A 226,008-nucleotide genomic window follows, 5' to 3' on the forward strand; every position below is an offset into this window, starting at 1 on the left:
CCGCCGCTCGCTCGGCCGCCTGCGCGGGTGTCATCCCATTCGCCGGCGTACTCACTGACCGTCCTCGCCGGCGGGCCGCTGCCCGGCGACAAGAGCATCATCAGCGGCCAGCGCCTCCCTCAGGGTCGCCCCTACCGCCCGGATCTCATTCCGAGCTGCCCGCAGATCCGCATCCGGCGCCTGCTCATCCGGCACCTCGGACACCTCCGGCACCCCGTCCCCTGGCACCTCCGGCACGGCAAACACTCCCTCTCACCATCGACAACAGCCCCGAGCGTAACCCCACCCAGGCCCACCACCGGCCCGTTATCCACAGGCGCGTGGGCTACTTGAGGAGGTGGACTGCTTCGGAGGCCCAGTAGGTGAGGATGGTGTCGGCGCCGGCTCGGCGGATCGACGTGAGGGTTTCGAGGATGGCGCGGTCGCGATTGATCCAGCCGTTGGCCGCGGCGGCCTCGACCATCGCGTACTCGCCGGAGATGTTGTACGCGGCAACGGGGACGTTCACGTGGTCGCGGACCTGGCGGATGATGTCGAGGTAGGCCAGGGCCGGCTTCACCATCACGATGTCGGCGCCTTCGGCCACGTCCAGATCGACCTCGCGGATCGCCTCGCGAGCGTTCGCGCCATCCTGCTGGTAGGTCTTGCGGTCACCCTGGAGGGAGGAGCCGACAGCTTCACGGAACGGGCCGAAGAACGCCGATGCGTACTTGACGGCGTACGCCAGGATCACCGTGTCCAGGTGCCCAGCCGCGTCGAGCGCCGTACGGACCGCACTCACCTGACCATCCATCATCCCGGACGGGCCGACGATGTGCGCCCCGGCCTCTGCCTGGGCGACGCCCATTTCGGCGTAGATCTTGAGGGTCGCGTCGTTGTCGACGCGACCGTCGGCATCCAGTACGCCGCAGTGCCCGTGTGAGGTGAACTCGTCCAGGCACAGGTCCGACATCACCAGCAGCGCGTCGCCGGCCTCGTGCACCGCGTCCCGGATCGCGACGTTCAGGATGCCCTCGGGATCCAGCGCGCCGGACCCGACCTCGTCCTTCGATTCAGGTACGCCGAACAGCATCACGCCGCCGAGGCCCAGCTGAGCCGCCTCCACGACGGCCTTCCGCGCGGTGTCGCGGGTGTGCTGGTACACACCCGGCATCGACTTGATCGCGATCGGCTCGCGGGCGCCTTCCCGGATGAACATCGGCAGGATCAGCTGCCGCGGCTCCAGCGTGGTCTCCGCGACCAGCCTGCGCACCGCCGCCGACGACCGAAGCCGCCGCGGCCTGACCTCCGGGAATCCACCAGACAAGGGACTAGCTCTTCCTGCGTGAGCCCGAGCGGCGCTCGGACGGGCGGGTGACCGGTTCACCGGCTTCGATCATGGTGTCACGCCGGTCGGCGCCGAATCGAGCGAGTGCGTCGGCCAGCTCCTCCGCGGACGGCGAGTCGGCCATCGCGTCGACCCGCAGCCCGTGCTCCTCGGCCGTCTTCAGCGTCGCCGGGCCGATCACCGCGATCACCGTCGACGCGTGCGGCTTGCCGGCGATACCGACCAGGTTGCGCACCGTCGAGGACGAGGTGAACACGACCGCGTCGAACTTGCCGGACTTGATCGCCTCGCGGGTCGGCGCGGGCGGCGGGGCGGCCCGCACGGTCCGGTACGCCGTCACGTCGTCGACCTCCCAGCCGAGATCGGTCAGCCCGGCGACCAGCGTCTCGGTGGCGATGTCGGCCCGCGGCAGGAACACCCGGTTGATCGGGTCGAGCACCTCGTCGAACGGCGGCCAGTCCTCGACCAGCCCGGCGGCGGACTGCTCACCGGACGGGACCAGGTCCGGACGGATGCCCCAGGCACCGATCGCCTCGGAGGTCTTGTCGCCGACCGCGGCGATCTTCAGCCCGGAGAACGCCCGCGCGTCCAGCCCGTACTCGTCGAACTTCTCCCGGACCGCCTTGACCGCGTTGACCGAGGTGAACGCGACCCACTCGTACCGGCCCTCGACCAGGCCGCGGATCGCCTTGTCCATCTGCTGCGGGTTGCGCGGCGGCTCGACCGAGATCGTCGGCACCTCTTCCGGCATCGCGCCGTACCGCCGCAGCCGGTCCATCAGCGGGCCGGCCTGGTCCTTGGTCCGCGGGACCAGGATCCGCCAGCCGAACAGCGGCTTGGTCTCGAACCAGGACAGCGCCTCGCGCTGCTCGACCACCGCGCCGACCACGATGACGGCCTCGCCGGTCATCTTGGCGGCGCGCAGGTCCGCGACGATCGTCTCGAGCGTGCCGACCGCGCTGATCTGCGAGGTCGTCGTACCGCCGACCGTGGCGGCCACCGGGGTGGTCGCGTCGAAGCCGGCCTCGATCAGCGCGGCAACGGTCTCCTTCAGGACGTCGGTCGCGTTGAGCAGCACCAACGTCTGCTTCGGGTGCAGCCGGGTCAGGTCCAGCTTCGCCTCGGCCAGGTCGAGGACGGTGACCTCGCGGTCGCCCTTCATCGTCAGCGGGATCCCCGCGTACGTCGGGACGGCGCTGACCTCGCTGACACCGGGGATGACGTTGAAGGAGATCCCCGCCTTGCGGCACGCGGCCGCCTCCTCGGCACCGCTGGAGAAGGTGAACGGGTCACCGGTCAGCAGGCGTACGACGTTCGCCGCGGACTTGGCCGTCTTCACCACGAGCCGCGCCCGGGCAGCGACCTTCAGCGCCCGGCTGCCCTCGGCGCCGGACCCGTCGATCACCTCGACCCCGGGCCGGCAGTACGCCAGGAAGGCGTCGTGCTCGGGTCCCTCGACCACCACGGCGTCGGCGTTGGCCAGCACGTCGCGCCCGGCCAGCGTCAGCAGGGAAGGGTCACCCGGCCCGACACCGACGAATGTGACGTGGCCGAGTGGTCTGGTCTGCTTGACCGTACTGGTGGCGGCAGCCTTCGCCGGCACTTTCTGAGGTGTCGTCGATGCCGCGGTGGCCGCTGTCTTCGCGCTGCTCACGTCTGCCTTCGCCCTCGTCCTCGTCCTGCTCGTCTTCTTGGCCGTCGTGCTCTGTGCCGGTGTCATATTCGCTCCAGCAACTCGTTCGCCAGCGCTTTGCCCAGTGCCACCGGGTCGTCCACCGGCCCGTTCGCCGACAGCCGCCGTACACCGTCCTCTTGGCCGAGCGCTCCCCGGAGCCACAGCTCCGGGCCGTCCTCACCTTCGACCACCTCGGCGAGGGCACCGACCGGAGCCGTGCACCCTGCCTCGAGAGTGGCAAGCATCTGCCGCTCGGCCGTCACCGCTGCCCGCGTGGCCGGGTCCTCCAGCGGCGCCAAGGCAGCCAACACTCCGGCGTCGTCCGCCCGGCACTCGATGCCCAGGGCACCTTGTCCCGGCGCGGGCAGGACCTGGATCGGATCCAGCGTCTCGGTCACCTCGGCGAGCCGTCCCAGCCGGGACAACCCTGCCCTTGCGAGCACCACCGCGTCCAATTTGCCTTCGGCCACCAAGCCGATCCTGGTGTCCACGTTGCCGCGGATCCCGGTGCATTCGAGCCCGAGCCCGAGCGCGTCCAGCTGCGCGACCCGACGGGGCGAACCGGTACCGACGAGGGCACCCTGCTGCAGCTCCCCGAGGGTCAGCCCGTCGCGGGCGACCAGCACATCGCGCGGGTCCTCCCGCACCGGAACGGCGCCGATGGCCAGGCCGTCGATCGGTGCGGTCGGCAGGTCCTTGAGCGAGTGCACGGCGATGTCGATCTCGCCTGCCAGCAAGGCGTCCCGCAGCGCGCTGACGAAGACGCCGGTGCCGCCGATCTGCTCCAGCGGCGCCTTGTTGACGTCGCCGGTGGTGACGATCTGGACGAGCTCCACCTCGTGCCCGAGGGCGCGTAGCTGGTCGGCCACCCAGGTCGCCTGCGCGGTCGCCAGGGCGGACCGCCGCGTACCAAGCCTGATCATGCGCGGTCACCTCCGGTCGCGTCGGCGCGGGTATGACTGGTCTCTTCCGGCGTCTTCGCGGCAGTGACCGCGTCGACGGTGGCCGGGTCGAGGGCGAACAGTTCGCGGAGTGCGTCGGCGTACGTCGGCCCGCCCGGATCGGCGGCCAACTCCTTCACGCGCACCGTCGGCGTGTGCAGCACCTTGTCGACCACCCGGCGGATGGTTCGCGCGACCTCGTGCCGCTGGTTGTCGTCCAGTCCGGGCAGCTTCCGGTCCAGCCGGGCCAGCTCGGACTCGACCAGCTCGGACGCCATTGCCCGCAGCGCGACCACGGTCGGCGCGACCGACGCGGCCCGCCGGGTCGCCTCGAACGAACCCGTCTCCTCCGAGACGATCCGCCGTACCTCTTCGATGTCATCCTCGCTGCCACCCGCCGTACCGGCGAGATCGGCCAGGGTGACCAGCGTGACGCCGGGGATCCGGGCGGCCTCGGGCGCGACGTCCCGCGGCAGGGCGACGTCCAGGACGCCCAACGGCCGCCCGTCGGTCGCGTTCCGGATCATCTCTTCGGTCAGTACGACGCCGCGCGCACCGGTGCAGGACACGACCAGATCCGCTTCGGCCAGCGCGTCCGGCACGGCCGCGAGCTGGATCGCCGTACCGCCGACCCGGTCGGTCAGCGCGACCGCACGGTCGTAGTTGCGGTTGGCAATGGTCACGCTCGCGGCGCCACCGTTGAGCAAGGTCTGCGCGGCCAGCGAGGCCATCGAACCGGCGCCGACGATCAGTGCGCGCCGGCCTTCGAAGCCGCCGACCGAGTCCAGTCCGGCCGAGACGACAGAGCGTCCGGCCGCGTCGATCCCGGTCTCTGCGCGGGCTCGCTTCCCGACCCGCAACGCGTGCTGGTAAAGGGCGTTCAGGCCGGTGCCGATGGTCTCCAGGTCCTGGCCGGCGCGCAGCGATTCCTTCACCTGGCCGAGGATCTGGCTCTCGCCGACGATCATCGAGTCCAGCCCGACCGCGACCTGGAACAGGTGCGCGACCGCACCTTCCTCGAAGTGCACGTAGAGGTGCTCGGCCAGATCCAGCAGCGGTACGCCGGTGATCTCGGACAGGATCGCGGTGACCTCGTCCATGCCGGCGTGGAACCGGTCGACGGTCGCGTAGACCTCGGTGCGGTTGCAGGTGGCAAGGACCGCGGACTCCGCGACGGCCGGGGTGTGCTTGACCGCCAGGGCCAGCTTGGTCGCCGCGTCCGCGTCGAGCGCCACTCGCTCGAGGACGTTGATGTCAGCTGAGCGGTGACTGATCCCGACGACCAAGTAGCTCATGCGCCAACACCTCCGCCCACGCTCGGCAGATCGGTGAGACCGTTCATCGCTGGTAGCTCGGGCACCTCGGGGAGCGCCGCCTCTCCGGACTTTCGTTGTTCGTGGTACGCCAGGATCTGCAACTCGATCGAGAGGTCCACCTTGCGGATGTCGACGCCGTTGGGCACGGACAGCACCACCGGCGCGAAGTTCAGGATGCTGGTCACCCCGGCGGCGACCAGCCGGTCGCACACCTCCTGGGCCGGACCGGCGGGGGTGGTGATGACACCGATCGAGACCCGGTCGGCCTTGACGATGTCCTCCAGCTCGGCGAAGTCGCGGACCTCCATGTCGCCGATCCGTTCACCGACCAGCTTCGGGTCCGCATCCAGCAGGGCCACGATCCGGAAGCCGCGGGTGCCGAAGCCGGAGTAGTTCGCCAGCGCGTGCCCCAGGTTTCCGATCCCGACGATGACGACGGCCCAGTCCTGGGTGACGCCGATCTCGCGGGCGATCTGGTAGCGCAGGTACTCGACGTCGTACCCGACGCCGCGGGTGCCGTAGGAGCCCAGGTAGGACAGGTCCTTGCGGAGCTTGGCCGAGTTCACGCCGGCCGCGGTCGCCAGGTCCTCGCTCGACGCGGTGGCGATCCCGCTGTCCGACAGCGCGGTCAGGGCCCGCAGGTACACCGGCAAGCGCGCGACAGTCGCCTCGGGAATGCCGCGTTCGGTTCTCGTCGGCGGGCCGGGGCGACGGCTGCTGGCACGCGTCACAATTCTCCTGGGGAACGTTCGTTCTAGCCGCGGTCTGACGGCCGACGGCGCTTCTTACTCTAGGAGCTTGTGAACGTGAGAACAAAATCGGCGGCTGCCGAGGTGACCGACAGCACTAAGCGGTCAATGCCTTTCGGAGCCTGGCCGGGTCGACCCGCCAGAAGTCGTGCTGCTTGCCGTCCACGAAGGTGACCGGGATCTGCTCGCCGTACTCGGTGAACAACTGGTCATCCTGCGTGATGTCGACCTCGGTCCAGTCGACGCTCAGCTCGGCACAGACCTGCTGGATGATCGCCCGGGCGTCGTCGCAGAGGTGGCAGCCGGGTTTGCCGTAGAGCGTGACGCGCGTCATTTCCGCAGCTGTCCCTTGGCGACCTTGCCGGTGACCGAGTGCGGCAGGTGGTCGACCACCTCGATCTCGACCGGGCATTTGAACCGGGCCAACCGCGTCCCGGCGTACTCCTGGAGCTCGGCTGTGTCCACGCTCGCCCCGGTCTCCGGTACGACGAACGCCTTCACCGCTTCCCCGGTCTCCTCGGACGGTACGCCGATGACCGCGGCCTCGCGGACGCCGGGAGCCCGGACCAGGACCTCTTCGACCTCGCTCGGGAAGACGTTGAAACCGGACACGATGATCAGCTCGCGCAACCGGTCGACCAGGAACAGGTCGCCGTCGGCGTCCAGGTATCCGACGTCACCGGTGCGGTACCAGCCGTCCTCGTCCGGGCCGTCGACACTGTCCGGCCAGTAGCCGGAGAACAGGTTGCCGCCGCGGATCACGATCTCGCCGGGGTCGTCGCCGTCGACGTCCTCGCCCTGCTCGTCGGCGATCCGCAGTTCGACGTTCGGCAGCGGGCGGCCGACCGAGCCCGGCTTCGGGTCGTGCTCGCCGAGAGTCGTGGTGACCCCAGGGGACGCCTCGGTCAGGCCGTAGCCCTGGTGGACGAACTTCCCGGTCGCCTGCTCGAACCGGTCGGCCATGGCGCGATCGAGCGTCGACGCGCCGGTGAGGACGACCTTGACCGTCCGCATCGCGTCGCGCAGGTCGGACCGGGCCAGCAGTGCGTTCAGCGCCGGCGGTGCGAGTGGCAGCCGCGTCACGCCGTGCTTGCTGATCAGATCGAGCGTGTGGCTGGAGTCGAAGCGCTGATCGATGACGAGCGCGGCGCCGGTCGCGACGGCCCAGCCGAGGACGGCGTTCAGGCCGAACGCGTGGAACATCGGCAACACGCCGAGGACGATGTCCTCGGGGCCCATCCGGTCCTCGCCGAGCTCGGAAAGATTCTTCACGTTCGCGGCCAGCGCGCGATGGGACAGCATCGCGGCGCGCGGATCCCCACTCGTCCCGGAGGTGTAGAGCAGGACCGCGAGGGTCTCCGGGTCGAGCTGCGGAAGTAACGGAGCGTCACCGACGAGCTCGCCGGCCCGGACCGTCCGGAGGCCCTGGATCTTGCTCGCGAGATCGCCGTCGGCGACCGCCAGGCGGGCGCCGGAATGGGCCACGACGGTGCTGATCTCGCTCGCCGTCAGGCCCGTGTTCAGCGGTACGGCGACCAGGCCGGCGCGAAGAATCCCCAGGTAGGACGTGACGAAGTCGATGCTGTTGGCAAGCAACAGGATGACCCGGTAGCCCGGCACCAGACCGGCCGCGGAGAACCCCTGGGCAGCCCGGTCCACGGCGGCGTCGAGCTCGCTCCAGGTCAGCCGCCGGTCCCCGTCGACCAGCGCGAGACGTTCACCGTGACGTTGCGCTGTGTCACGAAGAATGTCCGCGAAATTGAAGTTCACCAGGCGAGTCTGCCATGAGCCGCTAAGGTGCTCTCCCGTGGTCGGGGGATCTGCACGCGATCTGCGCGCGAGGCCGGGGCTGGACGGGGAGGGGTGGGTGAATTCGCCAGATCGGCATGCTCGGAACGGTTGCAGCAGAGCGTGACGGGATATATACAGGTGAACTCGTGGGCGACCTTCTGCTGAACCTCACACTGCAGAAACCGTCCGCGCGGGGAGTCCATGCGCGATGAACCCCGACAGCAGGCTGCGCCGCCAAGCGGAAGCAGTCGGCTGGCGCTTTCGTGACGATCGGACCGGACGGAAGGCGGCACGCCTCGGACTGTTGACAGCGGGTGCCCGAAGCGTAACGCTCGGTGCTGTCTCAGCCGCTGTGGCCATTCGCGGATGTGTCAGACGACGTGTCAGTTGAACGGGGAGAAATCTTGACGACGCCGGAGCCAAGCCCGGACGGGATGAGACGTGCAGAGCTCGTCGATCGCGCCCAGGCCGGGGACGTCGGTGCCTTCGGTGAGCTCTACGACGAGTACTCGCTCACCGTCTATCGCTACATCTACGCACGGGTGTCGTCCTCGGCACTCGCCGAGGACCTGACCAGCGAGACGTTCGTCCGGGCGCTACGGGCGCTGGACTCGTTCCGCTGGCAGGGCCGGGACTTCGGCGCCTGGCTGGTGACGATCGCCCGGAACCTGATCACCGACCACTACAAGTCCGGCCGGGTCCGGCTGGAAGTGGTCACGGACGAGATCGAGACGCACGACCGGCAGACCGAGGGGCCGGAGGTCGACGTACTGGCCGCCGCCACCGCCGAGGTGCTGCGGGACGCCGTCGCGAACTTGCCCGACGAGCAGCGCGACTGCCTGACGATGAGATTCTTCGCCGGTCTGTCGATCGCGGAAACGGCCAAGGCGCTGGAGAAGTCCGAAGGCGCCGTCAAGCAACTGCAACTGAGGGCCGTAAGGCACTTGGCGAAGGTTATCCCCAAGGACTTGAGATGAGGCGGATGACAACGAATGTCTTTCGTAACCCGTCAGGGAGTTTCCTCGTTTGCCTGATGAGGACCTGTCGGTGACCCCGACTGGCCATTGAGGAGAACGAGAACTCATGAGTGACCTACACAGGGCTCGAGCGCGCGCGGAGACTTTCGCGCACGCCGTCGATCACGGGCCCCGTCACTCTTCGCGACTGAGCGATGACCCCGAGCTGATGGAAGCTGTGGAACTGGTCGGACGGCTGAGGACCGCCGGCGCAGTGGCACCGCGACCGGAGTTCAGTGCCGAACTGCGTCATCGCCTGCTGGAGCAGGCGGCGGCCCGGGCGGCAACGACGACTCCGACAATGGTGCGCAGCACTCCGGACGATTCGGACGACCCGCCGACCCGCGAGGACGTCGACGCGTCCGTGACAGATATCCGCCATCGTCACGGCCGGCGCATCCGGCTCGTGGCCAGTACCGCCGCGCTCGTCCTGCTCGGAGGTGGCATCGGTTCTGCCGCCGCCGCTCAGCAGGCGATGCCCGGTGACACCTTGTACGGGATGAAGCGAGGCATCGAGAACGTCGCCACCAATGTCGGGGTCGGCGACGACTCCCGCGGCCGGCGCGATCTCGAGCACGCGATGACCCGCCTGTCCGAAGTCCGCGCGCTGGCCGAGTCCGGCGGCAACGTGGGCACGATCAACTCCACCCTCGACGACTTCTCGGCACAGTCCCGTAAGGGTGTGTCCCGGCTGGTCGCGTCGTACCAGCAGGATGGCGACGCCAGTTCGATCACGGCGGTCACGGGGTTCATCACCAGCGCCCGCCAGGCTCTTGGTGAGCTCGCACCGAAACTGCCGCCGGAATCGCTGAAGTCCGCCGTCGAGGCGCTCGCCACCATCGAGCAGCTGGCCCAGCACACCTCGGCCGCCTGCCCGAAGTGCGATGCGCCGAAGCCGGCCAAGGGCGGCAACCAGCCCGCCTCGCCGTACAACGGCAGCGAGCCGAGCGACCCGGTCAACGGTGGTCCGAGTGCGGCCCCGTCCAGCAAGCCGACCACGGGTGCGAGCGTCAAGCCGAGTACGTCGCCGAGCCAGCTGCCGAACACGACGATCGTGCAGGAGCCCAACACTCCTCCACCGAGTCTGAAGACGCCGCCGAAGCCGTCGTCGTCGACCTCCAACTCGACGTCGACCCCGACGGTCGTCCCGACCCTGCCCACCCCAGGCACAACGTCGTGGCCATGGCCGTTCCCGACGCTGTCTCTGCCGAGCACCCCGATCATCAACCTCCCCGGCGTCATCCAGACCCTCCTTCCACCCTGGAAGTAGGTCCCTGACACCACCGAAGCCCGGCGCGAACCCGCGCCGGGCTTCACTTTTGCCGCCGGGTCAGAAGAAGACGCTGCGGCGTTGCATGAGGAGGGCGTACAGGGTCTGCTGGATGGTTTCGCGGACCTGGTCGGTGACGTTGAAGACGAGCATCGGGTCGTCCGGGGCACCGTCGGCGAAGTCGTCGGTGCGGATCGGCTCGCCGAACTCGATCAGCCACTTGGACGGCAGCGGGATCAGCCCGAGCGGTCCGAGCAGCGGGAAGAACGGTGTGATCGGGATGTACGGGACGCCCAGCAGCCGGGCCAGCGACGCGATGTTCCCGACCAGCGGATAGATCTCCTCGGCGCCGACGATCGAGCACGGAACGATCGGTACACCCGTCCGCATCGCCGCACTGACGAAGCCGCCCCGGCCGAACCGCTGCAGCTTGTACCGCTCGCTGAACGGCTTCCCGATCCCCTTGAACCCCTCCGGCCACACGCCGACCAGGTCGCCCCGGCCGAGCAGCCGCTCGGCGTCATCGTTACTCGCCAGCGTCGCGCCGCCCTTACGCGCCAGCTCGCCCACGAACGGCGTCTGGAACACCAGGTCGGCCGCCAGCGTCCGCAACGGTCGGTGCGCGTGGTCCGCGACGATCAACTGGGTGACGAGCCCGTCCAGCGGCATCGTCCCGGAGTGGTTCGCGACGATCAGCGCGCCACCGGTGTCCGGGATGTTCTCCACCCCGCGAACCTCGACCCGGAACCACTTCTCCGCCATCGGCCGCAGCAGTGGCAGCAACACCTGGTCGGTCAGGTCCGAGTCGTAGCCGAACTCGTCGACCTCGTACACCCCGCTCAACCGCCGCCGCAGGAACGCGAGCCACTCCGCGACCCGCCGCTCCCCCTCCTCGCCGAACAGCTCCCGCACCACCCGCTCGAGCCCGGCGAAGTCGAGACCGGCCGCGGCCTCGACCGCAGGAATATCGTCGACGACCGGCTCGACGGGCACCTCTGCAGCCTGACTGCTCGCAGGCTTCTTCCGCTTCGTGGCCGACCGGCCGACGCCTCGCCCGGCGAGTGCGCGCGCAGCAGCGGATGGCGTCGTACGACGGCCGCTGCCGCGACCCGGGCGACCGCCAGAACCGATCGGGATCACGTCAGCGTCAGCCACGCAATGCCCCCAGTCCGGCGCTGAGCAGGTGGGAAGCCTGGGACACGGGGCCCGGCCCGAGCGAGTCGCGGAAGGCATCGAAGGCGGCGGCGGTCGTGTACGTCGGCTCGAACCCGAACTCGGTCCGCATCCGCGTCGTGTCCACCGCGCGCCCGTAGGTCAGGAACGTGATCTGGTCCGGCGCGAAGTCCGCCAGCCGGGCTCGCCGTACGGCGGCCGCCGTGCTGGAGGCGGTGAACGGGGGCAGCCGCAGGGCCGGCCGCCCGAGCCGGCGGATCGCCTGGGACAGCGCGAGGATCCCGTCACCGGCCAGGTTGAAGGTCCCGGGGAGGTCGTTGACGGTGGCGTGGTGGATCGCCTCGACGCCGTCGTCCTCGTGCAGGAACTGGAGGCGGGCGTCGTACCCGAAGACCGTCGGGATCACGGGCATGGAGAAGTACCGGGTGATCGGGGAGTCGGTCTTGGGGCCGATCCAGTTCGCCATCCGGAGGGTGGACACGCAGACGTCGGGCCGGCGCCGGGCGAACCCGCGCACGTACCCCTCGACCTCGACCGCGTCCTTGCTCAGCCCGGTCTGATGGATCGCCCGCGGCGCCATCTCCTCGGTGAACATGGCCGGGTCCCGCGGACCCGCGCCGTACACGGTGGTCGACGACTTCACCACCAGCTTGGCCACTCCGGGCGCCTTCTGACAGGCGGCGAGCAGCTGCATGGTGCCGATGACGTTGATCTCCTTCATCGACGACCGGCCGCCGGCACTGCCCGGGGTGGCCACGACGCCGGTGTGGACGACCGTATCGACGTCCTCGGCGGCGATCACCTTCGCGATCACGGGGTTGCGGATGTCGGCCCGGACGAACCGGACCCGGCCCAGCTCGGCACGTGGCGGAACCACGTCGATGCCGAGCACCGTGCCGATCGACGGGTCGTCGGCCAGTCTGCGCGCACACCGAGCACCGGCGTCCCGGGAGACGCCGGTCACCATTACTACCTGTGCCACGAGAGACCCCCAGCCAGACAGCAACCCCATAGAACACCGCGCCGGACCCCGACGCGGCGGGAACTGCTTACTTGCCGAGCTTGCGGCGCTGCACCCGCGTCTTCTTCAGCAGCTTGCGGTGCTTCTTCTTCGCCATACGCTTACGGCGCTTCTTGATAACAGAACCCACAGTGGACCTTCCAAACCTAAAGAGAACGTCGGCAAAGCTTACCCGCAGGTCGTCTTCCCGACCTAAAGCGGGCAGATCGGTAGACTGGGCGCTGACCTGGGGAGGCATGGATGACCACCGGTTCGACGGCTCGGTACGACGGTCTGGCCGACTGGTACGAGGAACGGTTCGTGGCCGGCGCGGAGCCGCATCAGCCCGGGCTTCTCGACCTTCTCGGCCCCGGATCCGGCCCCTGCCTGGACATCGGCTGCGGTACCGGGCGCAACTTCGAGACCATCCGCGCGACCGGCCGCAGCGTCGTCGGCGTGGACTACTCCGCAGACCAGCTCCGAGTGGCCCGTACCCGCACCGACGGCCCGTTGATGGTCGCCGACGCCGCCGTGCTGCCGTTCGCCGACGCGTCCTTCGACACCGCGATGGTGATGTGGATCTCCACCGACGTCGACGACTTCGGCAAGGTCCTGCGCGAGGCAGCCCGGGTACTGCGTCCGGGCGGTGTGCTGGTGACGTACGGCGTACATCCCTGTTTCAACGGCCCGCATGTCGTCTACGAAGAGGACGGCAGCAAGCTCATCCACCCCAGCTATCGCCAGGCGGGCTGGCACGAGGAGTCGCCGTGGTGGGGCGACGACGGCATCCGCCGCCGCGTCGGCATGAGCCACGTCCCGCTCGCCGAGTACCTGAACGCGCTCCTTACGACCGGCCTCATCCTCGACCGCTTCGAGGAACCGGGCGACACCGGCGTCCCGCACTCACTGGCCTTCCGCGCTAGGCGAGGTGCTCCCAGGTGAGCAACGTCAGCTCACGTCCCTTGTCCACAACCGGCGTCGGCGGCAGGTCCGTCAGCCGATAGCCCGCGGCGCGCGCCACCGCTGAGCTTGCCGCGTTGTCCGGCTCGATCTCGAGAATCACCCGCGCCAAGCCGGCCGTCTCGTGCGCATAGGCGGTCAGGAGGGTCAGTGCCCGCGCCCCAAGGCGCTGCCCGCGATGCGCCGGCCCGATCGCGTACCCGAGCGTGCCGTTCTTCAGGTTCAGCAGGACCTCGCCGAGCGGCGTCGTCCCGTCCGTGGTGATCGCGAGCTGGATCCGCCCGTCGGCGGCGATCGCGTTCTCGACGTACTCCTGCGCCACCGCCAGATCGAAGGGCGACTTCAGCGGCGTCCAGTACGCCACCTCCGGGTCGTCGAACAACTCCACCATCGCGGGCGCGTCAGCCTGCTCCCACTCGCGCAGCACCAGCCCGTCACCGACCACCTCGACCGTCATGCACCCAGTGTCCGGTACGGCGTCATGCGGCCTTGCGGGTGGGGATTTGGATGATGGGGTCGGTGAGGACGGCCAGGTGTGGGGCAGTGGTGACGTGGGCAGTGGTCTGGTCGGACGTGGTGGTCGCGTAGGCGGCCGGGGTGAAGGCGACGGCGGCGAGGCCCAGGCTGACGATGGTGCCGGCGGCAACGGTCTTCACGATCTTCGTGCGCATCAGGTGCTCCCTGGAAGTCTGGGGCCGGGACTCGTCCCCGGCGATGACTCAATCCTGATGGTCCGTACTGCGACCGCCCTGTGAGCACTCTGGGAGCTTCCTGTGAGCGTTGACTTCGGTCGCTGGGTAGCCTGATCGCATGGCCTACCTGGTGTTTCTCGGCGGACTCGTCGCGGTGCTGGCTGGGCTGACCTGGTTCGCCACCTGGGCGAAGGGACGTGGTCACGGCTCGGCGCTGGCCGGCGCGATCGCAGCACACGACGAGGCCTACCGGACCACGGCTCATCAGTCCCACCACGAGCTACGCGTCGCCGCCGACCGCAAGTCCGAGACCGGCTCCCCGGACGACTTCTAACGCAGCCGGGGCCCGTCCAGGTGGGGAGCGATGGGGCCGAGGGTGAGGAGGGCTGAGCCGGCGGCTTGTTCTGTTGCGGCAGGTGCCAGCGCGGCTCGGGTACGGGCCAGTGACTGCTGGTGGTCGAGCGCCCTGGCTGCGTGGGCCGTCAGGCACCAGAGTGCTTCCAGCATGAGGCCCGGCGGAGGCTCAGGGGTGACCTGCAGAGCGGCGCCTGCCTCAGCCATGCGGTTCTGTGCCAGCAGCACGAGTGGGCGAGTCCACGGCTCATATGGCCCGTAGTCGGCGTCAGGCACGGGCAGACCGTGCCGCACGTGGTGACAGGCAAGTGCTAGCGGCAGCAGGCCTTGTTGCAACCCCGGCATGCCGGCGCCTTCCAACAGGACGGCTGCCTTGCGGTAGCCCGGTTCTGTGTCCTCAAGCATTGCCCGGTACCAGTGCGTGAAGACACCAACCAATGGGAGCTCATGACGGGCGGCCAGCGCGTCTGCCGCCGTTGCGTGGTGGTCCGCAGCACTGAAGTCGCCGAGGGCACTGAGAGCCTGCAGACGAATCAGATGACCAAGGACCTCATAGGTGAAGAGCCCGTGCCGCTCCGACAGGTCGACCAACTCCTCCCCGATCGCATCCCTCTGTGGAGCAAGGCCGGCGCGGTCGCAGGTCTGCATGAAGACACCGTTCAGCGCGAACGCGAGCAACGCCGGATCGTCCAACCCACGGGCGATCTCCTCCGCCTCACGCGCCGCCTCCGCCGCACGCGGTTCCCGCGACCCGCGCGACTCGAGCGCGATCGTTGCCAGCAGTCGAGCCCGGGTCGCTGGGTGCTGCTGTGTTCGCAGCGCACGCTCAGCCGCCGCAACAATCGCAGCAGCCTGCACCTCGTCGTCCGACCGAGTCCAGATCGCCGGTACGTCGTACGCACCGATAACTCTCGCGGTCAGATCAGGATCCCCAAGCTCCTCGGCCGCAAGGACCGCTGCAAGTCGGTGGCGACGTGCAGCCTCGAGCCCACCGCCTCCTGTCACCGCGAGGTTGCGCAGCAAGCCCACCGTCGACTCCAGCCGCGCACGAGCGCCTGCCCCAACAGTCCGGTCGTACGCCGCGGCCGCCTCCTCCCACACTCGTCCTGCCGAGACAGGTTCCAAGTGATCGGCCTGGTTGAGTATGTCGGTCTCCAAGCGACTCAACGCAGTACCCGGGTCCACACCGAGTTGTTCGACCAGCATCGAGCGGGCACGACGCAGTACCGCCAGAGCATCGCCCTGACGACCAGTCCGGTAGAGCGCGAGCGCCAGCAACCGCCAAGCCTCCTCACGCCACGGATGCTCGGTCACATGCGCGTCCAACTCGGGCACAGCCTCAGCTGCAAGGCCCAGCGCGAGTTGAGCCTCGGCCTGCCGCTCCACGGCTCGCAGTCGCAGCTCAGTGAGCCGTGACCGCTCTGCCTGCGCCCAGCCCTCCTCCGCGAAGTCGGCGTACGCCGGACCGCGCCACAGCGCCAGCCCCTTCGACAGCTCAGCCAACAACTCCCCCGCCGGCAAAGCGGCCGCTACCGCCTTCTCGAACCGCCAAGCGTCAACAGCCTCCGTGCGCAAGGCATAGCCAGGGCCCTCGGTCACCAGCAGGCGGGCCGGCGTACGCGGCGCGCGGTCTGGTTCCAGCGCGCGCCGCAGCGACGCCACAAAGGTCCGTACGGCGCCCAGCGCACCATCAGGTGGGTCGAGCCACAGATCGTCGCCCAGCCGGGTCGCCGGTACGACGCGACCTCGGGCAACGATCAGCCGGGCCAGCACCGCCCGATGCCGCGGACCCTTCAGGGCGACAGGCCGCCCGGCGTCATCCCAGGCCACCACCGGCCCGAGCACCCCGAATTCCACCCGGCCACCGTAGCGCTCATCCACTGCTCATCCGCGTCCGGAAGGCTGACAACCATGAAGATCAACGGATTCGACTACCAGCGCGTCTCCGGCGTGGGCGGTGTCTCGCTGAACGTCGCGGTCGGCGGCTCCGGTACGCCGATCGTCCTGCTGCACGGGTTCCCGCAGACGCACCTGATGTGGCGCCACGTCGCTACCGACCTGGCCGCCGACCACACCGTCATCTGCCCCGACCTGCGGGGTTACGGCGAGAGCGACAAGCCCGCCGACGACTACTCGAAGCGGACGATGGCCGCCGACATCGTGGCGGTGGCGCGGGAACTCGGCCACACCACCTTCGCCCTGGCCGGGCACGACCGCGGCGCACTCGTCGCCTTCCGGGCCGGTCTCGACCATCCGGACGTGATCACGCACCTCATGTGCCTCGACGTACTGCCGACCCTCGACATGTGGGACGTGATGCACGGAACCAGCGCCGCCGTCGGCTTCCACCTGTTCCTGATGGCGCAACCACCGGGCCTGGCCGAGATCATGATCGCCGCCAGCGCGGACACCTTCTTCGACCACTTCCTGACTCTCTGGGCGAAAGACAGCGAGGCGATCCCGGCCGACGTGCGCGCCACCTACCTGGACGCCTGCCGGGCCGCCGTCCCCTCGATCGTGGCGGACTACCGCGCATCGGCGACGATCGACGTCACCCACGACCAGGAGGATCTTGCTGCAGGCAACAAACTGCGGATGCCGACGAGCGTGATCCAGCAAGATTGGGGCGCGGCCCTCGGCTTCGATGCTCAGGCCCTGTGGCGCTCCTGGGCGACCGATCTCCACCACGAGACAACTTCCGCAGGCCACTTCATGGCCGAGGAGTCCCCGGCGGAGATCACGACAGCCATTCGCGCCCTACTGAAGCGCTGAGCCGAGATAGGCGGCGGACTCGGCCAGAGCGTCGAGCGCACCAGGCAGCGCCGGGGTGACCAGGTTGCCGTCGCGCTTGACCGCCGTACCCGCGACGAACACTGAGTCCACGTTGCCGGGATGAGCCGAGGTGACGACGATCGCGATCGGGTCGCCGAGGTGCGCGACCAGGTTGAGATCCGTACGGCGCAACAGCACCAGATCGGCCTGGTTGCCCACAGCAAGCGAACCGACGTCGGTCAGGCCGAGGGCGCGAGCGCCTTCCAGGGTGGCGATTCGCAGGACGTCGGCCGCCGTGAAGGTCTGGTAGCCGAGGGCGAGGAGTTCGCGCATCGCGGCGAACATGTCGCCGGCCGCGGTGGTCACGACGTCGATCCCCAGGCTGAGATTCACTCCGGCGGCGCGCAACCGGCCGGCCAGTGGTTCGCCGATCTCCATCCGTGCCTCGACGGACGGCGTCACCGAGACCGCCGCGCCGGACTCCGCGATCAGTTTCAGCTCCGAGTCCGGCAGGTTGTTGCCGTGCACGTACAGCGTGTTCGACCGCAACAGACCGGCATCGCGCAGCCGGGCGATCGGGTCCACCGCGAGCGAACTGCTGCTGATGTGGACCACGACCGGCACCCCGAGCGAGTCGGCCAACTCCCAGTCGGCGCGGACGGTCTCGAACGGCGCGAACGACGGCCCGATCGCGGCCACCGCGAGACTGATCCGCTCCGACGCCCGATCCATGATCCGCCGCATCCCGTCCGGACTCACCGCGCCACCGCTCAACGGAGACGGCCCATAGCCGAAGACGGCCCGGATTCCACTGTCCTGCAAGGCATCCAGCGCGGCGTCCGCGTGCGCGTCCGACGACTGCACATGTGAATAGTCCTGCACCGTGGTGATCCCGGCGTTCAGGCACTCCAGGGCACCCACGAGGTTGCCTGCAGCAACATCCTCCGCACGGAAGTGCACACCGTACCCGCCGAGCACCCGCTCGAAGTACAGACCGAGGTTCCCGTCGGCGGCCACCCCGCGCAACGCCGTCTGCCACAGATGCCGATGCGTGTCCACGAACCCCGGCAGCACGATCCGCCCCGTCGCGTCGATCACCTCGACGCCGGCCGCCTCGACATCCGCGATCAATCCCGGCCCGACCGCCGCGATCCGCCCGTCCTCGATCAGTACGTCGGTCTCCCGCCGAGCGACCACCTCCGGCTCGGTGTCGATCACCAATCCACCGCGCAGCAACGTCCGCATGCAGTTCTCCTCATTAGAAAGCTTTATAGAAAGCTATCACCAAAGACACCTAGACTGTCAACGGACGGAAGGAGGTCCGGTGGGCGAGAGCGGCGATCTGGTGGATCGGTTGATCGCTTCGTGGCAACGCGAGTTGCCGGAGGTGCTCTACCCGACGAGTGAGCTGGCCAAGCGGGTCATGATCCTCGCGGCCGAGCTGAACGAGGCGACCCGGCGGGTGCTGCGCGATCTCGGGCTCACCACCGCGGAGTTCGACGTCATCGTCTCGCTGCGCCGGTCCGGAGCGCCGTACCGGCAGAAGCCGTCAGATCTGAGCCGCAGCCTGCTGCTGTCCTCCGGCGGCACCAGCAACGTGACGAACCAGCTGGTCCGGCGCGGTCTCGTCGTCCGCGAACCCGATCCCGACGACGGTCGCGGTACCCAGATCCGCCTCACCGACGAGGGCAAGACGCTCGCCGAGCGCGCGGTCCAGGCCAGCGCGGCCGCTCACCACGAGCTGTGGGCAGGCATCCCGGACGAGACCGTCAAGCAGGCCAGCGCCGCGCTGCGCGAACTGTTCCGGACGTAGCGAAGCGGCCGGTCCCGTGGGATCCGGCCGCCTCGCGTCTCGTGGTTATCCGGCTTGAAAGTATGCGCCCTTGAGGTAGTCATGCACGGCGTCCTCGGAGACCCGGAACGAACGACCCACCCGCACCGCGGGCAGCTCACCGGAGTGCACCAACCGGTACACCGTCATCTTGGACACGCGCATGGCCGTGGCGACCTCCGCCACGGTCAGGAACTTCACCTCGGCGAGCGGCTGCTCACCACCGGACTTCTTTGATGCCATTGCGCACCGCACTTCCAGCACGGATCGTGCGCCGGCTTCCCCTCCGGCACCTCCGTCCGTGCATGTATTGAGCGTAGTGGCTGTTGGTACGAATGGGAAAGAGGGGGACTCCTGTGACTAGTAGGAAGGGTCCAGGCCAAGCAGGGGGAAGCTGATGTCACGGGTGGCCTTGATCGAGCGATCCAGCCAGGTGTCCGGGTTGTAACCGGTCGACCAGTCCTCGTACGCGGCGTCCCGGCCGTCCGTCATCCGCAGCGGCGCGGTCCGCCCGTACCGGATCCGGACGTCCTCGCGCCACGACTCCGGCACCGGCGTCAGCGGGTCGATCGGGTCGCCCGCCACGATCGCGAGCAGGTGACTCCAGGCCCGCGGTACGACGTCGATGATCGCGTACCCACCGCCACCGGTCGCGACCCACTTGCCGCCGGCGACCTCGTGTGCCAGGTCGTGCAGGGCCAGGTACGCCGCCCGCTGCCCGTCGACCGATTTCGTCAAGTGGGCCAGCGGATCCTCGACATGCGAGTCACACCCGTGCTGGGTGACGAGAACCGACGGCCGGAACGCCTTCACCACGTCCGGCACGATCGCATGGAAAGCCCGGAGCCAGCCGGCGTCGCCCGTCCCCGGTGGCAGCGGAATGTTGACCGCCGTACCCTCCGCGCCCGGTCCACCGGTCTCCCCCGCGCTCCCGGTGCCGGGGAACAGCGTGGTGGGCGACTCGTGCAGGCTCACGGTCAGCACGCGCGGGTCGTCGTAGAACACCGTCTGTACGCCGTCCCCGTGGTGCACGTCGACGTCGACGTACGCGACTCGCTCGGCGCCGTGGTCGAGCAGCCACTGGATCGCGATGGCGGGATCGTTGTAGACGCAGAAACCGCTTGCTGCGGCAGGCATCGCGTGGTGCAGGCCGCCGCTGATGTTGGCGGCGTGCAGTACGTCGCCCTCCCACACCGCCCGGGCCGCCTCGACGGAGGCGCCGACCACGTGCGCGGACGCCTCGTGCATGTTCGGGAAGCAGTACGTGTCCTCGGTGCCGAGGCCGTGCACCTGGTCCGGCCGGTCGGGATCCTCGCCCGCACGTCTGACCGCGGCGATGTACTCGGCGGTGTGCACGGTCCCGATCAGCGCGTCGTCGGCGATCGGGGCCGGCACGACCTTCAGTTGGTCGAGTACGCCGAGCGCCCGGGCCAGCCGCACCGTCAGATCCACCCGGATCGGACTCATCGGGTGGCCATGGCCGAAGTCGTACGCCGTCAAACCGTCGTCGAAGACCAGCATCGCCTCACCACTCATGCCCCCGACCTTAGCCGTCACCGCTCCGGCACGGGTTTCCCGAACCTGACGTTCAGCCGGTAAGCACCACCCCGCGCATGGAAGACCGTCATCACCAGGATGCCTACCAGGGCAGCGATCGCGGCCGCCCGCGGGTGGTCGCCGATGTGCGCCCAGAACGCCAGCAGTCCGGCGATGACGAACGCTCCCACACCGCCGACCGCATTGCGGACCGGCGAGTTGCCGGTCAGGTTCGGGTACTCCCGGGCGGTGATGCCGAGGACGAAATGCGGGATCCCGTTCGTGCCCATCAGCCCCGCCAGGAAGCTCAGCAGCAGCGCTTGCGTCATGCTCCACTCCTTTTCAGTCTACGTATGTTGACTGAAGCTACGCTTCGACCTGGAGTGAGTCAACATGCGTAGACTGAACGGCGTGACGACTCGGGTGGAGCAGCGGCGGCGGACAGAAGAGCGGATCCTGGCGGCGGCGCGGCAGCTGTTCGGGGAGCACGGGTACGACCGGACCACCATCCGTGCGATCGCCGAGGCGGCTGGCAGCGACGCCGGGCTGGTGATGCGGTACTTCGGTTCCAAGGAGAAGCTGTTCGCCCAGGCAGCATCCATTCCGCCGGACGGGCCGATCGAGGGCTCGCCGGAGGAGATCGCCGTACAGCTGACGGCGGGGCTGTCAGCGAAGCTGGCCGAGGAGCCGGCGGCAGCGCTGGCGGCGATGCGTGCGATGTTCAGTCATCCGGATGCCGCGGCGGAGGTGCGGGCGGCGATGTCGGCGCAGCAGCGGCAGGTGGCCGCGCAGTTGCCGGGCGAGGACGCCGTACTGCGTTCCGGTGTGACCGGCGCGTTGATCCTGGGGATGGTGGTCGGGCGGCATCTGGTGAAGCTGGACGGGCTCGACGCGTCGCCGGAGGCGTTGCTCGAGGTCGCCGGGCCGATGATCGCGCGGCTGACCGAGGGTTCGGGGTGAGTCGAAAGGGATTGCGTCTCGTGCCTACAGCGTCTGGGACATCAGGGTGAGTCGTCGGTTGGGGTCGTTGAAGGTTTCGGTGCGGCCGGTGGGGAGGAAGCCGGCTCGGCGATAGAAGCCAGCTGCTCGTGGCGCGGCGTCGTACACCCAGAGGAGCAGGCGTTTGAAGGACTGCTCGCGGGACCAGGTGAGGAGCTCGGTGGTGAGCGCGTCCGCGACGCCGTGACCGCGGGACTCCGGGGATACCCACATCGCGAGCATCAGAGCGGCATCGGGATCGCGTTCCTCTTCGCCGGCCGGTACGCCGCTGACCATGCCCGCCGCGTGGTCGTCGACCTCGGCCAGCAGAGTGACCTTGTCAGTCGCGCGGAGCCGGGCGCGCCAGTCGGCCTCCATCAACGCAACCGAGTCCTGGTAGGTGGTGTAGAACGACTCCGGCGCGTCCAGCAAGGCCCGCAGGCGCACCTCCCGCAACGCGGCCCAGTCGTCCTCACCCAGCCTCCGCACACTCACCGTCATACGGCCATCCTCACAAGTCCTTACGCAGCAGATGATTCGAGTGTCCCGGCGGGTAGTCGCGCTTCACGCCGTACTCGACGTAGCCGGCATTCAGGTAGAAGCCGGGCGCCTGGAAGTCGAACGTCGTCACGTCGGACCACCGGCAGCCGCGCCGCCGACCCTCGTCCTCGATGGCGGCAAGCAGCGCCGACCCGACACCTCGCCGCCGAGATCCCGGATCCACCCACATCGTGTCGACCGTCAGCCAGTACCAGATTCGCTCGACCCGGCCCGCGCAACCGCCTACCAGCGCACCGGCCTCGTCCACGGCGAACACGTGCACCGGCTCGGACTTCAGGTTCGCCGGCCTGAACCGCTCCGCCACGACCGCCGACTGCGCCTTGTTGAACTCCACCAGCCGATCGGTGAGCTCCTCTTCCCGCGCCAGGTCGACTCCGACCTCCAGCCGCCACATGAGGAACACCCTGGGCCGTAGCCGGTCTGACGGCAACGGATTTACGGAGGAGTGGGAGCGGGCGGCGCGACACCCCTCCAAGGCCGCGCCGGCCGCTTCCGCAGGGACCGCCCACGTGGTTGCTGAGCTGGTCGAGCACCGTCCCCCACAGGCGGGTCGACCGGTTCGATCGAATGGCTACTGGGAGTCACACGTGGCCCTGTAGCCGGTCTATCGGGCCAGGACTGCAAGGCGTTACAGAATTTGCAGGAACCTGCAAATCCGGACGCGTTCGGTTGCGGAGGGTTACCAAGGGCGGTCTAGTCCTGTACTCTGCGCGGCCCGCTCAGGCGGCGGCAACTTCATGCAACGTTGAGCATCGGACTTGCGCTGAGTAGCCGTCAGGCATCACAGTTCCGTCCCGTGAGGAAGCCTGTGAGCTCAATGAGACCCAATCGACGGCAAATCTTCACGGCGGGGGCCGCTGTGGCTGCCTCGACCGTGGCCGCCACTGCAACCGCGACCGAAGCGTCCGCCGCGACGCCCGGCGGGCCCTACGGTTCCGGCGTACTCGGTTCCTGGACCAACACGACCCGAGCCATCTCGACCGCGGCGCAGATCCAGCGCACCCGCGAGACCAACGGGGTGTTCATGTTCGGCGACAGCATCGCCATCCAGGACGGGAAGTCACTGGCGACCCGGCTGCTGAGCCGCGACGGCAGTCAGATGGCCGTGCACAACTGGGCGAGCCGACCGACGTCCGGCGCGGTCGACGCACTGCAGCAGTGGGCGTCGACGTACGGGCTGCCGCGCCGGATCCTGATGGCGTCCGGGTCGAACGACATCTTCGACCCGCCGAAGTTCGCGGCCCAGGTCGACCGAGCGATGAGAATCGTCGGCCCGACCCGGACCCTGTTCTGGACCAACCTCCAGGTCGTCCGCAAGGCCCAGACCGCGACCGTGCAACTCGCCGACCAGCGCAACAGTTCCTGGATCAACATGCAGCTGTACGACGCGCAGGAGAAGTACCCGAACCTGCGGATCATCCGCTGGGCCGAGTGGTTGTGGGTCAAGCCGTACCGCCTGACCAACTACCTCCGCGACGGCGTGCACACCTCGATCCCGCTCGGCCAGGACGCCCGCAACGAGCTGATCGTCCAGGCCCTCACCCAGCGGTGAATCGGGCTGGCGCGGGCTCCCGCGCTCCGGCTACTCTGGTCGGGTGAACACGAACTTGCAGCTGTGGTGGGCCGTCTAGGGCGGCTCCCTGTTCACGTGCATCCGAGAGGCCGCCTCGCCGAGGCGGCCTTTTCCATGTCCTCGGTGGGGCTTCCACACACCGAAGGGCATTGAGAGATGACATCGCTATCCGGCATCACGCCGTCCGGCCGCCTGACGCTGGGCAACCACCTCGGCGCCTTGCGCCGGTTCACGGACCCCGACGGGTTCTACTTCGTCGCGAACCTGCACGCGATGACGACCAAACACGATCCACGAAGACTCGCCGCGCTGACCCGGGAGTTCGCGACCCTGATGCTCGCGGCCGGAGTCCCCGACGGCACAGTGTTCATCCAGTCCGACGTCCCCGCGCACGCCCAGCTCGCCTACCTGCTGGAGTGCACGTCGTACGTCGGGGAGCTGTCCCGGATGATCCAGTACAAGGAGAAGGGCAACGGCCGGCCGATGACCCGGGCCTCGCTGTTCACCTATCCGTGCCTGATGGCCGCCGACATCCTGTTGTACGGCGCGGAACAGGTCCCGGTCGGCGGTGACCAGGACCAGCACGTCGAGCTGGCGCGGGACATCGCGATCCGGTTCAACCGCGAGTACGGCGAGACCTTCGTCGTACCGCAGCTGGCGAAGGCAGTGCTGGCGACCAGGGTCAAGGACCTGGCCAATCCGACCACCAAGATGAGCAAGTCCGATGTCGACAACGCAGTCGGCACGATCCGGCTGCTCGACCCGCCGGACGTGATCCGGCGGCAGATCATGCGGGCCGTGACGGACTCCGAGAACGAGGTCCGCCACGACGAGGCCGCCAAGCCCGGGGTCACCAATCTGCTGGAGATCCTGGCCGCTTGCACCGACGGCGATCCTATCCAGCTGGCGAAGGCGTACTCGTCGTACGGCTCGTTGAAGCAGGACGTCGCGGACGCCGTGCTGGCCGTGATCGAGCCGCTGCAGAAGGAGTACGCGCGCCTGGCGACCGACCCCGGTGCGATCGACGACCTGCTGGCGCAGGGCCGGGACCGGGCGATCGAGGCGAGCCGGCCGCGGTTCGAGGCGGCGGTCCGGGCGATGGGGCTGGCAGGTTCGAGTGCGACCGGGTCGGGGTCGACTGCGGACGGTTTGGCAGGATCGGCGCCATGAAGATTCGCGTCGCCACGTTCAACATCCGCAACTCCTCGGCACCGGACGGCGACAACGCGTGGCCGGTGCGGCGGAATGCGACCGTGGCGGCGATCGAGGAACTCGACGCGGACGTGGTCGGGCTGCAGGAAGTGCTGCCCGACCAGCTCGAGTACCTGCGCTGGCGGTTCTCGCGGTACGAGATCGTCGGCGTCGGCCGGGACGACGGGATGAGCGCCGGTGAGCACTCGGTCGTCCTGGTCCGGCCGGGCGACTGGAAGGTGGAGACGCACGAGACGCGCTGGCTGTCCGACGACCCGGGGACGCCGGGATCGGTGGGCTGGGATGCGGACCTCACCCGGATCGCGACGCTGGTCTGGTTGCGGCACCTGAACGGTACGACGATCGGCATTGCAAACACGCACTACGACCACGCCGGGGAAGTCGCGCAACTGCAGTCGTCGCGGCTGATCGCCCGCTGGGTCGGCGGCGGGCTGCCCTGGATCGTGATGGGCGACCTGAATGCGACACCGGACTCGCCACCGCTGAAGGCATTGACCTCGGCCGGTCTGCGGAACGCCGTACCGGTCGAGGCCGGCGGCAGCTGGCACGACTTCACCGGCGCGGAGGACGACGACCGCATCGACCACATCCTGATTACCGAGAACTGGAAAGTGGTCGACGCGGCCGTGTCCCACTTTCGCCCGGGCGGACGGTTGCCGAGCGATCACTGGCCGGTCGTCGCGACGCTAGATCTTGGCTAGCACTTCTTCCCGCAGACGTTCGAGAGCGTCGAAGCGGCGGTTGCCGGAGCCGAGGAACGCGTCCGGCACGAGCAGCTCGTCGATCCCGGCGGCCGGGTACTGCGCGACCACGTCGAGCACTTCCTGCGCCGACCCCATGATCACGTGCCCGCCACGCGCCTCGAGCCGCTCCTTGCGCTCGATCGCCTCGGTGTCTCCGGGTACGACGACCTCCAGCATGGTCTGCGCGGATCGCCGTACCGTCTTCGGATCCCTGCCGATCTTCGCGCAGTGCTCGGCGAAGACCGTGCCCTTGTGCGCGGCGAGCTCGGGCCGGCCCCAGTGGTTCCACTCGTCGGCGTACTTCGCAACGATGCCCAAGGCAACCTTTTCACCGGCCGCCCCGATCATGATCGGCAGCTTGGCCGGCTTCGGCTCCAGCGGCGCGTTCTCGAGCTGGTAGTAGGTGCCGTCGAAGGTTGTCCGCTCCTCGGTCAGCAAGCCCTTGATGACCTGGCAGGCCTCCACACGCCATGCCATCCGGTGCGCTCGGCGTACTCGGCTCCTTCGAGGACTTCCTGCCAGGTCCGGGAGGCGGCGGGCCACAAAGAAAAGTCCATGGTGCGACCCTACGTTCTCGTGGTGACGCTCTCCTGGGCCGCCAGCACCGCTTCGCCGCGACCCACGCGTCACCCTGGTCGTCCAGGACGACCGCCCCAGCCCCCGCGGCCCGCATCACCATCGACCGGGTGACGGGTGACGGGTGAAGGGCCGTGGGCGGGTTAGACGATGTGCCAGCGGATCAGGAAGGCGCCTACTGAGAGGACGAGGTAGGTGAGGACCAGAAGGGTGCCGATGCCGGGGCGGGGGCGGTGTCGGCGGGTGGGGTGGGCGGCGGCCTGGTGGCGGAGGGATTGCATGACGGCGCCGACATACGCCGTTTGGTCCTTGGGGATGCCGTTGATCTCGCTCTCGTCCTGGCCGCGGACCAGTACGACGTTGTCGTCGCCGACCTCGACGCGGTCCACGTCCTGCCAGGCGAGGCTGCGGATGAGCATGCTGGTGCGGGCTTTGAGGGCGGTCGGAGTCAGCACGACCCGGTAGAGCACGACGCCACCGGCGACTCGGACAACGGACGCACCGATGACGATCAGCAGGCCGACCGCGAGCATGTCGCGGGCGCCCATCCAGAGCCAAGAGTTGAGTGCCGGTACGGCGATGAACGGCGTGACGAACAACGCCCAGGCCCACCACGGCGCGGGATCCAGCGGCACCCGCCACGGCAACTCCGGCACCGGTACGGCGGCTTCGGGCGCAGGCGTGGCGGCCGGATCCACCGAACGATTACCCATGGGCGGGACCATAGTCGACACATCCCTTGAACACGGCAGGAGACTGCGGCGCTAACAATAACGGCCGCCCCGGCTCAGGTGTTACTCGAAGGGTCCTTACTCGGCGGCGAGGGCTCGCGAGCGGTTGCGGGCCGCTTCGATGGCCGACAAGAACGCCGCACGGACCTTGTGGTCCTCCAGCTCGCGTACGGCGGCTGCCGTCGTACCGCCCGGGGACGTCACCCGCTCGCGCAGCACGGTCGGATGCTCGCCGGTCTCGCGCAGCAGCTTCGCGGACCCGACCACGGTCTGTACGACGAGCTCCGTCGCGGTGCTCCGCGGCAGGCCCATGTGGACGCCGGCCTCGATCATCGCCTCGACGACGAAGAACAGGTACGCCGGACCGGACCCGGAGATCGCGGTCACCGCGTCCTGCTGCTTCTCCGGCACCCGGATCACCCGACCCGTCGCCGCGAGCAGGCTCTCCGCCAGCTCCAGGTGGCTCTCGTCGCAATGCGCGCCACGGGAGATCGCCGCCATTCCCTCGTCCACCAGTGCGGGCGTGTTCGGCATCACCCGGACCACTGCGACGCCCTCAGGCAGCCGCGACTCGATGAAGCCGGTAGTGATGCCCGCAGCCAGCGAGACCACTGTCTGCGACGGCCGCACCGCCGGAGCGATCTCAGCAAGCAGATCAGGCATGTCCTGCGGCTTCACCACCAGGACCAACGTGTCCGCCTTCGCCGCCGCGTCCACGTTGGACACGACGTCGACGCCGTACCGCTCGCGGAGCTCGGTGGCGCGCTCCTCCCGGCGCTCGGTGATCAGGAGCTCCTCCGGTCGCCGTCCGGCCCGAATCAGCCCGGACAGCAACGTCTCCCCCATCACACCGGCCCCGAGAATGGCCACCTGACTAGTCATGACCTCAGAGTACTGATCGAGGTCGATCGAATATCCGCGCCCGCCCAGCAGGCGGGACGTGGGCTCCGAAGGACGCCCTGGGCTGCTTCTTTGGCTACTTCTTGCTGATCAGGGACCGGGCGAAGAACTGCAGGTTGGCCGGTCGCTCGGCAAGGCGGCGTACCAGGTAGCCGTACCAGTCCTCGCCGTACGGGATGTAGACGCGCATGGTGTGACCCTGCGAGGCCAGTCGGAGCTGCTCCTCCGGGCGGATGCCGAAGAGCATCTGGTACTCGAAGCTGCCCGGCCGGCGGTTGGCGCGGTCGGCGAGCGAGCCGGCGATCGCGATCAGCCGCGGGTCGTGGGAGGCGATCATCGGGTAGCCGGCGCCGTTCATCAGCACCTTCATCGCCCGGACGTACGCCTTGTCGACGGCCCGCTTCTCCTGGAACGCGACCGACTCCGGCTCCTTGTACGCCCCCTTGCAGAGACGGACCCGGGAGCCCGCGTGGGCCAGGTCGCGGCAGTCCGCCTCGGTCCGGCGCAGGTACGCCTGCAGCACCGCACCTGTCTCCGGGAAGTCCTGGCGGAGCTCGCGCAGGATGCCCAGGGTGGAGTCGGTGGTGGTGTGGTCCTCCATGTCGAGGGTGACCGTCGTACCGGCGTTGCGGGCCGCGTGGCAGATGGTCCGCGCGTTCTCCAGCGCGATCTTCTCGCCGTCGCCGGGCAGCGCCTGGCCGACCGCGGACAGCTTCACCGAGACCTCGGCGTTCTTGGTCAGACCGGCGCCGGCCAGCTGCCGGAGCAGCTCGAGGTACGCGTCCGCGGTGGCGGTCGCGGCGGCCAGGTCGGTGACGTCCTCACCGAGGTGGTCGAGGGTGACGTACAGGCCGTTGCTGACCAGCTTCTCGGTGGCCAGCACGGCCTCCGAAGCGGACTCGCCGGCCACGAACCGCGCGACGATGCCACTGGACACCGGGAGCGACGAAACGGCCTTCTTGATCTGGGGGCTGCGGGACATGCCCAGCAGGACTCGCCGAAGCACTACGTGTTCCTCCTCATCAACCCACCCGGCCCCATATGCCAGTGGTGTCAGCAGGTTACGTGCCTGAACTGGACGCTCGCTAATCGTGTGTCCGGGACCACACCAGCAGGTCCACTGGTTCGGTCACGGCGTGTGTTCGCACCCCCACCGGGAGAGGATGAGGTATGCCCATCTTCAAGCGTCGCAGGCGGAGCTCCGGGGAGGCCGACCCGATCGGCGCGTTCTGGTCCTGGTGGACCGAGTCCGGAGCCGCGATCGTCGCCGACGCGGTCGCTCGTCAGCAGCCGACCGAGACGAGCGCCGAACTGACCGAGTACCTCGGCCGGATCCACAACGATCTCGAATGGGAGCTCGGACCGGGCCTGCACGCCAACCACGTCCTGATCGTCACCGCAGCCGGCGACCCGGGCCTCCGGGCGACCGCCCGGCGCTGGTTGCGCGCGGCGCCGCCGTCCGACCAGACCTGGGAGTACGCCGACCTGCGCCGGCCCGGTCCGGCCTTCACCATCCGGTTCGACGGGCTACCTCCGATCGCGATCGACGAGGCCCTGGTGACGGTCGAACCCGATGCGGCCGCGATCCATGTCGGCGTACATCACCCGACCTTTCCCGAACTGCCGATCGACGTGCAGCGGCGGGTGACGTTCCTGATGCTCGACCTCGTCCTCGGTGAGGAAATGGTGGAGACCTGGGTCGGCGCAATCGACACGCTCACCGACGTACCCGCCGACGTGAAGCCGATCGAGACCCTTCTGCCCGCGGTCGCGGCGTTCGCGGCCGAGCACACCCTGGAGGATGGCAGCCCCGCCTGGAAAATGCTCGAGGGCGTCCGCGACGGACACCGGCTCATCGCCACCGCGGAGTACCCGCTCCGCTCGATCCGCCGCCCGCACCTGGACACGCACGCGGCGATCTCGATCGGCTATCCGGTACGGCGTGAGGACGGCCTGCCGGAGGCGGACATGCTGGACGAACTCCGGCAGTTCGAAGACCACCTCACCGACCGGCTCGGCGGCTCCGGCAATCTGCTCGCCCACGAGACCTCGGCCGGCACCCGCGTCCTGCACTACTACGTCGACGGCACCACACCGGCGGGCGAACAACTCAAGGCGGCGATCACCGGCTGGCCCCACGGCAAGGTCACCGTCGCGGTAGCCCCTGATCCCGCTTGGGACAACGTCTCCCACCTGGCCGGCTGAGGCGCCCCCGACACGCCCGCTGACCTGGCCGTTCTGCGTCTTGTGTAACGCTCCGTGTTCTCAGGCCGATATCCAGCCGGATGCTCTTACGCAGGGTTACTGGGGCACCCAAGATCCGGTCCATGGGGGTCGGGCACATTGGGGAGGACCGTTACACGATGAAGTACATCTCCACGAGCCGCGCTGCGGTCGTGACGCTGGCCGTAGCCGCCACCGTCGTCGGTCTGTCCGGGTCGGCCAACGCCGTACAGGACAGCTCGAACGCGACAGCCGCCGTCGTGCAGCCGGGGCCGAACACGGTCGGATCGCCGCAGATCAAGGACGGCCAGGTGTACGGCTGGGACATGGCCAACAACACCATCCCGTGGCTGAAGCTGGGCTCTGACCTGCGTGCCGAGATCCGTGCGGCCCAGACCGCGACGGTGAAGGACGGCGCGGTGACCACGTCCAAGATCGCACCGAAGGCCGTCACCGAGGACAAGCTGTCCGACGCGCTCCAGGCGAAGATCAACGCGGGCGGGCCGTCGTACCTGGCGAACTGGGGTGAGATCTTCCGGAACACGATCGGCAACGGCCGCGCCCAGCTCGGTCAGTCGAGCGCCGGTGAGGGACTGAACCTCACCACCCCGACCGCGACCGACGCGGTGCACTTCGGCAACGAGGCCGACTTCGCGGGCAAGCCTGTGGCCCTGACCACGGTCAAGTACGACGTCTTCACGACCGGCGAGAACGCTGCCAAAGGCCCGAACAACATGCCGTCGATCAAGTTCGAAATGAACCCTGACGTGGGCGGCGCGACGTACACCACCCTGGTCTACGCTCCGGACAACTCCACGTCGAACACCTGGACCTCGATCAACGCGGGCGCGGACACCGGCAAGCACTGGGGCTTCACCGGCACCTACTTCAACGCCGACCCGGCGCGCTGCGGTCTGAACGGTGCCCGGTGCACGCTGACCGAGGCACTGGCGGTGCTCGGCTCCAACGCCAAGTTCATCAGCGCGGGCATCGGCAAGGGCCGCGACTTCGAGTTCCACGGCGCCGTACGCTCCCTGACCATCAACAGCACCACCTACAAGTTCACCGCAGGCGGCGTACTCGCAAACTGACAACCTCCACAACTGAAGGTGGTCCCAGGCTCGTTGCCCGGGGCCACCTTTTCGTACTCCGCACGCCGGACGGCGTATCAACGTTGCCGCACCGAGTCCAAGAGCCGCCAGAATGAAGGCGAGCACGATGTAGGCGTCCAAGCCGGCACCTTCGGCGAAGCCGTTGCCTGAGGCGACGTTTCCCGGCTGGCCGGGTAAGTCACACACGCCCCCCGCTCCGCGGACTTCGGCTGAACCGCGAGCTCACAGCGCCGACTTGCTGACGGGCGCACCTTGATCTGTTCATGCGTCGGGTAGCGGGTTGGGGGCTCGGTGGGGGCCGATGGGGTCGACGTGGATGGTGAAGCCGTTGGGGGGTGGTCAATTCCAGGGTCTTGGGGTCGAGGCAGCGTACGGTCCAGCGGCTCCTCTTTGTGGTGGTTGGTCTGAGTAAGCAGGCGGTGAATCGGCCGGGCGACGCCCGCAATAGAGCGGTGGCGGCCCACCGGCGCTCCGCGCGCTGTGTGTTGTCGGGTTCCTAGACTCGTCACGTGTCTGACTACCTGCAGGTCTCGACAGCGACACCGACCCGTGAGGATGCGGTGCGGCTTGCCGGCTCGTCCGTTGAGGCTGGTCTCGCGGCCGGTGCACAAGTCATCGGGCCGGTGGTGTCGGTCTTCTGGCACGAGGGCCGGTACGTCGAGGGCGAGGAGTGGCAGGTGCTCCTGAAGACCACGGCGGCCAGGTACTCCGAACTGGAGGCGCACCTACTCGACCGGCACCCTTGGGCCAACCCGGAGGTCGGCGCCGTGCCGATCACGCGGGGGTCAGTGGCCTACCTCGGGTGGCTCGACAAGTCCACCGGGAAGAACTAGCTGCGGGCTCGCTCCAACACTGCAGACACCTCGGCACCACCGAAGCGCGCGACAGCCGCCGCCGCACACCACGGAGACGATCGCCGGGTCGGACCGACTCAACACCAGCGGCCAAGTCCAGCGCGTGGCCGGTCACGCAGCGGCCTTCTCGGGTGCGCCGGCGTCCAAGTACGCGTGAGCGAGCCGGGTCAGGTACAAGCACCTTGTCGCGCAAGTGGGTGTCGTCGTACCGGGTGAGCGCGCTTTCGAGCACCGGGATAGCGCGTGACGGGCGCAACTCGGCGAAGCACCTGCCGGTCACGATCTCGATCTCCAGCGGGTCGACCCAAACACGAAGTCCGGCTCAAGGTCCGTCGGCTGGCTCACCGCCGCTTCGGCCGCCTCCAGGGCTCGCTGCCGCGAGTGCCTGACCGGATACAGCGTGAGCCAAGGCAAGGCGCTCATGCAGAATCCTACGGACGCGAGGGGTAGCGCGGGTCCCGCCACGGGAGTGGATTCCTCGGCCGTTGCGCTGTCGGCCCTTCTCGTACGCGATGAAGAGCTTGCTCTCGTCGGTGAACAGCTGCTTGCCGTTGGGCGAGCGAGTTGCCCTCCAGCCCGGCGTCTCCGGACTCCTGCGCCGCCGCGAAAGCGCGGCGGTAGTGGCGGCGGGAGTCGGTGAAACGGCCCGCGTCGGATGCGGCCCAACCGGCCACCTGTTCTTGCTCTGCGAGTAGGCCGGTCAAGGGCGGTAGTGTCGCTGTAGCTCGCGGACTTGATCAGGCGCTCTGTCGCGGCCATCTCGCTCGTGTAGACAGCGAAGGTGTTCATCCCACCGAGGTGATCATCGAGGCGGCGAAGCCGAGCGGTACGCAACCGGCGGAGGGTTGCTGCGCCGAGTCCAAGAGCCGCAAGGATGAAGGCGAGCACGATTGAGGCGTCGGCGCCGACTCCGGGGTCGGGGTCGGGGTCGGGGTCGGGGCCAAAGCCGTTGCCTGGGACAACGTCTCTCGCCGGCTGGGCAAGTCCCCCACGCCCCCGCTCGCGCACTCCGACTGAACCGCGAGCTCACATCGTCGACATGCTGACGGGCGCACCTTGATCTGTTCAGGTGTCCGGTAGCGGGTTGGGGGCTCGGTGGGTGCCGGTGGGGTCGACGTGGAAGGTGAACCCGTTGGGCGTGGTCCATTCCAAGGTCTTGGGGTCGAGGCGGCGTACGGTCCAGCGGCCGTGGGTCTTGACCCTGTGCGGGAACCGGCGCAGGGGTGCGAGGTTAGCCGGGGTGGTTTGACCTGGTGGCCCGAGCGGGTCGTAGGGCTCGATGTGGTCCAGGTCCATCGCCGCGTGGGTTTCGCGAGTGCCGTACGGAAACAGCTCCACCGGGTGGATCAGCTTGACCCGTTCGCGGATCCGGTCGGGGATCTCGTAGGCATCGACACTGACCGCGTCGTTGAGATCGATGACCGGCTTCACGGCGTACGGCCCATGGCCGACGAGCTCGCTCAACTGGCCGGCCAGCAGAGGGCCGAGGTTCTCAACCCGGAGTACGCCGGTGCCGGTGGCCAGGGTGTGGTCGGTGAGGTGCACGTAGATCTCGGTCTTGCCCGGGTGCAGCCGGCCAGCCGCGCCGCCTGCATCGTTTGCGCGGCCGCGGGTGGTCGGGTGGGTGTGAGCGTCGTGCCTGATCTGGGCCAGCCGGGCATCCAGCGCCCTGCGCGCCGCGGCATCGACGGTCGCGGTGTCGAGGGCCTCGCCGTCGTCGTCGCGGTCGAGCCGCAGGCCGGGGTCGAACGGCTCGACCGCGTCCTTGACCGGGGTGTCGAGCGGGTCGGGGAGATCGCTGTGGCTGGGGTGGGGCGCGTCGCGGTCGGCTTCGTCGTCCAGGCCTGGTTCTGCCCAGTCCTCCAGCAGACCCTCGTCACCCGAGTAGGCACCGCCGTCGGACGCCCGGGCAGAGGCTGGCGCACCGCCACAGCCGGCAGTGGAGGCGGAGCCTTGATCGGTGGCCGAGGCCGTGCTCGAGGCGGCGCTCTGGTCGTTGGTCATGCCCGTACCTGGGGCGGCGTCTCGGCCGGAGGCTGTTGGGGCTGCTCGCGTGGCGCCGTCATCGGTGGTTGCTTCGGCGGCTGTGTCGGTCGTTTGGGTGCCGCCGCTGCCTGTGTCTGCTGGCGGTCCGGGAGGGGCCGGCCGGGTGTTGAGGAGTTTGTGGGCTTGGTGGAGGAGCTCTTCGGTGTAGCGGGGGTCGGCGATGATGCCGACCGCGTCCGCGCGACGGGACTGCAGCGGGTTGGTGTCGCCAAGAACCTTCAACGCTTCGGCGATGCTGCCGATGCGGGCGTTGAACCGGATCGCATGACCGGAGCCGGTGCGGATGTGGATCCGCTTCGTGCCGTGCTCGTCGGAGCGGGCCAGGTAGACGCCACGTTCGCGGGCCTTCTCGGCGGCCTTCTTGCGGGCGGCCTCAGGGTCGGCGTGGTGCTTGGCGGCGTCGACGATCTTGTCCAGCCGGATCGGGGTCAGCGTATCGACCACCCGGCAGACTCGCCGGTCGACGGACCGGGCGGCGTCTTCGGACAGGTCGAGGCAGGCGGTGGCGATCTTGCGCGCCTTCCACGGGGTCGCCTGCCCGGCCTGGACGCGGGCCCAGGTGAGCGGGAGGCGGTGGCGCAGCGCGAGTGCCTGGCCGATGAAGTCGGCGGCCGCACCGGCCGAGATGCCGAGCATGACGCCGAACTCGGCCGGCGCGAACTCGGCGATCTCGGGACAGCCGTCACCGCCCAGGACGATGGCACGTTCACGACCGTCACCGGTGGAGCGGCCGGGGCGGTGTTCGGGGCGCGTGGGGTAGGTGTCGGGGTGGTGGCGGTCGGCGTAGGTCTGGGCGTGTTCGAGGAGCCGGGCGTCGAGGCGGTTGGCCTCGGCGCGGTGTTCGGCGGCCGACTCCAGCAGGTCGGGCGTCGACAGCGTAGCCAGGTCTCCTTCGAACATGTGCTTGATTCTACGCCATCGGTTGGTGGCTGGGCAAACTCCAGAGGGCTCGGGATCCCTTATCCACAAGGAGAAACGTCACAGCTTGCAAGTTGCGGAAACCGGGTCAGCATCGAGGCGTCGACGAAGTCGGACTGACTGTTCAGCGAATGTCGCCTGGTCTGGCGCGCGCCTGTCCCCCTCAAGACGGCGCGCGCCAGACGATCTTGCGGCGCGCCAGGCCGACCGCACCTCCGCGCCCCCGCACCGCCGCACCGCCGCACCGCCGCACCGCCGCACCGCCGCACCTTGCAACAAACAACGAAGGAGCTCGCGCACGGAAACCCGCCCTGGAGGCGTTCATGTGTAGCGGCGGCGTGGAGTGATCACGGTTGTCACCTCGCGGGTGACTGAGCGGCGACAGCCGCGCCGCAAGGGAGTGGGTGGGAGCGCCCGGCGTAGGACGCCAGCGAGCAGCCGCCAATGCCGCAGGCAACTTCCACACCTGACCGGGCGCGTGGGGCTTACGCCGTGCGGCGGCGGAGGGTTGCTGCACCGAGTCCCAACGCAGCCAGGATGAAGGCGAGCACAATCAAGGCGTCAGCGCCCGCCCCGGAGCCGAAGCCATTGCCTTGGGCAACGCTTGTGACGGCGTCGACGGCGTAGGACAGGGGGAGCACGTCGCTGATCGCGTGCAGGACGCCGGGGAGCTGGTCGCGGGGTACGAGTAGGCCGCAGAGCAGGATCTGCGGGATCATCACGGCCGGCATCATCTGGACCGCCTGGAACTCGGTCGCCGCGAACGCGCTGGCGAACAGGCCGAGCGCCGTACCGAGGACGCCGTCGAGGACCGCGACCACGCCGAGCTGCCAGGCAGCGCCCTGGATGTCCAGGTCCAGTGCGTAGAGCGCGATCGACACGACCACAACGGCTTGGACGACGGCGATCAGCGCGAAGGCCAACGCATACCCGAGCAGGAAGTCGAGCTTGCCCATCGGCATCGTGAACAGTCGTGAGAGCGTGCCGGTGGAGCGTTCCCGCAGCGTCGCGACCGAGGTGACGACGAACATGATGATGGACGGGAACACCGCGAGCAGCGGCCCGCCGACCCGGTCGAAGGTGTCGGGCGAGTCCGTGAACATCCACCACATCAAGCTGACCAGCAACGCCGGCAGCACGATCAACATCGCTACGGTGCGGTGGTCGCGGCGCAACTGGGCGAGGACCCGCGCAGCGACCGCGAAGGTGACTCGGAGCGTCATCGCGCACCTGCCTTCCGCTCGATCAGGGTGAGGAACACTTGCTCGATGTCGTCCGTGCCGACCGAGTCGAGCAGGGCTTGTGGGGTGTCGTCCGCGAGCAGGTCGCCGTCGCGCATCAACAGCAGCCGGTCGCAGCGGCTCGCCTCGTCCATCACGTGACTGGAGACGAGCAGTGTCGCGCCGGCGTCGGCGAGCTCGTGGAAGAGGTTCCACAGATCGCGCCGCAGCACCGGGTCCAGACCGACGGTCGGTTCGTCGAGGACGAGCAACTCCGGACTGCCGAGCAGCGCCGCGGCGAGCGAGGCCCGGGATCGCTGGCCGCCGGACAACCGGTCCACGCGTACGTCGGCATGCGAATGCAGATCCACCGCGTCGATGACCCGATCCACGTCCTCGGCCGGCACACCGAGTACGGCGGCGAAGAAGCGCAGGTTCTCGGTGACACTCAGATCCCCGTACACGCTGGGCTCCTGGGTGACATACCCGATCCGGCCGCGCAGTTTGGGTGCCCCGGCGGGCAGATCGAGTACGACGACGTCGCCGGTCACCTTGGCCTGGAGACCGACGATCGCCCGGATCAGCGTCGTCTTGCCGCAGCCGGACGGCCCGAGCAGCCCCGTTACGGTCCCGGCCCGGAGATCGAACCCGACCCCGTGCAGGACCTCGCGGTCGCCGCGCTCCACCACGACATCCCGGCAACTCACCGCGTTTTTCATCATGTGATGAATTTAGCTCGCAACGCATCGCCTTGGCAAGAGCAGAATCGCCTTGGCAAGAGCGAAGGGGTTCAGGTCACGCCGTGACCGGCGACCGAACTCAGTGACTCCAGGTCCGGGTCGCCGTACCGCTGCCGGAGAGCGCCGAACGCGATGACCTTGTCCACGCCCCAGCGGCCGACCGCGTCGGCATACGTGTCGCCGGACACGAACACCGGCGGTGTCCGCTTGCTATGGAACTTGTCGGCGTACATGACGAGTTCCTCCTCGGGCGAGCCGGGGATGTAGTCGTCGATCGGGATGGGCAGCGACTGCCGCCGTACGTCGTCACGCGTGATGCCGACGCCGGTGTGCCGGGAGCAGAACCGGCTGATCTCATCCGGAAAGCCGAGGTCCCGCAGGAGTTCGTGCCCGAGTACGCCGTGCCGGACGTAGCCGAGCGTGTCGAGTTCGCCGTCTGGGGTGTAGAGCCGATAGACACCGACGTCGTGCAGGAGGGCACCGGCGCGCACCAGGTCGCCATCGAGATCCCAACGCCCAAGAAACTGTTCGGCGATCCGGCAGACGAGTTCGCAGTGGGAGTGGACGGACTCAAAGGCTTCGCGGGTGGGGGCGTGATCGCGATGCAGGGCACGGATCTCGCGATCGGTGGGGATGCGCATCAACTGAGGTACTGCTCGATCGCCGGCGTGATGCGGTCGACGAGCGTGGCGACGTCGGTGGAGGCGACGGGCTCGAGTTCGACCACGTAGCGCACCAGCGCCAGGCCGATGAGTTGCGTCGCGATCAGGGTGACGCGGAGCTTGGCATCGGGCACGCCGAGAACCTGGGAGACGGGTTCGAGGATCATCTTGGTGATGCCCTCGCGCATCAACCGGGCGACCTCGTCGCTGGTGACGACACTGCGCAGCATGGCTTTCATCCGCTGCTGTCCCTCGTCCGACTCCCAGACACCGAGGAAGATCGTGACGATGCGCCGGCCGAGTTCGTCGCGCGGTCCGTCGAGGATGCCCGCCGCCACTTGCCGGGGATCGATCGGGAGTGCCATCGCCTCGATGAACAGCGAGTCCTTGCTGTCGAAGTAGTGGTGCACGAGCGCAGCGTCCACGCCGGCCTCGCGGGCGATCGCGCGGATCGAGGTGGCGGCGAAACCCTTGTCCGCAAAGGATTCCCGGGCCGCACGCAGGATCTCGCCACGGGTGTCAGGTCCACCAGGACGACGACCGGGCCGTCCGTTCCCCGCCGGACGACCGGCATCCGGCTTCGCCGTACCTCCGGAGGCCGATCGCGTCATGTGGTGAGCTCCGAGATCTCTCCTTCGGGGGTGACGGCGAAGGAGGACCTCCGGGAGGTGCGGACGAAGTGTTTACGGGTGAACTCGAGCGACTCGACCAGGTCGACCTCGCGTTCGGACCGGCTGGTCGTGCGGCGGGTGTTGATCTCGATGATGATGTGACCGCGGAAGTTCTGGTTCGCCAGGCCGTTCAGCAGATCCGCGGCCCGCTGGGTGCCGCGTCCCGGCACCAGGTGCTCGTCCTTGGCCGAGCCGGTGCCGTCGGTCAGGTGGATGTGGGTGAGGCTCTTACCCATCGTCGCCGCGAGCTCGACACAGTCCTGCTCGGCCGTCGACGAGTGCGACAGGTCCAGGGTGGTGTGCGCGTAGTCCTGCTCGGTCGGGTCCCAGCTCGGTGCGTACGCCTGCAATCCCCTGCCCGGCGCACGCCACGGGTACATGTTCTCGACCGCGAAGATCACCCCGGTCTCTTCCTCCAGTCGCGCGATCCCCTCGACGAAGCCGCGGGCGTAGTCCCGCTGCCAGCGGAACGGCGGGTGGACGACGACCACGTCGGCACCGAGCTGCTTCGCGGCCTCGGCACTGCGCTCGAGCTTGTCCCACGGATCAGTACCCCAGACTCGCTGCGTGATCAGCAGACACGGCGCGTGGATCGCCAGCACCGGCAGCTGGTGGTAGTCGATCAGTCGCTCGATCGCGTCGATCTGGGTGCTCAGCGGGTCGATGCCGACCATCACCTCGACCCCGTCGTACCCGAGCCGGGCAGCCAGCTCGAACCCGCTCGCCGTCGACTCGGGGTAGACAGAAGCGGTCGACAGGCCGATCCGGGCGGTCTTGCTGGTGTTCATCTGCTGCCTTCGCGGTGGTTCGTCAGGGGTGGTGCTTCATCGGGGTTCCAACTGGTCGAGCCGGGACAGGATGACACCTTCCCGCAACGCCCACGGACAGACCTCCAGTCCGGGCAGGTCGAACAGGTCCATCACCGCGTCCGCGACCATCGCGCCGGCGAGCAGCTGTGACGACCGCCCGGCCGACACCCCGGGCAGCTCGGCCCGCTCGGCGGCGGACATCTTGGTCAGCTTCGGCATCCAGTCGGCCAGGTCGTCCCGGTCCAGTCCGCGCGGCACGTACGGACCGTCGTCGGACGGTGCCGCGCCGCAGATCCGGGCCAGCGACCGGAACGTCTTGCTGGTGGCGACCGCGCGCTGCGGCTTACCGGCCCGCAACACGGTGCCGGCCACGTCGGCCATCTCGATCCGGATCCGCTTCCGCAGTGCCCGGACCTCGTCCTTGTCCGGCGGGTCGGTGGTCAGCCCCTCGCGGGTCAGCCGGCCGGCGCCGAGCGGGACCGACACCGCGACGGTCGGCTCCTCGTCGGATCCGGCGGCGATCTCCAGCGAGCCGCCGCCGATGTCGAACACCGCCAGCCGGCCCGAGGACCAGCCGAACCAGCGTCGTACGGCGAGGAAGGTCAGCCGCGCCTCGTCCTCACCGGTCAGCACCTGCAGATCGACCTCGGTCTGCTTGCGGACCCGGTCGAGCACCTTCTCACCGTTCGGAGCCTCGCGCAGCGCGGAGGTGGCGAACGCCAGCACCGACTGGCACCCCTTGTCCTCGGCCAGCTCGGCGGCTTCGGTGATGAACGAGACCAGCTCGTCGGCCCCGGACTCGGCGATCTTGCCGTCCTTGTCCAGGTGCTCGGCCAGCCGCAACTCGGTCTTGTGCGAGTACGCCGGCAGTGGCGCGGCACCGCGATGTGCGTCCACCACGAGCAGGTGGACGGTGTTGGATCCCACGTCGAGTACGCCGAGCCGCATACCCTCACGCTACTGGACAGGCGTAACGCCAGCGCGTTCCGGAGTCTTCGTTCACGTTTGGGCGGTGAAGGCGCGTACGCTTTCCAGGTGCCTGAGGTTTCTCTCGACTTTCCCCGCGCCTGGGTCGAGTTCATCGACCCGGAAGACCCCGATCAGGTGTTCCGTTGCGACCTGACCTGGCTGACGTCCAACTGGAGCTGCATCTTCGGCGGTGGCTGCCGCGGCATCTACAAGGGCCGGCCGAACGACGGCTGCTGCACCCTCGGGGCACACTTCTCCGACGATGACGACGAGAAGCGGGTGAAGACGTACGTCAAGGAGCTGACCAAGGAGGACTGGCAGTTCCGCAAGGAGGGCCGGAAGAACGGCTGGGTCGAGACCGACGACGACGGTGATCGCAAGACCCGGGTCTGGGAGGGCGCCTGCATCTTCCTGAACCGGACGGACTTCCCCGGCGGTGGCGGCTGCGCGCTGCACGGGCTGGCCCTGAAGAAGGGCGTGCACTTCGTCGAGACCAAGCCCGACGTGTGCTGGCAGCTCCCGATCCGCCGTACCTTCCGCGAGGTCGAGCGCCCGGACGGTACGACGTACACGGAAGTCGGGATCGGCGAGTACGACCGGCGCGGCTGGGGTCCGGGTGGACACGACCTGGACTGGTACTGCACCGGTAACACCGAGGCCCACATCGCCGTCGAGGCCGTCTTCGAGTCCAGCAAGGTCGAGCTGCAGACCCTGATGGGCCACAAGGGGTACGACGTACTCGCCGCGTACTGCCGTGAGTACCTGGAAGCCGGCCGGCTTCTGCCGCACCCAGCCTCTAAGTGATCTTCCCGTTGTCGACGAGCCAGCCGATCGCTTCCAGGGTGGCCTCGAGCGGCGAGTAACGCGGACGGAAACCGAGCAGTCGCGCCGCTTTCTCCATCGAGCAATGCGGGCTGTGTGCGATGTGGTCGTACGTGGCAGCCGCATCGCCCTCGGACACGGTCTGTCGCCACTCCTCCCAGGGCAGGAAGGCCAGCCGCGCCTCCTGTCCGAACGATCCGGCGACGCCCTCGGCGTACCCACGCAGTGTCATCGCGCCTTCGGCGACGGCGTGGAAGCTCTCGCCGATCGCGACCGAGCGGTTCCGTAGCGCGGCGAGGAACATGCCTGCTACGTCAGCGGCGTGCACGTGCTGGATCGTCTCCAGGCCGAGGTTCGGCAGGGTCAACTCGTCGCCGCGAGCAAGCTTCTCGAACACGCCGAGGTCGAGGTTGGCCGCCGGGTTGATCGGCGTCCAGCCGGGACCACTGATGTGCCCGGGATGGATCAGCGTGGCTGGGAGCCCGTCGCGACGGGCGCGGTCCAGCAGATAGGTCTCGATCGCAGCCTTGTTGATGCCGTAGTCGCCGAAGGGCCGGCGCGGCGCGTCTTCGCGGGTCGGCACGGTCGCACTCGGACCGTGCACCCAGATGGTGCCGCAGTGCAGCAGGTGCTGGATCTTCCCGCGCACCGCCTCGGCGAGCTGGCGGGCGCTGTCCTCGGTGAAACAGATCAGGTCGATGACGACATCGGGCTGCAGGTCGGCGACGCGCGTACCAAAGGTGCCCTCGGCATCCTCCGCGGCGCGATCGACCTGGATCATCCGCACCCGGCTCCAGGCACCGTTCGACTGGTACGGCGACCGCTCGCCACGACTGAGGACGACGACCTCGTGCCCGAGCCGGACCAGCTCGGGAACGAGGTACGTACCGATATGACCGGTGCCACCGACGACAACTGTGCGCATGGCTACTCAGCCTAGTGCGGCGTCACGACACTCATCGAGACGCGCTGCGCGATGACACGGCGGCGCCGGGTCGGGATCTTGAGCAGCGGGTTGACGACGCCCCAGGCAGCGCCCTTGCAGACCAGCTCCTTGTAGACGGCTGCGATCCGCCCGGTCAGGGCCGCCCGGACGGCGCGGTCGTCGGTGGTGACGTACTGGACCACGCCGTCCTTTCGGCCCAGCGAGATGCACTGGTTGAAGTAGGCCAGCGGCGCGTGCGGGAGCTTCCCACCGGTCAGCCGCGCCGCAATCGTGTCGGCGGCCTGCCACGCCATCGGCGTACCCGAAGCGCAGGACATCCGCAGCGGCTTGTCCTTCGCCCCCATCGCGAATGCTGCATCGCCGATCGCATAGACGTCCGGGTGCGAGACCGAGCGCATCGTCCCGTCCACGACGATCCGCCCGGTGTCGGTCAACTCCAGGGTGGTCGCGGCCGCGATCGGGTGCACCGCGAAACCGGTGGTCCAGACGGTGACCGACGAGGTGATCGACCCTTCGGCGGTGAGTACGGCGTCGGCCTCGACACCGGTCACGGTGGCGTTCTCGTGGACCGTGATCCCGAGTCGCGCGGCGACCTTCCGGAGGTGGGCCTGCGCCTTCGGCGCGAGCCAGCCGCCGAAACCGCCCCGGTCGACGAGTGCCACCTTGAGGTCCGGGCGGGCCTCGGCGATCTCGGTCGACGCTTCCAGCCCGGTGAGGCCGCCACCGACGACGGTCACGGTCTCACCGTTGCCCAGTTCCGCCAGCCGTTCGCGGAGTCTCAGGGCGCCGGGGCGACTCGCGATCTGGTGCGCGTGCTCAGCTACGCCGGGGACGCCGTTGTCGTTCCAGCGGCTGCCGAGCGCGTACACGAGGGTGTCGTACGCCAGCTCCTCGGCGCCTTCATCGTCGACGACGGCGACGGTCTTGCGGTCGGCGTCGACTGCGGTCACGCGGGCGATCCGGATCTCGACGCCGGTGCCCGCGAACATCGCGGCGAGCGGGCGCGGCGTGAGGTCCTGTCCGGTGGCGAGCTGGTGCATCCGGACCCGCTCGACGAAGTCCGGCTCGGCGTTCACGAGAGTGATGGCGACGTCCTCGGTGCGCAGTCGCCGGGCGAGCCGCCCGGCCGCGATGGCTCCGCTGTAGCCGGCCCCGAGGACGATGATGCGGTGCTTCATATCTGTACTCCTGTCTCCCATGGTTTCGCCCCTTGAACCGGATGGCCGGGCGATTCCTGACAGGAATGCGCTGTGAAGCAGCTCACAGGAAAGCGCGGAAGACAGGTTCCCCGTGATCGGTGGCCGCCCACAGCGCGGTCGCCCGTTCGAGCTTGTCGGGGTTGACCTGGTTGCGGAACGCGGCGATGCCGTCGCCGGTGACCTCCAGGCACATGATGCCGACGACCCGGCCGTCCACGACCGCCACGACGGCGGGGTCGCCGTTGGCGGTCCAGGCGTAGATCTCGGGAGCGCCGCCGATCGCGTCCAGCTTGGCCGTGCTGGGTTTGAACAGGCGCCACAGGAACTTCGCCACCGTGACAGCGCCCTCGAACGCCGTGGCGCGGGCCGGAACCTTCCCGCCGCCGTCGCCGATCGAGAGGGCGTCCGCGGTGAGCAGGCCCACCAGCGGCTCGACCCGCCCGCTGGTGGCGGCCGCGAGGAACTCCTCGACGATCCTCCGGGCGGCGGCCTCGTCGACCTCGGTGCGGGCCTTGCCGGCCGCGACGTGTTTCCTGGCCCGGTGGAAGGTCTGCTGGCTGGCGGCCTCGGTGAGGTCGAGGATCCCGGCGATCTCCCGGTGCGAGTAGTCGAAGGCCTCCCGCAGTACGTAGACCGCGCGTTCGTTCGGGGAGAGGCGTTCCATCAGCGTGAGGACCGCGTAGGACACCGACTCACGCTGCTCGGCGGTGTCGGCCGGGCCGAGCATCGGGTCCCCGGCGAGCAGCGGCTCGGGAAGCCATTGACCCACGTAGGTCTCGCGCCGTGCCCGCGCGGAGGTGAGCTGGTTCAGGCACAGGTTGGTGAGCACCTTCGTCAGCCAGGCCGCAGGGACCTCGATCCGGTCGGCGTCGGTGGCCTGCCAGCGCAGGAACGTCTCCTGCACTGCGTCCTCGGCCTCGACCGCGGAGCCGAGCAGGCGGTAAGCGATGGCCTCGAGGCGGGGCCTGGAGGCCTCGAACAGGTCGACATCGCTCACCGGGAGGGACATGCCTCGATCCTAAGCGGCGCGGCGACGCGACACCCCCGGGTCCGCGACTGTCGGTGACGGGGGCCAGAATGACTGCCATGCGTCTGGATCATCTGTCGTACGCGTGCGGGCCCGATGGTTGCCGTGCAACGCTCGAGCGGTTGTCCGCGCTACTGGGTGCCGAGTTCGTCGACGGCGGGGTGCACCCGCGCTTCGGCACGGTGAACCACATCCTGCCGCTGGAGAACGACCGCTACATCGAGGTCGTCGACGTCCTCGACCACCCGGCCTCCGACAAGGCGCCGTTCGGTCAGGCGGTGCGCGCCCGCAAGGAACTCGGCGGCGGCTGGCTCGGCTGGGTGGTGGCCGTCCGCGACATGGAGCGGATGGAGAAGCGCCTCGGCCGGGAGGCGGTGCCCGGCAACCGGCACCGGCCGGACGGGGTGAACCTGACCTGGCGGCAGATCGGCGTGAAGGGCCTGATGGCCGACCCGCAACTGCCGTTCTTCGTGCACTGGGACGACCTCGGCGAGCACCCGTCGGTCGGCGGCAACGGCGTCAAGCTGACCGCCCTGGAGATCGCCGGCGACCCACACCGGGTCACCGACTGGATCGGCCACCCGGCCGACCACCTGCTCGACGACCTGGACGTCGACTGGCGCCCCAACGGCCAGCCCGGCCTCGTCTCCGCCGTGTTCGAGACCCCGAACGGCGCAGTTCGGCTGTAAACCCGGTCGAGGGCCTGGAGAGCCGTCGGCCAGATCGACGCACTCCTCGCCTAGTGGATGTTCTCGAGATCGGCGAGTGAGGTCTCGAGGTGGCCGAGCAGCCGCTGCAGATGCGGGACCGTCCGGCGGCAGCCGACCAGGCCGAAGTGCAACTGGTGGTCGTAGCTGGTCACGCTGATGTTCAGCGCCTGCCCGTTCAGCACGATCGACGCCGGGTACATGCCGAGCAGGCGCGACCGGTTCCAGTACAGCGGACTCTCGGCCGGGCCAGGCACGTTGGAGATGACCAGGTTGTACGGCGGCGTCGTACGGCCGGCGACTCCGGGCAGGATGGCCGCGGGGCCGGCGACACCGAAGCCGAGGGCGCCGATCATCAGGTTCTGCAGCGGGCTGAGTGCGGACAACACACCCTTGCTGTAGCTGGTCGACGTCATGATGCGGCGGATCCGGCGGTCCGGGTCCGCCTCGTCGGTGGCGAGGTCGGCGATCAAGGTGCTCAGCGAGTTCCCACCACCGGGTGCTTCGGAGCTTCCGCGCAGCGAGACCGGGACCATTGCCGTCAACGCCTTGTCCGGCAGGGCGTTCAGCTCGAGCAGATAGTTGCGCAGGGCACCTGAACACATCGCCAGCATCACGTCGTTGAGGGTCGCGCCGGTGATCGCGCGAACCTTCTCCAGCCGCTCGATCGGCCACGACTGCGCGGCGAACCGGCGGGCCCCGGTGATCGATTGGTTGAAGATCGTCCGCGGTGCCTGGAACGGCACCGTCGAATGCAGCAGGCTCTTCAACCCGACCGGCGTGAGGCCGGCCAGATCGGCCAGCAGCCGGCCCGCAGTCCCCGGCATGCGGGCGACCGTCGTCAGCAACCCGTCGGCAGTCCCGGACGACTCGGCAGCCGCCGGCAGGGCGAAGGTCGCGGGCATCCCGGTGCGGGCCGGGTCGGTGGTCAGAGTGTCCTGCATCCAGCGCAGTGCGGTCACGCCGTCGATCATCGAGTGGTGGACCTTGCTGTAGAGCGCGAACCGGCGACCCTCCACACCCTCGATCAGCTGCATCTCCCACAGCGGCCGGCGCCGGTCCAGCTGCGTGCCGTGCAGCCGGCTGGTGAGCTCGAACAACTCCCTGAACCGCCCCGGCCGCGGCAGCGCCGACAACCGCACGTGGTACTCGAGATCGATCTCGTCGTCCTGCTCCCAGGACCAGTACCCGAAGTCGAGCGCCCGGTTCCGGACCCGGCGGCCGAACAACGGATTGACCGAAGGCGCCGCGACCATCTCGTGGTAGAGCCGTGACAGGTAGTCCCGGGAGCCTTCGGGGAACACGTGGTCCCGGCCGGCCCCCTCGGGCAGCTCGAACAGCATCAGCCCGCCGACATGCATCGCCTGTTCGCGCGTCTCGCCGAGCAAGAACATCGCATCCAGCGGCCCCACCGCGGTCATGGGGCCTCCCGGCCTGGACTGAGGAGTGGAGGGAGCGCAGCGACCGGAGCGACGAGGGAAGGCCGGGAGTCAAAGCCCCATGACCCGCCGCGCCGGAGGCGTGGCATCAATACGGTCATTCGTCCTCCCGCTCCCGACCAGGTCCCGGCACTTCATCGTCGCCGCCGGGATCGAGGTCGTCTACACCTCCCCAACACCCTTCACCCAGATTTGGTGACCGCCTCAGCAACTGAAGCGACAACTGTCGGACGTCGGGTGCCGCGGGTCAGTCGAGGGGGCGGTAGTTGACGCCGATGGCCTCGATCCGGGCCAGGTGCGGGCGGAGCCGGGTGAGGAACTCGTCGTACGACGTCTTGGGCGAGCCCCAGGCGCGTTCGGCGAAGGCGGACAGCCGCGGCAGCAGCATGTAGCCGACCTGCTCCGGGCCCTCCATGTACTCGGTCCAGATCTGGCACTGGGTGCCGACGATGCGGGCCTCCTCCTCGGCGGAGAGACCGGCCGGGATCACCTCGAAGTCGTAGACCTTCTCCAGCGGGATGAAGTTGCCGATCGCGAGCGGCTCGGTCTTCGGGTCGCCCTGGTAGTAGTCGAAGTACACCGACTCGCACGGCGCCATCACGGTCTCGTGGCCGGCCTTCACGGCGATCTCGCCACGCTCGGCGCTCCGCCAGGCCATGATGACCGCGTCCTTCGGGCAGTCGGTCTCGACCATCTCGTCCCAGCCGACCAGCCGGCGACCCTCCTCGGCGAGCACCTCCGCGACCTGCGCGGTGAACCAGCCCTGCAGCTGCCCGGCCTCGGTCAGCCCGAGCTCGGCCTGCCGCTTCTGCGCTGCGTCCGCCTCGGTCCACTGGACCGACGGGCACTCGTCGCCGCCGAGGTGGATGTACGGGCTGGGGAAGATCTCCAGCACCTCACGCAGCACGGTCCGGACGAACTCGACCGTCTCGTCGTTGACGTTCAGGACGTCGTCGCTGATACCCCAGATCTGCCGGACCCCGAGCTGGGTGTCCGGGAAGTTGCCGAGCTCCGGGTACGCCGCGATCGCGGCCTGCATGTGACCCGGCAGGTCGATCTCCGGGACCACGGTGATCCCCCGCTCGGCGGCGTACGCGACGATCTCGCGCAGGTCGTCCTTGGTGTAGAACCCGCCGTGCCGCTGGCCGTCGTACTCGAACTCGGTCTGGTGGTGGGTCATCTTGCCGACCATCGACTGGTCCCGCCAGGCGCCGATCTCGGTGAGCCTCGGGTACGCGTCGATCTGGACCCGCCAGCCCTGGTCGTCGGTGAGGTGCAGGTGCAGCACGTTCAGCCGGTGCAGGGCGATCACGTCGAGCACCTTGAGGACGAAGTCCTTCGGCATGAAGTGCCGGGCGACGTCGAGCATCATCCCGCGCCAGCCGAACCGCGGCGCGTCCGCGATCCGGACGGCCGGCACCGCGACCTTGCCGTCCTCGGCCGGTACGGCGGCATCCAGCAGCTGCTCGTAGGTCGTCTCGGCGTGCCGGAGCGCATCCTCGGAACCGGCCGAGAGCCGAGCACCGTCCGGAGTCACGTCGATGCGGTACTCGGTCTCACCGAGGTTCTCCACCACCGTCCGGACCGCGTCGGCCGCCGGATCCTCACTGATCCACTGACCTTCGGTGACGGTGAGTTCGCGCGGGGCAGGGACGATCGCGATGTCGGGCATCCGGACTCCAAGGAAGGATCGAATTACGTCAGAACGATCCTATAAGCGGGAATCGACCGACGTCTATGTTCGGAAGTGCGTACAACTCGATTGCTGAGAACGTTGCCGAACATCCAGAATCAACCTGCCTTCCCGGTCAGGTTGATGAGAGGGTGTGCCCGTGGCCACCGACCAGCGACCTGCCGATCTACAGCGGACGACACTGCAGGTCCTGGTGGCCAGCAACGCAATGGGCGGGGTGGCGACGGCCAGTGGGTTCGCGGTGGCCGGTCTGCTGGCGGAGAACGTCTCGGGGTCGACCTCGCTGGCCGGACTGGTAGCCACGTCGACCACTCTGGGTGCTGCGCTGCTCGCCGTACCGCTGGCTCGGATGGCACGGTCGCATGGTCGTCGCGTGTCGTTGTCGACCGGCTACTTGATCGCCTTCGCCGGTGCACTTCTCACCATCGTCGCGGCCCAGGTTGGTTCACTCGCCCTGCTGCTGTTCGCCGGGTGTCTCTTCGGTAGCGGCTCGGCGTCCAACCTGCAGTCCCGGTACGCCGCGACCGACGCTGCCGAACCGGACCGCGTCGCCCGCTCCCTCGCCATCGTCGTCTGGGCCACCACCGTCGGTGTGGTCATCGGCCCGAACCTGACCGGAATCGGCGGCACGCTCGGTACGTCGCTCGGCCTCTTGGCGCTCGCCGGCCCGTACATCTTCTCCGTGTTCGCGTTCGGCATCAGCGTGGCCACAGTGTGGTTCGGCCTGCGCCGACTGCACCAGGTCACGCCCAGGGTGAAGCTGGAGAGGCAGCCACTCGCGGCCACCTTCCGTCTGGTCATGGCCATCCCACACGCCCGGCTCGGCCTGCTGTCCATCGCAACTGCTCACGCGGTGATGGTCGGAGTGATGTCGATGACGTCGGTTCACCTGACACACCACGGCGCCTCGTTGACGATCGTCGGCTTCGTCCTGAGCGGTCACGTCGCCGGCATGTTCGCCCTGTCCCCGCTGACGGGCTGGATGGCCGATCGCCTCGGCCGCATCCCCACCATCGGCATCGGCCTCGGAGTACTGGCCATCGCGATGACCCTCGCGGCACTCGCACCCGACGACGCGCACAGCCTGACCGGGTTGGCCCTGTTCCTGCTGGGCCTCGGCTGGTCCGCCTGCCTGGTCGCCGGATCCACCCTGCTGTCCCGTTCGGTCCCCGAGGACATCCGCACGTCAGCGCAGGGTCTCTCCGACCTCACCATGGGCGCGCTCGCCTCGATCGCCGGCATCGCCTCCGGCCCGGTCCTCGCCTACTTCGGCTTCCACTGGCTCGCGGTCGGCTGCGGCCTGCTCCTCGTCCCGGTCGCGATCCTCGCCGCGGTCACACCCCAACGCTTGCCTCAGACAACATAAGTGACGGACCGGGCGCCGGGCTGGGTCGACCACCAGCGACAGGTGCTCGGAGAGCTCGATCCAGCCCCAGGCCACGACCTGGCCGTCGTCCTCCCACAGCGCCGTCCGCCAGGTGTCCTCCCGGCCGAGCATCGAGGTGCGCTCCCAGGCGAGGTCGCCGATGTGCAGGCGGGACCGCTCACTCCAGGTCCGCTGGACCAACTCCTGCATTGCCCGCAGGTCCTCGGGACCCGCGTAGTCACGTCGCCGCATCCCGCAGACTGTACGGCCATGGCCCGGTCGGGCCGGCAGCTATGGTCTAGCGATGTGAGCATCGCGGACGGTGGGATCCCGAGTCCCAATATCTGGCAGCACCCGAAGGTGTACGAGGTCGAGAACCGGGCGGTGGACCCGGACGGGGTGATCGAACCGGCCATGCGGGCGATCCGGGACTGGGCCGGGACGACGGTGCTCGACATCGGGTGCGGGACCGGGTTCCACCTGCCGATGTTCGCCGCGACCGCGACCCGGGTGATCGGCGTCGAACCCCATGGCGCGCTGGCCGAGGCGGCGCGGCGTCGTACTGGACGTCTGGGCAATGTCGAGGTGCGGCAGGGTACGGCGCAGCGGTTGCCGGTGCCGGATGCGTCGATCGACGTGATGCACGCGCGGTGGGCGTACTTCTTCGGGCCGGGCTGTGAACCGGGTCTGGCCGAGCTGGACCGGGTGATGCGGCGCGGCGGAACCGCGTTCGTGATCGACAACGACGGCAGCCGGTCGACATTCGGTCGCTGGTTCAGTGCGGCGTACCCGATGATCCAACCGCCCGTGGTGGAACGGTTCTGGACCGCGCGCGGCTGGCACCGGACGCAACTGGACATGGGCTGGCGGTTCGAGAGCCGGGCGGACTTCGAGGCGGTGGTCCGGATCGAGTTCACCCCGGCCGACGCCGAGCGGATCATCGCCTCCCATCCCGGTGCCGAGGTCGACTACGCGATCAACCTGTGGAGCCGAACCTTCTGAACATCTTCTGAAACGGCGCGCGGCGACGGCTGCGAGCGGACCTCGGCCCCCATAGGGTTGACGGACCACTCGACGGGGCCACTGGGGAGGCGCCAGCCACGGATGGACGGACTGCTGCTCGAAGGAATACCTGGTCTGCCGGAGAAAGTTCTGATCGAGGTAGGTGAGCAGCGAGCCCTGGTGATGCCCACCGCCGCCGCGGCCCGCCACCTGGCCGACCTGGTGATCGGCGTGGAGGATCCGCCGGACGGTGCAGTGGTCAAGACCGGCGGTGCGGTTCGGCTGGTGCCTGCCGAAGGCGGACTGCTTCCACACCTGACTGTGCTCGGCAATGTGATCCACGGGCACACCGTGGCTCACCGCGTGACCCGTCAGGCCGCCAAGGAGCTCAGCACCCAGACAGCGAAGTGGTGCGGCTTGGAGGACGTACAGGCCCGCTACCCGCACGAGATCACGCCGGGCCGTCGTCGACTGGCCGGTGTGGCCAGAGCACTCCGTGCAGACCCGCGGGTGATCGTGCTGGAAGACGCCGGCGGCCTGCCGACCTGGGGATCTCTCTTGAGCCTCCAGTCCAATCCCGAACTCAAGAGAGCCGCACTGTTGCTCATCACAACCGACGCTGGGCGTACGACGGGCTTCGGCGATGACGAGTAGTCGTCGGGCGTTCCTGGGGGCAGCAACGACGCTCTTGGTCGCGGGGTGTTCGAGTGATGTCCTCGGCCTGCGTCGCAGTGTGCGCGTTGCGGTGAGCTGGAGCGGCCAGGAGTTGCGGGCGTTCCACGACGTCCTCGACGGCCTCGGCAAGCTGGACTACCCGGTGGAGGTCGTACCACTCGGCGACGACATCTCCACGGCCTTCGGCGCGCGCTCTACTCGCCGGCCGGACATCGTGATGCTGCCGCAGCCCGGACTGGTCCCCCGGCACCTCCACAACCTCGAGCCCATCCCGAATGACCTTGCTGATCGTGGACGAGCCCATCTGTGGGCTGAACTCTTGGTTCACGACGGGACGACGTACGGGGTGCCGTTCAAGACGGCACACAAGTCTGCGGTCTGGTACCGCCCTTCGGTGTTTCAGGAGGTCGGCGTACAGCCGCCACGGCTCTGGTCGGAGTGGCTTGAAGTCAACCGATCGCTGTCTCTTGCCGGCGTCCGGCCGCTGTCATTGGCTGCCGGGGATGGCTGGGTGCTCACCGACTTCTTCGAGAACGTTCTGCTCGGCATAGCGCCTGCTGTCTATTCAGCACTCGCGACAGCCGACGACCCACGGCCGTCACGCGAGCCGCAGATCGCTGCCGCGCTTCGGTTGCTGGGGACGATGTGGTCGGCGCCGGAAGCACTGGCAGGTGGTGTGGATCGGTCGCTCGTGCAGCAGTTCCCTGATGCAGTCGTCGAGGTCTTCGGACACCGCAGAGCAGCCATGGTGCTGGCTTCCGACTTCGCAGAGCCTGTGGTGCGGTCGTTCGCCGCCGACCCTGACGACGTCGGCCTCTTCACCTTCCCACCACTCGCGCCGGGTGCGGCAGCGCCTGTCGTCGTGGCCGGTGACGTGATGGTGCTGCCGAAACCTACGTCTGACGACGCCCTCGATCTGGTACGACGACTTGCCGCACCAACAGCTGTGGATCCGTGGATCAAGGAGGGCGGGTTCCTGGTCGACGGACGCGTGTCCGGCTACTCCCCCGAGCTCACCAGGCTTGCCGAGCAGTTGTCCGGGCCGGGCGGACTGCTGCAGTTCGACCTGTCCGACCGACTGGGACGACTCGGAGACATCAATGGGCTGTGGCGAGTCCTCACCGACTTCCTCGTCCGTATCGGCGACCGCGGCAGTCACGTCGTACCGGACGCTGTGGACGCGGCGATGACCGAACTGCGGGCGGTGGAGGGCTGATGGGCTTGCAGAGCAACGGCCTGTCGCTCGAGGTCGTCGGCCGCGAGGTGAGCGGTCGCCCGGTGCCCGGCAAGCCACGCCGGCCGTCGGGCCCCTATCTGCTCGGCCTGCCGGCGTTGCTGTTGAGCTGTCTGCTGTTGATCCCGATCGGGGTGACGGTGGTCGCGGCATTTCGGACACCGAGCGGTTTCGGGTTCGGGAACTTCGCGGTGATGGGCGATCCGGACGCATTACGGGCCGTGGGCAACAGTCTGATCTGGGTCGCGGTCGCGTTCGGACTGGTGGTGGTCGGGTTCTTCCTGGCCCTGTTGAGTTATCGGCTGCCCGGACTCACGTCGTTCCTGCAGCCGGCGCTGGTGATCCCGTTCGCGGTGTCGGTGCTGGTGTCGGGTGCGACCTTCCGGCTGATCTTCGACCCGGCACCCGAACGCGGCACCGTGACGGCGGTCTGGACGTCCCTGTTCGGGGAGAGCCCGGTCTGGCTCGGTCCCGGCCTGGTCTGGCTCGTCCTGGTGTCCGCCTTCGGCTGGACCTGGCTCGGGTACGTCGTCTCGTTGTTCCGTGCCGGTCTGGACGCGATACCCGACGACGTGAGCCGCACGATCGCCGCGGAAGGTGTCACCGGGTGGCGGCGGCTGTTCGCGTTGGAGATCCCGCTGCTCCGGCCGATCACCGGTGTGGTGACGCTGACCCTCGTGATCGCAGCAGTCCGGGTCTTCGACCTGGTGCTGATCGTCGTACCTGGGCCCATGCAGCGCTCTGCCGACGTACTCGGTCTGAACTGGTGGCGTGCCACGACGACGGGCGACGACTCGGGTCGTACTGCGGCTCTCGGTGTGGTGCTGTTCGCGATCGTGGCTGCGGTCGGCGTGGTCGGCGTACGGGGTCTGCGTCGGCGCCGGTGGGCGATGCCGGTGACTGTGGTGACACCCGACCCGACACTGGGTCGTCCGAAGCCCAGCAAGCGAGTACGGCGTATCGGGTGGACTGTCGGCTTCGCGGTCAGCCTGGTGTGGATCCTGCCGGCTGTGGTGTTGGTTGCCACCGCGCTGCACTCTCCACGCGAGGCAGGACTGCGAGGCTGGTGGTCGTTGTCGGGCCTTGGGTTCTCGTCATTCGCTGCCGCTGCGAATGTCGGGCTGTTCCGGGCGTTGCTGTCGACGGTGCTGATCGCCGGCGCGGCAACAGCCGTGTTGCTGGTAATCGCCGTACCGACTGCCTATCTGGTCGCGTGGGGTGGGCTGCCGCAGTGGTTGGGGCGTGTGGTGACGTCTGTGTTCGTCGTGCTGGCAGTGACGCCTGTGCAGATGTACGCCGCTCCGTTGCGAGATGCGATCGGTGCGGCGGGGTTGGCCGGGTCGCGGATCGCATTGGCCTTGGTACACGCGGCTGCTGGTCTGCCGTTCGCCGTCCTGCTGTTGCGGTCTGCGTTCGCGTCGGCGCCACCTGCGTTGGTGTCCGAGGCCTTGCAGGGTCCTGCGCGACAGAGCGCCGTACTGGCGACTGTCCAGCGGACGTATCGGCCCGCACTAGTTGCTGTCGCGGTGTTGGAGTTCGCACTGGTGTGGAACGACTTCATCGTCGGCTTCCTGATCAGCGGCCCGGGTACGACGCCGTTGTCGCTGGTGTTGTGGGGTGAGGCTCGGCAGTTCTCCGCCTCGGCCGGGAGCGTCGCTGCTGCTGGTGTGGTTGCTTCCGTCGTACCCGTGGTGCTGCTGCTGACGTTCTGGCGAACAGTGGTGCGTGGACTGACTGCGGGGAGCAGACCATGAGTGGCGACGAGCGAAAGCCGGAGGACAAGCCACGTCCGAGTCGGCTGCGCGGCTACTTCTTCGGGATCAGTGCACTTGCGTCAGGTCTACTGTCGGGCCTTGCGTCCGAGCGGTTGTCGCAGAGCCTCGACAGTGGTGGCTGGGTGCGGGCGGTCGGACTCACCCTCACCATCGGCTTCGCGCTGGTCTGGGTGATCTACAACCTGCCGACGGCGTTGCGCGCGTACCGGCGATGGCGGCGTGGCGGCGTGGTCGCCGTACCGGCTCCGGAGCTCCACAGGGCAGCGGAAGAGGCCGAGACCTGGATGGTCTCGCTCGGCTCGGGTGCCGGCGGGATGGCCGCGGCGGAGTGGTTCGCACTGAACGAGTCGCGGCTGCGGGAGTTGCTGCTGACGGAGAAGGCGCGGGACGACACCGCTGACGATCTCGCCCGGATCTGCGACGCGTTGGAGGTCTGGTACCTCCGCCGGTGCGAGCCCGGTGTGCTGTTGGAGCTGGGTGAGTTCCTGGCTGCTGTTGCGGAGGCGACCGGGCGGCGTGACCTTGCGGAACTCGCTGCAGCCCGGACAGCAACGGCGTACCGGCTGATGGGTGACCTGGAGGGTGCGAGCACGCGGCTGGGCATCTCGAACAACGTGGCGACACACAGCCGTACTGCGGCCGCGTTGACGACTCGTCGCCAGGTAGAGCGAGCGTTGCTCCATCTGGAGCGGGCGGAGCAGGCGCCATCGGGCAACGATCGGGATGAGGCCGTGCTGAACGCGCGTGACCGGTTGGACGATGCGCGGCTCAATCGACCGGGTCCTGACCTCGCTGCCGAGGTGGCGATCTCCATCAACCTCGCGATCGTGCACCTGTATCAGCAGGACCCCGAGAACGCGCTCGACCACCTCCGAACAGCGGCTGCCCGTGCGACCGCGGCAGGAGACATCAGTGGCCATGCACATGCGCTTGAACTGCAGGGTGTCGCCGCCTGGATGCAACGCAGCCCGCACGAGGCCAAGGGCTGGTGGGAGCACGCCGAACACCTGTACGCCGAGATCGACGAACGCGAGGGCCGCGCGCGTTGCCTGCAGCATCTGGGGTCGGCGGAGGTCGTTGCCGGGGACTTCGAAGAAGCCCTGAAGCTGCTCAAGCGGAGTGCTCTGCTGCGTCAGTCCGAGAGCGAACTGCTGACGACGTACCTCGAGGCCGCCCGTCAGACCGGGAAGGTCCCGGAGATCAACCCCGACCCCGATCCCAACCGCACCGGCGGCTGGCTGCGCCGCCGCCTCACCCAGCTGCGGGAATACTTCGGCTGAGCCTGTGGACAGGCGTTCAGGATTTGTCGGCAGCTTCGCCTAAGTTGTTCGGCATGGCGAAGGCAGCGGGGAGCACGAAGGGGAAACCGGCGTTCGCGTGCTCGGAGTGCGGGTGGACGGCGGCGCGGTGGATCGGACGCTGTGGCGAGTGCCAGGCGTGGGGCACGGTCGCCGAGGTCGGTGCGCCCAAGGCCGCCCGGATCACGGCCGGCCCGGTGTCGTCCCCCGCGATGCCGATCGCCAAGGTGTCCGCGATCGAGGCCGAGTCCCGCCCGACCGGGATCGGCGAGCTGGACCGCGTGCTCGGCGGCGGCGTCGTACCGGGTGCGGTGATCCTGCTCGCCGGTGAGCCCGGTGTGGGCAAGTCGACGCTGTTACTGGAGGTTGCGGCGCAATCGGCTCGACGCGGTCAACGGACGCTGTACGTCTCGGGTGAGGAGTCTGCGGCCCAGGTGCGACTGCGGGCCGGGCGGACCGATGCGCTGGTCGACGAGTTGTACCTCGCGGCCGAGACCGATCTGTCCACGGTGGTCGGCCAGGTCGACGCGGTCGAGCCGTCGTTCCTGGTCATCGACTCGGTGCAGACGATGGCGCATCCCGAGGTGGACGGTGCGCCAGGTGGCGTGACCCAGGTCCGCGAGGTCACCGGAGCGCTGGTGCGACTGGCGAAGGAGCGGCACATCGCGGTCGTGCTGGTCGGGCACGTCACCAAGGACGGGGCGATCGCGGGTCCACGGATGCTCGAGCACCTGGTCGACGTCGTGCTCGCGTTCGACGGCGACCGGCATTCCGGGTTCCGGATGGTGCGAGCGACGAAGAACCGGTTCGGGCCGTCGGACGAGGTCGGGTGCTTCGACATGGTCGACACCGGCATCGTCGAGGTGACGGACCCGAGCGGCCTGTTCGTCTCCGAGCACGCCGAACCGGTCGCGGGCACATGCGTGACGGTGATGATGGAGGGCCGCCGTCCCTTGCTGGCCGAGGTCCAGGCCTTGGTCGGGCCGTCGGCGACACCACAGCCGCGCCGGACCACGTCCGGACTGGAGACGTCCCGGGTCTCGATGGTCCTCGCCGTACTCGGGAACCGGGTCGGCCTGAAACTGAGCGACCAGGAGGTATACGTCGCCACCGTCGGCGGCGTGAAGATCGCCGAACCGGTCGCGGACCTCTCGGTCGCGATCGCGGTCGCCTCCTCGGTGATGGACCGGCCGATCCACCCCGGCCTGATTGCGATCGGCGAGGTCGGCCTGGCCGGCGAGGTGCGACGCGTCGGCGGCCTGGAGAAGCGCCTGGCGGAAGCGGCACGGCTGGGCTTCACGAAGGCGATCGTTCCTGCCGATGTACCGAACCGCGGCAAAGAGCTGAAACCTCTGGACATGCAGGCGAAGTACGGCCTGCGGGTCTTCGCCGCCGCCGATCTCCCGTCCGCCCTGCTGGCTGCGGGTCTAGCCTGAGCCGGGCCGCAGCAGGACCTTGTGTTCCGGACCACACCGGACGGCTGGGGTGAGACGAGGATCCACGGGCGTGCAGTGGGGAACGTACTCTGGGGACGCCCCCGCCGGGTTCAGCGTGGAACCTGGGACCGCACCGGCGTTGCCGGGTTGACCGCAGGAGCACTCAGATGACCGGTTCCAGAGTTGTCGCGCTCGGCCACTACCAGCCCGAACGGGTGCTCACCAACGCCGAGCTCGCCACCATCGTGGAAACCAGTGACGAGTGGATCCAGAGCCGGGTCGGCATCCGCGAACGCCGGATCGCCGCACCGGACGAGCAGGTCGACGAGATGGCCTGGCGGGCCGCCGAGAAGGCCGTCGCGAACGCCGGTATTGACAAGGCCGAGATCGACTTCGTCGTGGTCGCGACCTGTACGGCGATCGACCGCTCCCCGAACATCGCCGCCCGGGTCGCCGCGCGACTCGGCCTCGGCAGCCCGGCCGCCCTGGACGTGAACACCGCGTGCTCGGGGTTCGCGCACGCGATGGCGACCGCCGATCACGCGATCCGGGCCGGCGCCGCGTCGAAGGCCCTCGTCATCGGCGTCGAGAAGCTGAGCGACTTCACCGACTGGACCGACCGCACCACCTGCGTGCTGATCGGCGACGGCGCCGGCGCGGCCGTCGTGGTCGCCAGTGACGAGCCGGAGATCGGCCCGGTGGTCTGGGGTTCGGTGCCGGAGATGTCGGACGCGGTCCGGATCGAGGGTCACGACGCGAAGTTCGCACAGGAGGGCCAGAGCGTCTTCCGCTGGACCACGACGCAGCTCCCGGTGATCGCCCAGCAGGTCTGCGAGAAGAGCGGTATCGCCCCCGAGGACCTCGGCGGCGTCGTCCTGCACCAGGCCAACCTGCGCATCATCGAGCCGCTGGCCAAGCGCCTCGGCGCGGTCAACGCGGTGATCGCCAAGGACGTCGTCGAGTCCGGCAACACCTCGGCCGCGAGCATCCCGATCGCGCTGTCGAAGCTGATCGAACGGCGCGAGATCCCCAGCGGCGCGCCGGTGTTGTTGTTCGGATTCGGCGGCGGTCTGTCCTACGCCGGCCAGGTCATTCGCTGTCCGTGACGGCTCAGCGGTCCCGACCGGATCCGGCCGATTCACGCGGGAGATCGGACTGCACGTGTACGTGCACGGGCGTTTGCACGCGCACGTGCAAGCGCGCCTGATTCACCGGACCTCGACTGACGGCTAGTGGGGGACTTCGGCCCCACCGGGTCCGGACAACCGCATAGACTCAGTGACCGTGGCCCCCAATTCCGACAAGAACAGCACCGGCGCCCGGATGCGCGCGACCCTCGCGGCGGTGGCACCCGGTACCGAACTGCGCGAAGGCCTGGAACGGATCCTGCGCGGGCGTACCGGCGCCCTGCTCGTCGTGGGTCACGACAAGACGGTCGACTCGATCTCGACCGGCGGCTTCGAGATCGACGTCGAGTTCTCCGCGACCGGGTTGCGTGAGCTCAGCAAGATGGACGGCGCGATCATCCTCGATCGTGACGTCAGCCGGCTGATCCGGGCCGCCGTACACCTGATGCCGGACCCGTCGATCTTCACCGACGAGACCGGCACCCGGCACCGGACCGCCGACCGGGTTGCCCGGCAGACCGGGTTCCCGGTGATCTCGGTGTCGCAGTCGATGCACATCATCGCGCTGTACGTCGACGACCAGCGGTACGTGCTGGAGGACTCCGGCGCGATCCTGGCCCGCGCCAACCAGGCCCTCGCCACCCTGGAGCGCTACAAACTGCGCCTCGACGAGGTGTCGGGCACCCTGTCCGCGCTGGAGATCGAGGACCTGGTCACCGTTCGCGACGTGGCCGCCGTCGCCCAGCGGCTGGAGATGGTCCGGCGGATCGCCACCGAGATCGACGGGTACGTCGTCGAGCTCGGGACCGACGGCCGGCTGCTCACCCTGCAGCTCAACGAGCTCGTCGCCGGTGTCGCCGGTGAGCGCGAGCTCGTCGTCCGGGACTATCTGCCGCCGGCCACAGGCCGCAAGGCGAAGACCGCGGACGACGTACTGCTCGAGCTGGACGCGGTCAGCCCAACCGATCTGCTGGACATCGGGCAGGTCGCGCGGGCGTTGCAACTCGGCGGTGCCGAGCAGCTGGATGCGGCCGTGACGCCGCGCGGCTACCGCCTATTGGCCAAGGTGCCGCGCCTGCCGGGGGCTGTGATCGACCGGCTGATCGACCACTTCGGCCACCTGCAGAAGTTGCTCGCGGCAAGCATCGACGACCTGCAGACGGTCGAGGGCGTCGGCGAGAACCGGGCCCGCACGGTCCGCGAAGGTCTCTCCCGGCTGGCCGAGTCCAGCATCCTCGAGCGCTACGTCTGACCACCAGCCACCAGCCACCCCCGGTTCGCCTGCCGAACCGGGGGTGGCTTGCGTTCGGGCCGGCGTCCGAGTAATACTCCACGTGGAACATTTCGCGTGGAACACTCCGGACGGAGGATGATGGCTGAGCTGACCCCGCTGGCGATCTCGGTGCTGGCGCTGCTCAACGAGCGGCCGATGCACGCGTACGAGATGTACCAACTGCTGATCAGCCGGCAGAACGACCGGGTCGTCAAGGTCCGCCCCGGCTCCCTGTACCACACGGTCGAGCGGCTGGCCGGGCAGAACTACGTCCGCGCGATCGGCACCGACCGAGCCGGCAACCGCCCCGAACGGACGACGTACGAGATCACTCCCGAAGGCGATGACGCGCTGAAACGCCGGGTGGAGAGTGGGCTGGAGAAGTACGTCTACGAGTACCCGCTGTTCCCCGTGGTCCTGAGCGAGGCGCACAACCTCGACCTCGAGGACGCGCTGCTCCGGTTCCGCCGCCGGGTCGCCGACCTGGACAGCTGGCTGGCCGACCTCGACGAAGGCATCGCCGCCGCCCGCGCCGCGGACACCCCCGAGCAGTTCTGGATCGGCGGCGCCTACATCCGCAGCCAGATCGCCGCGGAACGCGACTGGCTGGCCACCACCATCGAACGGATCGAGAACAAGGACTTGCCATGGCTACCCCGCAACAAGTGAGGCCGGAGGTGCGGCCGTGGCCGGCGCTCTGGGCGCTGGTGATCGGCTTCTTCATGATCCTGGTCGACTCGACCATCGTGTCGGTCGCGACCCCGGCGATCCTCACCGACCTGCACACCGACGTCGGCAACGTGATCTGGGTGACCAGCGCCTACCTGCTGGCGTACGCCGTACCGCTGCTGGTGACCGGGCGCCTCGGCGACAAGGTGGGGCCGAAGAAGGTCTATCTGACCGGCCTGGCTGTGTTCACCGCGGCGTCGGTCTGGTGCGGTCTCACCACCACGGTCGAGATGCTGATCGTGGCGCGCGTCTTCCAGGGTCTCGGCGCCTCGATGATGACGCCGCAGACGATGGCCGTGATCACCCGGGTCTTCCCGCCGGATCAGCGCGGCCGGGCGATGAGCCTGTGGGGTGCGACCGCCGGTGTGGCGACCCTGGTCGGGCCGATCCTCGGCGGTGTGCTGGTCGACGGACTCGGCTGGGAGTGGATCTTCTTCCTGAACGCGCCGATCGGCGTGGTCGCGTTCGTGCTGGCGATGCGGCTGGTGCCGGACCTGCCGACGCACGACCACAAGTTCGACCTGATCGGTGTGGCGCTGAGCTCGATCGGCCTGTTCTGCCTGGTGTTCGGCATCCAGGAGGGGCAGAAATACGACTGGGGCACGATCACCGGACCGATCACGGTCTGGTCGCTGATCATCACCGGCCTGGTGGTGCTGGTGATCTTCGTGCTGTGGCAGGCCCGCAACCGCGGCGAGCCACTGCTGCCGCTCGGGCTGTTCAAGGATCGGAACTTCTCGCTGGCGAACACCGCGATCACCACGGTCGGGTTCGCGATCACCGCGATGACGTTCCCGCTGATGCTCTACGCCCAGTCGGTCCGCGGCCTGAGCCCGACGAAGTCCGCACTGCTGCTCGTCCCGATGGCCGTCATCACCGGCGTCCTGTCGCCGTTCACCGGGCGACTGACCGATCGGGCGCATCCGCGGTACCTGGCCACCTTCGGCCTGGGGTGCTGCTCGGCCGCACTGTTCTGGCTGAGCCAGGTGATGGAGCCCGACGTACCAATCTGGGAGCTGTTGCTGCCGATCGCGCTGCTCGGTGTCGCGAACGCGTTCATGTGGGGTCCGATCGGCAGTACGGCGACCAGGAACCTTCCGATGCACCAGGCCGGAGCCGGCGCCGGTGTCTACAACACGACGCGGCAGGTCGGCGCCGTCCTCGGTAGCGCGGGTATCGCCGTACTGATTGAGTCGCGGCTGGCGCACAACCTTCCGGCGGCACCAGGCGGAGCGCCGGCCGGCGAGGGTGCTTTCGCAGGCGGGACGCTGCCCGAGATGCTGCGCCAAGGCTTCAGCGACTCGATGGCGCAGTCACTGATGCTGCCGGCCGCTGTCCTGCTGCTCGGTGTGGCGGCGGCGCTGTTTTTCGTCAAGCCGAAGCACATGCAACCGGCATCGGCAGCAGACTCAGACGACCTGGAAGGCCTGCACAGTTGACTCGCGGTCATCGAAGACGGCCTTGACGACATAGGTTCCGGGCTTGGCGGCCGGCTGGCCGGGTAGGCAGCCAGGCCCGGACCGGCGACCGTTCCACGGCACCGTGGTGGCCGCCTGCTTGCCCTTGGCAACCACCAGCGTGGTGCGCTGAATCGCTTGCCCACAATGGGTTGTGGTCCAGATCAGGTCGTTGCCGGACATCACCGTCACGGTCAGCTCGCCGGAGTCGATCGAGGCCTTGCACTCGTCCGCGACGGCGTCGAACCGGATCACGAAGTTCAGCACGGAGCCGGCCACGATCTTCCGGTTGGCCGGCAGCGCCTCGATCCGGAGATCGTTGCCTTCACACTTGGTGTCCCGGGGCGTCTCCGACGTCTTGACCGGTTTCTCGGTCTTCTCGGTCTTCTTCTCGGACGCCGTCGGTGTCGTGGTGGGTGCGACCGACGGGGTTGTCGTCGGGTCCTGCTGGGGGCCGCTGGCCGCCGTGTTCTGCGGGTCCTCGCCGCCTCCGAACAGCCGGAGGATCAGGAAGAGCAGCAACGCCAGGGCAGCAAGCACCAGTCCCCGGCGGAACCAGTACACGCTGGCGGGCAGATGCCCGACCGGACGGAGCAGGCTGCTCATGGCCTGCACCTTAATGTCAGGATTGTCCTCACCATGTCAGGCTCGCCGCTTCCACCCGCATCCGCCCAGGTCACAGCAGGGTCCACGCCTGCACAGGCCCTGCACGAGCCCGTGCTGCACTGGTACGACGCCAACGCGCGAGTGCTGCCGTGGCGTGAACCAGGAGCCGGCGCCTGGGCAGTGATGGTGAGTGAGTTCATGCTGCAGCAGACACCGGTCAATCGGGTGCTGCCGGCGTACCAGGTCTGGCTGGAGCGGTGGCCTAAGCCGGTGGACCTGGCTGCAGAGCCGCCAGGAGAGGCTGTCCGGGCCTGGGACCGGCTCGGGTACCCCAGACGTGCTCTGAGGCTGCACGCGGCGGCTCAGGCGATCGTGGAGCGTCACGGCGGCGAAGTGCCGGACGACCACAACGCTCTACTCGCTCTGCCCGGGGTGGGGACGTACACGGCGGCTGCGATCGCGTCCTTCGCGTTCGGCCAGCGGCACGTGGTCGTGGACACCAATGTGCGCCGGGTGCTCGCGAGAGCCCTCACCGGCGTCGCACAGCCGACAATCTCCCCCACTGCGGCCGACCAGCGGCTCGCGGTGACCGCACTGCCTGCTGACGAGCCGACAGCGGCCCGCTGGGCGGTGGCATCGATGGAGCTCGGTGCACTGGTCTGCACCGCGCGTACGCCGAGGTGCGGCGACTGCCCGATCCGCAGCAGGTGTGCGTGGGTCCTCGCCGGCAGTCCGCCGTACGACGGTCCGCCGCGCCGGGGGCAGACATACGAAGGGACCGACCGCCAGGTCCGCGGTCGTCTACTGGCCGTGCTCCGCGCCACGACAGGCGCCGTACCCAAGAAGACCCTGGATGCCTGCTGGCACGACAAGGCGCAGCGAGAACGCGCCCTGGACGGACTGGTAGCCGACGGCCTGGTCGAACCTCTCCCGCGCGCCCGCTACCGCCTACCAAGCTGAGCGGCCGGTCCGGGATTCCGGACCGGCCTCAGCGCCTTCAGTTCTTCTTGCTACCGGTGGTGGCGTCTGCGTCGTCGTCGGTCAGCAGGTCGAGCGGCATCGCCGGGCTGCCGGACAGCGTCGCCAGCATCTGGCGGACGTTGGTCAGCTGCGCGTTGATGCTGTCGCGGCGTTGCGTCGCGGCGGCGAGCTCGCGCTCGGACTCGGCCCGGATCCGCTCCGCCTTGTCCTTCGCGGCGGCGACGATCTCCTGAGCCTGCCGGTTCGCGTCGGCCAGCTGCTGCTGGGCCAGCCGCTCCGCCTCGGAGCGGGAGCGGTCGGCCTCGCGCTGCACCTGGGCGGCGCGGTCGGTGACGGCGGCCAGCTGCTGCTCGGCCAGCGCGGTCCGGGCGGCGAACTCCTGCTCGACCTTGCCCCGGCGCTCGGCCAGGGTGGTCTCGAAGGCGGCCGCGGCCTGGGCGGACTTGGCCCGCTCCTGCTCGTACAGCGCCTGCGCCTCGCTGCGGCGCGCGGTGGCGTCGCGCTCGGCCTCGTCACGCATGTCGTCGGCCTGGGTGCGCGCCTCCTCCAGGATGCGGGCGGCCTCGGCGTCGACCTCGCTCTTCCAGTCCAGGGAGTACTGCTCGGCCTCCTTGCGGACCTTCTTCGCGTGCGCCTCGGCGTCGGCGACGATCGCCTCGGCGTCGGTGCGGGCACGGGTGACCAGGTCACGGGCCTCGTCGTCGGCCAGCGACAGGATCTTGGCCACCCGCTCACCGAACTCGGTGAAGGTCGGGGTGCGGTCCTTGTTCTCCTCCTGCGCAGAGATGACGGCCGACTCAGCGGCGTCCGTCCGGCTCTGCAGCTCCTGCACGTGCCGCTGCAGCTGCTCGGACTGCTGCTGCAGCGCGGTCAGCGAAGTGGTCAGCTCACGGATGTGCTGGTCCACCTGGGCAGGCTCGTAGCCACGCAGAACGGTGCGGAACGGGGTTGGGCTTTCACTGCTCATGTCTTCTGATGCTCACTTCGGTGGGTGGGTGGATCACACATTGTCACTGACAAGGATCTGACTGTCACGTCCTCATCCTGATTCCCCCGTGGAACCCTCGCTGGAGGACATTCCACCACCTGGACGGAATCCCGGTACAGCGAGTGCCTCGATCACACCCGAAAGCTGGGTGAGCTCCTTGGTGATCTCATCACGGCGCTGGTTCAGCGCCGCGACCCTCGCCTCGGCGTCGGCGAGAAGTTTTCGGGCCTGGGCACGCAGGTCGTCGGCGTGCTCGCGGGCCTGCGCCTCGATCTGCTGAGCCTCGGCGCGGGATTTGCGGATCAGCTCGTGCGACTGCCGCTGGGCGTCGGCGAGGTGGTTGGCGGCGCGCTCGCGCAGCACCTGGGTGCTGGCCTCCGCCTCGGCCTCGCGGCGGTTCGCCCGCTCGACGATCTCCTGGGCGTCCGCCGCGGCGGATCCCCGCAGCCGGTCGGCCCGGGACTGCGCCTGGGCGGTGACCTTCTCCGCCTCCTGCTTAGCTGCGGCCAAGGTGGCCTCGGCCTGCTGTGTGGAGGTCGACAGCGTGGTCTCGGCCAGGGCGGTCAGCTCGGCGTTCTCCCGGGCGATCGCGTCCTTGGTCTGCTTGAGCCGGCTGGTCGTCCGGCCGACCACGCGGCGCAGGTGGGCCCGCTTCTGCCGCATCAGCTCGGTCGCGTCGGCGCCGGCCTGCGCCCGGATCGACTGTGCTTCGGACTCGGCCGCACCGATCAGGTCGTCGACCGTCTTCTTGCTCCAGATGGTCTGCTTCTCGGCCTCCGCGAGCGCCGCCTCGGCCGCCTTGTTCGCCTCCTCGACGATCCGCTGCGCCTCGGCGGTCGCGGTCCGGCGGTCGGCCTCGATGCTGTCGACAACCAGCTTGGCCTGCGCCCGGGCGTCGGCCATCAGCCGCTCGTTACCGGCCTCGGCCTCGGCTTTGCGTTCGGCGATCTCGGCGACCGCTTCGGCCCGCAGCTTGTCGATCTCCAGCGAGATCGCGGCCAGCTTGGCCCGCTCGGTCTCCTCCAGCTCGGCGGTCCGGCGCTCCAGCTCGGCCCGGTTCTCGCCGCGCAGCCGCTCGATCTCGGCATGAGCCGCGGCGATCTGGGCGCGGGACTTCTCCCGGGCCGCTTCGGCCTCGCGCTCCACCGCGGCCCGCAGGTCGGCGGCCTCGGTCTCGGCCCGGGCGATCAGCTCGGCCTCGTTGCGGACCGCGGCCTGCGACACCAGCGCGGCCTGCTCGCCGGCGTCCTTGACCAACTGCTGCGCCTCGCGCCCGGCCCGGTCGACCGTCTGCTGCGCGGACTGCCGAGCCAGCCCGGCGTCCTCGAACAGCTCGTCGGCCTCTTCCTTCAGCCGGGCCGCCTCGGCCTCGGCCGCCGCGATCCGCCGGTCGGCCGCGGCCTGCGACTCCGCCCGCAACCGGTCGGCGGCGATCTGAGTCTCGTACCGCAGCTGCTCCGCCGCGGCCTCCGACTCGGTCCGGCGCCTGGCTACTTCGTCGGCGACGGCGGCCCGGAGCTGCTCGGCCGCGGATTCCGAGTCGGCCTTCAGCCGCTCGGCGATCGCGGTCGCCTCGGCCCGGACCCGCTCGGCCTCCGCGGTCGATTCCAGCTGCAGCTTCTGCGCTGCGGCCGCGGCATCGCGTCGTACCCGGTCGGCCTCGGCGGTGGACTCGGCCCTGAGTCGCTCGGCCGTCGTCTCGGCCTCGGTGCGTACCCGGTCGGCCTCGTTCTCGGATTCGGTCCGGAGTTGTTCGGCGGCGCGCTCGGCATCGTCGAGCAGTCGTTGCGCGGCGGCCGTCGCGTCGGCCCGCATCTTCCGCGCCTCGGCCTCGGCCTCGGTCTTCAGCCGGTCGCTCTCGGCGCGGACCCGCTCCGCCTCGTCGCGGGCCAGATCGTTCTCGTACTCCGCCTGTTCCCGCAGGGTGTCGGCGATCCGCTGGGCCCGCTCGAGCACACCACCCGCTTGCCGCACGCCAAAGGAACCGGTGTCAGCGACCGGTTCCTGGGTCAGGGGCAGACGCGGTGCGTCCATGCGACGAGATGATTCCATCCCCGGCCCCCTTTCCGACAGTCCGGGTCCCATCAGCGTGGTCACAGCGTTACAACGCGGAACATGGGTGGCAGGTAACTTCTTTTTCATGCCGCTGCGCGATCTTCCCACCGAATCGAAGGCCGCGGCGGCCCTTCTCCGTACCGATCTGATTACCCACCGCAGGACCATACGACGTTCCGGACGGCATGGTGCCGTCCTCGCGTGTCTCGCTGCTGGTACGGCGTTCGCGGTGCTCGTCCCGGGCCCGGCGGGCACAGGCTGTTACCTCTGGCGGGCGACCACCCAACCGGTCAGTGGCCGTGGTGCGGCCCTCGCGTTGCCGGTCGTGATCGTGCTGCTGGTGCTCGTGGATCGCTTGTCTGCCGACGGATTCCGGCTTCGCCGACAGGTCCGGTCCGTCGGTACGGCGGCGATCGGAGTGGTCACCGTAGCGGCGTGGACCGGATATGCCGCGCAGGGCCGACCGAGCTGTGCGACTTCACCGGCTGTGATCGGGACGATCGTCCTCGGAACCCTCGCAACAACCGTCGCCGCGCACTGGGCGACCCGTTCGACAGCCCCGTGGACCGTGCCTGACGACGAGTCCGGGGCGGTGTCCGTTGAGCCCCTCAACCAGTCCGAATTGCGGGCAGTCTTTGTCCAACTCGTGACTCAGGTCGACGCGTGGACGCCTTTTCGCTTCCGGCTGTTCCCGTTCATGTCGGGCATCCTCGCCGTACTGCTGGTGCTCTCAACCGTCCTGCCGTGGCGCGAGCTCCTTGATCCGGTCGCACTCGGACCGACTGCCTCCGAAGCCGGTCTAGCCCGGTCTCAGCTGTGGGAGATCCCGTCTGCTCGGCTCTGGGCCGTCATCGTTTGCGGGTTGGCAGTGGCGACGCTCGTCTCGTCCGGCCTGGTACGACGAGCAGCCGCCGTCGCCACCGGGTCGGTGGTGGTAGCCGGGCTGGCGTCTCAGCTGTTGTGGCTGCCGGCCGGGTTGGCCTCGGGTGTTGGCTATCGCCCGGCGATCGGGGCCTGGACTGCACTCGGTCTCGGGTTGCTCTTGTGCGCGGCAGGTCTAGCGCGTCGGCTGGTTGTCGCTGGAGCCGCAGTGGTGGGCGTGCTGCTTGGTGTGCTGGTTCCGTCGGCTGTTGGGGCGCCGTACCAGCCGTCTGTCGTTGCTGGGGTTCCACACCGGCTGCTGGATCTGCAGGGTGGGCAGCTGGTCGATCGCCTCGGCATGCGAGTCGCCATCGGTACGTCGGACCCGCTGGACTCGCTGGCCGGGCCACTCGACGGGTCGCCTGGGCAGTGGCTGCTTGGCCGGACCGGCTCAGAGAGCTCGACAGTGTTCGCGTACAACGACGGTGTCGCGCTACCGCAGGTCACGCTGAACCATGGCGCCACTCCGCCCGCACTGTGGGGTGTCACCGACAACCACATGGTCCTGCTGGCCGGTGGAGCACTCGGACAGCCGTGGGCGATCCTCTCGGTACCACTCGATCTGGTGAGTGCCGACATCAGTCTGACCCACAAGAACCAGGACGGGTCCTACTACGTGACGCCGGGCGTGGACATCCTCGCGACCGGTATCGGCCCCGCACTCAGCCACCGCAACGCGGACCGGTCGATCGTCGTCTGGGGTGCGACGACGACCTGGCAGATCCCAGCAAACCAACTGCGCGAGGGAATGCGCCTCACCGACTTCGTCATCGACCCCGGGCCGGGTGCCCCGGGCAACGCGGTCTCCAGCGGTCCGGACGGTACGACGGCCTGGCGGACGAGCGAGACGGGGTTGGCCATGCTCCGGCCGGGCGGAGTGCCGCAACAGCTGACCGGAGTGGCGCCGGCTGGTTGTGTACTGAGCAGTGATGCCGCCAGCTCGTCCATGACGGTCGACGCCTTCGCAGTGGATGTGCGAGGCAATCTGTGGCTGGGCGGTGGTGCTCCAACCTCCGTCATCACGCCGGACGGCGTACTGCGGAAGCTGCCCGGTGGCGCCGAGGGTGTCGACAGCATCGAGGCCCGGCCGGACGGATCCGTGCTGCTGGGGACTTCACCGGGTGGCGGGGATCAGGTTCTGCAGATACCGGATGCAGCGAGCGCTGCCGCGTCGTACCCGGCTGCTCCTGCGCCGGAGCCGCGGTGCGATCGACGGAAGCCTGTCGACGGTACGACGACGTTCCGGGCCACTGTGGTGTCATCCGTGCCGGTGGTCGGTGCTGCTGGGGTGAGTACACAGCTGGCCCTGGACGCGGCTGGGCGGTTGGTGCGGGTACGGGTTCCAGTGGCGGCTCGCGCCTTCGGTCCGGACGGCCAGGGCGGCGTGTGGTGGACGGTGGTCGGTCATCGTTCGACGGAGAGCGCCGTACATCTGGTGCGCGGCCAGGCGACGGTGGTGCGGGACCTGCAGCCGGTTCCGGCGAACCAGAAGGGTGAGTTCGCGGCGGCCGCTGAGGATCGGCTGGTGACTGCGGTCGGTCCGGATCTCTACAACTTCTACGGGCCTGACGGGGGAGTGCGACGCGTGCAGGTCAAGGGCGAGCTGCGGCCGGGTGGGCTCGTGCAGCTCGCGTCCGGGCAGGTGGCGATGGTCCTGGGTGAGCAGCTCGTCCTCGTTGCCGGCGACGGCCGGACGACGGTCTTGCTCGGTGGATCGACTTCAGGCTGGCCGATCTCGGCTACCGGCGTACCGGCATCGCAACGGACCGCTGACGGCAGCTGGTTCGCCGGCCCCGACGGCAAGCTCTGGGGGTACGACGGAAGCCACCTGGTGCGCGTGGATGCGCCAGGCCGGGTCGCCGTGATCGCAGGACCTCGGCAGGGTGTGCCACAGGCCGCCGAACAGGTGACCGTGATCGGACAGGCGCTCTACTTCCAGCTGGGCAACGACCTCATCCGCTTGGAGGCTGCCGGATGACCGACCTCCCGGACGAGGAGCTGCCTCGCCGACTGGACGCCGCCGAAGCCGAGCTGGCCCGCTCCGAGCACCGCTGGTTCGCTCGGGCAACCCTCCTTGCCGCCGTGGCCACAAGCTTCACGCTCCTGCTGCCCTGGACCTACACCAGGCGCTTCGGCCTGTCGGTCTGGCAACTAGGCCTGGAAACCCAACCCGCACTCGCCTTCACCTGCCTGGCCGGCGTGATCACCTCAGCACTCGGCTTGGCACTGCGGCCCGGCACCCGCGCACAAGCAGCGGCAGGTGTCACCGCCATCATCTCGATCGTCTGCCTCGCCACCGCCTGGCAAGCCACCACCGGCGACACCCTCACCGACACCTGGCCCGGCCCAGGCCCGGCCTTCACCATCGCCACCTCGATTCTCTGGCTCCTCACCGCCACGGCCCAACTAGTTGCCCAGCACAACAACCAGGTCGACCCCGACCCGGCGGACGTCTCCCGGGCGGTCGACCAACTGCGTCGTACCCGCTGAGTTCACTCCCGGGAGGGAGGTGGAACACTCTCGCGGCTGAGGTGGGCGGGCGCGCTCCGACTGGACAGTGAAGGCACTGACGGCTGGAGGAAGCGATGAGCATTGTTGGGGTCCGGGAGCGAACCGGGACCACGCTGCCGGTTCTGGTGGCGGCGTTGTCCTTGGTCTACGCGATTGCGGGGCTGGCCTGGTTGCTGGGGGCCGGTGGTTACGCGTTCGGGCCGGTGCCGCCGGATGGGGAGCGGCTGTCGTTGCTGGCTCAGGTGCCGAAGGAGGTCGGCGCCGGGCTGATCGCAGTACTGGGGATTCTGGGGGTGCCGGCGGCGATCGGGCATACGCGGACGGAGTGGAGTGCGTCGGCGTACCGGCCGCTGCTGGTGTTCACGGCGTTGCAGGTGGTGGTGTTCGGGTTGCTGGCGCCGAGTGTCACGGTGGTGATCCTGGCCGGGTATCTGCTCGTCCTGGTCGGTCTGCCGGCCGGGATCGTCTGGTTGGTCGTCGGCGCGTGGCGGCAGCCGGCGACGCGGGTGTTGCTGCTCGCTGTGGCGGTGGTCGTGGTCGCAGTGGAGCTGACCACCGGGCTGTTCGACTGGGCTGCGTTCCGCGACGTGGCAGGGGGCATCGCCGGCGTACCCGCGAAGGTCGGGACCACACCGCTGTTCGTGTCCGGGGCGTTCCTGCTGGGTTGTGGGTGGGCGCTGCTCGGCGTCCGCGGGCTGCGGAGTGCTCGTGGGCGGTGTCTCCGGTGTGGACGGCCGGGCGCGAGCTGGACGCGGCCGGAGTCGGCCCGGCGGTGGGGGTTCTGGGCGACGATCGTGGCGGTGCTCTGCCCGATGCCGTACGCCTTGCTGCGGATGACGTGGTTGCTGCCGAACCCGATCGGTTTCGACGCCGACGAGCTGAATGCCGAGCCGGGGATCAAGCTGTTCGGTCTGGGGCTCGGGTTGATCGCGCTGGCGTCGGGCATCGTCACACTCGGGCTGATCCGGCCGTGGGGTGAGGTGTGGCCGCGCTGGATCCCGTTCGTCGCCGGACGGCCGGTGCCGATCAAGGCGGCGGTCATCCCAGGCGCGGTCGCCGCCACCCTGCTCCTGGTCAGCAGCGCCTCGCTGATCGGCCTGCTCTGGTCCCCCGACGCCGCGACAGCTGAGAACATCCTGTTCCTGCTGATCCTCCCGTTCCCCCTCTGGGGAGCCTCCGTCGGACTGGCCACGGCGGCGTACTACTACCGCCGCCGCGGCCAATGCACCGCCTGCCGGGAACCTCAGCTCACCTGATCACTTGACGGTCGCCGACGGCGCCTGCGGGGTGTCGTCGGTCCACCCCGAGAGCAGGACCGTGCTGTCGCCGTTCTTCCCGCCGGTGTGGCTGCTGCTCAGCAGCCTGCCCGTCTTCGGGTCGATGATCAGCTGCAGCTTCAGTTGGTACGCCGGGAAGGAGAACCCGACCGCGGTTCCGGTCCGGCCGGCGAGGTCGACGATGTTGTGCTTGACCGTGGCACCCGGCAGACCGGCCAGCAGCCGGTACGCGGCCGCACGGACCTTGGGCAGGGCGGGGGTGTCGCTGAGCAGGCCGGACGAGATCTGGGCCAGGGCCGAGACCTGGGAGGCGTCGGGAGCTGTCCCCGACGCGACCTTGAGGAGTCGGGCGCGCAACTCTTCCGGCGTGGAGGGCAGAGCCAGGACGTCCTCCAGCGTGCCGTTCAGGCCCAGGGCGGTGTACCTGTCCGCGCCGTCTCGCACCTCGAAGAAGGTGGCCTTGCCCGGCTTGGACGAGAGGATCCGGTCCTCCCCTTCCCGGGTGTCGGCCGGTCCGGTGTTCCAGCTCGACGGCGAGCCCGCACGGCGCCAGGCGGCTTCGTCGGCAGGGGTGGCAGGGGACGCCCCCAGCGAACGGACACCGAGCCAGCCGGTACCGCCCTTCAGCCCGGTCCAGGTCTCTGTCACCACCAGTTCGCGCAGTTTGTAGCCGCCCGGCCCGGCCGGCTGCGACCCGCAACACACGATCTTGCCGGGCATGACGGTCCACTCCTTGCTCTGGACCTTCCTGACCCGGAAGTACGTCCCGGTTGTCGCCTCGGCCTTCTCCTCGTGGGTCGCGGCGACCAGCAGCACCTGCCCTGCCGACATCTCGGCCACCGGCCCGGCTGCCGACCCGGGCGCCGGAGGCGCCGAGGCGGCGGAGTCCGGGTCGGGCGACAGCACCAGCGGTACCGCGAGGGCGCCGATCGCGACCGCCGCGGCGACAGCCGTCAGGCCGACACCGGTGAACCGGCGACGCCGCGCGGCCTGGCGGGCACGGTCGAGGTCGGCCGCGACCTCGGCATCCGTGACGACGGGCGCACTCCCGGCGGCCTCGTCGAGAAGGTTCTTCAGATCAGTCATCGCACATGCTCCACTGAGTCAAGGGGTTCGACGATGAGGTCGCGCAGCTTGTCCAGACCGCGGGCTGTCTGGCTCTTCACCGTGCCGGAGCTGCTGCCCATCAGTTCGGCGGCAGCGGCGACGTCCAGGTCGCAGAAGTACCGCAGGACGACGGCGGCCCGTTGACGCTTGGGCAACCGCTCCAGCGCGGCCAGGACGGTCAACCGGTCCTCGGGTCCGGCCGCGGCCGACGGCCTGGGCTCGGACACGTCGTCGGTCAGCGTCTCGCGATGACGCCAGAACCGGCGCTTCTCGTCGAGAAACACGTTCATCAGGATCTTGTCGGCGTACCAGGTGGCCCCGGTTGCGGGGCTGATCGCACCCCATTTCAGGTAGAGCCTGGTCAGGGCGGTTTGCACCAGGTCCTCGGCCCAGTGCGCGTCGCCGCTGGTGAGCAGCCGCGCGATGCGCACCATCCGCCCGCGGTGCGCACTCACATAGTCGGTGAACTCCTGATCGCGGTGGTTCGCCACACGTCCTCCGGTCGGTTGGGCGCTTCCTCACCGTTGATTACTGGGTGGGGCGAGCATCCGGTTGCATTCCGCGGCCAACCGGAACGGCAAAGGGCCCCGCGGATGGGAATCCGCGGGGCCCTGCTGCCTGCTACCGGCTCAGGTGTCCTGGAGGCCGGACGAACCGCCGGCGATCTCGGTCAGCTCCAGCTCAGGCGAGGTGGACTTCGGAGTGCCCTTGAAGACGAAGTACTCCGGCAGGCCGTCCTCGCTGACCGTGCCCTCGGGAGCCACGTCGACCAGGACGATCTGGCCGGGACGCAGTTCCCCGAACAGGATCTTCTCGGCCAGCACGTCCTCCACGTCGCGCTGCAGTGCGCGACGCAGCGGGCGGGCGCCCAGGACCGGGTCGAAGCCACGCTCGGCGACCAAAGCCTTCGCCGCCGGGGTGAGCTCGATGCCCATGTCCTTGTCCTTCAGCCGCTCCTCCACCTGCGCGACCATCAGGTCGACGATCTTGACGATCTCTTCCTTGCCGTGCTGGTGGAACACCACGATCTCGTCGACCCGGTTCAGGAACTCCGGCCGGAAGTGCTGCTTGAGCTCCTCGGTGACCTTCGCCTTCATCTTCTCGTACGAGCCACCGACGTCGCTGGCCTGCGAGAAGCCCAGGGAGACCGCCTTGGCGATGTCCTTGGTCCCCAGGTTCGTGGTCATGATGATCACGGTGTTCTTGAAGTCGACCACGCGGCCCTGGGCGTCGGTCAGACGACCCTCGTCCAGGATCTGCAGCAGCGAGTTGAAGATGTCCGGGTGGGCCTTCTCGACCTCGTCGAACAGCACCACGCTGAACGGCTTGCGGCGCACCTTCTCGGTCAGCTGGCCACCCTCTTCGTAGCCGACGTAACCGGGAGGCGAACCGAACAGCCGGGACGCGGTGTGCTTCTCCGAGTACTCCGACATGTCGAGGCTGATCAGCGCGTTCTCGTCGCCGAACAGGAACTCGGTCAGCGCCTTCGACAGCTCGGTCTTACCGACACCGGACGGGCCGGCGAAGATGAACGAGCCGCTCGGGCGGCGCGGGTCCTTCAGGCCGGCGCGGGTACGCCGGATCGAGCGGGACAGCGCCCTGACCGCGTCGGTCTGGCCGATGTAGCGCTTGGCCAGCTCCTTCTCCATGTCGAGCAGCCGGGACGACTCCTCCTCGGTCAGCTTGAAGACGGGGATACCGGTCGCGGTGCTCAGCACCTCGGCGATCAGCTCCTCGTCCACCTCGGCGACGACGTCCATGTCGCCGGCCTTCCACTGCTTCTCCCGCTCGGCCTTCGCGTTGATCAGCTTCTTCTCGTCGTCGCGAAGGCTCGCGGCGCGCTCGAAGTCCTGCGCGTCGATCGCCGACTCCTTCTCCCGGCGCACGTTCGCGATCTTCTCGTCGAACTCGCGCAGGTCCGGCGGAGCCGTCATCCGGCGGATCCGCAGCCGGGCACCGGCCTCGTCGATCAGGTCGATCGCCTTGTCCGGCAGGAACCGGTCGGAGATGTAGCGGTCGGCCAGCTGCGCGGCCTGCACCAGGGCCGGGTCGGTGATGGTCACCCGGTGGTGTGCCTCGTACCGGTCCCGCAGACCCTTGAGGATCTCGATGGTGTGTGCGATCGACGGCTCGGCCACCTGGATCGGCTGGAACCGGCGCTCCAGCGCGGCGTCCTTCTCGACGTACTTGCGGTACTCGTCGAGGGTGGTCGCACCGATGGTCTGCAGCTCACCACGGGCCAGCATCGGCTTCAGGATGCTCGCGGCGTCGATCGCGCCCTCGGCCGCACCGGCCCCGACGAGGGTGTGGATCTCGTCGATGAACAGCACGATGTCCCCGCGGGTGCGGATCTCCTTGAGCACCTTCTTCAGGCGTTCCTCGAAGTCACCGCGGTAGCGCGAACCGGCCACCAGGGCACCCAGGTCGAGGGAGTAGATCTGCTTGTCCTTCAGTGTCTCCGGGACGTCACCGCGGACGATCTGCTGGGCCAGACCCTCCACGATCGCGGTCTTGCCGACACCCGGCTCACCGATCAGGACAGGGTTGTTCTTGGTCCGCCGGGACAGCACCTGCATGACCCGCTCGATCTCCATCTCGCGCCCGATCACCGGGTCGAGTTTCGATTCGCGGGCGGACTGGGTGTAGTTCCGGCCGAACTGGTCGAGCACCAGAGAGCTGCTGGGAGCACCTTCGGTAGCTCCGGAGCCGGCCGTGGCCGTCTCCTTGCCCTGGTATCCGCTCAGCAGCTGGATGACCTGCTGACGGACCTTGTTCAGGTCCGCGCCGAGCTTGACCAGGACCTGCGCGGCGACTCCCTCACCCTCGCGGATGAGGCCGAGCAGGATGTGCTCGGTGCCGATGTAGTTGTGGCCCAGTTGCAGGGCCTCGCGCAGGGAGAGCTCCAGCACCTTCTTGGCGCGTGGGGTGAACGGGATGTGCCCGCTCGGTGCCTGCTGCCCCTGGCCGATGATCTCTTCGACCTGGGAGCGGACGGCCTCGAGCGAGATACCCAGGCTCTCGAGAGCCTTGGCGGCGACACCCTCACCCTCGTGGATCAGGCCGAGCAGGATGTGCTCGGTCCCGATGTAGTTGTGGCTGAGCATCCTGGCCTCTTCTTGAGCCAGGACGACTACCCGACGGGCGCGGTCCGTAAATCGTTCAAACATCGCCAAAGCGCTCCTTGCCTCAGAGGAGTCGGACGTGCCGTGTTGGCCGACCCCCGTACATGCATGCTAGTCCCCGGTGCCGACAGGCTCGCTCTCGGCGAACAAATGCTCACCGCTCAGCCGGCTGCCCAGGAGGCATCACAAGGGAACAACCCCACGGATCTCCAGGGTGTTCCCGCTCGGGACCGATCGGACAGCCTGTTCGCCACCAGCGAATTCCTCGGGCTGCCTGCCGAGTCAGTCACCCACGGCCAGACAGCAGGCACTCAACTGTCCACACTGTGAAACAACCGGAATGCGGACGGTCCCGGCACCTTGCGGCACCGGGACCGGCAGTCCTTCGGAAAAGTTTACTTGGCTTCGTTGTACGCCGCGCGCACCTCGGCGGAGATCCGGCCCCGCTCGCTCACGTCGTACCCGTTCTCCTTGGCCCAGGCCCGGATGTCGGCGGAGTCCGACGCCGACCGGCCACGGCCCCGCGCCCGGCCCGCGCCACCGCGGCGACCGGACACCCGGCGCCCCGCGCCGACATAGCCGGCCAGCGCGTCGCGCAGTTTGGCGGCGTTCTTCTTGGACAGGTCGATCTCGTACGTCGTGCCGTCCAGACCAAAGGTCACGGTCTCGTCGGCCTTACCGCCGTCAAGATCGTCCTCGAGAACTACCTGCACCCTTTGCGCCATCGATGACAGTCCTTTCCGCGCCCGTCACCGGGCCGCAATCCCCCTGCCGTTTGTTTGCACCTGATTTGTACCGCACAAACCGGGTTCGTGTCATTCACATCCCACAATGAACGGGAAAGATGTGACTAAACGCTCCGGCCGGTGCGGTACCGATCGACGCTGTGCAGTGGCCGTGACCTTGAGTATTCAGACGGTCCGAAACCGGCTGGACCAGAATGACCGCGCCGATCCCGGAGAATAAAGGGGACCCCGCCATTTGCAGTGACCGTCCGTTGTGCTATGCAACGATCCTGCGACCGATTCGCGGAATCACTCGGGCCGCAGCAACGGGAACAGAATCGTCTCCCGGATACCGGCCCCGGTGAACAACATCACCAGCCGGTCCAGGCCCATCCCCATACCACCCGCCGGGGGCATCCCGAACTCCATCGCCCGGAGGAAGTCCTCGTCCAGCTCCATCGCCTCCGGGTCGCCGGCGGCGGCCAGCATCGACTGTGCCACCAGGCGTTCCCGCTGGATCACCGGGTCGTTCAGCTCCGAGTAGGCCACCCCGAGCTCGACCCCGTTGATGATCAGGTCCCAGGCTTCGACCAGGCCCGGAATTTCCCGGTGCGGCTTCGACAACGGCCGTACCGACTCCGGATAGTCACGTACATAGGTGGGCTGGATGAGGGTGTGCTCGACCAGCTTCTCGTACAACTCCAGTGCGATCTCGCCGGCATTCCAGCCGGGCTGCAGGTCGACATCGTGCTGCTCGGCCAGCTTGGTCAGCGTGGCCGCGTCGGTGCTCTGGTCGACCGGCGTACCGACGGCTTCGGAGACGAGTTCGAAAAGGGTCGCATGCCGGAACGGCTGGTCCAGATCGATCGTCGAACCGTCGCGCGCGGTGACGACGGTGCGACCGACCGCCCGGGCCGCGTTCCGGATCAGCTGCTCGGTGAGTTCGGCCATCGAGTCGTAATCGCCGTACGCCTGATAGGCCTCGATCATCGAGAATTCCGCCGCGTGGGTCGAGTCGAGTCCCTCGTTGCGGAACGTCCGGCCGATCTCGTAGACCCGGTCGACGCCGCCGATCATGGCCCGCTTCAGATCGAGCTCGAGCGCGATCCGCAGCTTCATCTCCTGGTCGAACGCGTTCAGGTGGGTCGAGAACGGCCGTGCGGCGGCGCCGCCGTTGGTCAGCTGCAGCACCGGCGTCTCGACCTCGATGTAACCGTCGGTGTCGAAGGTCTGCCGCAGCGACTTCAGTACGGCGGCCTTGGTCCGGACCATTTCCCGTGCCTCGGCGCGGACGATCAGGTCGACGTACCGGAGCCGGACCCGGGCCTCCTCGTTCAGCGGCTTGTGCTCGTTCGGGAGCGGGCGCAGCGTCTTGGCGGCCATCTGCCAGCTCGTCGCCTGCACGGACAGCTCACCGCGGCGGCTGGTGATCACCTCGCCCTGGACGGCCAGCAGGTCGCCGATGTCCACCAGCGCCTTGAACCGGGCCAGCTCCTCCTCACCGAGGTCCGCCAGCGACAGCATCACCTGCAGCTCGGTCCCGTCGCCCTCACGGAGCCGGACGAAGCACAGCTTGCCGGTGTTGCGCAGGAAGATCACCCGGCCGGCCACCGAGACCTGCTCGCCGGTCCGCGTGTCGGGCTCCAGCTCCTGCCCGTCGTACTTGGCCCGCAGGTCCTTCAGCAGGTGCGTCCGGGGCACCGAGATCGGGTACGGCTGCACTCCCTCCGCCAGCAGGCGGTCACGCTTCTCCCGGCGGACCCGCATCTGCTCGGGCAGGTCGTCCTGCCCGTTGTCGGGGTTCGCCGGGTTCACGTGTGCGTCAGTCATGGCTCAAGGCTAGTGACTGAGCACCTTCTCAGCCGAATCCTTTGTCTCCAGGCCCTTGACACGCAGTACCGGTACGGCGACCGCCGCCGCCGCGACGACACAGGCCGCACCACACGCGACGAAGGTCATCCGGGTCCCGAGTACGGCGCCCAGGAAGCCGCCGAGCATGAGGGCGAACAGAGTGCAGGCCCGGGCTGTCCCATTGAGTGCCGCCACCACGCGGCCCCGGACCCTCTCCGCGGAGCGGGTGACCATGAGCGTGCTCACCGCGGCGTTCAGCACCCCGCTCCCGAACCCGACCACGGCGGACCCGATCACCAGCAGGACGACCCCGTCAGCGATGCCCATCAGCACACAGGCGATCCCGATAGCGGCCATCCCGATCAGCACGGCCCGGGACCGGGCCATGGTCCGCACCAGCCGTCCGGTGAGCCAGGCCCCCACGATCGCCCCGGCCCCCTGGACCGCCACCACCCAGCCGTACCCCGCCGCGTTGAGCCCGAGCTCGTCGGTGACCAGGAAGACCTCGACCACGTTGACGGCCTCACCGGCGAGGATGAACACCCACAGGCACGGCACCAGGATCCGGAGCAGCGAGTCACCGAAGATGCTGCGCAGACCGGCCATCATCCCGCCTCGCTCGCGGACGGCGCCGGGCTCGGGACGACGGCGCGTCGCGACGACCCGGGCGACGCCGGCCAGGACCAGGAAGGTCGTGGCGTCCACCAGGAGGGCGCCGCGGTCGCCCGACCAGCCGACCAGTACGCCGCCCACCGCCGAGCCGGCCAGTGTCGCCACACCGATCAGGGCCTGACTGGTCCCAGTCGTACGGCCGACAAGCTCCTCCCCCACGATCCGTGGAATCAGAGCACCCCAGGCGGGCCCGGCGACCGCCGTACCCAGTTGAAGCACACACACCAGCGCCAGGGTCTCGGCCAGGCCGTGACTGAAGGCCAGCCCGACCCCGGAGACCGCCTGCAGCAACGACGCGCAGACCAGGACGGTGCGCGAGTCGTAGCTGTCCACGATCCGGCCGGCGAACGGGATCATCACGACCGTCGGTACGGCGAAGGCCAGTAGTAGCGCGGTCATCGCGCCGGGACCGCCGTACTCGGAAACGCGCAGCATCAGGGCGATGAGGGCGACCGAGTCGCCCGCGTAGGAGAGCGCACGGGCCGGCAGCACCAGCCGGATGTCGCGGAACGACCAGATCGAAGTCTGAAGTGGTTGCTTCATAGTTATGAAGCTAATGCTTCACGTTTACCGGCGTCAAGGGATTCGCTACGCTGACGTCGTGGCCAAGAAGAAGCGCGTGGTGATCGACGACCCGCGGGCGATCCGCGCCCTGGCGCATCCGGCCCGGCAGCGGGTGATCGACGAGCTCTTCAACGGCAAGGTGCTGACCGCGACCGAGTGTGCGGAGCTGGCCGGCCTGACGCCGTCCGCGATGAGCTACCACCTGCGCGCGCTGGAACGCTGGGGCATCGTCGAGCGGGCCGAGGAGTCGGCCGACGGCCGGGAGCGGCCGTGGCGGGCGGCGGCCGGCAGCCTGATGATCTCGTCCCAGTCGAACGAAGCCGGCCGGCTGGCCAGCCAGGCGATCATCCGGTCGTCGGTGGACCGGGTGCTGGAGCAGTTCGAGCAGATGGCCGGCGACGACCCCTGGGACGACATCAGCTCGCTGAGCCGGTCCCGGCTGTGGTTGACCCACGAGGAGGCGAAGCAGTTCGGCCAGGAGTTGATCGACCTGGTCGACCGCTACAAGAAGGGCCGGACACCGGCCTCGCATCCGGCCGGTACCCGCCAGATCAGCACGCTGCTGGCCGTCGTACCGATGGGGAAGCCGCCACAAGAAAGCTGAACTGTTAGCTACCGAACCACGGATCCCGGGGTACCTTCGAAAGAGAGGTACTTTCCGCCACCGGGTGGTCGTCATGCAGTCCTGGTTCCTGTGGTTGATCCTCGCCGCCGCCCTCGGCACCGCCGAGTTGATGACGGCGACCCTTGATCTGCTCCTGCTCGCCGTCGCCGCGCTGGCCGCGGCCGGAGTGGCCGGCCTGGGGCTCGGGATCGGGCTGCAACTGCTCGCGTTCGCCGTCACCGCCGCCGCGATGATCACGCTCGTCCGGCCGGTGGCCCGCCGTCATCTGAACTCCCACCCGCAGTTGCGCACCGGCGTGGCCGCGCTGATCGGGCGCGAGGCCGTGGTGCTGCGCCAGGTCGGCCGCGAACCCGGCCGGGTCCGGATCGGCGGCGAGGAGTGGAGCGCGCGGTCCTACGACCCCGACATCGTCATCCCCGAAGGCACCACCGTCGACGTCTTCGCTATCGAAGGGGCTACCGCCCTCGTTCATCCCCGGGAGGATCCATGGCCGAACTGATCTTCGGGCTGGTGATCGCGCTACTGGCCGTCGCACTGGTGCTCCGAACCGTCCGGATCGTGCCGCAGGCGCGAGCCAGCAACGTCGAGCGCCTCGGCCGGTACCTGCGCACCCTCGAGCCCGGGCTGAACATCGTCATCCCGTTCATCGACCGGCCGCGGGCGTTGATCGACCTGCGCGAGCAGGTGATCTCGTTCGAGCCGCGTTCGGTGATCACCGAGGACAACCTGGTCGTCGACATCGACACGGTGCTGTACGTCCAGGTCACGGATCCCCGCGCCGCGGCGTACGAGATCCGTGACTACATCCAGGCGATCGAGCAACTCACCGTCACCACGTTGCGCAACGTCATCGGCAGCCTGGACCTGGAGAAGGTGCTGACGTCGCGCGAGCACATCAACTCCCAGCTCCGCGGGGTCCTGGACGAGGCGTCCGGCAAGTGGGGCATCCGGGTGAACCGGGTCGAGCTGAAGGCGATCGACCCGCCGCCGTCGATCAAGGAGTCGATGGAGAAGCAGATGCGGGCGGACCGGGAGAAGCGGGCCGCGATCCTGACCGCCGAGGGGCTGCGGCAGTCCCGGATCCTGACCGCCGAGGGCGACCGGCAGGCCGCGATCCTGCGGGCCGAGGGCCAGGCGAAGGCGATCGACACGGTGTTCGAGGCGATCCACCGCAACGACCCGGACCCGAAGCTGCTCGCGTACCAGTACCTGCAGATGCTGCCCGAGCTGGCCAAGGGCCCCGGCAACACGTTCTGGGTGATCCCGTCCGAAGTCACCTCGGCACTGCAGAACGTGACCAAGGCGTTCAACGGCATCACCACCCCAGAAGTCGCCAACGGCAAGAACCCTGAAATTACCCCGGACTGATGCCCTGAGCCCCTAAAACAGTTGTCCCCGGATGCCACCATGGAGACATGGGGGTACTGGGGCACGCGCTGGCGATCGTCGTTCCGACCGGTGGGATGGCGATCGTCGCCTATCTGGTCGTCGGGCTGGTCATCGGGATCGAAAGCATGGGGGTGCCGTTACCGGGTGAGACGACGCTGATCGCGGCCGCGCTGCTGGCCTCCCAGGGTCACCTGCACCTGGAGTTCGTGATCGGTGCGGCCGCGGCCGGTGCGATCATCGGCGACTCGATCGGCTACTACATCGGCCGCAAGGCCGGCCGCGGGCTGTTCGAGCGGCTCGGCCGCCGGTTCCACCACTTCTCCGAGGACCGGATCCTGCGCGCGGAGAAGTACTTCCAGCGGTACGGCGTCTGGACTGTCTTCTTCGGCCGGTTCGTCGCCCTGCTGCGGATCTTCGCGGGCCCGATGGCCGGCATGCTGCGGATGCCCTATCCGCAGTTCCTGGCCGCGAACGCGGGCGGCGGGATCGCCTGGGCGACCACGATCGGGATCGTCGCGTACAACATCGGCGACAACGCGGACAAGATCTTCGGCCAGCTGTCCATCTGGGCCCTGGTCGTGCTCGTGCTGGCGGCCGTCGCGGCGTACACCTACTACAAGATCCGCCGCAAGCACCGCGCCGTCCCCGAGCCGGTCGCTCAGCCGGAGTCAGCGGACGTTTAGCGGCAACAGCGGGGTGGTGGTGCCGCCCATCGGCCGGCCGAACATCATCGCGCCGGGGATGACGAACCGGTAGGCGAAGGCACCCGCCTGGGACGCCTTGAACAGCAGTGAGGCCTGCCCGTTGCGCAGCGGCACCGCCTTCAGGTTCACCCACTTCTTGGTCTGCCGGTTCCACGACTGCAGGATCGCGGTCGTGTTCATCGCCGGCTTGACCGTCGTGTAGACCAGCGTGTTGTCGCCGCGCCTCTTCGCCGGTCCGCCGACGAACCCGGCGGTCGCGACCCGGACCACGCTCTTCGTGTACGCCGGCCGGCTGCTCGAGGTACCGGTGAGGACGCCGACGCGGCTGTAGGCCGGCACGCTGATCTTGTACGGCCGGCTCGGGCCGTTGACCATCGGGATGTCGTAGTGCCCGCCGGCCGTCGTCGAACCGCGGGCCGCCGGCGTCCAGCGGGCACCCGGCGTGACCTGGGTCAGCACCACGACCGGTACGCCGGCCGGGGTGGCCCGCCGCTGAACGCACGGGGTCTCCGCCTCACAGACGACCTCCTGCATGACGACGCGACCACGGATGTGGACCGGCACACTGAACTGGGCCAGCGCGGGCACCGCCGCGTTGATCGAGCTGGTCAGGCCGAGCACCTCGCCGCCGATCCGGGCGCTCCACTCGTTCTGCGCCTGGAGCTGGAACAGGTACGGCGGCTGGAGGCTCTTGATCAGCTGCCGCGTCGACGTCGTCCCCGGACCGATCGGGCCCATCATGCCGCCGGGGCGCCCGACCATCGGGACGTAGCGCTGGGTCTTCGGCCCCTTCACGTCCATCGGGTCGTTCGGGGTGAAGTCCTGCGGCGCCACCGGCACCGACCACGTCATCAGCACACCCCGGCCCATCGGGGTCGCGCTGGCCGCACCCGGGCGGACCGGGCCGTCGGTGTCGAACACCTCCGAGCGCGCGAGCTTGCTGGTCACGCCGCCCTGCGACGTCCCCTTGGCCACCGCCACCCGGTAGTTGCCGTCGGGTGGGAACGCCGAGGTCGGGATCTCCCACGTGTTCGGCTCGCCGGCACCGACGTACTTCACGTACGACGGACTGCTGCTGAGCACCCCCTCGATGGTGATCCGGTTGGGGGCGTTGTCGTCCTTCCAGCTCACCTGGACCGCCGGCTGGCCGTCACCGGCCCACGCGACCGTCACGTCGGCGGGCATCGGGTCCGTCTGGCAGGCAGTCAGGGCAGTAGTGCCGAACAGCACCGCCAGCCCCACGGCGAGCATGCGCCGCACTCCGACCACCTCGTCTCAGCTGCCTCACAACCGACCGGGTGAACCATACCCATTACCTGGTACCCATCCTGTACAAGAGTTGCGGGATCGGTATCACTCAGGCTGGTTCTCGGCCGGGCCGCCGAGGTGGAACTTGGTGGTGACACCGCTGTACATGAGGTGGGTGACCAGGCCCTGGGCGGCGTGCGGCAGGTTGTGGCAGTGGTCCATCCAGATCCCGGGGTTGTCCGCGACGAACGCGACCTCATAGGCCTCGTTGTCCTCGACGTTGAGTGAATCGGTCCACCACTGGCTCCCGGTGGCGGCGACACCGTTGCGGCTCAGGACGACGACATGGTGACCGTGCAGGTGCATCGGGTGGACCTGGCCGGAGTTGTTCTTGATCGTCATCCGAACGACGTCGCCCTCGGTCACCATGAACATCGGTACGTCGGGGAACTGGTCTCCGTTGATCGTCCACCACAGCCCCGGGCGCCCGTCGAAGAACCCGGGCCGCCGGCCGATGTTGTACTGGAACACCCGGGTCGCCTTGGCCAGGTCGAGGCCGAGATCAGCCGGCTTCCCGTAGGTCAGCAGGTCGACCCGGTCACGTGGTTCAGCACCGGTCGGGGCATCGCCCTCACCGATCACCAGGGTCGTCGGCCCACCGCCCAGGCCGATCCGCACCGCAGACCCCTGCGGCATGGTCAGTTGCAGGTCGATCCGGCCGCCCGCGGTGACGAGCACGGACTTGTTGCTCACGTCCGGTGGCGCGTTCACCTCGGTCCCGTCCACGGCCACGATCCGGTACGACGCCCCGTCGACCCAGGCGAACCACGGGCCGTTGTCGGTGTTGATCAGCCGGACCCGGACCGTCGATCCAGGGGCAGCCACGCGCCGTTCGCCGTACCCGCCGTTGACCGTCCGCACCTTGTCGTAGGTGTGTACGGCGGCGACCACGTCGGCCGCGGTCGGTTCCACGATCAGTACGCCGTACAGGCCCTTCTTCACCTGTTCGTGGGAGACCTGGTGGGAGTGGTACCAGTACGTGCCGACGTCCTCGGCGACGAAGCGGTAGACATGCGACTGCCCGCGCTGGACCGCGTCCTGCGTGACACCGGCGACGCCGTCCTCGGCCGCGGGTACGTCGACACCGTGCCAGTGCAACGTGATTCCGTCGGGCACGGACTCGTTGTGCAGCGTCACCTGGATCAGATCGCCTTGTTGTGCGACGATCTCGGGCCCTGGCGAGGTGTGGTTCAGCGTGAAGCCGTCCATCGACCCACGGCCGGGGATCTCGAACTTCTCCTTGCGCGCAACGAGATCCACGGTCACATCCGGCGTGCCGGACGGACCCTTGAGTGTGCTGACGTCCGGACCGTCGTGGGAGTGCGTCGCGGGACCGCCGCCGTAGTCGGCGTACCCCATCTCCATCGGGGACAGGTCGCCGGGCACCAGGCTGCCCTGCCAGAACCACGCGATCGGCGCGAGCACGGCGATCGTCGCCAGCACCGCGATCACGGTACGGCGACGTGGCCGCCGGGCCATCAGCCGGCGGTCACGCGCGAGTCAATTGCCAATGGCATCTATCTGGCCGCTTCCGTCGGTTCCGCCGGCGACTCCGTCGGGGCCGCTGCCGGTGGGCTGGCGGCGGCCTTCCGAGCGGCCATGCCCGCCGCCCAGAGCAGCGCGAAGGCATTCAGACCGTGCAGCGCTCCCACCGCGGGTGCGCCGAAGAATGCGACGAAGGCCAGCGCAATCTGCAGCGCGACCAACCCGACCACGAGCAGGGCCCACTTGACCCCGCCTTCCACCCGGGCGAAGAACGACACGATCAGCAACAGCAGTGCGAGCAGCGGGATGATCATCATTCCGATCATTCCGTGCAGACTCTGGCCCAGGTTGAAATCGGTGTTCTTGTCGATCACCTGACCGTCGTCCATGTCCTTGATGGCGGTGAACCAGCCGAGTGCGACCGACATCGCCTGGACCACCACGCCGATCGCGATCAGACCGGCCAGTGCGCGATAAACAGACCTCATGCTTTCCCCCCACCCCGGAAGTCGTTCACCTCATAGTGATCCTGGCCACATCAGTGCACAAGAGGTTCTGCCCGATGGGGCAAATCTGACACTGGCGGGTCTAGTTGTTGCGGGCAAACGCCCGGTACAGACCGTGCAAGGTCAGTAGCGGTTCGTTGCGAACCGGCGTCGACAGCTGCTCGGCCAGCAAGGGTGCGAGCGCACCGGTGAGGACGACCGCGGTGGCGTCGTCCAGGGACTGCTCCGCGCGGATCCGGGTGACGAGTCCGTCGACCAGGGCCGCGAAACCGTGGATCGCCCCGGACTGCAGGGCTTCGACGGTGTTCTTCGCGACCACCGAGCGTGGCCGGACCAACTCGACCCGGCGCAACTGGGCCGCCGCGTTGCCGAGCGCATCGGTCGCCGTCTCGATGCCAGGGGCAATCACTCCGCCGATGAAGGCGCCGGCCGGATTGACCACGTCGATGGTGACCGCCGTACCGACATCGACGACGAGGCACGGAGCGCCGTACAGGTGGACCGCCGCGAGGGCGTTGGCGATCCGGTCGGTGCCGACCTCACGCGGGTTGTCCACCAGCACCGGCAGGCCGGTCTTCACGCCCGGCTCGACCACCACACTCGGTACGTCGTGGTAGTACCGCGCGACCACGTCGCGTAGCTCGTGCAATACGTGCGGTACGGCGGAGCACACCGCGATCCCGGACACCGGCGACTCCCCGGCCAGCAGTCCTTGGAGCAGCACCGCCCACTCGTCCGCCGTACGCCGGGGATCCGTGCCGACCCACCAATGCCGCTTGACCGTCCCCTCGAACACCAGGCCGACCAAGGTCCGGGTGTTCTCGACGGCGACGGCGAGCAGCATCAGGCGTCCTTGAGATTCAACGCAGTCTGCAGATCCAGGGCGATGTCGAGCACCGGCGCCGAGTGAGTCAACGCACCGACCGCGAGGTAGTCGACACCGGTCTCGGCCACGGCCCGGGCCTGATCCAGGGTCAGTCCGCCGGACGCTTCCAGCTTCGCGCGGCCGGCCACCTTCTCGACCGCCTCGCGCAGCAGCGGAATGTCCATGTTGTCCAGCAGGATCAGCTCGGCGCCGGACTCGACCGCGATCAGCGCGTCGTCGACCGAATCCACCTCGACCTCGACCGCGAGGTCCGGATACGCCTTGCGGACCAGCCGGAACGCGTCGGCGACCCCGCCGGCCGCGATCACGTGGTTGTCCTTGATCAGCGCCGCGTCGGACAGGCCCATCCGGTGGTTCTTGCCGCCGCCGCAGCGGACCGCGTACTTCTCCAACGACCGCAGCAACGGCATCGTCTTGCGGGTGTCCCGAATGACCGCGCCGGTGCCCTCGACCGCGTCCACCCAGCGACGGGTCAGCGTGGCCACGCCGGAGAGGTGGCACAGCAGGTTGAGCGTCGTGCGCTCGGCCGTCAGCAGCTGCCGCGTCTTGCCACGGATCGTCATCAGTACGTCGCCCTTACCGACGGTCGCACCGTCGGTGACGGAGTACTCGAGCTCGACCTCGTCCGGAGCCGCGACCAGCCGGACCACCAGCTCGGCGATCTCCAGGCCCGCGACCACACCGTCGGCCCGGGCCACCAGCTCCGCGACCGAGATCTGGTCCGCGTCGACGGTGGCTGTGGTGGTGACGTCCACGCCGCCGGCCAGATCCTCCTCGATCGTGGCCCGCACGAGGTCAGCGACCCATTGCCGGTCGACAGTCTCATCCATGCTGGGCATTCTCCTCGGTTCGGTGCGGAACGAACGTCGTCCGCGGAACGGCCAGATCGCCGTCTGCCGGCAACGTGAGGTCCAGATTGCCTGACCACTGCGCGTCGTCGCGATCGGGGTGGTCCTCACGCCAGTGCGAGCCGCGGCTCTCCTCGCGTGCGGTAGCCGCGGCGATGAGCGCGGACGCCACCGTGACCAGGTTGGTCGCCTCCCATCCCGGCGTACCCGGCTCACCGGCCGGCTGCTCGATCAGCTTGCCGAGTGCCGCACCCGCCTCGGACAGCCCGGTCGCACTCCGGATCACACCGGCCCCGACCGTCATGACCCGCTGCAGCTCCGGTACGACGTCCGCGTCGACCAGCCCGGGGACGCGGACGTCGTGGGCCGGCTCGCGCAACTCAGGCAGCCCGTTGGCCAGGTGGGCGGCGATGCGACCGGCGAAGACGAGGCCTTCGAGCAGGGAGTTCGACGCGAGCCGGTTGGCGCCGTGCACACCGGTGCAGGCGACCTCACCGCAGGCGAAGAGCCCAGGTATGGATGTCTGGCCGTGCAGGTCGGTCCACACACCGCCGGACGAGTAGTGGCAGGCGGGCGCGACCGGGATCAGCTCCCGAACCGGGTCGATACCGTGCGAACGGCAGGACGCCAGGATGGTGGGGAACCGGACCCGCCACTTCTCGTCGCCGAAGTGCCGGGCGTCGAGGTAGACGTGATCCTTGCCGGTGGCAAGCATCTGCCGCATGATCGCCTTCGCCACGATGTCTCGCGGCGCCAGGTCGGCCAGCTCGTGCTGACCCAGCATGAACCGGGTGCCCTCGTGGTCGACCAGGAACGCGCCCTCACCCCGAACAGCCTCGGACACCAACGGCTGCTGGCCTTTCGCGCTCTTGCCCAGCCACAGCACGGTCGGGTGGAACTGCACGAACTCCAGGTCGCGCACCTTCGCCCCGGCCCGCAACGCCAGCGCCATCCCGTCCCCCGTCGACACACTCGGATTGGTGGTCGCGGCGTACAACTGGCCGATTCCGCCGGAGGCGAGGATCACCGCGCGACTGCGGATCGCACCGACACCGTCCAGCTGGCCCTCGCCCATTACGTGCAGGGTGACTCCGGCGACGGCACCGTCCTCGGCGGTCAGCAGGTCGATGACCAGGGCGTGCTCGATCAGCCGGATGTCGGGGGCCCGCTTCACCGCGGCGACCAGCGCCCGCTCGATCTCAGCACCGGTCGCGTCCCCGCCCGCGTGCGCGATGCGGTTGCGGTGATGCCCGCCTTCTCGCGTCAGGGACAGATCTCCGTCGACGGTGTCGAACCGCGTACCCAGGTCGATCAGATCCCGGACGGCGTCCGGCCCTTCCGTCACCAGCGCCCGTACGGCGTCCGGATTGCAAAGCCCGGCGCCCGCGACGAGCGTGTCCTGCAAGTGGTCCTCGGGCGAGTCCTCCGGGCTGAGAGCGGCGGCGATCCCGCCCTGGGCCCATTGGGTCGAGCCGGAGGCGACGACGTCCTTCGTCACCACCAGCACGGAGCCGAGTTCACGGGCCTTGAGTGCGGCGGTCAGCCCGGCGATCCCGGATCCGATCACCACCACGTCGACGGTGTCGGTCCAGCCGGGTTCAGGCGCGGCCAGCCGCTGCGGGACAGCAGGTGCGGTCATTCGGTGACCGTATCAACCGATTTCACCGCAGCGTGATGGAAATGTTGTCAATGAGACGGGTGGTCCCGACGCGGGCGGCGATCAGCATCCGGGCCTCGCCGGGGCCGATCACCGGGCCGAGATCCGGTGCTCGCAGGGCGAGATAGTCGATCTTCACCGACGGCACCGCCTCGAGTTCCGCGTGGGCAGCGGCCATCACGGCGTCCGGACCGTTCATCCCGGCCTTCGCACCGGCGGTCAGCGCCCGGTAGAGCACCAAGGCTTCGTCACGCTCGGTCTCGTCGAGGTACCGGTTGCGTGAGGACAACGCGAGACCGTCCGCTTCACGCACGGTCGGCACCGGCACGATGTCGACGTCCCAGTCCAGATCGCACACCATCTCGCGGATCAGCGTGAGCTGCTGGTAATCCTTCTCGCCGAACAGCGCCAGGTCCGGCGCCGTCAGATGCAGCATCTTCGCGACCACGGTCAGCACGCCGGCGAAATGGCCCGGCCGGACCATGCCTTCCAGCTCGTCGGCCAGCGGGCCGGGATGCACGGTGATGGACGGCTCGTTCGGGTACAGCTCGTCGCGGGACGGGTTGAAGACCAGATCGACGCCTTCGTTCTTGGCGATCGCCAGGTCGCTGGCCAGCGTGCGCGGATAGCGGTCGAAGTCCTCGGCCGGCCCGAACTGCAGCGGGTTCACGAAGATGGTCAGGACGACGCTGCCGTCCGGACCGACGCGTTCCCGGGCCTCGGCGAGCAGGGCCGCGTGCCCGTCGTGCAGGGCACCCATCGTCATCACGACCGCTCGCGGCCGGATCGCCGCCGCCGCCCGCAGTTCGGCCTTCGTCTGGGTGAGTCTCATCGCGGTGCCTCCCCTGTCCGATACCGCTCGCCTGGTTCCCCGTCCAGCACCTGGTCGAATCGGGCCACGGTGTCCGGGTCCAGCCGTCCGTCCGCCGCGGCCAACTCCACCGTCGCCCGGGCCAGTTCGGCGTACGTGCTCGCCGTCCGGTCCCGCAGTCCGGCCAGGTGTGCTGCCACCGTGTCGACATCCCCCCGGGCAATCGGCCCGGTGAGCGCATGATGACCGGATCGCAGCGTGTTGTCGAGGGTTGCGGTCACGAGTGGCCCGAGTGTCGCGGCCGGATCCGCCACACCGGCCTCCCGCAGTACGGCGAGTGCCTGCGTAAGCAACGTTGTCAGGTGATTCGCGCCGTGCACGAGACCTGCGTGGTAGTGCGCACGCTGCTCCTCGTCGACCCACTGCACCTGTGCGCCGAGCGTCTTCACCAGCCGCTCGACCATCTCCCTGGCCTCGTCCGGCGCGGTCGCCGTGAACATGACGCCCTCCAGGCTCACCGCACCGCCAGGGAACGTCATCGCCGGGTGCAGAGCGACTGGGGTGGCTTCTGTGGCTGCCAGTGGCTTGAGTCCGTGCGCTCCGGACAGGTGCACGACGTACTGGCCGCTGGTGAGTGGGAGAGCTTGAGCGACCTGCTGGATCAGGTCGTCCGGTACGGCGACCAGGACCACGTCGGCGCGGGTGGTGACCTCGTCGACGGTCAGCACCGGTACATGCGGAAGGAGCCGGGCGGCGCGTTCGCGTGACGCGCTCGACCGGGCGGTGACTCCGACCAGGGGATGTCCGGCGGCCGCCAAGGCTGCTCCCAGGGCGGTTCCGGCCCGGCCGGCTCCGATCAAGCCGATCCGTTCCATGCTCACTCTCTTCGTTCCAGTCCCGCACGGGGTACCAGACGATCTACTAGTCAGCCTAGGTGATGAGAGCATGCCGTGGTGAGCGATGCATGGGCTGCGCGTACCGGTTTGACCGCGATTCTGATCACAGTGCCTGAGTTGGCGGACTTCACCCACCGTTGGCGATCGGTATCCCGGTCGACGGCGCGTCCCCACGTCCCATTGACCGAGTTGATCCCGCCACACATCACGGTGCTGGTCCCTTGGGTCGGCGAGCCGACGTCGGACGACGTACGACGGCTGAAAGAGGCTGTGGCGTCGCACGAGCCGTTCGAGCTGAGCTTCCAGACAATTGGTCAGTTCCCGAACGGTACGGCGTGGCTGAAGCCGGAACCGTTCGACGCTGTGTGTTCGCTACTGGTCTCGGTCTACGAGGCGTTCCCGGAGTGCCCGCCGTACGGTGGCGAGTTCCCGGACCCGCATCCGCACCTGACCATCTCTTCGGCCACGGAGGGCGCTCCGGCCGTTGTTGCCGAGGCGACCGAGGCTCTTGCTGCCACACCGGCTCCCACGGTCCAGCTGACCGAGTTGGGGCTGTGGCGTGAGGGTGGGGACGGGGTCTGGCGGCAGTTCGACGCCGTTCAGCTGTGACCACCTTTCGCGAGGGCTGGGAGACGGCGCTCTACGGGCCTGACGGGTTCTACCGGCGGGAGCGGCCGGCTGCACACTTCCGGACCTCTGTGCACGCTTCCGCGTTGTTCGGACGGGCGGTGGCGCGACTGGCTCGTGCGGTGGGCACCTCGGAGGTTGTGGACATCGGGGCGGGTTCGGGCGAACTGGGCGACATTCTGCGGGCTGAGGGCTTGGCGGTCGTCGAGGTGGAGTTGGACGACGAGTTGCCGTCGTCGATCGCGGGACTGGCAATCGCCAACGAGTGGCTGGACAACGTGCCGTGTGACGTCGCCGAGCTCGACGAGGACGGCGTACCGCGGTATCTGCTGGCCGACCTGTCCCTCGGTGAAGTTGTCTCGGGCAACGATCTGCGCTGGCTCGAGGAGTGGTGGCCTTTGCAGGAGCCGGGTGATCGGGCGGAGATCGGCAGGGCACGCGATCTGGCCTGGGCCTCGGTTGTCGAGCGGCTTGCCGAGGGTGGAGTGGCAGTGGCGATCGACTACGGGCATGTGCGTGCTGGTCGGCCGCCGTACGGGACTGTGACCGGCTTCCGGGCCGGCCGCGAGTGTGACCCGGTGCTGGACGGTTCTTGCGACGTCACTGCGCACGTAGCGCTGGACTCGCTCGGTGGCTCCCTCGTGCTGCAGCGGGACGCCTTGCGGGCGCTGGGAGTGAGTGCGGCCCGTCCGAGCCTCGAGCTGGCTCAGACGGAACCTCTGCGCTACGTGGCCGAGCTGTCGTCGGCCGGTGAGGCTGCGGAGCTGCTGGACCCTTCTGGGCTTGGCGGATTCGGCTGGGTGTGGACAGCAGCCGGCGAAGCGGCCGTACGACGTGCTTCGCGTGCTCTGACCGACTGAGCCTCCAGGAGCTGTGCGGCCTCGAACTGATCGCGGTGCAAGGCGATGGCGTCGGTCGGACCGAGTGGTGTGTCCACGTGCACGTTGGCCAGGCCCAGACGCCGCTGGAGCGGTCCCTGCTCCAGTCGCACCGACTGGGTCTTGTGGTGCAGGACGATCGACGTACGACGGCTGACCCAGCCTCGCGTGGTGACGAGTACCTGCTCGTCGTGGCCGTACGAGAGGTAGCGCCAGCCGATCGGGCGCAGCCGCTTGGCCCGCTCCGGTGCCCGGTGCATCTCGATGCGGGAGAGGTCCAGCCCCTGCAGGATGCGGGCCAGCACGAAGGCCACCTCGCCGCGGTCTCCGACCGGCAGGAGCTGCGCACCCTCGCGGTCGTCCTCCCCCTCGGACGGATTGCCCGCCACACCGGCGATGTCCAGCTCGACACGGGCCCAGCCGATCAGCCGCCAGATGATCGGCTCGGTGATCAGCAGGCCCTGCACGCGACCAGGCGGCACAGTCTGCCGCTGGACGTCGAACAGGCCGCGCTTGGTCCGGAGCCCGTGGTCGGTCTCCGACAGGGTGAAGCCGTGGTTGCCGACGACCTGCTTCCAGATCGGCTGCACCACACCGAGCAGCAGCGGTACAGCGGCGAACAGACCGATGTGGAACTCGAGCACGGTGGCAGCTGCGATCAGCCAGATGAGAGCACCGGCGCTGGCGAGCACTGTGGAGGACAGCAGGGTCGCACCGAGCAGGCGGGTCGTCGCAACCACCAGGATCGGCTCCGGCGCGGGCTGCTGAGCGGCGTGCTCGACGGCCTGCTCGCCCTTGGCCCGCACCAGCAGGATGGTGCGGAGCTTGACGGCTTCGTCGTAGTTGAAATAGCTCAGCTTGCCGTCGCTCTTGCCACCGCCGGCCACGTCCATCCGCAGCTCAGCCATCCCGAACAGGCGAGCGACGAACGGCTGGGCGACGTCGATCGCCTGGATCCGGTCGAACCGGATGATCCGTGTCCGGCGGAACAGGAACCCGCTGTCCACCCGGATCGCGTCGTCGGTCAGCTGCCACTTGGTGAACCACCAGGACAGCGCGCCGAGCAGGATCCCACCGACGAGAACGGCGATCAGCCCGAGCCCGGCCAGGGTCAGGTTGCTGCGCAGGCTCTCGTTGTTCACCATCGCGATCGCCGCGACGACGAAGTACCCCCAGCCCTTCACGAACGGCGTCAGCGGGTGCAGCCGCGCCCCCGCCTGTTCCACGGGCGACTGGACAGGTGGGGTCTGCTGCGCGGTCTGCTGCCCGGCGTCGGACGGTCCGGGCGTCGGCTCAGTCACAGGCCCCACGCCTGGGCCTGGCCGAGAGCGGAGAGGCGGTCCCGCAGGCGGCTCGCCTCGTCCGGGTGCAGACCGGGAATCTTCGCGTCGGTCGCCGGGGTCGCGGTGTGCAGTTCCACCGTCGCGATCCCGAACGCCCGCTCCAGCGGGCCGGCCGCCACATCGACGAACTGCATGCGGCCGTACGGAACCACCACCAGTTCACGGAACATGATCCCGTGGCTGACCAGCAGCTCGTCCTCGCGCTCGGCGTACTTCCAGGACCGCTGGTTCCGCCCGATCAGCAGCCACGACCAGCCGAATCCGGCCGCGAACACGAGCAGCGCGAGCGCGCCGTACACCCAGCTCAGCGTCAGGCCCAGGATCAGCAGGGCCACCAGGCCGAGCACACCGAACATGATCCCCGCGTTCAGCCGGCGGACCGATGCCAGCTTCGGCGAGACCGGCGTCCAGTTGACATCCGAAGGTGCGAAGAGGTCGTCCACAGACCAAGCCTGTCACGCCAGTGGTCATCTCCGCTGTCACGGTAGTGTGCCGGAAGTGCCCAGTGTGCGGGAGACTGACGGTATGAGCACGGAACGAGTGGTGGGAATCGGCGCCGGGGCCGCCGGGTTCGACCCGCTGTACGAGCGGGGCGGGACCGGGAGCGGCTCGGAGCTGGCGACCACCGACATGGTGCTCAACATCGGCCCGCAGCACCCGGCCACCCACGGCGTGCTCCGGCTGCGGCTGACCCTGGACGGCGAGCGGATCATCGGCTGCGAGCCGATCGTCGGCTACATGCACCGCGGCGCGGAGAAGCTGTTCGAGGTCCGCGACTACCGGCAGATCATCGTGCTGGCGAACCGGCACGACTGGCTGTCCGCGTTCAGCAACGAGCTCGGCGTGGTCCTCGCGGTCGAGCGGATGATGGGCCTGGAGGTCCCGGTCCGCGCGATCTGGTTGCGGACCCTGCTGGCCGAGCTGAACCGGATGCTGAACCACCTGATGTTCCTCGGGTCCTACCCGCTCGAGCTCGGCGCGATCACGCCGGTCTTCTACGCCTTCCGCGAGCGCGAGACCCTCCAGGCGGTGATGGAGGAGCTGTCCGGCGGCCGGATGCACTACATGTTCAACCGCGTCGGCGGCCTCAAGGAGGACCTGCCGTACGGCTGGCTCGGTCGCGCGTCGGCCGCCTCGGCCGCGGTCCGCAAGCGACTGCCGGATGTCGAAGACCTTGTCATCGGCAACGAGATCTTCCGGGCCCGCACCGTCGGCGTCGGCAGGCTGTCCCCCGAGCTGATCGCGCAGTACGGCGTCTCCGGCCCGATCGCCCGGGCCTCCGGCGTGGACGCCGACCTCCGCCGCGACGAGCCCTACCTCGCGTACGACGAGTTGCAGCGCGACGGCGTACTCCGGGTCATCACCCGGCCGGAGGGCGACTGCTTCGCCCGGTTCTGGGTGCTGCTCGAGCAGGTGAAGGTCTCACTCGACCTGGTCGACGCCTGTATCGACAAGCTGTCCGCGATGCCGGCCGGGCCGGTGAACGTGCGGCTGCCGAAGATCCTCAAGGTCCCGGAGGGGCAGACCTACGCCTGGACCGAGAACCCCCTCGGCATCAACGGCTACTACCTGGTCTCCCGCGGCGACAAGACCCCGTGGCGGCTCAAGCTCCGCTCGGCCAGCTTCAACAACATCTCCGCGCTGCCCGCATTGCTCCCCGGCACCGTCATCCCCGACATGATCGCCATCCTCGGCAGCATGTTCTTCGTCGTCGGCGACATCGACAAGTAGCGGCTCAGCCGGTCGCCTGGCCGATCAGGTCCAGCAGGGGCTCGCGGATTCCGGCCGAGACGGCAAAGGTGCCGCGCGACTCGGGCGCGTGCTCCGAGCCGTCGAGGTCCAGGACGACGACGCCGGCCTCGCGGGCGATCGCCACCCCGGCCATCGTGTCCCACGGCTTGTTCGAGAACATCACCATCGCGTCGAAGTGGCCCGCCGCGGTCCAGGTCAGCGCGGTGGCCGCCGTACCGATCATCCGGATGCGTTGCACCCGCGGGTAGAGCAGCTCGGTCAGCCGCAGCCGGACCGCGTTCTGGGCGGCTGCCTCCGGGCCGACCGCATAGTCGCCCACGGCAACCAACGCGTCGGTCAGGTCCGTGCATTCGCTGCCCCGGATCGGCTGCCCGTTGCAGGTCGCGCCGAGGCCTTCCGCGGCGGCGTACCTCGTCCCGAGCGCGGGGTGGTCGATGACACCGGCCACCGCCCGTCCTTCATGGATCAGCCCGAGCGAGATCCCCCACAGCGGCACTCCGTGGACGAAGTTCACCGTCCCGTCGATCGGGTCGAGCACCCACCGGGTCCCGTCGGTCGCGCCGCCCTCCTCCTCGCCCAGCACGCCGATGTCAGGGGTCTCCCGCTCCAGGAACGCCCGGACCTCACGCTCCACCGCGAAGTCCACCTCGGATGCCATGTCCCGATCGCCCTTGGACGTCAGCACCCCCGGCGCCCGGGTGTCGGTCACCGTCCTCCCCTGATCGACAGCGGCTTCGGCGACTTTCAGCAGTTCGGCGATATCCACAGGTCCGAACTTACGCGACGCGGCTCAAGCCGTGTCGGGTGTGCCCGGCCGGCGGCGCCAGGATCGGATCGCCGTGACGGCACCGGCGGCGAGGACGCCCGCGGCGGCGGCCTGGCCGACCTTGCGGCGGCAGCCGACGTTCTTGCACTCGGGAACCGGGTACGGCTGGCCGGGATTCAGCTCGTGCGTCTCATCGGCCGACACGTAGGCGGTGGTCGCCGGGAAGTCCCAGCCGTCGGGGTTCAGCAGTCTGTACCAGTACGCGTCCTCCCAGGCCTTCAGCCGGCACGTCACGTTCACCGAGGGTGACTCGAACGGTGTCGGCCCGAGCTGCCCGATCGGCAGATGATCCTGGTTGTAGACCGTGACATGCCCGTTCGGGTCGTTCATCGTCACGGCCGGGAAATTCGCGTCCAGCCCCATGTGTATCCCCTCCCACACCGCAGTATGGACGTGGACTCAGGAAGCGGCCAGACCTCGCAGCTTGAGGTCGACGACGGTGGGGGCGTCGGCCTGGGAGTGTTTGTCGCCGGCGGCAACGACCGTGGCGACCTCCTCGTCGATCTTGTCCAGCCGCTGGTCGATCTTGTCCAGCCGGCGCTGCATCAGGTCGACGAACTCGGCGTTCTCGACCACGCGGGCGCTGGTGATCCGGGAGTACTCCTGGGCCACCTGGGCCCGTTCCTCGGAATGGGCGAGGCGTTCGACCAGCAACTGGTGGCGGACCAGCAGCGAGGCACCGACGGCGACCAGTACGGCGGCGACGGCGGCCGCACGCAGGATCCATGCGTTCTGCGAGAACAGGGCGATGGACACGCCCAGGCAGACGATGACCAGCAGAGAATTGGCGACGGCGAGAACTGTGGCCCTGGTACGACGGCGGTTACCCCTTGAGCCCATGGACCGACATGTTAGGGGGTCTCGTCGGGGTCCTCGGGAATACGACACGCGCGTTCGAGCAACAATCCGGCCGTGACGACCAGCACAGAGACCACCGCCGCGGCACCGGCCATGATCACACGGTTGCGGGGCCCGGACGAGCTCACCGCTTCCAGGAAGGATAACGCGAACCCTGCGTAAACACCGGCGCACAACGCGCCGACGAACGCACTGGCCTTCCCGATCAGCAGCAGGAACACCGCCCGCGCCGGCTCGACCCGTTCCCGCCGTACCTGGATCCGCTGATGGGTATTGCGGGCCGCGGCGAACAGCAGCGCGGCCAGGAACGTCCAGGCGACCAGCGTCAGCCAGGACACCGCGGGCGCGACCCCGCCGCCGGACTCGATCGCCTGCACCATGGTCAGGCCGACCGCCGCCCCGAGGACGCCGATCGCCACCAGTAGCCAGCGCGAGGTCGGCCGGACCGACCCCGGGCGCGGCGGCTTCTTACCGTGCTCGTTGCCGGGCGCCCGGCCGGGCTCGGGACCGCCGGACACCACTACTGCAACTCGATGTCGAGCTTGGTCACACCGGCCGAGCCGACCTTCGCCAGCAACTCGGCCACCGGACCGCGCCCGGGCAGCACCGCGTCCGGCTCGATGTCGAGCCAGGGCGCCAGCACGAACGCACGCTCGTGCGCCCGCGGGTGCGGAACGGTCAGCTCATCGGACTCGATCGTCTTCTGCCCGTAAGTGATCAGGTCGACGTCCAGCGTCCGCGGCGCGCCCGGCACGCTGCGCTCCCGGCCGAACGCCTGCTCGACCGCGTGCGCCCGATCCAGCAGCATGTCGACCGGCAGGGTGGAGTCGGCCAGCAGCACGATGTTCAGGTACGGGCCGGACTCGTCCGGACCGCCCACCGGGTCGGTCTCGTAGACCGGCGAGACCTCGACCACCACGACGTCCGGCGTATCCCGCAGCGCATCGACCGCGCCCTGCAGATTGGCCTCACGATCGCCGAGATTGCTGCCGAGCGACAGGATCACCTGGCGGATCGGTTTCAGACCGCCGCTCAGGGTGTCCGCGTCGATGACGTGGGGACTAGGGGTCTCAGTCACGAGGATTCTCCGGCTCTGCGCTGCACGGTCAGGACAACGTCGTCGAACGGCACCGTGATCGGTGCCGAAGGTTTGTGGATGGTCACCGCGGTCGCTGTCACCCGCCGGTCGGCGAGGCACAGGTCGGCGATGCGCTGGGCGAGGGTCTCGATCAGGTCCACCGGGTCGTTCTCGATCGCCTGGTGCACCCGCTCGGCCACCACCCCGTAGTTCACGGTGTCGGCCAGGTCGTCGGAGGCCGCGGCGGGCCGGGTGTCCAGCTCCAGCCGGACGTCCACGACGAACTCCTGTCCGTCGGCCCGCTCGTGCTCGAACACCCCGTGGCGCCCGAAGCCGCGGATGCCACGGATCTCGATCACGTCAGGAGAAAGCACGGGACCACTCATTCCGCCTCCTCCTGTTGGCCCCCAGACGACAGTACCGGGGAGGCATGGTGGATCCACAACCGCCAGCCGGAGGAAGTTCTGCGGAAGACGTTCGTGGCCAGTGCCTTGCCACCGGCGAATCCCTCCTCGGGAGCACCCTCGCCGGAGGACAGGACATTCTCCGTACACGTGACGTATGCCACGTCTTCATCCACGCGGACCTGGACATCGGTCAGGAAGAACTGGATGTACGGCGTGTTGGCGAAGATCATCGCCCAGGCCCGCATCATCTCCGGGTACCCGTAGATCGCGGCGTTCCCCGGATGGATGCAGACCGGGTCCGGGTCCGGCAGCCAGACCGCTGCCATCAGGTCCAGGTCGCCGGCCTCGAACGCGTTGTAGAACGCGGTGTTGGCGGTCAGCACGACGTCCTCCACCGTGGCACCGCGCGCAGCACCCTCACCTCCGGTGCCCTGCCGCGGACCGCCGGGTCCGTCCGTCATACCGTTCCCCATCTCTTCGCCACCCGGACCGCGTCCGCGCTCGGTGCCACCGCATGGGCCCGGACACACCAGGCTCCCGCGGCGGCGGCCAGGGCGGAAACAGCCGCGCTCGCTTCGTCTCGTCGTACGGCCGGTCTGGGTTCGCCGGTCTGCTCGTCGGCGAGCAGCCTACCGAGGAACGCCTTGCGGGACGCACCGATCAGTAACGGTCTTTCCAGTACGGCGAATTCCCGCAACCGGCGCAGGATCTCCCAGTTGTGGTCCGCGTTCTTCGCGAAACCGAGTCCCGGGTCGAGTGCGACCCGGCTCAGGTCGATGCCGGCCGACCGCATCGCCTCGATCCGTTCGCCCAGTTCGGCGATCACTTCGGCGACCACGTCGTCGTACTCGGCCTTGTTCTGCATGTCGATCGAATGCCCGCGCCAGTGCATGCAGACATAAGGCGTACGACGCTCGGCCACCAGCGCATGCATGTCGGGATCGGCCTGGCCACCGGAGACGTCGTTGATCATCACCGCACCGGCGTCGAGGGCGAGGGCCGCGACTCCGGCGCGCATGGTGTCGACCGAGATCAGCGCACCGTCGGCCGCGAGCGCCTCGATCACCGGCAGCACCCGGCGGGTCTCCTCCTCGGGTGCGGGTCGCTCAGCCCCGGGCCGGGTCGACTCCCCGCCGACGTCCAGGAGGTCGGCCCCTTCGGCCAGCAGCTCCCGCCCGTGCTTGATCGCCGCGGCCGGCTCGAACCACTCGCCACCGTCCGAGAACGAGTCCGGCGTCACGTTGACGACACCCATCACGAGACACCGGTCCACCACCGGCAGCCCGTCGACGTGACGCCAAGCCTCAGTTCCCACCCACACACCGTAGTAGCCCCCACCTACACACCGGGAGCCACCCGCAGCGGTTAGTTGCTGAGGACCAGCCGGGACTTGGTGGATTTGAGGGCTTCGGCGACCGGTTGGGCGTAGGACTCGTTGGTCTGGCCGTACTTCTCCAGGCACTGGCCGTTGATCAACGCGGCCCCGCTGGTGATGCCCTGGGCGTAGTTGCCGGTCATGTTCGCGCCGCCGGAGTCACCGGCCTCGACACAGGCGGAGTGCTGGAACAACCCGCGGACGACCTTGTTGCTGCCGTAGTTCACGGTCACATTCCGCGCGACGATCCTCCCGCAGGTCCAGCCGGTGCTCTTCCCCGACTTGCACAGCGTCGACCCGACGGTGGCGTTCGCGATCCCCTTCACCGCGACGTTCCCGGCACCCCAGCCCTCGATGTACCCCTGCTGGTCCCAGCCCTCAATCACGCCGACCGTGCCGAAGTCGTTGCCCGGGAAACTCGACGTCCGGGTGTTGCCGAGGACGTACCCGTTCCGGGAGAACGACGGCTTGCCGGCCGTGCAGTGGCCGGCGGTGAGGAAGATCCGGGTGCCCTTGGTCGTCCGGGCGTTGAACCCGAGCGAGCACACGTACCCGGTGTTCTTGTCCACCTGGACCCCGCCGCGCAGGCTGAAGTCGTCGGCGGTGGTGGTCACCCGGCCGGCCACGGTCCGGATCGTCACCTGGTCGCCGTTCGCCTTGGCCCGCTCGAGGAACCGCTCGGTGATCGCGTCCCGCGCGCCCTTCGGCACGGTGACGACCACGGTGCCGGAGATGGGGTCGACGTACCAGGACCGGACCTTGCCCGCGCTCGAGCCGGCGGCCAGGCGGTTCAGCTCGGCCTGTACGGCGTTCAGCTGGTCGGCGGTGAAGCGGACGAGCTTCGGGATCGCGCCGGCCTGGCGGACCAACTGGGCGGTGGACAGGTCGGACACCGCGACCACCAGTTTCCCGGCGTCGTCGTAGTAGCTGCCGACCGCTTTCGATCCGAGCTCCGACTCGAGTCCGTCCGCCACCAGCGACGACTTGTCCGTCACCTGGTCGACCGGGCCCGCTTGAGCGGTCTTTCGCTCGCTGCGCGACTCGGCGTTGGCCCAGTTCGCCGCGACCAACCCGGCCGCCGTCAGGACGACGACTCCGGCGAATGCGGCGCCGACCCGGTAACGCGCTGACATCTGTCCTCCTCACGCCGGTGCCAGGTCCCCGTCGACCACGCACCACTACGGAACGTAAACGCTCAGCGACAGAATGTCCACAGACATCGGCTCTCAAACGTCAACGAATCGACGGCGCCGAGGCTACGGTCAGCCGACGATCAGGCTCATCGCCTCGGCCCGGGTGACCGGGTTGCGGAGCTGGCCGCGGACGGCGGAGGTGATGGTCTTGGCGCCGGGTTTGCGGACGCCGCGCATGGTCATGCACAGGTGCTCGCATTCGATCACCACGATCACGCCGCGCGGCTCCAGCAGCTCGAGCAGCGAGTCCGCGACCTGGGTGGTGAGGCGTTCCTGCACCTGCGGGCGCTTCGCGTACACGTCCACCAGCCGGGCGAGCTTCGAGAGGCCCGTGATCCGGCCCTCGCGGCTCGGGATGTAGCCGACGTGGGCGACGCCGGTGAACGGCACCAGATGGTGTTCGCACAGGCTCCAGACCTCGATGTCCTTCACCAGGACCATCTCGTCATGACCGATGTCGAACGTGGTGGTGAGCACGTCCTCGGCTCGCTGGCCCAGTCCGCCGGTCATCTCGGCGTACGAGCGCGCCACCCGGGCCGGAGTGTCCTTGAGCCCGTCGCGGTCGGGATCCTCCCCGATCGCGATCAGCAGCTCGCGGACCGCCCGCTCCGCCCGGGCATGGTCGAACTTCGGCGACGTCATCCGGCCACTCTAGACAGCACCCCGCACCGGCAACGGCGAACGCCGCCGCCCTGGTGGGCGACGGCGTTCGCTGAGCTGATGTCTGGGGCTCAGTCCTTCGGCGACGGCGGGGTCGGGCCGCTGCCGTAGGTCGGCGGGTTGATGGCCTCGTCCGGGCCGACCGAACCGCCGGGCAGGACGTCGGACAGCGAGCCGTTCTGCTCCGCGCGCGTCGGCACCGGCATCACAGGCGGCTGGTCCGACGGCACCCGGGTGGACGAGCCGGTCCAGGCCGGCCGCCGCTCCCGCTTCTCCACCGGAGCGAAGACCCGGGCGATCTCGTGCTTGTCGAGGGTCTCCTTCTCCAGCAGCTCCTCGACCAGGTGGTCCAGCACTGCGCGGTTCTCGACCAGGATGTCGAACGCCTCCTGGTGCGCGTTCAGGATCAGCTTGCCGACCTCCTCGTCGACCGCGGCGGCGATCTCCTCGGAGTAGTTCCGCTGGCTGCCGATGTCGCGGCCCAGGAACGGCTCACTGCTGTCCTGGCCGAACTTGATCGCGCCGAGCCGCTCGGTCATGCCGTACTGCGTGACCATCGCACGGGCCAGCGCGGTCGCCTTCTCGATGTCGTTGCTGGCGCCGGTGGTCGGGTCGTGGAAGACCATCTCCTCGGCCGCACGGCCACCGAGCATGTAGGCGAGCTTGTCCAGCATCTCGGACCGGGTGGTCGAGTACTTGTCCTCGTCCGGCATCACCATCGTGTAGCCGAGCGCCCGGCCACGCGGCAGGATCGTCACCTTCTGCACCGGGTCGGAGTGCGGCAGCGCGGCGGCGACCAGGGCGTGCCCGCCCTCGTGGTACGCCGTCAGCACCTTCTCCTTGTCCGACATCAGCCGGCTGCGGCGCTGCGGACCGGCGATGACCCGGTCGATCGCCTCGTCCAGCCCGCGGTTGTCGATCACCTGCTGGTTGTTCCGCGCGGTGAGCAGGGCGGCCTCGTTCAGCACGTTGGCCAGGTCCGCACCGGTGAAGCCCGGCGTACGGCGGGCGACCGCGGTCAGGTCCACGTCCGGCGCCATCGGCTTGCCGCGCGCGTGCACCCTCAGGATCTGCTCGCGACCGGGCAGGTCCGGCGCGTCGACGGCGATCTGCCGGTCGAACCGGCCGGGCCGCAGCAGCGCCGGGTCGAGGACGTCGGGCCGGTTGGTGGCCGCGATCAGGATCACACCGCCGCGGACGTCGAAGCCGTCCATCTCGACCAGCAACTGGTTCAGGGTCTGCTCGCGCTCGTCGTGGCCACCGCCGAGGCCCGCACCACGGTGCCGGCCGACGGCGTCGATCTCGTCGATGAACACGATCGCCGGGGCGTTCGTCTTGGCCTGCTCGAACAGGTCGCGGACCCGGGAGGCGCCGACACCGACGAACATCTCGACGAAGTCCGAACCGGAGATCGAGTAGAACGGCACGCCGGCCTCACCGGCGACCGCACGGGCCAGCAGGGTCTTGCCGGTACCGGGCTGGCCGTAGAGCAGCACGCCCTTGGGGATCTTCGCCCCGACCGCCTGGAACTTGCCCGGCTCCTGCAGGAACTCCTTGATCTCGCCGAGCTCCTCGATCGCCTCGTCACAGCCGGCCACGTCCGCGAAGGTGGTCTTCGGGGTGTCCTTGGTGATCAGCTTGGCCTTCGACTTGGCGAAGCTCATCACCCGCGAGCCGCCGCCCTGCATCGAGTTCATCAAGAAGATGAAGACGACCGCGATCAGCAGGAACGGGATCAGCGTGGAGAACACCTGACCGATGAAGCTCGGCTTCGGGTTCTCGACGTCGTACCGCTCGATCTTCTTGTCGTCGAACAGTTTCTGGATCGACTGGCCGAGGGTGTTGGCCTGGCCGTCGACCCAGTGCGCCCGGACCTTGGTGCCGTCGGTCTTCTCGACCCGGATCTCCTGGTCGGGGTCGATCAGCGTCACCGACTTGATCGTCTTGTCCGACGAGCTGGTGGCCTGCTGGATCAGCTGCACGACCTGCCCGGTCGGCTCGGTCTTGTACCCGGTCGAGCCGGTCAGGAGCTGTCCGATCACCAGAACGCCCAGGAAGGCGACGACGATCCAGAACAGGGGTCCGCGGAAGATGCGCTTCACGTCCATGATCGAGGCCTACGCCCCGTCCCTCCTAGCTCGGCAGGCCCGGGTATGCGGGCTTGAGACGGTAACACCAGTCCAAGTGTCTCGTGCCGGGCAAGCCTGCCCACCACGAGGGTCACCCAAGGGACGGTAGAGCCAGTTGTACAGGCTGTCACCAAGTCTGCCCCGGGGACGGCGCCCAAGCACCCCTCCAGCCGGAATTGGCCCGGCCGGCCCGGTCCCGATTGCCCGGATCCGGGCAATAGCGAGGCTCAGGAGTACACGTGCGGTGCGAGGGTGGCGACGCAGCGCAGGTTCCGGTACTTCTCCGCGTAGTCGAGCCCGTACCCGACGACGAACTCGTCCGGCAGCTCGAGGCCGACGTACTTCACCGGGACCGCCATCTTGGCCGCGTCCGGCTTCACGAACGCGGTGCACAGCTCCAGCGAGGCGGGTTTGCGTGACTCCAGGTTGCTGACCAGCCAGCTCAGCGTCAGACCGGTGTCGATGATGTCCTCGACGATCAGCACGTGCCGGTTGGTGATGTCGGTGTCCAGGTCCTTCTGGATCCGGACCACACCGGACGACTTGGTGCCCGATCCGTACGACGAGATGGCCATCCAGTCCATCTCGATGTGCCGGCTGAACGAGCGGGCCAGATCGGCCATCACCATCACCGCGCCGCGCAGGACGCCGACGATGAGGAGGTCCTTGCCCTCGTAGTCCTGCTCGATCCGGCCGGCCAGCTCCCGCAGTTTCGCCAGGATCTGGTCCTCGGTGTAATGGATCTTGCTCAGGTCCTTCTCGATGTCCGACGCATCCACGCGCATCAGCCTGTCACATCCGGGCCTAGGACGATGAATCCACCCCGCCGGGCCGCCCGGACGCCTTGCGGCAGGTCGATCCATCGCTGCCCGCGCCAAGCGGTCACCAGTGTGTCGACGGCCGCGATGTGCCCGGCGGTGAGGTCCGTGGCCCGGCACCCGGCTTCCAACGCGGCCTGCCGGAGCACCCTGGTCCGTACGGCGTCAGGCTCGACCGCGAGCGTGGCCACGTCGCAGTGCACCTCATTGTCAGCACGACGTACTGCGGTCTCCGCGAGGTCAGCCGCGAGCATGTCGAGCGCATCCGCATCAGCCCTGAGCAGTCCCGCCGTACGGGCCAATGCTTCGAGCACACCGGGCCCGAGCGCCTCCTCGAGCACCGGGAGCACCTCATGACGTACCCGGACCCGCATGAACTGCGGATCGTCGTTGTGCGGGTCGTGCCAGGGCCGCAGCCCTGACGCCACACAAGCGGCGGCTGTCGTGGCGCGTGGCAGCTCCAGGAACGGTCGACGCAGCAGTCCGGCGACGGCAGCCATCCCAGCGAGCGAGCGGGCGCCTGAGCCCCGGGCAAGCCCTAGCAATACAGTCTCGGCCTGGTCGTCCCGAGTGTGAGCCACCAGTACGACGTCCGCCCCGAACTCATCGGCCGCGTCGCGCAGAGCGTCGTACCGGGCCGCCCGGGCGGCTCCCTCAGGACCGCCCTCGTTGCCGACCTCCACCGCCCGCACCTGCACCGGGTCGAGGCCCAGCGACCGGCACTGCTCGGCAGCGATCTCTGCAGTCTGGGTGGAGTCAGCCTGGAGTCCGTGGTCGACGATGATGGCACCGGAACGCAGCTTGAGCTTCGGCGCCTCGAACGCGGTCGCGGCGGCCAGGGCCAGGGAGTCCGTGCCGCCGGAACAAGCAACCAGAACGGTCGTCCCCTGGGGCAACTCGGACAGCGTGCTGCGCACTGCTTCCCGCGTGCGCGCCACGGCGGGATGCAGCTTCCCCCGCCGGTGTTCCACCAACTCCTCGGCCGCCCACCTGGCCGGTGGCTTAGCCGTGGAGTCGGGAGACCCAGGCATCCGGGTTCGCGATCTCGTGCTTGGTGGGCAGGGTGTTCGGCCCGGTCCACACCCGGTTGAAGCCGTCCATGCCGACCTGGTCGACCACTCGGCGGACGAACGCGGCGCCGTCCTTGTACTGCCGCAGCTTGGCGTCCAGACCGAGCAGTCGCTTCAGCAACTGGTCGACCGGGTTGCCACTCTGCCGGCGCGACGTGAATTTGGACCGGATGGTGTCCACGGTCGGGATCACCGACGGCCCGACCCCGTCCATCACGAAGTCCGCGTGCCCCTCCAGCAACGACATGACCGCCGTCAGCCGGTCCAGCACGGCCCGCTGCTCAGGGGACTGCATCAGGTCGACCAGGCTCAGCTCGGCCTCACCCCGCACCGACCGTCCCAGCCGCTGCACGGCCTCCCGGAACATCGCCGCGTACGCCGATGCGTCCAGCTCGGCCTGGTCGAGGAACAGCGCGATCTCCGACCGCAAGTGGTCCCGCAACCACGGCACGGCGGTGAACTGCACCCGGTGCGTCTCCTCGTGCAGACACACCCACAACCTGAAGTCCCGCGGTACGACGCCCAGCTCGGACTCCACGTGCATCACATTGGGCGCGACCAGCAGGAGCCGGCCGGTCAGACCAGGACGGTCCGGATCCGGCTCGGACGGATAGAACGGGTCGAACTGACCCAGCACCCGGGAGGACAGGAACGCGAGCAGCGCACCCGCCTCGATGGCCGTCACCCGGGAGCCGACTGCGGACGACAGGCCGCCGGTCCGCTCGGCCTTCTCACGCAGCTTGTCCGCCAGCGGCTGCAGAACAGTCCGGAAGCCGTCCGCGTTCGCCTGCACCCAGCCGGGCCGGTCCACGATCACCACCGGAGCGGTGGCCGAAGTGGCCTGCAGCCCGGTGAACTCCCGCACGTGGTGCTCGGAGTCGGCCGCGAACTGACGCAGCTCGGCGACCACCTGATCCGCCTCGGCGCGGCTGACCGCCGGGCCGGGCCGGAGCAACTTGCGAGCCACTCCGGTCGCCAACTGCCAGTCGACCATCTCCGCCGCTGTCGGGCCTTCCGCCGTACTCATGAGTCGACCCTAGTCGCATGTCCCAACATGCGCCTGCCGTTCATACCGCGCAGCCGCAATTGGCCAGCGCCGCGGCGGCTCTGTCGAGGGCTGCACGGGCAGCCAGCGTCTTGGGAACCGGCACGCTGTCAGTCGCCACCGCGAATACCAGGAGCGTGCCAGTGCGGTCACGGACCAGCCCGGCCAGGCTGTGGACCCCGGTGAGCGTGCCGGTCTTCGCACGGACCAGTCCGGTACCCCCACCAGTTCCAGGACTGGCGAAGCGGTCCTCGAGGCTGCCTGTGAACCCAGCGACCGGCAGACCGGTGAGCAGGTGCCGCAACTCAGGGTGGTCGTCAGACGCGGCTACCCGGACCGCACCGGCCAGCACGTCGAGCGGAACGCGGTTCGTCCGAGACAGCCCACTCCCGTCCTCGATCGTGGCCTTGCTGACATCCAGACCGAGCTTGGTGAGTGTCGCCTTCACTCCCTTGACCCCACCGACGTACGAGCCGCCGTTCTTGGTCGCCAGGCCGACGTGCCGCAGCATGACCTCGGCACCGTCGTTGTCGCTGTGCAGGTTCACGTACTCGACGATCTCGCCGACGCTCGGCGACGCCACCTGCGCGACGGCCTTGGCGGCAGTGGGCGCGACTGCCGGCTTGGGAATGCCCGTCACTTTGATCCCGGCAGCCTTCAGTTGCAACACGAACGCGGCGGCCGCCGCCTGCGCGGGCGAGGGTGCCCGCTTGGCCATGCCCGGAGCCAGGCGTCCCTCATTCACCCACAGCGCGGAGGTCGGCGCCGCGATGCCCTCGGGGACGTACTTCGACTCCCAGTCCGCGTTGATCGCCGGCCCGCTGAACAGCGAGGCGTCGTACCCGAGAGTGACGCTGCTGATGCCCTGCGCCTTCAGGGCCTTCGCAGTACTGGCTGCGAGGACCTGCAGCGACGCCCGCGTCGGGTAGTCGGTGGGATCGGTCTGCCGCTTGACGGTGAGCAGGGGGTCGCCGCCACCGACCAGGATGATGGCGCCCTTTGCGGCACTGACCACCTTCGTGCTGAACGTGTGGTCCGCTCCGAGCGTCTCCAGCGCCGACACCGTCGTCAGCAGCTTCAGCGTGGACGCAGGCACGTACGGCGTCGAGGCACCGACCGAGAACACCGGCTTGCCGCGCGAGGCGTCGTACACGTAGATGCCGCGGTGCTTGCCGAGCGCCGGGTCGCTGATGATCGGTGCCAGCACCTTCTGTACGCCGGCTGCCGTCGGTGCGACGCCCTCGGCCTTTGCCGGGGCCAGCACTGCCGGCGCCTGGACCTGTGCGGCCTGCAGGGATCCGGGTACGGCGTCTGCCCCGCTCACCAGGCTCACGCAGAGCGCTGTGGCGAGCAGCGTGACGAACACCGCACGAGGAGGACGGACCACCGGGCTGCTCCTGTCATTCGGTCGGTCGGAACCGTGACAGTATCTGCCGTATGGAGTTCGACGTCTTCATCGAGATCCCCAAGGGCACCCGCAACAAGTACGAGCTGGACCACAAGACGAACCGGCTGAGGCTCGACCGCACCCTGTTCACGGCCACTCAGTACCCGTCCGACTACGGGTTCATCGAGGACACCCTGGGCCAGGACGGCGACCCGCTGGACGCTCTCGTCCTGCTGACGGAGCCGACCTTTCCGGGCTGCCTGATCCGCGCCCGAGCGATCGGCATGTTCCGGATGACCGACGAGAAGGGCCCGGACGACAAGGTCCTCTGCGTCCCGGCCGGTGACCCGCGGCAGGAGCACCTCCGCGACATCCACCACGTGCCGGAGTTCGACCGGCTGGAGATCCAGCACTTCTTCGAGGTCTACAAGGACCTCGAGCCGGGCAAGTCCGTCGAGGGCGCCACCTGGGTCGGCCGGACCGACGCCGAGACCGAGATCAGCGCCTCCTTCGAGCGCCTCAAGACCGAGGGCCACTGACCCCCGGACCGTTCGGGCGCGCCTACCAGCCGATCAGCGAGTAGGGCGCGTTCGGTGCCCCGTTGCGCGCGCCGTCGGCACTCGACGGCGCGCTGGGAACAGTCGACTCCACGCGTACCTCCTCGGCCCCGGCCGTACGCCGGCCGGCCGGTCTGACCCGGGACATCGCGGACGCGATCATCGCCCGGCCGCGCAAGGGTTTCATCGCTGACACCGTTCCACTCGAGCATCCGTTGCCGGAGGCAATGACTCAGGGGCGGCCGAAGAAGTCCGGCGGCTCCCAGTAGTACACGCTGGCGATCTGCACCGGCTGGCCGGTACGCGGCGCATGCACCATCCGGCCGTCACCGAGGTACATGGCGACGTGGTGGATCGTGCCCGGATTGTCCGGGTCCGTCGACCAGAAGATCAGGTCGCCGGGCCGCAGCTCGTCCTCGTCGATGTGCCGGACCTGCTCGTACTGCGCGACGCTGTAGTGCGGCAGGTAGACGCCGGCCTTCGCCCAGGCAGCCTGGGTCAGGCCGGAGCAGTCCCACCGGCTCGGGCCTGTCCCGCCCCACAGGTACATGTCGCCGATCTGATCCAGCGCGAAGTCGATCGCAGCGCCGGCACCCTTTCGGGACGGGCGGTCGTCGTCCCGCGGCCGGTCCGGCTGCTTCTTCGGCGGCTTCTTCCCGGGGTTCTTCTTCTGCTCCTCGCGCCGCTCCCGCTCCTCGCGGGCCTTCTCGGCCGCATCCCGGGCCCGCTCGGCCGCTTCCCGGGCCCGCTCGGCGGCCTCCCGGGCAGCGATCCGGCGCTTCAGCTCGGCCGCCTTCCTCGCGGCGAGTGCGGCGGCTCGCTGGCGCGCAAGCTCCTCGAGTCCCCGCTGCCGCTGGGCGGCCACCTGGATCGACGTGTTCTGCAGTACGGCGAGCTGGGTGATCGCCTGTTTGCGCTGGACTCCCACCGCGGTGACCGCCGACGCCTGTGCCTGCTCTGCGGCCTCGGCCGCCTTCTTGGCCTTGGCCGCCTCGTCGGTCGCGTGCTTCACCCTGGTGACGGCCTGGTCAGCCTGCACCTTGAACAGGTTCGTCATCACCTGGGTCGCGGTGTAGCGCAGGTACGCGCCCTGCATCGCGGCCGACACCGAGCGAGACGCACCGGCCGAGTCGAGCAGCTCCTGCGGACCCTCCGCGGTGAACAGCGGCGCGAGTTTCGCCACATCGCCACCACCCTGGTACGACGCCGCGGCGAACCGGCCGATCTGCTGTCGCTGGGTCGCCAGCGTCTTCTGCGCCTTGGCCGCCCGGGCCGCCGCCTGGGCAGCCTCGGTCTTGGCCAACTGCAGCTTGTAGACGGCACCGTTGTAGGCCTCGTCGGCGATCCCCGACGCGACGCCGAGCTGCTCGAGCCTCGCGTTCGCGGCGGCCAGCTGGTTCTCGATCGCGGCCACCTGGCCGGCCTTCGCGGTGGCGGCCTGCTTGGCCCGCTCGACCGCGGCCTTGGACGGAATGACCGGCGGCTTCGGTTTGGCCTGCGCCGGGACCGGAATCACGGCCATCGAGCCGGCCAGACAGACCGCGAGCACACCGGAGAGCAGCGCTCTGCCGGCCTTCCCCGTGCTCGCGAGCCGCCGACCGGACGTGGCCCTCGAGGGCGTCCGCATCGGGTCGTTCCTTCCGCCGGTCACGAACCCCTTCCCAAAGGTTCGTGAACTTTTGGTCCTCCTGGACCTCATACGCGACACTAGTTGCCTGCAGCCCCATTGGGAACACCTTTCACACAAGTAACTTTGTTTCACCTGCGTGTCGGCTTGACAAACTACAAGCTTGTAATTCCGCACGGACGGTCATGGCGGAGCTGCGGGGAGCACACAAACGGCGCCCACCCGGCCTGAGCCGGAGGGCGCCGTTCGGCGCTTCAGGTGAGGTCAGCCGAGGATGTAGGAGGCGACCACCGGAAGGTGGTCGGAAGCGAGCGACACCGGCACCGATGCCTTCGTCGGGCTCAGCTTGGAGCTGTGCAGCAGGTAGTCGATCCGGGCCGTCGGGTTGTCCGCCTCGATCGTGTACCCAGGCCCGACCCCGACCTCCGGCCAGGTGTCGGTCAGCAGCGCGGTCAGCGTCTTGATCTCGGGGGTGTCCGGCCGGGCGTTCAGATCGCCCACCAGGAACGTCGGCGTCTTCGAGGTACCCAGCACCTCGACCACCTTCTGCGCCTGCTCCAGCCGCTCGGCGTTGTTGTTGTGGGTCAGGTGGGTGTTCGCGAACCGCAGGTCGGCGCCGCGCACCTTGACCGTCGCGACCGCCAGTCCGCGCTGCTCACCGGCCGGGTACTTCGGCAGCAGCGTGTTGGTGAAGTCCTTGATCGGGTACCGCGACAGGATCGCCGTACCGTACTGCCGGTTCGGCTCTCCCGGGTTCAACGGCGGCAGGTCGAGGTTGGCGGCGTACCCGTAGTGCATCTTCAGCCGCTTGGCGAACCAGGCCGGCTGGTCGACCCAGTTGCTCCGCTCGCTCCAGTGCCGGTCCACCTCCTGCAGCCCGACCACGTCCGCCCCGGACTTCTCGATCAGGACGGCGATCCGCTCCAGATCGAGTACGCCGTCGATGCCGGCACCGTGGTGGATGTTGTAGGTCATCACCGTCAGCGGACGACCCGGCAGATCAGCCTGGCTCAGTGGCTCGGCGGCTGCCGCCGTAGGTAGGAGCATCAACAGTCCCGCAATCGTTCCCAGCAACAGTTTGCGCATGCCCTCATCCTGTCGGGAGATGGGCGACTCTCGCACGGCGTACGAGTGTCGCCCACCTGAACATCAGCGTGTCAGCCGCGCGACCGCGCCCTTGGCACCGGAGGCCCAGCAGCCCGCGTTGACCCCGTGCCCGGCGCACTCGACGCTGTCGAAGCTGCCGTCGTAGAACTGCTTCCAGCTGCGCCCGCCGTCGTAGCTCACATCGCTCCCCGACGGGCCCACCGCGATCACCGTAGCGGGCGAGTTCGGGACGAACGCGGAACCACTCCGATACCCCTTCGGTGCCTTGTCGGCCGGAACCAGCTTCCAGCTGCGGCCACCGTCGTACGTGACGGATGCGGCCTTCACCGCCTCGGTCGGCTTCAGGAAGTCGCCGCCGACCGCAACTCCGAACAGGGAGCCGCGGAACGCGAGGCTGAAGATCCCGGCCGCCTCACCACTGGCCATCGGCGAGTCGGCAACGGTCCAGTGCTTGCCGCCGTCAACGGTCCGGAACACCCGAGGCCGGTCCCCGCCGCCGGTCGCGAACCACGCCGTACGGCCAGGTCCGGCGACCAGGCAGGTCCCGCTGGCCGCGAACGCGAACTCACCCGGCAGCGCGGCCGGCATCCCCGCCGTCGGCTGCACCTTCCACGACTTGCCACCGTCCGCCGTCGCCAGGATCCGGAACTTCCCGTCCACCGGGTCGCTCAACGCCAGCCCACGCTTGTTGTCGTAGAAGTCAAAGCAGTCGTAGAACGCGTTCGGGTCGGTGTTGCGGAACGTCTCGGTCCAGGACTTGCCACCATCCACAGTCCGGTAGACCCGCGAGTCCTCACCGTTCCCGATCGACAGCACCACCGCGCGCTGCGCATCGAACGCCTCGACGTCGCGGAACTGCACCGTCTCGGGCCCGGCCGGGCTGACGTTCTGCCAGCTCTTCCCACCGTCGACGGTCCGCAGCACCGTCCCAGCAGATCCGCCCACCCAGGCGACGTCCTTGCTGACCGCGGCCAGCCCGCGGAACTGCGCCGTACTCCCGGTCGGCGTCAGTTCCCACTGGTACGACGGCCGGCCGCTCGCCTGGGCGGGGACGAGCTGAGACATCAACAGCAGACCTCCTGCCGCAATCGCGGCCACACGCAGGATTCTCATGCCGGGCAACCTAGCCCATGAATCACATCGCGGTCAGCCGGAAAGATTGAGCAGAATTGCCGTTGCAGGTCAGTTGGACGAGTTGGGTGCTGTCGGCGGTCGATGCGTTGGGAACAGTCAGGCATTTGTTGCTCAGACGGCTGACGAAATGGAAGTGGCCATCGCCTTCCGGGACCGCTTTCCATTGCTGGTTGGTGCCACCGCCGTAGGTCCAGAGCTGAAGGCCGGCATCGTCGACCGAGGATCCTCCGGTCACGTCGATCGCCTTGGTCGCCACGTGGTCGGCGACCGGCCCCCAGGTGTTCGACTGGAATCGCCCGGTCCCGAGGAAGGTGTTGTTGAACCACGGCCAGCCGCCGCTCGAATCGTTGTACGCCGTCACGTGGAGACCGAAGAACGCACCACCGTTGTTCATGTACCGCTGGAACCCGGTCCGCTGTGCGGCGAGTCGTCGAGGAACATCACCACCTGGTACTGCGACGCACTCAGATTGTTGAGTTGGTCCCAGTTGTTCGTGGCCGTGTAGCTGAACCCGTTCTGCGCCCCGAACTGCGGGAACCGCTCCCCTCTGTCATCGGGAGTTACGCAATGAGATTTCAGAACTTAAATTAACTCATGGCCTAAGTGCGGTAAAGACTCCACCGGTCCCGGAACTCTTGCCGCCGACGCGCGCCGCTGTCACCCTGAGCCACCGACATTCGAAGGGGCCCGCAGATGGACGACTCCGTGCTCACCTCGGTGCTGCTGCCGATCGCACTGGCGATCATCATGCTCGGCCTCGGCCTGACGCTGACCGTCGCGGACTTCAGCCGGGTACTACGGATGCCCCGAGCGGTTCTGGTCGCGCTCGGCGTCCAGGTGATCCTGCTGCCGGTGATCTGCTTCGGACTGGTGAAGCTGTTCGGCCTGGCTCCGGCACTCGCCGTCGGCATGATGCTGCTGGCGGCCTCCCCGGGCGGTACGACGGCCAACCTGTTCAGCCACCTGGCCGGCGGTGACGTCGCCCTCAACGTCACCCTGACCGCGGTGAACTCAGTCCTCGCCGTGATCACCCTGCCGATCGTGGTCAACCTGTCCCTCGACTATTTCCTCGGCGACGGCCAGATCGGCCTGCAGCCGGCCAAGATGCTGCAGGTGTTCGCGATCGTGCTGGTCCCGGTCGCACTCGGCATGCTGTTACGGAACAAGCTGCCGGCCTTCGCGGAGCGGATGGTCCGGCCGGTGAAGATCGGCTCGATCCTCGTCCTAGCCCTGGTGATCTTCGCCGCGATCTACAGCGAGCGCGACAACGTGCTCGACTACATCGCGGCCGTGGGCGTGGTCGCCCTACTGCTGAACGTCATCAGCCTCGCCCTCGGGTACGTCGTACCGCGGCTGGCCAAACTGGGTGAGCGGCAGTCGATCGCCTGCTCGATGGAGATCGGCATCCACAACGCAACGCTGGCCCTCACCATCGCACTCAGCCCGACCCTGCTCGACAGCAGCGAGATGTCCATCCCGGTCGCCGTCTACGGCATCGTCATGTTCTTCCCGACCGGCATCTTCGCCTACTACCTCAGCCGTCGGACGACGGTTCAGCGCGCCGGATCGAGTGTCTGACTGCCCAGCACCGACAGCAGTTGCAGCTTCTCGGCGCTCTCACTGCCCGGGGCGGCGGTGAAGATCACCAGCGTCTGCTGCTGATCGCGGTTGTCGATGACCTCGCAGTACAGCTCGAGCTCGCCGACGGCCGGATGGTTGAACCGCTTGGTCCGGCTGTGGGCGACACCGATCTCGTGCGCGTCCCAGATCTCGGCGAACTCCGGACTGAGCTTCTGCAGTGCGCGGACCATCGAGGCGGCGTACGACTTGGGTCCATCGGCCGTCGCGACCGAGCGCAGCCACGACGCCAGCATCCGGCCGTGCGTCGACAACTCCGGTTCGCGATACAAACTGCGTGAGTCCGGATCGGCGAACCAGCGGTAGATCTCGCTGCGCGCCATGCCTTCGTAGTTGGTCTGCTCGCCGGCGAACGCGACATGGGCCGGCGTCTGCGCGAGCGTCTCGCCGCACCGGTTGAGAAGCATCGCGGGCGTGTCCTGCAGCCGGTCGAGAATCCGCAGCATCCCCGGGTCGACGTGACAGTTCCGGGTCATCCGCGGCGGCGTACCGTGGCCGGCCAGCACGAAGAGATGGTCGCGTTCCTCCAGCGTCAGCCGGAGTGCGCGGGCGATCGATGTCAGCATCTCCACCGACGGCTGCGGCCCGCGCCCGCCCTCGAGCCGGCTGTAGTAGTCGGTCGACATCGACGCCAGGACGGCGACCTCCTCGCGACGAAGGCCGGGCGTACGACGGCGGCGGCCGCGCGGCATCCCGACATCCTCGGGTTGCAGGGCCTCGCGTCGCTTGCGCAGAAAATCGGACAGGTCGCCGTACTCCATGACTCCAGTCTCCCGGACCCGGTGCCGTTATCCAGGGCTTGCCGAGCCCTGGATAGGCCGAGCCTGGTTACGCCGGATCGGCCGGCGAACCCTGGAGACATGAAAACGACTGGCAACACGATCTTCATGACCGGCGGCACCTCCGGGATCGGCCTCGGCCTGGCCCGGAAGCTCCGCGACCTCGGCAACACCGTGATCATCAGCGGCCGCCGCAAGGATCTGCTCGACCGGATCGCCGCCGAGGACGGCATCGAGGGGATCGCCCTCGACGTCGCCGACCCGGAGTCCATCACCGCCGCCGTCGAGACCGTCACCACGACGTACCCCGACCTCAACGTAGTCGTCACGATGGCCGGCGTCATGCGCGCCGAGGACCTGCACGACCCCGCTCACCTGGCGACGAGCGAGGAGATCATCGCCATCAACCTGCTCGGCACGATCCGCACCATCACCGCCTTCACGCCGTACCTGCTGAAGCAGCCGGACCCGGCCATCCTCACGGTCTCGTCCGGCCTGGCGTTCGTGCCGCTGGTGATCACCCCGACGTACAACGCCACCAAGGCCGCGATCCACAGCTACACGCAGAGCCTGCGACGACAGCTCGCGGACACCCCGCTCCAGGTGATCGAGGTGATCCCGCCCGCCGTTCAGACCGCGTTGCTGAACCAGGAGAACGACGAGCGGGCGATGCCGTTGGACGACTACCTGACCGAGACGGTCGAGCTGCTCCAGCAGCAGCCGGATGCCGAGGAGATCCTGGTCGACCGGGTCCGGTTCCTGCGCGACGCGGAGCGGGAGAACCGGTATGACGCCGTGATCGCCGCGCTCAATCCGTCGTACTAGCCAAGCGCGTCCTCGATGCGTTCGACCTTGGCGGTGAGCTGGCCGGTGTAGCCGGGGCGGATGTCCGCCTTGAGGACCAGACCGACCCGGGGCGAGACGGCGGCCACCACCTCAACAGCCTGCTTGACCACCGCCATCACCTCGTCCCACTCCCCCTCGATGTTGGTGAACATCGCGTTCGTCTCGTTCGGCAGCCCAGAGGCGCGCACCACGCGAACGGCCTCGGCCACCGCCTGGCTCACGCCTCCGGTCTCGTCACCACCGGAAGGGCTGATGCTGAATGCAACGATCATGCAGCTAGTGTCCCGCTTCTTCCTCCTCGACCGCACGGCGCTCGGATGCGGACGTCGTCAGCAGGGACTTCTCCTTGATGAAGACGATCGCGACCAGGGCGAGGACGGCGATCGGCGCGGAGATCAGGAACAGGTCCGCGGTCGCGTTCCCGTAGGCCTCCTGGACCGCGACCCGCACCTCGTCCGGCAAGGTGTTGATATCCGGTACGGCGCCACCGCCCTGCGACCCGTCCATCCCGAGCGAGGTCGCGACCTTGTTCGCGAGGACGGCGCCCAGCGCGCTGACGCCGATCGTGCCGCCCATGCTGCGGAAGAAGCTCACCACCGAGGTCGCCGCACCGAGCTCCCGCGCCGGTACGTCGTTCTGCGCGGCGAGCACCAGGTTCTGCATCACCAGGCCGACGCCGACACCGAGCACGACCATGAAGACCGACATCCGGAACGTTCCGGTGTGCGCGTCGATCGTGCCGAGCAGTGTGAGCCCGATCGGCAGCAACACGCCACCCGCGACCAGGTAGATCTTCCACTTCCCGTACTTCGTGATCAGCCCACCGGCGATGGTCGACGACACGAGCATCCCGAGGATCATCGGCAGGCTCATCAGGCCGGCCGACGTCGGCGAGTGCCCCTGGGCGATCTGGAAGTACTGCGACAGGAACACCGAACCACCGAACAACGCCAGGCCGACCAGCATGCTGGCGACCACGGACAGCGCGACGGTGCGGTTGCGGAACAGGTCCAGCGGGATGATCGGCTCCGGGTGCCGCGCCTCGACCACGCCGGCGATCGCGAGCGCGACCACCGCGACGCCGACGAGCGCGAGGCTCCAGCCGGAGACCCAGTCGAACTTGTTGCCGGCGAATGTCGACCAGACCAGGACGATGCTCACCCCGCTCGTGATCAGCAGGGCGCCCCACCAGTCGATCTTCACGTCCCGGCGGATCGTCGGCAGCTTCAGTGTCCGCTGCAGCAGGAAGATGGCGACCAGACAGAACGGCACCCCGACCAGGAAGCAGGCCCGCCAGCCGAGCGGCGAGTCGACCAGGAAGCCGCCGAGCAGCGGCCCGCCGACGGTCGCGGAGGCGAAGATCGCGCCGAAGATGCCGGAGTACCGGCCGAGTTCGCGTGGCGGGATGATCGCCGCCATCACGATCTGCACCAGCGCGGTCAGACCGCCGGCGCCGATGCCCTGCACGACCCGGCTGGTCAGCAGCAGTTCGACGTTCGGGGTGAAGCCGGCCACCAGCGAGCCGACCACGAAGAACGCGAGCGACAGCTGGACCAGCAGCTTGTTGTTGTAGAGGTCGGCGAGCTTGCCCCACAACGGCACGGTGGCCGTCATCGCGAGCAGCTCGACGGTGACCACCCAGGTGTAGACGGACTGGCTGGCCTCCAGGTCCGCGATGATCCGCGGCAGCGCGGTCGACACGACGGTGCCGGCCAGCACGGCGACCAGCATGCCCATCATCAGGCCGGAGATGGCCTGCGTGGTCTGCCGCGGGGTGAGTGTTGTGACGGTTTCGGTGACCTCACCCGCGGCGCCGTCGGAGACGTTCTCCGGCGACGGGGAGGGTGACGAGGTCGTTGTCATGAGTGACCCTTCCTTGGTGTGCTGCTGATGCCGAAGGCGGGATCGATGCCCTCGGCAAGTAGTTGGAACCCTTCGTGGACGAGTTCGCGGACGGGGCGGTCCGGAGCGGCCTTGTGCAGCTCCATCGCGACCCGGCAGGCGGCGCCGGCGGCACTGACGACCAGCGCCGGGCGCACCGAGGTGGCCGGCTCGCCCATCCGCTCGGCCAGCGCGGCGGTGAGCTGCCGTTCGTCGTCGAAGCTGGCCGTCATCAGCTGGTAGACCAGGTTCGGCGACTGCATGATCAGCTCGCCGCGGCGGGACAACTCGCCGTCGCTCTCCAGATCCGCCAGCACCTCGCGAACGATGTGCCACATCGTCGTCAGCGGCGACTCCTCCGCGGGCGCGGTCCGCATCCGCTCCAGGGCCCGCTCCATGTGCTCGGGATTGCGCCCGAGGATCGCGTGCTCCTTGTGCGGGAAGTAGTTGAAGAAGGTGCGCACCGAGACGTCGGCCGCCTCGGCGATCTCCTCGACCGTGACATTGTCCGGCCCCTTCTCCAGCGCCAGCCGCAACGCGGCCTCGGCCAGCGCCGTCCGCGTCTCCCGCTTCTTCCGCTCCCGCAACCCACCCACTGCCTGATTCACCCGACCAGGCTAAGAGCAAACTTGCACTCACTGCAAACTATTAATCCTGAAACTTTGCACCCACGCACAAATCTGCCCGAACGGCCACGCCTGGACCGCTGGGGCTGATAGAATTACTACGCAGCCTCCGGTGCGGGTTCCCCCGTTCGGAGGCTTTTTGTATGCCGACACTTCTCTATCGAGCCGCTATCCGTGACCTGCGTGGCAGCGAGATCCTGCCGCTCAACCACCTCCGGGAACGCCACCCCGACATCTACGAACGTGAGGCCGCGAAGTACTCGTACCGGCCCCAGACGATGGACAACGCGGTGCACCCGCTCGAGTGCCGCTGGAGCGATGTGGTCTTCCTGTCCCCGGTCCATCCGGCACCGATCTTCGGCGCACTCCGCGAGGCGGGCCGGGTCGGACCGACCACTCTCGCCTACTGGACCATCGACGCCGATCTGCTCGACCCCGCCCGTACCTGCATTCTGCTCAAGCGCCACGATCCACTGTTCCGACCGCAGCCCGCCACCGACTACCTCCCCTACAGCGCGGCGACCGTCGCCACCTTGTCCACCCCATCAGCGAAAGCGCTCGATCGGCTACGGAACCTCAACGCCACCGAGCCACTGCTCCCCTGGGCCGATATCCCGCACATTCTCTATCGCGGCCCGATCGCGGTGAGCCTCTTCCGGGACGCCGACGGCCGAGCCGTCAGCCCTTGAGTCGCGGGAGCCAGGCCGGGACCGTCCTGCGGTAGTCGTCGTACTGCGCGCCGTACCGCTGAAGCAGCACGGGTTCCTCGTACCACCGGACGAACGCCGCCATCACGGCCCACGCGAGTACGCCGTACCCGAGGATCCAGACGTCCAGGAAGGTGAGGGCCTGGCCGAGGATCGCCGTGACGACTCCGACGTACATGGGGTTGCGGACGTAGCGGTAGTCGCCGCCGACCACGAGTTCCTCGGTCGGGGCGACGGGCGCCGGCGTACCGCGTCCCTCCCGGACGAAGCGCACGAACGCGCGCAGTACGACGTACATCCCGACCGCCACCAGCACGAGCCCCGGCCAGAAGCGAGGTCCAGCCCAGCCACTGATCCACCAGGGGATCACGCCACCCACCACGCACGGCGCGGCGAAGAAGAACGCCGTACTGCCCAGAACGGCCTTAAGCATCGTCCAGCCTCGCGATCACGCGATCCGAGAACTCACAGAAGGTTTCGAGCTCGGCCGGGCTCAGCTTGCCGAACCAGTCGGCGACCGCGGCGAAGTCGCCGGCGTCACGCTCACGCCAGAATGCCGCACTGTGGTTCGTTGCTGACAGCAACTTACGGCGCCGGTCGGCGGGATCAGGCTCGACCTGCAACAACTCCTTGCGAACCAGGGCGGCGACGATCTGCGCGACGTTCTGATGCGTGCTCCCCAAGGCCGCGGCCGCCTCGGCCAGCGACGGCTTGCCCATCGCCGCCACCACCGTGATCAAGGCCGCCTGCTGAGTGGTCAGCCCCTCGGTCCGCAGCCGCTCGTCCATCGCGTAGCGGAGCTTCTGGGCAAGCATCAGCGTCGTCCGGAACGCCCGGATCGACGGCGCCAACTCCGAGCCCGCACCGATCCCGAGCAGCTCTTCGGTCTTGTTCCTGGACGACATAGGCAATATATTACCTATCACGGTCGAAGGGGGCAACCGTGATCTGCCTGCTACCGCATTGCGCCTACTTGTCCGAGACATCCCGGATGCTCGAGCTGCACCGCGCCCTCACCGAGCTCGGCCTCGAGGTCCGCGTCGCCACCCACGGCGGCCCGCACGAGCGTCTACTGGCCGAGGCCGGCATCCAGTACGACGTCCTCGGCCCAGGCATGACACCGGCCCGAGCGGCCCGCTTCGTCGGCTCGGCGGTCGGGCTCGGCGATCCCCGGCAGAGCATGTACGACGACGCCGAGATCCGGACCTACGTCGCGGCGGAGGCGGAGTACTTCCGTGCCAACGGGATCACCGTCGTCGTCACCGGGTTCACCGTGACCACGTTGCTGTCCTCGCGACTGGCCGGCGTACGACTGATCACTGAACACGCGGGCAGCTTCGTGCCACCGATCTTCGAACGCCGCCTGCTTCCGGCTCCAACCCGACCGGTGGATCCACGACTGAAGCGCGCACCCGACTGGCTGACCCGATTCCTCATCAACAGGACGTGCAACCGGACCACGGCGTACTGCAGTGGCTTCAACCGCGTGGCCGAAACACTCGGTGTAGAAGGAGTTCCCAGCCTGGCCGCGCTTCTGCTCGGCGATCTCTCGTTGGTCCCGGAGATCCCCGAAGTACTCGGAATCTCCTCCGCCGAGATCGCCGCCTGGAGGCCCGGCAAGGGCTATCGCGCCAGCTCGCAGCTCACGACAGTCGGGCCGCTGTACGCCCATCTCGACCTCCCGTTGCCCGCTGAGGTGCAGAGGTTCCTCGACCGGCCGGGCCCGACGATCTACCTCGCGATGACGTCGACACCGCCCGCCCAGGTCCGTACGGCGATCGCCGAGCTCAGCCGCCTCGACGTACGGATCCTGGTCGCCGGCACGATCCACGACCTCGGCGACCTGGCCACCGACCGAATCATGGTAGAGGGCGTACTGCCGAGCCACCTGGTCATGCCGCAGGTCGAGCTCGCGGTCACGACCGGCGGCCAGGGCAGCGTGCAGACGGCAATGGCCTGCGGTACGCCGCTCCTCGGCATCCCACTGCACATCGAACAGGACCTGAACGTCGCCCTGGTCGAGCGTCTCGGCGCAGCCCGCCACCTCGGCCGCACCGACAACCTCGCCGACCTCGCCACCCGGATGCTCGACAACCCCAGCCATCTGGAAGCCGCCGAGAGAATCCAGAAGCTGTACGCCGCCGTCGACGGCCCGACCGAAGCCGCCAAGGTGATCGCCCAGCAACTCTGACTCGCAGGTGTCCGGATCGACCAGGATCCTTCGACGTCTCTGCTGAAGCTCCCCAGCAGAGAGGACAGAGATCATGGACGTCACCACGCATCGGCTGCGCGCCTGCGGCATCGCCGCCGGACCGTTCTTCCTGACAGTGTGGGTCGCACAAGCCTTCACCCGGGACGGATTCGACCCGGGCCGGCATCCGCTCAGCCTGCTCGCTCTCGGCAGCGCCGGCTGGATCCAGATCGCGAACTTCGTCGTGACCGGCGGCCTGGTCATCGCCGCCGCGGCCGGACTACGGGACCAGGGGCGGTGGTTACCGCGCTTCGTCGGCGCACTCGGGATCGGACTGATCCTGGCCGGCGTCTTCGTCACCGACCCAGGCGCCGGCTTCCCCGCCGGAGCACCCGAAGGCCGGGGCGACCTGAGCTGGCACGGCCTCCTGCATGAGGTCGGCTTCGGCGTCGTACAACTCGCGTGGATCGCGGCCGCCATCACGGTGGCGAAGCGCGCTGCAGGTCTGTCTCGGTGGCCGACGATCGCGACGATCGTGCTGGCCCTGGTCGTCGCAGGCTGGCCGGACCCCGACAGTCTCAGCGTGCGCCTGGTGGCCGCGACAGCCATCCAATTCGCGTTCCTGGCCGTGGTCTGCGCACAGCCACTGGCAGTGATTGGGGTCACCAGGGCAGCTCCTGGAGATGCATAGCATTCCTATGTATATTCATGGAATGTGATTGCCACTGAGCTGACCCAGCTGGGCGTGGACATGGTGGTCGCCTCGGCGCGGGTGACGCGGATGGCGAGCCGGGACGTGAGCGCGCTACCGCACGCGGCGATGCGACTGCTCGGGCGGCTCGACGAGCTCGGCCCGACCCGGATCAGCGAGCTCGCCAAGGCCGACCGCTGTTCGCAGCCGACGATGTCCAACCTGGTGCAACGCCAGGAGGAGCAGGGCTGGGTACGACGCGAAGCCGATCCGACCGACTCGCGCGCCAGCCTGATCAGCCTCACGGACGCCGGGTACGCCGAACTGCAACGCGCCCGCCAGGAAGCCGGCGCCGCAGTCGCGACCCGGCTCCGTCAACTCCCCGCGACCGACCTCACCACCCTCGAGGCCGCGGTCGCCGTCATGCGCAAGATCCTCACCCTCGAACCATTGGAGGACAGCCCGCGGTGAGCAACTCGTTCCTGAAACAACCCAAGTCCGTCTGGGCGGTCGCCTTCGCCTGCGTGATCGCCTTCATGGGCATCGGCCTGGTCGACCCGATCCTGAAGCCGATCGCCGAGCAACTGGACGCCAGCCCGTCGCAGGTATCACTGCTGTTCACCAGTTACATGGCGGTGATCGGCGTCGCGATGCTGATCACCGGCGCGGTCTCCAGCCGGATCGGCGCCAAGCGCACCCTGCTCATCGGCCTGGCCATCATCGTCGTGTTCAGCGCCCTGGCCGGCCTGTCGAACTCCATCGGCGCGATCGTCGCCTTCCGCGCCGGCTGGGGTCTCGGCAACGCCCTGTTCATCGCGACCGCACTGGCCACCATCGTGAACTCCGCCAGCGGTTCGGTCGCGGAAGCGATCATCCTGTACGAAGCCGCTCTCGGTGTCGGCATCGCGGCCGGCCCACTCGTCGGCGGTGAGCTCGGCACGATCTCGTGGCGCGGCCCGTTCTTCGGCGTCGCCGTACTGATGACGATCGCGCTCGCCGCGACGGCCTTCCTGCTTCCCGCTTCACCCCCGGCAGCACGTCGTACGTCGATCCTCGAACCGCTGAAGGCGTTGCGGCACCGGTCGCTGGCGACTGTGGCAATCACAGCGTTGCTGTACAACTTCGGGTTCTTCACGTTGCTCGCGTTCACGCCGTTCCCACTGGCGATGTCGGCTCGGCAGATCGGGCTGATCTTCTTCGGCTGGGGGATCGGGCTGGCGATCACCTCGGTGTTCGTGGCGCCGCGGCTGCAGCGGTGGTTCGGCACGCTGCCGGTGGTGATGACGTCACTGCTGCTGTTCGGCGCGGACTTGGCGGTGATGGGTGTCTACGCACACCACCGGGAAGTGCTCGCGATCGGGGTGATCGTGGCCGGTCTGTTCCTCGGCATCAACAACACGCTGATCACCGAGGCCGTGATGGCGGCCGCTCCGGTCGAGCGCGGTACGGCGTCGGCGGCGTACTCCTTCGTCCGCTTCTCCGGCGGCGCGGTCGCACCGTGGCTGGCCGGCAAGCTCGGCGAGGAGATCAACATCCAACTCCCCTTCTACGTCGGCGCCTTCGCCGTCCTCCTCGCAGTCGGCGTCCTCGCCACCGGCTGGAAGCCCCTGTCCCACCTGCGCACCCCCGCCGCCCACTCCAAGGTCGAAGCCGAAGCCCTCACCGCCGCAGACGCCTGACAGCTCGACCATACCAAACGGTATGGTATGGTCCTGGCATGGTGACGCGGATGGAGTGGTTGGAGGCGGGGCTCGAGTTGCTGGCGGACGAGGGGGCGCCGGCGGTCACGATCGAGCGGCTCACCGGGAAGCTCGGGGTCACCAAGGGGTCGTACTACCACCACTTCAAGGGCGCCGCGGGATTCCGTACGGCGCTCTTGGAGTACTTCGAGGCGCAGTTCACGACACGGCTGATCGACACGGTCGAGCGTGAGCCCGATGCCGAGCCGGCGGCGAAGTTGCAGCGCTTGCTGAAGTTGGTGCTGTCCGATCCCGACAGCGCTGGGTTGGAGATCGCCGTACGGGCGTGGGCTTTGCAGGATGCCGAAGTACGGGCGGCGCAGGAGCGGGTGGATCGCGCGCGGACGGCGTACCTTCGCGAACTCTGTCGAGGACTCAAGGCCGACATCGACCCCGACCGCTTCGCTCAGCTCCTCTACCTGATCCTCATCGGCGCCGAGCAGGTGCTGCCATCCGTGCCGAAGAGCGACCTGCGCGAGATCTACGCGATGACACTGCGCCTCGCGACCGGCGAGACGTTGATCGACTAGGAGACCGCCGTGCCGCCCCGTACCGATCTGCCCGAGATCGACGACCTGCTCCCTGTCGTCGACGTCGTCGATGTGAAGACCGTTCGCGGCGCGGTGTCGCTGCGCGAGTTCACCGCGGGTGCGCTTGGCTATTCGCCGCTGTGGGTCAAGGGATTGTTCGCCGTTCGGATGGTGGTGGCGCAGGTGCTCCGCCTCGAGACGACCGGCGTCCCGAACTCGCGGCGGCTTCGACCGGAGATCGTGAGCTTCACGCCCGGCGATCCGGCGTCGTTCTTCACCGTCGAACGCGGAGCGGAAGATCACTATCTGCTGCTCAAGGTCACCGACAACCACCTGATCGCGTACCTGGCGATCATCACCGACAACGCGCAGCCCGTCAGCGAGTTCAAGGTCGTCACGCTGGTGCAGTACCTGCGATCAGCGGGACGGTTCTACTACAAGCTGATCGAGCCGTTCCATCACCTCGTGGTGCGCAGCATGGCCCAGGCGGGTGTCAGGTCATTCGCGTCCCGCTAGCAGGGAGATCGGTTGCGGGCTGGTCGCGCGGTGCGCGGTGAATGCAGCCGCGGCACCGACGACGACCATCGCTGCGGCGAAGATCAGGCTTAGTAGTCGCCAGGGAATCGCCAATGCGGCAAGGCCGTAAGGGCCGGCGGCGATGCCTGCCAGCGCGGCGCCGGCGACCAGGGATCCGAGGAGTACGCCGATGATGACGACGGTGGTCGATTCGACCAGCGCGACGGCGACGACCTGGATCCGGGTGAGTCCTGCCATTCGGGCCAATGCGAACTCGCGGCGGCGATCGGCTGTGGACATCACCACGGCGTTGACGACGGCAACGGCTGTGTAGATTCCGGCGAGTCCCATGAGGGCGGCGAAGAGGCCGGAATTGCTGCGTTGCTGGGCTTCTCCTTTCGCTTCGGCCCATTCCTTGACCGACATCCCTGTTCGCAGGCTGTTGCCTGGTGCAACCTTGACGAGTGTTTCGGTTCGGCCGCCGGCCGGCAGTAACGTACGTGGGATGAAGAAGTTCTCGCTGATGTCGAGGGTCTCCGGCATGATCGCGACCACCTTGACCGGGATCTTCCTGTTGCCGAGCGCAATGGTCAGGGTCGAGCCGAGTTTGTAGCCCTCGGCCGCCATTCCAGGGCCGATGGCAATCGTCCGGCCGGACAGCCGGTCCAGTGATCCCTTGCGCGGGCGGAGTTTGTGCGTCTGCTGATAGGCCGCCGGGTCGATCCCGATCGCCTCGGAGTACACAGTTCGCTTTCCGCGGATGACGGCGACAGGTACGGCGGTCTGCGGCGACGCGACCGCGATGGCCGGGCCTTTTGGCACCTCGGAACTCACCACGAAGTCGGCCGTGATCAGCCTCTCCTGTTCGACGCCGACCGCTTTGGCGAGTGATCCGAACGTTCCCCACAACCCGACCACGAGTCCCACCAGCACGATCAACGGGGCTGCTGTGGCCGCACTTCGTCGTACGGCATGAAGAACGCCGGCTCGAGCGAGGTCGGCGATGAGGTTGCCGCGGAGCACTGCGGCGGGAAGGCGACCGGCCAGCGGTACGACGATCGGGCTGAGCTGACTCAGTGCGATCGAACCGCTGATCATCACGATCAGGCCGATCATCAGTCCGGCGACGAGATCGCGGGCGGCCTGTGCGGCGATCACCAGCAATACGGTGCATGCTGCGGCCGAGAGTCCCCAGAACCAACGCCATGCGGTCATTACGCGCATCGCCTTGGGAGACTCTGTGAGGGCTTCGAGTGCGCTGACTCGGGATGCTCGCCAAGCGGCCGTGAGTACGCCGACCAGCGCGGTGCTGACTCCGACGATCATCGCGGCCCACATCGCACCTTGATCCCAGGATGCGTCGAACCACGGTGGCAGCATGCCGAGCTTGATCAGCAACGCCGACTGCGCCCAGGTGCCGAGTAGCCCGACCGGTACGCCGATCGCCGTACCCAACACCCCGAGCAGCCCGGCCTCACACACCAGCATCAAGCAGACGTATCCCCGTTGCGCTCCCACCAACCGGAGCAACCCGAGCTCACGCCGTCGCTGCACAACCGTGAACCCGAACGTCGTGCTGACGATGAATACGGTCAGAAACACCGCCAACATCACGGACATCCCGAGCAACGTCGCAGCTCCGACGTACCCCTCGCGAACCCTGGCGCGGTCGTAGGCGGAGAGACCGGCCGGCAACACCGGGCGATCCGTCGCCGCCAGCACCTGCAGCCCCGACTGCACCAACCCAACCCCAAGCGCGACAGCAACAACCGCCCCCGCAAACAACTGCCACCGACCCCGCAGCGCCCCCAACGACAACCTCAGCATGCCCCCACCCAACCGCGCAGAGAGCCGCGTCGCCCGGGCCTACAAACCCCACCCGAGGTATCCCCCGCGCTACCCCACGCGAGCGCCCGTTACCTCAGGACCTCGAGTAGGGCGGCGAAGTCTTGGGTGTCTATTTCTCGGGCTCCGATCAGGGCCTGCATGAGGAGGCCGTCGAGGGCGGCTACGAGGAGACCGGCCTTCTGGGGGTCGGCGGTGAAGGCTCGGGCGATTTCGGTGAGGGGTTCCAGCCAGGCTCCGGCGACCACGCGGAGGTCCGGGCGGCGGGCGGCGTACAGGTAGAGCTCGTAGAGGGCGAGCGTCCGGCCGCGTCGGCGGACCAGGCTGTGCTCGATCAGCCTGGCCAGCTCGTCCGCCGGCCGTGCACCCAGCTCACTCCCCCGCCCGTGGAGTTCGGCCGCGAGATCCTCCGCCGCCCACGTCAGCGCCGCGACCAGCAGATCGTCCAGCGTCGGGAAGTGGTACGTGATCGAGGCGACCGACACATCCGCCGCCGCGGCCACCGCCCGATGGCTCACACCTGCGACTCCGTCGCGCTCGATCACCGTCAGCGTCGCCCGCAGCAGCTCGCTCCGCCGCTGCTCACCCCGCATCCGGCGCCCGTCGACAACCCTGTTGACCTGCACGAACAGCAAACTATCAGGACAGTTGTACGGATTGTTTTTCGTCCCAGAAATCGCGGGAACGCTCGGTTTCCGGCGCCTAGGCTCGGATTCCGTGGCCACCAACGACATCAGTACGGCGATGCGTCGCGCCCTCAAGCGCGCCGACGACGGAAAGACACTCGACCCGGTCGAGGCGGAGGTTCTGCTCACCGCTACGGGTGATGCGCTGACCGCCTTGATGGCGACCGCGGCGCGGGTCCGCGACCAAGGGTTGGAGGACGCCGGCCGGGCCGGGATCATCACCTTCTCCAAGAAGGTGTTCATCCCACTGACCCGGTTGTGCCGCGATCGGTGCCACTACTGCACGTTCGCGACCACACCGGGTCGCGTGCATTCGCCGTACCTCTCGCCGGATGAAGTGCTGGAGATCGCCCGGCAGGGTGCGGCGCTCGGCTGCAAGGAGGCGCTCTTCACCCTCGGCGACGCCCCCGAGGAGCGGTGGGACGCGGCGCGCACGTGGCTCGAAGAGGCCGGGTACGACAGCACGCTCGACTACGTGCGGGCGATGTCGATCCGGGTGCTCGAGGAGACCGGGCTGCTGCCGCACCTGAACCCGGGCGTGATGAAGTGGCAGGACCTGCAGCGGTTGAAGCCGGTCGCGCCGAGCATGGGCATGATGCTGGAGACCACGTCGCGCCGGCTGTTCGAGGAGAAGGGCCAGCCGCACTTCGGTTCCCCGGACAAGGACCCGGCCATCCGGCTGCGGGTGCTCGAGGACGCCGGCCGGTCGAACGTGCCGTTCACCACCGGCCTGCTGATCGGCATCGGCGAGACGCTGGCCGAGCGGGCCGACTCGATCTTCGCGCTGCGCAAGATCGCGCGGCAGTACAACGGGATCCAGGAAGTCATCATCCAGGGATTCCGGGTGAAGCCCGACACGGCGATGCGCAACGACGACGACGTACCGCTGGAGGAATGGCTGGCCGCGATCGCGGTCACCCGGATCGTGCTCGGCCCGCGGGTTCGGGTGCAGGCGCCACCGAACCTGGTCGACCTGACCGAGTGCCGCGCGCTGCTCGACGCCGGTGTCGACGACTTCGGCGGGGTCTCGCCGCTGACGCCGGATCACGTGAACCCGGAGCGTCCGTGGCCGCAGATCGACGACCTCGCGAAGGTGACCGCGGATGCCGGATTCACCTTGCGGGAAAGGCTGACCGCGCATCCGGAGTACCTGCGCGAGCCGTGGCTCGACCCGCGACTGATCTCGCACGTCGAGGCGCTGGTCGATCCCGCCACCGGGCTGGCCAACGAGGATGCGATGCCGGCCGGGCTGCCTTGGCAGGAGCCGGACGGCGGCTGGGACAGCGTCGGGCGGACCGATCTGCACACCGCGATCGACACCGAGGGACGTCGTACCGAGACCCGCTCGGACTTCGACGCGGCGTACGGCGACTGGGACGTACTGCGCGAGGACGTGGCCGCGCGTCGGGCCGCCGGGGACTCGCTTGATCGCACTGGCGCACCGGAGCGGATCGAGGCGGAGACCAAGGCCGCTCTCGCCGCGGCCGAACGTGATCCCGCCGGCCTGTCGGACGCCCAGGCGCTGACGTTGATGACGGCAACGGGTCCGGCGCTGGACGCCCTGGCCTCGTTGGCGGATGACTTGCGCAAGGCAACGGTCGGCGACGACGTGACGTACGTCGTCAACCGCAACATCAACTTCACCAACGTCTGCTACACCGGCTGCCGGTTCTGCGCCTTCGCCCAGCGGCGGACCGACGCGGACGCGTACTCGCTGTCGATGGACGAGGTCGGCCAGCGCGCCGAGGAAGCCTGGGTGATCGGCGCCACCGAGGTCTGCATGCAGGGCGGCATCCACCCCGACCTCCCGGGTACGGCGTACGCCGACCTGGTCCGCGCGGTGAAGGACCGGGTCCCGGACATGCACGTGCACGCGTACTCGCCGATGGAGATCGTCAACGGCTCGGTCCGCACCGGGCTGTCGATCGAGGACTTCCTGATCTCGGTGAAGGAGGCCGGGCTCGACAGCATCCCCGGGACCGCGGCCGAGATCCTCGACGACGACGTCCGCTGGATCCTCACCAAAGGAAAGTTGCCGACGGCAAGCTGGATCGAGGTGATCAGCACCGCGCACAAGGTCGGCCTGCCGTCCAGCTCGACGATGATGTACGGCCACGTCGACGCGCCGCACCACTGGGTCCAGCACCTGCGCACGATCGCCGCCGTGCAGGACCAGACCGGTGGGTTCACCGAGTTCGTGCTGCTGCCGTTCATCCATCAGAACTCGCCGATCTACCTGGCCGGCGTGGCGCGACCGGGACCGACGTACGACGAGAACCGCGCGGTACACGCGATGGCGCGGATCATGCTGCACGGCCGGATCGACAACATCCAGTGCTCGTGGGTGAAACTCGGTGTCGACGGCTGCGTCGCAGTCCTCAACGGCGGTGTCAACGACATCGGCGGGACACTGATGGAGGAGACGATCAGCCGGATGGCCGGCTCGAAGCACGGCTCCCGGAAGTCGATCGCGGAGCTCACCGCGATGGCCACGGCCGCCGGTCGCCCGGCTCGCCAACGCACCACGACGTACGGCGACGTCCCGTCGCGGCCGTCACTCGAACTCGCCTGAGACGCTCGCCTGGTTGGTGTCTGGTCCCCAGCAGCACCAGACACCAACCAGGCGGCATTCCCTTGCACTACAGGGAAACGCCGGCCGCACCTGATGTCGGTCGCCACCTCACTGGCGACCGGCACGCTGTCGGCGCGGCCGGCGTCCTGCTGTTGCCCCGAGAGGGCAGTCGGCCCGAAGGAGGGTGGGCCCGGCGGCTCATTCCGTGACCGGCAGGGGAGGTACAGTCCGGTCGCGGACGGGAGCAGGTCGGGAACACCTAGAGCCAGTGTCAGCGACCCGTCCGTCGCCGACAGCAGAACGTTGTCACGCGGCCACAGTCCCGGACCATCCCCGGGATCAAACATTTGCATTGCCTTTGAACAAGACAACACTCCGTATATAAATCCTCACTTTCCGTGCGGACGTTGCCTTCCGCAACAACAGAAGTGTCGGCCACCTCACATGAGCTGACGCACGAAAGTGACGCACGGCAGACGGTAATCGCCCGAATTCCAGGGATTCCGGCATAGACCTCTGATGCCGCACCGCGCGACGTGGAGGCCTCAGGCCGCTCGAACGCAGCAGCGGCCTGACCCGAGGTGTTCTCGGGCAGGCCGCTGGAGGTTCGGGTCAGTACGGGTAGGTGTCGTCGCGGCGGGTGGGGTCGAGGTCCCAGAGGGAGAACTCGACGACCTTGTGCGACTCTTCGCCGCCGGCCGGGGTGAGGCCGGCGTTGTCGTAGTCCTTGGAGCCGAGGCCGTCGAGGTAGCAGAGCAGCTCGAACGCCGACTGCGCATCCTCGATGTCGTCGATCACCTCGTCGTTCTGCGCCTCGTCCGCCCGGCTCCGGACGTACTGCACGAACGCTTCCGGATCAGTGACCACGAAGTCGTACCGCGCCTGGTAGCTGAGCCGCACGCCGTCCTGGGGCAGCAGCGGCTCCTCCAGTTCGTCGAGATCGTCCAGGCTGCTGCCCTCGACCATCTCCCGGTAGTCCTCGGGGTCGTCGAAGTCGTCCGGTCCGAGCGGCAGGTCGTCCAGCTCGTCGGGGTCGTAGGAGTCGATCCCGAGGAAGATGTCACCCCAGCCTCGTTCGTGTACGGCGTCCGCGAGCGCCCGGGCCTGGACCCGGACGTTCTCGATCGCGCCGGTGGCCCGCAGGTCGTGCAGGTCCAGAGCGTCGGCCTGCTCCAGCAACACCCGGGCCAGTTCGCGGGCGGCCTCGGCGGCCGACGCGGGTTCGATCGGCTCACTCATGCTGCGACGGTACAACCATCGGCACATCGACCGCCGCGCCCGGTACGCCGAACGCGTCCACGAGCTCCACCGCGACCGGCCGGACCGCGGCACACAACTCGTTCACCAGCGCCGTGATCGCCTTCGACCGTCCCGGCGACAACCGCCCGTGCTCGAGGTACCACGCCCGCTCCGCCTCGATCGTCGCCAGCGCATGCAGGTCGTAGACGTCCTTCAACTTCTCGCCGATCTCCTCCGGTGCATTCTGTACAGCGGTCTGGAACGCCTCGAGCACGATGCGGTCCACATGCGCCCGCCCGGCCGCGATGACGTGGTCCTGGCACCGGTTGAACACCTCGAACGGTTCGTCACCCGCATCGATCCCGGCCTTCAACCGCCGCGCGACCCCCGACAGCATGTGCTCCTCTCGGAACCGCAGCAGCCCCGAGTGGTACGCGTCGTCCCGCAATCCGGCATCCGGGTCGGCCGAGTCATTTCGATTCGGTACGACGTCCCGCAGCCGCTCGATCAGCGGTCGCAGGGCGGCCTTCTCGACCGCGACCTCCACTGCCTGGGCCGCGATGAAGCGAGCCGTCCCGAGCGGATCGAGCTTCCCGAACGACTCCCGGTAGTCCGTCAGCAGACCTTTCGCGACCAGCTGCAACAGGACGGTGTTGTCCCCCTCGAAGGTGGTGAACACATCGGTGTCGGCCTTCAGCGTCGCCAGCCGGTTCTCCGCCAGGTAACCGGCTCCGCCACACGCCTCGCGACACGTCTGGATCGTCTCGGTCGCGTGCCACGTCCCGAGCGCCTTCGTCCCGGCGGCCTGCGCCTCCAAAGCCCGCCGGTCGTGCTCGTTGCTGCTGTCATCGAAGATCCGCACGAACTCGTCCACCAACTCGCCCTGTGCGAAGTGCAGCGCGTAGGTCCGGGCGAGCAACGGCAGCAATCGCCGTTGATGCATCCGATAGTCGAGCAGCAGCGCCTCCTCGGCACTCCCCGGAGCACCGAACTGCCGCCGCTGAGCGCCGTACTTGATGGCGATCGTGAGCGCGACCTTGCTCGCGTTGATCGCGGCACCACCGACCGACACCCGGCCCTGCACCAGCGTGCCGAGCATGGTGAAGAACCGGCGGTCCGGGTTCTCGATCTCGCTGGTGTAGTTGCCCTTCGCATCGACCTGGGCATACTTGTCGAGCAGCGCCTCCCGTGGCACCCGGACCTGATCGAACACGATCCGCCCGTTGTCCACCCCGTTCAACCCGAGCTTCGGTCCGCAGTCGGACAACGTCACGCCGGGCATCGGCGTACCGTCCTCCGATCGGATCGGGACGAGCAGACAGTGCACGCCGTGCGTCTCACCGCCGACCACGAGTTGCGCGAACACCGCCGCCATCCGCCCGTGCCGCGCCGCGTTGCCGATGTAATCCTTGCGCGCGGCAGCGGTCGGCGTGTGGACGACGAACTCCCCGGTCGAGGCGTCGTACGTCGCCGTCGTGTCGAGAGCCTGGACGTTCGAACCGTGCCCGGTCTCGGTCATCGCGAAGCACCCGAGCAGCCGTCCGCCGATCGCGTCAGCGAGGTACCGCTCGTGATGCCGCTCTGTCCCCAGGTGCATGATCGCGCCGGCGAACAGCCCGAACTGCACCCCGGCCTTCACCATCAGCGACAGGTCCCCGAAGGCGAGCATCTCGAACCCGGCGATGAACCCGCCGAGGTCGCCCTCACCGCCGTACTCCTTCGGAAAACCGCGCGCTGGGTGGCCCTCCGCGGTGATCCGCTGTAGCAGCTCGAGCACCTTGTCGCGGTACTCGTCGCGCGGCAGGTTGACCGCCAGGTCGAACAACTCCGCGTCGGCGGCCAGCCCTGCGCGCACGACGTCCCGCGCCGCCTTGTGCGGCCCGTCCAGGTAGTCCCGCAACCCCGATGTCCTCATGCCCTTAACTTATGCGTCTTCCCGGCCACTTTCCGTCACCACTGTGTGACTGTGGACAACGCGCGGCACGATCCGCATCTGCGGCACTAGACTGTCGATCGTGCCGAATTTGCGGATCAGTGAGGCGGCCGCGCTGCTCGGGGTCAGCGATGACACCGTGCGACGCTGGGTCGAGCAGGGCCGGCTGCCGTCGGTTCAGGGCGGTGGACGGATGGCGATCGACGGGCGCGAGCTCGCCTCGTTCGCCCAGCAGCTGGCGGAGTCGCCCGAGCCGGGCGCCACCACCGCGGCCTCGGCCCGCAACCGGATGCGGGGGATCGTCACCCGCGTCCTCAAGGACGGCGTGATGGCCCAGGTCGAGATGCAGGCCGGGCCGTTCCGCGTCGTGTCGCTGATGAGTCGCGAGGCCGCCGATGAGCTCGGTCTGGAGCCAGGTGTGGTCGCCGTCGCCTCGATCAAGTCCACCCATGTCGTCGTCGAAATCCCGGAGGCCTGATGCTCCGCCGTACTGCGCTCGCGGCACTCGCCGCGGTTGCCGCACTCACCTTCGCCGGCTGCGGTGGCGACAGCCCGGCCGCGTCCTCGCCTTCGGGCAACTCCGGTACGGCGTCTGTGTCCGGGACTGTCAATGTGTTCGCGGCTGCGTCGCTGACCGGGTCCTTCACTCAACTGGGCAAGGATTTCGAGAAGGCCAACCCGGGTGTGGAGGTGGTGTTCAACTTCGTCGGCAGCTCGGCCCTGGCGCAGCAGATCAACCAGGGCGCGCCGGCGGATGTGTTCGCCTCGGCGGCACCGAAGAACATGGACCAGGTGACCGACAAGAACACTCCGACGACGTTCGTGCAGAACACGCTGGAGATCGCCGTACCGACCGGCAACCCGGGCAGGATCACCGGGCTGAAGGACTTCGCGGACAAGAACAAGAAGATCGCGCTGTGCGCCGCCCAGGTCCCGTGCGGAGCCGCGGCGGACAAGGTGTTCAAGGCGGTCGGGATCACGCCGCAGCCGGACAGCCTGGAGCAGGACGTCAAGGCCGCGCTGACGAAGGTCAGCCTCGGTGAGGTCGACGCGGCGCTGGTCTACAAGACCGACGTGCTCTCCGCCAAGGACAAGGTGGAGGGCATCGAGTTTCCCGAGGCCGACAAGGCGATCAACGAGTACCCGATCGCCACGCTGACCAAGGCCCCGAACCCGGACGGCGCCAAGGCCTTCGTCGACTACGTCCTCTCCGAGCAGGGCAAGGCCGTCCTCACCGCTGCCGGGTTCGACGCACCGTGAGCCGTAGGCGCAGGAACACGAGCGGGCGACTGCCCCTCGTGCTCCTGCTGCCTGCGCTGCTCGGTCTGGCGTTCCTGCTCATCCCACTGATCGGTCTGCTGGCCAGGGCACCTTGGGCAACGCTGCCGAGCCGCCTGTTCAGCGCGGACGTGTGGCAGGCGTTGCGGCTGTCTCTCCTGTGCGCAACGCTCGCGACTCTCATTTGCATCGTGTTGGGCATTCCACTGGCGTGGCTGCTCGCTAGGGGGTCGGTGCCGGGCCGCGGCCTCATCCGGGCCCTTGTGACAGTCCCGTTGGTGCTGCCACCGGTGGTCGGCGGTGTTGCCTTGCTCCTGGTCCTCGGACGACGCGGACTGATCGGTGAGCACCTGGACCTCTGGTTCGGCATCTCCCTGCCCTTCACAACGGCCGGTGTGGTCGTTGCCGAAGCGTTCGTCGCCATGCCTTTCCTGGTGATCTCCGTGGAGGGTGCATTACGTGCAGCCGACCCTCGGTACGAGGAAGCCGCCGCGACACTCGGTGCAGGCCGCTGGCTGACGTTCCGCCGCGTCACCCTGCCGTCCATCGCGCCAGGTGTCGTGGCAGGCGCCGTACTGTGCTGGGCTCGTGCACTCGGTGAGTTCGGCGCCACCATCACCTTCGCAGGCAACTTTCCCGGCCGTACGACGACCATGCCGCTAGCGGTGTACCTGGCGTTGGAGACCGACCCTGACGTGGCCGTCGTACTGAGTCTGGTGCTGCTGCTCGTGTCGGTCCTCGTACTGGCGTCTCTACGCGAGCGCTGGATCAGTGGGCTGCGATGACTCTGTACGCCGACGTGCGGGTGACTCGCGGAGCCTTCGACCTCGCACTGGACCTGACCATCGAGCCGGGTGAGGTCGTCGCGTTGCTAGGCCCCAACGGCGCCGGCAAGACCACCGCCCTTCGTGCGATTGCCGGACTGCTCCCTGTAGGCGCTGGACGCGTCGCACTGGACAAGGAGGTGTGGGACGAGCCTCCCCGCATCTTCCGTACGCCGGATCGCCGGCCGATCGGCGTGGTCTTCCAGGACTACCTGCTGTTCAACCACCTCAGCGCACTGGAGAACGTCGCCTTCGGACTCCGCGCCCGGGGCGTGGACAAGCACGCGGCCCGTGCCGACGCGCTGCAGTGGCTGGATGCCGTCGGACTGGCGTCGTACGCACGCGCTCGCCCTCGCGCGCTCTCAGGCGGCCAAGCCCAACGAGTAGCCCTGGTCCGGGCATTGGCGACCAGCCCTGACGTGTTGCTGCTGGACGAGCCGCTTGCCGCATTGGACGCCAGTACGACGCTCCACGTGCGTGCAGAACTCGGCCAGCACCTGCAACGCTTTCCTGGTCGCACACTGCTCGTCACCCACGACCCACTCGACGCCATGGTCCTCGCAGACCGCCTGGTCATTGTGGAGAACGGCCGCGTCGTCCAAGAAGGCCGCCCGACTGAGATAGCCCGACGCCCCCGGACGGACTACGTGGCCCAACTGGTCGGCCTCAACCTCTACCGAGGCACCGCCGCAGGCACCACAGTCAGCCTGACCGAAGGCGGCACCATCACCCTCGCCGAACCAGCATTCGGCCCAGTCCACGTCGCCTTCCCACCCACCGCGGTGAGCCTGTACGTCGAACCCCCATCAGGCAGCCCCCGCAACACGTGGCCCGCTGTGGTCACCGGCATAGAGCAACACGCCCACACAGTCCGAGTCCGCCTGACCGCCACCCCCACCGGCCCAGAAACCCTCCTGGCCGACATCACCCCCGCCGCGGTAGCCGACCTCCACCTATCCCCCGGCCAACCCCTCCACGCCACCCTGAAAGCCACCGAAATCCACACCTACCCGAGCTAGTACCTCTCCAAGAAACGTTGCGGTCGTAGCCCGCCCTGTTCCCCGGTCGCAATACCAGGAACGGATGTCCGCTCTTCTGGCTGATGTGGGGCCGCTGTGCAGCACGTGAACGGTCACACAGTGGTCCGGCCGGCACGGACGGGACGCCCTGGCGGCTGCTGTGGTCGCCACTCGCGGCGGCCACGCATCCGACGATGCGCAGATAGACAGGTAGTTCACCTGCGAGACGCAGTACGCACGGGCGCAGGCACGTTTAGCTGCACTACCGGCTACCAGACACTACCTGTCCATCTGTACGCGACCCCGTCCCGGCGCCACGCAGGATGCCCCGCCAGCCGGCTGAACCCCGGCGGCTTGGCGGCGGGTTGCGACCTCAACCTTCCTTGACGCAGCACTAACAAACGCCAGGTGGGACACGCGAGAACGTGGAGCAGGCTCAACCCAGCTGGTGATTCCACGCGAGTTGGAGGATTGCTGCGCCGGCGGCTTGCATCGGCTTTCGGTGGACGTACTCGTCGACCACCTCGGCGGTGAACGGCTCAGGCGCGAGCACTCGCCCCTCGTCGTTGCCATCGACAACTTGTCCGAAGAGCGCGTCGAAGACGTCGGCGTCGATCGACAGGACCGTCAGCAGGTCGGTCGCGAAGGTCAACGGATCGACACCGAGTCCGACGCAGTAGGCCCGTACTGATCCTTCGGCCAGACCTGCTGAAAGGCGCGCGGCGAACGGCCACTTGTCGTAGTCGATCCGCGTTTCGTAATCCTCCGACTGTCCGAGTAGTTCCTCGGCCAGTTCGCGGACGATGTTTCGCCAGAGCGAGAAGTCGTGTGCCTCATTGCCCTCCCCGCTCGGCTGGAAGATGCCGGACGGCGCCACCTGGTAGAGGCCGCCGGCGTGGCCGACCTTGGCCGGATCACGCCAGTGCAGGTAGAAATGCGACTCCTTGTCGCTGCGGATGGTCAAGGTACTGATCGCGACATTGATCGGCCGCCGGGCCGGATCCCAGGGATCGCCGATGGCCGCGCGCAGGTCGTGACGTCCTGCGGTGTACTCGTGGGCGGCCGCCTCGCCGGTGTTGATGCTGTCGAAGTAGGTGCCGCGGCCGAAGCGCAGTACTGGCTGCGGGCCGGCCAGGTCCGCGGCGAGCAGGCGATAGGTCGGACGGTCCTCGAAGACAGTGGGTCGCGCGAGGTCCGCGATGGTCTCTGCGTACGACGCGTAGTGGCTGCCGTCCGGACGAAGCGGCAGGGAAGGACGAGCGGCGGACCTGGTGAAGGCCACATCGGGATCGAATTCCAACCGCACAGACGTCAGCGCAAGAGGCGCTGCCGGGATCCAATGCGTCGGAGCCAGCAGTGGAGTCCCGGCGACTCGACGATCGGTGGAGTACTCGCCGGCGGCTTCCATCCCAAGGCGATGGCGGTTGTCGACCAACTGTCGGCGTACCTCCAGCCAGGTACGGCGGCTCTCAGCGGAAGGCGAGGACATGAAGTAGTCCCACCAAGGAGGCCGCGCCGATGATTTCGCCGGCGGTGATCCGGTCGCGGATGGAGTCGAGGCGGATCCACTCGATGCGTTCTGCTTCGTTGATGTCCGCGGGCTCACCGATGTGGTCGGCGCCGCGCGAGACGAAGAGGAGGTTCTCGGCGTCCGTCGTACCGACAGAAGGCTGCAGCGAGACCAGCGGCTCCACACGCCTCGGGCGCCAGCCGGTCTCTTCCTCGACCTCACGGGCTGCTGTGGCCGCCGGGTCTTCGTTGGGATCGACGTAGCCGCCGGGTAGTTCCCAGACCCAGCGATCGATGATGAAGCGGTGCCGCCACATCATCAGAACGTGCTCTCGCGTGTCATCGAGGACGACCATCATCGCGGCTTTCATTCGCAGGACGTACTGCTCGAACTGCACGCCGTCGGGGAGTTCGACGGAGGCGATGCTGAGTTGTACGTGGCGGGTGTCGTCGATGACCCGCTCGCCGTGGATCTTCCAGAGCGTTGCCTTGCCGTCAGCGGTCACATGCCGACACTAGCCAAACCTCGGCACGAGCCATCGCGACGGAAGTTACGGGCTGTGATGGCTTCGGGACGGATTGACATGTTGTAACGGCCTGACTCACGCTCAGAAACGGCATCCAGGTTACGAAGAGTGTTTAGTTACTCACTCGTAGTGTGTGCGTTCTTCACATCAGAGTGATGACATCGTGCACTACGACGACCCCTGGTGGGGTGCCCAAGATGTGCGGGGCACCACGAAGGGGGGTCGGACAGTTATGCGTGACGGAGCGCAGGAGAGTTACGAGTTCTATTGCCTGGCGGATCGGACGTTCTACGAGACGCCGGCCAATCGTGGTGCCCAGCACCCTGACTTCGCGCTGTGTGCGCGGGAGGTGCCAGCCGGCTGGCAGCATGTGCCCGGCGAGACGTGGATGCACTACGCGCCGGCCGACCTCCACCTACCGCCGCAGGGCTGGAAGATCCATGTCAGTGCCCGGCTCGCCGATGTCGAGCGGACGCTCGAGGCGGTGTGGGAGTACTGCGTCCCGCGCGGGATCGCGTTCAAGTTCCTGCGCAACGAGCCCGTGCTGGTGATGGTCAACTCGAAGTCCGCGCCGCGTGGTTCGAGCGGCAAGCTGGTGACGATCTACCCGGCGGTCGAGGCGCAGCTGGAGCTGGTCCTCAAGGAGCTCGACGACATCCTGCAGGGCGTCGAAGGGCCCTACATTCTCAGCGACCTCCGCTATTCAGAGGGACCGCTGTTCGTGCGGTACGGCGCCTTCGTCAGCAGGTACTGCCTGTCGCCCACCGGCGAGCGCGTGCTCGCCGTCCAGGACGACCAGGGCCGGCTGGTCCCGGACCATCGCAGTCCGACGTTCTCGGTGCCGCCGTGGGTCACGCTGCCGGCGTTCCTCCAGCCGCATCTAGAGGCTCGCAACGCGGTCACCACCAACGAGCTCGCGTACACGATCGACGGCGTCATCCAGTTCTCCAACGGCGGCGGGGTGTACCTCGGCCACCACAACGAGACCGGCGAACGCGTTGTCCTCAAGGAGGGCCGTCCGCACGCCGGTCTCGACATGGCCGGCCGTGATGCGGTCGCCCGGGTCAGCCACGAACGCGACATCCTCGAGCAGCTCGACGGCCTGGACGTCGTGCCGAGGACGCATGACTATCTGCAGCTCGGTGAGCACCACTTCCTCGTGCAGGAGCACATCGATTCGGTGTCCTTGCAGCGAGAGCTGGTACGGCGCTATCCCTTGACCCACCCGGATGCGACCGACGCCGAGAAGGCCGAGTACGCCGCCTGGGCCACCGAGATGGTCGCCAAGGTCGAGGACGCGGTCGGGCAGCTGCACGGTCGCGGAGTCGTGTTCTGCGATCTGCATCCGGACAACGTCCTGCTCGACGGCAACGGCCGGCTGACCCTGATCGACTTCGAGGTCGCGACCCGCGCCGAGGACAAGGCGCGGTCGACGCTCGCTCACCCGGGCTATGCGGCGCCGCCGGATCGTCAGGGCGTCGACGTCGACCGGTACGCGCTGGCGTGCGTCGCGCTCGGTGTCTTCGCGCCGCAGGCAACGATCCTGCTCAATCTCCGTCCGGGTAAGGCATTCCAGCTCGCCGACATGATCACCGAGACCTTCCCGGTGCCTAGGGCAACGATCGACGAAGCGGTCAGGACCATCTGTCCTGACCCGACGGACGACTTCAAGAATGTCGCGCTACCCGGCAAGGCCGCGTGGACCGACGTACGCGCGGCACTCACGAGAGCCATCGTTGCCAGCGCGACGCCCGAGCGGACCGACCGACTGTTCCCCGGCGACATCGCCCAGTTCCGCGCCGGCGGCGGCATCGACATCGCGACCGGGGCCGCGGGGGTCCTGTACGCACTCGCGAAGACCGGTGCCGGCCGTTTCCCGGAGTACGACGACTGGTTGCGTAAGCGGATCCTGGACACCGAGACCGGGCCTGGCCTGTACGACGGCCTGGCCGGTGTAGCGCATGTCCTCGACGAGCTCGGCTACCGCCAGGACGCGTTGGACCTGGTCGACCGCACTCTCGCCGACGATTGGAGCTCCCGCGAGCTCGGCCTGCATTCCGGACTCGCCGGCATCGGCCTGAACCTCCTGCACTTCGACACCGAGCCGGCCCTTCGAGCCAAGGCAGTGCGGGTGCTCGATCTGGTCGCTGACCGGCTCGGCGACGTCACCGACGTACCGGAGATCAGTGGCGGTCAGCACGCGCGGGCCGGACTGATGTATGGCTCGTCGGGACCGGCGCTGTTGTTCCTGGAAGCGTTCGAGCAACTGGGCGACACCGGGTTGCTGGATCTGGCGGAGATCGCCATCAGGCAAGACCTCAAGAGATGCACGACAACGCCCGACGGAATGCTTCAGGTGAACCAGGGTTGGCGGACGCTGCCTTATCTCGAAGAAGGTTCGGCCGGTGTCGCGCTCGTCCTCGAGCGGTACCTGCGCCACCGTCCGTCCGAAGAGCTCGCGACCATCCTCAGCGAGCTCCAACGCGTGACGCACTGCTCCTACTACGTCCAGCCCGGCCTGTTCATGGGTCGCGCCGGTCTGCTCCTGACCGCCGCCTCACTCGGCGAGGAGCAGGCGACGGTCGACGACGTGGTGTACGGGCTCGGTTGGCACGCGATGCCGTACGAAGGCGGCCTCGCGTTCCCCGGCAACCAGTTGCTCCGTCTGTCGATGGACCTGGCGACCGGATCGGCCGGCGTGCTGCTGGCCCTGGGAACCGCGCTGCACGACGCGCCGGTGTCCCTCCCGTTCCTCGGACCTCCCCAGTGGTCCGAGTCTGTGTCCCGACGATCTGCACCGAAGGAGGTGTAAAAGAACATGGCACTTCTCGACCTTCAGGGTCTGGAGACCCCGGGCTACGGCGGCGGCCACCACCACGGTGGTTCCACGCTGACCGTGCTGGGCTGCGCTTCGCAGCGCCCGAGCAACCTGAGCCTTCTGCTCTGCCACTGATCGGTCCCTGGGCAACCAGGTTCTGAAGGCCCTGGGTGGGCGGCAATACCCACCCAGGGCCGAACCTGCATTCAGCCCGGTCCGCCGAACAGCAGAGCAGTCGGGCAATCGGGCCGCAGCGCTCGCCCGCTCGGCCCGTGCGCTCCAGGTCACCGGCCGTCCCCGGCGGCCCGTGTTCTTCTGACGGAAGGAGCACCGCACTTGTCGAACTCCGTGCAGTCCTATCCATGCGCCGAGCGGCTCCCGCTCGTGGAGCAGGTGCACGGCCACCCCGTCGCGGACCCGTACCGCTGGCTCGAGGACGCGACGTCCGCACAGACGCGGCGGTGGCAGGCGAGCCAGGACGAGTTCTGGCTGCACCACGCCGCCACTCTGTCCGGCCGGTTCCGGTTCCGCACCCGGGTGAAGTCCCTCTCGAACGTCGGCACCCTCTCGACCCCAACCTGGCGCGGCAGCCGCTGCTTCACCACCCGCCGCGACCCCGGTCAACAACATCCAATCCTGTACGTCGACGAAGCGGTCCTCGTCGACCCGATGCAGCTCGACCCGTCCGGCCTCACCACCCTGGACAGCTGGCAACCATCGCCCGACGGCGCCCTCGTGGCGTTCCAGGTCTCCCGAGGCGGCGACGAGCAGTCCGTCCTTCAGGTCCTCGAGGTCGCCACCGGCCGACTCGTGGACGGCCCGATCGACGGCTGCCGCTACTCGCCCATCGCCTGGCTCCCGGACGGAAAGTCCTTCTACTACGTGCGTTTCCGCCAGGTACGACGCCACACCCTCGGCGAGCCGGACGCCACGGTCCTCGCCGACGAAGCGTCGTACGGGCTGGAGATCAGCAACGACGGGCGCTGGCTCACGATCTCAGCCGTCCGCGGTACGGCGAACGACCTTTGGCTGGCCGATCTCAGCACCGACGAGCCGCCCACCGCGATCCAGCGAGACGTCGACGCGCTCACCGTGATGTCGGTCGGCCCGGATGGCCGCCTGTACGTCGTCACCACAAAGGACGCCCCGACCGGCCGGATCTGCATCGGCGATCCCGCTAATCCACTTGTCTGGCACGAGTTCATCAGCCCGGACGCCCCGCTGACCGGCCTCGCGATCCTCGACGACGTAATGCTCGTCAGCACGACCAGCGAGATCGCCGTCCACGACCGCGCCACCGGCAATCGGATCGGCGACGTCGACCTGCCCGGCGTCGGCTCGATCGGCTCCTTGACCGCTCGCCCGGGCGGCGGACATCAAGCCTGGTTCAGTTACACCGACAGCATCACTCCGTCGGCCGTCTACTGCTACGACGACACGATCGGCCGTACGACGCTCTGGTCGCAAGCACCGGGCGCGAAAGCGGAGGCCGAGTCCCACCGACTCACGTGCACGGCGCCGGACGGCACCGAACTCGAACTGCAAGCGATCATGAAGCCGGGTCACCACGGTCCGCGGCCGACGATTCTCTACGGGTACGGCGGTTTCGGCCAGTCGCTGTCCCCGACGTACTCGGCCTTCACCCTCGCGTGGGTCGAGGCCGGCGGCGTCTTCGTGACGGCAAACGTCCGAGGCGACGGCGCGGCCCACCGAGCCGGCATCCTCGACCGGAAGCAGAAGGTCTTCGACGACTTCATCGCCGCGGCCGAGCACCTGATCGCGGAGGGCTGGACCACCGCCGAGCAGCTTGCGTTGTGTGGCGAGTCGAACGGCGGCCTGCTCGTCGCTGCCGCACTGACCCAACGCCCCGAGCTGTTCGCCGCCGCCGTCTGCTCAGCGCCGTTGACAGACATGGTCCGCTACGAGTTGTCCGGGCTGGGCGAGCGCTGGGTGCCGGAGTTCGGGTCCGCGAAGGATCCCCAGCAGTTCGAGAACCTGCTGTCGTACTCGCCGTACCACCGGGTGACCGAAGGCGTGAAGTATCCGGCCGTTCTGTTCACGCTGTTCGGCAACGACACCCGCGTAGATCCCTTGCATGCAAGGAAACTCGCCGCCTCGCTTCAGCACGCGACCGCCAGTCAGCGCCCGGTGCTCCTTAGATTCGACCCGGATTCAGGTCACGCGACCGCCTCAGCCGGCAAGGGCATCAGCTTGGCGGCCGACATGCTGGCCTTCGTCGCCGAGCAGACCGGGCTGGACTCATGACCACCTTCGGATCGGTGGTCAAGCACGGCCGGGGCTGGTTGCCGCTCATCGGGTTCAACGCCCTGATCGGCAGCGGGGTAACACTCGCGCTGCCAACGATCCTCGGCCATTCGGTCGACTCGATCGTCGCCGGCACCGGCTACACGCAATGGCTGATGGCCGCCGCAGGCCTCATCGCGCTAGGTGTCGTCGCCAGCCTGATCGACGCCTTCGCCGGCGCCGCCTGCGTCGCCGAGACCACCGCCTGGCTGCGGCACCGCCTGGTCAAGCAGATCGTCCACGGTGGGCCGGAAGGCACTCGCGGCTTCGAGACCGGCGACCTCGTCACCCGCGTCTCCGCGAACGCCACGGACGCCGCGCAAGCCGGCCCGGCAACCGTCACCGCGATCGCCGCCGTCGCACCGCCCGCCGGAAGCCTCGTCCTGCTGGCCGTGATCGATCCCTGGCTCGCCGCCGCCTTCTTCGGCGGCGTGCTGCTGGTGATCGCGGTCCTCTGGACTTTCGCCCGGCGTACTGCCGACGTCAGCCTCGCGTACCAGGAGACCCAGGGCCGTATCGCCTCGCTCCTGTCCGAGTCGCTCACCGGCATCCGGACCATTGCAGCCGCCGGTACGACGTCCCGCGAGGAACGACGCATCCTCCGTCTGCTGCCCGAGCTCCACAAGCAGGGTGTCGTGACCTGGCGCATCCTGGCCCGCTCCGGCGCGCAGGCGGCGGTCGTGGGTCCGCTCGTGCTGGTCGCCGTACTGGCCGTCGGCGGTCTCCAACTCGTGGCCGGTCAGATCACTGCCGGCGAGCTGTTCGCCGCTTCCCAGTACGCGGTACTCGGCGCCGGCCTGGGCAATCTGACCGGCGTGATCGGAGAGATCGCCCGAGCGCGCGCCGGTGTGCACAGGGCGGCCGACGTGTTGTCGACGGAGACCATCGGGTACGGGACCTTGCCGATCCCGACCGGCCCCGGGCAGCTCACGTTCGACAGTGTCAGCGTGGTCGCGGGCGGGAATGTCCTGCTGGACAACGTGACTCTCGACCTGCCCGGTGGTGCGACGGTGGCTGTCGTCGGTCCGACCGGCGCTGGCAAGTCGATATTTGCTGCGGTTGCCGCGCGGCTGCGTGACCCGTCGATCGGTCAGGTCTCGCTGGACGGCGTACCACTGCAGGCTGTCAGCCGGCGGGCGTTGCGCAGTGCGGTCGGGTGCGCATTCGAGCGCCCACAACTGGTCGGACGGACGATCGGAGAGGCGATCGAGCCGAGGGCCGTCAGCCCGGTGCGTACGTTGGCGGCCGCGCGTGCGACGCATGCGCACGACTTCGTCAGCCGGCTGCCGGACGGGTACTTCACGTCGTTGCGCAAGGCACCGATGTCCGGTGGTGAGCGGCAACGGCTCGGGCTGGCGCGGGCCTGGTCGGCGAACCGACTGCTGGTGCTGGACGACGCGACCTCGAGCCTCGACACGGCGACCGAACTGCAGATCAGCCGCACGCTGACCGAGGACCGGCACCACCGCACCCGGCTCATCATCACCCACCGTCCCGCAACCGCGGCCCGGGCCGACCTCGTCGTCTGGCTCGACCACGGTCAGGTCCGCGCTGTCGCACAGCACGCAGACCTCTGGCAGAACTCCTCCTACCGCGAGGTCTTCGGTTGAGACGCGAACTCTCGTACGGCGCCAGCGCACTCCGGAACCGGTCGAGCCTGAAACTGCTCGCGTGGTCGATTCCGGAGATTCTGCCGACCGCGGTGTACGGCATCGCGGTCGCGCGGGCGACGGACAACTTCCTCGCCGGCCACGCCTGGCAAGGGATCGCGTGGCTCGGCGGTCTGGTCGCGGCCGCCGGCCTGGGATCAGCCGGCGCGAAGCAGGTCTACGGCCGGCTCGGCGATCTGGTCGAGCCGGTTCGGGATGATCTGGTACGACGGGTTGTCGCCGGCGCACTGCGCACGGGTGACGACAGTGCCGTGGCCCGGCTGAACCGGCAGGTCGAGATCGTCCGGGACACGTTCGCCGGCCTCGTCCTGGTGATCCGCAGTTTCGCGGTCACATTGTTCGGCGTACTGGCCGGCCTGTTGTCGCTGGCGCCGGTGGTCGCGGCGTTCGTCGTACCGCCGTTCCTGATCGGGTTCGCGTTGTCCCTGGCGGTCTTGGGGATGGCTGCGGATCGGGTCCGGGCGTCGTTGAAGGCCGACGAGGATCTGGCGTCCTCGGCGGGGATGGTGTTCGGCGGCGTACGGGACATCACGGCGAGCGGCACCCAGGAGTACGCCGAGCAGCTGGTCGGCGAGCCGATCGAGGCGCACGCGACGGCGGAGCGCGCACTGGCCAAGGTGGCCGCCCTCAGGACACTGTGTTTCGCGGTCGGTGGCTGGTTGCCGCTACTGATCCTGCTGGCGATCGGGCCGTGGCTGGTCGGGCGTGGGGTGAGCACCGGCACGCTGCTCGGCGGGCTGACGTATGTGCTGATCGGTTTGCAGCCTGCGCTCAACACGGTGCTGAGTGCGTTGGGCGACAGCGGTCTGCGGTACGTGATCACGCTCGGGCGGATCCTGGACACGTCGGCGCCGGTCGAGCGACCGCGGCGGATCGACGTGGTGCAGGGGTATCAGGTGCGGATGCGCGCGTTGACCTTCGCGTACGGGCCCAACGCCGAGCCGGTGCTCGACAACCTCGAGCTGACGGTGGCCGAGGGCGAGCACCTCGCGGTGGTCGGGCCGAGCGGGATCGGCAAGTCGACCTTGGCCGGGCTGGTCTGCGGGATGCTCAAACCGACCCGCGGTCGGTTGCTGCTGGGCGACGTACCGCCGATTGACCTGACGACGGAGCGGTTGGCGGCGACGCGGGTGCTGATCCCGCAGGAGGCGTACGTGTTCAGCGGGTCCGTGCTGGACAACCTGATCTACTTGTTGCCTGATGCAACGATACTGGAAGTCGAAGAGGCCGTCGAGGCGATCGGCGCGGGCGGGTTGATCGAGCGGATCGGCGGATTGGCCGCGGACGTGAAGCCGGGTGAGTTGTCGGCCGGCGAGCGCCAGTTGATCGCACTCGTCCGCGCGTACCTGTCGCCGGCGCCCCTCGTCGTACTCGATGAGGCGACTTGCTTCCTGGATCCGGAGGCGGAACGACGGGCCGAGGAAGCCTTCGCCAAGCGGGGCGGCACGCTGATCGTGATCGCACACCGGATCAGCTCAGCCCTGCGTGCGCGGCGCATCCTGGTCCTGGACGGCAACAAGGCGACCATCGGTACGCACGCCATGCTCATGCGAACGTCCCGCCAATACCGCGAACTCCACGGTCACTGGACCCCGACGACCGATCAGCGGCGTCAGATCCAGCCGGCGTCCTGAGCCTTCCGGATCGCTTCGATGCGGCTGCGCGCGCCGGTCTTGGCGAGGATGCGGGACAGATAGTTGCGCACCGTGCCGGCGCTCAGGCTGAGGGTGCGGGCAATCTCCTGCGCGGTGGCACCAGTGGTGACTTGCCGCAGCACCTCGCACTCGCGATCCGTCAACGGATTGTCGCCCGCCTTCAACGCGGCCACTGCAAGGCGTACGTCGACCACCGGCAAGCCCTTCGCCACATCGCGAACCGCCTGCACCAGCTGGTCCGTCGTCGCATCCGTCGCGATCAGGCCGATCCGCGGAGCCTGCTTCACCAGGGCCAGGCTGGTCGCGGCGATCGCCTCGTGATCGATCAGGACGAGTACGCCGGGGCCGGTCAGCTTCCGGCACAGGTCCTCGATTCGGATCCGCCCAGGCAGTTGTGGGTCGAGCAGTACGACGTGCGGCCGTCGCCCGGCCACGTGCAGGACGTCCTCCGAGCGGTCGAGCTCGGCCACCACGTCCAGATCGTTCTCCCTTGCCAGCACCGCGGCCAGTGCACCACGCACCAACGTGCCGCGATGGGCGAGAGCTACTCGGATCACCGCCATGCCCCCATCACATCCGTCGCCTCATCCGCCGGCCGCCGCCACGAATCCGACATCCGGACGGCGGTGCCCGTGTTTCATCAACGAGTCAATCGCCCAGATGACACGCCCGACGGGGGTCGGAGGGTGGAAACCGGGCTGTTTCGGACGTGTGACTACCCGTGTCGGGCCACCCTCAAACGAGCCACTGCGGAGCGGGAAACCGTTCTGTTGTTGGGGTTTCGGTTCGTCAAGGCGACAAAAAAACCGGGGCAGATTCGGTGAATGGTCTTGCGCTACCGGCCGAGGTCGCACAGGATGACTCAGGTCGCGTCGTTACCGTGGCGTGACCATTCGGACGCTGTCCTGTGACCTGCCCGAATGCCCCCTCCCCTGCACGGGGGGTCTGGTGAGTTACCACCATGCCCTAGCTCACGAGGAGCGCACTTCTGATGTCCAAAGCACGACATGCGCGCCCCCGGCGAAGTACCCGCCGGGTGGCCCGGACCCTCACGATCGCCGGCCTCGGGGCCGGTATCACCGCCGCCGGCGCGGGCGCGGCCTTCGCGACCGACTACACGGTCAAGCCCGGCGACACCCTCTCCGAGATCGCTCAGGCCAACGGTGCCGACTGGCATGAGCTGGCAGAGCTCAACAACCTCAAGGACCCCGATCTGATCCTGATCGGGCAGACCCTGTCGCTGGACGGTGTGAAGAAGGCCACCGCCCCGCGCAAGGCGACCGCGAAGAAGGTCGAGACCAGGAAGGTCCGCAAGACCGAGCGCAAGGTGCGCACCAACCGCTCCGACGACCGCCCCGCGACGAGCGTGAACATGAGTGCCGCCTGGAGGAAGGTCGCGCAGTGCGAGTCCGGTGGTAACCCGCGGGCGGTGAACCCGGCCGGCTACTACGGGCTGTTCCAGTTCGACCTGCAGACCTGGCGCAGCGTCGGCGGCTCCGGCAACCCGGCGAAGGCGTCGGCGGCCGAGCAGCTGATGCGCGCGAAGAAGCTGTACTCCCAGCGCGGCGCCCAGCCGTGGCCGGTGTGCGGCCGCTTCCTGCGCTGACACAGTCCAACCGGTCGGTGCGGCGGTAGACCGTCCTCCCGTCGTACCGACCGGCCTCAGCACCAACAGCCACCACGGCAAGCCGTGGCGGCGAGTAGTCAGCTGCCGTTTGGCGCCTCCCACCCCTCGTGGCGGGTTAGTGCGCAACTCATCCGTGATCGCGATGGGTGGGGGGCACCAGACGTCAGCTGCGGGTGAGCACGAGCATCTCGTTGGCGCCCACCTGGAACTCGTACGGCACCTTGCGGACCTCCCAGGTGATGCCGTCCAGCGCCGCCAGCAACTCCGGCAGATAGGGCACCGGCTCACCGGCACCCTGCATCACCAACGGGAAGATGCGGACCTCGCGGTTGCTGACGCGGATCAACTCGCGCAGCGGCGCGAGGTGCCAGTCCCGGTCGTACTTGTCGGCCCAGGTGAACAACAGGTGCGAGCACAGCACCAGCTCGAAGCGCCTGTCCCCGAAGGGCAGTTCCGGCAGCCCGGCCGCGACATAACGCTCGGGCGCCACCGACACGTCCTGCAGGAAGGTGTCGGCCGCCTCGATCCTGAACTGGTCCTTCCGCTCCGGCGACCCGTACCAGTGCCAGACGAAGCTTCCCGAGTGCTCGTCGACGATCCCGGCGGTTGCGGGCAGGCTCCGCCGGACCGTGTCCACCAGTTCGGCGGGCTCGAGCTCGTACGCCGGATCGGCGGCGATCGCGTCGACACCACGGGCGGCGGCTTCGGCGGTGAAGCCCGCACCACCCGCACAGCAGTCGAGGATGGACTCAGGGAGTTCGGTCAGGTCGAACATCGCTTCGTACTCGGCGTACGAGCGAGAGGTCACCAGCACGGGTCTTACCTTTCGACGGTTGTCTTCCGGTACAACCGGCGATCGAGGGAGGTGGCCCCGGCCGCCAGAACCAGGAACAGTATCGCGACCAGCAGACAGTTCAGCAGCACCCGTGGATAACCGTGCTCGGTGACGTCGACGAACGGGTACGGATAGAACCCGACGAACTCGCCGCGGACCAGCGTGAACACCAGCCACAGCAGCGGAAACACCAGCGACCAGGCAACGACACGCGGATCGGTCCGCCCGCGCGGCCCGAACAGCAGCCAGCCCAGTACGCCGACCACCGGCGCGGCCGTGTGCAGCAGGAAGTTCGCGACCGCCGCCCACCCGGACAACTCATCCAGCGACGCGAGCGCCACGTGGTAGACGATCCCGGTCACTGCGATGCACAGGACCCCGTTCAGCCGCAAGACCCGGAACACCAGGCCCTGCGGCCGATCCGGCTGCAGTGCGAGCATCAGCGCCGTACCACCGAGCAACAGGTTCGACTGGATGGTGAAGTACGCGAACACGTTGAACACCCGGTCCGGGTTGTCCCGGAAGAACCCATCGTTCCCGTTCGCCGTCACGCTCACCTGCACCACGATGCCCACCGCCACGATCAGCGCGGTCAACCCCGCCCAACTACGCCCCGTCGTCGTCATGAACGCAATGTACGACGACGAGACACTGGACACTGGGACCTCAGACGGACTCCTTCTCCTTCTCGCGAGCCTCGGCGCCGTCGAAGGTGTAGCTGAAGGAGACGATGGCGTCGATCACCAGCACGATGGTCCACGTCCAGGCCGGGCCGAGCAGAGCGTCGTACCCCTGACCGGAGAGGACGCCGAGGCCGAGCATGATGCCGGTGCCGACGGCGTACGCGAGCAGGTGGCGGAACCAGCCGGCACGCTCGCGGCGGGCCCGCTCCGGACCACCCTTCGGCGGCTTCACCGGACGCGGCGCACCGGCCATGAAGTGCGCGGCCCACTTGTCCGCCCATTTCAGCGTCTGGTGCCCGAAGCCGACACTGACGCCGATGAAGATCGCGGCCAGTGAGTGCTTGAACGACGGCTCGCCGCCGCGCTGGATGTCGATCACGCTGGCAACCAGCATCACCACATCGACCAGCGGTACGCCGGCCAGCAGCACCATCCCCGCCTTCGGCAGCCGGAGCAGATAGCGCGTCGCCAGGCCGGCGGCGAGCAGGACCCAGAACCCGATCTCACACGCAGCGATGACAGCGAGCAACACAGCGGTTCACCCTCCCGAGATTTATTCAGCACGACCGTGTTACAACCGACTCTAACACGGCTGTGCTAAAAAGGACACGTGCCGAAGATCGTCGACCACGAGACCCGCCGCGAGGAGATCGCCGAAGCGCTCTGGCGGGTGGTCCGTCGGGACGGGATCCGGGCCGCCTCGGTCCGGACCATCGCCGCCGAGGCCGGCTGGTCCGCGGGCGCGGTCCGCTACTACTTCCCGGACCAGGCGGGCCTGCTCAGCTTCGCGATGGACCTGGTCTTCCGCCGGGTGACCGAGCGGATCAGTGCGCTGAGCCCGAAGGGCAGCGCGACCGCGGTCGCACTGCGCTATCTCGAGGAGGCGCTGCCGCTCGACGAGGAGCGCCGCGCCGAGTTCGACGTCTGGATGGCCTTCATGGCCCAGGCCCAGGCCGAGTCGGACGCCGGCAGCCTGCACGAACACGTCGACAAGGTGCACGACGGACTGCGTTCTCTGTGCGAATCCCTGATGCGGGCATTGTCCGATTCCGGCGTTCTGGGGAAGGATCTCGAACTCCCCCGGGAAATCGAACGTTTACATGCCCTGATCGACGGCCTCGCCCTGCACGCGGCGATCCAGCCGGACCGCTCCACCCCGGCCCGGGTCCGGCAGATCCTGCGCCATCACATCGAGACCCTGCTGGCCTGAAACCCCTTACAAACGGAGCTTTTCGGTCCGGGGAACGACAAGTTTCACCGAGACCGGACTAAAACCTCGCCAGGCGTGGCACGATCACCAGCATGGAATCCGAGGGGGTGATCGTCGTCAGTGGAATCAGGGCGGCCGGGAAGTCGACGGTCTCGCAATTACTGGCCGAGAGATTCCAGTACGGCGTCCACCTCCGCGGCGATGTGTTCCGCCGGATGATCGTCAGCGGACAGGCCTCGATGGCCGACGACAGCGCCGCGGCCCAACGGCAACTCCAGTTGCGCTACCGGCTCGCCTGTCAGGCCGCCGACGGGTATGCCGATGCCGGTTTCACCGTGATCCTGCAGGACGTCGTGATCGGCGAACTGCTGCGCGAGTTCCTCGACGGAATCCGGACCAGACCGCGCTACCTCGTCGTCCTCACGCCGCGCCCCGAGGTCATCTCGAGCCGGCTCGGTGGAGCGCATCACCTGGTCGACGAGCTCGACTACGAACTGCACGCATTCACCCCGCGCCGCGGCCTCTGGCTCGACAACTCCGACCTGTCCGCCGGCGAAACCGTCGACGCGATCCTGGGCCGCCTCGACGAGGCACGCTTCGAGTGATGACCAGAGAGGCTACCCAAGGGTAGTTTGGCTGGATGGCGACCACAGTACGGCGGACCTCGTGCAACCTGTGTGAAGCGATCTGCGGTGTGCTCGTGACGGTCGAGGACGGCCGGGTGACCGACATCCGCGGCGACGAGTCGGACCCGCTCTCCCGCGGTCACATCTGCCCGAAGGCGGTGGCACTCCGTGACCTTCAGGACGACCCGGACCGGTTGACCACGCCCGTACGACGTACCGCCGACGGCTGGCAGGAGATCGGCTGGGACGCGGCGTACGACCTGGTCGTCTCCAACCTCACCGAGGTCCAGCGCGAGCACGGCCGGAACGCGGTCGGCGTCTACCTCGGCAACCCGAACGTGCACAGCCTCGGCGCCCTGACGCACCTGCCGACGATGGTGCGACAGCTCAAGACCAGGAACCGGTTCAGCGCGACGTCGATCGACCAGCTCCCGCACATGCTCGCGTCGTACCTGCTCTACGGGCATCAGCTGATGATCGCGGTCCCGGACATCGACCGGACGTCGTACCTGCTGATGCTCGGTGCCAACCCGCTCGCCTCGAACGGCAGCATGATGACCGCACCCGGTTTCGGCCGGCGGCTCAAGGACTTGCAGAAGCGCGGCGGCAGGGTCGTCGTCATCGACCCCCGCCGGACCGAGACCGCCGCGGTCGCCGACGAGCACCACTTCGTCCGGCCCGGTACCGACGCGGCCTTCCTGCTCGCGCTCATCCACCAGGTGATCGCCAACGGCCAGGCAACGACGGCGTCGTACGTCGACGGCCTCGAGGCGGTCGAGCAAGCGGTCGAGCCCTGGACCCCGGAACGCGCGGCCGGCATCACCGGCATCGACGCCGACGTGATCCGGCGGATCGCGGACGAGTTCGCGACGGCCGACCGGGCCGCCTGCTACGGACGCGTCGGGGTGTCGACGCAGCAGTTCGGGGCGCTGTGTCAGTGGGCGATCCAGGTGCTCAACATCATCACCGGCAACCTCGACCGGCCCGGCGGGACGATGTTCCCGCGGCCGGCGGTGAACGCGCTGCTCGGGCTCGGACGCGGGCACGTCGGCGTCTGGAGGAGCCGGGTCCGCGGACTGCCCGAGTTCGGCGGTGAGCTGCCGGTGTCGACGATGGCCGAGGAGATCCTGACGCCGGGTGACGGCCGGATCCACGCGATGGTGACGATCGCCGGCAACCCGGTGCTGTCCACGCCGAACGGCCGCAAACTCGACGAGGCCCTGGACACACTGGACTTCATGGTCGCCGTCGATCCCTACATCAACGAGACCACCCGGCACGCCGACGTGATCCTGCCGCCCGCACCACCGCTCGAGCGCGACCACTACGACGTGATCTTTCACCAGCTCGCCGTCCGCAACACGTCCCGCTGGAACGACGCCGTACTGCCGAAGCCTGAGCAGGCGCGGCACGACTGGGAGATCTTCCGCGATCTCGCCTTGCGACTGCTGAGTCGTACGCCGATGAGCCGCCGGAAGGTGCTGGCGTCGGCGCGGCTGCGGATGTCGCCGCGGCGGATCGTCGACCTCGGACTGCGGATCGGGCCGTACCGGCTCTCACTCCGCAAGCTGCGGAACTCGCCGGGCGGGATCGACCTCGGACCGCTGCAGCCCGCGCTCCCGGGGGCGCTCCACCACAAGACCAAGCGGATCGACCTCGCCCAGCGGATGATCCTGGACGACCTCCCCCGGCTGGCAGCGCTGGCCACCGGGAACGACGGCGAACTGCTGCTGATCGGCCGCCGGCACCTGCGCAACAACAACTCGTGGATGCACAACTCGGCCCGGCTGGTGAAGGGCAAGCCGCGGCACCAGCTGCTGATGAACCCGGACGACCTGGCCAAGCACGACCTGTCGGACGGCCAGTTGGTCAACGTCAGCTCGGCGGCCGGCACTGTCGCGGTTGAGGTTGCCTCAAGCAACGACATGATGCCCGGCGTGGTCAGCCTGCCGCACGGTTTCGGCCACGGCCGGCCGGGCTCTCGGTTGTCGGTCGCGAATCAGGTCGCCGGACCGAGCGCCAACGACGTCACGGACGCCGAGTTCACCGACACCGTGGCCGGTACTTCCGCGGTCAACGGCGTACCGGTCACCGTCACTGCCTGCTAGGCGGTGGGCCTGAGCTGTCGCGGATGATCAGCAGCGGTGTCGAGTAGAGGTGTGCCTGCGGGCGCGCACCTTCGAGGAGATCGAAGAGTCGGCAGGTGACCTCGGCGCCGTACGCGACGACGTTGTGGCTCATCGCGGTCAGCGTCGGATGCGTGTGCCGGCACAGCGTCGAGTCGTCCCAGGCGACCAACGTGACGTCATCCGGCGACCGCAGCCCCAGCTCCTGTACGACGGCCAGACCGGCCACCGCCATCAGGTCGTTGTCGTAGATGATCGCGGTCGGCCGAGCGTCGGCGGTCATCAGCGCACGCGTCGCGGCGGCACCTTCGTCGGCGGAGAAGTCGGTGTGCACCACCCTGACGTCCAGGCCCAGCCGTCGGCTCGCCGCCGTGAACGCCTGGTCCCGGACCCACACGTGGCCGTGTTCCGACATACCGGCGACGCGGGCGATCGCGCGATGACCGAGGGACGCGACATGCTCGACCGCGGCGTTCATCGCCGACGCGCCGTCGGTCCAGACGCAGGCCATCCCGTCGGCCAGTGACGGGTCACCGACCAGTACGGCCGGTACGCCGAGCTTGCGCAGCAACGGGATCCGCGGGTCGCCGACCCGCAGGTCCACAACGATCACGCCGTCGACCCGGCGCTCCGCAGCCCATTTCCGGTACGTCGCCAACTCCGCGGGCAGATCCGCCACCACCTGGAGGGCGAGCGCGTACGACTTCCTGGCCAGTACGGACTCCACGCCGCCGACGAAGCCCATGTAGAACGGTTCCTCACTCAAGGTCTTCGCGGTCCTGGCGAGGACGAGCCCGAACGTCTCGCTGCGCGCCGCGGACAACTGCCGGGCAGCCCGGTTGGGCACCCACTCCAGCTCCTCGGCGACCTTCAGGACCCGCGCCCGGGTGGCCTCGGAGACCCCCGGCTGGTTGTTCAGCGCGTACGACACCGCGCCTTTGGAGACGCCTGCCCGACGGGCGATCTCCTTGATGGTGACTCGGGGCACGACGGCCTCCTTCGAACGGGCGCCCGGACCGCTGACGGACGGTCCGGAATCCTTCAGTGTGCGCCGGTTTCTACGCCGTGTCATTGGGCAAGCGCAGAGAGTAATGATTTGATCAAATCCACGCTCACAGGTGACCGCCCAGTGGTTGGGCCGAGGGTGGTGTGGAGCGGCGCGATTGGGATACGGTTGCCGTCGTTACTTAACCGGTTCGGCAATTAAGTCGGCGCGGAGCCCAGGGCAGCGGGCGAGGCGTCGGCGACGAGGAGAAACCATGGTCGCAGTGGACAACCTGTCCCTCCAGTTGTACACGGTCCGAGGCAAGCTCGAGGAGGACTTCGACGCCACCCTTGCGCGTATCGCGGAGATCGGCTACACCAAGGTCGAGCCCTTCGGTGTCACTGCCTTCGCGGACCGCCTGGCCGAGGCGCTGCCCAAGTACGGCCTCTCGGCGCCCACCACGCACGCCGGTCTGCTCCGCGAGGACAGCGGCCCGATCTACGCCGCCGCGAAGCGGCTCGGCATCACCACCGTGATCGACCCGTTCGTCGACCCGGCCCGCTGGCAGGCCGCCGACGACATCAAGGCCACCGCGGAGGCGCTGAACAAGGCCGCCGTCGAGGCCGCCGATCACGGCATCACGGTCGGGTACCACAACCACCACTTCGAGCTCGAGTCGAAGGTGGACGGCGTGCACGCGCTCGAGATCCTGGTCGACAACCTGTCCGACGAGGTGATCCTCGAGGTGGACACCTACTGGGCCGCCGTCGGCGGTGCCGACGTACCGGCGCTGCTCGGCAAGTTCGGCGACCGGGTGAAGGCGATCCACGTCAAGGACGGCGATGGGACGCTGGACAACAAGGCCCAGGTGGCGGTCGGCGCCGGCACCATCGCGGTCGCGGACATCCTGGCCGCGGTCCCGAACGCGCTGCGGGTGGTCGAGCTGGACGACTTCAGCGGCGAGATCTTCGACGCCGTCGAGGGCAGCTACACCTTCCTGACCGGAGAGGGTGCGCCTGCATGAACGAGCGAAGCGAGTTCATCATCCAGCGCAGTGGGCCTCGTGCCTCATCGGCGCCCGGAGCGAAGCGAGGACGTCGGTGAGTGCCGTTGGAGTAGGTGTGATTGGCGCGGGGACCATCTCCGACGCCTATATCAAGAGCATGCAGAGTTTCCCCGACCTGAAGGTGTTCGCCATCGGCGACCTTCGGCCGGAGGCGGCCAAGGAGAAGGCGGAGCAGTACGGCATCGAGACCCACGGGGGTCCCGACGTGGTGCTGAACCACCCGGGCGTGGAGATCGTGGTCAACCTGACCATCCCGATCGCGCACGTCGAGGTCGCGCTGGCAGCGGTTGCCGCAGGCAAGCATGTGTGGAGCGAGAAGCCGTTCTCGCTCGACCAGGACAGCGGCCTGAAGCTGCTGTCGACCGCCAAGGACGCGGGTCTGCGGCTGGGTTGCGCACCGGACACCATCCTGGGTCCGGGCCTGCAGGAGTCGCGCCGGATCATCGAGCGCGGTGAGATCGGCCAGCCGCTGACCGCGCTGAGCCTGATGCAGTCCCCCGGCCCGGAGTCCTGGCACCCGAACCCGGCGTTCCTGTTCCAGGAGGGCGCAGGCCCGCTGTGGGACATCGGTCCGTACTACCTGACCACGCTGGTCCAGTTGTTCGGGCCGGTCGCGGCGGTGGCCGGGCTCGGCTCGAAGTCGCGGGAGAAGCGCACGATCGGATCGGGTCCGCTCGCGGGGACCGATTTCGACGTGACCGTGCCGACCCACGTCAGCGCGATCGCGCGGTTCGAGTCGGGGCAGTCGGCGCAGAGCATCTTCAGCTTCGACTCGCCGCTGTCACGGGCCGGGTTCGTCGAGATCACCGGCTCCGAGGCGACCCTCGCCGTACCGGACCCGAACCGGTTCGACGGGGAGATCAAGATCCGCCGCCGCGATGCGGACGACTGGGAGACCATCGCCAACACCGAGGCGTCGGCGGAGCGGGGCACCGGCGTGCTGGACATGGCGCGGGCGATCCGGGAGAACCGGCCGCACCGGGCCACCGGCGCACTGGCGTTCCACATCGTCGACGTGATGGCCTCCATCACCGAGTCGATCGACACCGGCGCGTTCGTCGACGTGACCAGCACGGTCGAGGTCGCACCGATCCTGCCAGACGACTGGGACGTCCACGCGGCCACGCTGTGAGATCACTACTGCTGGATCCCCGGCGAACCCTCGTGTTCGCCGGGGATTCCGTCACCGACTGCGGTCGCCGGACCGACCCCGAAGCCCTCGGCAACGGGTACGTCCGGAACCTGTACGACGATCTCGGTGCGCGCCGGCCGCGGATCGTCAACGCCGGCATCAGCGGCAACCGGGCTGTCGACCTGGTCAGTCGCTGGTCCACCGACGTCCTCGCGCACGAGCCGTCGCTGGTGTCGGTGCTGATCGGTATCAATGACACCTGGCGCCGGTACGACGAGGACGACCCGACCACGGCCGAGTCGTTCGAGGCGTCGTACCGGGCACTGCTGGATCCGCTCACCTGTCCCGTCGTACTGGTCGAGCCGTTCCTGCTGCCGGTGAAGGACGGGCAGGAGGCCTGGCGGGAAGACCTCGATCCCAAGCTCGACGTGGTCCGCAAACTCGCTGTCGAGTACGGCGCCATCCTGGTGCCGGCCGATGTCGAGCTGAACCGGCAGGCGTCGAGCCTCGGAGCCGCAGCGCTGGCCGGCGACGGAGTGCATCCGACCGCCGCGGGGCATCGCGCGATCGCCGACCTGTGGCGACAGGTCGTTCTGGAAGACTGAAGGGCACCGCTCCCGGCCCGGGGAGGGGTGTGCGCCAACTAAACCGGTTCACTCTGGAGAGCTCCTGTGACATCCGTGAAGACAGTCCCGCTGACCACCGAGGGCGGCGCCGCCTGGACCGTGCGCGCGCTCGACGGGCAGTTCGGCACAACGATCGCCGCCACCGTTCCGGGTGAGGTACACACCGACCTGCTCGCGGCCGGGGAGATCCCCGATCCGTTCGACGGGGACAACGAGTCCGCGCTGGCCTGGATCGGGCGGACCAACTGGAGCTACCAGACGTCGTTCGACTGGACCGCCGATGGCAACGCCGTCCAGGAACTGGTGGCCGACGGGCTCGACACGGTCGCGACGATCACCCTGAACGGCCGGGAGCTCGGCCGGACCGCGAACCAGCACCGCTCCTACCGCTTCGACGTCACCGACCTGCTGGTGGCCGAGGGCAACGAGTTGGTGATCGAGTTCGCCGGCGCGGTGACCGCGGCCGAGGCGGTGTCGGCCGGGTACGGGACCTGGCCGCACACGAATCTCCATCCCTACAACGCGTTGCGGAAGATGGCCAGCAACTTCGGCTGGGACTGGGGACCGGATGTGGCGACCGTCGGGATCTGGCGGCCGATCCGGGTCGAGTCATGGTCCGGCGTCCGGATCGATTCGGTCCGGCCACTCGCCGGTCTCGACGGGGACAGCGGCGTACTGAACACCGAGCTCACGCTGGCCTGGGCGGACGGCTTCAGCGAGGACGTGACCGTCACGGTCGAGGTCGGCGGGACGAAGACCGAACTGACTGTTGCCGCCGGCACCGAGACGGCCTCGGTCACGTCGACCGTCGACGCGGTCGATCGCTGGTGGCCGCGCGGCCACGGCGAGCAGCCTTTGTACGACGTCACGGTCGCGGTGCACGAGGACCGTTGGCAGGGCCGGGTCGGGTTCCGGACCGTCTCGCTGAACGTCGACCCGGACAACAACGGCACCCAGTTCGTCCTGTCGGTCAACGACAAGCCGATCTATGTGCGCGGGGCGAACTGGATCCCGGACGACGCGTTCGTGACCCGGCTGAACCGGGCGACGTACGAGACCAGCATCCAGGACGCGCTCGACGCGGGGATGAACCTGCTCCGTGTCTGGGGTGGCGGGATCTACGAGAGCGAAGACTTCTACGACATCTGCGACGAGCAGGGGATCCTGGTCTGGCAGGACTTCCTGTTCGCGTGCGCGGCGTACTCGGAGGATGAGGCGCTGGCCGCCGAGGTGGAGGCCGAGGCGCGGGAGGCGGTCACCCGGCTGAGCCAGCACGCCAGCCTCGCGGTGTGGAACGGCAACAACGAGAACATCTGGGGGTACGTCGAGTGGGGCTGGCGGGTGCCGCTCGCCGGCCGGCCGTGGGGTGCGGGGTACTACTTCGACCTGCTCCCGCGGATCGTGGCCGAGCTCGACCCGCGGACGCCGTACTCGCAGGGCAGTCCGTACTCGTTCGACCAGTTCATCCACCCGAACGACGAGCGCCACGGCACCATGCACATCTGGGACGTGTGGAACCAGGTGGACTACACGACGTACCGCAAGTACAAGCCGCGGTTCGTGTCGGAGTTCGGGTTCCAGGGGCCGCCGGCCTGGTCGACGCTGACCTCGGTGGTGCACGACGAGCCGCTGGATCCGTACGGCGAGCAGATGCTCGTGCACCAGAAGGCGTTCGAGGGCAACCTCAAGCTGGAGCGTGGACTGGGTGAGCACCTGCCGAAGTGGAAGGACATCGACGACTGGCACTGGACCACGCAGCTGAACCAGGCGCGGGCGATCGCCTTCGGCATCGAGCACTTCCGCAGTCTGTACCCGCTGAACACCGGCGCGGTCGTCTGGCAGCTGAACGACAACTGGCCTGTGGTCTCCTGGGCCGCCGTCGACGGTCATGGGATCCGGAAGCCGCTGTGGTTCGCGTTGAAGCGCGTGTACGTCGAGCGCCTGCTGACTGTCCAGCCGCGGGAGAACGAGCTGGTGGTTGCCGCGCACAACGACACCGATACGACCTGGTCGACCGAGATCACCGTCACCCGCCGATCCATCGGCTCCGACAGTTTTGCCAGGGAGACCTTCGCGCCTGAGGTCGAGCCGCGCTCGGCGACCCTCAGCTCGCTACCCGAGTCCGTCACCAAGCCGACCGACCCGACGCGTGAGTACCTCGAGGTCCGCGGCGCCGACGGCACCACGACGTACTGGTACTTCGTCGAGGACACCGCGCTGCGTCTGTCCGGCAACGCCTACGCAGCGTCGGTCGTCGCGACGGACGAGGGGTACGACGTGACCGTCACCGCGACCGCGTTGGCCAAGGACCTGGCGCTGTTCCCCGATCGCCTCGACCCGGCCGCCCGGGTCGACTCGGGCCTCGTCACCCTGTCAGCTGGCGAGTCGCACACCTTCCACGTCACCGCAGCCACCGCGCCGACAAGCGTCGGCGTACCCGTCCTGCGATCGGCCAACGACCTGGTGAGCTGAGGGGGTTGCACGGTCCGAGACCCGGGGAGGTGGCACGCTGGGGGAACGACCGAGCGAATGGATGGTATGACGACTACTGGTTCGCGGTCGCGGGGGCGGAGTCTGCGGCGCGATGCGCTGGGAGTGGGCTCGTCGACCGCGATCGGGATTGCTTCGACGGCACCGGCGTACTCGCTGGCTGTCTCGGTGGGACTACTCGCCGGGTACACCGGTGCGGCAGCTCCGCTCGTGCTGGCGGCGAGTGCGATCCCGGTGATCCTGGTCGCGCTGTGTTTCCGTGAGCTGAACCGGGCGGAGCCGGACTGCGGTACGACGTTCCCGTGGACCGAGAAGGCGTTCGGTATGGGCACCGGCCGGATGGTCGGCTGGACCACGGTGATGGCGTGTGTGCTGGTGATGAGCAACCTCGCGCAGGTCGCCGCCGTCTACACCTACCTCCTGTTCGGCCTGGACACTGCCGCCGACTCCCGGCTCGCGCAGGCCGGGCTCGGCACGGCCTTCATCCTGGTGATGGCCCTGCTCGCCTATCGCGGGATCCGGGTCGCCGCGACCACGCAGTTCGTGCTGCTGACCGTCGAGGTGGTCGCGCTGTTGTGGTTCGCGATCAACGCCTTCCGCGAGGCCGGGTCCCTGAGCATCCAGGCGTTCTCGGAGACCGGTGACGGCGCGTGGGCGGCCGGCATCTTGGTCGCGGTGTTCCTCTACTGGGGCTGGGACTCGTCCTTCAGCGTCAACGAGGAGACGCGCAACCCGAGACGTACACCGGCGATCGCCGCGCTGATCGCGAACGGCTTCCTGGTCGTCCTGTACGTCGTGGTCGCCTGGGCCGCGGTCGCGTACGCCGGGGTGGATCCGCTCGCGGACACCGCCGACGACGACTTCTTCGCCGTTCTGTCGAACGACCTGCTCGGCACGGCCGGCGGGAAGTTCCTCGTCGGCGCGGTGCTGGTGTCGGCGCTGGCATCGACGCAGACCACGATCCTGCCGACGGCCCGGACGATGCTGTCGATGGCCCGGCGGGACGCGTTCCCGGGGCAGTTCGCGCGGATCTCCGCCCGCTACCAGACACCGACCGTGTCCACCTGGGTGTTCGCCGGGGTGAGCGTAGGGGTGTACGTCGTGCTCGTGCTGACCTCGGACGCCGTACTGGCCGACTCGGTGGCGGCTGTGTCGGTGCTGGTGTCGCTGTACTACCTGGCGACGGCGGCCGCCGTACCGGTCTACTTCAAAGGCGCGCTGCGCGAGCGGCTGGTGCTGCGCCTGGTGGTGCCTTTGCTGGCGAGCTTGTCGTTCGCGGTGGTGCTGGTGCTCGCGGTGGCGGATGTGGGCACCGGGCCGCTGGTTGTGGTGGGTGTAACGATGGTGGTCGGGGCGGCGATCATGTTCTCGATGAAGCCGCCGGCCGAGGGAGAGGGCAGGGCGTGACACGACGACGGATGCGTAGTGCGACAGTCACGCTCGGGCTCACGACCTTGATGGCCGCGTCGCTGACCGGGTGCGCCGGCGAGGAACAGCCGGACTACGCCGCGATCTGCGTCGACCCGCAGACCCAGACCCGCGCCGACGACGACAACTGCACCGACGAGCGCGAGTACCACGGCTCCGGTGCCGGGTTCTTCTGGTTCTACATGGCCACCCGGGGCAACGCGTTCGTGCCACCGATCGGCGGCCGCTACAACGCTGCCAACGGCACCTACACGGTCCCGAGGACAGGGTCGCCGACCGTCAAGCGGGGTGGTCTGGACAAGGGCGGCGGCGATATCGGCACCATCACCCGCGGCGGGTTCGGCAAGGCCGGCAAGGGGAGCTCTGGCGGCTGATGTGGCGGCACGCGATCAAGCCGCGGCCGCGGTGGAAGGACACCGTCGTGGAGCAGGGCCTGGTGTTTCCGATGACCGACCTGCCGGACGGCACCGAGACGCCGTACTGGAACGAGAGCGCCTGGTACGAGGTGACGATGGACGAGGTGCTGCACCTCGAGCGCGTCACCGAGGAGCTGTACGAGATGTGCCGGCACGCGGCGTCGGTGATGGCGGCGGGTGACCGGTTCTCCGACACGCAGCTCGGGCTCGCACCCGGCACGCTGCCGCTGGTCCGCGAGTCGCTGAAGCGCGACGACCTGTCGGTCTACGCGCGGTTCGACCTGGCCTGGAGCGGGGCCGAGCCGAAGATGCTGGAGATCAACGGCGACACCCCGACCGGGCTGGTCGAGTCGGCGGTGATCCAGTGGAACTGGCTGGAGGACGTGTTCCCGGATGCGGATCAGTGGAACTCGGTGCACGACCGCCTGGTCAAGTGGTGGGCCGAGCACCTCGCGGCCGGCCACTTCCCGGGGAACGAGGCGCATTTCTTCAACTCCGGTGCGGAGACCTCCGGCGAGGAGGCGATGACGGTCGCCTACCTGCGTGACACCGCCGCGATGGCCGGACTGGCGACGTACGGGCACGAGATCGAGGATCTGGGCTGGGACTCGGGGCGACGGGCCTTCGTGGACTGGGGCGGGCGGCCGATCCGGACCGCGTTCAAGCTCTACCCGTGGGAGGACATGCTCGACGACGAGTTCGGCCGCTACGTGCTCGCCGGCCTGGAACCCGAGCCGGTGCGGTGGATCGAGCCGATCTGGAAGACGATGCTGTCGACCAAAGCGATCCTGCCGGTGCTGTGGGAGCTGTACCCGGACCACCCGAACCTGCTGCCGGCGTACTTCGATGATCCCGGCGACCTGCTCGAGTGGGTGGCCAAGCCGCTGCACGGCCGGGAGGGCAGCAACATCCGGATCCACACCGTGGCCGGCGCCGAGGACCACATCCACGACGGCCCGTACGACACCGCGACGATGGTCTACCAGGAGTGGCACCCGCTGCCGTCGTACGACGGGAATCGCGCCGTCATCGGAAGCTGGATCGTCGACGGTGTCGCGGCCGGCATGATGGTCCGCGAGTCCGACGGACCCATCACCGACTACTACGCGCGCTTCGTCCCGCACGCGATCGGGACCAGTCCGCGGCCCGACCAGGAGACGATCCAGCAGTGGCTGGCGGAGTGATCAGTCCACGTTGATGGCGACGTACTTGAGCTCCAGGTACTCGTCGATGCCGGTGCTGCCACCTTCGCGGCCGAGGCCGGACTGTTTGACGCCGCCGAAGGGTGCCGCGGGGTTGGAGACGATGCCCTGGTTGAGGCCGATCATCCCGGTTTCCAGGCGTTCGGAGACGCGGAGGGCGCGGGTCAGGTCGTTGGTGAACAGGTAGGAGACCAGGCCGTACTCGGTGTCGTTGGCCATCCGGACCGCCTCCTCCTCGGTCTCGAAGGCGGTCAGCGGGGCGACCGGGCCGAAGATCTCCTCCTTCTGCAACCGGGCCGTCCTCGGTACGTCGGCCAGCACCGTCGGCGGGTAGAAGTACCCGTTGCCTTCAGCAACCGAGGCACCGGTCAGCACCCGGGCGCCCTGGGTGATCGCGTCGTCGACGAGGTCCTTCACCTTGTCCCGCTGGGCGGCGTCGATCAGGGGGCCGACGTCGACTCCCTCCTCGGTCCCGCGGCCGACCGTGAGCGCGGCCATCCGCTCGGCGAGTCTGGTCGCGAACTCGTCCATCAACGGCGTCTGCACGTAGATCCGGTTGGCCGCCGTACAAGCCTCGCCGCCGTTGCGCATCTTCGCCAGCATCGCGCCGTCGACGGCCTTGTCCAGGTCGGCGTCGGCGAACACCAGCAGCGGCGCGTTCCCGCCGAGTTCCATGCTGGTCCGCAGCACCTGTTCGGCGGACTGCTCGATCAGCTTCCGGCCGACCTGGGTCGAGCCGGTGAAGGACAGCTTGCGGGCGCGTCCGTCGCGGATCAGCGGCTCCATCACGCCGCCGGAGTCGCTGGTCGTGATCACGTTCAGCACGCCGGCCGGCAGCCCGGCCTCGGTCATCAACTCGGCCAGCTTGAGCATCGACAACGGAGTCTGGGAGGCCGGTTTCATCACCATCGTGCAGCCGGCCGCGACCGCCGGGCCGATCTTGCGGGCACCCATCGCGGCCGGGAAGTTCCACGGCGTGATCAGCAGGCACGGGCCGACCGGCTGCCGCATCACCAGGAAGCGGCCCTGGCCGTTCGGTGCGACCTGGTAGCCGCCGTCGATCCGGACCGCCTCCTCGGCGAACCAGCGGAAGAACTCGGCCGCGTAGGCGATCTCGCCCTTGGACTCGGCGACCGGCTTGCCCATCTCCAGCGTCATCAGCAGCGCCAGTTCGTCGGCGCGCTCGGTCATCAGCTCATAGGTCCGGCGAAGGATCTCGCCACGCTCGCGTGGTGCCGTTGCGGCCCAGTCCGCCTGCGCCGCAACAGCAGCGTCCAGGGCGGCCACGCCGTCGGCAGGACTCGCATCAGCAACTTCGCACAGCGTCGTACCGGTGGCCGGGTCCTCGACGGCCAGGGTCTTCCCGCCTGCGGCCGCCTGCCACTTGCCGCCGATGAACAGCTCGTTCGGACATGCCTCAACGACTTCCCGCTCCATGAGCCTGCCTTTCTGTTGCGTCCGGCAGTACCCACGATAGGTACCCGTTCAGGCTGTGGCGATGAGCGGTGGTGCGTGACGCGGGACGGTGCGGATCGTGCGGGTTAGACCGGCTGCGATGGTGCGGAGGATGGCCGATCTGATCAGGCCGTCGAAGGCCAGTGGGACCAGCATGATCTCGTTGGCAGCAGTGCTGGCGACCAGCGAGCCCAGTCCGGATACCACTGTGGTCCGTGAGCCGACGATGTGGCCGGGGTCGTCCAGCAACCGCTCCGCCCGGCCGCGCTCGCGGCCGGTCAGCGGCGGCTCCAGCAGCTCCATCAGCTCGGCCGGAGTGGCCCGTGGCGACGCGACAGCAAGACGCGTCTTCACCCGCACGTACTCAGCGAAGCGGATGATTGCCTCTTCCTCGGAGTCCGCCGCCACCACACCGACCGTCACTCCGAGATACGGCTTCACCGTCGGTCCGCTCGCCTCGAAGTGCTCCTTGTACGCCGCCACAGCCGCAAGCGTCGTGGCAGCAGCACAGTGATGCGCCAGAAAGACAGGCAACCCTCGTACGGCGGCAGTCGCCGCAGCACCGGGGTGATCGGCCAGAACGAACACAGGTGGTGGCAGGCCGGCCAGCGACAGCCGTACGTCGCCCACTGGCGCCCGGCCGGGTAGTCCGTCGCGAAGGAACCCACACAGCTCGTCCAGCCGACGCGGGAACGTGTCATGGGCGGCACCGCCGAGTGCGGCCGCCGTACTGGGCACGAAACCGTTCTGCTGACCCACGCCAAGGTCGATCCGACTCGGGTACGCCGCTGCCAGCGCGGCGAACTGTTCCGCGATGACGAGAGGCTGGTGGGTCGTCAGCAGTGCGCCGCCCGAGCCCAAGCGGATCCGGTCTGTTCGCGCGGCCAGGACAGCCGCGAGCACAGCAGGTGTCGCGCTGCCGACACCCCGGACGCCGTGCTGCTCCCCCAACCAGAACCGGCGATATCCGAGGTCATCGGCAGCTTGTGCCACCTCCGCGGTCTCCCGGAGTGCGGCCGCAGCCGACTGACCGGGCAGCTGCGGTACTACGTCGAGCACCGAATGCGCTGAGACGGGCAATCCAGGAGTCACAGGGGCGAGCACCTGCCAACCGTCGCAGTGTCCGAGCAGTTCGCGCATGGGTGTTCGGCACCCATGTTCCGGCCCGCGAACACCCACCCTCCGGCCGGAGCGCCGAGTCTCGAAAATGGGGGTGCGGAGGTCTTGCCGGACCGCTGATCGGTCGGGCATCGTTCCCGGCGTTCCTTCCAGTGCCTCTTCGAGGAACGTTGGTGCCTCTAGCGGTGGCCCAGTCGTTCGCTGGCAAGGCGGAGGAGGAGAGCAATGCGGAGCATTGCGCGACGACGACAACGCCGCCAGCGGGCGTCTGGGGCGCCGCTAGAGGTGCCGAACGTTTCTCGAAGAGGCACCACTTTCGCGGACAGAGGAGGCCGAAGACGAGTGCAGACACAGAGCTGGGAGCCGTAGCGCTCCCGTCCTGAGCCGGGCCGGCCTTCCACCAGAGGCCGCCCCCGGCCGGGCGCTGCTGCCGCGGGGTGGTCAACCCCCAGTCGTCACCCCGCGGCAGGTGTCGGCTGCGCACTTTCCGGCCGTCCGGCGAAATATGGGGGCTCGATACCCATGTCTGGGGCGGGTCCCCGATGGCAGCCTGTCCGCGTGCTCAACTCAGCGACCGCCGGGCCTGCCCGGACCGACCAGCGCAACGCCTGGTGGTCCGCCGGGATGCGCCCGCACGAGTTGACGACCTCGGCGCCGGCCTGGGCCGAGTACGTCGAACGAAGCACCAATCAGACCGCGCCTGCCGCTGGTCGCAGCCCCGCAGGGACCGATGTCGTCGGTGGCCACACATCAGGTGGGGCTGACGAGGCTTCGGGTGGGCACCGCGACTGGCGGCAGGCGCTTATGCGCTGCCTCGACCCGCTCCTCTCGTCGGCTCGCCGCGACCTCGCGGCCGCCGGGCACAGCGGCGTACTGGCAGAGCACTTACTGCAACGGCTCGGACTGCGGATGGTGAAGCTGGCGTCGCGGACGCTGGTGCTGGAGCTAGCCCGCGCACGTGACCGCGGCGAGCTGGCCGGTGCCACCTCGGCCGCCCGTTTTCTGGACTTCACCCACCGGCTCGTCGGAGGGAGCGAGCTGGCGGAGTTCCTGGCCACCTACCCGGTGCTGGCCCGGGTCCTGGGCGAGTCGTGCCGACAGGGCGTCGAGGGTCACCTCGAACTCCTGGCACGACTCGCCGAGGATCGGGAGTCACTCGTCGCCGGACTGCTCGACGGCCGTGATCCCGGCGCGTTGACCGCCATCGACCCCGCCGGCGATCCCCACCGGGGCGGCCGGTCCACGGCAACCCTCACCTTCGCGGACGGGCGACGGCTGGTCTACAAACCGCGATCGCTCGACCTGCACAGCCACTTCAACGAGCTGGTCGACTGGCTGAACGACAAGACCGGCCTGGACATCCGCACAGTCGGCATACTCCCCCGCGATGGGTACGGCTGGTCGGAGTACGTCGTACCTCAGCCTTGCGACGACCTGGCCGAGGTACGTCGCTTCTACCACAGGCAAGGCGCTCTGCTGGCACTGCTGTACGTGCTGGACGGCACGGACATGCACTACGAGAACCTGATCGCCGTCGGCGAGCAGCCTGTCCTCGTCGACATCGAGACGCTGTTCCACCCGAGTCACGCACCAGCAGGTGCACTCAGCCGTGACCCGGCGTACCGGGCACTGCTGAGCTCGGTCTATCGCACTGCGTTGCTGCCACTGGTGGTCAGCGGCGAGCACGGTGTGGCAGACATGTCCGGACTGGGTGGCGACGCCGATGCGACGGCACCTACCAGCGTGGTCGACTGGGCTGACGCCGGTCTGGACTCGATGCACCTCGTCAGGCGCCCTGGCAAGACTCACGGCGCCAGGAACCGGCCGCGACTCGACGGTGCCGACATCGAACCGCGGGACCACGAGATCGCCTTGCTCACCGGGTTCCGGGCCGCGTACGAGGCGATTGCCTGGCACCGTGAGGAGCTGATCGGCGCGGACGGCCTGCTGGCCCGTTGCGCGACGGACCAGATCCGCTTCGTGCCGCGGAGCACCAGCCTCTACACAGGTCTCCTGGACGAGTCGACGCACCCGGATGCGCTCCGCGACGCAGCTGGTCGCAGCCAACTACTCGACCTGTTGTGGGACGCCGACGAGGCCCTGCACGCCGTGGTGCCGTACGAGCTGGCAGATCTGTGGGCAGGCGACGTACCGCTCTTCACTACCCGTCCGGACAGCCGTGACGTCTGGGCATCCGACGGCACTCACATCCCGAACGTGCTGGCCACTGAAGGCCTCAGTGCTGTCGAGGCGAAGATCGCGGCTCTCAGCGACATCGACGAGCATCGGCAGAAGTGGCTGATCTCCGCGACGCTCGCGACCAGGCCGGAGTCGATCGTGCACTCCAGCACCGCCGGCAGGCCTGGCCTGGGTGCCACTGAGGCAGACCCCGATCACCTGCTGGCCGCCGCCACAGACATCGCCGACGAGATCATGGCGCAGGTCCAGAGCGAACGCGGCGGTGCGGCGAACTGGCTCGGTCTGGAACTCATCGACGACCACCACTGGGCTGTAAGGCCAATGGGAGCAGGGCTTTCCAACGGCTACACCGGTACGGCGCTCTTCCTCGCACAGGTCGGTGTGCTGACCGGAGCCCAGAAGTACTGCGAGCTGGCGCGTGACGCGATCCGGCCGCTCCCTGCCCTGCTGCAGAGCCTGGCAGCGGACCCGGAGTCCGCCCAGCTCGTCGGCCCGGGCCTGCACGGACTAGGCGGCATCAGCTACGGCCTCGACCGCCTCCACTCCCTTCTCGGCGACTCCGACCTCGCCACCTGGCTGACCGCCTCCCTCGAACTCATCGAGCAGCTCAAGCCCGACGAGTTCCCCACGTACGCCGAAGGCGCAGCCGGCGGTCTCACCGCCATGCAAGCGATCCAAGGCAATGCGATCGCCACCCGGCTCGCCGAGCGGTACGCCGACGAGCTGGTCAGCACAGTGGAGCTCGGGCTCCGTCGTGGCCGAGTAGCAGCGGATCACGGCTTCGCCCGGGGCTATCAGGGAATTGCCTGGGCTCTCGGCCGGTACGGCGTACCTGGTGACAGGTACACGGACGCTGCACGGGCGGCGTCTGATCTGGACCGGCCAGAGCGCCCTGGTAGCCATGGTTGGTGCTCTGGTGACGCCGGGACCGCGTTGGCCCGGCTGAGTGCCGGAGTACCCGCGGACCTCGACGCCTACCTGAGGGCCGCAGCAGAACGTCCGGTGCTCGCCGACCTGAGTCTGTGTCACGGCGAGCTCGGCGCGGTGGAGCCACTGGTGTGGCTCGCCGAACGCGATCACACAGCTGTTGAGGCGGTCCGGCGTCGCCGGGCCGGGCTGGTGCTCGCGGCAGTACAGCAGTACGGACCTCAGTGCGGGACACCGCGAGCGGTTCCGTCACCAGGCTTGCTGACCGGCCTGGCGGGAATCGGCTACGGCCTGCTCCGGCTGGCGTTCTCCGAACGCGTTCCGTCCGTCCTGCTGCTCGAACCATCCGCCGGGCCGAAGCGCGCACCACAGCGCTGACGCCCACCAACCGATTGGGGAGACAGCATGACCGCCCAGCACAACGAAGAGCAGCCCGACGTCCAGCAGGCACCGGAGAGCACCGACCCGCTCGGTCCGATCACGTTGCCGACGCGATCCAAGATCGGCGCCCGGGCCATGGCCCTGGTCGGCACCGTCGGCCTGAGCGCGTTCGCCGCCGCCGTCGCCGCCAGCGATCTCGGCAGCACCTGGCCGACCATCGAGAGCTGAGCAAGCGCTTGACAGCCGAAGGTCGACCGGCTCGCTGGGGGGTGGCCGGTCGACCTTGCTCATTCGCTGCGGTGGCAGCGATACGTCGTTAGAGTTGGCAAGCATGCAGACCCGTGCGCCCAGAGTGGTCGGCAGAGACCGGGAGATCGATCAGCTCCACCGCCTGCTGGCCGCGGCCCGAGGCGGATACGGGGGTGCGGTCTTCCTCGTCGGCGAGCCCGGGATCGGCAAGAGCCGGCTGGCCGGGGTCGGCACCACACGGGCGCTCGACGACAGTATGGCGACGTTGCGCGGCCGGGTCGGAGCCATCGGCACGATGGTTGCGTTCCGCCCGTTCACCGAGGCACTACTGTCACTCATCCGCCGGGGCGAGATGCCGGCCGCCGACGGGCTCGGTCCCTACCGGCAGGTGCTCGGCCGCCTGGTCCCGGACTGGGACGACGGTACGGCGCACAGCACCGCCACGTCGACCGTCGTACTCGGTGAAGCCGTCCTGCGGTTGCTCACACTGGTCGGCAAGGACCGTGGTTGCCTCCTGGTGCTGGAGGACCTGCACGGGTCGGACCCCGAGACACTGGCAGTGATCGAGTATCTGCTCGACAACCTGGAGGACCAGCCGATCGCGCTGGTCGCCACACTGCGCTCGGAGACCTGTGCGGCGCTCGAGCTCGCCAGGTTGTCCGCACAACGCGGCTCGGCCGCTCTGGTCGAGCTGCAGCCGTTGGACCGGGCTGAAGTTGGTGAGCTGGCTTCCGGCTGCCTTGAGGTACCGCCGGACGGCGTACCCGATGCACTGGTCGACCAACTGTGGCGGGACAGTGCTGGAGTCCCTTTTATCGTTGAGGAACTGCTGCAGGAGGCGAGTAGGTCCGGGCAGCTGCTGTCGAAGGCTGACGGCAGTGTGCAGGTGGTGGACGGCCTGCAGACAAACGTTCCAGCAGCCGTTGTCAGGAGCATCAGTAGCCGGACCGACCAGCTCGGACCAGAGTCACGCGACCTGTTGGTGCTGGCTGCGGTGATCGGCCACCGCTTCCCGTTGAGCGTCGTACGTAAGGCCACTGGGACTGACGAGCGATTGCTGCTCGCCACGTTGCGTGCTGGGCTTGCCGCGCAGTTGGTCGGGCCGGACGAGCCGGTGCCGGACTGGTACGCGTTCCGGCATCCGCTGACCGCTGACGCGTTGCTCGCCGGGCTGACGCCGACTGAACGGTCCACACTTGCCAGACGGTGTGCCGACGCGATCGAAGAGCTCCACCCAGGGCTGCCGGGTGAGTGGTGCCAGATGGTGGCCGAGCTCGCGGAGACCGGTGGAGACATGGCACGAGCCGGCCGGCTGTTCGCAACGGCTGGGCGACGGTCCTTCGACGAGGGGTCGATGGCATCGGCAGTGAAGCTGCTGGAGCGCGCGACCGCCTTACTGGCAAGCGATTCCGACACCAGCTACCGGGCCGAGGTGCTCGGGTCGTTGCTCATCGCACTGAGTGAGACCGGCCAGTTCGAGAACAGCACGGCCCACGCCGGCACCATCGAGGAGATGGCCGACCGCAACCTGGACAGCCGCAAGGTCGCCGCACTGCACGTGCAGCTGGCGAATCTCGAGCACATGGCCGGCCGTTGGTCGGCGGCCCTGACCCAGGTCGCGACGGCCCGGACGCTGCTGGGTATCGACGCCGGCGACGCGGACCTCGCGCCGGTCGACGCGATCGCCGCGCACCTCGAGCTGGCCCGGCCGAGTCCCGGCCGGCTCAAGGCCGCGACCGAGCTGGCCACCCGCGCGGCCGAAGCCGCCGAACGCGCCAAGCTGCCCGCCGTCGCCTGCGACGCCCTGCAACTGCTCGGCATCCTGTCGCGTGAGCACGACCTGGACCGATCGATCGACTTCTTCCACCGGGCCAGGCTGGTGGCCGAAGAGCACAACATGACCTTCCAGCGGGTCTGCTCGCACATCTTCCAGGCCGGCACGATCTGCCTGGCCAACGGCAGCATCGTCGAGCTCGAACGCGCCCGGCAGCAGGCGTTGCGGATCGGCGCCATCCCGCTGGCCTACGAGGTGGACGGGATCCTCGGCCAGCAGGCGATCCTGCGGTCCGAGTACGACAAGGCCGCGGTCATCATTGACGAGTGCCTGGAGATCACCCGGCGGCTCCGGCTCGGCCGCTCGGCGACGTACTTCCTGTCCACCAAAGCGATCCTCGAGGCACACCGGGGACGTCGTACGGCGATGGAGGAGACGCTGGCCGAGGCCGCCAACTGGGGTGGCGAGCGGGCGTCGTACGAGCTGCCCTACTCCTACGGACTCGCGCGGACGTTCTGCGCGCTGCTGGAGGAGAACCGCGAGCTGGCCGACTCCGAGATGGCCCAGGCCCTCGCGTACGACGCTCAGAACCCGACCACCCTGCACACCTCGGGGAAGTACGGGCTGGGGCTGCTCCTCGGCGTACTGTCCGGCCGCAACGGCTGGGCACACTTCGAGGCGATCACGGCTGCCGCGGCCAGTGGGATGCGGTGGAACAAGCAGTTCGTTCAGCTGGCGCACGCCGTACTGCTCGGCCGGGACGGTCGGCTGGCCGCGGCCAACGCCAAGATGGTCGAGGCGCAGGAGACTGCGTCGCTCTACCCGATGGCGCGCTACCTGGGTCTGCGGATGGTTGCCGAGCCGGCGTACGCCGACGGCTGGGGTGAGCCGGTCGCGTGGCTGCGGCAGGCCGAGGACTACTTCCACAACGCGGAAATCCCGGTGGTGGCCAGTTCGTGCCGTAGTCTGCTGCGTCAGCTCGGCGCGACCGTCTCCCAACGCCGGAGCGGGATCGAGCAGGTGCCGGCGCATCTGCGGCAGCTCGGGATCACCAGCCGCGAGTACGAGGTCTGCCGGCTGCTGGTGGACCGGATCGGGAACAAGTCGATCGCGTCCCGGCTGCACATCTCGCCACGGACCGTGGAGAAGCATGTGGCCAGCCTGATGACCAAGACACAGCAACCGGATCGGGAGGCACTGAGCAGTTTCGCCCGGACCGTCGTCCAGGACTGACGGTGCCGCTCCAGACCAAAGGTGGTCCGATTCCGGCACTGATGCGTGTGCTGGGACGTGGGACGGCCGGAGGGTGGTAGTTGTCGACTCACGGATTCGGCGACCGCCCGTCGACGCGGTATGACACGGTAATTTATGAACACTCGCTTTCTATTAGGATGGGCGAGTGGCAGGCAAGGGGTCGGACATGAGCAAGGGAACGGTCGGCGGCGGCGGTACGACGATGCTGCGGCGGATCAACGTCGCCGCGGTGCTGGATGCGGTGCGCCGCTCCGCGCCCGCGCCGCTGCGCGTCGCCGAACTGGTCGAACGGACCGGTCTGGCCAGACCGACCGTGGCCCAGGCCGTCGACGAGCTGCTGGACGCCGGCTGGCTGCAGCAGCACGGGCCGGACTCCGCGGACCGCTCGCTCGGCCGCCCGGCCATCCGCGTCTCGCTGCGCGGCCGTGCGGCGCCGGTGCTCGGCCTGGATGTCGGCCCGCACCGGGTGACCGTGGGCGTCTCCGACCTGGCCGGACGCAAGCTCTCCCTGGTACGACGCTCTGGCCCCGGCTGGACCGCCCAGGAGCTGCTCGGAGTCATCAGCGAGGTGATCACCGAGGCGCTGGCGGAGGCCGAAGTGCCGGCCGAGGACATCGCGGCCGCGGTTGCCGCCAGCCCTGGCATCGTCGACGAGCACACCGGTCGGGTCCAGCTGGTCCCGAGCGTGCCGGGCTGGTCCGCGGTTGACCTGACCAAGCATGTCCGCAGCCTGCTCGACTGCCCGGTGATGCTCGACAACGACGCCAACCTGGCCGCGCTGGCCATTGCCGCCGCTCGCGGTGGCACCGGCACGCTGCTGGCCGTGCAGTGGGGTGAGCGGCTCGGTGCCGGCATCGTGATCGACGGACGGCTGCACCGAGGCACCGGCGCGGCTGGTGAGATCGGCTTCATCGCTACCGGCCCGGACGACGTCATCAACCCTGAGGACAGTCGCGGACCGTTGGAGCGTGCGGTCGGCTCTGAGGCCATCGCAGCACTCGGCCGCCAGGCAGCACTCGACAACCCCAGCTCCCGACTGGCTGAGCTGGGTGGCGAGCAGCTGGACACGGCCGATGTGTTCGCGGCTGCGGCAGAGCGTGACCCGGTGGCCCAGGCCGTCGTACAGCAGGTCGCCCGCGACTTCGCCCGGGCACTTGCCCCCTCCGTACTCGTGCTGGACCCGACTGCCGTGGTGATCGGTGGCGGTGTCGCCCGCGCGGGCGCCGTACTGCTCGACGCCATCTCCGACCAGCTGCGGCTGCTCACGCTGAACCACCCGAAGCTGGAGCTGTCCGCTCTGGCCGAGGACGCGGTCGTCACCGGTGCGATGCGCATGGCCCTGGACGAGGTCTGGCAGCGCAAGCTCCCGACCCCGGCCCTGACCAGCACGGCCTAACCCGCGCCGGTCACGTTCAGCTGCGGACGGCGGCGGCGATCGCGTCGGGGCGATCGAGGTGGACGAGATGGGCGGAATCGGGCAGCACCTCGACAGTGCCGTCCAGTACGTCGGCCAGCCGGCGCTGACCCGCGAGCCAGCGATCGGCGGTGAACCGCGAGCTGCCGCCGGTGGCGACCAGCAGAGTCGTCGGCGGGACCTCTCCGACCGGACCGGCGACCAGCTTGCCGACCTCGACGGCCAGCTCCCAGCTGCTCGCCAGTTCGCCCCAGAACAGCAGCCACGACAGCGCGGCGCCGTACCGCTTCCGCGCGGTTGCCTTGGACAACAGATCGCGGTTCGTGGTGCTGCCGATCCGGACGATCAGCCGTCGTACCGCCGGCCCCAGGAGCTGCGGTACGCCGATCCGCCCGAGGAACCGCAGGAACGCGCGCACCGCCCGATCACCGCGCGTGCCCGGATAGAGCCAGCGCCAGCCGGTCTCGGACGTGAGGCTGGTGTCGACGAGCACGACCCGGCTCACCTCCAGCGGCCGGGTCAGCGCCCAGCGCAGTACAGCGAGACCGCCGATGGAGTGCCCGACCAGCCCGATCTCCCGGTCCGCCGGTAGGCCGGCCGCCCTGCGCAGCTCGTCGACGTCCGACGTGATCGGCGTACACCAGGGATCGATCACCCGGAGGTCCAGCCCCGGCAACAGCTCGACGACCCGGCCGAACTCCTCCGGAGTCTCAGCCAGGCCGGGCAGCACGACCCAGGTTGTTGTCATCGAAGGAAAGCCTGCCTCAGGCCTGGTAGCAATGTCGCCAGCATTAGGCACACGAGCAGGACCGAGACGCGTTGCAGGATGCCCGGCGGATGCAGGTCGCTGCCGGTGAGCACCTCGAGGCCGGTCTCGAGGCCGAGCCAGGCTTGGGTCACCGCGACGCCGGCGGCCAGTACGGCGACCATGCGGCCCCACACACCACCCCAGCCGGAGCGGCGCAGGACCAGGACGGCGAAGATGCCCATGGCAACGCTGGGCAGGCTGCAGTAGAGCACGCCGGCGGCGATCATCACGTTGCGCATCAGGCGATACGGGACGGCCACCATGCCCGTCAGCCTCGCACACCGACCAAGCCCTTGACTGTCCCGTCAGCTACACCGTCCGGGTAGTGCTAGCGTCACCGACGCGGCGGTGAACTAGTGGCATGATCGCTGGGTGCGGTCGGAACAGGCAGAGGTGGTGGTCCCGCAGTGGAAGCATCGTGCTGCCGTCTGGGTCGGCCGCATCGTGGTCGCCGCCTCGGTCTGGTCGTTCATCGCGATCCCGCTGCATCTGTTCGCCCCGGCGTACGTGAAACGGGTTGATCAAGCCTTCGACTTCTTCGGCATCCCGGCCGGGCACACGTTCTTCTCCGCGGTCTACCTGGCCGTTGTCGGCAGCGCGCTGCTGCGCGGCAAGCGAGCCGCGCTGCTCTGGGTGCTCTGGGTCTTCCAGGCCCTCTGGCTGATCGCGCAGACCGCGGCCGTCGCCTTCACCAGCGTCCGGCTGGCCAACCCGAACGACGCCGAACTCCTCTCCGACCTCGGTCCCGCGACCGTCAAGGACCTCGAACTCGGCATCGTCCAGGTCATCGTGGTTGCCGCGATCATCGTGCTGCTGTGGACGATCCGCGGCGCGTTCCCGGCCCGGCTGGCACCCGGTACCCGGCGGCTGGCGGTCAGTGCCCTGCTGCTCGGCCTCTTCATCTCGGCCGCGGTCAGCATCACGCTGACCCAGATCTTCCCGAAGTCGCTCACCGGTCAACGGGAGAAGATCGGCTGGGCGGTCATCGCGGCCCTCGGCCAGTCGCGCAGCAGGATGGGCGGTCACGAGGGACACGGCTGGATCGGCCTGTCGGTCGGCGCGATCTCGGCCGCCTCGCTGGTGATCGCGTTCGCCATCTTCCTCCGCTCGGTCCGCCGGGTCCGCTACCTGACCCAGTCCGAGGAGTTCGACGTACGGCGCCTGCTCCTGCTGCACGGTGAACGGGACTCGCTCGGGTACTTCGCCACCCGCCGGGACAAGGCGGTCATCTTCTCCCCCGCCAAGGACGCCGCGATCGCGTATCGCGTGGTCAACGGGGTCAGCCTGGCCAGCGGCGATCCACTGGGCGATCCGGCTGCGTGGCCGGGCGCGATCAAGGTCTGGCTGGCCGAGGCACGCACGTACGGCTGGTCCCCGGCCGTACTCTCGGCAAGCGAAGAGGCGGCACACGCGTACGTCGATGCCGGCCTGCGCGCACTGTCGATGGGTGACGAGGCGATCATCGACGTCGCCGACTTCACCCTGGAGGGCCGGACGATGCGGCCGGTCCGGCAGGCGGTGACCCGGGTCCAGCGGACCGGGTACCACGCGGAGGTTGTCCGGCACGGAGACCTTTCGCCCGAAATCTTGTCGGAATATGTGCATCTGGCCGAGCAGTGGCGTGGTGCGCAGACCGAGCGTGGGTTCTCGATGGCGCTCGGGCGGCTAGGCGATCCGGCCGACGCGCGGTGCGTGATGGTGATCGCGCGGGATGCCGAGGGGACGGTGCGCGGGTTGCTGTCGTTCGCGCCGTGGGGTGTGCGGGGTGTCTCGCTCGACCTGATGCGCCGGGATCCCGAGTCCGTGAACGGGTTGATGGAGTTCATGGTCACGTCGCTGGTGGATGCGTGCGGAGATCTCGGGCTGCACCGGATCTCGCTGAACTTCGCGATGTTCCGGGAGATCTTCAGTGATGCCGAGCGCGTCGGGGCCGGGCCGGTGCTGCGGTTGACCAACGCCTTGCTGACCGCGGCCTCGCGGTTCTGGCAGTTGGAGAGTCTGTACCAGTCGAACGAGAAGTACCTGCCGCGCTGGTCGCCACGGTTGATCTGCTACTCGCGTGGTGCGTCGCTGGCCCAGGTCCTGCTGGCGGCCGGGACCGCGGAAGGGTTCCTGCCGGCGCCACGGCCGTGGACCCGGGTCGACAGTGTGGAGACGGCCGAGCGGCACGCGATCATGGCGGCGGACGGTGGTGCGTTCGCGACCGCCGTACGGGCGCAGGAGGAAGAACTGCTGCGGCCGGCGTTGCCGGATCGGAAGCTGACCGAGCAGGAGCTGATCCGGCGGACGAAACTCGACGAACTTGTTGCTGCTGGCATCGATCCGTATCCGGTGAGTGTGCCCCGGACGGAGACGCTGGAACGCATACGGGAGCTGCATCCGAACCTGCCGGCTGACCATCACACCGGCGTCACCGTCTCCGTGACCGGGCGGGTGACGCGGATGCGGAACCACGGCGGGCTGGCCTTCGCTCAGCTCCAGGACGGTCTGTCGCAGTTGCAGGCCATGCTGACAGCCGATGCGTGTGGCGAGGTGGCTCTGGATCACTGGCGACGGCTCGTGGACATCGGTGATCACGTGAGCGTGACCGGCGAGATCGTCACGAGTCGCCGGGGTGAGTTGTCGATCGCGGCCACGAGTTGGCTGATGGCGGCGAAGTGCCTGCACCCGTTGCCGGACAAGCGGAAGGGGCTCACCGATCCGGAGGCCCGGGTCCGGCAGCGGCATCTCGACCTGGTGATGAACCCGGACTCGCTGCGGATGATGCAGCACCGCAGTACCGCCGTACGGGCCCTGCGCAACGGTTTCGAGGCGCGCGGGTTCATCGAGGTGGAGACGCCGATGCTGCAGGCGGTGCACGGCGGGGCGAACGCGCGGCCGTTCGCGACCCACATCAACGCCTACGACACCGAACTGTTTCTGCGGATCGCGCCGGAGCTGTTCCTGAAGCGGCTGAGCGTCGGCGGGCTCGGCAAGGTGTTCGAGCTGAACCGGAACTTCCGCAACGAGGGCGCGGACGCGACGCACAACCCGGAGTTCACCTCGGTCGAGGCGTACCAGCCGTACGCCGACTACCACGTGATGCGTGAACTCACCCGGGAACTGCTGATCGAGGCGGCGACCGCGGTCTTCGGCAAGCCGGTGGTGCAGCGCCCGGACGGCGAGATCGACATCTCCGGCGACTGGCCCGTCATCACCGTCCACGAAGCGGTCAGCCGCGCCACCGGTACGCCGCTCTCCGCAGACACCCCGGCCGAGCAACTCCGCGAGCTGTGCGCAGCGCACGGCGTACACACGACCTTCGAACTCACCGCCGGGGAGCTCGTCCTCGAGCTGTACGACGAACTGGTCGAACCAACCACCACACTGCCGACCTTCTACACCGACTTCCCGCTCGAAACCTCACCCCTGACCCGCTCCCACCGCACCGAACCCCGCCTGGCCGAACGCTGGGACCTGGTCGCCTTCGGCGCCGAAATCGGCACCGCCTACTCCGAACTCATCGACCCGGTCGAACAACGCCGCCGCCTCACCGACCAGTCCCTCAAAGCAGCCGCCGGCGACCTCGAAGCCATGTCGCTGGACGAGGACTTCCTCACCGCTCTGGAATATGCCATGCCCCCCACCGGCGGCCTGGGCATCGGCGTAGACCGAGTCATGATGCTCCTCACCGGCCAAAACATCCGAGCCACCCTGGCCTTCCCCTTCGTCCGCCCAACTCCCCGGGATTAGGACCTGTGGTTCCCGGAGGCTGAGACAGGAAACGGTGGGCTGAGACAGGTTATTTCCTGTCCCAACCCACGACAGGTTGTCTCGACTCCGACTCCGACTCCGCGAGGCGGACGGCTTCCAAGCGGTTTGCGATGTCGGCGCGTAGGGCGACCTTGTCGATCTTGCCTACTTTGGTGGTGGGGAGTTCTTCGATGAGGACCAGGCGTTCGGGGAGCTTGTACGCCGCTACGCCCAGGCCCTCCATTGATTGCCGGACATCCGCCAAGGTGACGTCGGTGCCGGGGCGCGGTACGACGTAGACGCAGACGCGTTCGCCCAGGCGGGGGTCGGGCATGGCGACGGCGGCGACCTGTTGGACCTGGTCGAGGGTGTAGGTGAGGTTCTCGACTTCCTCGGCGGAGATCTTCTCGCCGCCCCGGTTGATCATGTCCTTGTCGCGGCCCTCGACTATCAGGTTGCCGCCAGCAACGATGCGGCAGATGTCGCCGCTGCGGTACCAGCCGTCGGGGGTGAAGGCGCGGGCGTTCTGCTGTTCGGCCTTGTAGTAGCCGCGCGGCGTGTACGGGCCGCGGGTCAGCAGGGAGCCGGGCTCGCCGGGTGGGACGGGGCGGTCGAGGGGATCGACGACCTGGACTTCGTCGTCCGGGCACATCGGGCGGCCTTGGGTTGTGCAGATGACGTCTTCGGGATCGTCCAGCCGGGTGTAGTTGAGCAGGCCTTCTGCCATACCGAACACCTGCTGCAACGTGCAGCCGAGCACAGGCTTGATCTTGCGGGCCACCTCGTCGGCCAACCGCGCTCCCCCGACCTGCAACACCCGCAGCGTCGACAAGTCCTCGCCCTTGTACTCCTCCAGCCAGCGCTGCGCGACCGCCGGCACCACGGCTGTGTGCGTGACGCCCTCTGCAGCGATCGCCGCAAAGACTCGTCGAGGCTCGGGGCTCGGCAGCATCACCACAGTCCCGCCGACGAGCAGTGCGCCGAGCAACCCCGGGCAAGCGAGCGGGAAGTTGTGTCCGGCCGGTAGAGCGACCAGATAGACCGTGGAGGCATCCATGCCGGACACCTCACCGCTGCGCTTGGCGTTGTACGTGTAGTCGTCGTGCGTACGAGCGATCAGCTTCGGCAGACCCGTCGTACCTCCAGACAAGAGGAACACCGCCACACTCCGGCTGTCCGGCTCAGGACCGTCCCACACTCCGGCACCAGAGCACAGCGCCCGCAGGTCCACGCTGCCCGGGTGCAGGTCGTCACCAGCGACCAGCACGTGCTGCAGCGAGTCCACCTCGTCCACGAGCCGGTGACCCAGCTCCTGGTGGTCGAAGTCCCGCAGTACATCCGGTACGGCGATAGCCGCGGCCTCAGCGTGTGCGGCCAGGTACGACAGCTCGTGATACCGGTGACCCGGCAGGGCCATCACCGGTACGACGCCCGCCCGCAGACAGGCGAGGATGAGTACGACGAACTCCCACCCATTCGGCAGCTGTACGACGATCCGGTCGTCAGCGCGGAGTCCGAGCTCCAGCAGCCGGGTAGCGGCAGCGTCGGCACGGCCGGTGAGCTCGGAGTACGTGAGCCGGACGTCGCCATCCACCAGTGCGACCCGGTCCGGCGTACGCTCCGCCTGCTGCCAGATGTGGAACGGCAGACTGCGCCCCTCCCAGTAGCCGGCCGCCACGTAGCGGGCGACATCCTCGGCAGGCCACGGCACAACACCATCGGCGATCGGACTGACCATTACTGCTCCTTGCCAGTGATCACGGCGTCGAGCGCGACCAGGCCGTCGCGCGTCAGCCGGAGGGGATTGATCTCGATCTCGTCGACACTCGGTGCCGCTAGCAACACTGCGCCGAGCGCCCGCACCACTCGGGCAAGCTCCGACCGGTTCAGCACCGGCCCACCACGCCAGCCGTCGAGCAGCGCGCGGCCCAGCAGTTCGTCCGGCATCGACTCGGCCTCCGCCATGGACAGCGGCGCAGCACGTACGGCGACATCCGCGAAAGCTTCTGCTGTCGTGCCGCCGAGGCCCACGAGCACAACGGGTCCGAAGACCGGGTCGCGCCGAGCACCGACGATCAGGTCAACGCCGGACGGCGCCATAGCCTCCACCAGCACCCGGCGTGGGCGGAGCGATCCCGCGACGCCGGCTCGCTCGAGCTGCTCCAGCGCTCCGGTCAGCTCAGCGCGGGTGCGGATGCCGAGGTGCACTCCACCGATCTCGGTCTTGTGCAACACAGCCGCATCCAGGATCTTCACCGCCACCGGGCCGCCCAACCGGTCCAGAGCGGCGTACGCCTCCTCCGCGGACTCACAAGCGACCCGCGCAGGTGTGCGGATGCCAAGCGCCTCCAGCACCGCCTTCGCCTGGTCCTCGTCCCACGGCCCAGCTGGCACCTCAAGAGAAGGCAGAGACTCGTCAGCCACACCACGCCGGTGCGCCAGGCGCGCATCGTCGACCAGTGCCCGGACGGCATGAGCGAGCGCACCCGGACTCGTGCCGACCGCGAACCCGCGCTCGTGCAGCCCTGACCGCACCACACCGACGTCCACGCTGGAACCGCCCACGCCGACCACAGTAGGACTGCCACCGTCCAGCCGGGAGAGCTCGGACACCAGATCAAGGCTGTCCGGCTCCGACAAGGCGTACACCGCCACGAGGTCCACGGCCGAGTCATCGCCGACCACGGACACGACCTCACCGAACCCCGGACCAGGCCGACCGGTGTCGACAGGGTTCGCCTGGTAGGTCATCGGCGGCAACAACTCCCCCAGCCGCTGCTGAGTCGCCGGACTCAGCGCAGGCACCCGCACCTCAGAGCCGCGCAGACGATCCAGCAACAGCAGTCCAGGACCCGCCTGAGCAGTCACCACTCCAACGCCAGGGTCCGAAGCGGGAGCCAACCGCGTCAGCGACAACGCACCCACCGCGTCCACCAGTTGCCGTTCGTCGTCGACCAGCACCGCACCGGCCTGCCGGAGTACGCCCCGTGTCGTACGCCAGGAGGTGGCCAGCGCACCCGTATGCGACTGCGCGAACTCGCCGACATCGTTGCGCCCGACAACCAAGGCGACGACCGGCTTCACCGCCGACAACCGCGCCACCGCCTGCGCGAGCCGTGGACCATTCGCGACCGACTCGATGTGCAGAGCAACAGCCGTCGTACGACGGTCGTCCAGCAGGTACTCGAGTACGTCGGACGCGTCGAGGTCGGCGCTGTTACCCAGGCCGACCGCGACGCTGACGCCGTACCCGGCCTCAGCCAGCAGGAACGACACGGCGTGGTTCACACCACCGCTGGCGGCGACCACGGCCACTCCACCGGCCGGCACCTCGGCAGCACTCGGCACGAAGCTGGCGGTCAGCTTGAGCGACGGCACCAGGAACCCGGACGTGTTCGGACCGAGCAGCCGGATGCCGTAGCGATCGACCACCTCTGCCAGCGCCTCTTGGTACTCAGGGTGCCCGGCCTCGGCGAACCCACCCGCACACACCAGAGCGGCAGTCGCACCTGCCTTGGCAGCTTCGGTCACCGCGGCCGCACTAGCCGGTGCGGGTACGCACACCACAGCGAGGTCGATAGGTGCACCGAAGAAGTCGACAGCCTCAGCAACAGAACCGTGCAAGGCAGAGTCGCGCGAGTTCACCAGTGCGAGTGGTCCGTCGTACGTGGAGAGGGACCGCGCCATCACCGCACCGAGCTTGGCCGGGTTGCGCGAGGCGCCGATCACTGCGACCCCGCGAGGCGCGAACAGCCCGTCCAGCCCGTTCACGCGCTCCCTCCCACACTGCGGCTGACCCCGGCGACGCGGTCCCGGGCAGGGCCACTGGTCCGGCCCACCAGGTCGGCACGCCCGGAGAGGAGGAGGGTCTCCGCGTCGTCCGGGGTCAGCTCGTCATCAACCACCAGCGCAGGGGTCCCGGCCACCAGCCGCGACTCCTCCGCCAGCAACGTCCGCGTCAACCGCGAACCACCGTGCACAGCCACCAGCGCCGGCCCAGCCAGTACGCCGGAATGCAATGAAGCCAGCGCAGCTGGCAGGCCATGCTCAGTGTCAGGAGCCTCGATCCACAGCGCCCGGTCGCGGACATCCGCGACGTCCACCCACCGACCAGGCAGGGACAATCCGCGCGAGCGGAACGGGGTCTGCAGGGGCGCCGGGCCATGCATCGCGTGCCACGACGTGCGGGTCGCCGCGACGAACGCCGGATCGCGCCGCGCCAACTTCCCAGCGCTGATACTGCGAGTGAGGAAGTGGAAGGCGAACTGCCAAGGCTCCAGCGTGTCGTGGTAGCGGCCGAAGTGTTCCCACCAGGACAGGCTCGGCCGCGCCGACCCCTGGATCTTCTCCACCGACGGCCGCGCCGATTCCTCGTACGCCACCAGCGCCGCCGGAAGGTCGTCATGGGCGGCCAGTGCCGCCGCCAGCGCGACCGCGTCCTCCATCGCCATCTTCGTACCCGAGCCGACCGAGAAGTGCGCGGTGTGCGCGGCGTCGCCCAGCAGTACGACGTTGCCGTGCTGCCAGCGACCCGTACGCCGGGTCCGGAAGCTACCCCAGCGTGAGTTGTTCACGAGCAGCGGATGACCGTCGATCTGCTCGGCGAAGAGCTTCTCCAGGTACACCTTCGTCTTCAGGTCGCTCGGCCCCGGCGGCTGGGACACGTCGAACTCGTCCAGCCCGGCCCGCAGCCACGACTCCCGGTCGGTCTCGACGATGAACGTGCTCACCTCCGGACTGATCGGGTACCCGTGCACCGCGAACACCCCGTCGTCGCCCCGCTCGTGGACGAAGGTGAGTCCCTCGAAGGCGTACGTCGTACCGAACCAGATGAACTTCGCCGACGCCGTCTCCACCATCGGCTCGAGAACGGCCGCCAGCCGCTCCCGGATCCGTGAGTTGGCACCGTCGGCCGCTACCACCAGGTCGAAGCCGGACAGGTCGTCGAGATCCACCTCGGTCTCGAACCGCAGCGTCACGCCGACCTCCACCGCACGCTGCTGCAGTACGGCGAGCAACGTCTTCCGGGCGATCGCGGCCATCCCCATCCCGCCGCAGCGGAACCGCTCGCCCTTCAGCCGGACCTCGATCGCGTCCCAGTGCACGCCGTACTGCGTCAGTGCGTCACGGATCACCGGGTCGGCGGCGTGAATGGCAGCCAGCGTGGCGTCGGAGAACACCACCCCGAAGCCGAACGTGTCGTCCGCGCGGTTGCGCTCGAACACGGTCACCTCGGCCGTCGGGTCGTTCGCCTTCACCAAGGTGGCGAGGAACAGCCCGCCGGGCCCACCACCGACACATGCGATCCGCATTGTCATTCCTCTCGAAACCGTCAGGCCTGGGTCGTCTGGGGCGTCGTACTGAGCGCGGGCTCAGGGCGCCGCTCCCGGCCGATCCGCGGTACGGCGGCGATCACCACCGCACCGAGGACAGCGGGGACGGCGAAACCGTAGAAGTTCCAATCGAGGCTAAGCCCGGAGTCGAGCACCCAGCCACCGAACAGCGGGCCGACGATCGCACCGAGCCGGCCGACACCGAGGGACCAGCCGAGCGCGGTCGCGCGACTCCCGGCCGGGTAATAGGTGGCGACATACCCGTTGACCAGGATCTGTGTGCCGACCGTCCCCAGTCCGGCGATCGCGATCAGCAGGTAGAGCGCGAAGGACGTCGGGTTGACGCTGAGGGCGTAGATCGAGAACGCGGCGAGCGCGAAGGCGACCGTGGTCACGACCTTCGATCCGAGCCGGTCGGCCAGCGTCGACGCCACCAGAGCACCGACGATCGCACCGAGGTTCATCACCAGGAGGAACCGCAGCGAGGAGCCGAGCGGGTAGCCGGCCTGCCGCATGATCTGCGGGAGCCAGGTGTTCAGGCCGTATACGAGCAGCAGACCGAAGAAGCTGGCCAGTCCGAACAGCACCGTCGCAGCGAGGTACCTGCGTCCGAAGAGTACGGCGAGCGCACTCCACTTACTGCTGTTCTCGGCCGCCACCGGTTCGGGTTGTACGCCGTACTTGGCCGCAAGGGCCGCTGCTTCGTCGTGACGACCGCGGGCCTGCAGGAAGCTGACCGACTCGGGCAGGTACTTCCAGGCCAGCGGCAGCACCAGGACAAGCGGAGCCATACCGATCAGGAACATGATCCGGAAGCCGTGCGTGGGAACGAGGTTGATCGCGAGCACCGCCGCCAGCACCCCACCGAGGGAGAAGCCGGAGAACATCAACGCGTTGTTGAAGTTCCGGCGGTGCGGCGGCGCGTACTCGACGGTCAGCGCGATCGCGGTCGGCACCACACCGCCGAGGCCGAGACCGGTGATGAACCGCAGGATGCCGAACACCTCGGGATTGGGCGCCAGGGCGGTCGCCCCCATCGCGAGGGAGAACCAGATGATGCTGGCGAACATGATCCGGCGCCGGCCGACGATATCGGTGAGTGCACCGACGCAGAGCGTCCCGATCACCATGCCTGTCAGGGCGTAGCTGCCGATCGCACCGGCCTGACCCGCGGTCAGTTGCCAGTCGGGATTCTTCAGCAGGGACGGTACGACGGCGCCGTACACGATCAGGTCGTAACCGTCGAAGACGATCGTGACGAAGCAGATGGCGACCACCCAGAGACCGGCGCGGGACCGGGCGGTGGTGGTGGCGGTGGGACTGGTCATTGACGGCCCTCGATTCGTACCGGGCTGACGGGGGATAGGACGAAAGTAGGACTAATCACAGACGACCGTCAAGACTTTGACACGCATTAACTGGCATCATGAGACGATGAGCGCAGCGAACACCACCGGCCGGCTCCGAGGAGACGTCATGAAGCCACGGTCGATCGTCTTCGACCTCTTCGGCGACTACATCCGCTATCACGGCGGCGAGGTGCGGCTGCGCACGCTCACCGCGCTGCTGGAGTGCTTTGACGTCGGCGAGAGCACGGTGCGCGTAGTGATGGCGCGACTGCGGCGCGAAGGCTGGTTCGACACCCGGCGGGACGGCCGCGAGACGGTCTACGCGCTGAACGACAAGAGCTGGCGACTGCTCGACGAGGGCCGGACCCGAATCTTCGAAAGATCCCGTGAGCCATGGGATCGGCAGTGGTCGATGGTCATCTACTCGGTCCCGGAGAGCGACCGCGGCCTGCGTGAGGAGCTGCGGAAGGAGCTCGCCTGGCTCGGATTCGGGCCGCTGGCATCGTCGACCTGGGTGAGTCCGCACAACCGGCTCACCGAGGTCCAGGAACACTTCGCGGACCAGCCGTCGGTACGGCTCGATCTGCTGCAATGCACGTCGTCGGGACTGTCGCGTGATCGAGAGATGGCCGCGCGCTGCTGGGATCTGGACGCCCTCGACGAGGACTACGCCGAGCTGCTGCGCACCTACCGGCCACGGATGAAGGCGTTCCGCGGCGGCACCGTGTCACCTCGTCAGGCGCTCGTCGAGCGGATGGAACTCATCCACGACTACCGGATGTTCCCCTTCCGCGACCCCGACCTGCCCGAGGAACTCCTCCCGGCCGGCTGGCACGGCCGCGAGGCCCACGAGCTCTTCCTCCAGGCCCACGAGGCCCTCGAGGACCCGGCGACCCGCTTCTTCCTGGACCTCTCGGCCACCGACCGGGTCGCCTGACCCGTCAGGCAAACACCCCTCCAGACCGCTGCACAACGTTGTCCTGTGTCAGATTCTTGGCGAGCGGCGTACATGTGTACTTCACCGGACCAAGCCGGCGCCGGTCAGCGCGCCGGTCGCGAACCGGCTGGACATCACCGCGACGAACGTCCGCACCCTGACGATCGACCCGCAGCAGGCCAAGGTGACCTGTGCCGCGGACCTGAACGTGACGACGGACGGACCGCTCACCGTTCGCCTGATCGGTTGCGCGGATCACAACTTCGATTGACCCCTCGCTCAGAACCCCTGTGCCCGCTTACCCTTTGCGGCACAGGGGTTGTGGGGCGACCTGGGGGGAAGTACATGAGGACGTTTGCCGTGCTCTGCGCGGGTTTCGTGACGCTGGCTGTCACGGCCGGTTGTGGGGGAACAGCCGTGCCTTCCAGCAATACGTCGCCACCCAGTACGACACCTGTGTCCGCACCAGCTCCGGCGGAGTCGGTGACACCACCCGGGCCACTCGGCTCAGCGGCGTACCAGGCGGAACTGACGAAGATCGAGCGGAGCATGGCGGGTGGTCTGCGCGCGCTGACGCGGGTGCGGACCACCGAGGGTCTGATCGAGGCGATGGACGGCCTCGCGTCGTCGCTGAACACGGCATCGTCGCAGCTGGGCGAGACCACGGTGACGAGCCCGTTGACCGGCGTACACCAGGTGCTTCAGGCACGGCTGCGGGTTGCCGCGACGTCGATGTCCGGATCGAAGTCCCACAGCGTCGAGCTGAATGCGCGGTGCGGCGGAGTCGCCTACACGTCCGAGAAGGTCCAGCGTCAACTGCTCGCGGATCTGAACAGTGCGATCGTTGCGCTGCGCAAGCTCAAGCTCCGATTCGGCAGCACGTTGCCCGACCCCGGACCGGAGCCGGAGGACATGCGCCCGTCGAACGGCGACGTCCTGGTCCGCAGCGGCGCCACCGGCATCGGCCGGCTCCGGGTCACGAACGGTACGTCGAAGGACGTCGCGGTCTCGGTCGTCAGCACCGGGCAGCCGCCCAGCAAGCCGCAGGTGATGATGTACATCCAGGCACGCAAGACCGCCACCATCAGCCGGATCGGCGGCGCCTACACCCTCTACTTCAAGAGCGGCAGCGACTGGAACCCCAAGCGGCGGCAGTTCAGCGCCGACTGCTCGTTCCAGAAGTTCGACCAGTCGTTCGGCCGGAACGAGGGCTGGCAGATCGACCTCCAGCCGACCATCGCGGGCAACGCCAGCACCAGCGAAGTGGAAGCCTACTGAACACCTGCCCCCGCAACACGCCGGCTGACGATCAGAGATCGTCAGGCAGCAGGCGGAAAGCCGCATGCGGCGTGAGCGGACGAACCGCTCGGAAGTCGCGCCGGTCCAGTGTGAGCACGGCGTCTGTTCGGTAGTCCGCTGCGAGTGCAACGCTGACCGCGTCGGCCAGGTCGAGGTCCAGATCGGCATACCTGCTGATCACGGCTACCGCGGTTGCCAGTGTCTCGGCTCCGATCTCCGGGACCTGAAAGCGCATCCGCCGTACCTGCGTCAGCATCAGGTTGAGGATTGTGGTTCGGGCGGCGCTACCCAGCCGAGCCCGGGCCAGGTGATCCACTTCGGCGAGCACCAACGGCGACAGAATCACCGTCCCAGCTTCCTGAAGTAGTTTGCGGCACGTAGGCCCCTCGGGTGCGTTGCGGTCGAACGCCGCGATGATGCCCGAGGTGTCCGCGACGACGATCACCGGCCAGCACGCCGCACGACCTCGGACCGAATCTCGTCCTTGGTCACCGGCTCACCGCTTCCCTCGAAAGTCGGCCAGTCGAGCGGCTCGTCCCACACCCGGTTCGCCATCGCGGCCAGGTGGATACCCTCGCGAATGATCTCGGCTTCCGGAATCCCACGCCGTCGCGCCGCGTCCTTGATCAGCGCCAGATCCTCAGGATCGGCGTAGACGTTCGTACGCTTCATCGACATGTACCAACCCTAACACATACACGGCGGCCTAATCGGTGCTGAGGCTAGAGGCCGATGGTGTCGAGGATGGTGTCCAGGAGGCCGCCGACCAGGCCGGGCTCATCCGGCTCCTCGGGCTCATCCGGAGGGGGCGGTGGGTTCGTGGTAGGCGGCGGTGGGTTGGTGGTCACCGGGGGCTGCGTGGTCGCCGGGGGCTTGGTGGTGGTCGCCGGCGGCCTGGTCAGGTCCGAGGCCGTGACAGTGGGCTTCGGCGGGACCTTGGTGGCCGGCGGCACGGTCGGCTCGTCATGCTCGACCAGTTGTGGGACCGGCGCGGTGGTCGGGCGAGAAGTGGGCTGACGGCCGTCGGTGGGCTGAGCAGTCACCGGCCCGACTGTCGTTGCTGGAGGCAACGTTGTGGTGCGGCCAGGGGTCGGCGGCACCGTCGGCACCGGAGTCTCGGAGCCGCGCGGAATGGTCGGGCCACTGGTCGGGATCCGGCTGGGTTCGAGCCCGGCGACCGGGGTGGCCGGGTCCGGGCCGCCGCCGGGCAGCGGCAGGAACGAGTCGCCGATCCGGGGACCGCCGAACAGGGCGATGCCGACCAGGACGGCGTACAGGCCGAGGAGTGCGCCGGCCGCTCGGGCGGCCTGACGCAGCCGCTGGCGGGTCAGCCAGGGCGGGCGGCGGTCTGCCGCGGATGCGCCAGAGATCGGGTTCACAAGACTCGCAGAGTATCGGCAAGCCAGCGCTTCAAACAGTCCTTGGAAGAAATTCCACACTAGATCGCAATAATTGGGCAATTCAGTTCCGGTACGCATTCGTAGAATCGCAGTGAGTTAGCTGATGACGCGCCAATCGGCCGGGCGGCGCGTCAATTCCTGTGCCAGCCTGCTCTCATGTCTTCTTTGGTGCTGCTGCACGGACTCGGTGCCAACGGCCGGGTCTGGGACGCCTGGCCGCAACCGCGGTTCGCCCCCGACCTCGCCGGACACGGCTCGGCCGCCGCATTCCCGGCGTACACCTTCGGCTCGATGGCGGCCGCCGTCGCCGAAACAATTCCGGTACGGCGAAATGTCGTAATCGTCGGCCATTCACTCGGCGGCGTGGTCGCGCTCGAACTGGCCGGCGGCCGCTACGGCATCGAGGTGGAACGGGTGATCGCGCTCGGCGTGAAGGTCAATTGGTCAACGGACGACCTGGTCCGGGCCGGCGCCTTGGCGCAGAAGCCGGTCGCGTGGTTCGACACCCGGGAGGACGCGGCCGCGCGGTTCCTCAAGGTCTCCGGGCTGCAAGGACTCGTCGACCCGAACCATCCGGTGGTCGACCATGGCCTGACCGAGGCGGACGGTCGCTGGCGACTGGCCATGGACCCGGGTGCCTTCGGCGTCGGCGCACCGGACATGGCGAAGCTCATCGCGGCCAGCAAGGCCGAGGTGATCCTGGCCCGTGGCGAACGGGACCCGATGAACACCGACGACGAACTGCACGAGCTGCACGATCAGGTCGTGACGCTGCCCGGTCTCGGCCACAACGCCCACGTCGAAGACCCTGGCGCGCTCAGCATTCGATGACGTTGACGGCCAGGCCGCCGCGGGACGTCTCCTTGTACTTGATCTTCATGTCGGCGCCGGTCTCGCGCATCGTCTTGATCACCTTGTCCAGGGTGACGACGTGGACGCCGTCGCCGTGCATCGCCATCCGGGCCGCGTTGATCGCCTTCACCGACGCCATCGCGTTGCGTTCGATACACGGGATCTGGACCAGCCCGCCGACCGGGTCGCAGGTCAGGCCGAGGTTGTGCTCCATCGCGATCTCGGCCGCGTTCTCGACCTGGAGCGGCGTACCGCCGAGGACCTCGCACAGGCCGGCCGCGGCCATCGAGCAGGCCGAACCGACCTCGCCCTGACAGCCGACCTCGGCGCCGGAGATCGACGCGTTCTCCTTGTACAGCACGCCGATCGCGCCGGCCGTCAGCAGGAAGCGGACCACACCGTCATCCGTTGCCCCCGGCACGAACCGCCGGTAGTAATGCAGGACGGCGGGAATGATGCCCGCGGCACCATTCGTCGGCGCGGTGACGATCCGGCCGCCGGACGCGTTCTGCTCGTTCACCGCGAGAGCGAACAGGTTGACCCAGTCCATCACCTTCAGCGGATCGACCGACCACGGATCACCACTGAGCCGACGGTGCAACGCGTGCGCCCGTCGCGGCACCTTCAGCCCGCCGGGCAGGATCCCCTCGGTCTCGCAACCCTCGTGCACACAGTCCTGCATGACCTGCCAGATCCGCAGCAGACCGTCGTGGATCTCGTCCTCGGCCCGCCAGGCCAGCTCGTTCGCGAGCATCACCTCGCTGATCGACAGCTGCGACTCCCGGCACCGGTCCAGCAACTCCGCGCCGGTCGTGAACGGGTACTTCAACGGCGTCGTGTCCGGAACGATCCGGTCGCCCGCTGCGGCGTTCTCGTCGACCACGAATCCGCCGCCGACCGAGTAGTACGTGCGCTCCCGCAGTACGTCGCCATCCGCCGTACGGGCCGCGAACGTCATCCCGTTCGGGTGGTACGGCAAGGCCTTGCGCCGGTGCATCACCAGGTCCGAGTTCTCGTCGAAGGAGATCTCGTGACTACCGGCCAGCAGCAGCCGACCGCGCTCCCGGATCGTCTCGACCCGCGCGTCGACGGAATGGGTGACGACGGTCTCGGGGTCTTCACCCTCGAGCCCGAGCAGGACCGCCTTGTTACTGCCGTGCCCGTGACCGGTCGCGCCGAGCGAGCCGAAGAGTTGCGCCTGAACCGTTGCCGTCCGGCCGAGCAGGCCGTCGGCGGAGAGGCCGAGAGCGAAGGTGCGGGCGGCACGCATCGGTCCCACTGTGTGGGAGCTCGAGGGGCCGATCCCGATACTGAACAGGTCGAAGACGCTGATCGCCATCGTGCGGAGGCTCCTTCCGGTCGTCGTTGACCGTTTGGTGTCCTCCCCGCTCTGTCAGACCAAGGTCCTGTCTGGCCTTCCAGAGGTGCCTCGCCCGCGCGGTGAAGGTGCCTGAGAGATTCTTGGGGAGAGTTGCTCCTACGGCGCCCGGGTCGTGCCCGGGTCTCTCCCGCACGGGTTCATGCGGCTGTTGAGTTGACTGACCTCGGTGACGGTACGGCGGTGTCCCGGCCGCCGTCAATCCGGCCCGTCCGCACCGCCCAGATCTCGAAGAACCAGGTGAACAGCGGCGGAACACTGGCCGCCAGTGCGGCCAGCGTGACCGGCCAGGACCACCGCAGCGGCCCACGCACCACCAGCACGGTGAGCACGTAGGCGATGAAGATGCCGCCGTGGATCGGGCCGAAGATCTTGACCCCGATCTCGTTGTCGGACAGCACGTACTTGAACAACATGCCGATCAGCAATCCGGTCCAGGAGATCGCTTCGGCGATCGCCACCCACCGGAACCACACCGCGTGCTTGGTAGTCATCAGCGCGACCCTAACAAGTCCCCCAAGGACCACCCGGGGTCGGCTGGGGGCTCGTCCCCGATGTGGCCGAGCAAACGGTTGCCCAGGATCGAGGGAGTTTCTCAGACAGGAGATCTTCGGTATGAAGTTCAGACAACGCGCACTCGCCTGCGGTGTGGCGATGGGGGTCGCGACCGCCGGACTCGCAACTCTCCCGGTGTCGGCGTCCGAGACCGCGACGACACAGGTGCAGTGGTCCGACTGCAAACCCGAGGGCAACGACGACCCGAAAGTCGTCAAAGGTTCGCAGTGCGCGACGCTGCAGGTTCCGGTCGACTGGCGGAGCCCGAACGGTCCCACCTTCGGCCTTGCCATCGCCCGACGTACGGCGAAGGAGCCGAGCGACCGTGTCGGCGTGCTGATGTGGGGCCCGGGTGGTCCTGGTGACTCCGGCGTCGACCGGGTCAAGACCGGGATGAGCCGGTTCAGCCAGAACCTGCAGAACCGGTTCGACGTCGTCAGCTTCGATCCACGCGGTATCGCTCGCAGCAACCCGGTGAAGTGCTCGGCCGCCCTGCTGGCCAAGCAGCCGTCGCCGGTCCTGAAGAGTCAGGCTGACTTCACCGCGACGATCCGCTACAACCGCGAGCTGGTCGCCGACTGCCGAAAGAACACCGGGCCGGTCTTCGACCACATCGACACCTGGCAGACCGTGCGGGACGTGGACGCGATCCGGGCCGCGCTCGGTGAGTCGACGATCTCGTTCCACGGCAGCTCGTACGGGACGCTGCTCGGCGGTCAGTACGCCGAGACCTACCCGGACCGGGTCCGCGCGATGGTCCTGGAGAGCGTGGTCGACCACAGCGCGCCGTCGGCGAAGTCGTTCCTCGATGCTCAGGCGTCCGCGGCACAGGACTCGTTCGACGAGTTCGTGAAATGGTGCGACGCGGCAACGACCTGCTCACTGCACGGTCGCGACATCCATGCCTTGTGGGCCGACCTGCTGGCCCGGGCCGACCGAGGTGAGGTGCCCGATCCGCAGAAGCCGGAGCTGCCGATCACGCCGTACTGGCTGAGCTTCAACGTCTTCCGGGCGCTCTACGGACCGCAGTGGCCGGCGTTGGCGGATACCTTGAAGAAGCTCGATACGAGCGCACCGCCGACCGGGCAGCCGCCGGTCCCGACCGGCCTGGCCTCGAACACCCTCGCGGTGTTCTGCCAGGACTGGAACCTTCCGGTCCGCAATTACCAGGAGTACGCCGGCCTGCTCAGCCGACTGGCCCGGAACAACCCGGACATGCGCTACCCCGGTCAGCTGATCGCCGTCTCGATGTGCCTCGGCATGCCGACGGCGAACAACCCGCAGCACCGGCTGAAGGTGCACGGTCTGGATGAGCCGATCCTGCTGGCCAACGCGATCCACGACCCGGCCACCGGCTACAACTGGGCGCAGAGTGTGGAACGCCAACTCGGCCGGCACGGCGTCCTGCTGACGTACGAAGGCTGGGGACACGGCAGCTACGACGGCGGACCGTGCATGGAGAACACGATCGACGCCTACCTGGTCTCACTCGACGTACCCAAGCGCGGCACGGCCTGTCCCGCCGTACCACCGGTCAGCTGAGCCCCGGGCGGGCGCCTCCCAACAAAGCGCCCGCCCGGGCGTTCTGCCGCGCACTCAGACCGGTACGCCGGTCACCTCGAGCACGCGATTGAGGTGGTCGCCGCGGACCATCCGGCCCGCCAGCAGGCGAAGTTCGGCGCAGGCGGTCTCGAGCGCCTGCAGCTGGGATCGGCAGTTGTCGACGTACCAGAAAGGATCGTCGGGCTGCGGATCGTCGGCGTCGTCGATGTCGGCGTACCAGTGCTGGTCACCGCAGTACATCACTCGCACCCGCAGGTTCATGGCTATTACTCCCCGTGCCCGGGGTTCCCTGGGTCCCCCCCGGGCCCCAGTCGGCGCCGCCTCGGCCCCGGCGCGTGGACGCGGCCCCCCACTCCACACGCCGGGCCGAGTTCGACCCTCCCCCGCTCCGTTCATCGTTGCCGAGGGCCTCGGTGTTACAGTTTGTGACGACTAATTTTGAGTAGTCACCCGACTACCGTGCAGTCAGGTGCGACTGGGTCCACTGCTCCAGGCCGGCGGCGGTGATCGGCAGGTCCTCGGTGAGGATCTCGAGCCGGTCGGAATGCACCACCACGTTGTCCTCGATCCGGATGCCGATCCCGCGCAGCTCCGGCGGCACGGTCTCGTCGTTCGGGTGGAAGTACAGCCCCGGCTCGACCGCCAGCGCCATCCCGGCCTCGACCTCACCGGCGAAGTACGCCTCCGGCCGGGACGCGTCGCAGTCGTGCACATCCAGGCCGATGTAGTGCCCGGTGCCGCAGACGATGTACCGGCGGTGCTGCTGCCCGTCCGGGCCGAGGAGCTCGTCGAGCGACACGTCGAGCAGGCCCCAGTCCCGCAGCCCTTCGGCCAGTGTGCGCATCGCGGCGTACTGGAAGGCCCGGTACGGCGCTCCGACCTTGACCGCGTCGAGCGACGCCAGCTGTGCCTTGTGGACCAGGTCGTACACCTGCCGCTGGGCGTCGGTGAACTCACCCGTGGCCGGGAAGGTCCGGGTGACGTCGGCGGTGTAGAGCGTCCGCGTCTCGACACCCGCGTCGAGCAGGATGACGTCGCCCTCGTTCACCGGTCCGTCGTTGCGGACCCAGTGCAGCACCGGGGCATGCTTGCCAGCGGCAACGATCGAGGCGTACCCGACGCCGTTGCCCGCGGTCCGCGCCCGCCGGTCGAAGGTGCCTTGCAACCACCGCTCACCGCCACCGCGAATGGCCTCCGGCAGCTCGCGCGCGACGTCACCGAACGCGAGCACGCTGGCCGCGACGGCCTCGCGAAGCTGGTCCAGCTCCCAGTCGTCCTTGATCCGGCGCAGCTCGGCCAGCGTCTGCCGCAGCGAGTTCCCGTCCGTCGGCGAGGTCCGGACCAGTGCGTCCAGCATCGGCTCGACACCCGGTGTCGACAGCATGAACGGTACGGCGCCGCGCACCGCGGCCGGCAGTTCCTCGATCGGGCGGCAGGCGATCTGCAACGCGTCCGACCAGTCCTTCAGCCCCGGCACCGGGCCGACCCACAGCTCACCGTCGCGCGCGTTCGCGAAGAAGTCGGCCTCTTCCGGCCCGGCCGTCTCGCGCAGGTACAGGGTCGCGTCACCGTCGGCCGACAGCACCAGTACGGCGCCTTCTGCCTGGCAACCGGTCAGCCAGACGAAGTCGCTGTCGGCACGGAACAGGTAGTCGGTGTCGTTCGACCGGACCGGCGCCCGACCGGCCGCGACCGCGATCCGCCGTCCCGGCAGCGCCGCGGACAGCTTCCGCCGGTGCTCGGCTGCCGCCTCCGCCAGCCCTTCCGGGACTGTGACCGTCCGGTCCACCGCTCCCCAGCCACGCGAGATGAACTCCCGGAACCCCTGGGCATCGATCGGTCGGTAGGACTTCGGCGTCTCTTCGGTCCGGTCATCGGTCATGTGCTGAGCTCCCCTTTACAGCTGACGGTTACCACTCATCAACTCAGGTGAGAGGAGGGCCGCGCAAGCCCTTATCGAAACTCGCGGATCACCTGGCGCGGAAGGCCTCGAGGAGACCCTGCTCGGAGTCGAGCAGGTACTGATGCAGGTCGGTCGCGGCCTGCTCGTACTTGCGGGCCTCGAGCAGTTCGAACAGGCCCCGGTTGCGCGCGATGTAGGGCTCGTGCAGCTCCCGCGGTGTCGCGATCACGTGGAAGAGCAGCCGCAACTCCGCCAGCAGCCGGCCGGTGATCGCGTCCATCCGGGCGCTGTCGGCCAGACCGATGAGGTGCTGGTGAAAGCGCATGTTCGCCGTACCGACAGCCGGCCAGCGGTCCGCGAGCGCGGCTGCCTCGGCCGCCTCGACGTCGTCCTGCAGCGGTTCGATCCGGGCGGCCGGCAACTCCGGGTCACGCTCGGCCAGACCGCGGACGACGTCCACCTCGAGCACCCGGCGGAGCCGGTACAGGTCCACCACGTCGTGCTCGTCCAACTCGGGCACGAACACCCCGCGGTGCAGCTTGTAGACCAGCAACCCCTCGTGGGTGAGCAGCCGGAACGCCTCCCGCAGCGTGTTCCGGCTGACCTCGAGCACCTCGGTCAGCTCGACCTCGGAGAGCTGGGCACCCGGCGGCAGCGCACCCTCGGTGATGCTGCGGCGCAGGATGTCGGCGGCCCGCTCGGCCGAACTGCTCCGGTCCAGCCGTGCGACATCGGCAGCGACAGTGCGCAACCACGCCTGCCGGCCCTCGTCGACCTCACCCGTGCTCATCCCCGCATCATCGCTCACCCGAGGCGTTCAGCGAAAGTTTAGTGGAACAAGACTCTTGCAGGATTGTTGAACAATCTCTACGCTCGTGTCATCAACCGTCACTCACAGCCATGGAGCCCATTCCGACAGCTATCCAGGAGCCGCCGTCATGTCCCTCCGCACCGCCAGACCGCGTAAACCCCCGACCCGGCGAGCCACGAGCAAACCGGTCGCCCGCCGTACCAATCCCTATGCCCGCCGCCTCACCCCCGCGGCCGGGCGGAAGACGCCGGACAGCGCGATGAAGGCCGGGACCCGGTCGACGCTGATCGGCGCCGTGTTCCTGATGGCGACCGCCGCGATCGGGCCCGGGGTCATCACCCAGACCACGCTGTTCACGGTGTCACTCGGTGCGGCGTTCGCGTTCGCGATCGTCGCCTCGGTCCTGGTCGATCTCGCGGTGCAGTTGAACGTGTGGCGGGTGATCGGCATCTCCGGACGCCGGGCGCAGGAGCTGGGCAACCTGGTCGCACCGAGACTCGGTACGGCGATGGCCGCGCTGCTGTTCGCCGGCGGGCTGGTGTTCACCATCGGCAACGTGTCCGGCGCCGGGCTCGGCACGGATGCGATGTTCGGCCTGGACCCCCGGCTCGGTGGCGCAATTTCCGCAGTAGTTGCCATCGGCATCTTCTTGGCCAAGCGGGCCGGCCTGGCGATGGACCGGGCGGTGCTGGTCCTCGGCGCGGTGATGCTGCTGATCGCGGGCTGGCTCGCGGTCACCTCGGGCCCACCGGTCGGCCGGGCGCTGCAGAACGTCGTACTGCCCGAGCAGGCCGACTTCCTCGTCATCACCACGTTGATCGGCGGCACGATCGGCGGTTACGTCATGTACGCCGGTGCGCACCGGCTGCTCGACTCGGGGGCGAGCGGGCCGCAGTACGTCCGGGAGATCAGCCGTGCCTCGGTCGCCGGCATCCTGATCGCCGGGCTGCTGCGCGCCGTACTGTTCCTTGCGATCCTCGGCGTCGTCGCGGGTGGCGCGAGCCTCGACCCCGCGAACCCGACCGCGTCCGCGTTCCAGCACGCGGCCGGTGAGTTCGGTCTGCGGGCCTTCGGCGTGCTGCTCTGGGCGGCCGGGATCGCCTGTGTGATCGCAGCGGCGTACACGACCGTCACCTTCGTCACCTCGCGGACGACGACCTCGGACCGGACCAGGACAGTGCTGGTCGTGCTGTTCATCGCGGTCAGCACCGTGATCTATCTGTCCGTCGGTACGGCGCCTGCGAAGCTGCTCGTGTTCGCGGGCGCCTTCAACGGACTGCTGCTACCGCTCGGAATCGGTGTGATTCTGTGGGTGGCGTGGCAGCGGGCCGATCTGCTGCGCGGCTACCGCTATCCGCGGCCGCTGCTCGTCCTGGGCGGCTCGGCCTGGCTGCTGACCATCTATCTGGCCGTCCGTTCCGTCAAACCTGTGTTCGAATTGTTCTAGGTTGTAGGAGTGTTCATGGACCTCAACGCGGATCTGGGCGAGGGATACGGATCCTGGCCGATGGGTGACGACAGCGCGCTGCTGAGCGTCGTCACCAGTGCCAACGTGGCCTGCGGTTTCCACGCCGGTGACCCGTCGATCATGCGCCGGGTGACCGGCGAGGCGGTCGAGCGCGGGGTGGCGATCGGGGCGCACGTCGGGTACGCCGACAAGGCCGGCTTCGGCCGCCGGTTCGTCGACATCGAGCCGGCCGCCCTCCGCGACGAGGTCGTCTACCAGATCGGTGCACTGGACGCGTTCGCCCGGGTCGCGGGCGATCGGGTCCGGTACGTGAAGCCGCATGGCGCGCTCTACAACACGATCGGGCACCACGAGGAACAGGCCGCGGCTGTGGTCGGCGCGGTCGTCGACTACGACCGCACGCTCCCGGTGCTCGGCCTACCGGGATCGGCGTGGCTTCGACTCGCCGCTGACGCCGGGCTGACCGTCGTCCATGAGGCCTTTGCCGACCGTGCGTACACACCGTCAGGGACCTTGGTGTCCCGTCGTGAGGCTGGGTCGGTGCTGCACGACGCGGACGAGATCGCCGGCAGGTGTACGGCGATGGCGACCGGTCAGCCGATCCAGGACAGTGCGGGTGGGGCCCTGAAGGTCGAGCCGGCGTCGATCTGCGTGCACGGGGATACGCCGGGCGCGGTCGACATCGCGCGACGGGTCCGGTCCGCGCTGGAGGGGGCGGGCGTGACACTGAGCCCGTTCAGCCGGTGATGCGGATCCTGCCCTCCGGCGACCACGCGCTCCTGGTCGAACTCGACGACCTCGACGAGGTCCTCGGCTACTACACCGCCCTCACCGCCGATCCGCCCGCGGATGTCGTGGACATCGTCCCCGCCGCCCGCACGGTCATGGTCACCACCGGGGGCAGCGTGGACGCGTTGGCCCGAGCCCTGCGTGCAGTCGAGCCGTCTACCGGGAGTCAGGCGATCGGCGATCTGATCGAGATCCCGGTGGTCTACGACGGCGAGGACCTCCAGGACGTCGCCGACCTGCTGGGCTGCACCGTCGCCGAGGCGATCGAACGCCACACCGGCGACGAGTGGACCGTCGCCTTCTGCGGCTTCGCGCCAGGTTTCGGCTACCTCACCGGTCAGGCTGGGTGGAGCATTCCCCGGCGGAAGTCCCCGCGGACGCGGGTCCCGGCCGGGGCCGTCGCGCTCGCGGGTGAGTTCAGCGGGGTGTACCCGCGTGAGTCGCCCGGGGGCTGGCAGTTGATCGGGCGGACCGACCTGAAGATCTTCGACCAGGAGCGGGAGCCGCCCGCACTGTTCCACCCCGGTCGCCGGGTCCGGTTCGTCGACGCGGGTCGTGGATGAGCAGCCTCACCATCCTCGAATCGGGGCCCTTGGCAACAATCCAGGACGGCGGCAGGATCGGCCAGGCGTCTCTCGGCATCCCCGCGTCCGGCGCCTGCGACCGTACGTCGTATGCGTTGGCCAACCGCCTGGTCGGCAACAGTCCCAGAGCCGCGGCGATCGAGGTGACGTTCGGCGGACTCGTCCTGCACGCCGACAACGACCTGGTCATCGCCATCACCGGCGCGCCCTGCGAGGGCGTCCCGCTCAACGCCCCCACGATCGTGAAGTCCGGCACAGTGTTGCGATTCGGGCCGCCACGGACGGGCCTTCGTACGTACGTCGCTGTGCGCGGCGGGCTGGCTGTCCCGGCAGTGCTCGGATCGCGCTCGACCGACCTCCTGTCAGGGCTCGGCCCGGCGGCTTTGAGCTCCGGTCAGACCGTGGCCATCGGGCGCGAGTACGGGCCGATGCCCGGTGTCGACCTCGCCCCCGTCGCCGATCCGCCTGGCGGTGAGGTCGTCGTACGCGTGACTCCTGGACCGCGGCGGGACTGGTTCACGGATGCCGGCTGGGAGTCGTTCACCACGCAGTCGTACGTCGTCAGCAGCAACAGCAACCGGGTCGGCGTACGCCTCGAAGGCGAACCACTCGAACGCGCCCGCGAAGACGAACTCGCCAGCGAGGGCATGGCCCTCGGCGCCATCCAGATCCCGCCCTCCGGCCTGCCTGTCATCTTCCTGGCCGACCACCCAGTCACCGGCGGCTATCCGGTCATCGCCTACGTCACCACCCCAGACCTCCCCGCCTGCGCCCAACTCCGCCCCGGCCAACCCCTCCGCTTCACGGGGTAATCGGGCCACGCGGCACCACGCGCGCCCCTTCGTCGCGTGCTCGCACCGCTCCCACCCAGCCACTTCTCCCCCGCGCGCTCCCGTGCGCGCTCTGCCGGCCGCGGGTTCAGTACGCGCTCACTACCGGCGTACCAGAAAGTTTCTGGTGCGATGTCGGATCTTGCCTGACGTCTTCGTAGAGGGGGTGAGAAGGCAGCTGGCGCCCGGAGTCGAGCGCAGCGTGTCACCCGGACCAGCCTTCACGAGATGCAACTGAAAGGTAGGAGCTCGATATGAAACAGGAAATGCACAAACTCTCCAGGGCCAGGCAGTTGCTGACCATTCTGTCGGCCCAGTCCGCGTCCACGTATGCCAACCAGGTGATCGCACTGGTGATCCCCTGGCTGATCCTGACCCGCACAGGCAGCGCCGCGAGCGCTGGTGCCGTCGCCTTCGCCATGGGAATCGCCGCACTGGCAGGCACGTTGGTCGGAGGGCTCGTGACCGACAGAATCGGCGGTCGCCGCGTCTCCATCCTGGCCGACAGCTTGAGCATGATCACTGCACTGACGCTGGCAGTGACGCTGTCGTTCGACTTCTTCGCACTCTGGCTCGTCGCAGTCACACAGGTGCTCGGCGTCTTCTTCGACGGACCGGGGCAGATCGCCAAGGTCAGCACGGTTCCCGAGGCTGCCAAAGAAGAAGATGTTCCCATCACCCGCGCAATGGGCCTGACGCAGACGCTTCAAGGTGTAGCGATGTTCGTCGGACCGATCACCGCCGGCCTCCTGATCGCCGCTTTCGGCGAAGCGAACACGCTGTTCGTCACCACCGTACTTTTCCTCACGAGCATCGTCCTGGCGTCACGCCTGCGCAAGAAGGTTCTGACTCACGAGCACCCCATGTCGGCACAGCAGACTTACCGCGACCTGCGTGAGGCGGTGGACTTTCTCGTCAAAGAGCCGTTTCTCGGCAAGATGCAGTTGGTCGGACCGCTCATGGGCGCTGTCATCGTGCCTATCTCGGCGCTGGTCTTTCCGGCCTGGTTCATTTTCGCCAAGCAGGATTCCCGGGCCCTCGGCATCTTCCTGGGCGCCGGCGCGATCGGCGGCATGGTCGGAGGCGTTCTGTTCGCCGCACTGGGACAGAAGCTGGCTCAACGGACGTGGCTTGTCAGCGCGACTGCCTTCTACGCCGTGGCTCTGCTGGGCCTGTACTTCTTGCAGCCCGGCTCAGTACTGGCAGTCGGCGTAAGCTTCGTGGCCGGCCTCATGCTGAGCGTGATGTTCGCGGTTCCCTTTACGGCCTTCTACAGCCGTACGCCGCAAGAACTGCTGGGACGAGTGGGCAGTCTTGGAGCCGCACACGGATCCCTCATGGGCGCGCTGGCTTCGCTGGGATTCGGATGGCTCATGCACACCGTCTCCGCTCCGACCGCCCTGCTGGTCTGCGCCTTGATCATGGGTGGCATCACAGCCGCATTGGCCTTCATGCCGTTCATGCGACTGCTGGACAACGCAGCCGAACCGCAAGACGCCGAGCCGGAGCCGGCGGTAAATCTGCCGGTCGCAGCCACGGCAAGCGATGCCTCAGTCGCCGCGTAAACCTCGGACGGCGAAGCCAGGAGCATCCAGCAACGCCTCGGCGGCCCGGGTTAGCCGGCGGCGCGGAACCGCCGGCGGTAGTCGATGGGGGTGGTGCCTAGGTGGCGGGCACCTGGCGACGCCGGTATAGCCAGATCGCACTGAATGCGATGGCCGCGCCGCCGACCGCGGACGCGCCGGCCTGCAGAACCTCGACACCGTTGTCGTCTGGTGTACTGCTGACCGTCGGGGCCTGGACAGGACGCACCTCGTACCGAGGGTCGTAGTTCGGGTAGTTCGGCGGTTTCGGGTCGTGCGGCGTGACCGTGGTGTTCCGCGGTACGTCGTCGGGAACCCGGGCCGGTGCTTCGGTCGCGGTCAGTCCGGTGGCGCCAAGCGCGAGTGCCGATACGGCCAGAGTTGTGAGCGTGCGGTTCATGACTCCCCCTATGGGTGGTAGCGGCGGGATCGCCGCTCTGGCTTCAGATTCCGCTCTGTGCCGCAACGGCCACATCGGGTACGAGTCCTTAGAAGTGGCGGGCGAACCCTTAGATTCGCGGCACCACCGGCCCGCGGTGGTGCAGACATCTGATTCGTTTCGGCGGAGACTGCTGAAATGGGTGGGGTTGCAGTCCCGCCGCTGCCGGGTATCGCAGGCCGCGTCGAGGAGGGGAAGGTCCTCGCGGGGGCGATCAGCGCTGCCGTCGGGCGCCGACCGTGTGCGATGTTCGTGCACGGGGAGGCGGGCGTGGGTAAGACACGGCTGGTACGCGCTGTGTGTGACAACGCGGCGGCAGGTGGCGCAGCGATCTTATGGGGTCGTGGTGTTCGATTTGGTGCGGTGGACGCGCCGTACGTGGCGCTGATCGCTGCGTTGGAGGGCTGGCTGGAGTCGGCGGAGCCATCGGAGCGCGCCAGTGCGCTGGCAGCAGTTCCGGCCGCCGCCGAGCTTCTGCCCTCATTGGGCGGGCAGCCGATGCGAAGCACGGTCCGGCTGCTTCCAGTGATCGATGGACTGCTGCAGGCGCTGGTTTCGCAGCGGCCGGCGGTGCTGGTCGTGGATGACGTCCAGTGGGCCGACCTGGCCTCGCGGGACGCGATCACCTATCTGGTGGCCGGGTTCCGCAGCCAGAGGCTGGCTGTGTTGACGACGTACCGCGACGAGGAAATTGCGGCCGGAGATCCGCTGAATGTCTGGCTGGCCGACCTGATCCGGCTGCCCTCGGTGTCGTCATTGCGTCTGGCCAGAATGAGCCGCGACGAGACCGAGCAGCAGCTGTCGCTCTTGCTCGGCGGTCAGGCCGATCCGGACCTCGTGTCCGCGGTGGTACAGCGCTCCGACGGCAACCCCTATTTCACGGAGCTGCTCGTCCATGGGCTGACGGCCACGGACCAGAACCTGCCGGCCGATCTGCCCGCGGAGCTGACCGGCGCGCTGCTGGCCGCTTGGCACCGATTGGATGACCCGTCCCGCGAGGTGGTGAGACTACTGGCGGTCTGCGGTCGCCCGGCGTCGGTGGACGATCTGGTCGAGGTGGCCGCGGCACGCGGCATCGACGCCGAGAAGGTGACCGTTGCGCTGGTCGAAGCAACGAAGAACGGGATCTGCATGGCACATGGTGCTGAGCTGTGCTGGTTCCGCCACCCGCTGCTCGCCGACGTCCTGAACGCCACGTTCGTGCCGGGCGAGGCGGTGCCAGTCCATGCCGCATGGGCCGAGGCGCTGGAGAGCCGAACCGGCACAGCCATCGATGAACTGCGCCGGGTCGGCGAGCTCGCGGGTCACTACGAGGGTGCCCACGATCGAGCAGCGAGTCTGGAGGCGTCGCTGCGCGCGGCGGACCTCGCCAGACAGCTGAAAGCCCTGCCCGAGGAGGCGGTTCATCTGCGCCGGGCAGCGCGCCTGTGGCCAACCGTCCAGGCAGCAGATGCGCGACCGCCGGATGGTGAGCTCGATCTGCTCGAGCGCCTGGCCTCCGTGTCGGATCTGGTCGGAGACGACGAGGAGACGCTGGCTGCCTGGAGTCGCTCGCGGCAGCTCGTCGACGAACGCCGAGATCCTCTTCGGGCCAGCCGGATCGTACGAGAAGCGGCCTTCGCGGAGTTCTGGACGGGTCGGCGCAGCAGCCAATCGTTCGCGGCCCTCGAGCATGCCGTCAGACTTTCTGAGCCGTTCCCGGACAGCGCGGAGTATGCCGCCGTGCTTGCTGAGCTCAGTGTTGCCCACAACTGGACTGCTGCGTCGTTCGAGTCTGCGCAGCTGTACGCCGACGAAGCCGTCCGGGCGGCCCACCGCTCAGGGTCGCATGACGCGTTGGCACGGGCCTACCGCGCTCTGGCCGAAGCGTACGAAAGGGACGAGCGCGCTGATGCCGCCTCCGCTGAAGCCCTTCACCACGCACGGCTCACGGGCCACCCAGGCCGCATGCTGCACGCGCGGTGGGCCAGAATGGCCTACCTCGCGCCGCGCCGCCGCCTTGCCGACATCGCGCAACTGGATGCCGACGGGCTGCGCGAGACGCTCGACGAAGGGGCCACCAATGTGGCGGCCTTCCACGCCGGCGACCTCGCCCGGTTTCTCCTCATGCTCGGACGCCATACAGAGGCCGACCAAGCCGTCCGTACCGGACTGACTCTCGCCAGGGCCGCGACCATGCGTGCAGTCGTCCGGCTGGCCGCAGCCCTGCTGGCCGCACGCCGAGGTGACCTCGACCAGGCTCGCTTGCATGTACAGCGTCTCCATGAGCTGATACCGGACCTCGAGCACCGCCCGGGGTTGTGGGCGCCCCCGACCCTCGCGGAACACCTGCTCGCCGAGAACCGGCCGGATCAAGCCCTTGAGCTGCTCGCGCACACGATTGCCGTCCAGATCGTCCGCCCACGAGTTGCCGACGAGATGCTCATGTTGAGCGCACGCGCGGCCGCCGACCTCGCCGACCAGGCGCGCGACCGTCGAGACAGCGACGGCGTCACCCGCGCTCGACGATCGCTCGACGACATCGTCGAGCGGCGCCGGGAGCTCCAACCGCCCGCGTTCGCTCGTATCACGAGCGATGATCTGATCACTCCGGCCGTCGAGGCGCTCCACGCCGCGGAGACTGCACGATGCCTGGCTGAGTCAGAGACCTCGACTCTCTGGGCGGAGGCGGTACGTCGCTGTGCCACCGCCGAGCTGCGCTGGGACGAGGCGATCGCCTCCCGCCGTTGGGCACAGGCCCTGCTCAGTGAGGGTGCGAGCAAAGCCACCGTCGCGGTGCCACTGCGATCGGCGTACCGACTCGCCGGCGAGATGTCTGCCGGCCCGCTCCGACACGAGGTGGAGAAGCTGGCGACGGTTGCCAGGATCCCCCTCGATGAGCCGCACCCCTCGTCGGCCGACACGCTCGACGATGCCCCGGAAGCCTTCGGTTCCCTGACTCGACGGGAGCGCGAGGTCCTCGCCCATCTGGTCGCCGGCCGGACGTACGCCGAGACCGCAGCTGCCCTGTTCATCAGCGAAAAGACCGTCAGCGCGCACGTCTCGAACCTGCTTCGCAAGACCGGTACGTCGTCCAGACGCGATGTGGCCGCACTGGCCAGCAGGCTCGGCTACCCGTCACCCGACTGAGGCTGTCAGAACCCGGACGACACGATCGAGGAGTTCGCCCGGCACAACGGACACGCCGACCTCATCCGGGAGTCGGTGGACGGCCTCACCGGCGAGTAGTAGGCCGTAGGGGCACAACCGTGCACGCGATGTGGAGCGGGCGTCGCGGACGAGTGGGTGTCTGTGCGGTTGCTTGTCCGGCGCGCGTGGGCAGGCGAGGATGGCGGGCATGGCAGCGGAGAATTCTGGGACACCGGGGATTGACAGTACGGTTCCGCCGAGCGGGGCCGGGTGTGGGGATTGTCTGGGGGTCGGCGGGTGGTGGTTCCACCTTCGGCGGTGTGCGCAGTGCGGACATGTCGGGTGCTGTGACTCGTCGCCGGCTCAGCACGCCTCCGCGCACGCCCGGGAGAGCGGCCACCCGATCGTGCAGAGCTTCGAGCCGGGTGAGGACTGGTTCTGGCACTACGGCGAGTCGCAGTACTACGACGGCCCGGCGCTCGCCCCGCCGGATTCCCGTCCCGAGAACCAGCCAGTCCCCGGTGGCAACGTCCCCGACGACTGGAAGTCCAAGCTCAACCGCTGATCAGAGCACGAAGCCGGCCGGGAACGGGTCGTCCGGGTCGAGTAGGTACTGGCCCATGCCGGTGATCCAGGCCCGTCCACGCACGGTCGGTACGACGGCGGGCCGGTCGCCGACTGTGGTTTCCTCGAGCAGCCGGCCGGTGAACGACGTACCGATGAAGGACTCGTTGACGTAGTCCACCCCGAGCGCGAGCTCGCCACGGGCGTGCAGCTGAGCCATCCGGGCGCAGGTCCCGGTGCCGCACGGGGAGCGGTCGAACCAGCCGGGGTGGATCGCCATCGCGTTGCGGGAGTGGCTGCCGTTCTGACCCGGTGCGGTGAACTGGACGTGCTTGCAGCTGTGGATCCCCGGGTCCAGCGGGTGCACCGGCCGGTCGGTGGCGTTGATCGCGGCCATGATGTCCAGGCCGGCCTTGAGGATCCGGTCCTTCTCGGCCCGGTCGAACGGGATGCCGAGCTGCTCCAGCGGCAGGATCGCGTAGAAGTTGCCGCCGTACGCCATGTCATAGGTGAGGGTGCCGAGACCGGGCACGTCCACGGTCGCGTCGAGGGCGTGACTGTACGCCGGGACGTTCTGCAGCGTGACGTGCTCGGCGCGACCGTTGTTCACGGCGACGTCCACCACGACCAGGCCGGCCGGGGTGTCCAACCGGACCTTCGTGATCGGCTCGGTCACCTCGACCATGCCCGACTCGACCAGCACGGTGGCGACGCCGATGGTGCCGTGACCGCACATCGGCAGGCAGCCGGACACCTCGACGTACAGCACACCCCAGTCGGCGTCGGAACGGGTCGGCGGCTGCAGGATCGCGCCGCTCATCGCGGAGTGCCCGCGCGGCTCGTTCATCAGGAACAGCCGCAGGTCGTCCATATGCTTGACGAAGTACTCGCGCCGCTCGGCCATCGTCGTACCGGGGATGACGCCGACGCCGCCGGTGACGACGCGGGTCGGCATCCCCTCGGTGTGCGAGTCGATCGCGGTGATCGTCCGGACGGACCTCATCGCAAGCTCTCCACTGCCTTCTTCATGTCCTGCTCCAACTGGGCGAGGTGCTCCGGCACCAGCGGTCCACGCGGCGGGCGGCACGGGCCGCCGTACCGGCCGACGTAGTCCATGCCGTACTTGATCGCCTGGACGAACTCGACCCGCGAGTCCCACCGGAACGCGGCGACGAGCGGCTCGTAGAGCGCCCGCGCCTCTTCCAGCTTGCCCTGTACGGCGAGGTCGTACAAACGGACCGACTCCTTCGGGAACACGTTCGGGAAGCCGGCGAACCAGCCGGTCGCGCCCATCAGCAGCGCCTCGAGGGTGAGGTCGTCCGCACCGGCGATGACGGCCAGGTCCGGGGCGAGCTCGCGGATCTCCAGGATCCGGCGGACGTCACCGGAGAACTCCTTCACCGCGACGATGTTCTCGATCTGCGCGATCTCGGCGAGCAGGTCCGGGGTCAGGTCGACCTTGGTGTCGATCGGGTTGTTGTAGACCATGACCGGCAGCCCGACCTTGGCGACCTCGCTGAAGTGGTGGAGCACCTCACCGCGGTTCGCCCGGTACATGGTCGGCGGCAGGCAGAGTACGCCGTCGGCACCATCCTCGGCCGCCTTCTCGGCCCACGCGCGGGCCTGGTGCGCGCCGACTCCGTGGACGCCGACGACCACCACACCGTCGTCGCCGACGGCCTCGATCGCGGTCCGGGCAACGGCTCGGCGCTCGTCGTCGGTCAGCGACGAGTACTCCCCCAGCGAGCCATTCGGTCCGACACCGCGGCAGCCGTTGTCGACCAACCAGCGGCAGTGCTCGGCGAACTTGTCCAGATCGGGCCGCAACCCGGCCGGCGCGGTCGCGTCCTCGGCGTACGGCAGTGCGGTGGCGACGATGACGCCGTCCAACTTCTCGCTCACAGCTCCTCCTGTGCGGCCAGATCGCGCAGCCTGACGGGTACGGCGATCGGTCGTTTCATTGATGGTTCGGGTACGTCGTTCTGTTCGGCCAGCTCGGCCACGGTCCGGGCGCAGACCCGGCCCTGGCACAGCCCGAGGCCGGCGCGGCTGGTGAGTTTCAGCGCCCGCCCGTCGGCCACACCCCGCTCGACGACAGCCCCTTCGATGTCGCCCCGCGTCACTTCCTCACACCGGCACACCACGGTCTCCGGGCCGCTCCAGCTCCGCCACCCGTCCCGCATCGGGTACGCCTTCGCCAGGGCGACCGCGAACCGCCGGCCCTTCTTCACTGTCTCTTGGTCTTTGCTTGTCACGGCCAGTCCAGCTGCTGCGGCTCCGGCGACTCGCCCCTCGGCGGCGGCGAGGTCCGCGCCTCCGATGCCAGTGAGCTCACCGGCCGCGAACACACCTGGTGTGGTGGTCTGCTGGTTCGCATCGACGACGACCGCCGGGCCGCCGTCCGGTCCGGTGGTCAGCTCGCATCTCGCCGATACCGCCAGCTCTAGTTGAGCCGTGAACCCGAAGCCCAGGCAGACAGCGTCGACGTCGACGCGGCGCTCGGATCCCTTGATCGGGCGCCAGGTGTCGTCGAGGCGTGCGACAGTGAGGGCCTCGACGTGCTGCTCGCCGTGCGCGGCGATCACGGTCCATCCATGTTTGAGCGGAATCCGGTGCCTCGCGAGCAGCGCGCCGTACCCGAGTCCCTCCCCAACCTTGCCCGAAGCAACCAATGGATCCGTGGTCCAACCTTTGCGGACGGTCTTCAGCGTGTTGGCTTCGAGCAGTCCGACAACCTCTGCGCCGACACCGACCAGGGACTCCGCAACCGGCAACAGGAACGGTCCGGTCCCCGCTACGAGCACCCGCTTCCCGACCCCAATCCGCTGGCCCTTCGCCAGGGCCTGCGCGGCGCCCGCGCTATAGACCCCAGGCAGATCCCAACCTGGGAAGGGAAGCACGCGGTCGTATGCACCGGTCGCCAACACAACAGCCTTGGCCTCGACCGCAAACACCTCCCGCCCTACGCCATCAGCCGGCCCTCGCTGCACCCACAAGCGATTGCCCTGCTCGAACGCCCACACGGACGTCTCGGCAAGATGCGTGATCCGCTCATGGGCCGCGAGCCGATCCCGCTTGCCAGCAAAGGCCTTCCACCCATGCTGCAACCGCTCAGGCCGCCGCACCCGAAGCTCTTCAGCCACCTGCCGATTGAACTGCCCACCCACAGCCCGCCCACTGTCGATCAGCAGAACCTCAGCCCCACCATCCGCCGCCGCAAGCGCCGCGGCGATCCCAGCAGGCCCGCCACCAACCACCGCAACATCAACCACGCGGGGTGAGGTGGAGGGTTTGGAGGTGGAGGTGAGGTGCACACCATCCGGATCGGGCAGTACAGCGCCTTGTTGGGTGGTGATTGCGTCGCCTGGGTGGATGGTTCGTTGGCAGGCTCGGATGTCTGGGATGCCGTTCACCACGACCAGGCAGTCGTAGCAGGCGCCGATGCCGCAGAAGACCCCGCGGGGGCGACCGGCGTTGCGGGTCGTGCGCCAAGAGTCGCGGCCGTTGGTCAGCATCACGGCTGCGACTGTCTGGCCGGCCGAGGCGTTCACCGGCTCGCCGTCCACGGTGATGTGGACGGCTTCCGGCGTACCGAGATCTGGTTTCATGCGGCCAGCACCGCCGGGCGGTCGACGCGGAACGGGTCCGGGGCGATGTGGGGTGTGAGGCCCAGGAAGAGCTCGGTGATGAGGCGGCCGGTGGACGGGGCCAGGCCGATGCCGGCGCCTTCGTGGCCGGTTGCGTGCCAGAGTCCTTCGACGCGCGGGTCCGGTCCGATGACCGGCAGGTGATCCGGGGCGTACGGCCGGAAGCCGCCGTACGCGCGCATCACCGGCACGTCACCCAGGAACGGGAACAGCCCGACCGCCTTCCGCGCGAGCTCTCGCAGGACCTTCACCCGGACCGAGTCGTCGAACCCGATCCGCTCGCGGCTCGATCCGATCAGGACGGTCCCGGCCCGCGTCGACTCGACCACCGTCGACGTCTGCAGGTCCGCGTCCCCGCTCCCGACCGCGCCGACGTAGTCCGCGTCGTACACCTTGTGCCGTACGCATTCCGGCAGCGGCGCGGTCACGAGGATCATCCCGCGCCGCGGCAGCACCTGGATCGGCGCACCCGCGGCCGCACCGAACGCCCCGGCCCACGGCCCGCACGCATTCAGCACCGCACCACACGCGATCTCGCCGGCTGAAGTCTCCAGACCAACAACACGGCCCGCGGCAGTACGGACCGACAGTGCATCCACACCGGGCCGCACGGAACCCCCGCGATCCCGTACGGCGGTCAGCAGAGCAGTTGCCGCAAGGACCGGTTGGAGCTGCGCGTCGGCGGGATAGTGGACCCCGATCGTGACGTTGCGTGTGAGCAGCGGCTCGAGCTCGAACGCCTCCGCCGGCGTGATCACCCGCGCGTCAACACCGGCCGCCTGCTGCTTGGCCGCGAACGCCTTCAGCGGTCCAGGATCGGTCGTCGCCACGACGACCCCACCCTTGGACTCCCACTCCACATCGGCGACCCGCTCAGGCAGTCGAGCCAGTACGGCGCCCCACTCGGCACGCGACGCGATGGCCAGCTCGAGTTCAGGCCCGGGCTCCTTGTCGGAGACGAGCACGTTGCCTTCGCCGGATGCCGTCGTACCAGAGGCGGCAGCCCCGCGATCGACCACGACGACCTTCACCCCGGCCGCGGTCAGCGCCTCCGCGCAGGCCGCCCCGACAATGCCGGCGCCCACGACAACCACGTCGGCCGTCGCACCTCCAGGCATCGCAGTCTCCGCTCGTCGTTCACTAAAATGAACGATATCGAGCGTACGGCGCTAGCCCGGCTCAGGTCAACGCAGTCAGCCGGGCAGATGTGGGCTGCCGGGGGTGATCGGGTGCGCGTCCGGCGGGTACTCGAGCAGCAGGACCGACCGGACCGGGCCGTCCAGCGCCTCGTACTCGTGCGGTCCGCCGGCCCGGAAGGCGAGGTAGTCACCCTCGCCCAACTCCTCGGTCCGCCCCCGCGAGGTCACCCGCAATCGCCCGCTCAGCACGATGTGGTGCTCGGTCCCGGGATGTCCGTCCGAATGCTGAACGGCACCGGCCCGGACCTCCTGGTTGTAGATCTCGAACAGTCCGCCCGGGTGCTCCAGCCGGCGCAGCATCCGCAGATCGATCGCCTCACCGGACAGGATGTCGATATCCGCGGACCGCACCAGGACCAGATCCGCGCTCGGCGCCTCGCTCAGCAGCGCCGATACTGGTACGCCGAGAGCGTTCGACAGACTGAACACCGTCTCGATCGTCGGGTTCCCCGCCCCGGACTCCAGTTGCGACAGCGTGCCCTTGGCGATCCCGGACCGCCGCGCCAGCTCGGACAACGAGATTCCCTGCTCGTCGCGCCGCGCCCGCAGATTCGCCCCGAGCAGCCTTCCCGCACCCATCACCGTCACAGCCCGGAGCATGCCATATTGATGGCCGCGCCTCCGGCACGGCGTGGTCATGGGGCCCTGGCTCCCGTCCTTCCCTCGTCGCTCCAGTCGCTTCGCTCCCTCCGCTCCTCAGTCCAGGACGGGGGCCCCGTGACCGGCGTGGATTGCCCGGTCAGGGAATGACGCGGCGCCGCCGCAACTCCGCGAAGATGCCGTAGAACATCTCGTCGGTGGCGACGTACTCGTGGAAGCCGGCCCGGCGGGCCTTGGAGGAGTCGGCGAAGAAGTCGTAGTCCCAGCCGAAGACGAAGTCGGCGAACGGCCAGGACGACACCTCGGCGTACGACGTCTCCGCCAGGCCGTAGGTCGCCTGCAGCTCCTTCCACAGCGGCTCCTTGTCGGACATCACGTCCTGCAAGGACATCTGCAACGGCGGCGCGACATCGAGGCCGAACCAGCCGGCCAGCTTCGGCCACAGCTCGTTCCAGCGGAACAGGTCGCCGTTCGTGATGTTGAACGCCTGGTTCGCCGCGGCCGGCGCCGTCGCCGCCCAGACCGTTGCCTTGGCCAACAACCCGGCATCGGTCAGCTCGAGCAGGGCGTCGTACGCGCCGGGCTTGCCGGGGAAGCGCAGCGGTACGCCGAGTTCCTTCGACATCGACGCATAGACCGCGATCGCCACCGCGAGGTTCATCGGATTGCCCAAGGCCACACCGCCGACGACGGACGGGCGGAGCGCCGACCAGGTCCACGACTTGCCGTGTTGCCGCTGCTCCAGGAACTGCTGCTGGTCCACGTTGAACTCGGGCGGCAGGTGCGGCGGGTCGTCCTCGCGGGCCGGCGTCTTGAACGGCCCGAGGTGGGCGCCATACACCTTGTAGCCCTGCATCAGGCTGACGTGCTGCAATCCACGCGCGACCGGCTCGATCGCGTCGACCACGTTGACCAGCATGGCGAGGTTCGGCGGCACCAGTTCGGCCCAGGTCGGGCGGTCCTGGTAGGCGACGTAGAACACGTGCGTCACGTCGGTGAGGTCGGCCAGCTTCGTCCGGGTGTCATCCGGATCGAGCAGGTCGACGGCCACGTGCCGGACCCGGCCCGGTACGTCGACGCCGCCACGGCGGGACAGGCCGATCACCCGCCAATCACCCAGCGACGCCAGGTGCTCGACCAGATTCGTCCCGATCACACCGCGCGCACCGACCACCACAGCAACTTTGTCCATACTCAACAGCCTGGCTGACCTGCGCGGATAAAGCCAAGGCATAGTTTTCACCGAAGCCATAAGCTGAGTTCATGACGACGCTCAGACAGCTCGAGTACCTGGTGACCGTGGTCGACCACGGGTCGTTCACGAAGGCGGCCGAGTTGCTGCACGTGACGCAGCCGGCGTTGTCCCATCAGATCCGCGCGCTGGAGCGATCCGCCGGCGGGCCGCTGCTCGAACGGCTGCCGCGCAACGTCCGGCTGACCCCGACAGGCCGCGCGATGATGCCGCACGCGCGGGCCGCACTCGCGGACGCCGAACGCGCTCGCTGCGCGGCCCGTCAGGCCGCGGGACTCGAGGTCGGCGAGCTACAGATCGCGACCCTCTACTCGATCACCCTTGGCGTACTGCCTGCCGCTCTGCGCAGATGGCGGCAGGCCTATCCAGAGGTCGGCATCCGACTGTTCGAGCATCGCCACACCGACGAACTGATCGAGGCGATGAATGCAGGCCAGGCGGATCTGGCCGTCGGCCCGGAGCCGGCCGGCTGGCAGGGCAAGACCTACACGCTCGGCACCGAGGAGTTGGTCGTCGTGGTGGCCGCCGACGATCCAGCCGCAGTTGGAGACACCATCTCGCTGAAGGATCTGGCCGACCGCTCGTGGGTGCACTACACCCCTGGTCACGGGCTGGCCGACGTACTCGATCGCGCTTGTGCACAAGCAGGTTTCGAGCCGCGCGTCGCCGTACGCACCGAGCAAACCGCTGCGGCGCCGGCCCTCGCCACCGCCGGACTCGGACCGGCGCTGGTCCCCGACAACATCCTGCCCCCAGGCTTCGAGGGCCATGTCCTACGCCCCGATCCTCCGGTCTGCCGGACGCTCACGGCGTACACCCGCGGTGAGCCAGATCCGCTCGCCGGGGCATTCATCGACGTCCTTCAGTCCTGACCCCAGTTGGCCACGATCACCGCGATCGGCGGCAGCACCGCCGCGACCGCGCTCATCCCGATCGCTACCGGCACGGAGAACAGTCGTACGACGAACCAGGCCAGGCCGATCAGGACCAGGCAGCTCCCCATCAGCCAGTAGTAGAGCTTGCGGTTGTCGTACCGCCGGGCCATCTCACACCTTCAGTGACAGCTTGCCCAGGGCATCGACCAGAGGAGCCAGCTCGGGCAGGTCGGCGGCCTTGCCCAGGGCGGACGTCAGTACTGCGTCGTGTGTGGGCTGGGCCTGGTCGAGCAGGTCGCGGCCGGCCTCGGTGACCTCGGTGTAGATGCCGCGACGGTCGGTCGGGCACAGGTACCGCTGCAGCAGCTTGCGATCCTCCAGCCGGTTCACCAGCCGGGTCGTCGCGGACTGGCTCAGCACAACCGCGTTCGACAGCTGGTTCATCCGCAGGTGGTAGTCGTCCTGCCGCGCGAGTACGTCGAGCACGCTGTACTCACTCACCGACAACCCGTGCTGCTTCTGCAGCGCACGCTCCAGCTCGTCCTCGATCCGGGCATGCAGAGCCGCCAGGGTCCGCCACCCCTGCGCCCGCGCTTCCGCGGCGTCGTCCGGTAGTCCCACAGCTCCTCCTCGAGCCCGTGCCTCAGCTCACACCCACCGGCGACTTGATCTTTCGCCGTTGCGTGAGCCATCATAGCGCTTATGCAATAGCCCGCGTCTGCAACTATCGCGGACGCCTGTAATAGTCACCAGACTACATTCGAGGAGACCTCCAGTCATGCCTGCAGCCCTGCTCGCCCTGGCGATCGGTGCGTTCGGGATCGGGACCACCGAGTTCGTCATCATGGGCCTGCTGCCCGAGGTCGCGACCGACTTCGGCGTCAGCATCCCGTCCGCCGGTCTGCTCATCTCCGGCTACGCGCTGGGCGTCGTGGTCGGCGCCCCGCTGCTCACCGCGATCGGGTCCAAGGTGTCCCGCAAGACCGTGCTGGTCGCGCTGATGGGTGTGTTCATCGCCGGCAACCTGGTGTCCGCGCTGGCTCCGTCGTACGGCGTCCTGATGACCGGGCGGATCGTGGCCGCGCTGTCCCACGGCGCGTTCTTCGGGGTCGGCTCGGTGGTCGCCGCGTCGCTGGTGCCGAAGGCCAAACAGGCGAGCGCGATCGCGCTGATGTTCACCGGCCTGACCGTGGCCAACGTGTTCGGCGTCCCGGGCGGTACGGCGCTCGGCCAGCAGTTCGGCTGGCGATCGACCTTCTGGGCCGTCACCGCGCTCGGCGTCGTCGGCCTGCTCGGCATCGTCTTCCTCGTGCCGCGACAGAGCACCTCCGATGGGCCTGGCCTGCGGAGTGAGTTGGCCGTCTTCAAGAACCTGCAGGTCTGGCTCGCACTGGCGATGACCGCGCTCGGATTCGCCGGGGTGTTCGCGTCGTTCACCTACATCGCGCCGATGATGACCGAGGTCGCCGGCTTCTCGGCCGGTGCGGTCACCTGGCTGCTGGTGCTGTTCGGCGGCGGGCTCGTGGTCGGCAACCTGCTCGGCGGCAAGGCGGCCGACCGGTCGCTGATGCCGAGTCTGTACGTGATCCTCGCGCTGCTGGCCGTCGTACTGGCGGCGTTTGTCTTCACCGCACATGGGCGCGTGACGTCAGCGGTGACGATCGCGGTGTTCGGAGCGGCCGGGTTCGCCACCGTGGCGCCGCTGCAGAAGCGGGTGATGGACAAGGCGAAAGGTGCGCCGGCGCTGGCCTCCGCCGCCAACATTGCCGCCTTCAATCTGGGCAACGCGGTCGGTGCGTACCTCGGTGGGCTGACCATCGAGCACGGCCTCGGCTACACCGCCCCCAACTGGGTCGGCGCCGCACTGGCTGCCTCAGGCCTGGCCGTCGCACTGATCTCCGGGCTACTGGACCGCCGGCGTACCGCGCTAGTCGAGCAACACCCCGTCCTCAACGCGGTGTAGTGCGTCAGGTAGAAGCGCGAGACTGACTGGAAAGACTTCTTCGGCTCCCAGCGGTACGGCGACGCTCCGGCCCGATCGTCCTACCGAGGTCCCCCGAGCCGCGACTTTGGTCGGCTGTTCTACGTCTTCTTCGGTACGGCGACGACGACGGCGTTGCTGAGGTACGCCGTACCGTCCCAGTCCTCGCAGGTGACCAGGACCAATCGTCCCGGGACGCTCTGGTCGAAGAGCTGCGCGGCCTGCTTGGCCAGCGCCTTCTTGCGGTAGGTGGTCACCGACGAGACCACGTAGTTGAGCGTGCCGCGCCCGGTGGTCACCGTGACGGCGTCACCGGCGGTCAGCTCATCCAGATCGTCGAACGCCCCGCCACCGTCGTGCACGGTATGGCCGGTAATGATGGCCGAACCGTTGGCGGCACCGGGTTGAGCACCATCGGACCACCAGCCGACGAGGCGCGGGTTGGATGGCGGGATGAGAGTGCCGCCGCGAGCATGGATACCGAGCACGCGGGCTGAGATGCCCAAGCTGGGCACCGAGACCTTGACCGGGTTCCCCGGCCGGGCCGGCGCGGTGCTCAGGGTCTCGGGCGGGAAGCTGGTTCGCGGTGTCGTGGTGGCCTTCGACGACGGCTGCGTCGGCTGTGTCGGTACGGCGGACGTCGGGCGGCGGGCCGAGGAGCTGGAGGCCGACGAGGGCCCGGCAGCGGTGGTCTGCTGCCGGGCCTCATCAGCGTCGCTTGTCCTGAACTGGAGATAACCGCCGGTCAGGAGAAGTGCTGCGCCGGCCGCCAGGGCCCCGATCGTCCACCACGATGAACGAGCGCGACCCGGACGGCGACGCTTCGCGGACATGTCAGGCAGCGTGCTGACCGCGCGTCTGCCGGGACTTCATGACGCCGGCGAACACGAGCCCACCACCGAGCATGAGCAGGGCGATACCCCAAAGGCTCTGGCCGCTGGACATGTTCTTGAGCCCGCCGGACTGACCCGCGTCGACCTCGGTCGGGACCGCGATCGGGCTGCTCGGGCTGTCCGACGGCGCAGCCGTCGGCGACTCACTCGGGGACTCACTCGGAGTCTCGCTGGGCGTCTCCGACGGCGTCTCGCTCGGCGTCTCGGACGGAGTCTCCGAAGGCGTCTCGCTCGGGGTCTCGGAGGGAGTCTCGCTCGGCGTTTCCGAAGGCGTCTCGCTCGGGGTCTCCGAAGGCGTCTCCGACGGCGTCTCGGTCGGCGTCTCGGTCGGCGTCACGGTCGGCGTCACGGTCGGCGTCTCGGTCGGCGTCACGGTCGGCGTCACGGTCGGCGTCGGGGTCGGCGTCGGCGTGGTGGTCACCTTCTTCACGCAGAAGGTCACGTGGCTGATGTCGTGGTACTTGTCGTTCTTCTCGTTCACCGGCGAGTGCAGACCGGAGCCGGCGGTCGTCCCGGCCGGCTGGTAGTTGTAGAAGTTCGCCGCCGGGCTGGCCTTCACCAGTACGCCGAGGACGACACCGCCCGTGGCGGTGAAGCTGATCTGCTGGCCGCCGGTCTGGTCACCGGGGTGATCCGGGTCGTCGACCGCCAGGATGGTCTGGGTCCAGGTCACCGTCACGCCGTCCTCGGTGTCCGAACCAGGATTCGGCGGGTCGAACTTGATCTCGGTCGAACCCGGGATCACGTCCTCGCAGCTCGGGTTTCCAGTGATGATCTCGCCGCTCGCCGAGGCGGACGGAGCCATCGCGAGGGTGACGCCGCCCAGCACGAGCGCCAGTGCGCCGGCGCTGCTGAGGAGCGCAACCGCGCGGGAGCGCTTCGGTCGCATGCCCGCGTCCACCGATGTGTCGTTCACAAGTCTTCCCACCCATTGGTTGAGGCCGGTCGGTAACAACCGGCAATGTCGTCGGTGGCCCCCGGGGGGAGCGATCCCCCCGGACGGACCAGGCGGTTATGCCCTTCCGTCGAAACCGGCGTGCGCCGGTGTCTGCCGAATCCCCAGGCCAGCCACAGCTTCACGTACTCCGGCCCACCCCGCGGGAACCTCGACCCCCGGCATTCTGGGGTCCAGGAGTCGTCACGTGCAAGTAATCGGGGCCCGACTCGCCGTGTTCCTTACGTTTTGCAACCGAACCGTTTCCACTCCTGGACGGAGAGTAGTTGCCTTTCGCCACTAAAACGGTGTTTTTGCTCGCAAAACACCGTATTCGCTATGCTCTGGCGGGTGGCGCGCGAGGCGGACGAGAAGACTGTGCTCGGATCGGTGTGGTTGCGGGCCGATCCGGCCGCGACGCGGGCGCCGCTGAGCCGGGGCGACATCGTCCGGACGGCCATCAAGATGCTGGACCGCGACGGGCTGGACACGTTCTCGATGCGGCGGATGGCGGCCGAGCTCGGCACCGCCGCGACCTCCGCGCTGTACTGGCGGATCGCGAACAAGAACGACCTGCTCGAGCTCGCTGTCGACGAGGTCCTGGGCGAGGCGCTCGTACCGACCGGGAATGGTGACTGGCGCGACCAGGTGACGCTCCTGGCGACAGCGGCGTACGAGGCTCTGTGGGCGCATCCGTGGGCGACGCAGTTGCTGGCGTCGCATGCCGGGCTAGGCCCGAACTATCAGGGCCTGGCCGAGCGAATCCTGAACGTGCTGAGCTCAGCCGGGTTCAAAGGCGTGCATCTGGACGCTGCTGTGTCGGCGATCTTCCACTATCTGATCGGCGCGGCCGTGACTGACGCGGCGTGGACGGCGACGGTACGGCGAAGTGGCCTGACCGAGCACGAATGGGCCACCGCGGCCGGCGACCAGCTCGGTGTCGGTGCGGCCAGCCTCGCGGCGTACCTGAGCCGGGAGAACCTGGCCGGCCCGGAGGCCCGCTTCACCAGCGGGCTCCGGGCTGTCCTGATCGGGCTCCGACCGCGGCAGCTGTCCTAAGACTCACTTTGTGCACCGCTGGAGCATTCCAGCGCGCTCGGCGTGGAAAGCCGGTGCACAAGGTCGAGCGTCAGAGGTCGGCGAAGACCGAGGCCGGGTTCTCGAAGGCGTCGGCGACGAAGCGGAGGAAGGCGGCCGCCGTCCCGCCGTCGCAGACGCGGTGGTCGAAGACGAGTGACAGCTGGGTCAGCTTGCGGATCGCGACTTCGCCGTCGACCACCCACGGGCGGTCGATGATCCGGCCGACGCCGAGGATCGCGACCTGCGGGTGGTTGATGATCGCCGCGCTGCCGTCCACACCGAAGCTGCCGTAGTTGTTCAGCGTGAACGTCCCACAAGCCAGCTCGTACGGCGTCAGTCGCCCGGCCCGCGCGGACTCGGTTAATCGCCTGATCTCAGCGTCCAGGGCGCGCGTGGTCAGCCGGTGCGCGTTCGGCACTGCCGGTACGACGAGACCACGGTCGGTCTGCGCCGCCAGGCCGAGGTTGATCCCGTCGTACTGGACCAGCTCCTCCCGCTCGGTGTCGACGAACCCGTTCAGCTCCGGGTACTTCTGCAACCCGGCCACCACGAACCGCACCATCAACGCGAGCAGCCCCGGCCCGGAATCCTTTGCCGACCGCAACGACTCCCGCAACTCCACCAGTGCGGTCGCGTCCACGTCCACCCACGTCGTGGCCTCCGGAATCTCCGCACGGCTGCGGCTCAACGTCGCCGCGACCGCCTTCCGGAACCCACTCATCGGGGTGCGCCGCAACTCCGCCAACCCGGTGCGCGTGTCCGCAGCCTCCTCGACCCGTGGCGTCTCGAACCGCTGCGCGATCGCCTGCTCCACGTCCCGCCGGACGATCAGCCCGTCCGGTCCGGACCCGACCAAGCTCTTCAGATCCACGTCCGCATCCCGAGCAATCCGCCGTACCAACGGCGAGATCACCAGCGGCACCCGCGGCGCGCTGCTTTCCGGAACAAAAGTGGCACTGGGTGGCACTGATCTTCCGGAAACCGCCGGTGTGTGCGGTCGGGGCTTGCGGCGGCGACCGGACGCGGCGCCGTCACCCGTGCCGTAGCCGATGAGGACGTTGCCCGATCCCGCCTTCTCCTCCTCGCGGTACGTCGTTCCCGCATCGACCTCCGCGATCGTGATCAGCGGCTTGCCGACCGGGATCACCGTGCCGGGCTCGCCGTGGAGCTCTTCGACGACGCCGGCGTACGGCGAGGGCAACTCGACGACCGACTTGGCGGTCTCGACCTCCGCGACCGGGGCGTCGACGGTGACGACGTCGCCGACCTTCACCAGCCAGCGGACGATCTCCGCCTCGGTCAGGCCTTCACCGAGGTCAGGCAGCAGGAACGTGTTCACGAGTCCTCCCACTGCAGGTCGTCCACCGCGTCGAGGATCCGGTCCACGCCGGGCAGCTGGTACTTCTCCAGCTTCGGCGGCGGGTACGGGATGTCGAACCCGGTCACCCGCCGGATCGGAGCGGCCAACGAGTGGAAGCACCGTTCGGTGACCCGGGCAACGATCTCCGACGACACACTGGCGAACCCGCTCGCCTCCGCGACCACGACGGCCCGGCCGGTACGACGTACCGCCGCGCAGACCGTCTCGTCGTCGAACGGCACGATCGACCGCAGGTCCACCACGGTCAGCTGCCGGCCCTCGGCGGCAGCGACCTCCGCCGCCTCCAGCGCGACCGGCACCGACGGCCCGTACGCGATCAACGTCGCGTCCGCGCCTTCCCGCCGTACGACGGCCGTGCCGATCCCGGGCTGGTCCTCGGTGAGGTCGACTTCCTCCTTGGCCCAGTAGAGCTTCTTCGGCTCCATGAACACCACCGGGTCCGGGAACTCGATGGCCTTGCGCAACAAGGTGTACGCGTCCGCGACGGTAGCCGGCGCGACCACGGTCAGACCAGGGGTGTGCGCGTAGTAGCTCTCCGACGAGTCGCAGTGGTGCTCGACGCCGCCGATCCCACCGGCGTACGGCATCCGGATCACCATCGGCAGCGTGACCCGGCCGCGGGTCCGGTTCCGCATCTTGGCGACGTGGGAGACGATCTGCTCGAACGCTGGGTACCCGAACGCGTCGAACTGCATCTCGACCACCGGCCGCATCCCGTTCATCGCCAGGCCGACCGCCATCCCGACGATGCCGGACTCGGCCAATGGGGTGTCGAAGCAACGGTCCTCGCCGAACTCCGCGGTCAGCCCGTCGGTGATCCGGAAGACCCCGCCCAGGGCACCGACGTCCTCACCGAACATCAACACGGTGTCGTCGGCCTTCATCGCGTCCCGGAGCGCCTGGTTCAGCGCCTGCGCCATGGTGATTTTCACGTGCGTCATGGCTCAGGCCTCCTCTCGCGCGAGCTCGTCCCGCAGGAACGCGGCCTGCTCCTTCAACTGCTGCGTCTGCTCGCTGTAGAGGTGTGCGAACAGGTCCGCCGGATCCACCGAGGGTTCCGGCATCAGGCCATCCCTGAGCTCTGCGGCAACCTTCTCGGCGGCTGCGTCCGCACGCTGCCTGACTGAGTCGTCGAGCAACCCCTCTTGCATCAGGTACGTCTCCAGCCGCTTGATCGGGTCGCGCTCCAGCCACGGCGTGACCTCGTCGTCGTCGCGGTACCGGGTCGCGTCGTCGGCGTTCGTGTGCGCCTGCACGCGGTACGTGTGCGCCTCGACGAGCTGCGGACCTTCACCGGCGCGCGCCTTGTCCACGGCTTGCCCGAGTACGGCGAGCAGTCCCGCCAGATCGTTGCCATCGGCCCGTTCGCCGGGAACGCCGTACCCGATGCCTTTGTGGGCCAGGGAAGGCGCGACGGTCTGCCGGGCGAGCGGCACGGAGATCGCGTACTCGTTGTTCTGGATGAAGAAGACGACCGGCGCGTGGAAAACGGCGGCGAAGTTCAGCGCCTCGTGGAAGTCACCCTCGCTGGTGGCGCCGTCACCACAGAGCGCCATCACCACGGTGTCCTCACCTTTCAGCCGCGCGGCGTGTGCGACGCCGACCGCGTGGGTGAGCTGGGTCGCGAGCGGCGTGGACTGCGGCGCGACCTTGCGCGCGTACGGGTCGTAGCCGGAGTGCCAGTCACCACGGAGCAGGGTGAGCGTCTCGATCGGGTCGACGCCGCGGCCGACGATCGAGACCGTGTCGCGGTACGTCGGGAACAGCCAGTCACCCTCGCGCATCACCATCGTGGCGGCGACCTGGCACGCCTCCTGCCCGTGCGACGACGGGTAGACGGCGAGCCGGCCCTGCCGGACGAGCGCACTGGCCTGGTCGTTGATCCGGCGCCCCTTGATCAGCTGTGCGTAGCCGTCGAGCAGGGCTTCCTTGGTGGGCAGCCGGTACGACGGATGGTCGTGCGGTACGCCGTCCTGGTCGATCAACCGGACGGGTTCCGCAGAGGGGAGCAACTGCTCCTCGACGGAGCTCATCGACGTCCTCGCTTCGCTCCGGGCGCCGATGAGGCGCGGAGTGGACTGTGCTTGATGATGAACTCGCTTCGCTCGTTCATGGACCCTCCTGCGCAGGAGACGGACGGTGGCCTCATCGTCATACTTCTGGCCAATCGGATCCAGACCTGGGAAAATCACGAGACGTTTGGTTCCGACCACCGCAGATCGAGGAGCAGCATGTCCGACGACGTGATGATCAGCCCGGCCCCACCTGGACAATTGGTCGTCGCTCCGGCGCTGGACGAAGTGGATCGGCAGATCGTCGAGGCCTTGGGCCGGGACGGACGGCTCTCGATCCGGGCCCTCGCCGACCAGGTGCACATCTCCCGGGCGAACGCCTACGCACGGGTCGAACGGCTCACCACGACCGGTGTGATCACCGGTTTCACCGCCACCGTCGACCCGTTGAAACTCGGTCTTGCCACCTCGGCGTACGTCACTCTCAGTCTCCGGCAGAGCTCCTGGCGGACGTTGCGGGAGCAGCTACAGGCGATCCCCGAGGTCAAGCACATGGCCCTGGTCGGCGGTGACTTCGACGCCATCCTGCTGGTCCGCGCGGCCGACAACGAGGGCCTGCGCCGCGTGGTCCTGGAGAAGCTGCAGGCCATCCCCGAAGTCCTCGCCACCCGCACCGCCCTCATCTTCGAGGACCTCGGCACGCTCTAACAGCCGCAGGAACGTCGGATGATCAGGTCCGTCGGGCAAGTCAACGCTTCGACGGCGTCCTGACCGTCGATCAGTCGCGTGACCGCTTGGTGCGCCAACTGTTCCAGCGGCTGGCGTACGACGCTCAGCGGTGGCCAGCTGTACTCGGTTTCCGCCGTACCGTCGAAGGCCAGCACTGCAATGTCGTCCGGGACGTTCAGCCCGGCCTCGTGGATCGCCCGCAGTACGCCGACCGCCTGGAGATCCGAGCTGGCGAAGATCGCGGTCGGCCGGTTCGTTGCTGCGAGCAACTCTCGGCCGGCGTCGTACCCGCCGCGCCGGCTGAAGGTCGTGCGTGCGATCGGGCCGGCCTCGAGTCCGGCATGCTCGAGCGCATCACGCCAGCCGAGCTCGCGTTCCGGCGGGCGTCCGTCGCGGCTGTGACCGATGACCAGGCCGACGCTGCGATGACCGTGCCCGATGAGGTGGTCAACACCCTGGCGCGCACCTTCGCGGTACTGCGATCTGACACTTGAGGCCGCTGGCAGCTCGCGGTTGATGGCGACGATCGGGACGTCGACGTCGCTGAGGTCCGGATCCTCGGTCGGCGCGACCAGGACCAGGCCGCTCACCTGACGGGTGAGGAGCTCCGCGATCTTCGCGTGCTCGGTGTCAGGATCGCCGTCCGCGCTGGTCTGCAGGACGACGTACCCGCGAGCCCCGGCTTCCTTGTCGATTGCCTTGGCGAGCTCGGCGAACAACGGGTTGCCGCCGTCCGGCGTGATCAGGCCTAACGTGCGGGTGGTGCCCATCCGCAGTGCGCGGGCGGTCGCGTTCGGCCGGTAGCCGAGCACCCGGATCGCCTCCAGCACCCGCTCCCGCGTCTCCGGCGACACCCTCCGGGGGCCCTCGTTCACCACGTAACTGACCACGGCCGTGCTGACCCCGGCGTACTCCGCAACATCGTTCCGGGTGACAGGGGCCTTCGTCATGAGCCGATGATACGGGCGTTGACCGTTCTGGAAAGCGGTTGCTAGCGTGAGCAGCTACACGAGTAGAAAGGGTCCAGTCGTGCCCAGACGCTATGCAGTGGCAGGTACCGGTTCGCGAGCGCAGGCGTACATCCGCGCAATCCTCCAGGAGCACCCCGAGGAGGCCGAGCTGGTCGCGTTGCTCGACCCGAACGCGGGCCGGCTCGCGTTCCACGACCGGCGGGTGAAAGAGCTCGGCGGTCCCGAGCTGCCGCAGTACGGCGCCGACGACCTGGAACGGATGATCAAGGAGCAGTCCGTCGACCGGGCGATCGTGACGAGTCCGGACTACACCCACGCGTCCGTCGTCTCCCGGATCCTGCGGGCCGGTGCGGACGTGATCGTCGAGAAGCCGCTGACCATCGACGCCGACGGCACCCGGCAGATCGTCGACGCGATGAACGAGTCCGGCAAGTCGGTCGTGGTCACCTTCAACTACCGCTACTCGCCACGTAACAGCGCGCTGCGGCAATTGATCGCCGACGGCGAGATCGGCACCGTCACGAGCGTCGAGTTCCAGTGGGTGCTCGACACCCGGCACGGCGCGGACTACTTCCGCCGCTGGCACCGGGAGAAGCAGTTCTCCGGCGGTCTGCTGGTGCACAAGGCGTCCCACCACTTCGACCTGGTGAACTGGTGGATCGCCTCCACCCCGGTGCGCGTGTTCGCCTCGGGCGGCCTGTCCTTCTACGGCTCGGACAACGCAGCCACTCGTGGCCTTGGGCAACGACCTGCTCGCGGTACCGTCGATGGTTCGGCGGAGGATCCCTGGTTGCTCGATCTGCGCAACGACGACACCAACCGGCAGCTGTACCTGGAGAGTGAGCAGTACGACGGGTACATCCGTGACCAGGACGTGTTCGGTCCGGGGATCACGATCGAGGACAACATGGCCGTGATCGCGGAGTACGCGAACGGCGCCCGGCTGAGCTACTCGCTCAACGCGCACTCGCCGTGGGAGGGCTACCGGGTCTGCGTGAACGGCACCGAGGGTCGCGCCGAGCTCGAGGTCGTCGAGCGGGCTGCGGTGATCGACGACCGGATCGACCCGAGCTACCCGGCCGAGCGCGTCGTCGCGGGCGAGGTGCGGTCGGACGGCGAGCGACTGGTGTTGCAGAAGCACTGGGCACCGGCGGTCGAGGTCGAGATCCCGCGCGGCGTCGGCGGTCACGGCGGCGGCGACCGACTGATCTATTCCGACCTCTTCAAGGGTCCCGGCAACGACCCGCTCGGCCGCGCGGCCGACGTCCACGACGGCGTCCGGGCGGTTGCCGTCGGCATCGCCGCCAACCAGTCGCTGGTGTCAGGCCAGCCCGTCGTGGTCGCCGACCTGGAACTGGGCGGCTGGGCCTAATCCCGTCTCGGTGAGGATGCGCTTGACGGTCATCTCCAGTGAGCTGGTCTGGTCGATGACCGTCTCGCGCGGCTCGCCGAGCAGGTCGGTCCCGTGATACCAGGTGGCCATCTCCTCGGCCGTGAAGGCGGTCGCCTTCGGCCGGGTCGCGTGCCGCCGGACTGTCTCCTCCAGCGGGATGTCCAGGTAGTAGAAGTACGACGGGCCGGCGTGGTCGTTGCGCAGTTGCAAGAGCATGTCGCCGTACCGGATTTTCGGCATGATGCCCTCGACCACGGCGTGGTAGCCGCGGTCGAGGGCCTGCTGCGCGAGCTGCCGGATGGCCTGGATGTTGGCGCCGTCGGGCTGGTCCAGTTCCTGGAAGATGATCCGGCGGATGTAGTCCTGCTCGATCCAGGCGACGCCGTGGCCGTGCGCCTGGCGGATGGCTTCGACGATGGAGGTCTTACCTGACCCGGAGTTTCCTCGGAGGACGATCAGCGTTGGCTCCACCGGTCGGACAGTACAGCCGCGGCGGTTTACCAGGACGCGGGGAGGCCGGGGCGGTGGGTGCCGAAGGTCCACTCGTAGCCCTCGGGGTCGGCGACGCGGCAGCGATAGTTGCCCCACGCGGTGCCGGCCGGCTCCCAGACCGACTCGGCACCGGCCGCGACCGCGGACTGGTGGACGGCGTCGACCTCGGCCTGGCTGTCGAACGCGACGTAGCTGCCGTGACCGACGGTCTCACCCTTGCGGATCGGCTTGTCGTAGCCTTCCTCGTCGGTGAAGAGGGTGAAGGCCACACCGCCGTACCGCATCTCCGCGTGCATGATGCCGCCCTTGTCGTCCGGCACCTCCATCGTGGTCTCGAACCCGAACGCCTTCTCGAGCCAGCGCAGGGCGCCGACCGCGTCGCGGTAGCCGAAGTACGCGTGGAAGGTGGCTGTGCTGCTGCTGTACTCGGTCATATATCCAGGATTGCCTGAGTAGCGGACAGCTTATGTCCGCTACTCAGCTTGTTTTGCTCAGCGGCGCGCCCCGGCCACGGATCTGCCAGCCCTTGGCGGTAGGGGTGGTGATCGTCCCGAGCGGCGCACGGGACGAGCAGGTCGCCGTGTCCTCCTCACCCGATCGTCTGCCCTATCGGCGACAGGAAATAGGGTTGAGCGGCGAAGCCACGGTGAACTTCGGTGCGCGGTGAGTGCCTCAAGAGTGCTGGTTGGGTTCCTGGTGAGGTCGGTGTGGTTCGGTGAGGATGTTTGGCGAGGAGGAACTATGGGACTGCCAGTGGTGCTGATGCCGGGCCGGATGAACCCGGTGGTCGCGGAAGGTCTGGACGGGAAGGTCGAGCTGATCCGGCTGTGGGAAGAGACGGATCCTGACGCGGTCCTCGCCGATCGGCGGGACGAGATCGTTGCCGTCGCGGCCGGTGGGACACGGATCGACGGTGCGTTCCTGGACCGGTTGCCCAACGTGCGGATCGTGGCGAGCTTCGGCGTCGGCTACGACCAGATCGATGCGACGGCCGCCGCCGAGCGCGGTGTCGTGGTGACGAATACGCCTGGCGTGCTGGACGACGAGGTTGCCGACACGGCCCTCGGTCTGCTGCTGATGACGGTCCGCGAGCTACCCCAGGCCGAGCGGTACCTGCGCGACGGCAAGTGGCAGGGCGGACCGTATCCGTTGACCAAGGCAACCTTGCACGGCCGCCGGATGGGCATCCTCGGTCTGGGCCGGATCGGCCAGGCGATCGCCGATCGGGTCACCCCGTTCGGCGTTTCCGTTGCCTACCACAACCGACGGCGCAAGGACGTCGACTACCGCTACTACCCGTCCCTGGTCGAGATGGCCCGCGACGTGGACATCCTGATGATCGTCATCCCCGGCGGCGACAACACCCGCCACCTGGTCAACGCCGAGGTCCTCGGAGCACTGGGACCCGACGGCATCCTCATCAACGTGGCCCGCGGCACCGTGGTCGACGAGGCAGCCCTGGTCGAGGCGCTCAGCAGCGGCACCATCCTCAGCGCCGGCCTGGACGTCTACGAAGCCGAGCCCACCGTCCACCCCGGTCTCCTCGACCTCCCCAACGCCGTCCTCCTCCCCCACGTGGGCTCCGCCACCATCCCGACCCGCAACGCCATGGGCAACCTGGTCGTGGAGAACATCCTGAACTGGTTCAACTACGGCACGCCGTTGACGCCGGTCCCCGAGTCGGCCGAGCTGGTGAAACGCCAGGACGGCTGAGCAACAGAGCTGGTGACGAGGCTCGAACCGGCAGCGCCGGCGGCCTCAGGCTGTTGGATGTGCTCGGACTGCCGGCTGGGCTGGGACGGGATCACGCGGTGGGGCGTTCGGATTCGGGGAGGTCCCAGATGCGGTTGTGGGTCCAGGCGTATTCCCAGGCCTGGATGTCGGGAGGTTCGATGCCGAAGCCGGTGAGGACGGCACAGACCTGTTCGCGGTGGTGGTTGGCGTGGTTGATCGCCTGGGCGATGAAGATGCCGACCCGGGTCCCGCGGGTGTTGTTGTCGACGATCAACACCTGTTCGACGTCGATCGGCTTGGCCAGGAACTCCTCCCAGAGCGCACCCAACTCGTCGTTCCAGCGTTCGAGGGTGTCGAAGTCGGTCGTCTGCTCGCTGTCCACCCAGTCGAGCGGGGTGTCCGCGATCCGGCGCAGGTAGCTGCCGTCGCACCGGACGATGTGATCAAGGGTGGCGAGGATCCCGCCGTATGTGCCGACGCCGGTGACTTCCAGCTGTTCGGCAGTGAGGTTCTGATTGCGACAGAACTTGATCAAGCTCTTCGTCGCCCAGTTGTTGTGCCGGATCGGGTCATACAGCAGGTCGTTGAGTCCCATGCTGTTCACGGTAAACCTGCAGCTATCGATCGCCGCACTCAATTTCCGGCCGTCAGCGCGGTGAGAATGTCGTCCCAGTGATCGTGCAGTACGGCCAGATGCGTGGTCTGCTCGCGGATCACCAGGGTCGCGTGCGGGATCCGTTCGGCGAGCCACCGGCCGTTGCGGATGGAGGCATTCGCGTCCAACGCGCCGTACCAGAGGAACGTTCGGCA

Annotated in this window: 219 protein-coding genes, 1 pseudogene and 1 riboswitch (2 of these 221 running past the window's edge); of the genes and pseudogenes, 91 read left to right on the top strand and 129 right to left on the bottom strand. The window is 68.5% G+C overall.

Annotation, left to right across the window (positions count from 1 at the left end):
* From EV652_RS15900 to EV652_RS15940, 9 genes are all read right to left on the bottom strand, one after another.
* Window positions 1-55 carry the 5' portion of a hypothetical protein gene (locus EV652_RS15900; protein ID WP_132209905.1) on the bottom strand. The gene continues 770 nt to the left of window position 1, outside the view, so the window shows 55 of its 825 coding nt (coding positions 1-55); it begins with the start codon at window positions 53-55; its stop codon lies off the left edge, out of view.
* Window positions 52-237, bottom strand: coding sequence for a hypothetical protein (locus EV652_RS15905; RefSeq protein WP_132209906.1), 186 nt, complete (start codon window positions 235-237; stop codon window positions 52-54). The genes EV652_RS15900 and EV652_RS15905 overlap by 4 nt, the downstream gene beginning before the upstream one ends.
* Window positions 238-325: 88 nt before the next feature.
* Window positions 326-1,306 (bottom strand): porphobilinogen synthase, encoded by a 981-nt coding sequence (gene hemB / locus EV652_RS15910; RefSeq protein WP_132209907.1) that lies wholly within the window; start codon window positions 1,304-1,306, stop codon window positions 326-328.
* 4 nt (window positions 1,307-1,310) lie between these two features.
* Entirely contained in the window at window positions 1,311-3,047 is a 1,737-nt protein-coding gene (locus EV652_RS15915; RefSeq protein WP_242001798.1) for a bifunctional uroporphyrinogen-III C-methyltransferase/uroporphyrinogen-III synthase, read from the bottom strand.
* The gene (hemC, locus tag EV652_RS15920; protein WP_132209908.1) at window positions 3,044-3,925 is read right to left on the bottom strand and encodes a hydroxymethylbilane synthase; all 882 of its coding nucleotides are present in this window, start codon (window positions 3,923-3,925) and stop codon (window positions 3,044-3,046) included. Before hemC ends, EV652_RS15915 begins: the two co-directional genes overlap by 4 nt.
* Window positions 3,922-5,238, bottom strand: a complete 1,317-nt coding sequence (locus EV652_RS15925; RefSeq protein ID WP_132209909.1) for a glutamyl-tRNA reductase — start codon at window positions 5,236-5,238, stop codon at window positions 3,922-3,924. The genes hemC and EV652_RS15925 overlap by 4 nt, the downstream gene beginning before the upstream one ends.
* Window positions 5,235-5,990 carry a redox-sensing transcriptional repressor Rex gene (locus EV652_RS15930; protein WP_132209910.1) on the bottom strand — a complete coding sequence of 252 codons (756 nt, stop codon included), beginning with the start codon at window positions 5,988-5,990 and terminating at the stop codon, window positions 5,235-5,237. The genes EV652_RS15925 and EV652_RS15930 overlap by 4 nt, the downstream gene beginning before the upstream one ends.
* A 115-nt stretch (window positions 5,991-6,105) precedes the next feature.
* Entirely contained in the window at window positions 6,106-6,342 is a 237-nt protein-coding gene (locus EV652_RS15935; RefSeq protein ID WP_132209911.1) for a glutaredoxin family protein, read from the bottom strand.
* On the bottom strand, window positions 6,339-7,778 hold the full coding sequence (locus EV652_RS15940) for a class I adenylate-forming enzyme family protein (protein ID WP_132209912.1): 1,440 nt from the start codon (window positions 7,776-7,778) through the stop codon (window positions 6,339-6,341). Before EV652_RS15940 ends, EV652_RS15935 begins: the two co-directional genes overlap by 4 nt.
* A gap of 455 nt (window positions 7,779-8,233) precedes the next feature.
* On the opposite strand from EV652_RS15940, the gene EV652_RS15945 reads away from it, so the two are divergent.
* Both EV652_RS15945 and EV652_RS15950 read left to right on the top strand, forming a co-directional pair.
* On the top strand, window positions 8,234-8,776 hold the full coding sequence (locus tag EV652_RS15945; protein ID WP_132209913.1) for a sigma-70 family RNA polymerase sigma factor: 543 nt from the start codon (window positions 8,234-8,236) through the stop codon (window positions 8,774-8,776).
* 208 nt (window positions 8,777-8,984) lie between these two features.
* Window positions 8,985-10,085: a DUF5667 domain-containing protein gene (locus tag EV652_RS15950; RefSeq protein ID WP_242001799.1), complete on the top strand. Its 1,101-nt coding sequence runs from the start codon at window positions 8,985-8,987 to the stop codon at window positions 10,083-10,085.
* A gap of 60 nt (window positions 10,086-10,145) precedes the next feature.
* Here the strand turns inward: EV652_RS15950 and EV652_RS15955 are convergent, their stop codons facing one another.
* From EV652_RS15955 to EV652_RS15965, 3 genes are all read right to left on the bottom strand, one after another.
* Window positions 10,146-11,240: a lysophospholipid acyltransferase family protein gene (locus tag EV652_RS15955; protein WP_199238211.1), complete on the bottom strand. Its 1,095-nt coding sequence runs from the start codon at window positions 11,238-11,240 to the stop codon at window positions 10,146-10,148.
* Window positions 11,233-12,240, bottom strand: coding sequence for an NAD-dependent epimerase/dehydratase family protein (locus EV652_RS15960; protein WP_242001800.1), 1,008 nt, complete (start codon window positions 12,238-12,240; stop codon window positions 11,233-11,235). The genes EV652_RS15955 and EV652_RS15960 overlap by 8 nt, the downstream gene beginning before the upstream one ends.
* A gap of 67 nt (window positions 12,241-12,307) precedes the next feature.
* Window positions 12,308-12,409, bottom strand: coding sequence for a 30S ribosomal protein bS22 (locus EV652_RS15965; RefSeq protein ID WP_008356322.1), 102 nt, complete (start codon window positions 12,407-12,409; stop codon window positions 12,308-12,310).
* Between the two features lie 110 nt (window positions 12,410-12,519).
* Between EV652_RS15965 and EV652_RS15970 the strand changes: the two genes are divergently transcribed.
* Entirely contained in the window at window positions 12,520-13,200 is a 681-nt protein-coding gene (locus EV652_RS15970) for a class I SAM-dependent methyltransferase (protein WP_132209916.1), read from the top strand.
* Here the strand turns inward: EV652_RS15970 and EV652_RS15975 are convergent.
* Both EV652_RS15975 and EV652_RS15980 read right to left on the bottom strand, forming a co-directional pair.
* On the bottom strand, window positions 13,178-13,675 hold the full coding sequence (locus tag EV652_RS15975) for a GNAT family N-acetyltransferase (RefSeq protein WP_132209917.1): 498 nt from the start codon (window positions 13,673-13,675) through the stop codon (window positions 13,178-13,180). The two genes, EV652_RS15970 and EV652_RS15975, sit on opposite strands and share 23 nt — an antisense overlap.
* Window positions 13,676-13,697: 22 nt before the next feature.
* Window positions 13,698-13,889, bottom strand: a complete 192-nt coding sequence (locus EV652_RS15980) for a hypothetical protein (protein WP_132209918.1) — start codon at window positions 13,887-13,889, stop codon at window positions 13,698-13,700.
* Window positions 13,890-14,028: 139 nt separating this feature from the next.
* On the opposite strand from EV652_RS15980, the gene EV652_RS15985 reads away from it, so the two are divergent.
* A complete protein-coding gene (locus EV652_RS15985; protein ID WP_132209919.1) occupies window positions 14,029-14,244 on the top strand; it encodes a hypothetical protein in 216 nt (71 codons plus the stop codon).
* On the opposite strand, the gene EV652_RS15990 is transcribed toward EV652_RS15985, so the two are convergent.
* Window positions 14,241-16,121 carry an AfsR/SARP family transcriptional regulator gene (locus tag EV652_RS15990; RefSeq protein WP_132209920.1) on the bottom strand — a complete coding sequence of 627 codons (1,881 nt, stop codon included), beginning with the start codon at window positions 16,119-16,121 and terminating at the stop codon, window positions 14,241-14,243. The genes EV652_RS15985 and EV652_RS15990 overlap by 4 nt on opposite strands.
* Before the next feature lie 54 nt (window positions 16,122-16,175).
* On the opposite strand from EV652_RS15990, the gene EV652_RS15995 reads away from it, so the two are divergent.
* Window positions 16,176-17,036: an alpha/beta fold hydrolase gene (locus tag EV652_RS15995; RefSeq protein WP_132209921.1), complete on the top strand. Its 861-nt coding sequence runs from the start codon at window positions 16,176-16,178 to the stop codon at window positions 17,034-17,036.
* Here the strand turns inward: EV652_RS15995 and EV652_RS16000 are convergent.
* Window positions 17,022-18,281, bottom strand: coding sequence for an amidohydrolase family protein (locus tag EV652_RS16000; protein WP_132209922.1), 1,260 nt, complete (start codon window positions 18,279-18,281; stop codon window positions 17,022-17,024). The two genes, EV652_RS15995 and EV652_RS16000, sit on opposite strands and share 15 nt — an antisense overlap.
* Window positions 18,282-18,360: 79 nt before the next feature.
* Between EV652_RS16000 and EV652_RS16005 the strand changes: the two genes are divergently transcribed.
* Window positions 18,361-18,849: a MarR family winged helix-turn-helix transcriptional regulator gene (locus EV652_RS16005; RefSeq protein WP_242001801.1), complete on the top strand. Its 489-nt coding sequence runs from the start codon at window positions 18,361-18,363 to the stop codon at window positions 18,847-18,849.
* A gap of 45 nt (window positions 18,850-18,894) precedes the next feature.
* Here the strand turns inward: EV652_RS16005 and EV652_RS16010 are convergent, their stop codons facing one another.
* The 3 genes from EV652_RS16010 to EV652_RS16020 all read right to left on the bottom strand — a co-directional run bounded on the left by EV652_RS16010 (window position 18,895) and on the right by EV652_RS16020 (window position 20,732).
* On the bottom strand, window positions 18,895-19,110 hold the full coding sequence (locus EV652_RS16010) for a helix-turn-helix domain-containing protein (protein WP_132209923.1): 216 nt from the start codon (window positions 19,108-19,110) through the stop codon (window positions 18,895-18,897).
* Between the two features lie 117 nt (window positions 19,111-19,227).
* The gene (locus EV652_RS16015; RefSeq protein WP_132209924.1) at window positions 19,228-20,403 is read right to left on the bottom strand and encodes an acetoin utilization protein AcuC; all 1,176 of its coding nucleotides are present in this window, start codon (window positions 20,401-20,403) and stop codon (window positions 19,228-19,230) included.
* A gap of 17 nt (window positions 20,404-20,420) precedes the next feature.
* Window positions 20,421-20,732, bottom strand: a complete 312-nt coding sequence (locus EV652_RS16020; protein WP_132209925.1) for a hypothetical protein — start codon at window positions 20,730-20,732, stop codon at window positions 20,421-20,423.
* Window positions 20,733-20,814: 82 nt separating this feature from the next.
* Between EV652_RS16020 and EV652_RS16025 the strand changes: the two genes are divergently transcribed.
* Entirely contained in the window at window positions 20,815-21,363 is a 549-nt protein-coding gene (locus EV652_RS16025) for a TetR/AcrR family transcriptional regulator (protein ID WP_199238213.1), read from the top strand.
* Window positions 21,364-21,387: 24 nt separating this feature from the next.
* Here the strand turns inward: EV652_RS16025 and EV652_RS16030 are convergent, their stop codons facing one another.
* Window positions 21,388-21,882 carry a GNAT family N-acetyltransferase gene (locus tag EV652_RS16030; protein WP_132209927.1) on the bottom strand — a complete coding sequence of 165 codons (495 nt, stop codon included), beginning with the start codon at window positions 21,880-21,882 and terminating at the stop codon, window positions 21,388-21,390.
* Between the two features lie 10 nt (window positions 21,883-21,892).
* Complete coding sequence (locus EV652_RS16035) at window positions 21,893-22,336, bottom strand: GNAT family N-acetyltransferase (protein ID WP_132209928.1); 444 nt, start codon at window positions 22,334-22,336, stop codon at window positions 21,893-21,895.
* A 465-nt stretch (window positions 22,337-22,801) separates the two neighbouring features.
* Between EV652_RS16035 and EV652_RS16040 the strand changes: the two genes are divergently transcribed.
* The 3 genes from EV652_RS16040 to EV652_RS16050 all read left to right on the top strand — a co-directional run bounded on the left by EV652_RS16040 (window position 22,802) and on the right by EV652_RS16050 (window position 25,428).
* Window positions 22,802-23,494: an SGNH/GDSL hydrolase family protein gene (locus EV652_RS16040; protein WP_242001802.1), complete on the top strand. Its 693-nt coding sequence runs from the start codon at window positions 22,802-22,804 to the stop codon at window positions 23,492-23,494.
* Between the two features lie 177 nt (window positions 23,495-23,671).
* Window positions 23,672-24,685, top strand: a complete 1,014-nt coding sequence (gene trpS / locus EV652_RS16045; RefSeq protein WP_132209929.1) for a tryptophan--tRNA ligase — start codon at window positions 23,672-23,674, stop codon at window positions 24,683-24,685.
* Window positions 24,682-25,428, top strand: a complete 747-nt coding sequence (locus EV652_RS16050) for an endonuclease/exonuclease/phosphatase family protein (RefSeq protein ID WP_132209930.1) — start codon at window positions 24,682-24,684, stop codon at window positions 25,426-25,428. The genes trpS and EV652_RS16050 overlap by 4 nt, the downstream gene beginning before the upstream one ends.
* Here the strand turns inward: EV652_RS16050 and EV652_RS16055 are convergent.
* From EV652_RS16055 to EV652_RS16070, 4 genes are all read right to left on the bottom strand, one after another.
* Window positions 25,414-25,947 carry an LLM class flavin-dependent oxidoreductase gene (locus EV652_RS16055; protein WP_242001803.1) on the bottom strand — a complete coding sequence of 178 codons (534 nt, stop codon included), beginning with the start codon at window positions 25,945-25,947 and terminating at the stop codon, window positions 25,414-25,416. The two genes, EV652_RS16050 and EV652_RS16055, sit on opposite strands and share 15 nt — an antisense overlap.
* Window positions 25,948-26,189: 242 nt before the next feature.
* Window positions 26,190-26,759 carry a hypothetical protein gene (locus tag EV652_RS16060; protein ID WP_242001804.1) on the bottom strand — a complete coding sequence of 190 codons (570 nt, stop codon included), beginning with the start codon at window positions 26,757-26,759 and terminating at the stop codon, window positions 26,190-26,192.
* A gap of 96 nt (window positions 26,760-26,855) precedes the next feature.
* Window positions 26,856-27,659, bottom strand: coding sequence for a pyrroline-5-carboxylate reductase (gene proC / locus EV652_RS16065; protein ID WP_132209932.1), 804 nt, complete (start codon window positions 27,657-27,659; stop codon window positions 26,856-26,858).
* 94 nt (window positions 27,660-27,753) lie between these two features.
* Window positions 27,754-28,683, bottom strand: coding sequence for a proline dehydrogenase family protein (locus EV652_RS16070; protein ID WP_132209933.1), 930 nt, complete (start codon window positions 28,681-28,683; stop codon window positions 27,754-27,756).
* 164 nt (window positions 28,684-28,847) lie between these two features.
* Between EV652_RS16070 and EV652_RS16075 the strand changes: the two genes are divergently transcribed.
* The 3 genes from EV652_RS16075 to cutA all read left to right on the top strand — a co-directional run bounded on the left by EV652_RS16075 (window position 28,848) and on the right by cutA (window position 31,845).
* Complete coding sequence (locus tag EV652_RS16075) at window positions 28,848-29,882, top strand: DUF695 domain-containing protein (protein ID WP_132209934.1); 1,035 nt, start codon at window positions 28,848-28,850, stop codon at window positions 29,880-29,882.
* Window positions 29,883-30,040: 158 nt separating this feature from the next.
* Complete coding sequence (locus EV652_RS16080) at window positions 30,041-30,991, top strand: hypothetical protein (protein WP_132209935.1); 951 nt, start codon at window positions 30,041-30,043, stop codon at window positions 30,989-30,991.
* A 530-nt stretch (window positions 30,992-31,521) separates the two neighbouring features.
* Window positions 31,522-31,845, top strand: coding sequence for a divalent-cation tolerance protein CutA (gene cutA, locus EV652_RS16090; protein WP_242001805.1), 324 nt, complete (start codon window positions 31,522-31,524; stop codon window positions 31,843-31,845).
* Window positions 31,846-32,931: 1,086 nt separating this feature from the next.
* Here the strand turns inward: cutA and EV652_RS16100 are convergent.
* The 7 genes from EV652_RS16100 to EV652_RS16135 form a co-directional block, all read right to left on the bottom strand.
* Entirely contained in the window at window positions 32,932-34,812 is a 1,881-nt protein-coding gene (locus EV652_RS16100) for a DUF222 domain-containing protein (RefSeq protein WP_132209936.1), read from the bottom strand.
* A gap of 503 nt (window positions 34,813-35,315) precedes the next feature.
* Entirely contained in the window at window positions 35,316-36,053 is a 738-nt protein-coding gene (locus EV652_RS16110; protein ID WP_132209938.1) for an ABC transporter permease, read from the bottom strand.
* On the bottom strand, window positions 36,050-36,772 hold the full coding sequence (locus EV652_RS16115; RefSeq protein ID WP_132209939.1) for an ABC transporter ATP-binding protein: 723 nt from the start codon (window positions 36,770-36,772) through the stop codon (window positions 36,050-36,052). Before EV652_RS16115 ends, EV652_RS16110 begins: the two co-directional genes overlap by 4 nt.
* A gap of 68 nt (window positions 36,773-36,840) precedes the next feature.
* Entirely contained in the window at window positions 36,841-37,431 is a 591-nt protein-coding gene (locus EV652_RS16120) for an HDIG domain-containing metalloprotein (protein WP_132209940.1), read from the bottom strand.
* On the bottom strand, window positions 37,431-38,063 hold the full coding sequence (locus EV652_RS16125) for a TetR/AcrR family transcriptional regulator (RefSeq protein ID WP_132209941.1): 633 nt from the start codon (window positions 38,061-38,063) through the stop codon (window positions 37,431-37,433). Before EV652_RS16125 ends, EV652_RS16120 begins: the two co-directional genes overlap by 1 nt.
* Window positions 38,060-38,911 carry a sugar phosphate isomerase/epimerase family protein gene (locus EV652_RS16130; RefSeq protein WP_132209942.1) on the bottom strand — a complete coding sequence of 284 codons (852 nt, stop codon included), beginning with the start codon at window positions 38,909-38,911 and terminating at the stop codon, window positions 38,060-38,062. The genes EV652_RS16125 and EV652_RS16130 overlap by 4 nt, the downstream gene beginning before the upstream one ends.
* A gap of 36 nt (window positions 38,912-38,947) precedes the next feature.
* Window positions 38,948-39,880 (bottom strand): Ppx/GppA family phosphatase, encoded by a 933-nt coding sequence (locus EV652_RS16135; protein WP_132209943.1) that lies wholly within the window; start codon window positions 39,878-39,880, stop codon window positions 38,948-38,950.
* Between the two features lie 87 nt (window positions 39,881-39,967).
* Between EV652_RS16135 and EV652_RS16140 the strand changes: the two genes are divergently transcribed.
* Complete coding sequence (locus tag EV652_RS16140) at window positions 39,968-40,705, top strand: DUF3109 family protein (RefSeq protein WP_132209944.1); 738 nt, start codon at window positions 39,968-39,970, stop codon at window positions 40,703-40,705.
* Here EV652_RS16140 and EV652_RS16145 read toward each other — a convergent pair.
* The 3 genes from EV652_RS16145 to sigJ form a co-directional block, all read right to left on the bottom strand.
* Complete coding sequence (locus EV652_RS16145) at window positions 40,698-41,648, bottom strand: NAD-dependent epimerase/dehydratase family protein (protein WP_132209945.1); 951 nt, start codon at window positions 41,646-41,648, stop codon at window positions 40,698-40,700. The genes EV652_RS16140 and EV652_RS16145 overlap by 8 nt on opposite strands.
* 11 nt (window positions 41,649-41,659) lie before the next feature.
* Window positions 41,660-42,847 (bottom strand): NAD(P)/FAD-dependent oxidoreductase, encoded by a 1,188-nt coding sequence (locus tag EV652_RS16150; protein WP_132209946.1) that lies wholly within the window; start codon window positions 42,845-42,847, stop codon window positions 41,660-41,662.
* 82 nt (window positions 42,848-42,929) lie between these two features.
* The gene (gene sigJ / locus EV652_RS16155; protein WP_132209947.1) at window positions 42,930-43,877 is read right to left on the bottom strand and encodes an RNA polymerase sigma factor SigJ; all 948 of its coding nucleotides are present in this window, start codon (window positions 43,875-43,877) and stop codon (window positions 42,930-42,932) included.
* Between the two features lie 77 nt (window positions 43,878-43,954).
* Here sigJ and EV652_RS16160 point away from each other — a divergent pair, with 77 nt between their 5' ends.
* Complete coding sequence (locus EV652_RS16160) at window positions 43,955-44,584, top strand: VOC family protein (protein WP_132209948.1); 630 nt, start codon at window positions 43,955-43,957, stop codon at window positions 44,582-44,584.
* 50 nt (window positions 44,585-44,634) lie between these two features.
* On the opposite strand, the gene EV652_RS16165 is transcribed toward EV652_RS16160, so the two are convergent.
* Together EV652_RS16165 and EV652_RS16170 are read right to left on the bottom strand one after the other, a co-directional pair.
* Window positions 44,635-46,023 carry a WS/DGAT/MGAT family O-acyltransferase gene (locus EV652_RS16165; protein WP_132209949.1) on the bottom strand — a complete coding sequence of 463 codons (1,389 nt, stop codon included), beginning with the start codon at window positions 46,021-46,023 and terminating at the stop codon, window positions 44,635-44,637.
* 265 nt (window positions 46,024-46,288) lie between these two features.
* Window positions 46,289-47,713, bottom strand: a complete 1,425-nt coding sequence (locus EV652_RS16170; protein WP_132209950.1) for a beta-N-acetylhexosaminidase — start codon at window positions 47,711-47,713, stop codon at window positions 46,289-46,291.
* 160 nt (window positions 47,714-47,873) lie between these two features.
* On the opposite strand from EV652_RS16170, the gene EV652_RS16175 reads away from it, so the two are divergent.
* The 11 genes from EV652_RS16175 (at window position 47,874) to EV652_RS16230 (ending at window position 61,088) form a co-directional block, all read left to right on the top strand.
* Window positions 47,874-49,100 (top strand): MFS transporter, encoded by a 1,227-nt coding sequence (locus EV652_RS16175; RefSeq protein WP_242001806.1) that lies wholly within the window; start codon window positions 47,874-47,876, stop codon window positions 49,098-49,100.
* A gap of 306 nt (window positions 49,101-49,406) precedes the next feature.
* Complete coding sequence (locus tag EV652_RS16185) at window positions 49,407-50,102, top strand: class I SAM-dependent methyltransferase (protein ID WP_242001807.1); 696 nt, start codon at window positions 49,407-49,409, stop codon at window positions 50,100-50,102.
* Between the two features lie 102 nt (window positions 50,103-50,204).
* On the top strand, window positions 50,205-50,756 hold the full coding sequence (locus tag EV652_RS16190; protein ID WP_132209952.1) for a P-loop NTPase family protein: 552 nt from the start codon (window positions 50,205-50,207) through the stop codon (window positions 50,754-50,756).
* Window positions 50,746-51,993, top strand: a complete 1,248-nt coding sequence (locus tag EV652_RS16195) for an ABC transporter substrate-binding protein (RefSeq protein WP_132209953.1) — start codon at window positions 50,746-50,748, stop codon at window positions 51,991-51,993. The genes EV652_RS16190 and EV652_RS16195 overlap by 11 nt, the downstream gene beginning before the upstream one ends.
* Window positions 51,993-53,765 (top strand): ABC transporter permease subunit, encoded by a 1,773-nt coding sequence (locus EV652_RS16200; protein WP_132209954.1) that lies wholly within the window; start codon window positions 51,993-51,995, stop codon window positions 53,763-53,765. Before EV652_RS16195 ends, EV652_RS16200 begins: the two co-directional genes overlap by 1 nt.
* Window positions 53,762-55,066, top strand: coding sequence for a hypothetical protein (locus EV652_RS16205; RefSeq protein ID WP_132209955.1), 1,305 nt, complete (start codon window positions 53,762-53,764; stop codon window positions 55,064-55,066). Before EV652_RS16200 ends, EV652_RS16205 begins: the two co-directional genes overlap by 4 nt.
* Before the next feature lie 53 nt (window positions 55,067-55,119).
* Complete coding sequence (gene radA, locus EV652_RS16210; protein WP_132209956.1) at window positions 55,120-56,520, top strand: DNA repair protein RadA; 1,401 nt, start codon at window positions 55,120-55,122, stop codon at window positions 56,518-56,520.
* A 167-nt stretch (window positions 56,521-56,687) separates the two neighbouring features.
* Window positions 56,688-57,626 (top strand): beta-ketoacyl-ACP synthase III, encoded by a 939-nt coding sequence (locus EV652_RS16215; RefSeq protein ID WP_132209957.1) that lies wholly within the window; start codon window positions 56,688-56,690, stop codon window positions 57,624-57,626.
* A gap of 217 nt (window positions 57,627-57,843) precedes the next feature.
* Window positions 57,844-58,899, top strand: coding sequence for a DNA integrity scanning diadenylate cyclase DisA (gene disA / locus EV652_RS16220; protein ID WP_132210235.1), 1,056 nt, complete (start codon window positions 57,844-57,846; stop codon window positions 58,897-58,899).
* A gap of 120 nt (window positions 58,900-59,019) precedes the next feature.
* Complete coding sequence (locus EV652_RS16225; RefSeq protein ID WP_199238214.1) at window positions 59,020-59,589, top strand: PadR family transcriptional regulator; 570 nt, start codon at window positions 59,020-59,022, stop codon at window positions 59,587-59,589.
* The gene (locus EV652_RS16230) at window positions 59,568-61,088 is read left to right on the top strand and encodes a DHA2 family efflux MFS transporter permease subunit (protein ID WP_132209959.1); all 1,521 of its coding nucleotides are present in this window, start codon (window positions 59,568-59,570) and stop codon (window positions 61,086-61,088) included. The genes EV652_RS16225 and EV652_RS16230 overlap by 22 nt, the downstream gene beginning before the upstream one ends.
* Here the strand turns inward: EV652_RS16230 and EV652_RS16235 are convergent.
* Window positions 61,059-61,712, bottom strand: a complete 654-nt coding sequence (locus EV652_RS16235) for a hypothetical protein (RefSeq protein WP_132209960.1) — start codon at window positions 61,710-61,712, stop codon at window positions 61,059-61,061. The genes EV652_RS16230 and EV652_RS16235 overlap by 30 nt on opposite strands.
* Window positions 61,713-61,745: 33 nt before the next feature.
* Between EV652_RS16235 and EV652_RS16240 the strand changes: the two genes are divergently transcribed.
* On the top strand, window positions 61,746-62,672 hold the full coding sequence (locus tag EV652_RS16240) for an iron-sulfur binding domain-containing protein (protein WP_132209961.1): 927 nt from the start codon (window positions 61,746-61,748) through the stop codon (window positions 62,670-62,672).
* Between the two features lie 37 nt (window positions 62,673-62,709).
* Here EV652_RS16240 and EV652_RS16245 read toward each other — a convergent pair whose 3' ends face one another.
* Together EV652_RS16245 and EV652_RS16250 are read right to left on the bottom strand one after the other, a co-directional pair.
* On the bottom strand, window positions 62,710-63,660 hold the full coding sequence (locus EV652_RS16245; protein ID WP_132209962.1) for a DivIVA domain-containing protein: 951 nt from the start codon (window positions 63,658-63,660) through the stop codon (window positions 62,710-62,712).
* Window positions 63,661-63,732: 72 nt separating this feature from the next.
* Complete coding sequence (locus tag EV652_RS16250) at window positions 63,733-65,715, bottom strand: kinetoplast-associated-like protein (protein WP_132209963.1); 1,983 nt, start codon at window positions 65,713-65,715, stop codon at window positions 63,733-63,735.
* 106 nt (window positions 65,716-65,821) lie between these two features.
* On the opposite strand from EV652_RS16250, the gene EV652_RS16255 reads away from it, so the two are divergent.
* From EV652_RS16255 to EV652_RS16265, 3 genes are all read left to right on the top strand, one after another.
* Window positions 65,822-68,635, top strand: coding sequence for a hypothetical protein (locus EV652_RS16255; protein ID WP_132209964.1), 2,814 nt, complete (start codon window positions 65,822-65,824; stop codon window positions 68,633-68,635).
* Window positions 68,632-69,147: a hypothetical protein gene (locus tag EV652_RS16260; protein ID WP_132209965.1), complete on the top strand. Its 516-nt coding sequence runs from the start codon at window positions 68,632-68,634 to the stop codon at window positions 69,145-69,147. Before EV652_RS16255 ends, EV652_RS16260 begins: the two co-directional genes overlap by 4 nt.
* A 95-nt stretch (window positions 69,148-69,242) precedes the next feature.
* The gene (locus EV652_RS16265) at window positions 69,243-70,424 is read left to right on the top strand and encodes a hypothetical protein (RefSeq protein ID WP_132209966.1); all 1,182 of its coding nucleotides are present in this window, start codon (window positions 69,243-69,245) and stop codon (window positions 70,422-70,424) included.
* Here the strand turns inward: EV652_RS16265 and EV652_RS16270 are convergent, their stop codons facing one another.
* The 6 genes from EV652_RS16270 to EV652_RS16295 all read right to left on the bottom strand — a co-directional run bounded on the left by EV652_RS16270 (window position 70,425) and on the right by EV652_RS16295 (window position 78,465).
* Window positions 70,425-71,531 (bottom strand): CU044_5270 family protein, encoded by a 1,107-nt coding sequence (locus EV652_RS16270; protein WP_132209967.1) that lies wholly within the window; start codon window positions 71,529-71,531, stop codon window positions 70,425-70,427.
* A complete protein-coding gene (locus tag EV652_RS16275) occupies window positions 71,528-72,043 on the bottom strand; it encodes a SigE family RNA polymerase sigma factor (RefSeq protein ID WP_132209968.1) in 516 nt (171 codons plus the stop codon). Before EV652_RS16275 ends, EV652_RS16270 begins: the two co-directional genes overlap by 4 nt.
* A gap of 138 nt (window positions 72,044-72,181) precedes the next feature.
* Window positions 72,182-74,719 carry an ATP-dependent Clp protease ATP-binding subunit gene (locus EV652_RS16280; RefSeq protein ID WP_132209969.1) on the bottom strand — a complete coding sequence of 846 codons (2,538 nt, stop codon included), beginning with the start codon at window positions 74,717-74,719 and terminating at the stop codon, window positions 72,182-72,184.
* A gap of 350 nt (window positions 74,720-75,069) precedes the next feature.
* A complete protein-coding gene (locus EV652_RS16285) occupies window positions 75,070-75,399 on the bottom strand; it encodes a histone-like nucleoid-structuring protein Lsr2 (RefSeq protein ID WP_132209970.1) in 330 nt (109 codons plus the stop codon).
* A 309-nt stretch (window positions 75,400-75,708) separates the two neighbouring features.
* A complete protein-coding gene (gene lysS, locus EV652_RS16290) occupies window positions 75,709-77,229 on the bottom strand; it encodes a lysine--tRNA ligase (RefSeq protein WP_132209971.1) in 1,521 nt (506 codons plus the stop codon).
* A gap of 9 nt (window positions 77,230-77,238) precedes the next feature.
* Window positions 77,239-78,465 carry an MFS transporter gene (locus EV652_RS16295; protein ID WP_132209972.1) on the bottom strand — a complete coding sequence of 409 codons (1,227 nt, stop codon included), beginning with the start codon at window positions 78,463-78,465 and terminating at the stop codon, window positions 77,239-77,241.
* A gap of 58 nt (window positions 78,466-78,523) precedes the next feature.
* Between EV652_RS16295 and EV652_RS16300 the strand changes: the two genes are divergently transcribed.
* The 4 genes from EV652_RS16300 (at window position 78,524) to EV652_RS16315 (ending at window position 81,183) form a co-directional block, all read left to right on the top strand.
* Window positions 78,524-79,090 carry a winged helix-turn-helix domain-containing protein gene (locus EV652_RS16300; protein ID WP_199238215.1) on the top strand — a complete coding sequence of 189 codons (567 nt, stop codon included), beginning with the start codon at window positions 78,524-78,526 and terminating at the stop codon, window positions 79,088-79,090.
* A 73-nt stretch (window positions 79,091-79,163) separates the two neighbouring features.
* Entirely contained in the window at window positions 79,164-79,610 is a 447-nt protein-coding gene (locus EV652_RS16305; protein WP_132209974.1) for an NfeD family protein, read from the top strand.
* Window positions 79,598-80,479, top strand: coding sequence for an SPFH domain-containing protein (locus EV652_RS16310; protein ID WP_132209975.1), 882 nt, complete (start codon window positions 79,598-79,600; stop codon window positions 80,477-80,479). The genes EV652_RS16305 and EV652_RS16310 overlap by 13 nt, the downstream gene beginning before the upstream one ends.
* A 47-nt stretch (window positions 80,480-80,526) precedes the next feature.
* A complete protein-coding gene (locus tag EV652_RS16315) occupies window positions 80,527-81,183 on the top strand; it encodes a DedA family protein (protein ID WP_132209976.1) in 657 nt (218 codons plus the stop codon).
* Here EV652_RS16315 and EV652_RS16320 read toward each other — a convergent pair.
* The 8 genes from EV652_RS16320 to EV652_RS16355 all read right to left on the bottom strand — a co-directional run bounded on the left by EV652_RS16320 (window position 81,169) and on the right by EV652_RS16355 (window position 89,580).
* Window positions 81,169-82,455, bottom strand: a complete 1,287-nt coding sequence (locus tag EV652_RS16320; RefSeq protein WP_242001836.1) for a hypothetical protein — start codon at window positions 82,453-82,455, stop codon at window positions 81,169-81,171. The two genes, EV652_RS16315 and EV652_RS16320, sit on opposite strands and share 15 nt — an antisense overlap.
* Window positions 82,456-82,557: 102 nt before the next feature.
* Window positions 82,558-83,991: a multicopper oxidase family protein gene (locus EV652_RS16325; protein WP_132209978.1), complete on the bottom strand. Its 1,434-nt coding sequence runs from the start codon at window positions 83,989-83,991 to the stop codon at window positions 82,558-82,560.
* Between the two features lie 38 nt (window positions 83,992-84,029).
* Entirely contained in the window at window positions 84,030-84,485 is a 456-nt protein-coding gene (locus EV652_RS16330) for a hypothetical protein (protein ID WP_132209979.1), read from the bottom strand.
* A gap of 100 nt (window positions 84,486-84,585) precedes the next feature.
* Entirely contained in the window at window positions 84,586-85,347 is a 762-nt protein-coding gene (locus tag EV652_RS16335) for a type III pantothenate kinase (protein WP_132209980.1), read from the bottom strand.
* Window positions 85,347-86,219 (bottom strand): carboxylating nicotinate-nucleotide diphosphorylase, encoded by an 873-nt coding sequence (nadC, locus tag EV652_RS16340; RefSeq protein ID WP_132209981.1) that lies wholly within the window; start codon window positions 86,217-86,219, stop codon window positions 85,347-85,349. Before nadC ends, EV652_RS16335 begins: the two co-directional genes overlap by 1 nt.
* Complete coding sequence (locus EV652_RS16345; protein ID WP_132209982.1) at window positions 86,212-87,876, bottom strand: L-aspartate oxidase; 1,665 nt, start codon at window positions 87,874-87,876, stop codon at window positions 86,212-86,214. The genes nadC and EV652_RS16345 overlap by 8 nt, the downstream gene beginning before the upstream one ends.
* A 22-nt stretch (window positions 87,877-87,898) precedes the next feature.
* Window positions 87,899-88,726, bottom strand: a complete 828-nt coding sequence (panC, locus tag EV652_RS16350) for a pantoate--beta-alanine ligase (protein ID WP_132209983.1) — start codon at window positions 88,724-88,726, stop codon at window positions 87,899-87,901.
* Complete coding sequence (locus EV652_RS16355) at window positions 88,723-89,580, bottom strand: Rossmann-like and DUF2520 domain-containing protein (protein WP_132209984.1); 858 nt, start codon at window positions 89,578-89,580, stop codon at window positions 88,723-88,725. The genes panC and EV652_RS16355 overlap by 4 nt, the downstream gene beginning before the upstream one ends.
* A 78-nt stretch (window positions 89,581-89,658) precedes the next feature.
* Between EV652_RS16355 and EV652_RS16360 the strand changes: the two genes are divergently transcribed.
* Window positions 89,659-90,210, top strand: a complete 552-nt coding sequence (locus EV652_RS16360; protein ID WP_132209985.1) for a 2'-5' RNA ligase family protein — start codon at window positions 89,659-89,661, stop codon at window positions 90,208-90,210.
* A 227-nt stretch (window positions 90,211-90,437) separates the two neighbouring features.
* Window positions 90,438-90,845 (top strand): annotated as a pseudogene (locus EV652_RS45290) (SAM-dependent methyltransferase); the annotation flags it as partial.
* A gap of 107 nt (window positions 90,846-90,952) precedes the next feature.
* Here the strand turns inward: EV652_RS45290 and EV652_RS16370 are convergent.
* Both EV652_RS16370 and EV652_RS16375 read right to left on the bottom strand, forming a co-directional pair.
* Window positions 90,953-92,407: a PH domain-containing protein gene (locus EV652_RS16370; RefSeq protein WP_132209987.1), complete on the bottom strand. Its 1,455-nt coding sequence runs from the start codon at window positions 92,405-92,407 to the stop codon at window positions 90,953-90,955.
* Window positions 92,404-92,892: a PH domain-containing protein gene (locus EV652_RS16375; protein ID WP_132209988.1), complete on the bottom strand. Its 489-nt coding sequence runs from the start codon at window positions 92,890-92,892 to the stop codon at window positions 92,404-92,406. The genes EV652_RS16370 and EV652_RS16375 overlap by 4 nt, the downstream gene beginning before the upstream one ends.
* An 82-nt stretch (window positions 92,893-92,974) precedes the next feature.
* Here EV652_RS16375 and EV652_RS16380 point away from each other — a divergent pair, with 82 nt between their 5' ends.
* Window positions 92,975-94,180, top strand: a complete 1,206-nt coding sequence (locus EV652_RS16380; RefSeq protein WP_132209989.1) for an NADH-quinone oxidoreductase subunit D — start codon at window positions 92,975-92,977, stop codon at window positions 94,178-94,180.
* 4 nt (window positions 94,181-94,184) lie between these two features.
* Here EV652_RS16380 and EV652_RS16385 read toward each other — a convergent pair whose 3' ends face one another.
* The 15 genes from EV652_RS16385 to dacB all read right to left on the bottom strand — a co-directional run bounded on the left by EV652_RS16385 (window position 94,185) and on the right by dacB (window position 107,047).
* Window positions 94,185-94,967 carry an inositol monophosphatase family protein gene (locus EV652_RS16385; protein ID WP_132209990.1) on the bottom strand — a complete coding sequence of 261 codons (783 nt, stop codon included), beginning with the start codon at window positions 94,965-94,967 and terminating at the stop codon, window positions 94,185-94,187.
* Between the two features lie 24 nt (window positions 94,968-94,991).
* On the bottom strand, window positions 94,992-95,390 hold the full coding sequence (locus EV652_RS16390) for a hypothetical protein (RefSeq protein WP_132209991.1): 399 nt from the start codon (window positions 95,388-95,390) through the stop codon (window positions 94,992-94,994).
* A 36-nt stretch (window positions 95,391-95,426) separates the two neighbouring features.
* Entirely contained in the window at window positions 95,427-95,867 is a 441-nt protein-coding gene (locus tag EV652_RS16395) for a hypothetical protein (RefSeq protein WP_132209992.1), read from the bottom strand.
* Window positions 95,868-95,878: 11 nt separating this feature from the next.
* Window positions 95,879-96,403: a DUF3180 domain-containing protein gene (locus EV652_RS16400; RefSeq protein WP_242001809.1), complete on the bottom strand. Its 525-nt coding sequence runs from the start codon at window positions 96,401-96,403 to the stop codon at window positions 95,879-95,881.
* A gap of 2 nt (window positions 96,404-96,405) precedes the next feature.
* Window positions 96,406-96,963, bottom strand: a complete 558-nt coding sequence (folK, locus tag EV652_RS16405; protein WP_132209994.1) for a 2-amino-4-hydroxy-6-hydroxymethyldihydropteridine diphosphokinase — start codon at window positions 96,961-96,963, stop codon at window positions 96,406-96,408.
* On the bottom strand, window positions 96,960-97,349 hold the full coding sequence (gene folB / locus EV652_RS16410; protein WP_132209995.1) for a dihydroneopterin aldolase: 390 nt from the start codon (window positions 97,347-97,349) through the stop codon (window positions 96,960-96,962). The genes folK and folB overlap by 4 nt, the downstream gene beginning before the upstream one ends.
* Entirely contained in the window at window positions 97,346-97,831 is a 486-nt protein-coding gene (locus tag EV652_RS16415; RefSeq protein WP_199238216.1) for a nuclear transport factor 2 family protein, read from the bottom strand. Before EV652_RS16415 ends, folB begins: the two co-directional genes overlap by 4 nt.
* Entirely contained in the window at window positions 97,828-98,625 is a 798-nt protein-coding gene (gene folP / locus EV652_RS16420) for a dihydropteroate synthase (RefSeq protein ID WP_132210237.1), read from the bottom strand. Before folP ends, EV652_RS16415 begins: the two co-directional genes overlap by 4 nt.
* A gap of 110 nt (window positions 98,626-98,735) precedes the next feature.
* Window positions 98,736-99,878, bottom strand: a complete 1,143-nt coding sequence (locus EV652_RS16425) for a S1 family peptidase (protein WP_132209996.1) — start codon at window positions 99,876-99,878, stop codon at window positions 98,736-98,738.
* 129 nt (window positions 99,879-100,007) lie between these two features.
* Entirely contained in the window at window positions 100,008-100,580 is a 573-nt protein-coding gene (gene folE / locus EV652_RS16430; RefSeq protein ID WP_132209997.1) for a GTP cyclohydrolase I FolE, read from the bottom strand.
* Between the two features lie 89 nt (window positions 100,581-100,669).
* A complete protein-coding gene (gene ftsH, locus EV652_RS16435; RefSeq protein WP_132209998.1) occupies window positions 100,670-102,706 on the bottom strand; it encodes an ATP-dependent zinc metalloprotease FtsH in 2,037 nt (678 codons plus the stop codon).
* A 248-nt stretch (window positions 102,707-102,954) separates the two neighbouring features.
* Window positions 102,955-103,506 (bottom strand): hypoxanthine phosphoribosyltransferase, encoded by a 552-nt coding sequence (hpt, locus tag EV652_RS16440; RefSeq protein WP_132209999.1) that lies wholly within the window; start codon window positions 103,504-103,506, stop codon window positions 102,955-102,957.
* Between the two features lie 5 nt (window positions 103,507-103,511).
* Window positions 103,512-104,483: a tRNA lysidine(34) synthetase TilS gene (tilS, locus tag EV652_RS16445; protein ID WP_242001810.1), complete on the bottom strand. Its 972-nt coding sequence runs from the start codon at window positions 104,481-104,483 to the stop codon at window positions 103,512-103,514.
* A gap of 64 nt (window positions 104,484-104,547) precedes the next feature.
* The gene (locus EV652_RS16450) at window positions 104,548-105,642 is read right to left on the bottom strand and encodes a zinc-dependent metalloprotease (protein ID WP_132210001.1); all 1,095 of its coding nucleotides are present in this window, start codon (window positions 105,640-105,642) and stop codon (window positions 104,548-104,550) included.
* 40 nt (window positions 105,643-105,682) lie between these two features.
* A complete protein-coding gene (gene dacB / locus EV652_RS16455) occupies window positions 105,683-107,047 on the bottom strand; it encodes a D-alanyl-D-alanine carboxypeptidase/D-alanyl-D-alanine endopeptidase (protein WP_132210002.1) in 1,365 nt (454 codons plus the stop codon).
* A gap of 50 nt (window positions 107,048-107,097) precedes the next feature.
* Here dacB and EV652_RS16460 point away from each other — a divergent pair, with 50 nt between their 5' ends.
* Entirely contained in the window at window positions 107,098-107,586 is a 489-nt protein-coding gene (locus tag EV652_RS16460; RefSeq protein ID WP_132210003.1) for an inorganic diphosphatase, read from the top strand.
* Window positions 107,587-107,608: 22 nt separating this feature from the next.
* On the opposite strand, the gene EV652_RS16465 is transcribed toward EV652_RS16460, so the two are convergent.
* The 5 genes from EV652_RS16465 to EV652_RS16485 all read right to left on the bottom strand — a co-directional run bounded on the left by EV652_RS16465 (window position 107,609) and on the right by EV652_RS16485 (window position 111,866).
* Window positions 107,609-107,791 carry a hypothetical protein gene (locus EV652_RS16465; protein WP_132210004.1) on the bottom strand — a complete coding sequence of 61 codons (183 nt, stop codon included), beginning with the start codon at window positions 107,789-107,791 and terminating at the stop codon, window positions 107,609-107,611.
* A gap of 45 nt (window positions 107,792-107,836) precedes the next feature.
* Window positions 107,837-109,231: a C40 family peptidase gene (locus EV652_RS16470; RefSeq protein WP_132210005.1), complete on the bottom strand. Its 1,395-nt coding sequence runs from the start codon at window positions 109,229-109,231 to the stop codon at window positions 107,837-107,839.
* 264 nt (window positions 109,232-109,495) lie between these two features.
* Window positions 109,496-110,317, bottom strand: coding sequence for an endonuclease/exonuclease/phosphatase family protein (locus EV652_RS16475; protein ID WP_132210006.1), 822 nt, complete (start codon window positions 110,315-110,317; stop codon window positions 109,496-109,498).
* A 63-nt stretch (window positions 110,318-110,380) separates the two neighbouring features.
* On the bottom strand, window positions 110,381-111,451 hold the full coding sequence (locus EV652_RS16480) for an oxidoreductase (protein WP_132210007.1): 1,071 nt from the start codon (window positions 111,449-111,451) through the stop codon (window positions 110,381-110,383).
* Window positions 111,452-111,473: 22 nt separating this feature from the next.
* On the bottom strand, window positions 111,474-111,866 hold the full coding sequence (locus tag EV652_RS16485; protein WP_132210008.1) for an RICIN domain-containing protein: 393 nt from the start codon (window positions 111,864-111,866) through the stop codon (window positions 111,474-111,476).
* Window positions 111,867-112,165: 299 nt separating this feature from the next.
* Here EV652_RS16485 and EV652_RS16490 point away from each other — a divergent pair, with 299 nt between their 5' ends.
* Window positions 112,166-113,050 (top strand): bile acid:sodium symporter family protein, encoded by an 885-nt coding sequence (locus EV652_RS16490; RefSeq protein WP_132210009.1) that lies wholly within the window; start codon window positions 112,166-112,168, stop codon window positions 113,048-113,050.
* Here EV652_RS16490 and EV652_RS16495 read toward each other — a convergent pair.
* On the bottom strand, window positions 113,026-113,871 hold the full coding sequence (locus EV652_RS16495) for a helix-turn-helix transcriptional regulator (RefSeq protein ID WP_132210010.1): 846 nt from the start codon (window positions 113,869-113,871) through the stop codon (window positions 113,026-113,028). The two genes, EV652_RS16490 and EV652_RS16495, sit on opposite strands and share 25 nt — an antisense overlap.
* A gap of 99 nt (window positions 113,872-113,970) precedes the next feature.
* On the opposite strand from EV652_RS16495, the gene EV652_RS16500 reads away from it, so the two are divergent.
* Complete coding sequence (locus tag EV652_RS16500) at window positions 113,971-114,714, top strand: SDR family oxidoreductase (protein ID WP_132210011.1); 744 nt, start codon at window positions 113,971-113,973, stop codon at window positions 114,712-114,714.
* On the opposite strand, the gene EV652_RS16505 is transcribed toward EV652_RS16500, so the two are convergent.
* Genes EV652_RS16505 through EV652_RS16515 form a run of 3 tightly spaced genes read right to left on the bottom strand, consistent with a single transcriptional unit; the run spans window position 114,711 to window position 117,224 of the window.
* On the bottom strand, window positions 114,711-115,007 hold the full coding sequence (locus tag EV652_RS16505; protein WP_132210012.1) for a thiamine-binding protein: 297 nt from the start codon (window positions 115,005-115,007) through the stop codon (window positions 114,711-114,713). The two genes, EV652_RS16500 and EV652_RS16505, sit on opposite strands and share 4 nt — an antisense overlap.
* A gap of 4 nt (window positions 115,008-115,011) precedes the next feature.
* Entirely contained in the window at window positions 115,012-116,598 is a 1,587-nt protein-coding gene (locus EV652_RS16510; RefSeq protein WP_132210013.1) for an MFS transporter, read from the bottom strand.
* Window positions 116,595-117,224 carry a TetR family transcriptional regulator gene (locus EV652_RS16515; RefSeq protein WP_132210014.1) on the bottom strand — a complete coding sequence of 210 codons (630 nt, stop codon included), beginning with the start codon at window positions 117,222-117,224 and terminating at the stop codon, window positions 116,595-116,597. Before EV652_RS16515 ends, EV652_RS16510 begins: the two co-directional genes overlap by 4 nt.
* Before the next feature lie 161 nt (window positions 117,225-117,385).
* Here EV652_RS16515 and EV652_RS16520 point away from each other — a divergent pair, with 161 nt between their 5' ends.
* Complete coding sequence (locus tag EV652_RS16520; RefSeq protein WP_132210015.1) at window positions 117,386-117,931, top strand: hypothetical protein; 546 nt, start codon at window positions 117,386-117,388, stop codon at window positions 117,929-117,931.
* On the opposite strand, the gene EV652_RS16525 is transcribed toward EV652_RS16520, so the two are convergent.
* Both EV652_RS16525 and EV652_RS16530 read right to left on the bottom strand, forming a co-directional pair.
* Window positions 117,921-118,382, bottom strand: coding sequence for a methyltransferase family protein (locus EV652_RS16525; RefSeq protein WP_132210016.1), 462 nt, complete (start codon window positions 118,380-118,382; stop codon window positions 117,921-117,923). The two genes, EV652_RS16520 and EV652_RS16525, sit on opposite strands and share 11 nt — an antisense overlap.
* On the bottom strand, window positions 118,375-118,854 hold the full coding sequence (locus tag EV652_RS16530) for a MarR family winged helix-turn-helix transcriptional regulator (protein ID WP_158441170.1): 480 nt from the start codon (window positions 118,852-118,854) through the stop codon (window positions 118,375-118,377). Before EV652_RS16530 ends, EV652_RS16525 begins: the two co-directional genes overlap by 8 nt.
* A 68-nt stretch (window positions 118,855-118,922) precedes the next feature.
* Between EV652_RS16530 and EV652_RS16535 the strand changes: the two genes are divergently transcribed.
* The 6 genes from EV652_RS16535 to EV652_RS16560 all read left to right on the top strand — a co-directional run bounded on the left by EV652_RS16535 (window position 118,923) and on the right by EV652_RS16560 (window position 123,616).
* Window positions 118,923-120,140 (top strand): glycosyltransferase, encoded by a 1,218-nt coding sequence (locus EV652_RS16535; RefSeq protein WP_158441171.1) that lies wholly within the window; start codon window positions 118,923-118,925, stop codon window positions 120,138-120,140.
* 73 nt (window positions 120,141-120,213) lie between these two features.
* Window positions 120,214-120,831, top strand: coding sequence for a DUF998 domain-containing protein (locus EV652_RS16540; RefSeq protein ID WP_132210019.1), 618 nt, complete (start codon window positions 120,214-120,216; stop codon window positions 120,829-120,831).
* 24 nt (window positions 120,832-120,855) lie between these two features.
* Window positions 120,856-121,302: a MarR family winged helix-turn-helix transcriptional regulator gene (locus EV652_RS16545; protein WP_132210020.1), complete on the top strand. Its 447-nt coding sequence runs from the start codon at window positions 120,856-120,858 to the stop codon at window positions 121,300-121,302.
* The gene (locus tag EV652_RS16550) at window positions 121,299-122,510 is read left to right on the top strand and encodes an MFS transporter (protein ID WP_242001811.1); all 1,212 of its coding nucleotides are present in this window, start codon (window positions 121,299-121,301) and stop codon (window positions 122,508-122,510) included. The genes EV652_RS16545 and EV652_RS16550 overlap by 4 nt, the downstream gene beginning before the upstream one ends.
* Before the next feature lie 38 nt (window positions 122,511-122,548).
* On the top strand, window positions 122,549-123,100 hold the full coding sequence (locus EV652_RS16555; RefSeq protein WP_132210021.1) for a TetR/AcrR family transcriptional regulator: 552 nt from the start codon (window positions 122,549-122,551) through the stop codon (window positions 123,098-123,100).
* 9 nt (window positions 123,101-123,109) lie between these two features.
* A complete protein-coding gene (locus EV652_RS16560; RefSeq protein WP_132210022.1) occupies window positions 123,110-123,616 on the top strand; it encodes a DUF2867 domain-containing protein in 507 nt (168 codons plus the stop codon).
* On the opposite strand, the gene EV652_RS16565 is transcribed toward EV652_RS16560, so the two are convergent.
* Together EV652_RS16565 and EV652_RS16570 are read right to left on the bottom strand one after the other, a co-directional pair.
* Entirely contained in the window at window positions 123,599-125,356 is a 1,758-nt protein-coding gene (locus EV652_RS16565) for an FtsX-like permease family protein (RefSeq protein WP_242001812.1), read from the bottom strand. The two genes, EV652_RS16560 and EV652_RS16565, sit on opposite strands and share 18 nt — an antisense overlap.
* Before the next feature lie 176 nt (window positions 125,357-125,532).
* Entirely contained in the window at window positions 125,533-126,087 is a 555-nt protein-coding gene (locus EV652_RS16570) for a TetR/AcrR family transcriptional regulator (RefSeq protein WP_242001813.1), read from the bottom strand.
* A gap of 91 nt (window positions 126,088-126,178) precedes the next feature.
* Between EV652_RS16570 and EV652_RS16575 the strand changes: the two genes are divergently transcribed.
* Entirely contained in the window at window positions 126,179-128,719 is a 2,541-nt protein-coding gene (locus tag EV652_RS16575; RefSeq protein WP_255512597.1) for a bifunctional FO biosynthesis protein CofGH, read from the top strand.
* Window positions 128,720-129,331: 612 nt separating this feature from the next.
* Here the strand turns inward: EV652_RS16575 and EV652_RS16580 are convergent.
* Together EV652_RS16580 and EV652_RS16585 are read right to left on the bottom strand one after the other, a co-directional pair.
* Window positions 129,332-129,958, bottom strand: a complete 627-nt coding sequence (locus tag EV652_RS16580; RefSeq protein WP_132210024.1) for a hypothetical protein — start codon at window positions 129,956-129,958, stop codon at window positions 129,332-129,334.
* Window positions 129,951-131,873, bottom strand: a complete 1,923-nt coding sequence (locus tag EV652_RS16585) for an acyl-CoA dehydrogenase family protein (RefSeq protein WP_132210025.1) — start codon at window positions 131,871-131,873, stop codon at window positions 129,951-129,953. The genes EV652_RS16580 and EV652_RS16585 overlap by 8 nt, the downstream gene beginning before the upstream one ends.
* Before the next feature lie 100 nt (window positions 131,874-131,973).
* On the opposite strand from EV652_RS16585, the gene EV652_RS16590 reads away from it, so the two are divergent.
* From EV652_RS16590 to EV652_RS16605, 4 genes are read left to right on the top strand one after another with little or no spacing between them, the layout of a single operon-like run.
* Window positions 131,974-132,369 carry a TOBE domain-containing protein gene (locus tag EV652_RS16590; RefSeq protein ID WP_132210026.1) on the top strand — a complete coding sequence of 132 codons (396 nt, stop codon included), beginning with the start codon at window positions 131,974-131,976 and terminating at the stop codon, window positions 132,367-132,369.
* Entirely contained in the window at window positions 132,369-133,151 is a 783-nt protein-coding gene (gene modA, locus EV652_RS16595) for a molybdate ABC transporter substrate-binding protein (protein WP_132210027.1), read from the top strand. Before EV652_RS16590 ends, modA begins: the two co-directional genes overlap by 1 nt.
* A 29-nt stretch (window positions 133,152-133,180) precedes the next feature.
* Entirely contained in the window at window positions 133,181-133,954 is a 774-nt protein-coding gene (modB, locus tag EV652_RS16600) for a molybdate ABC transporter permease subunit (RefSeq protein WP_132210241.1), read from the top strand.
* Window positions 133,951-135,012 (top strand): ABC transporter ATP-binding protein, encoded by a 1,062-nt coding sequence (locus tag EV652_RS16605; protein WP_132210028.1) that lies wholly within the window; start codon window positions 133,951-133,953, stop codon window positions 135,010-135,012. The genes modB and EV652_RS16605 overlap by 4 nt, the downstream gene beginning before the upstream one ends.
* A gap of 436 nt (window positions 135,013-135,448) precedes the next feature.
* Here the strand turns inward: EV652_RS16605 and EV652_RS16610 are convergent, their stop codons facing one another.
* Both EV652_RS16610 and EV652_RS16615 read right to left on the bottom strand, forming a co-directional pair.
* Window positions 135,449-136,501: a transcriptional regulator gene (locus EV652_RS16610; protein WP_132210029.1), complete on the bottom strand. Its 1,053-nt coding sequence runs from the start codon at window positions 136,499-136,501 to the stop codon at window positions 135,449-135,451.
* Window positions 136,482-137,027, bottom strand: coding sequence for an NUDIX hydrolase (locus EV652_RS16615; RefSeq protein WP_132210030.1), 546 nt, complete (start codon window positions 137,025-137,027; stop codon window positions 136,482-136,484). Before EV652_RS16615 ends, EV652_RS16610 begins: the two co-directional genes overlap by 20 nt.
* 253 nt (window positions 137,028-137,280) lie before the next feature.
* Here EV652_RS16615 and lanKC point away from each other — a divergent pair, with 253 nt between their 5' ends.
* From lanKC to EV652_RS16640, 5 genes are all read left to right on the top strand, one after another.
* On the top strand, window positions 137,281-139,860 hold the full coding sequence (gene lanKC / locus EV652_RS16620; RefSeq protein WP_132210031.1) for a class III lanthionine synthetase LanKC: 2,580 nt from the start codon (window positions 137,281-137,283) through the stop codon (window positions 139,858-139,860).
* Window positions 139,861-139,866: 6 nt separating this feature from the next.
* Window positions 139,867-140,001: a SapB/AmfS family lanthipeptide gene (locus tag EV652_RS16625; protein ID WP_132210032.1), complete on the top strand. Its 135-nt coding sequence runs from the start codon at window positions 139,867-139,869 to the stop codon at window positions 139,999-140,001.
* Window positions 140,002-140,202: 201 nt separating this feature from the next.
* Window positions 140,203-142,131, top strand: a complete 1,929-nt coding sequence (locus tag EV652_RS16630; RefSeq protein ID WP_132210033.1) for a prolyl oligopeptidase family serine peptidase — start codon at window positions 140,203-140,205, stop codon at window positions 142,129-142,131.
* Window positions 142,128-143,780, top strand: a complete 1,653-nt coding sequence (locus EV652_RS16635; protein WP_132210034.1) for an ABC transporter ATP-binding protein — start codon at window positions 142,128-142,130, stop codon at window positions 143,778-143,780. Before EV652_RS16630 ends, EV652_RS16635 begins: the two co-directional genes overlap by 4 nt.
* Complete coding sequence (locus tag EV652_RS16640) at window positions 143,777-145,474, top strand: ATP-binding cassette domain-containing protein (RefSeq protein ID WP_132210035.1); 1,698 nt, start codon at window positions 143,777-143,779, stop codon at window positions 145,472-145,474. The genes EV652_RS16635 and EV652_RS16640 overlap by 4 nt, the downstream gene beginning before the upstream one ends.
* Here the strand turns inward: EV652_RS16640 and EV652_RS16645 are convergent.
* Window positions 145,453-146,058, bottom strand: coding sequence for a response regulator transcription factor (locus tag EV652_RS16645; protein WP_132210036.1), 606 nt, complete (start codon window positions 146,056-146,058; stop codon window positions 145,453-145,455). The genes EV652_RS16640 and EV652_RS16645 overlap by 22 nt on opposite strands.
* Before the next feature lie 428 nt (window positions 146,059-146,486).
* Here EV652_RS16645 and EV652_RS16650 point away from each other — a divergent pair, with 428 nt between their 5' ends.
* Window positions 146,487-147,101: a transglycosylase family protein gene (locus tag EV652_RS16650; protein ID WP_132210037.1), complete on the top strand. Its 615-nt coding sequence runs from the start codon at window positions 146,487-146,489 to the stop codon at window positions 147,099-147,101.
* 184 nt (window positions 147,102-147,285) lie between these two features.
* On the opposite strand, the gene EV652_RS16655 is transcribed toward EV652_RS16650, so the two are convergent.
* The 3 genes from EV652_RS16655 to EV652_RS16665 are packed head-to-tail and all read right to left on the bottom strand — an operon-like array spanning window position 147,286 to window position 149,172.
* Entirely contained in the window at window positions 147,286-147,936 is a 651-nt protein-coding gene (locus EV652_RS16655) for a hypothetical protein (protein WP_132210038.1), read from the bottom strand.
* Window positions 147,937-147,941: 5 nt separating this feature from the next.
* A complete protein-coding gene (locus tag EV652_RS16660; RefSeq protein ID WP_132210039.1) occupies window positions 147,942-148,583 on the bottom strand; it encodes a Pr6Pr family membrane protein in 642 nt (213 codons plus the stop codon).
* Window positions 148,584-148,623: 40 nt separating this feature from the next.
* Window positions 148,624-149,172 carry a 2TM domain-containing protein gene (locus EV652_RS16665; RefSeq protein ID WP_132210040.1) on the bottom strand — a complete coding sequence of 183 codons (549 nt, stop codon included), beginning with the start codon at window positions 149,170-149,172 and terminating at the stop codon, window positions 148,624-148,626.
* Between the two features lie 78 nt (window positions 149,173-149,250).
* On the opposite strand from EV652_RS16665, the gene EV652_RS16670 reads away from it, so the two are divergent.
* The 3 genes from EV652_RS16670 (at window position 149,251) to EV652_RS16680 (ending at window position 152,584) form a co-directional block, all read left to right on the top strand.
* A complete protein-coding gene (locus EV652_RS16670; protein WP_132210041.1) occupies window positions 149,251-149,850 on the top strand; it encodes a TetR/AcrR family transcriptional regulator in 600 nt (199 codons plus the stop codon).
* A 92-nt stretch (window positions 149,851-149,942) separates the two neighbouring features.
* Complete coding sequence (locus EV652_RS16675) at window positions 149,943-150,455, top strand: AAA family ATPase (RefSeq protein WP_132210042.1); 513 nt, start codon at window positions 149,943-149,945, stop codon at window positions 150,453-150,455.
* Window positions 150,456-150,490: 35 nt separating this feature from the next.
* Complete coding sequence (locus tag EV652_RS16680; RefSeq protein WP_132210043.1) at window positions 150,491-152,584, top strand: molybdopterin-dependent oxidoreductase; 2,094 nt, start codon at window positions 150,491-150,493, stop codon at window positions 152,582-152,584.
* On the opposite strand, the gene EV652_RS16685 is transcribed toward EV652_RS16680, so the two are convergent.
* On the bottom strand, window positions 152,571-153,590 hold the full coding sequence (locus EV652_RS16685; protein ID WP_132210044.1) for a LacI family DNA-binding transcriptional regulator: 1,020 nt from the start codon (window positions 153,588-153,590) through the stop codon (window positions 152,571-152,573). The two genes, EV652_RS16680 and EV652_RS16685, sit on opposite strands and share 14 nt — an antisense overlap.
* Before the next feature lie 271 nt (window positions 153,591-153,861).
* Between EV652_RS16685 and EV652_RS16690 the strand changes: the two genes are divergently transcribed.
* From EV652_RS16690 to EV652_RS16720, 7 genes are all read left to right on the top strand, one after another.
* Window positions 153,862-154,611, top strand: coding sequence for a sugar phosphate isomerase/epimerase family protein (locus EV652_RS16690; RefSeq protein ID WP_132210045.1), 750 nt, complete (start codon window positions 153,862-153,864; stop codon window positions 154,609-154,611).
* A 97-nt stretch (window positions 154,612-154,708) separates the two neighbouring features.
* Entirely contained in the window at window positions 154,709-155,785 is a 1,077-nt protein-coding gene (locus EV652_RS16695; RefSeq protein WP_242001814.1) for a Gfo/Idh/MocA family protein, read from the top strand.
* Entirely contained in the window at window positions 155,782-156,390 is a 609-nt protein-coding gene (locus EV652_RS16700) for an SGNH/GDSL hydrolase family protein (protein WP_132210047.1), read from the top strand. The genes EV652_RS16695 and EV652_RS16700 overlap by 4 nt, the downstream gene beginning before the upstream one ends.
* 75 nt (window positions 156,391-156,465) lie before the next feature.
* Window positions 156,466-158,883, top strand: coding sequence for a glycoside hydrolase family 2 protein (locus EV652_RS16705; RefSeq protein ID WP_242001815.1), 2,418 nt, complete (start codon window positions 156,466-156,468; stop codon window positions 158,881-158,883).
* 66 nt (window positions 158,884-158,949) lie between these two features.
* Entirely contained in the window at window positions 158,950-160,308 is a 1,359-nt protein-coding gene (locus EV652_RS16710) for an APC family permease (RefSeq protein WP_132210049.1), read from the top strand.
* Between the two features lie 11 nt (window positions 160,309-160,319).
* Window positions 160,320-160,703, top strand: coding sequence for a hypothetical protein (locus EV652_RS16715; protein WP_132210242.1), 384 nt, complete (start codon window positions 160,320-160,322; stop codon window positions 160,701-160,703).
* Entirely contained in the window at window positions 160,703-161,929 is a 1,227-nt protein-coding gene (locus tag EV652_RS16720) for a glutathionylspermidine synthase family protein (RefSeq protein ID WP_132210050.1), read from the top strand. Before EV652_RS16715 ends, EV652_RS16720 begins: the two co-directional genes overlap by 1 nt.
* On the opposite strand, the gene EV652_RS16725 is transcribed toward EV652_RS16720, so the two are convergent.
* The gene (locus EV652_RS16725; RefSeq protein WP_132210051.1) at window positions 161,930-163,384 is read right to left on the bottom strand and encodes an NAD-dependent succinate-semialdehyde dehydrogenase; all 1,455 of its coding nucleotides are present in this window, start codon (window positions 163,382-163,384) and stop codon (window positions 161,930-161,932) included.
* A 48-nt stretch (window positions 163,385-163,432) separates the two neighbouring features.
* Window positions 163,433-164,494 (bottom strand): MsnO8 family LLM class oxidoreductase, encoded by a 1,062-nt coding sequence (locus tag EV652_RS16730; protein ID WP_242001816.1) that lies wholly within the window; start codon window positions 164,492-164,494, stop codon window positions 163,433-163,435.
* Window positions 164,495-165,079: 585 nt separating this feature from the next.
* Here EV652_RS16730 and EV652_RS16735 point away from each other — a divergent pair.
* The 4 genes from EV652_RS16735 to EV652_RS16750 all read left to right on the top strand — a co-directional run bounded on the left by EV652_RS16735 (window position 165,080) and on the right by EV652_RS16750 (window position 172,701).
* Complete coding sequence (locus EV652_RS16735) at window positions 165,080-168,025, top strand: type 2 lanthipeptide synthetase LanM family protein (protein WP_132210053.1); 2,946 nt, start codon at window positions 165,080-165,082, stop codon at window positions 168,023-168,025.
* Window positions 168,026-168,052: 27 nt separating this feature from the next.
* The gene (locus EV652_RS16740) at window positions 168,053-168,256 is read left to right on the top strand and encodes a hypothetical protein (RefSeq protein WP_132210054.1); all 204 of its coding nucleotides are present in this window, start codon (window positions 168,053-168,055) and stop codon (window positions 168,254-168,256) included.
* Window positions 168,257-168,359: 103 nt separating this feature from the next.
* Complete coding sequence (locus EV652_RS16745) at window positions 168,360-171,284, top strand: ATP-binding protein (protein WP_132210055.1); 2,925 nt, start codon at window positions 168,360-168,362, stop codon at window positions 171,282-171,284.
* Window positions 171,285-171,471: 187 nt separating this feature from the next.
* Window positions 171,472-172,701, top strand: coding sequence for an ROK family transcriptional regulator (locus tag EV652_RS16750; RefSeq protein ID WP_242001817.1), 1,230 nt, complete (start codon window positions 171,472-171,474; stop codon window positions 172,699-172,701).
* A 16-nt stretch (window positions 172,702-172,717) separates the two neighbouring features.
* Here the strand turns inward: EV652_RS16750 and EV652_RS16755 are convergent, their stop codons facing one another.
* On the bottom strand, window positions 172,718-173,467 hold the full coding sequence (locus EV652_RS16755; RefSeq protein WP_132210057.1) for an alpha/beta fold hydrolase: 750 nt from the start codon (window positions 173,465-173,467) through the stop codon (window positions 172,718-172,720).
* Window positions 173,464-173,790 carry a hypothetical protein gene (locus EV652_RS16760; protein WP_132210058.1) on the bottom strand — a complete coding sequence of 109 codons (327 nt, stop codon included), beginning with the start codon at window positions 173,788-173,790 and terminating at the stop codon, window positions 173,464-173,466. The genes EV652_RS16755 and EV652_RS16760 overlap by 4 nt, the downstream gene beginning before the upstream one ends.
* 109 nt (window positions 173,791-173,899) lie before the next feature.
* On the opposite strand from EV652_RS16760, the gene lysX reads away from it, so the two are divergent.
* Window positions 173,900-177,259 (top strand): bifunctional lysylphosphatidylglycerol synthetase/lysine--tRNA ligase LysX, encoded by a 3,360-nt coding sequence (lysX, locus tag EV652_RS16765; protein ID WP_132210059.1) that lies wholly within the window; start codon window positions 173,900-173,902, stop codon window positions 177,257-177,259.
* Window positions 177,260-177,308: 49 nt separating this feature from the next.
* Here lysX and EV652_RS16770 read toward each other — a convergent pair whose 3' ends face one another.
* Genes EV652_RS16770 through EV652_RS16785 form a run of 4 tightly spaced genes read right to left on the bottom strand, consistent with a single transcriptional unit; the run spans window position 177,309 to window position 183,920 of the window.
* Window positions 177,309-178,997, bottom strand: a complete 1,689-nt coding sequence (locus tag EV652_RS16770; RefSeq protein ID WP_132210060.1) for a (2,3-dihydroxybenzoyl)adenylate synthase — start codon at window positions 178,995-178,997, stop codon at window positions 177,309-177,311.
* On the bottom strand, window positions 178,997-181,030 hold the full coding sequence (locus tag EV652_RS16775) for an acetate--CoA ligase family protein (RefSeq protein WP_132210061.1): 2,034 nt from the start codon (window positions 181,028-181,030) through the stop codon (window positions 178,997-178,999). Before EV652_RS16775 ends, EV652_RS16770 begins: the two co-directional genes overlap by 1 nt.
* Window positions 181,027-182,571 (bottom strand): FAD-dependent monooxygenase, encoded by a 1,545-nt coding sequence (locus EV652_RS16780; protein WP_132210062.1) that lies wholly within the window; start codon window positions 182,569-182,571, stop codon window positions 181,027-181,029. Before EV652_RS16780 ends, EV652_RS16775 begins: the two co-directional genes overlap by 4 nt.
* A 20-nt stretch (window positions 182,572-182,591) precedes the next feature.
* The gene (locus tag EV652_RS16785) at window positions 182,592-183,920 is read right to left on the bottom strand and encodes an MFS transporter (RefSeq protein ID WP_132210063.1); all 1,329 of its coding nucleotides are present in this window, start codon (window positions 183,918-183,920) and stop codon (window positions 182,592-182,594) included.
* A gap of 106 nt (window positions 183,921-184,026) precedes the next feature.
* On the opposite strand from EV652_RS16785, the gene EV652_RS16790 reads away from it, so the two are divergent.
* Window positions 184,027-184,878: a PaaX family transcriptional regulator gene (locus EV652_RS16790; protein ID WP_199238218.1), complete on the top strand. Its 852-nt coding sequence runs from the start codon at window positions 184,027-184,029 to the stop codon at window positions 184,876-184,878.
* A gap of 81 nt (window positions 184,879-184,959) precedes the next feature.
* Here the strand turns inward: EV652_RS16790 and EV652_RS44040 are convergent, their stop codons facing one another.
* The gene (locus EV652_RS44040) at window positions 184,960-185,109 is read right to left on the bottom strand and encodes a hypothetical protein (protein WP_158441172.1); all 150 of its coding nucleotides are present in this window, start codon (window positions 185,107-185,109) and stop codon (window positions 184,960-184,962) included.
* 186 nt (window positions 185,110-185,295) lie between these two features.
* Between EV652_RS44040 and EV652_RS16795 the strand changes: the two genes are divergently transcribed.
* On the top strand, window positions 185,296-186,156 hold the full coding sequence (locus EV652_RS16795; RefSeq protein ID WP_242001818.1) for a hypothetical protein: 861 nt from the start codon (window positions 185,296-185,298) through the stop codon (window positions 186,154-186,156).
* Window positions 186,157-186,187: 31 nt separating this feature from the next.
* On the opposite strand, the gene EV652_RS16800 is transcribed toward EV652_RS16795, so the two are convergent.
* The 3 genes from EV652_RS16800 to EV652_RS16810 are packed head-to-tail and all read right to left on the bottom strand — an operon-like array spanning window position 186,188 to window position 187,556.
* A complete protein-coding gene (locus EV652_RS16800; protein ID WP_132210065.1) occupies window positions 186,188-186,622 on the bottom strand; it encodes a PIN domain-containing protein in 435 nt (144 codons plus the stop codon).
* Window positions 186,619-186,855: a ribbon-helix-helix domain-containing protein gene (locus EV652_RS16805; RefSeq protein WP_132210066.1), complete on the bottom strand. Its 237-nt coding sequence runs from the start codon at window positions 186,853-186,855 to the stop codon at window positions 186,619-186,621. Before EV652_RS16805 ends, EV652_RS16800 begins: the two co-directional genes overlap by 4 nt.
* 44 nt (window positions 186,856-186,899) lie before the next feature.
* The gene (locus tag EV652_RS16810) at window positions 186,900-187,556 is read right to left on the bottom strand and encodes a hypothetical protein (RefSeq protein ID WP_132210067.1); all 657 of its coding nucleotides are present in this window, start codon (window positions 187,554-187,556) and stop codon (window positions 186,900-186,902) included.
* A gap of 177 nt (window positions 187,557-187,733) precedes the next feature.
* Here EV652_RS16810 and EV652_RS16815 point away from each other — a divergent pair, with 177 nt between their 5' ends.
* On the top strand, window positions 187,734-188,408 hold the full coding sequence (locus EV652_RS16815) for an alpha/beta fold hydrolase (RefSeq protein ID WP_132210068.1): 675 nt from the start codon (window positions 187,734-187,736) through the stop codon (window positions 188,406-188,408).
* On the opposite strand, the gene EV652_RS16820 is transcribed toward EV652_RS16815, so the two are convergent.
* The gene (locus EV652_RS16820; RefSeq protein ID WP_132210069.1) at window positions 188,395-189,768 is read right to left on the bottom strand and encodes an L-serine ammonia-lyase; all 1,374 of its coding nucleotides are present in this window, start codon (window positions 189,766-189,768) and stop codon (window positions 188,395-188,397) included. The genes EV652_RS16815 and EV652_RS16820 overlap by 14 nt on opposite strands.
* Window positions 189,769-189,857: 89 nt before the next feature.
* A riboswitch (glycine riboswitch) is annotated at window positions 189,858-189,950 on the bottom strand.
* Window positions 189,948-190,301 (bottom strand): DUF3817 domain-containing protein, encoded by a 354-nt coding sequence (locus EV652_RS16825; RefSeq protein WP_132210070.1) that lies wholly within the window; start codon window positions 190,299-190,301, stop codon window positions 189,948-189,950. Its footprint overlaps the riboswitch before it by 3 nt.
* 121 nt (window positions 190,302-190,422) lie before the next feature.
* On the opposite strand from EV652_RS16825, the gene EV652_RS16830 reads away from it, so the two are divergent.
* A complete protein-coding gene (locus EV652_RS16830; RefSeq protein WP_132210071.1) occupies window positions 190,423-191,904 on the top strand; it encodes an alpha/beta hydrolase in 1,482 nt (493 codons plus the stop codon).
* A gap of 54 nt (window positions 191,905-191,958) precedes the next feature.
* Here EV652_RS16830 and EV652_RS16835 read toward each other — a convergent pair whose 3' ends face one another.
* From EV652_RS16835 to EV652_RS16845, 3 genes are all read right to left on the bottom strand, one after another.
* On the bottom strand, window positions 191,959-192,186 hold the full coding sequence (locus tag EV652_RS16835) for a hypothetical protein (protein WP_132210072.1): 228 nt from the start codon (window positions 192,184-192,186) through the stop codon (window positions 191,959-191,961).
* Between the two features lie 193 nt (window positions 192,187-192,379).
* Window positions 192,380-193,807: an aminopeptidase P family protein gene (locus tag EV652_RS16840; RefSeq protein WP_132210073.1), complete on the bottom strand. Its 1,428-nt coding sequence runs from the start codon at window positions 193,805-193,807 to the stop codon at window positions 192,380-192,382.
* Window positions 193,808-193,895: 88 nt separating this feature from the next.
* Entirely contained in the window at window positions 193,896-194,618 is a 723-nt protein-coding gene (locus EV652_RS16845) for a GntR family transcriptional regulator (RefSeq protein WP_132210074.1), read from the bottom strand.
* A gap of 148 nt (window positions 194,619-194,766) precedes the next feature.
* On the opposite strand from EV652_RS16845, the gene EV652_RS16850 reads away from it, so the two are divergent.
* The 5 genes from EV652_RS16850 (at window position 194,767) to EV652_RS16870 (ending at window position 199,875) form a co-directional block, all read left to right on the top strand.
* Window positions 194,767-196,086, top strand: coding sequence for an NRAMP family divalent metal transporter (locus EV652_RS16850; RefSeq protein ID WP_199238219.1), 1,320 nt, complete (start codon window positions 194,767-194,769; stop codon window positions 196,084-196,086).
* A 15-nt stretch (window positions 196,087-196,101) separates the two neighbouring features.
* Window positions 196,102-196,854, top strand: coding sequence for a LamB/YcsF family protein (locus EV652_RS16855; protein WP_199238220.1), 753 nt, complete (start codon window positions 196,102-196,104; stop codon window positions 196,852-196,854).
* Complete coding sequence (locus tag EV652_RS16860; RefSeq protein WP_132210076.1) at window positions 196,854-197,459, top strand: 5-oxoprolinase subunit B family protein; 606 nt, start codon at window positions 196,854-196,856, stop codon at window positions 197,457-197,459. The genes EV652_RS16855 and EV652_RS16860 overlap by 1 nt, the downstream gene beginning before the upstream one ends.
* Entirely contained in the window at window positions 197,456-198,292 is an 837-nt protein-coding gene (locus EV652_RS16865; RefSeq protein ID WP_132210077.1) for a 5-oxoprolinase subunit C family protein, read from the top strand. The genes EV652_RS16860 and EV652_RS16865 overlap by 4 nt, the downstream gene beginning before the upstream one ends.
* Before the next feature lie 272 nt (window positions 198,293-198,564).
* Window positions 198,565-199,875 carry an MFS transporter gene (locus tag EV652_RS16870; RefSeq protein ID WP_132210078.1) on the top strand — a complete coding sequence of 437 codons (1,311 nt, stop codon included), beginning with the start codon at window positions 198,565-198,567 and terminating at the stop codon, window positions 199,873-199,875.
* A 97-nt stretch (window positions 199,876-199,972) separates the two neighbouring features.
* Here EV652_RS16870 and EV652_RS16875 read toward each other — a convergent pair whose 3' ends face one another.
* The gene (locus EV652_RS16875; RefSeq protein WP_132210079.1) at window positions 199,973-200,293 is read right to left on the bottom strand and encodes a hypothetical protein; all 321 of its coding nucleotides are present in this window, start codon (window positions 200,291-200,293) and stop codon (window positions 199,973-199,975) included.
* Between the two features lie 177 nt (window positions 200,294-200,470).
* Here EV652_RS16875 and EV652_RS46020 point away from each other — a divergent pair, with 177 nt between their 5' ends.
* The 3 genes from EV652_RS46020 (at window position 200,471) to EV652_RS16890 (ending at window position 204,026) form a co-directional block, all read left to right on the top strand.
* Window positions 200,471-203,461, top strand: coding sequence for a helix-turn-helix transcriptional regulator (locus tag EV652_RS46020; RefSeq protein ID WP_132210080.1), 2,991 nt, complete (start codon window positions 200,471-200,473; stop codon window positions 203,459-203,461).
* Window positions 203,462-203,485: 24 nt separating this feature from the next.
* Complete coding sequence (locus tag EV652_RS16885) at window positions 203,486-203,560, top strand: mycothiol transferase (RefSeq protein WP_242001837.1); 75 nt, start codon at window positions 203,486-203,488, stop codon at window positions 203,558-203,560.
* 109 nt (window positions 203,561-203,669) lie between these two features.
* On the top strand, window positions 203,670-204,026 hold the full coding sequence (locus tag EV652_RS16890; protein ID WP_132210081.1) for a UBP-type zinc finger domain-containing protein: 357 nt from the start codon (window positions 203,670-203,672) through the stop codon (window positions 204,024-204,026).
* Here the strand turns inward: EV652_RS16890 and EV652_RS16895 are convergent, their stop codons facing one another.
* The 6 genes from EV652_RS16895 to EV652_RS16920 form a co-directional block, all read right to left on the bottom strand.
* Complete coding sequence (locus EV652_RS16895; RefSeq protein WP_132210082.1) at window positions 204,027-205,028, bottom strand: proline racemase family protein; 1,002 nt, start codon at window positions 205,026-205,028, stop codon at window positions 204,027-204,029.
* Window positions 205,025-205,927: a dihydrodipicolinate synthase family protein gene (locus EV652_RS16900; protein WP_132210083.1), complete on the bottom strand. Its 903-nt coding sequence runs from the start codon at window positions 205,925-205,927 to the stop codon at window positions 205,025-205,027. Before EV652_RS16900 ends, EV652_RS16895 begins: the two co-directional genes overlap by 4 nt.
* Complete coding sequence (locus EV652_RS16905; protein WP_132210084.1) at window positions 205,924-207,633, bottom strand: FAD-dependent oxidoreductase; 1,710 nt, start codon at window positions 207,631-207,633, stop codon at window positions 205,924-205,926. Before EV652_RS16905 ends, EV652_RS16900 begins: the two co-directional genes overlap by 4 nt.
* The gene (locus tag EV652_RS16910) at window positions 207,630-208,790 is read right to left on the bottom strand and encodes an NAD(P)/FAD-dependent oxidoreductase (protein WP_132210085.1); all 1,161 of its coding nucleotides are present in this window, start codon (window positions 208,788-208,790) and stop codon (window positions 207,630-207,632) included. The genes EV652_RS16905 and EV652_RS16910 overlap by 4 nt, the downstream gene beginning before the upstream one ends.
* Before the next feature lie 75 nt (window positions 208,791-208,865).
* A complete protein-coding gene (locus tag EV652_RS16915) occupies window positions 208,866-209,471 on the bottom strand; it encodes a helix-turn-helix domain-containing protein (RefSeq protein ID WP_132210086.1) in 606 nt (201 codons plus the stop codon).
* Between the two features lie 139 nt (window positions 209,472-209,610).
* Complete coding sequence (locus tag EV652_RS16920) at window positions 209,611-210,663, bottom strand: SDR family oxidoreductase (RefSeq protein ID WP_242001819.1); 1,053 nt, start codon at window positions 210,661-210,663, stop codon at window positions 209,611-209,613.
* Window positions 210,664-210,734: 71 nt separating this feature from the next.
* Here EV652_RS16920 and EV652_RS16925 point away from each other — a divergent pair, with 71 nt between their 5' ends.
* Complete coding sequence (locus EV652_RS16925) at window positions 210,735-211,595, top strand: LysR family transcriptional regulator (protein ID WP_132210088.1); 861 nt, start codon at window positions 210,735-210,737, stop codon at window positions 211,593-211,595.
* On the opposite strand, the gene EV652_RS16930 is transcribed toward EV652_RS16925, so the two are convergent.
* Together EV652_RS16930 and EV652_RS16935 are read right to left on the bottom strand one after the other, a co-directional pair.
* The gene (locus EV652_RS16930) at window positions 211,586-211,768 is read right to left on the bottom strand and encodes a DUF3099 domain-containing protein (RefSeq protein WP_132210089.1); all 183 of its coding nucleotides are present in this window, start codon (window positions 211,766-211,768) and stop codon (window positions 211,586-211,588) included. The genes EV652_RS16925 and EV652_RS16930 overlap by 10 nt on opposite strands.
* 1 nt (window position 211,769) lies before the next feature.
* Complete coding sequence (locus EV652_RS16935) at window positions 211,770-212,219, bottom strand: MarR family winged helix-turn-helix transcriptional regulator (RefSeq protein ID WP_132210090.1); 450 nt, start codon at window positions 212,217-212,219, stop codon at window positions 211,770-211,772.
* Between the two features lie 157 nt (window positions 212,220-212,376).
* Here EV652_RS16935 and EV652_RS16940 point away from each other — a divergent pair, with 157 nt between their 5' ends.
* Window positions 212,377-213,561, top strand: a complete 1,185-nt coding sequence (locus EV652_RS16940) for an MFS transporter (RefSeq protein ID WP_132210091.1) — start codon at window positions 212,377-212,379, stop codon at window positions 213,559-213,561.
* Between the two features lie 119 nt (window positions 213,562-213,680).
* On the opposite strand, the gene EV652_RS16945 is transcribed toward EV652_RS16940, so the two are convergent.
* On the bottom strand, window positions 213,681-214,412 hold the full coding sequence (locus EV652_RS16945; RefSeq protein ID WP_132210092.1) for a class F sortase: 732 nt from the start codon (window positions 214,410-214,412) through the stop codon (window positions 213,681-213,683).
* 1 nt (window position 214,413) lies between these two features.
* Window positions 214,414-215,361 (bottom strand): hypothetical protein, encoded by a 948-nt coding sequence (locus tag EV652_RS16950; protein WP_132210093.1) that lies wholly within the window; start codon window positions 215,359-215,361, stop codon window positions 214,414-214,416.
* A 384-nt stretch (window positions 215,362-215,745) separates the two neighbouring features.
* Here EV652_RS16950 and EV652_RS16955 point away from each other — a divergent pair, with 384 nt between their 5' ends.
* A complete protein-coding gene (locus tag EV652_RS16955) occupies window positions 215,746-216,465 on the top strand; it encodes a TetR/AcrR family transcriptional regulator (RefSeq protein ID WP_242001820.1) in 720 nt (239 codons plus the stop codon).
* A 70-nt stretch (window positions 216,466-216,535) separates the two neighbouring features.
* Here the strand turns inward: EV652_RS16955 and EV652_RS16960 are convergent, their stop codons facing one another.
* From EV652_RS16960 to EV652_RS16970, 3 genes are read right to left on the bottom strand one after another with little or no spacing between them, the layout of a single operon-like run.
* On the bottom strand, window positions 216,536-217,825 hold the full coding sequence (locus EV652_RS16960) for a dihydrolipoamide acetyltransferase family protein (protein WP_132210094.1): 1,290 nt from the start codon (window positions 217,823-217,825) through the stop codon (window positions 216,536-216,538).
* On the bottom strand, window positions 217,822-218,808 hold the full coding sequence (locus EV652_RS16965) for an alpha-ketoacid dehydrogenase subunit beta (protein WP_132210095.1): 987 nt from the start codon (window positions 218,806-218,808) through the stop codon (window positions 217,822-217,824). Before EV652_RS16965 ends, EV652_RS16960 begins: the two co-directional genes overlap by 4 nt.
* Window positions 218,809-218,811: 3 nt before the next feature.
* The gene (locus EV652_RS16970; RefSeq protein ID WP_132210096.1) at window positions 218,812-219,900 is read right to left on the bottom strand and encodes a thiamine pyrophosphate-dependent dehydrogenase E1 component subunit alpha; all 1,089 of its coding nucleotides are present in this window, start codon (window positions 219,898-219,900) and stop codon (window positions 218,812-218,814) included.
* 198 nt (window positions 219,901-220,098) lie between these two features.
* Between EV652_RS16970 and EV652_RS16975 the strand changes: the two genes are divergently transcribed.
* A complete protein-coding gene (locus EV652_RS16975; protein ID WP_132210097.1) occupies window positions 220,099-220,587 on the top strand; it encodes an Lrp/AsnC family transcriptional regulator in 489 nt (162 codons plus the stop codon).
* On the opposite strand, the gene EV652_RS16980 is transcribed toward EV652_RS16975, so the two are convergent.
* On the bottom strand, window positions 220,584-221,558 hold the full coding sequence (locus EV652_RS16980; protein WP_132210098.1) for a LacI family DNA-binding transcriptional regulator: 975 nt from the start codon (window positions 221,556-221,558) through the stop codon (window positions 220,584-220,586). The two genes, EV652_RS16975 and EV652_RS16980, sit on opposite strands and share 4 nt — an antisense overlap.
* 79 nt (window positions 221,559-221,637) lie before the next feature.
* Here EV652_RS16980 and EV652_RS16985 point away from each other — a divergent pair, with 79 nt between their 5' ends.
* The gene (locus EV652_RS16985) at window positions 221,638-222,951 is read left to right on the top strand and encodes a Gfo/Idh/MocA family protein (protein ID WP_199238223.1); all 1,314 of its coding nucleotides are present in this window, start codon (window positions 221,638-221,640) and stop codon (window positions 222,949-222,951) included.
* Here EV652_RS16985 and EV652_RS16990 read toward each other — a convergent pair.
* Window positions 222,901-223,443: an AAA family ATPase gene (locus tag EV652_RS16990; RefSeq protein ID WP_132210100.1), complete on the bottom strand. Its 543-nt coding sequence runs from the start codon at window positions 223,441-223,443 to the stop codon at window positions 222,901-222,903. The genes EV652_RS16985 and EV652_RS16990 overlap by 51 nt on opposite strands.
* A 26-nt stretch (window positions 223,444-223,469) precedes the next feature.
* Window positions 223,470-223,898 carry a VOC family protein gene (locus EV652_RS16995; protein ID WP_132210101.1) on the bottom strand — a complete coding sequence of 143 codons (429 nt, stop codon included), beginning with the start codon at window positions 223,896-223,898 and terminating at the stop codon, window positions 223,470-223,472.
* 307 nt (window positions 223,899-224,205) lie between these two features.
* On the opposite strand from EV652_RS16995, the gene EV652_RS17000 reads away from it, so the two are divergent.
* On the top strand, window positions 224,206-225,177 hold the full coding sequence (locus EV652_RS17000; RefSeq protein ID WP_132210102.1) for a 2-hydroxyacid dehydrogenase: 972 nt from the start codon (window positions 224,206-224,208) through the stop codon (window positions 225,175-225,177).
* 91 nt (window positions 225,178-225,268) lie between these two features.
* Here EV652_RS17000 and EV652_RS17005 read toward each other — a convergent pair whose 3' ends face one another.
* Both EV652_RS17005 and EV652_RS17010 read right to left on the bottom strand, forming a co-directional pair.
* Entirely contained in the window at window positions 225,269-225,793 is a 525-nt protein-coding gene (locus tag EV652_RS17005; protein WP_132210103.1) for a DinB family protein, read from the bottom strand.
* Between the two features lie 38 nt (window positions 225,794-225,831).
* A protein-coding gene (locus tag EV652_RS17010) for an alpha/beta fold hydrolase (protein WP_158441173.1) crosses the window boundary here: on the bottom strand, window positions 225,832-226,008 show its 3' portion. 735 nt of this gene lie beyond the right edge of the window; only the last 177 of its 912 coding nucleotides appear in the window; its start codon lies off the right edge, out of view; the stop codon is at window positions 225,832-225,834.

The sequence above is a fragment of the Kribbella steppae genome, from assembly GCF_004342025.1.
Taxonomy (GTDB): Bacteria; Actinomycetota; Actinomycetes; order Propionibacteriales; family Kribbellaceae; genus Kribbella; species Kribbella steppae.

What these genes read in the sequence shown, in the direction of transcription:
- EV652_RS16915 (WP_132210086.1), bottom strand. Translation starts at nt 209,471, where the DNA reads ATGCTCCGGGCTGTGACGGTGATGGGTGCGGGAAGGCTGCTCGGGGCG.
- EV652_RS16330 (WP_132209979.1), bottom strand. Translation starts at nt 84,485, where the DNA reads ATGAGGTCTGTTTATCGCGCACTGGCCGGTCTGATCGCGATCGGCGTG.
- EV652_RS16845 (WP_132210074.1), bottom strand. Translation starts at nt 194,618, where the DNA reads ATGAGCACGGGTGAGGTCGACGAGGGCCGGCAGGCGTGGTTGCGCACT.
- EV652_RS16745 (WP_132210055.1), top strand. Translation starts at nt 168,360, where the DNA reads ATGCAGACCCGTGCGCCCAGAGTGGTCGGCAGAGACCGGGAGATCGAT.
- EV652_RS16505 (WP_132210012.1), bottom strand. Translation starts at nt 115,007, where the DNA reads ATGATCGTTGCATTCAGCATCAGCCCTTCCGGTGGTGACGAGACCGGA.
- EV652_RS16460 (WP_132210003.1), top strand. Translation starts at nt 107,098, where the DNA reads ATGGAGTTCGACGTCTTCATCGAGATCCCCAAGGGCACCCGCAACAAG.
- EV652_RS16130 (WP_132209942.1), bottom strand. Translation starts at nt 38,911, where the DNA reads ATGAACACCAGCAAGACCGCCCGGATCGGCCTGTCGACCGCTTCTGTC.
- EV652_RS16740 (WP_132210054.1), top strand. Translation starts at nt 168,053, where the DNA reads ATGACCGCCCAGCACAACGAAGAGCAGCCCGACGTCCAGCAGGCACCG.
- EV652_RS16865 (WP_132210077.1), top strand. Translation starts at nt 197,456, where the DNA reads ATGAGCAGCCTCACCATCCTCGAATCGGGGCCCTTGGCAACAATCCAG.
- EV652_RS16135 (WP_132209943.1), bottom strand. Translation starts at nt 39,880, where the DNA reads ATGCGGCTCGGCGTACTCGACGTGGGATCCAACACCGTCCACCTGCTC.
- EV652_RS16465 (WP_132210004.1), bottom strand. Translation starts at nt 107,791, where the DNA reads ATGAAACCCTTGCGCGGCCGGGCGATGATCGCGTCCGCGATGTCCCGG.
- EV652_RS16785 (WP_132210063.1), bottom strand. Translation starts at nt 183,920, where the DNA reads ATGACCAGTCCCACCGCCACCACCACCGCCCGGTCCCGCGCCGGTCTC.
- EV652_RS15950 (WP_242001799.1), top strand. Translation starts at nt 8,985, where the DNA reads ATGGAAGCTGTGGAACTGGTCGGACGGCTGAGGACCGCCGGCGCAGTG.
- EV652_RS16315 (WP_132209976.1), top strand. Translation starts at nt 80,527, where the DNA reads ATGGGGGTACTGGGGCACGCGCTGGCGATCGTCGTTCCGACCGGTGGG.
- EV652_RS16020 (WP_132209925.1), bottom strand. Translation starts at nt 20,732, where the DNA reads ATGACGCAAGCGCTGCTGCTGAGCTTCCTGGCGGGGCTGATGGGCACG.
- EV652_RS16280 (WP_132209969.1), bottom strand. Translation starts at nt 74,719, where the DNA reads ATGTTTGAACGATTTACGGACCGCGCCCGTCGGGTAGTCGTCCTGGCT.
- EV652_RS16805 (WP_132210066.1), bottom strand. Translation starts at nt 186,855, where the DNA reads ATGTCGATGAAGCGTACGAACGTCTACGCCGATCCTGAGGATCTGGCG.
- EV652_RS16625 (WP_132210032.1), top strand. Translation starts at nt 139,867, where the DNA reads ATGGCACTTCTCGACCTTCAGGGTCTGGAGACCCCGGGCTACGGCGGC.
- EV652_RS16645 (WP_132210036.1), bottom strand. Translation starts at nt 146,058, where the DNA reads ATGGCGGTGATCCGAGTAGCTCTCGCCCATCGCGGCACGTTGGTGCGT.
- EV652_RS16780 (WP_132210062.1), bottom strand. Translation starts at nt 182,571, where the DNA reads ATGCGGATCGCATGTGTCGGTGGTGGGCCCGGCGGGCTGTTCCTCGCC.
- EV652_RS16970 (WP_132210096.1), bottom strand. Translation starts at nt 219,900, where the DNA reads ATGAGCTCCGTCGAGGAGCAGTTGCTCCCCTCTGCGGAACCCGTCCGG.
- nadC (WP_132209981.1), bottom strand. Translation starts at nt 86,219, where the DNA reads ATGGATGAGACTGTCGACCGGCAATGGGTCGCTGACCTCGTGCGGGCC.
- EV652_RS16055 (WP_242001803.1), bottom strand. Translation starts at nt 25,947, where the DNA reads ATGGCATGGCGTGTGGAGGCCTGCCAGGTCATCAAGGGCTTGCTGACC.
- EV652_RS16660 (WP_132210039.1), bottom strand. Translation starts at nt 148,583, where the DNA reads ATGACGACGACGGGGCGTAGTTGGGCGGGGTTGACCGCGCTGATCGTG.
- EV652_RS15925 (WP_132209909.1), bottom strand. Translation starts at nt 5,238, where the DNA reads ATGAGCTACTTGGTCGTCGGGATCAGTCACCGCTCAGCTGACATCAAC.
- EV652_RS15915 (WP_242001798.1), bottom strand. Translation starts at nt 3,047, where the DNA reads ATGACACCGGCACAGAGCACGACGGCCAAGAAGACGAGCAGGACGAGG.
- EV652_RS16530 (WP_158441170.1), bottom strand. Translation starts at nt 118,854, where the DNA reads ATGTCGTCCAGGAACAAGACCGAAGAGCTGCTCGGGATCGGTGCGGGC.
- EV652_RS16555 (WP_132210021.1), top strand. Translation starts at nt 122,549, where the DNA reads ATGGTGACGCGGATGGAGTGGTTGGAGGCGGGGCTCGAGTTGCTGGCG.
- EV652_RS15980 (WP_132209918.1), bottom strand. Translation starts at nt 13,889, where the DNA reads ATGCGCACGAAGATCGTGAAGACCGTTGCCGCCGGCACCATCGTCAGC.
- EV652_RS16205 (WP_132209955.1), top strand. Translation starts at nt 53,762, where the DNA reads ATGAGTGGCGACGAGCGAAAGCCGGAGGACAAGCCACGTCCGAGTCGG.
- EV652_RS16955 (WP_242001820.1), top strand. Translation starts at nt 215,746, where the DNA reads ATGCTCTGGCGGGTGGCGCGCGAGGCGGACGAGAAGACTGTGCTCGGA.
- EV652_RS16325 (WP_132209978.1), bottom strand. Translation starts at nt 83,991, where the DNA reads ATGGCCCGGCGGCCACGTCGCCGTACCGTGATCGCGGTGCTGGCGACG.
- EV652_RS15995 (WP_132209921.1), top strand. Translation starts at nt 16,176, where the DNA reads ATGAAGATCAACGGATTCGACTACCAGCGCGTCTCCGGCGTGGGCGGT.
- EV652_RS15970 (WP_132209916.1), top strand. Translation starts at nt 12,520, where the DNA reads ATGACCACCGGTTCGACGGCTCGGTACGACGGTCTGGCCGACTGGTAC.
- EV652_RS16015 (WP_132209924.1), bottom strand. Translation starts at nt 20,403, where the DNA reads ATGAGTGGTGAGGCGATGCTGGTCTTCGACGACGGTTTGACGGCGTAC.
- EV652_RS16035 (WP_132209928.1), bottom strand. Translation starts at nt 22,336, where the DNA reads ATGTGGCGGCTGGAGGTCGGAGTCGACCTGGCGCGGGAAGAGGAGCTC.
- EV652_RS16380 (WP_132209989.1), top strand. Translation starts at nt 92,975, where the DNA reads ATGAGCACGGAACGAGTGGTGGGAATCGGCGCCGGGGCCGCCGGGTTC.
- EV652_RS16295 (WP_132209972.1), bottom strand. Translation starts at nt 78,465, where the DNA reads ATGAAGCAACCACTTCAGACTTCGATCTGGTCGTTCCGCGACATCCGG.
- EV652_RS16750 (WP_242001817.1), top strand. Translation starts at nt 171,472, where the DNA reads ATGAGCAAGGGAACGGTCGGCGGCGGCGGTACGACGATGCTGCGGCGG.
- EV652_RS16100 (WP_132209936.1), bottom strand. Translation starts at nt 34,812, where the DNA reads ATGTTCGAAGGAGACCTGGCTACGCTGTCGACGCCCGACCTGCTGGAG.
- disA (WP_132210235.1), top strand. Translation starts at nt 57,844, where the DNA reads ATGCGCGCGACCCTCGCGGCGGTGGCACCCGGTACCGAACTGCGCGAA.
- EV652_RS16195 (WP_132209953.1), top strand. Translation starts at nt 50,746, where the DNA reads ATGACGAGTAGTCGTCGGGCGTTCCTGGGGGCAGCAACGACGCTCTTG.
- EV652_RS16165 (WP_132209949.1), bottom strand. Translation starts at nt 46,023, where the DNA reads ATGACCGCGGTGGGGCCGCTGGATGCGATGTTCTTGCTCGGCGAGACG.
- EV652_RS17005 (WP_132210103.1), bottom strand. Translation starts at nt 225,793, where the DNA reads ATGGGACTCAACGACCTGCTGTATGACCCGATCCGGCACAACAACTGG.
- EV652_RS16320 (WP_242001836.1), bottom strand. Translation starts at nt 82,455, where the DNA reads ATGCTCGCCGTGGGGCTGGCGGTGCTGTTCGGCACTACTGCCCTGACT.
- EV652_RS16160 (WP_132209948.1), top strand. Translation starts at nt 43,955, where the DNA reads ATGCGTCTGGATCATCTGTCGTACGCGTGCGGGCCCGATGGTTGCCGT.
- EV652_RS16110 (WP_132209938.1), bottom strand. Translation starts at nt 36,053, where the DNA reads ATGACGCTCCGAGTCACCTTCGCGGTCGCTGCGCGGGTCCTCGCCCAG.
- hemC (WP_132209908.1), bottom strand. Translation starts at nt 3,925, where the DNA reads ATGATCAGGCTTGGTACGCGGCGGTCCGCCCTGGCGACCGCGCAGGCG.
- EV652_RS16255 (WP_132209964.1), top strand. Translation starts at nt 65,822, where the DNA reads ATGCCGCTGCGCGATCTTCCCACCGAATCGAAGGCCGCGGCGGCCCTT.
- trpS (WP_132209929.1), top strand. Translation starts at nt 23,672, where the DNA reads ATGACATCGCTATCCGGCATCACGCCGTCCGGCCGCCTGACGCTGGGC.
- EV652_RS15975 (WP_132209917.1), bottom strand. Translation starts at nt 13,675, where the DNA reads ATGACGGTCGAGGTGGTCGGTGACGGGCTGGTGCTGCGCGAGTGGGAG.
- folP (WP_132210237.1), bottom strand. Translation starts at nt 98,625, where the DNA reads ATGGGTGTCGTCAACGTGACGCCGGACTCGTTCTCGGACGGTGGCGAG.
- EV652_RS16145 (WP_132209945.1), bottom strand. Translation starts at nt 41,648, where the DNA reads ATGCGCACAGTTGTCGTCGGTGGCACCGGTCATATCGGTACGTACCTC.
- EV652_RS16215 (WP_132209957.1), top strand. Translation starts at nt 56,688, where the DNA reads ATGACCGGTTCCAGAGTTGTCGCGCTCGGCCACTACCAGCCCGAACGG.
- EV652_RS16235 (WP_132209960.1), bottom strand. Translation starts at nt 61,712, where the DNA reads ATGAGCAGCCTGCTCCGTCCGGTCGGGCATCTGCCCGCCAGCGTGTAC.
- EV652_RS16860 (WP_132210076.1), top strand. Translation starts at nt 196,854, where the DNA reads ATGCGGATCCTGCCCTCCGGCGACCACGCGCTCCTGGTCGAACTCGAC.
- EV652_RS16425 (WP_132209996.1), bottom strand. Translation starts at nt 99,878, where the DNA reads ATGTCAGCGCGTTACCGGGTCGGCGCCGCATTCGCCGGAGTCGTCGTC.
- EV652_RS16905 (WP_132210084.1), bottom strand. Translation starts at nt 207,633, where the DNA reads ATGAAACCAGATCTCGGTACGCCGGAAGCCGTCCACATCACCGTGGAC.
- EV652_RS16075 (WP_132209934.1), top strand. Translation starts at nt 28,848, where the DNA reads ATGCCCATCTTCAAGCGTCGCAGGCGGAGCTCCGGGGAGGCCGACCCG.
- EV652_RS16650 (WP_132210037.1), top strand. Translation starts at nt 146,487, where the DNA reads ATGTCCAAAGCACGACATGCGCGCCCCCGGCGAAGTACCCGCCGGGTG.
- EV652_RS16395 (WP_132209992.1), bottom strand. Translation starts at nt 95,867, where the DNA reads ATGGGCTCAAGGGGTAACCGCCGTCGTACCAGGGCCACAGTTCTCGCC.
- EV652_RS16030 (WP_132209927.1), bottom strand. Translation starts at nt 21,882, where the DNA reads ATGACGGTGAGTGTGCGGAGGCTGGGTGAGGACGACTGGGCCGCGTTG.
- panC (WP_132209983.1), bottom strand. Translation starts at nt 88,726, where the DNA reads ATGAGACTCACCCAGACGAAGGCCGAACTGCGGGCGGCGGCGGCGATC.
- EV652_RS16470 (WP_132210005.1), bottom strand. Translation starts at nt 109,231, where the DNA reads ATGCGGACGCCCTCGAGGGCCACGTCCGGTCGGCGGCTCGCGAGCACG.
- EV652_RS16770 (WP_132210060.1), bottom strand. Translation starts at nt 178,997, where the DNA reads ATGGTCAGTCCGATCGCCGATGGTGTTGTGCCGTGGCCTGCCGAGGAT.
- EV652_RS16790 (WP_199238218.1), top strand. Translation starts at nt 184,027, where the DNA reads ATGAGCGCAGCGAACACCACCGGCCGGCTCCGAGGAGACGTCATGAAG.
- EV652_RS16120 (WP_132209940.1), bottom strand. Translation starts at nt 37,431, where the DNA reads ATGCGCATCCCCACCGATCGCGAGATCCGTGCCCTGCATCGCGATCAC.
- EV652_RS16930 (WP_132210089.1), bottom strand. Translation starts at nt 211,768, where the DNA reads ATGGCCCGGCGGTACGACAACCGCAAGCTCTACTACTGGCTGATGGGG.
- EV652_RS16890 (WP_132210081.1), top strand. Translation starts at nt 203,670, where the DNA reads ATGGCAGCGGAGAATTCTGGGACACCGGGGATTGACAGTACGGTTCCG.
- EV652_RS16225 (WP_199238214.1), top strand. Translation starts at nt 59,020, where the DNA reads ATGGCTGAGCTGACCCCGCTGGCGATCTCGGTGCTGGCGCTGCTCAAC.
- EV652_RS16610 (WP_132210029.1), bottom strand. Translation starts at nt 136,501, where the DNA reads ATGTCCTCGCCTTCCGCTGAGAGCCGCCGTACCTGGCTGGAGGTACGC.
- EV652_RS16490 (WP_132210009.1), top strand. Translation starts at nt 112,166, where the DNA reads ATGGACGACTCCGTGCTCACCTCGGTGCTGCTGCCGATCGCACTGGCG.
- EV652_RS16815 (WP_132210068.1), top strand. Translation starts at nt 187,734, where the DNA reads ATGTCTTCTTTGGTGCTGCTGCACGGACTCGGTGCCAACGGCCGGGTC.
- EV652_RS16825 (WP_132210070.1), bottom strand. Translation starts at nt 190,301, where the DNA reads ATGACTACCAAGCACGCGGTGTGGTTCCGGTGGGTGGCGATCGCCGAA.
- EV652_RS16855 (WP_199238220.1), top strand. Translation starts at nt 196,102, where the DNA reads ATGGACCTCAACGCGGATCTGGGCGAGGGATACGGATCCTGGCCGATG.
- EV652_RS16725 (WP_132210051.1), bottom strand. Translation starts at nt 163,384, where the DNA reads ATGGAGCGGGAAGTCGTTGAGGCATGTCCGAACGAGCTGTTCATCGGC.
- EV652_RS16995 (WP_132210101.1), bottom strand. Translation starts at nt 223,898, where the DNA reads ATGACCGAGTACAGCAGCAGCACAGCCACCTTCCACGCGTACTTCGGC.
- EV652_RS16820 (WP_132210069.1), bottom strand. Translation starts at nt 189,768, where the DNA reads ATGGCGATCAGCGTCTTCGACCTGTTCAGTATCGGGATCGGCCCCTCG.
- EV652_RS16305 (WP_132209974.1), top strand. Translation starts at nt 79,164, where the DNA reads ATGCAGTCCTGGTTCCTGTGGTTGATCCTCGCCGCCGCCCTCGGCACC.
- EV652_RS16965 (WP_132210095.1), bottom strand. Translation starts at nt 218,808, where the DNA reads ATGACGCACGTGAAAATCACCATGGCGCAGGCGCTGAACCAGGCGCTC.
- EV652_RS16310 (WP_132209975.1), top strand. Translation starts at nt 79,598, where the DNA reads ATGGCCGAACTGATCTTCGGGCTGGTGATCGCGCTACTGGCCGTCGCA.
- EV652_RS16390 (WP_132209991.1), bottom strand. Translation starts at nt 95,390, where the DNA reads ATGGGGCTGGACGCGAATTTCCCGGCCGTGACGATGAACGACCCGAAC.
- EV652_RS16715 (WP_132210242.1), top strand. Translation starts at nt 160,320, where the DNA reads ATGCGTAGTGCGACAGTCACGCTCGGGCTCACGACCTTGATGGCCGCG.
- EV652_RS16060 (WP_242001804.1), bottom strand. Translation starts at nt 26,759, where the DNA reads ATGGGTAATCGTTCGGTGGATCCGGCCGCCACGCCTGCGCCCGAAGCC.
- EV652_RS16835 (WP_132210072.1), bottom strand. Translation starts at nt 192,186, where the DNA reads ATGAACCTGCGGGTGCGAGTGATGTACTGCGGTGACCAGCACTGGTAC.
- EV652_RS16675 (WP_132210042.1), top strand. Translation starts at nt 149,943, where the DNA reads ATGGAATCCGAGGGGGTGATCGTCGTCAGTGGAATCAGGGCGGCCGGG.
- EV652_RS16940 (WP_132210091.1), top strand. Translation starts at nt 212,377, where the DNA reads ATGCCTGCAGCCCTGCTCGCCCTGGCGATCGGTGCGTTCGGGATCGGG.
- EV652_RS16265 (WP_132209966.1), top strand. Translation starts at nt 69,243, where the DNA reads ATGAGCATTGTTGGGGTCCGGGAGCGAACCGGGACCACGCTGCCGGTT.
- EV652_RS15985 (WP_132209919.1), top strand. Translation starts at nt 14,029, where the DNA reads ATGGCCTACCTGGTGTTTCTCGGCGGACTCGTCGCGGTGCTGGCTGGG.
- lanKC (WP_132210031.1), top strand. Translation starts at nt 137,281, where the DNA reads ATGCGTGACGGAGCGCAGGAGAGTTACGAGTTCTATTGCCTGGCGGAT.
- EV652_RS16920 (WP_242001819.1), bottom strand. Translation starts at nt 210,663, where the DNA reads ATGGACAAAGTTGCTGTGGTGGTCGGTGCGCGCGGTGTGATCGGGACG.
- EV652_RS16115 (WP_132209939.1), bottom strand. Translation starts at nt 36,772, where the DNA reads ATGATGAAAAACGCGGTGAGTTGCCGGGATGTCGTGGTGGAGCGCGGC.
- radA (WP_132209956.1), top strand. Translation starts at nt 55,120, where the DNA reads ATGGCGAAGGCAGCGGGGAGCACGAAGGGGAAACCGGCGTTCGCGTGC.
- folB (WP_132209995.1), bottom strand. Translation starts at nt 97,349, where the DNA reads ATGAGTGGTCCCGTGCTTTCTCCTGACGTGATCGAGATCCGTGGCATC.
- EV652_RS16755 (WP_132210057.1), bottom strand. Translation starts at nt 173,467, where the DNA reads ATGACAACAACCTGGGTCGTGCTGCCCGGCCTGGCTGAGACTCCGGAG.
- EV652_RS16450 (WP_132210001.1), bottom strand. Translation starts at nt 105,642, where the DNA reads ATGAGTACGGCGGAAGGCCCGACAGCGGCGGAGATGGTCGACTGGCAG.
- EV652_RS16250 (WP_132209963.1), bottom strand. Translation starts at nt 65,715, where the DNA reads ATGGACGCACCGCGTCTGCCCCTGACCCAGGAACCGGTCGCTGACACC.
- EV652_RS16240 (WP_132209961.1), top strand. Translation starts at nt 61,746, where the DNA reads ATGTCAGGCTCGCCGCTTCCACCCGCATCCGCCCAGGTCACAGCAGGG.
- EV652_RS16050 (WP_132209930.1), top strand. Translation starts at nt 24,682, where the DNA reads ATGAAGATTCGCGTCGCCACGTTCAACATCCGCAACTCCTCGGCACCG.
- EV652_RS16245 (WP_132209962.1), bottom strand. Translation starts at nt 63,660, where the DNA reads ATGAGCAGTGAAAGCCCAACCCCGTTCCGCACCGTTCTGCGTGGCTAC.
- EV652_RS16840 (WP_132210073.1), bottom strand. Translation starts at nt 193,807, where the DNA reads ATGACCGATGACCGGACCGAAGAGACGCCGAAGTCCTACCGACCGATC.
- proC (WP_132209932.1), bottom strand. Translation starts at nt 27,659, where the DNA reads ATGACTAGTCAGGTGGCCATTCTCGGGGCCGGTGTGATGGGGGAGACG.
- folE (WP_132209997.1), bottom strand. Translation starts at nt 100,580, where the DNA reads ATGACGTCGCCGAAGTTCGACCATGCCCGGGCGGAGCGGGCGGTCCGC.
- EV652_RS16720 (WP_132210050.1), top strand. Translation starts at nt 160,703, where the DNA reads ATGTGGCGGCACGCGATCAAGCCGCGGCCGCGGTGGAAGGACACCGTC.
- EV652_RS16480 (WP_132210007.1), bottom strand. Translation starts at nt 111,451, where the DNA reads ATGAGAATCCTGCGTGTGGCCGCGATTGCGGCAGGAGGTCTGCTGTTG.
- lysS (WP_132209971.1), bottom strand. Translation starts at nt 77,229, where the DNA reads ATGACTGACGCACACGTGAACCCGGCGAACCCCGACAACGGGCAGGAC.
- EV652_RS15945 (WP_132209913.1), top strand. Translation starts at nt 8,234, where the DNA reads ATGAGACGTGCAGAGCTCGTCGATCGCGCCCAGGCCGGGGACGTCGGT.
- EV652_RS16895 (WP_132210082.1), bottom strand. Translation starts at nt 205,028, where the DNA reads ATGAGGTCCGTCCGGACGATCACCGCGATCGACTCGCACACCGAGGGG.
- modA (WP_132210027.1), top strand. Translation starts at nt 132,369, where the DNA reads ATGCTCCGCCGTACTGCGCTCGCGGCACTCGCCGCGGTTGCCGCACTC.
- EV652_RS16875 (WP_132210079.1), bottom strand. Translation starts at nt 200,293, where the DNA reads ATGAACCGCACGCTCACAACTCTGGCCGTATCGGCACTCGCGCTTGGC.
- EV652_RS16605 (WP_132210028.1), top strand. Translation starts at nt 133,951, where the DNA reads ATGACTCTGTACGCCGACGTGCGGGTGACTCGCGGAGCCTTCGACCTC.
- EV652_RS16010 (WP_132209923.1), bottom strand. Translation starts at nt 19,110, where the DNA reads ATGGCATCAAAGAAGTCCGGTGGTGAGCAGCCGCTCGCCGAGGTGAAG.
- EV652_RS16710 (WP_132210049.1), top strand. Translation starts at nt 158,950, where the DNA reads ATGACGACTACTGGTTCGCGGTCGCGGGGGCGGAGTCTGCGGCGCGAT.
- EV652_RS16520 (WP_132210015.1), top strand. Translation starts at nt 117,386, where the DNA reads ATGCCGACACTTCTCTATCGAGCCGCTATCCGTGACCTGCGTGGCAGC.
- EV652_RS16975 (WP_132210097.1), top strand. Translation starts at nt 220,099, where the DNA reads ATGTCCGACGACGTGATGATCAGCCCGGCCCCACCTGGACAATTGGTC.
- EV652_RS16760 (WP_132210058.1), bottom strand. Translation starts at nt 173,790, where the DNA reads ATGGTGGCCGTCCCGTATCGCCTGATGCGCAACGTGATGATCGCCGCC.
- sigJ (WP_132209947.1), bottom strand. Translation starts at nt 43,877, where the DNA reads ATGTCCCTCCCGGTGAGCGATGTCGACCTGTTCGAGGCCTCCAGGCCC.
- EV652_RS16475 (WP_132210006.1), bottom strand. Translation starts at nt 110,317, where the DNA reads ATGCGCAAACTGTTGCTGGGAACGATTGCGGGACTGTTGATGCTCCTA.
- EV652_RS16945 (WP_132210092.1), bottom strand. Translation starts at nt 214,412, where the DNA reads ATGTCCGCGAAGCGTCGCCGTCCGGGTCGCGCTCGTTCATCGTGGTGG.
- EV652_RS16580 (WP_132210024.1), bottom strand. Translation starts at nt 129,958, where the DNA reads ATGAGTGAGCCGATCGAACCCGCGTCGGCCGCCGAGGCCGCCCGCGAA.
- EV652_RS16525 (WP_132210016.1), bottom strand. Translation starts at nt 118,382, where the DNA reads ATGCTTAAGGCCGTTCTGGGCAGTACGGCGTTCTTCTTCGCCGCGCCG.
- EV652_RS15935 (WP_132209911.1), bottom strand. Translation starts at nt 6,342, where the DNA reads ATGACGCGCGTCACGCTCTACGGCAAACCCGGCTGCCACCTCTGCGAC.
- EV652_RS16000 (WP_132209922.1), bottom strand. Translation starts at nt 18,281, where the DNA reads ATGCGGACGTTGCTGCGCGGTGGATTGGTGATCGACACCGAGCCGGAG.
- EV652_RS16190 (WP_132209952.1), top strand. Translation starts at nt 50,205, where the DNA reads ATGGACGGACTGCTGCTCGAAGGAATACCTGGTCTGCCGGAGAAAGTT.
- EV652_RS16285 (WP_132209970.1), bottom strand. Translation starts at nt 75,399, where the DNA reads ATGGCGCAAAGGGTGCAGGTAGTTCTCGAGGACGATCTTGACGGCGGT.
- EV652_RS16345 (WP_132209982.1), bottom strand. Translation starts at nt 87,876, where the DNA reads ATGACCGCACCTGCTGTCCCGCAGCGGCTGGCCGCGCCTGAACCCGGC.
- EV652_RS16260 (WP_132209965.1), top strand. Translation starts at nt 68,632, where the DNA reads ATGACCGACCTCCCGGACGAGGAGCTGCCTCGCCGACTGGACGCCGCC.
- EV652_RS16585 (WP_132210025.1), bottom strand. Translation starts at nt 131,873, where the DNA reads ATGAGGACATCGGGGTTGCGGGACTACCTGGACGGGCCGCACAAGGCG.
- EV652_RS16910 (WP_132210085.1), bottom strand. Translation starts at nt 208,790, where the DNA reads ATGCCTGGAGGTGCGACGGCCGACGTGGTTGTCGTGGGCGCCGGCATT.
- EV652_RS16510 (WP_132210013.1), bottom strand. Translation starts at nt 116,598, where the DNA reads ATGACAACGACCTCGTCACCCTCCCCGTCGCCGGAGAACGTCTCCGAC.
- EV652_RS17000 (WP_132210102.1), top strand. Translation starts at nt 224,206, where the DNA reads ATGGGACTGCCAGTGGTGCTGATGCCGGGCCGGATGAACCCGGTGGTC.
- EV652_RS16355 (WP_132209984.1), bottom strand. Translation starts at nt 89,580, where the DNA reads ATGGAACGGATCGGCTTGATCGGAGCCGGCCGGGCCGGAACCGCCCTG.
- EV652_RS16080 (WP_132209935.1), top strand. Translation starts at nt 30,041, where the DNA reads ATGAAGTACATCTCCACGAGCCGCGCTGCGGTCGTGACGCTGGCCGTA.
- EV652_RS16150 (WP_132209946.1), bottom strand. Translation starts at nt 42,847, where the DNA reads ATGAAGCACCGCATCATCGTCCTCGGGGCCGGCTACAGCGGAGCCATC.
- EV652_RS16500 (WP_132210011.1), top strand. Translation starts at nt 113,971, where the DNA reads ATGAAAACGACTGGCAACACGATCTTCATGACCGGCGGCACCTCCGGG.
- ftsH (WP_132209998.1), bottom strand. Translation starts at nt 102,706, where the DNA reads ATGGACGTGAAGCGCATCTTCCGCGGACCCCTGTTCTGGATCGTCGTC.
- EV652_RS16950 (WP_132210093.1), bottom strand. Translation starts at nt 215,361, where the DNA reads ATGCGACCGAAGCGCTCCCGCGCGGTTGCGCTCCTCAGCAGCGCCGGC.
- EV652_RS16485 (WP_132210008.1), bottom strand. Translation starts at nt 111,866, where the DNA reads ATGAACAACGGTGGTGCGTTCTTCGGTCTCCACGTGACGGCGTACAAC.
- EV652_RS16200 (WP_132209954.1), top strand. Translation starts at nt 51,993, where the DNA reads ATGGGCTTGCAGAGCAACGGCCTGTCGCTCGAGGTCGTCGGCCGCGAG.
- EV652_RS16680 (WP_132210043.1), top strand. Translation starts at nt 150,491, where the DNA reads ATGGCGACCACAGTACGGCGGACCTCGTGCAACCTGTGTGAAGCGATC.
- EV652_RS16495 (WP_132210010.1), bottom strand. Translation starts at nt 113,871, where the DNA reads ATGGAGTACGGCGACCTGTCCGATTTTCTGCGCAAGCGACGCGAGGCC.
- EV652_RS16850 (WP_199238219.1), top strand. Translation starts at nt 194,767, where the DNA reads ATGTCCCTCCGCACCGCCAGACCGCGTAAACCCCCGACCCGGCGAGCC.
- EV652_RS16230 (WP_132209959.1), top strand. Translation starts at nt 59,568, where the DNA reads ATGGCTACCCCGCAACAAGTGAGGCCGGAGGTGCGGCCGTGGCCGGCG.
- EV652_RS46020 (WP_132210080.1), top strand. Translation starts at nt 200,471, where the DNA reads ATGGGTGGGGTTGCAGTCCCGCCGCTGCCGGGTATCGCAGGCCGCGTC.
- EV652_RS16690 (WP_132210045.1), top strand. Translation starts at nt 153,862, where the DNA reads ATGGTCGCAGTGGACAACCTGTCCCTCCAGTTGTACACGGTCCGAGGC.
- EV652_RS16635 (WP_132210034.1), top strand. Translation starts at nt 142,128, where the DNA reads ATGACCACCTTCGGATCGGTGGTCAAGCACGGCCGGGGCTGGTTGCCG.
- EV652_RS16335 (WP_132209980.1), bottom strand. Translation starts at nt 85,347, where the DNA reads ATGCTGCTCGCCGTCGCCGTCGAGAACACCCGGACCTTGGTCGGCCTG.
- EV652_RS16830 (WP_132210071.1), top strand. Translation starts at nt 190,423, where the DNA reads ATGAAGTTCAGACAACGCGCACTCGCCTGCGGTGTGGCGATGGGGGTC.
- EV652_RS16415 (WP_199238216.1), bottom strand. Translation starts at nt 97,831, where the DNA reads ATGACGGACGGACCCGGCGGTCCGCGGCAGGGCACCGGAGGTGAGGGT.
- EV652_RS16270 (WP_132209967.1), bottom strand. Translation starts at nt 71,531, where the DNA reads ATGACTGATCTGAAGAACCTTCTCGACGAGGCCGCCGGGAGTGCGCCC.
- EV652_RS16870 (WP_132210078.1), top strand. Translation starts at nt 198,565, where the DNA reads ATGAAACAGGAAATGCACAAACTCTCCAGGGCCAGGCAGTTGCTGACC.
- EV652_RS16980 (WP_132210098.1), bottom strand. Translation starts at nt 221,558, where the DNA reads ATGACGAAGGCCCCTGTCACCCGGAACGATGTTGCGGAGTACGCCGGG.
- EV652_RS16925 (WP_132210088.1), top strand. Translation starts at nt 210,735, where the DNA reads ATGACGACGCTCAGACAGCTCGAGTACCTGGTGACCGTGGTCGACCAC.
- EV652_RS16170 (WP_132209950.1), bottom strand. Translation starts at nt 47,713, where the DNA reads ATGCCCGACATCGCGATCGTCCCTGCCCCGCGCGAACTCACCGTCACC.
- EV652_RS16540 (WP_132210019.1), top strand. Translation starts at nt 120,214, where the DNA reads ATGGACGTCACCACGCATCGGCTGCGCGCCTGCGGCATCGCCGCCGGA.
- EV652_RS16125 (WP_132209941.1), bottom strand. Translation starts at nt 38,063, where the DNA reads ATGACGCGATCGGCCTCCGGAGGTACGGCGAAGCCGGATGCCGGTCGT.